At 59.8% G+C, this 230,686-nt stretch carries 212 protein-coding genes, 1 pseudogene and 2 riboswitches (1 of these 215 cut by a window edge); of the genes and pseudogenes, 115 read left to right on the forward strand and 98 right to left on the reverse strand.

Features of this window, described 5'->3' with window-relative positions; genetic code table 11:
- Positions 1-214: 214 nt before the first annotated feature.
- Genes KX928_RS14260 through KX928_RS14270 form a run of 3 tightly spaced genes read right to left on the reverse strand, consistent with a single transcriptional unit; the run spans position 215 to position 5,350 of the window.
- Entirely contained in the window at positions 215-1,540 is a 1,326-nt protein-coding gene (locus KX928_RS14260; protein WP_219503888.1) for an HlyD family type I secretion periplasmic adaptor subunit, read from the reverse strand.
- Position 1,541: 1 nt separating this feature from the next.
- Positions 1,542-3,635 (reverse strand): peptidase domain-containing ABC transporter, encoded by a 2,094-nt coding sequence (locus KX928_RS14265; protein WP_257883804.1) that lies wholly within the window; start codon positions 3,633-3,635, stop codon positions 1,542-1,544.
- A complete protein-coding gene (locus KX928_RS14270; RefSeq protein WP_219503891.1) occupies positions 3,632-5,350 on the reverse strand; it encodes an ABC transporter transmembrane domain-containing protein in 1,719 nt (572 codons plus the stop codon). The genes KX928_RS14265 and KX928_RS14270 overlap by 4 nt, the downstream gene beginning before the upstream one ends.
- A gap of 181 nt (positions 5,351-5,531) precedes the next feature.
- On the opposite strand from KX928_RS14270, the gene KX928_RS14275 reads away from it, so the two are divergent.
- Complete coding sequence (locus tag KX928_RS14275) at positions 5,532-8,396, forward strand: PA14 domain-containing protein (RefSeq protein ID WP_219503894.1); 2,865 nt, start codon at positions 5,532-5,534, stop codon at positions 8,394-8,396.
- 640 nt (positions 8,397-9,036) lie between these two features.
- Here the strand turns inward: KX928_RS14275 and KX928_RS14280 are convergent.
- From KX928_RS14280 to KX928_RS14290, 3 genes are read right to left on the reverse strand one after another with little or no spacing between them, the layout of a single operon-like run.
- A complete protein-coding gene (locus KX928_RS14280) occupies positions 9,037-10,311 on the reverse strand; it encodes an aspartate aminotransferase family protein (protein ID WP_219503898.1) in 1,275 nt (424 codons plus the stop codon).
- A gap of 22 nt (positions 10,312-10,333) precedes the next feature.
- On the reverse strand, positions 10,334-11,443 hold the full coding sequence (locus tag KX928_RS14285; protein ID WP_219503900.1) for an alcohol dehydrogenase family protein: 1,110 nt from the start codon (positions 11,441-11,443) through the stop codon (positions 10,334-10,336).
- Positions 11,440-13,899, reverse strand: coding sequence for an FAD-dependent oxidoreductase (locus KX928_RS14290; RefSeq protein ID WP_219503904.1), 2,460 nt, complete (start codon positions 13,897-13,899; stop codon positions 11,440-11,442). Before KX928_RS14290 ends, KX928_RS14285 begins: the two co-directional genes overlap by 4 nt.
- A gap of 65 nt (positions 13,900-13,964) precedes the next feature.
- Here KX928_RS14290 and KX928_RS14295 point away from each other — a divergent pair, with 65 nt between their 5' ends.
- From KX928_RS14295 to KX928_RS14305, 3 genes are read left to right on the forward strand one after another with little or no spacing between them, the layout of a single operon-like run.
- Positions 13,965-14,852 carry a MurR/RpiR family transcriptional regulator gene (locus KX928_RS14295; RefSeq protein ID WP_219503907.1) on the forward strand — a complete coding sequence of 296 codons (888 nt, stop codon included), beginning with the start codon at positions 13,965-13,967 and terminating at the stop codon, positions 14,850-14,852.
- On the forward strand, positions 14,849-15,934 hold the full coding sequence (locus KX928_RS14300; RefSeq protein ID WP_219503909.1) for an aromatic ring-hydroxylating oxygenase subunit alpha: 1,086 nt from the start codon (positions 14,849-14,851) through the stop codon (positions 15,932-15,934). Before KX928_RS14295 ends, KX928_RS14300 begins: the two co-directional genes overlap by 4 nt.
- A gap of 45 nt (positions 15,935-15,979) precedes the next feature.
- The gene (locus tag KX928_RS14305) at positions 15,980-16,360 is read left to right on the forward strand and encodes a carboxymuconolactone decarboxylase family protein (RefSeq protein ID WP_219503911.1); all 381 of its coding nucleotides are present in this window, start codon (positions 15,980-15,982) and stop codon (positions 16,358-16,360) included.
- Positions 16,361-16,678: 318 nt separating this feature from the next.
- Here KX928_RS14305 and KX928_RS14310 read toward each other — a convergent pair whose 3' ends face one another.
- The 4 genes from KX928_RS14310 to KX928_RS14325 all read right to left on the reverse strand — a co-directional run bounded on the left by KX928_RS14310 (position 16,679) and on the right by KX928_RS14325 (position 19,774).
- The gene (locus KX928_RS14310) at positions 16,679-17,302 is read right to left on the reverse strand and encodes a 3-oxoacid CoA-transferase subunit B (protein ID WP_219503914.1); all 624 of its coding nucleotides are present in this window, start codon (positions 17,300-17,302) and stop codon (positions 16,679-16,681) included.
- Complete coding sequence (locus KX928_RS14315; RefSeq protein ID WP_219503916.1) at positions 17,302-18,006, reverse strand: CoA transferase subunit A; 705 nt, start codon at positions 18,004-18,006, stop codon at positions 17,302-17,304. Before KX928_RS14315 ends, KX928_RS14310 begins: the two co-directional genes overlap by 1 nt.
- Before the next feature lie 211 nt (positions 18,007-18,217).
- Positions 18,218-18,832, reverse strand: coding sequence for an alpha/beta hydrolase (locus KX928_RS14320; protein WP_219503918.1), 615 nt, complete (start codon positions 18,830-18,832; stop codon positions 18,218-18,220).
- A 9-nt stretch (positions 18,833-18,841) separates the two neighbouring features.
- Complete coding sequence (locus KX928_RS14325; protein WP_219503920.1) at positions 18,842-19,774, reverse strand: VOC family protein; 933 nt, start codon at positions 19,772-19,774, stop codon at positions 18,842-18,844.
- Positions 19,775-19,904: 130 nt separating this feature from the next.
- Between KX928_RS14325 and KX928_RS14330 the strand changes: the two genes are divergently transcribed.
- The 3 genes from KX928_RS14330 (at position 19,905) to KX928_RS14340 (ending at position 24,371) form a co-directional block, all read left to right on the forward strand.
- Positions 19,905-20,810 (forward strand): LysR family transcriptional regulator, encoded by a 906-nt coding sequence (locus KX928_RS14330; protein WP_219503922.1) that lies wholly within the window; start codon positions 19,905-19,907, stop codon positions 20,808-20,810.
- A 142-nt stretch (positions 20,811-20,952) separates the two neighbouring features.
- A complete protein-coding gene (locus KX928_RS14335; protein WP_219503925.1) occupies positions 20,953-22,113 on the forward strand; it encodes a 2Fe-2S iron-sulfur cluster-binding protein in 1,161 nt (386 codons plus the stop codon).
- Entirely contained in the window at positions 22,110-24,371 is a 2,262-nt protein-coding gene (locus tag KX928_RS14340) for a mechanosensitive ion channel family protein (RefSeq protein ID WP_219503928.1), read from the forward strand. The genes KX928_RS14335 and KX928_RS14340 overlap by 4 nt, the downstream gene beginning before the upstream one ends.
- Before the next feature lie 152 nt (positions 24,372-24,523).
- On the opposite strand, the gene KX928_RS14345 is transcribed toward KX928_RS14340, so the two are convergent.
- On the reverse strand, positions 24,524-25,297 hold the full coding sequence (locus KX928_RS14345) for a hydroxypyruvate isomerase family protein (RefSeq protein ID WP_219503932.1): 774 nt from the start codon (positions 25,295-25,297) through the stop codon (positions 24,524-24,526).
- Entirely contained in the window at positions 25,294-25,944 is a 651-nt protein-coding gene (gene otnC, locus KX928_RS14350) for a 3-oxo-tetronate 4-phosphate decarboxylase (protein ID WP_219503933.1), read from the reverse strand. The genes KX928_RS14345 and otnC overlap by 4 nt, the downstream gene beginning before the upstream one ends.
- A gap of 339 nt (positions 25,945-26,283) precedes the next feature.
- Between otnC and KX928_RS14355 the strand changes: the two genes are divergently transcribed.
- Positions 26,284-27,093: an aspartate dehydrogenase gene (locus KX928_RS14355; protein WP_219503936.1), complete on the forward strand. Its 810-nt coding sequence runs from the start codon at positions 26,284-26,286 to the stop codon at positions 27,091-27,093.
- Between the two features lie 10 nt (positions 27,094-27,103).
- On the opposite strand, the gene KX928_RS14360 is transcribed toward KX928_RS14355, so the two are convergent.
- A complete protein-coding gene (locus KX928_RS14360; RefSeq protein ID WP_219503939.1) occupies positions 27,104-28,135 on the reverse strand; it encodes a Gfo/Idh/MocA family protein in 1,032 nt (343 codons plus the stop codon).
- Positions 28,132-29,220 carry an isocitrate/isopropylmalate dehydrogenase family protein gene (locus KX928_RS14365; RefSeq protein WP_219503941.1) on the reverse strand — a complete coding sequence of 363 codons (1,089 nt, stop codon included), beginning with the start codon at positions 29,218-29,220 and terminating at the stop codon, positions 28,132-28,134. Before KX928_RS14365 ends, KX928_RS14360 begins: the two co-directional genes overlap by 4 nt.
- Positions 29,221-29,352: 132 nt before the next feature.
- Between KX928_RS14365 and KX928_RS14370 the strand changes: the two genes are divergently transcribed.
- Positions 29,353-29,643, forward strand: coding sequence for a putative quinol monooxygenase (locus tag KX928_RS14370; protein WP_219503943.1), 291 nt, complete (start codon positions 29,353-29,355; stop codon positions 29,641-29,643).
- Complete coding sequence (locus KX928_RS14375) at positions 29,640-30,446, forward strand: N-acyl homoserine lactonase family protein (RefSeq protein WP_219503945.1); 807 nt, start codon at positions 29,640-29,642, stop codon at positions 30,444-30,446. Before KX928_RS14370 ends, KX928_RS14375 begins: the two co-directional genes overlap by 4 nt.
- Here the strand turns inward: KX928_RS14375 and KX928_RS14380 are convergent.
- Complete coding sequence (locus KX928_RS14380; RefSeq protein WP_219503947.1) at positions 30,443-31,720, reverse strand: MFS transporter; 1,278 nt, start codon at positions 31,718-31,720, stop codon at positions 30,443-30,445. The genes KX928_RS14375 and KX928_RS14380 overlap by 4 nt on opposite strands.
- Before the next feature lie 213 nt (positions 31,721-31,933).
- Between KX928_RS14380 and KX928_RS14385 the strand changes: the two genes are divergently transcribed.
- From KX928_RS14385 to ureG, 7 genes are all read left to right on the forward strand, one after another.
- Positions 31,934-32,749 carry an urease accessory protein UreD gene (locus KX928_RS14385; protein ID WP_219503949.1) on the forward strand — a complete coding sequence of 272 codons (816 nt, stop codon included), beginning with the start codon at positions 31,934-31,936 and terminating at the stop codon, positions 32,747-32,749.
- Positions 32,750-32,753: 4 nt separating this feature from the next.
- Positions 32,754-33,056: an urease subunit gamma gene (locus tag KX928_RS14390; RefSeq protein WP_219503952.1), complete on the forward strand. Its 303-nt coding sequence runs from the start codon at positions 32,754-32,756 to the stop codon at positions 33,054-33,056.
- A 9-nt stretch (positions 33,057-33,065) separates the two neighbouring features.
- Positions 33,066-33,371, forward strand: coding sequence for an urease subunit beta (locus tag KX928_RS14395; RefSeq protein ID WP_219503967.1), 306 nt, complete (start codon positions 33,066-33,068; stop codon positions 33,369-33,371).
- A 65-nt stretch (positions 33,372-33,436) separates the two neighbouring features.
- Complete coding sequence (ureC, locus tag KX928_RS14400) at positions 33,437-35,146, forward strand: urease subunit alpha (protein ID WP_219503970.1); 1,710 nt, start codon at positions 33,437-33,439, stop codon at positions 35,144-35,146.
- An 8-nt stretch (positions 35,147-35,154) separates the two neighbouring features.
- Entirely contained in the window at positions 35,155-35,643 is a 489-nt protein-coding gene (gene ureE / locus KX928_RS14405) for an urease accessory protein UreE (protein ID WP_219503972.1), read from the forward strand.
- The gene (locus tag KX928_RS14410) at positions 35,633-36,274 is read left to right on the forward strand and encodes an urease accessory protein UreF (RefSeq protein ID WP_219503974.1); all 642 of its coding nucleotides are present in this window, start codon (positions 35,633-35,635) and stop codon (positions 36,272-36,274) included. The genes ureE and KX928_RS14410 overlap by 11 nt, the downstream gene beginning before the upstream one ends.
- Positions 36,271-36,897, forward strand: coding sequence for an urease accessory protein UreG (gene ureG, locus KX928_RS14415; RefSeq protein ID WP_219503985.1), 627 nt, complete (start codon positions 36,271-36,273; stop codon positions 36,895-36,897). The genes KX928_RS14410 and ureG overlap by 4 nt, the downstream gene beginning before the upstream one ends.
- 16 nt (positions 36,898-36,913) lie before the next feature.
- On the opposite strand, the gene KX928_RS14420 is transcribed toward ureG, so the two are convergent.
- The 4 genes from KX928_RS14420 to KX928_RS14435 all read right to left on the reverse strand — a co-directional run bounded on the left by KX928_RS14420 (position 36,914) and on the right by KX928_RS14435 (position 41,246).
- Positions 36,914-37,372: a (2Fe-2S)-binding protein gene (locus tag KX928_RS14420; RefSeq protein WP_219503988.1), complete on the reverse strand. Its 459-nt coding sequence runs from the start codon at positions 37,370-37,372 to the stop codon at positions 36,914-36,916.
- Between the two features lie 163 nt (positions 37,373-37,535).
- On the reverse strand, positions 37,536-39,179 hold the full coding sequence (locus KX928_RS14425) for a tetratricopeptide repeat protein (RefSeq protein WP_219503990.1): 1,644 nt from the start codon (positions 39,177-39,179) through the stop codon (positions 37,536-37,538).
- A gap of 85 nt (positions 39,180-39,264) precedes the next feature.
- Positions 39,265-40,014, reverse strand: a complete 750-nt coding sequence (locus KX928_RS14430; RefSeq protein WP_219503993.1) for a putative capsular polysaccharide synthesis family protein — start codon at positions 40,012-40,014, stop codon at positions 39,265-39,267.
- A gap of 119 nt (positions 40,015-40,133) precedes the next feature.
- Complete coding sequence (locus KX928_RS14435) at positions 40,134-41,246, reverse strand: S-(hydroxymethyl)glutathione dehydrogenase/class III alcohol dehydrogenase (RefSeq protein WP_219505066.1); 1,113 nt, start codon at positions 41,244-41,246, stop codon at positions 40,134-40,136.
- Between the two features lie 267 nt (positions 41,247-41,513).
- Between KX928_RS14435 and KX928_RS14440 the strand changes: the two genes are divergently transcribed.
- Positions 41,514-44,927, forward strand: coding sequence for an indolepyruvate ferredoxin oxidoreductase family protein (locus KX928_RS14440; RefSeq protein ID WP_219503996.1), 3,414 nt, complete (start codon positions 41,514-41,516; stop codon positions 44,925-44,927).
- Between the two features lie 1,246 nt (positions 44,928-46,173).
- On the opposite strand, the gene KX928_RS14445 is transcribed toward KX928_RS14440, so the two are convergent.
- The gene (locus KX928_RS14445) at positions 46,174-46,854 is read right to left on the reverse strand and encodes an SGNH/GDSL hydrolase family protein (RefSeq protein WP_219503999.1); all 681 of its coding nucleotides are present in this window, start codon (positions 46,852-46,854) and stop codon (positions 46,174-46,176) included.
- 288 nt (positions 46,855-47,142) lie between these two features.
- Positions 47,143-48,075: a GntR family transcriptional regulator gene (locus tag KX928_RS14450; protein WP_257883810.1), complete on the reverse strand. Its 933-nt coding sequence runs from the start codon at positions 48,073-48,075 to the stop codon at positions 47,143-47,145.
- A gap of 330 nt (positions 48,076-48,405) precedes the next feature.
- On the opposite strand from KX928_RS14450, the gene KX928_RS14455 reads away from it, so the two are divergent.
- The 4 genes from KX928_RS14455 to KX928_RS14470 all read left to right on the forward strand — a co-directional run bounded on the left by KX928_RS14455 (position 48,406) and on the right by KX928_RS14470 (position 52,988).
- Positions 48,406-49,167 (forward strand): ATP-binding cassette domain-containing protein, encoded by a 762-nt coding sequence (locus tag KX928_RS14455; protein WP_219504002.1) that lies wholly within the window; start codon positions 48,406-48,408, stop codon positions 49,165-49,167.
- Between the two features lie 10 nt (positions 49,168-49,177).
- Positions 49,178-50,305: an ABC transporter permease gene (locus KX928_RS14460; protein ID WP_219504004.1), complete on the forward strand. Its 1,128-nt coding sequence runs from the start codon at positions 49,178-49,180 to the stop codon at positions 50,303-50,305.
- Positions 50,306-50,350: 45 nt separating this feature from the next.
- On the forward strand, positions 50,351-51,493 hold the full coding sequence (locus tag KX928_RS14465) for a substrate-binding domain-containing protein (RefSeq protein WP_219504006.1): 1,143 nt from the start codon (positions 50,351-50,353) through the stop codon (positions 51,491-51,493).
- Positions 51,494-51,728: 235 nt separating this feature from the next.
- Positions 51,729-52,988 (forward strand): ATP-grasp domain-containing protein, encoded by a 1,260-nt coding sequence (locus KX928_RS14470; protein ID WP_219504009.1) that lies wholly within the window; start codon positions 51,729-51,731, stop codon positions 52,986-52,988.
- Between the two features lie 30 nt (positions 52,989-53,018).
- Here KX928_RS14470 and KX928_RS14475 read toward each other — a convergent pair whose 3' ends face one another.
- Positions 53,019-53,945: an L-histidine N(alpha)-methyltransferase gene (locus KX928_RS14475; RefSeq protein WP_219504012.1), complete on the reverse strand. Its 927-nt coding sequence runs from the start codon at positions 53,943-53,945 to the stop codon at positions 53,019-53,021.
- A gap of 76 nt (positions 53,946-54,021) precedes the next feature.
- On the opposite strand from KX928_RS14475, the gene KX928_RS14480 reads away from it, so the two are divergent.
- Positions 54,022-54,534 carry a hypothetical protein gene (locus KX928_RS14480; RefSeq protein ID WP_219504015.1) on the forward strand — a complete coding sequence of 171 codons (513 nt, stop codon included), beginning with the start codon at positions 54,022-54,024 and terminating at the stop codon, positions 54,532-54,534.
- A gap of 22 nt (positions 54,535-54,556) precedes the next feature.
- Positions 54,557-55,327, forward strand: a complete 771-nt coding sequence (locus tag KX928_RS14485; protein ID WP_219504017.1) for a hypothetical protein — start codon at positions 54,557-54,559, stop codon at positions 55,325-55,327.
- Here KX928_RS14485 and KX928_RS14490 read toward each other — a convergent pair.
- The 14 genes from KX928_RS14490 to KX928_RS14555 form a co-directional block, all read right to left on the reverse strand.
- Positions 55,309-55,926, reverse strand: a complete 618-nt coding sequence (locus tag KX928_RS14490; RefSeq protein ID WP_219504022.1) for a 2OG-Fe(II) oxygenase family protein — start codon at positions 55,924-55,926, stop codon at positions 55,309-55,311. The genes KX928_RS14485 and KX928_RS14490 overlap by 19 nt on opposite strands.
- A 9-nt stretch (positions 55,927-55,935) precedes the next feature.
- Entirely contained in the window at positions 55,936-57,189 is a 1,254-nt protein-coding gene (locus tag KX928_RS14495) for a zinc-binding metallopeptidase family protein (protein WP_219504025.1), read from the reverse strand.
- Positions 57,176-57,808 (reverse strand): hypothetical protein, encoded by a 633-nt coding sequence (locus KX928_RS14500; protein WP_219504028.1) that lies wholly within the window; start codon positions 57,806-57,808, stop codon positions 57,176-57,178. The genes KX928_RS14495 and KX928_RS14500 overlap by 14 nt, the downstream gene beginning before the upstream one ends.
- Positions 57,805-58,290, reverse strand: a complete 486-nt coding sequence (locus KX928_RS14505; protein ID WP_219504031.1) for a GNAT family N-acetyltransferase — start codon at positions 58,288-58,290, stop codon at positions 57,805-57,807. The genes KX928_RS14500 and KX928_RS14505 overlap by 4 nt, the downstream gene beginning before the upstream one ends.
- 26 nt (positions 58,291-58,316) lie before the next feature.
- Positions 58,317-59,690, reverse strand: a complete 1,374-nt coding sequence (locus KX928_RS14510; RefSeq protein ID WP_219504033.1) for a M20/M25/M40 family metallo-hydrolase — start codon at positions 59,688-59,690, stop codon at positions 58,317-58,319.
- 447 nt (positions 59,691-60,137) lie between these two features.
- Positions 60,138-60,392, reverse strand: coding sequence for a hypothetical protein (locus tag KX928_RS14515; protein ID WP_219504036.1), 255 nt, complete (start codon positions 60,390-60,392; stop codon positions 60,138-60,140).
- Between the two features lie 170 nt (positions 60,393-60,562).
- Complete coding sequence (locus KX928_RS14520) at positions 60,563-60,988, reverse strand: hypothetical protein (protein WP_219504052.1); 426 nt, start codon at positions 60,986-60,988, stop codon at positions 60,563-60,565.
- A gap of 302 nt (positions 60,989-61,290) precedes the next feature.
- Complete coding sequence (locus KX928_RS14525; protein ID WP_219504055.1) at positions 61,291-61,710, reverse strand: RHS repeat-associated core domain-containing protein; 420 nt, start codon at positions 61,708-61,710, stop codon at positions 61,291-61,293.
- Positions 61,711-61,937: 227 nt separating this feature from the next.
- Positions 61,938-62,591: an HAD-IA family hydrolase gene (locus KX928_RS14530; protein ID WP_308342342.1), complete on the reverse strand. Its 654-nt coding sequence runs from the start codon at positions 62,589-62,591 to the stop codon at positions 61,938-61,940.
- A gap of 112 nt (positions 62,592-62,703) precedes the next feature.
- The gene (gene phnE, locus KX928_RS14535; RefSeq protein WP_219504056.1) at positions 62,704-63,519 is read right to left on the reverse strand and encodes a phosphonate ABC transporter, permease protein PhnE; all 816 of its coding nucleotides are present in this window, start codon (positions 63,517-63,519) and stop codon (positions 62,704-62,706) included.
- Positions 63,519-64,334: a phosphonate ABC transporter, permease protein PhnE gene (gene phnE, locus KX928_RS14540; RefSeq protein ID WP_219504059.1), complete on the reverse strand. Its 816-nt coding sequence runs from the start codon at positions 64,332-64,334 to the stop codon at positions 63,519-63,521. The genes phnE (KX928_RS14535) and phnE (KX928_RS14540) overlap by 1 nt, the downstream gene beginning before the upstream one ends.
- Positions 64,331-65,128, reverse strand: a complete 798-nt coding sequence (gene phnC, locus KX928_RS14545; protein ID WP_219504062.1) for a phosphonate ABC transporter ATP-binding protein — start codon at positions 65,126-65,128, stop codon at positions 64,331-64,333. Before phnC ends, phnE (KX928_RS14540) begins: the two co-directional genes overlap by 4 nt.
- A 65-nt stretch (positions 65,129-65,193) precedes the next feature.
- Complete coding sequence (gene phnD, locus KX928_RS14550; protein WP_219504065.1) at positions 65,194-66,168, reverse strand: phosphate/phosphite/phosphonate ABC transporter substrate-binding protein; 975 nt, start codon at positions 66,166-66,168, stop codon at positions 65,194-65,196.
- Positions 66,169-66,200: 32 nt separating this feature from the next.
- Complete coding sequence (locus KX928_RS14555) at positions 66,201-66,998, reverse strand: DeoR/GlpR family DNA-binding transcription regulator (RefSeq protein ID WP_257883813.1); 798 nt, start codon at positions 66,996-66,998, stop codon at positions 66,201-66,203.
- A 201-nt stretch (positions 66,999-67,199) separates the two neighbouring features.
- On the opposite strand from KX928_RS14555, the gene KX928_RS14560 reads away from it, so the two are divergent.
- Genes KX928_RS14560 through KX928_RS14585 form a run of 6 tightly spaced genes read left to right on the forward strand, consistent with a single transcriptional unit; the run spans position 67,200 to position 73,923 of the window.
- On the forward strand, positions 67,200-68,861 hold the full coding sequence (locus tag KX928_RS14560) for a Na/Pi cotransporter family protein (protein WP_219504069.1): 1,662 nt from the start codon (positions 67,200-67,202) through the stop codon (positions 68,859-68,861).
- Positions 68,858-68,998 carry a hypothetical protein gene (locus KX928_RS14565; protein WP_219504071.1) on the forward strand — a complete coding sequence of 47 codons (141 nt, stop codon included), beginning with the start codon at positions 68,858-68,860 and terminating at the stop codon, positions 68,996-68,998. Before KX928_RS14560 ends, KX928_RS14565 begins: the two co-directional genes overlap by 4 nt.
- 36 nt (positions 68,999-69,034) lie before the next feature.
- The gene (locus KX928_RS14570; RefSeq protein ID WP_219504073.1) at positions 69,035-70,060 is read left to right on the forward strand and encodes an ABC transporter substrate-binding protein; all 1,026 of its coding nucleotides are present in this window, start codon (positions 69,035-69,037) and stop codon (positions 70,058-70,060) included.
- A gap of 3 nt (positions 70,061-70,063) precedes the next feature.
- On the forward strand, positions 70,064-72,283 hold the full coding sequence (locus KX928_RS14575) for an ABC transporter permease (protein ID WP_219504074.1): 2,220 nt from the start codon (positions 70,064-70,066) through the stop codon (positions 72,281-72,283).
- 5 nt (positions 72,284-72,288) lie between these two features.
- Complete coding sequence (locus KX928_RS14580; protein ID WP_219505071.1) at positions 72,289-73,356, forward strand: ABC transporter ATP-binding protein; 1,068 nt, start codon at positions 72,289-72,291, stop codon at positions 73,354-73,356.
- Positions 73,357-73,923: a histidine phosphatase family protein gene (locus KX928_RS14585; RefSeq protein ID WP_219504076.1), complete on the forward strand. Its 567-nt coding sequence runs from the start codon at positions 73,357-73,359 to the stop codon at positions 73,921-73,923.
- Positions 73,924-73,925: 2 nt separating this feature from the next.
- Here KX928_RS14585 and KX928_RS14590 read toward each other — a convergent pair whose 3' ends face one another.
- The 3 genes from KX928_RS14590 to KX928_RS14600 form a co-directional block, all read right to left on the reverse strand.
- Entirely contained in the window at positions 73,926-74,714 is a 789-nt protein-coding gene (locus tag KX928_RS14590; RefSeq protein WP_219504078.1) for an inositol monophosphatase family protein, read from the reverse strand.
- A 301-nt stretch (positions 74,715-75,015) separates the two neighbouring features.
- Positions 75,016-75,795, reverse strand: coding sequence for a polyphosphate polymerase domain-containing protein (locus KX928_RS14595; protein ID WP_219504080.1), 780 nt, complete (start codon positions 75,793-75,795; stop codon positions 75,016-75,018).
- A gap of 26 nt (positions 75,796-75,821) precedes the next feature.
- Complete coding sequence (locus KX928_RS14600; RefSeq protein WP_219504083.1) at positions 75,822-76,397, reverse strand: DUF4956 domain-containing protein; 576 nt, start codon at positions 76,395-76,397, stop codon at positions 75,822-75,824.
- Between the two features lie 631 nt (positions 76,398-77,028).
- On the opposite strand from KX928_RS14600, the gene KX928_RS14605 reads away from it, so the two are divergent.
- Positions 77,029-77,610, forward strand: coding sequence for an SH3 domain-containing protein (locus tag KX928_RS14605; protein ID WP_219504086.1), 582 nt, complete (start codon positions 77,029-77,031; stop codon positions 77,608-77,610).
- Between the two features lie 55 nt (positions 77,611-77,665).
- Here the strand turns inward: KX928_RS14605 and KX928_RS14610 are convergent, their stop codons facing one another.
- Positions 77,666-78,934, reverse strand: a complete 1,269-nt coding sequence (locus tag KX928_RS14610) for a PQQ-dependent sugar dehydrogenase (protein ID WP_219504088.1) — start codon at positions 78,932-78,934, stop codon at positions 77,666-77,668.
- A 151-nt stretch (positions 78,935-79,085) separates the two neighbouring features.
- On the reverse strand, positions 79,086-79,460 hold the full coding sequence (locus tag KX928_RS14615) for a c-type cytochrome (protein ID WP_219504090.1): 375 nt from the start codon (positions 79,458-79,460) through the stop codon (positions 79,086-79,088).
- A 553-nt stretch (positions 79,461-80,013) separates the two neighbouring features.
- Here KX928_RS14615 and KX928_RS14620 point away from each other — a divergent pair.
- The 12 genes and pseudogenes from KX928_RS14620 to KX928_RS14670 all read left to right on the forward strand — a co-directional run bounded on the left by KX928_RS14620 (position 80,014) and on the right by KX928_RS14670 (position 93,728).
- Positions 80,014-80,970 carry a homocysteine S-methyltransferase family protein gene (locus tag KX928_RS14620; RefSeq protein WP_219504092.1) on the forward strand — a complete coding sequence of 319 codons (957 nt, stop codon included), beginning with the start codon at positions 80,014-80,016 and terminating at the stop codon, positions 80,968-80,970.
- An 80-nt stretch (positions 80,971-81,050) separates the two neighbouring features.
- Entirely contained in the window at positions 81,051-81,758 is a 708-nt protein-coding gene (locus KX928_RS14625; RefSeq protein WP_219504094.1) for a hypothetical protein, read from the forward strand.
- A 67-nt stretch (positions 81,759-81,825) separates the two neighbouring features.
- Complete coding sequence (locus tag KX928_RS14630) at positions 81,826-82,389, forward strand: OsmC family protein (protein ID WP_219504096.1); 564 nt, start codon at positions 81,826-81,828, stop codon at positions 82,387-82,389.
- A gap of 370 nt (positions 82,390-82,759) precedes the next feature.
- Positions 82,760-83,992 carry an NAD(P)-binding domain-containing protein gene (locus KX928_RS14635; protein WP_219504097.1) on the forward strand — a complete coding sequence of 411 codons (1,233 nt, stop codon included), beginning with the start codon at positions 82,760-82,762 and terminating at the stop codon, positions 83,990-83,992.
- A gap of 123 nt (positions 83,993-84,115) precedes the next feature.
- Positions 84,116-85,117 (forward strand): annotated as a pseudogene (locus KX928_RS24080) (PLP-dependent cysteine synthase family protein); the annotation flags it as partial.
- Between the two features lie 123 nt (positions 85,118-85,240).
- Entirely contained in the window at positions 85,241-85,591 is a 351-nt protein-coding gene (locus KX928_RS24085; RefSeq protein ID WP_257883865.1) for a glutaredoxin, read from the forward strand.
- 4 nt (positions 85,592-85,595) lie between these two features.
- Positions 85,596-86,339 carry a GNAT family N-acetyltransferase gene (locus tag KX928_RS14645; protein ID WP_219504101.1) on the forward strand — a complete coding sequence of 248 codons (744 nt, stop codon included), beginning with the start codon at positions 85,596-85,598 and terminating at the stop codon, positions 86,337-86,339.
- A gap of 59 nt (positions 86,340-86,398) precedes the next feature.
- Positions 86,399-87,235: an alpha/beta fold hydrolase gene (locus KX928_RS14650; RefSeq protein WP_219504104.1), complete on the forward strand. Its 837-nt coding sequence runs from the start codon at positions 86,399-86,401 to the stop codon at positions 87,233-87,235.
- 606 nt (positions 87,236-87,841) lie between these two features.
- Positions 87,842-88,840, forward strand: coding sequence for an AraC family transcriptional regulator (locus KX928_RS14655; protein ID WP_219504106.1), 999 nt, complete (start codon positions 87,842-87,844; stop codon positions 88,838-88,840).
- 350 nt (positions 88,841-89,190) lie between these two features.
- Positions 89,191-90,315: an alpha/beta hydrolase gene (locus KX928_RS14660; protein ID WP_219504109.1), complete on the forward strand. Its 1,125-nt coding sequence runs from the start codon at positions 89,191-89,193 to the stop codon at positions 90,313-90,315.
- A gap of 786 nt (positions 90,316-91,101) precedes the next feature.
- The gene (locus tag KX928_RS14665; RefSeq protein WP_219504113.1) at positions 91,102-92,040 is read left to right on the forward strand and encodes a ketopantoate reductase family protein; all 939 of its coding nucleotides are present in this window, start codon (positions 91,102-91,104) and stop codon (positions 92,038-92,040) included.
- A gap of 491 nt (positions 92,041-92,531) precedes the next feature.
- The gene (locus KX928_RS14670) at positions 92,532-93,728 is read left to right on the forward strand and encodes a winged helix-turn-helix domain-containing protein (protein ID WP_219504116.1); all 1,197 of its coding nucleotides are present in this window, start codon (positions 92,532-92,534) and stop codon (positions 93,726-93,728) included.
- Positions 93,729-94,068: 340 nt separating this feature from the next.
- On the opposite strand, the gene KX928_RS14675 is transcribed toward KX928_RS14670, so the two are convergent.
- The 16 genes from KX928_RS14675 to KX928_RS14750 form a co-directional block, all read right to left on the reverse strand.
- Complete coding sequence (locus KX928_RS14675) at positions 94,069-96,462, reverse strand: thiamine pyrophosphate-binding protein (protein ID WP_219504118.1); 2,394 nt, start codon at positions 96,460-96,462, stop codon at positions 94,069-94,071.
- The gene (locus KX928_RS14680; RefSeq protein ID WP_219504120.1) at positions 96,459-96,860 is read right to left on the reverse strand and encodes a thioesterase family protein; all 402 of its coding nucleotides are present in this window, start codon (positions 96,858-96,860) and stop codon (positions 96,459-96,461) included. Before KX928_RS14680 ends, KX928_RS14675 begins: the two co-directional genes overlap by 4 nt.
- 16 nt (positions 96,861-96,876) lie before the next feature.
- Positions 96,877-97,581 carry a TetR/AcrR family transcriptional regulator gene (locus tag KX928_RS14685; RefSeq protein WP_219504123.1) on the reverse strand — a complete coding sequence of 235 codons (705 nt, stop codon included), beginning with the start codon at positions 97,579-97,581 and terminating at the stop codon, positions 96,877-96,879.
- Between the two features lie 2 nt (positions 97,582-97,583).
- Positions 97,584-98,510, reverse strand: coding sequence for a 3,5-dioxohexanoate:acetyl-CoA acetone transferase (gene kce, locus KX928_RS14690; RefSeq protein ID WP_219504126.1), 927 nt, complete (start codon positions 98,508-98,510; stop codon positions 97,584-97,586).
- 8 nt (positions 98,511-98,518) lie between these two features.
- Positions 98,519-100,999 carry a xanthine dehydrogenase family protein molybdopterin-binding subunit gene (locus KX928_RS14695; RefSeq protein ID WP_219504128.1) on the reverse strand — a complete coding sequence of 827 codons (2,481 nt, stop codon included), beginning with the start codon at positions 100,997-100,999 and terminating at the stop codon, positions 98,519-98,521.
- 18 nt (positions 101,000-101,017) lie between these two features.
- The gene (locus KX928_RS14700; RefSeq protein WP_219504131.1) at positions 101,018-101,521 is read right to left on the reverse strand and encodes a (2Fe-2S)-binding protein; all 504 of its coding nucleotides are present in this window, start codon (positions 101,519-101,521) and stop codon (positions 101,018-101,020) included.
- A 31-nt stretch (positions 101,522-101,552) separates the two neighbouring features.
- Complete coding sequence (locus KX928_RS14705) at positions 101,553-102,413, reverse strand: FAD binding domain-containing protein (protein ID WP_219504134.1); 861 nt, start codon at positions 102,411-102,413, stop codon at positions 101,553-101,555.
- 22 nt (positions 102,414-102,435) lie between these two features.
- The gene (locus tag KX928_RS14710) at positions 102,436-103,356 is read right to left on the reverse strand and encodes an SMP-30/gluconolactonase/LRE family protein (protein WP_219504137.1); all 921 of its coding nucleotides are present in this window, start codon (positions 103,354-103,356) and stop codon (positions 102,436-102,438) included.
- 282 nt (positions 103,357-103,638) lie between these two features.
- Complete coding sequence (locus tag KX928_RS14715) at positions 103,639-104,886, reverse strand: glycosyltransferase (protein ID WP_219504139.1); 1,248 nt, start codon at positions 104,884-104,886, stop codon at positions 103,639-103,641.
- 50 nt (positions 104,887-104,936) lie between these two features.
- The gene (locus KX928_RS14720) at positions 104,937-105,695 is read right to left on the reverse strand and encodes an HAD-IIB family hydrolase (protein ID WP_219504141.1); all 759 of its coding nucleotides are present in this window, start codon (positions 105,693-105,695) and stop codon (positions 104,937-104,939) included.
- The gene (locus KX928_RS14725) at positions 105,692-107,242 is read right to left on the reverse strand and encodes a glycoside hydrolase family protein (protein ID WP_219504145.1); all 1,551 of its coding nucleotides are present in this window, start codon (positions 107,240-107,242) and stop codon (positions 105,692-105,694) included. The genes KX928_RS14720 and KX928_RS14725 overlap by 4 nt, the downstream gene beginning before the upstream one ends.
- 338 nt (positions 107,243-107,580) lie before the next feature.
- Positions 107,581-108,228 carry a DUF1523 family protein gene (locus KX928_RS14730; RefSeq protein WP_219504159.1) on the reverse strand — a complete coding sequence of 216 codons (648 nt, stop codon included), beginning with the start codon at positions 108,226-108,228 and terminating at the stop codon, positions 107,581-107,583.
- A 131-nt stretch (positions 108,229-108,359) separates the two neighbouring features.
- Complete coding sequence (locus KX928_RS14735; RefSeq protein WP_219504161.1) at positions 108,360-109,679, reverse strand: DUF6638 family protein; 1,320 nt, start codon at positions 109,677-109,679, stop codon at positions 108,360-108,362.
- Between the two features lie 65 nt (positions 109,680-109,744).
- The gene (locus tag KX928_RS14740) at positions 109,745-111,679 is read right to left on the reverse strand and encodes an AAA family ATPase (protein WP_219504163.1); all 1,935 of its coding nucleotides are present in this window, start codon (positions 111,677-111,679) and stop codon (positions 109,745-109,747) included.
- Between the two features lie 67 nt (positions 111,680-111,746).
- Positions 111,747-112,874, reverse strand: a complete 1,128-nt coding sequence (locus KX928_RS14745; protein WP_219504165.1) for a hypothetical protein — start codon at positions 112,872-112,874, stop codon at positions 111,747-111,749.
- 97 nt (positions 112,875-112,971) lie between these two features.
- Positions 112,972-114,051 (reverse strand): coiled-coil domain-containing protein, encoded by a 1,080-nt coding sequence (locus KX928_RS14750; RefSeq protein WP_219504168.1) that lies wholly within the window; start codon positions 114,049-114,051, stop codon positions 112,972-112,974.
- A 230-nt stretch (positions 114,052-114,281) separates the two neighbouring features.
- Between KX928_RS14750 and KX928_RS14755 the strand changes: the two genes are divergently transcribed.
- From KX928_RS14755 to KX928_RS14775, 5 genes are all read left to right on the forward strand, one after another.
- On the forward strand, positions 114,282-115,160 hold the full coding sequence (locus KX928_RS14755) for a LysR family transcriptional regulator (RefSeq protein WP_219504169.1): 879 nt from the start codon (positions 114,282-114,284) through the stop codon (positions 115,158-115,160).
- A 94-nt stretch (positions 115,161-115,254) separates the two neighbouring features.
- Positions 115,255-116,079, forward strand: coding sequence for a putative hydro-lyase (locus KX928_RS14760; protein WP_219504171.1), 825 nt, complete (start codon positions 115,255-115,257; stop codon positions 116,077-116,079).
- An 18-nt stretch (positions 116,080-116,097) separates the two neighbouring features.
- Positions 116,098-117,129 (forward strand): TRAP transporter substrate-binding protein, encoded by a 1,032-nt coding sequence (locus KX928_RS14765; RefSeq protein WP_219504173.1) that lies wholly within the window; start codon positions 116,098-116,100, stop codon positions 117,127-117,129.
- 26 nt (positions 117,130-117,155) lie between these two features.
- Positions 117,156-117,704, forward strand: coding sequence for a TRAP transporter small permease subunit (locus KX928_RS14770; RefSeq protein WP_219504176.1), 549 nt, complete (start codon positions 117,156-117,158; stop codon positions 117,702-117,704).
- Positions 117,701-118,984, forward strand: coding sequence for a TRAP transporter large permease (locus KX928_RS14775; RefSeq protein WP_219504180.1), 1,284 nt, complete (start codon positions 117,701-117,703; stop codon positions 118,982-118,984). Before KX928_RS14770 ends, KX928_RS14775 begins: the two co-directional genes overlap by 4 nt.
- Before the next feature lie 302 nt (positions 118,985-119,286).
- On the opposite strand, the gene KX928_RS14780 is transcribed toward KX928_RS14775, so the two are convergent.
- The 5 genes from KX928_RS14780 to KX928_RS14800 form a co-directional block, all read right to left on the reverse strand.
- Positions 119,287-120,915 carry a DUF1217 domain-containing protein gene (locus KX928_RS14780; protein WP_219504183.1) on the reverse strand — a complete coding sequence of 543 codons (1,629 nt, stop codon included), beginning with the start codon at positions 120,913-120,915 and terminating at the stop codon, positions 119,287-119,289.
- Positions 120,916-121,140: 225 nt separating this feature from the next.
- Positions 121,141-122,652: a cytochrome-c peroxidase gene (locus KX928_RS14785; RefSeq protein ID WP_219504185.1), complete on the reverse strand. Its 1,512-nt coding sequence runs from the start codon at positions 122,650-122,652 to the stop codon at positions 121,141-121,143.
- Between the two features lie 83 nt (positions 122,653-122,735).
- Complete coding sequence (locus KX928_RS14790) at positions 122,736-123,335, reverse strand: GNAT family N-acetyltransferase (protein ID WP_219504188.1); 600 nt, start codon at positions 123,333-123,335, stop codon at positions 122,736-122,738.
- Between the two features lie 62 nt (positions 123,336-123,397).
- Positions 123,398-123,976, reverse strand: a complete 579-nt coding sequence (locus KX928_RS14795) for a hypothetical protein (protein WP_219504191.1) — start codon at positions 123,974-123,976, stop codon at positions 123,398-123,400.
- Between the two features lie 153 nt (positions 123,977-124,129).
- On the reverse strand, positions 124,130-125,065 hold the full coding sequence (locus tag KX928_RS14800; protein ID WP_219504194.1) for a homocysteine S-methyltransferase family protein: 936 nt from the start codon (positions 125,063-125,065) through the stop codon (positions 124,130-124,132).
- A 169-nt stretch (positions 125,066-125,234) separates the two neighbouring features.
- Between KX928_RS14800 and KX928_RS14805 the strand changes: the two genes are divergently transcribed.
- Positions 125,235-126,803: a winged helix-turn-helix domain-containing protein gene (locus tag KX928_RS14805; protein ID WP_219504197.1), complete on the forward strand. Its 1,569-nt coding sequence runs from the start codon at positions 125,235-125,237 to the stop codon at positions 126,801-126,803.
- On the opposite strand, the gene KX928_RS14810 is transcribed toward KX928_RS14805, so the two are convergent.
- On the reverse strand, positions 126,763-127,815 hold the full coding sequence (locus tag KX928_RS14810) for a hypothetical protein (protein ID WP_219504200.1): 1,053 nt from the start codon (positions 127,813-127,815) through the stop codon (positions 126,763-126,765). The genes KX928_RS14805 and KX928_RS14810 overlap by 41 nt on opposite strands.
- Positions 127,816-128,079: 264 nt before the next feature.
- On the opposite strand from KX928_RS14810, the gene KX928_RS14815 reads away from it, so the two are divergent.
- The gene (locus KX928_RS14815) at positions 128,080-128,640 is read left to right on the forward strand and encodes a sugar O-acetyltransferase (RefSeq protein ID WP_219504203.1); all 561 of its coding nucleotides are present in this window, start codon (positions 128,080-128,082) and stop codon (positions 128,638-128,640) included.
- A gap of 175 nt (positions 128,641-128,815) precedes the next feature.
- Here the strand turns inward: KX928_RS14815 and KX928_RS14820 are convergent, their stop codons facing one another.
- Positions 128,816-129,805, reverse strand: coding sequence for an AraC family transcriptional regulator (locus KX928_RS14820; protein ID WP_308342344.1), 990 nt, complete (start codon positions 129,803-129,805; stop codon positions 128,816-128,818).
- 157 nt (positions 129,806-129,962) lie between these two features.
- Between KX928_RS14820 and KX928_RS14825 the strand changes: the two genes are divergently transcribed.
- The 4 genes from KX928_RS14825 to KX928_RS14840 all read left to right on the forward strand — a co-directional run bounded on the left by KX928_RS14825 (position 129,963) and on the right by KX928_RS14840 (position 133,104).
- Complete coding sequence (locus KX928_RS14825; protein WP_219504205.1) at positions 129,963-130,403, forward strand: cupin domain-containing protein; 441 nt, start codon at positions 129,963-129,965, stop codon at positions 130,401-130,403.
- A gap of 29 nt (positions 130,404-130,432) precedes the next feature.
- Entirely contained in the window at positions 130,433-131,920 is a 1,488-nt protein-coding gene (locus KX928_RS14830) for a flavin-containing monooxygenase (protein WP_219504208.1), read from the forward strand.
- Positions 131,921-132,007: 87 nt separating this feature from the next.
- Positions 132,008-132,631, forward strand: a complete 624-nt coding sequence (locus KX928_RS14835; RefSeq protein WP_219504211.1) for a carboxymuconolactone decarboxylase family protein — start codon at positions 132,008-132,010, stop codon at positions 132,629-132,631.
- A gap of 23 nt (positions 132,632-132,654) precedes the next feature.
- Positions 132,655-133,104 carry a cupin domain-containing protein gene (locus KX928_RS14840; protein ID WP_219504214.1) on the forward strand — a complete coding sequence of 150 codons (450 nt, stop codon included), beginning with the start codon at positions 132,655-132,657 and terminating at the stop codon, positions 133,102-133,104.
- Positions 133,105-133,209: 105 nt separating this feature from the next.
- Here the strand turns inward: KX928_RS14840 and KX928_RS14845 are convergent, their stop codons facing one another.
- Positions 133,210-134,241: a GlxA family transcriptional regulator gene (locus tag KX928_RS14845; protein ID WP_219504215.1), complete on the reverse strand. Its 1,032-nt coding sequence runs from the start codon at positions 134,239-134,241 to the stop codon at positions 133,210-133,212.
- Positions 134,242-134,354: 113 nt separating this feature from the next.
- On the opposite strand from KX928_RS14845, the gene KX928_RS14850 reads away from it, so the two are divergent.
- Both KX928_RS14850 and KX928_RS14855 read left to right on the forward strand, forming a co-directional pair.
- Positions 134,355-135,434, forward strand: a complete 1,080-nt coding sequence (locus KX928_RS14850; RefSeq protein WP_219504217.1) for a class I SAM-dependent methyltransferase — start codon at positions 134,355-134,357, stop codon at positions 135,432-135,434.
- Between the two features lie 24 nt (positions 135,435-135,458).
- Positions 135,459-136,670, forward strand: a complete 1,212-nt coding sequence (locus KX928_RS14855; RefSeq protein WP_219504219.1) for a flavin-containing monooxygenase — start codon at positions 135,459-135,461, stop codon at positions 136,668-136,670.
- Between the two features lie 154 nt (positions 136,671-136,824).
- Here the strand turns inward: KX928_RS14855 and KX928_RS14860 are convergent, their stop codons facing one another.
- Positions 136,825-138,258 (reverse strand): pyridoxal phosphate-dependent decarboxylase family protein, encoded by a 1,434-nt coding sequence (locus KX928_RS14860; RefSeq protein WP_219504221.1) that lies wholly within the window; start codon positions 138,256-138,258, stop codon positions 136,825-136,827.
- 300 nt (positions 138,259-138,558) lie between these two features.
- Between KX928_RS14860 and KX928_RS14865 the strand changes: the two genes are divergently transcribed.
- The 8 genes from KX928_RS14865 (at position 138,559) to KX928_RS14900 (ending at position 146,097) form a co-directional block, all read left to right on the forward strand.
- Complete coding sequence (locus KX928_RS14865; protein ID WP_219504223.1) at positions 138,559-139,446, forward strand: helix-turn-helix transcriptional regulator; 888 nt, start codon at positions 138,559-138,561, stop codon at positions 139,444-139,446.
- A gap of 189 nt (positions 139,447-139,635) precedes the next feature.
- Positions 139,636-140,121, forward strand: coding sequence for a nuclear transport factor 2 family protein (locus KX928_RS14870; RefSeq protein ID WP_219504225.1), 486 nt, complete (start codon positions 139,636-139,638; stop codon positions 140,119-140,121).
- Positions 140,122-140,183: 62 nt separating this feature from the next.
- Positions 140,184-140,726, forward strand: a complete 543-nt coding sequence (locus KX928_RS14875; RefSeq protein ID WP_219504227.1) for a nuclear transport factor 2 family protein — start codon at positions 140,184-140,186, stop codon at positions 140,724-140,726.
- Between the two features lie 473 nt (positions 140,727-141,199).
- On the forward strand, positions 141,200-142,102 hold the full coding sequence (locus KX928_RS14880) for a metal ABC transporter substrate-binding protein (protein ID WP_219504229.1): 903 nt from the start codon (positions 141,200-141,202) through the stop codon (positions 142,100-142,102).
- 91 nt (positions 142,103-142,193) lie between these two features.
- Entirely contained in the window at positions 142,194-143,093 is a 900-nt protein-coding gene (locus KX928_RS14885; protein ID WP_373274803.1) for a manganese/iron ABC transporter ATP-binding protein, read from the forward strand.
- Positions 143,090-143,974 (forward strand): metal ABC transporter permease, encoded by an 885-nt coding sequence (locus KX928_RS14890; protein ID WP_219504232.1) that lies wholly within the window; start codon positions 143,090-143,092, stop codon positions 143,972-143,974. The genes KX928_RS14885 and KX928_RS14890 overlap by 4 nt, the downstream gene beginning before the upstream one ends.
- On the forward strand, positions 143,974-144,831 hold the full coding sequence (locus tag KX928_RS14895; RefSeq protein ID WP_219504234.1) for a metal ABC transporter permease: 858 nt from the start codon (positions 143,974-143,976) through the stop codon (positions 144,829-144,831). Before KX928_RS14890 ends, KX928_RS14895 begins: the two co-directional genes overlap by 1 nt.
- An 84-nt stretch (positions 144,832-144,915) precedes the next feature.
- Positions 144,916-146,097, forward strand: coding sequence for a phytanoyl-CoA dioxygenase family protein (locus KX928_RS14900; RefSeq protein ID WP_219504236.1), 1,182 nt, complete (start codon positions 144,916-144,918; stop codon positions 146,095-146,097).
- A gap of 20 nt (positions 146,098-146,117) precedes the next feature.
- Here the strand turns inward: KX928_RS14900 and KX928_RS14905 are convergent, their stop codons facing one another.
- From KX928_RS14905 to KX928_RS14915, 3 genes are all read right to left on the reverse strand, one after another.
- Positions 146,118-146,897, reverse strand: coding sequence for an ATP-binding cassette domain-containing protein (locus KX928_RS14905; RefSeq protein WP_219504238.1), 780 nt, complete (start codon positions 146,895-146,897; stop codon positions 146,118-146,120).
- 1 nt (position 146,898) lies between these two features.
- Positions 146,899-148,011, reverse strand: a complete 1,113-nt coding sequence (locus KX928_RS14910; RefSeq protein ID WP_219504240.1) for an ABC transporter permease — start codon at positions 148,009-148,011, stop codon at positions 146,899-146,901.
- A 79-nt stretch (positions 148,012-148,090) separates the two neighbouring features.
- Positions 148,091-149,041 carry a sugar ABC transporter substrate-binding protein gene (locus KX928_RS14915; RefSeq protein WP_219504242.1) on the reverse strand — a complete coding sequence of 317 codons (951 nt, stop codon included), beginning with the start codon at positions 149,039-149,041 and terminating at the stop codon, positions 148,091-148,093.
- A 187-nt stretch (positions 149,042-149,228) separates the two neighbouring features.
- Between KX928_RS14915 and KX928_RS14920 the strand changes: the two genes are divergently transcribed.
- Positions 149,229-150,227 carry a LacI family DNA-binding transcriptional regulator gene (locus tag KX928_RS14920; RefSeq protein ID WP_219504244.1) on the forward strand — a complete coding sequence of 333 codons (999 nt, stop codon included), beginning with the start codon at positions 149,229-149,231 and terminating at the stop codon, positions 150,225-150,227.
- Between the two features lie 2 nt (positions 150,228-150,229).
- Here the strand turns inward: KX928_RS14920 and KX928_RS14925 are convergent, their stop codons facing one another.
- The 3 genes from KX928_RS14925 to KX928_RS14935 are packed head-to-tail and all read right to left on the reverse strand — an operon-like array spanning position 150,230 to position 153,419.
- Positions 150,230-151,387 (reverse strand): Gfo/Idh/MocA family protein, encoded by a 1,158-nt coding sequence (locus tag KX928_RS14925; protein ID WP_219504245.1) that lies wholly within the window; start codon positions 151,385-151,387, stop codon positions 150,230-150,232.
- A gap of 12 nt (positions 151,388-151,399) precedes the next feature.
- Positions 151,400-152,293: a TIM barrel protein gene (locus KX928_RS14930; protein WP_219504246.1), complete on the reverse strand. Its 894-nt coding sequence runs from the start codon at positions 152,291-152,293 to the stop codon at positions 151,400-151,402.
- 22 nt (positions 152,294-152,315) lie between these two features.
- A complete protein-coding gene (locus KX928_RS14935; RefSeq protein ID WP_219504247.1) occupies positions 152,316-153,419 on the reverse strand; it encodes a Gfo/Idh/MocA family protein in 1,104 nt (367 codons plus the stop codon).
- Positions 153,420-153,541: 122 nt separating this feature from the next.
- Here KX928_RS14935 and iolD point away from each other — a divergent pair, with 122 nt between their 5' ends.
- The 7 genes from iolD (at position 153,542) to KX928_RS14970 (ending at position 161,046) form a co-directional block, all read left to right on the forward strand.
- Complete coding sequence (gene iolD / locus KX928_RS14940; RefSeq protein ID WP_219504248.1) at positions 153,542-155,401, forward strand: 3D-(3,5/4)-trihydroxycyclohexane-1,2-dione acylhydrolase (decyclizing); 1,860 nt, start codon at positions 153,542-153,544, stop codon at positions 155,399-155,401.
- Positions 155,401-156,378: a 5-dehydro-2-deoxygluconokinase gene (iolC, locus tag KX928_RS14945; RefSeq protein WP_219504249.1), complete on the forward strand. Its 978-nt coding sequence runs from the start codon at positions 155,401-155,403 to the stop codon at positions 156,376-156,378. The genes iolD and iolC overlap by 1 nt, the downstream gene beginning before the upstream one ends.
- A gap of 15 nt (positions 156,379-156,393) precedes the next feature.
- Complete coding sequence (locus tag KX928_RS14950; protein ID WP_219504250.1) at positions 156,394-157,236, forward strand: 5-deoxy-glucuronate isomerase; 843 nt, start codon at positions 156,394-156,396, stop codon at positions 157,234-157,236.
- Entirely contained in the window at positions 157,233-158,072 is an 840-nt protein-coding gene (locus KX928_RS14955) for a class II fructose-bisphosphate aldolase (protein ID WP_219504251.1), read from the forward strand. Before KX928_RS14950 ends, KX928_RS14955 begins: the two co-directional genes overlap by 4 nt.
- Entirely contained in the window at positions 158,066-159,055 is a 990-nt protein-coding gene (gene iolG / locus KX928_RS14960; RefSeq protein WP_219504253.1) for an inositol 2-dehydrogenase, read from the forward strand. Before KX928_RS14955 ends, iolG begins: the two co-directional genes overlap by 7 nt.
- Positions 159,056-159,283: 228 nt before the next feature.
- Entirely contained in the window at positions 159,284-160,186 is a 903-nt protein-coding gene (locus KX928_RS14965; RefSeq protein ID WP_219504255.1) for an NAD(P)-dependent oxidoreductase, read from the forward strand.
- Entirely contained in the window at positions 160,183-161,046 is an 864-nt protein-coding gene (locus KX928_RS14970; protein ID WP_219504257.1) for a sugar phosphate isomerase/epimerase family protein, read from the forward strand. The genes KX928_RS14965 and KX928_RS14970 overlap by 4 nt, the downstream gene beginning before the upstream one ends.
- Before the next feature lie 146 nt (positions 161,047-161,192).
- On the opposite strand, the gene KX928_RS14975 is transcribed toward KX928_RS14970, so the two are convergent.
- The 6 genes from KX928_RS14975 to KX928_RS15000 all read right to left on the reverse strand — a co-directional run bounded on the left by KX928_RS14975 (position 161,193) and on the right by KX928_RS15000 (position 164,697).
- On the reverse strand, positions 161,193-161,846 hold the full coding sequence (locus KX928_RS14975; protein WP_219504259.1) for a TIGR02453 family protein: 654 nt from the start codon (positions 161,844-161,846) through the stop codon (positions 161,193-161,195).
- Positions 161,847-161,856: 10 nt separating this feature from the next.
- Positions 161,857-162,201: a TfoX/Sxy family protein gene (locus KX928_RS14980; RefSeq protein ID WP_219504261.1), complete on the reverse strand. Its 345-nt coding sequence runs from the start codon at positions 162,199-162,201 to the stop codon at positions 161,857-161,859.
- Positions 162,201-162,599: an MAPEG family protein gene (locus tag KX928_RS14985; protein WP_219504263.1), complete on the reverse strand. Its 399-nt coding sequence runs from the start codon at positions 162,597-162,599 to the stop codon at positions 162,201-162,203. Before KX928_RS14985 ends, KX928_RS14980 begins: the two co-directional genes overlap by 1 nt.
- 25 nt (positions 162,600-162,624) lie before the next feature.
- Complete coding sequence (locus KX928_RS14990) at positions 162,625-163,011, reverse strand: VOC family protein (RefSeq protein WP_219504265.1); 387 nt, start codon at positions 163,009-163,011, stop codon at positions 162,625-162,627.
- A gap of 74 nt (positions 163,012-163,085) precedes the next feature.
- Positions 163,086-164,321, reverse strand: a complete 1,236-nt coding sequence (locus KX928_RS14995; protein WP_219504267.1) for an RNA polymerase sigma factor — start codon at positions 164,319-164,321, stop codon at positions 163,086-163,088.
- A 4-nt stretch (positions 164,322-164,325) separates the two neighbouring features.
- Positions 164,326-164,697, reverse strand: a complete 372-nt coding sequence (locus KX928_RS15000; RefSeq protein ID WP_219504269.1) for a YciI family protein — start codon at positions 164,695-164,697, stop codon at positions 164,326-164,328.
- Positions 164,698-164,864: 167 nt separating this feature from the next.
- Positions 164,865-165,075: riboswitch (cobalamin riboswitch) on the forward strand.
- Between the two features lie 94 nt (positions 165,076-165,169).
- On the opposite strand from KX928_RS15000, the gene KX928_RS15005 reads away from it, so the two are divergent.
- Genes KX928_RS15005 through cobJ form a run of 7 tightly spaced genes read left to right on the forward strand, consistent with a single transcriptional unit; the run spans position 165,170 to position 173,152 of the window.
- Complete coding sequence (locus tag KX928_RS15005; RefSeq protein ID WP_219504270.1) at positions 165,170-165,568, forward strand: DUF1636 family protein; 399 nt, start codon at positions 165,170-165,172, stop codon at positions 165,566-165,568.
- Positions 165,561-166,619: a cobalamin biosynthesis protein CobW gene (gene cobW / locus KX928_RS15010; RefSeq protein ID WP_219504272.1), complete on the forward strand. Its 1,059-nt coding sequence runs from the start codon at positions 165,561-165,563 to the stop codon at positions 166,617-166,619. The genes KX928_RS15005 and cobW overlap by 8 nt, the downstream gene beginning before the upstream one ends.
- A gap of 6 nt (positions 166,620-166,625) precedes the next feature.
- Positions 166,626-169,919 carry a cobaltochelatase subunit CobN gene (cobN, locus tag KX928_RS15015; protein ID WP_219504273.1) on the forward strand — a complete coding sequence of 1,098 codons (3,294 nt, stop codon included), beginning with the start codon at positions 166,626-166,628 and terminating at the stop codon, positions 169,917-169,919.
- Positions 169,916-171,052 carry a precorrin-3B synthase gene (gene cobG / locus KX928_RS15020; RefSeq protein WP_219504274.1) on the forward strand — a complete coding sequence of 379 codons (1,137 nt, stop codon included), beginning with the start codon at positions 169,916-169,918 and terminating at the stop codon, positions 171,050-171,052. Before cobN ends, cobG begins: the two co-directional genes overlap by 4 nt.
- Complete coding sequence (locus KX928_RS15025; RefSeq protein ID WP_219504275.1) at positions 171,049-171,678, forward strand: precorrin-8X methylmutase; 630 nt, start codon at positions 171,049-171,051, stop codon at positions 171,676-171,678. The genes cobG and KX928_RS15025 overlap by 4 nt, the downstream gene beginning before the upstream one ends.
- The gene (cobI, locus tag KX928_RS15030; protein ID WP_219504276.1) at positions 171,675-172,403 is read left to right on the forward strand and encodes a precorrin-2 C(20)-methyltransferase; all 729 of its coding nucleotides are present in this window, start codon (positions 171,675-171,677) and stop codon (positions 172,401-172,403) included. The genes KX928_RS15025 and cobI overlap by 4 nt, the downstream gene beginning before the upstream one ends.
- Positions 172,400-173,152: a precorrin-3B C(17)-methyltransferase gene (cobJ, locus tag KX928_RS15035; RefSeq protein ID WP_219504277.1), complete on the forward strand. Its 753-nt coding sequence runs from the start codon at positions 172,400-172,402 to the stop codon at positions 173,150-173,152. Before cobI ends, cobJ begins: the two co-directional genes overlap by 4 nt.
- Here cobJ and KX928_RS15040 read toward each other — a convergent pair.
- Complete coding sequence (locus KX928_RS15040; protein ID WP_219504279.1) at positions 173,125-173,880, reverse strand: cobalt-precorrin-6A reductase; 756 nt, start codon at positions 173,878-173,880, stop codon at positions 173,125-173,127. The genes cobJ and KX928_RS15040 overlap by 28 nt on opposite strands.
- Between KX928_RS15040 and cbiE the strand changes: the two genes are divergently transcribed.
- The 9 genes from cbiE (at position 173,879) to KX928_RS15085 (ending at position 184,889) form a co-directional block, all read left to right on the forward strand.
- Positions 173,879-175,078: a precorrin-6y C5,15-methyltransferase (decarboxylating) subunit CbiE gene (gene cbiE, locus KX928_RS15045; RefSeq protein WP_219504281.1), complete on the forward strand. Its 1,200-nt coding sequence runs from the start codon at positions 173,879-173,881 to the stop codon at positions 175,076-175,078. The two genes, KX928_RS15040 and cbiE, sit on opposite strands and share 2 nt — an antisense overlap.
- Positions 175,075-175,443, forward strand: coding sequence for a cobalamin biosynthesis protein (locus KX928_RS15050; RefSeq protein WP_219504283.1), 369 nt, complete (start codon positions 175,075-175,077; stop codon positions 175,441-175,443). The genes cbiE and KX928_RS15050 overlap by 4 nt, the downstream gene beginning before the upstream one ends.
- Complete coding sequence (cobM, locus tag KX928_RS15055) at positions 175,440-176,234, forward strand: precorrin-4 C(11)-methyltransferase (protein ID WP_219504285.1); 795 nt, start codon at positions 175,440-175,442, stop codon at positions 176,232-176,234. Before KX928_RS15050 ends, cobM begins: the two co-directional genes overlap by 4 nt.
- On the forward strand, positions 176,227-177,546 hold the full coding sequence (locus KX928_RS15060) for a cobyrinic acid a,c-diamide synthase CobB (RefSeq protein WP_219504287.1): 1,320 nt from the start codon (positions 176,227-176,229) through the stop codon (positions 177,544-177,546). Before cobM ends, KX928_RS15060 begins: the two co-directional genes overlap by 8 nt.
- Complete coding sequence (cobA, locus tag KX928_RS15065) at positions 177,543-178,262, forward strand: uroporphyrinogen-III C-methyltransferase (protein WP_219504289.1); 720 nt, start codon at positions 177,543-177,545, stop codon at positions 178,260-178,262. Before KX928_RS15060 ends, cobA begins: the two co-directional genes overlap by 4 nt.
- 34 nt (positions 178,263-178,296) lie before the next feature.
- A riboswitch (cobalamin riboswitch) is annotated at positions 178,297-178,478 on the forward strand.
- A 53-nt stretch (positions 178,479-178,531) separates the two neighbouring features.
- Positions 178,532-179,209, forward strand: a complete 678-nt coding sequence (locus KX928_RS15070; protein ID WP_219504291.1) for an energy-coupling factor ABC transporter permease — start codon at positions 178,532-178,534, stop codon at positions 179,207-179,209.
- Positions 179,210-179,273: 64 nt separating this feature from the next.
- A complete protein-coding gene (gene cobF, locus KX928_RS15075; RefSeq protein ID WP_219504293.1) occupies positions 179,274-180,014 on the forward strand; it encodes a precorrin-6A synthase (deacetylating) in 741 nt (246 codons plus the stop codon).
- 199 nt (positions 180,015-180,213) lie between these two features.
- The gene (locus KX928_RS15080) at positions 180,214-182,724 is read left to right on the forward strand and encodes a putative bifunctional diguanylate cyclase/phosphodiesterase (RefSeq protein WP_219504295.1); all 2,511 of its coding nucleotides are present in this window, start codon (positions 180,214-180,216) and stop codon (positions 182,722-182,724) included.
- A gap of 488 nt (positions 182,725-183,212) precedes the next feature.
- Positions 183,213-184,889 (forward strand): sulfatase-like hydrolase/transferase, encoded by a 1,677-nt coding sequence (locus tag KX928_RS15085; protein ID WP_257883819.1) that lies wholly within the window; start codon positions 183,213-183,215, stop codon positions 184,887-184,889.
- Between the two features lie 22 nt (positions 184,890-184,911).
- Here the strand turns inward: KX928_RS15085 and pobA are convergent, their stop codons facing one another.
- The gene (gene pobA / locus KX928_RS15090; RefSeq protein WP_219504296.1) at positions 184,912-186,081 is read right to left on the reverse strand and encodes a 4-hydroxybenzoate 3-monooxygenase; all 1,170 of its coding nucleotides are present in this window, start codon (positions 186,079-186,081) and stop codon (positions 184,912-184,914) included.
- A gap of 90 nt (positions 186,082-186,171) precedes the next feature.
- Between pobA and pcaQ the strand changes: the two genes are divergently transcribed.
- Positions 186,172-187,092: a pca operon transcription factor PcaQ gene (pcaQ, locus tag KX928_RS15095; protein ID WP_219504299.1), complete on the forward strand. Its 921-nt coding sequence runs from the start codon at positions 186,172-186,174 to the stop codon at positions 187,090-187,092.
- Here pcaQ and KX928_RS15100 read toward each other — a convergent pair.
- Positions 187,089-187,964 carry a LysR substrate-binding domain-containing protein gene (locus KX928_RS15100; RefSeq protein WP_257883820.1) on the reverse strand — a complete coding sequence of 292 codons (876 nt, stop codon included), beginning with the start codon at positions 187,962-187,964 and terminating at the stop codon, positions 187,089-187,091. The two genes, pcaQ and KX928_RS15100, sit on opposite strands and share 4 nt — an antisense overlap.
- A gap of 123 nt (positions 187,965-188,087) precedes the next feature.
- On the opposite strand from KX928_RS15100, the gene pcaC reads away from it, so the two are divergent.
- The 3 genes from pcaC to pcaG are packed head-to-tail and all read left to right on the forward strand — an operon-like array spanning position 188,088 to position 189,860.
- A complete protein-coding gene (gene pcaC / locus KX928_RS15105) occupies positions 188,088-188,507 on the forward strand; it encodes a 4-carboxymuconolactone decarboxylase (RefSeq protein ID WP_219504305.1) in 420 nt (139 codons plus the stop codon).
- Complete coding sequence (gene pcaH / locus KX928_RS15110; protein WP_219504306.1) at positions 188,508-189,236, forward strand: protocatechuate 3,4-dioxygenase subunit beta; 729 nt, start codon at positions 188,508-188,510, stop codon at positions 189,234-189,236. It abuts the gene before it with no gap.
- 3 nt (positions 189,237-189,239) lie between these two features.
- On the forward strand, positions 189,240-189,860 hold the full coding sequence (gene pcaG / locus KX928_RS15115; protein WP_219504309.1) for a protocatechuate 3,4-dioxygenase subunit alpha: 621 nt from the start codon (positions 189,240-189,242) through the stop codon (positions 189,858-189,860).
- 146 nt (positions 189,861-190,006) lie between these two features.
- Here pcaG and KX928_RS15120 read toward each other — a convergent pair whose 3' ends face one another.
- From KX928_RS15120 to KX928_RS15135, 4 genes are all read right to left on the reverse strand, one after another.
- A complete protein-coding gene (locus KX928_RS15120) occupies positions 190,007-191,317 on the reverse strand; it encodes an HlyD family type I secretion periplasmic adaptor subunit (RefSeq protein ID WP_219504311.1) in 1,311 nt (436 codons plus the stop codon).
- Positions 191,314-192,981: a type I secretion system permease/ATPase gene (locus KX928_RS15125; RefSeq protein ID WP_257883822.1), complete on the reverse strand. Its 1,668-nt coding sequence runs from the start codon at positions 192,979-192,981 to the stop codon at positions 191,314-191,316. Before KX928_RS15125 ends, KX928_RS15120 begins: the two co-directional genes overlap by 4 nt.
- A 150-nt stretch (positions 192,982-193,131) precedes the next feature.
- Positions 193,132-194,280 (reverse strand): CAP domain-containing protein, encoded by a 1,149-nt coding sequence (locus KX928_RS15130; RefSeq protein WP_219504315.1) that lies wholly within the window; start codon positions 194,278-194,280, stop codon positions 193,132-193,134.
- Between the two features lie 543 nt (positions 194,281-194,823).
- Positions 194,824-196,491, reverse strand: a complete 1,668-nt coding sequence (locus KX928_RS15135) for a BCCT family transporter (RefSeq protein ID WP_219504317.1) — start codon at positions 196,489-196,491, stop codon at positions 194,824-194,826.
- 167 nt (positions 196,492-196,658) lie between these two features.
- On the opposite strand from KX928_RS15135, the gene KX928_RS15140 reads away from it, so the two are divergent.
- A complete protein-coding gene (locus KX928_RS15140) occupies positions 196,659-197,612 on the forward strand; it encodes a LysR family transcriptional regulator (protein ID WP_219504319.1) in 954 nt (317 codons plus the stop codon).
- A 49-nt stretch (positions 197,613-197,661) separates the two neighbouring features.
- On the opposite strand, the gene KX928_RS15145 is transcribed toward KX928_RS15140, so the two are convergent.
- From KX928_RS15145 to KX928_RS15170, 6 genes are read right to left on the reverse strand one after another with little or no spacing between them, the layout of a single operon-like run.
- Positions 197,662-198,567 carry an HAD-IIA family hydrolase gene (locus tag KX928_RS15145; RefSeq protein ID WP_219504328.1) on the reverse strand — a complete coding sequence of 302 codons (906 nt, stop codon included), beginning with the start codon at positions 198,565-198,567 and terminating at the stop codon, positions 197,662-197,664.
- Between the two features lie 4 nt (positions 198,568-198,571).
- Positions 198,572-199,384 carry a sugar phosphate isomerase/epimerase family protein gene (locus KX928_RS15150; protein WP_257883824.1) on the reverse strand — a complete coding sequence of 271 codons (813 nt, stop codon included), beginning with the start codon at positions 199,382-199,384 and terminating at the stop codon, positions 198,572-198,574.
- 35 nt (positions 199,385-199,419) lie between these two features.
- The gene (locus tag KX928_RS15155) at positions 199,420-200,190 is read right to left on the reverse strand and encodes an SDR family NAD(P)-dependent oxidoreductase (protein WP_219504331.1); all 771 of its coding nucleotides are present in this window, start codon (positions 200,188-200,190) and stop codon (positions 199,420-199,422) included.
- Between the two features lie 3 nt (positions 200,191-200,193).
- On the reverse strand, positions 200,194-200,751 hold the full coding sequence (gene hxlB, locus KX928_RS15160; RefSeq protein WP_219504334.1) for a 6-phospho-3-hexuloisomerase: 558 nt from the start codon (positions 200,749-200,751) through the stop codon (positions 200,194-200,196).
- Complete coding sequence (locus KX928_RS15165) at positions 200,748-202,109, reverse strand: sn-glycerol-1-phosphate dehydrogenase (RefSeq protein ID WP_219504337.1); 1,362 nt, start codon at positions 202,107-202,109, stop codon at positions 200,748-200,750. The genes hxlB and KX928_RS15165 overlap by 4 nt, the downstream gene beginning before the upstream one ends.
- Entirely contained in the window at positions 202,106-203,152 is a 1,047-nt protein-coding gene (locus tag KX928_RS15170; protein WP_219504340.1) for an ABC transporter ATP-binding protein, read from the reverse strand. Before KX928_RS15170 ends, KX928_RS15165 begins: the two co-directional genes overlap by 4 nt.
- Positions 203,153-203,290: 138 nt before the next feature.
- Between KX928_RS15170 and KX928_RS15175 the strand changes: the two genes are divergently transcribed.
- The 6 genes from KX928_RS15175 (at position 203,291) to KX928_RS15200 (ending at position 210,353) form a co-directional block, all read left to right on the forward strand.
- On the forward strand, positions 203,291-204,640 hold the full coding sequence (locus KX928_RS15175) for an ABC transporter substrate-binding protein (RefSeq protein ID WP_219504342.1): 1,350 nt from the start codon (positions 203,291-203,293) through the stop codon (positions 204,638-204,640).
- A 68-nt stretch (positions 204,641-204,708) separates the two neighbouring features.
- Positions 204,709-205,584: a carbohydrate ABC transporter permease gene (locus KX928_RS15180; protein ID WP_219504344.1), complete on the forward strand. Its 876-nt coding sequence runs from the start codon at positions 204,709-204,711 to the stop codon at positions 205,582-205,584.
- Between the two features lie 3 nt (positions 205,585-205,587).
- Positions 205,588-206,406, forward strand: coding sequence for a carbohydrate ABC transporter permease (locus KX928_RS15185; protein ID WP_219504346.1), 819 nt, complete (start codon positions 205,588-205,590; stop codon positions 206,404-206,406).
- Between the two features lie 15 nt (positions 206,407-206,421).
- On the forward strand, positions 206,422-207,390 hold the full coding sequence (locus tag KX928_RS15190) for a sugar-binding transcriptional regulator (RefSeq protein WP_219504348.1): 969 nt from the start codon (positions 206,422-206,424) through the stop codon (positions 207,388-207,390).
- On the forward strand, positions 207,387-208,847 hold the full coding sequence (gene xylB / locus KX928_RS15195) for a xylulokinase (RefSeq protein WP_219504350.1): 1,461 nt from the start codon (positions 207,387-207,389) through the stop codon (positions 208,845-208,847). Before KX928_RS15190 ends, xylB begins: the two co-directional genes overlap by 4 nt.
- A 138-nt stretch (positions 208,848-208,985) precedes the next feature.
- A complete protein-coding gene (locus KX928_RS15200; protein WP_219504352.1) occupies positions 208,986-210,353 on the forward strand; it encodes a DUF3179 domain-containing protein in 1,368 nt (455 codons plus the stop codon).
- A gap of 147 nt (positions 210,354-210,500) precedes the next feature.
- Here the strand turns inward: KX928_RS15200 and KX928_RS15205 are convergent, their stop codons facing one another.
- From KX928_RS15205 to KX928_RS15215, 3 genes are all read right to left on the reverse strand, one after another.
- The gene (locus tag KX928_RS15205; RefSeq protein ID WP_219504354.1) at positions 210,501-211,565 is read right to left on the reverse strand and encodes a YeeE/YedE family protein; all 1,065 of its coding nucleotides are present in this window, start codon (positions 211,563-211,565) and stop codon (positions 210,501-210,503) included.
- A gap of 39 nt (positions 211,566-211,604) precedes the next feature.
- On the reverse strand, positions 211,605-211,940 hold the full coding sequence (locus KX928_RS15210) for an ArsR/SmtB family transcription factor (protein WP_219505075.1): 336 nt from the start codon (positions 211,938-211,940) through the stop codon (positions 211,605-211,607).
- A 101-nt stretch (positions 211,941-212,041) separates the two neighbouring features.
- Complete coding sequence (locus KX928_RS15215) at positions 212,042-212,401, reverse strand: hypothetical protein (protein ID WP_219504356.1); 360 nt, start codon at positions 212,399-212,401, stop codon at positions 212,042-212,044.
- 78 nt (positions 212,402-212,479) lie between these two features.
- Between KX928_RS15215 and KX928_RS15220 the strand changes: the two genes are divergently transcribed.
- The 13 genes from KX928_RS15220 to KX928_RS15280 all read left to right on the forward strand — a co-directional run bounded on the left by KX928_RS15220 (position 212,480) and on the right by KX928_RS15280 (position 223,858).
- Complete coding sequence (locus tag KX928_RS15220) at positions 212,480-213,217, forward strand: cytochrome c biogenesis CcdA family protein (protein WP_219504357.1); 738 nt, start codon at positions 212,480-212,482, stop codon at positions 213,215-213,217.
- A 12-nt stretch (positions 213,218-213,229) separates the two neighbouring features.
- Complete coding sequence (locus KX928_RS15225) at positions 213,230-213,802, forward strand: thioredoxin family protein (RefSeq protein ID WP_219504359.1); 573 nt, start codon at positions 213,230-213,232, stop codon at positions 213,800-213,802.
- A 95-nt stretch (positions 213,803-213,897) separates the two neighbouring features.
- Complete coding sequence (soxX, locus tag KX928_RS15230) at positions 213,898-214,371, forward strand: sulfur oxidation c-type cytochrome SoxX (protein ID WP_219504360.1); 474 nt, start codon at positions 213,898-213,900, stop codon at positions 214,369-214,371.
- Positions 214,372-214,404: 33 nt separating this feature from the next.
- Complete coding sequence (soxY, locus tag KX928_RS15235) at positions 214,405-214,821, forward strand: thiosulfate oxidation carrier protein SoxY (RefSeq protein ID WP_219504362.1); 417 nt, start codon at positions 214,405-214,407, stop codon at positions 214,819-214,821.
- A gap of 15 nt (positions 214,822-214,836) precedes the next feature.
- A complete protein-coding gene (gene soxZ, locus KX928_RS15240) occupies positions 214,837-215,166 on the forward strand; it encodes a thiosulfate oxidation carrier complex protein SoxZ (RefSeq protein WP_219504363.1) in 330 nt (109 codons plus the stop codon).
- A gap of 27 nt (positions 215,167-215,193) precedes the next feature.
- Positions 215,194-216,042 carry a sulfur oxidation c-type cytochrome SoxA gene (soxA, locus tag KX928_RS15245; RefSeq protein WP_219504365.1) on the forward strand — a complete coding sequence of 283 codons (849 nt, stop codon included), beginning with the start codon at positions 215,194-215,196 and terminating at the stop codon, positions 216,040-216,042.
- A 66-nt stretch (positions 216,043-216,108) separates the two neighbouring features.
- Positions 216,109-217,806, forward strand: coding sequence for a thiosulfohydrolase SoxB (gene soxB, locus KX928_RS15250; protein ID WP_219504367.1), 1,698 nt, complete (start codon positions 216,109-216,111; stop codon positions 217,804-217,806).
- 20 nt (positions 217,807-217,826) lie between these two features.
- Positions 217,827-219,089: a sulfite dehydrogenase gene (soxC, locus tag KX928_RS15255; RefSeq protein ID WP_219505076.1), complete on the forward strand. Its 1,263-nt coding sequence runs from the start codon at positions 217,827-217,829 to the stop codon at positions 219,087-219,089.
- Positions 219,073-220,071 carry a c-type cytochrome gene (locus KX928_RS15260; RefSeq protein WP_219504369.1) on the forward strand — a complete coding sequence of 333 codons (999 nt, stop codon included), beginning with the start codon at positions 219,073-219,075 and terminating at the stop codon, positions 220,069-220,071. Before soxC ends, KX928_RS15260 begins: the two co-directional genes overlap by 17 nt.
- A complete protein-coding gene (locus KX928_RS15265) occupies positions 220,071-220,775 on the forward strand; it encodes a c-type cytochrome (protein ID WP_219504371.1) in 705 nt (234 codons plus the stop codon). The genes KX928_RS15260 and KX928_RS15265 overlap by 1 nt, the downstream gene beginning before the upstream one ends.
- 28 nt (positions 220,776-220,803) lie before the next feature.
- Positions 220,804-222,072, forward strand: coding sequence for an NAD(P)/FAD-dependent oxidoreductase (locus tag KX928_RS15270; protein WP_219504373.1), 1,269 nt, complete (start codon positions 220,804-220,806; stop codon positions 222,070-222,072).
- Between the two features lie 85 nt (positions 222,073-222,157).
- Positions 222,158-222,589, forward strand: a complete 432-nt coding sequence (locus tag KX928_RS15275) for a DUF302 domain-containing protein (RefSeq protein ID WP_219504375.1) — start codon at positions 222,158-222,160, stop codon at positions 222,587-222,589.
- Positions 222,590-222,796: 207 nt separating this feature from the next.
- Positions 222,797-223,858 (forward strand): YeeE/YedE family protein, encoded by a 1,062-nt coding sequence (locus KX928_RS15280; RefSeq protein ID WP_219504377.1) that lies wholly within the window; start codon positions 222,797-222,799, stop codon positions 223,856-223,858.
- A gap of 54 nt (positions 223,859-223,912) precedes the next feature.
- Here KX928_RS15280 and KX928_RS15285 read toward each other — a convergent pair whose 3' ends face one another.
- The 3 genes from KX928_RS15285 to KX928_RS15295 form a co-directional block, all read right to left on the reverse strand.
- Complete coding sequence (locus KX928_RS15285) at positions 223,913-224,857, reverse strand: MBL fold metallo-hydrolase (RefSeq protein WP_219504379.1); 945 nt, start codon at positions 224,855-224,857, stop codon at positions 223,913-223,915.
- Positions 224,854-225,765: an MBL fold metallo-hydrolase gene (locus KX928_RS15290; protein ID WP_308342347.1), complete on the reverse strand. Its 912-nt coding sequence runs from the start codon at positions 225,763-225,765 to the stop codon at positions 224,854-224,856. The genes KX928_RS15285 and KX928_RS15290 overlap by 4 nt, the downstream gene beginning before the upstream one ends.
- A 235-nt stretch (positions 225,766-226,000) precedes the next feature.
- Positions 226,001-227,374, reverse strand: coding sequence for an aspartate aminotransferase family protein (locus KX928_RS15295; RefSeq protein WP_219504382.1), 1,374 nt, complete (start codon positions 227,372-227,374; stop codon positions 226,001-226,003).
- Positions 227,375-227,547: 173 nt separating this feature from the next.
- On the opposite strand from KX928_RS15295, the gene KX928_RS15300 reads away from it, so the two are divergent.
- The 3 genes from KX928_RS15300 to KX928_RS15310 are packed head-to-tail and all read left to right on the forward strand — an operon-like array spanning position 227,548 to position 230,581.
- Positions 227,548-228,732, forward strand: a complete 1,185-nt coding sequence (locus KX928_RS15300) for a M24 family metallopeptidase (RefSeq protein ID WP_219504384.1) — start codon at positions 227,548-227,550, stop codon at positions 228,730-228,732.
- A gap of 3 nt (positions 228,733-228,735) precedes the next feature.
- Positions 228,736-229,896, forward strand: coding sequence for an acetylornithine deacetylase (argE, locus tag KX928_RS15305; protein ID WP_219504386.1), 1,161 nt, complete (start codon positions 228,736-228,738; stop codon positions 229,894-229,896).
- The gene (locus KX928_RS15310; RefSeq protein WP_219504388.1) at positions 229,889-230,581 is read left to right on the forward strand and encodes a GntR family transcriptional regulator; all 693 of its coding nucleotides are present in this window, start codon (positions 229,889-229,891) and stop codon (positions 230,579-230,581) included. Before argE ends, KX928_RS15310 begins: the two co-directional genes overlap by 8 nt.
- Before the next feature lie 85 nt (positions 230,582-230,666).
- Here the strand turns inward: KX928_RS15310 and KX928_RS15315 are convergent, their stop codons facing one another.
- Positions 230,667-230,686, reverse strand: partial view of a TetR/AcrR family transcriptional regulator gene (locus tag KX928_RS15315; protein WP_219504390.1) — the 3' end only. The gene runs 535 nt beyond the window's last position; only the last 20 of its 555 coding nucleotides appear in the window; the start codon falls outside the window, past its right edge — the gene reads right to left on this strand; its stop codon occupies positions 230,667-230,669.

Below are 230,686 nucleotides of genomic sequence, written 5' to 3' on the forward strand. Positions count from 1 at the left end.
ACCAAAACCTGAACAGAGCTAACCTAAATTAGCGGACTCATCGGGGAGCAGGTCAGGTCTAGCAAACGCCTGTACCGGCTTGCGTAACCGGCAAAAGCTGGCGCAATTGCAGTCAACGGCGTCTGCGAACCGCTGTACCGGCCGGATGCCAAAGCTCCAGCACTTCGTCAGTTACGATGGATAGGGGTTTAGTCCCCGTTCCGCTGCGAAACGATCAGCGCTCACCAAACGCCTTGTCGAGAGACCTTTGAACCGGTTTGGTCAAATAGTCCATCAGGCTGCGTTTATCGGTAACAATTTCCGCGTTTGTGGCCATGCCGACCCGCAAGGGCCGCTGCCATGCACCCTCCCCGATCGTATCGCGGCCCAGCCCGACCACACCCCGGAAATAGGAACGCCCGTCGACCGGATCGACAATGAAAGTTGGCGAAACGCTTTCGATCTCTCCCTCAAGTTCGCCGTAGCGCCGTGCATCATAGGTGGTCAGCTTGAGCGTGACGGTATCGCCAACCTTGATGTGACCGATATCATCCGTGTTGATGCGGATTTCCGCAACCAGCCGGTCCGTCGTGTTGATGAGTTCAAACATCGTGACACCAGCCTCGATGACCTCCCCCAGACGCGGGAAGGACACCGACTGAATAATGCCGTCGTCCGGCGCTCGCACCCGCAGATCCTGTCGCTGGTGCTCCAACGCACGAAGCTGGACGCGAAGCGCATCGCGTTCCTGTTGCAGGGCGACAAGTTCAGTCAGCGTTTCTTCCTTCAGCGCGAGTTCGTTTTCCATGGGCACGGCCTGCGCTTCGGCATAGTTGGCCCGCGTGGTTGCCAGTTGAATATCCGTGTCGATCAGGCGTCCGCGTAACTCGTCCAAGGTCTGCTGTTCGGCTTCGAACCGGGCGCGCGTGACATTGCCTGATTTGAACAGGTCCGACAACCGCTCAACCGCGGCGATCCGTTGGGTCACACGGTCCTCCATCAACGCGCGGGCCGCTTCCAATCTGTCGATGACATTGACCAAGTGAGACACCCGCTGGTCAGCGATTTTTTGTCGTGCCGTGTGCAAGGTGAGTTTCGTGAAGAGAAAATCAGAGGCTTCACCCGACGACGCGTCGCTTACCTGCATTTCCCTTTCAGGGTCGTCCAGAAAATCCAAAATCCGGGAAAGGGTGTCGATCTTCTCCGACACGCTGAGCATGGCTTGCTGCGTGTTTTCCTCATCCCGTTGCAGTCTGGGCGACACAAGCGTGGCCAACACCTGATCTTTCAAAACGCGTTGACCCTCGCGTACGAGTACGGAATCGACAACCCCGCCGCCGGGGCTTTCGATGCGGTGCGCGCGACCCGAAGGCACGATTTCTCCCTCCGCGCGCGCAAGTTCCGGGACGATGGTGACCGTCGCCAGGACGATCCCTCCCGCCAGAAACCCGGTGAGGGTTAGAATGATCATCGCGGCGATACGCGGTTGGCGACGCGTTTCGCGGGCGTTTTTACGTGCAAAAATGCCCATGTCACTGAACGGTGATTTGCGAGAGAACATGTTAGCTTTCCTTGCCTGCTGCGATGAGCGCTTCCATTTTTTTCCGCCCGTTTTTCCCGGTATCGTTTGAGACGACCCGTCCGCTCGCCATGAAAATGCAGCGATCGGCGAGTTGGATGTGAGCGGGGTCGTCGGAAATCATGATGATCGTGTGATGACCTTTCAGCGAGGCAAGATGATCTGTAACGGCTGCTTTTCGCATGTAATCCAAACCGGTGTTTGGCTCATTCAGCAGATAGACCGAGGCCGGGCGCGCGAAGCAACGTGCCAGGGCGAGCGCGTTTGAGGTGGCGCGTGGCAAGGTCTGCCGATACGCCTCGGACAAGCGTGTGTTCAACCCGTCGGGAAATTTGGCGACCTCATCCGCCAGCCCAACGGCACTCATTGCGCTTTCGATATCTTCGACGCGCGCGGTAGGGGAAGCCAGCCGGAAGTTCTGCAGCAACGTGCCATAGAAGATTTCCGGGTTCTTCTGCGCATAGCTGAACGACTGCCTCAGATCGTCTGTCGGTATCTGCCGCAAATCCATCCCATCCAGTTGCACCGACCCGATTGTCGGTTTGAACAGGCCGATGATCAGCCCAAGGAGCGTGGTCTTCCCGCTCCCGTTATTGCCGGCGATAACGACAAATTCCCCGGCCCGGATCTCCAGTGAAACCTGCGAGATTGCCGGGTCCGTCGCGCCGGGGAAGCGATGTGTCACGCCCGTGAAGGCGATATGCCCCTCAAAAGACTTCTGATGTGTCGACGCCGCACCCCGCACCATCTCCTGCGGCAAGGCAAGCACCCGGTCAACCTGTTGTTTGCTCTTCAAAAAGCCGGCAACCTGCGGCGCGTTGGCGTATAATGACTGCAAGGGTGTGAGCACTTTCCACACCAGTGACATCACGGCAATCAGGGCGCCGAACGTCATGGTGCCGTTGATGGCCGACAGGGTGCTCAGCACGATGGCGCCAACGCCCGCAATCGTCATCAGGCTTTGCGCAAAGGCCTGACAGATCAATTGAAACCGTCGGGCCTTGCGAGAGGCTTCCGCCGATTCCCAGGCCAGCGACGCATGTCTTTCCCGCCAGACGTCACCAAGGCCCAGACGGTGAATGCTGCGCTGTTGGCTCACCGTCTCGAACATGTAGCTTTGTTGTCTTGCCTTCACCTGAGAGACGGTTGCATTGAGCGATTGCTGCACCGGCAGCGTCATCCATATCGCCAGCACGAAGACCACGCTCAGCCCGACAATGAGAAAGCCGACCGGCGGTGCCAGCGCAAAGAGCAAGGCAAGGAAGATCAGCACGAACGGCAGATCCAGCAGCGTTGTCAGAACTTGGCCAGAGAATATATCACGCAGGCCTTCGAACTGCTTGAAGCGCGAAATCTGCTGCTCAACTTCGGATTTCTGAACCTGCTCAAGCGGCAAAGACATCAGTTTTCGGAAAAGTGCGAGCCCAAGGCGATGTTCGACCACGCGCCCAACGTAGGCAACGGTGCTGGAGCGCGCGAAGCGAAAACCCGCATCCGCCGCGAGAACCAATGCCGCAGCGAGACACAGTGACACAACAAGGTCTACCGAACCGGTGGGGATCACCCGGTCGTAGATGACCATTACCAGAAGAGGTGTCGCCAGACCCATGAGATTTGTCATCAGCGATGCAACCAGAAGCCAGGGTAAGACACCGCGGAACCCGCGGGTGATACTGCGGAAACTTTCGTAAGTTGCCTGCTCATCCTTTGGGCCGAAACGCTCCAGCTTGACAAGCGTGCCACGCTCCCTCGTCGGCTCTTGCCATGCTGGGGTCTGATCGGTGGTATCGCACACCAGGATCTGGCTGTCCTTACAATCCAGTATAGCGCGGATCGGGCCGGACGGGCTGACAAACAGGGAGGGGCAATCTGACTTTTCCACATCACTGAGGCGCGCCTCGGCAACCGAAAGGGGCACCCCAAGATTGTTGAGGGTCGTAATCAGATCGTCCGCATTCAGTTCCTGCACCAGATGTGGTGCGGCTTCGGACAGCCTGCGGTGACTGCTGTGCCAGCCGGCCGCCAGCATAAGCTTTTCCAACACGGCCAGACCGGGATTGATCGCAAGCTGCATCATGCTATGCGCAGCGTCGTCGCGGCAGTTTGCACGGCGTCGCCCCCTTCTGCGATATCATCGCCCCAGATCTGCGCATTGCCTGCCATATCGCCGACCAGAAGGACGGATTGATCGGCAAGATCCAACAGTTGGTCGCGTGGGGTTGCCATCACGATTGTTGTATGGCCCTTCAATTCTTGCAGGCAGGCCGCAAACCGCGATACCGATCGCTCATCGAGAGCAGAGGTGGCGCTGCTGATAAGGAGCAACCGGGGCTGCATCGCAAGCGCCCGCACCAGCGAGATCGCCTGGCTCATGGCAAAGCCGTTCTGGAGATGGCTGTTCTGGCCGATCGGCGTGCTATAGCCCAGTGGCATTCTGTGCACGATTTTTTCCAAGCCGATCTTACGGGAATAGGCCAGGGCACGCTCCACCGCATCGGCATCGCCAAAGCAGGAGATATTCTCGAGGATTGTCCCTGAAAAGATCGCGGGAGACTGGTCGACATATACGATGCCGCCCATGCCCCGTGTCGCCGAAAAGGCGCTGATAGGCTTTCCGTCCAGCAGCACGCTGCCCGAGGTTGGAACGGCTTCGGCAAGGATCAGCCTCAGGAGGGCCAATTTGCTCGCATCTTCGTCACCAACAACAGACAGCACGGTGCCCGCAGGCACATCGAATGAGACATTGGAAAACAGGTTATCGGTTTCGTTGTCCCGTGCCACCGTAACATCGCGAAACGTGAGATGGCCTTCGATATCCGTCTCGAACCTCGCCCCGGCCGGGCGCTGGCGAAGTGCGGCAACTTCATCGATTTTCTTGTTGGCAGCGTCGACATTTTCCGCCTGTACCCAGTGGCTGAGCATCTTCAGCAGTGGCTGGACGGTGCGCCCGTTCAGCAGCATACAGGCCGCCAGCTCCGCCATCCCGATCTGACCGATGATGATCAGGTATCCGCCGAAAAGACCCATCGCAGCAACCGCGGCTTGGGAAAAAAGAGCGCCAAAGGATTGCGAAATCCCGGAGAACTGAATGAGCTTGTGGCTGATATTGACCGACTGGTCCTGCAGCAGTTCATATCTCCTGAGCAGTTGCGGCTCCATCGTCTGCGCCTTCACGGTAACGATCTGGGACAGGCATTCGATCAGGAAAGAGTAGCGGCGTCCGTCGAGCGTTTTCCGGCTTTCGAAAATCGGACCTTGAGCGCGTTGAAGAACGATTTTGAACAGGAACAACAGCGCAAGGCTCACCAAGGGAATTGCAACCAACCAGCCGCCGATCAGACCGATCATCAGGATAAAGATCGCGGTGAATGGCAGGTCAATCGCCAGCAGGCGACCCTGCCCGGCGTAGTAATCACGCAATTGCGACACAGCGCTCAGGCGTTCGAAATGGGTGCCAGTGGTGCTGCGGCAATAGTCTTCGGGGTCCGCCCCAAGCGTTCGATCCAGAAAGCGGCTTCCAAGATTCAGTTCGAATTTCTGGCCCTGATACCCAAGATACACAATCCGCGCCCATTTCAGAGAAAAATCCAGCACGGTCGTGGCGCAAAGCCCGATGAACAGAATGGTCAGCGTCGAATAGGATTCAAAGGGAATGACACGATCGAAAACCTGCAGAACAACAAGCGGTAATGCCAAGCCAAGCAAGTTGATTGCCAGAGTTGCAATCACGACAGGCCAGCCGATCCTGGGTGGCGCAATCAGCGCATGATCTGATCTCTTGCGACCCGGCATTCAGGACAGGACTCCCGTCATTTTCCCAACCTCTCTCTTGCGGGATCACCCCTTACGATTTCGTTTAGCCATCTACATTGATGCAAACAATTTCAGTAAAATCAGCTTGTTAAACAGGAACTCCTTAAGTCCGCATTAAACTTGCACGGCAATGAAGGGTCAGTTGCTCAGGAGCCCGCATATGTCAGATCAGGACAAGCAAGATGTTGAAGAACAGATTTTCTTCGAAGAGGAGAATACGTCTTCTCTGAAGGAGAAAATCGCGATCCAAAGCGCCAAGGGCGGTGAGATCGCGCAAGAGGATACATCCCGCAACGCGTTGCACACCGGCGAGCGGCCAGACGCGGATCCTGAGCGCCAGCTTCAGGATGACGAGGGCGGCAGTGATAGCCCTGATGCACTCTCCGGGTCGCTGCAGGCCAGCGCGCTTTCGGCATCTGCGGCGGATGACACCGACAGCACATCACCGGATGTGACCCTCGACCAATCCGCGGGTCTGGACACAAACGACGATGCCTCCTTGGGGTTGCAACCGGCCCCGATGGCCCGCCTCAGAAGAACCGCAGGGTCCAATGATCAACAGGAGGTCCTGCGCGCCCCTGACGCGGGATCGACCGCCAGTATCACAGAGAGCGACGGACCCTTTGCACCGGCCAGCCCGACATCGCAACCCGGGGCGATCGCAGGTACCGGGACGGATGCCGATGACCCCGAAACACCGAACCGCGCGCCGGACGCAATCATCCTCGACCGGATGGAAGTCGCGGAGAACCAGGAAGGCGCCGTGGTCGGCAAGCTCAGTATTGCTGACGCGGATACGGCCGATAGTCACGATATCACGCTATCAGATGATCGCTTCGAAGTGGTCGATGGAGAGCTCCGCCTGAAGCCGGGCGTCACCCTGGATCACGAAGCCGAAAGTGCGATTTCCCTGAACGTCACCGCGACAGACAGTGGCGGCGCACAATACACGCAAAGCTTCGATATTACTGTGGCCGATGTAAATGAAGCCCCCACAGAGCTGGCGCTTGAAGGCGGGTTTATTGCCAGCAACACCGCAGGCGCGGTTGTTGGCCGCGTGACCCTGACCGATCCGGATGCCGGGGATACCCATCAGTACTCCGTGTCGGACGACAGGTTCGAAGTTGCGGATGGCGTTTTGAAACTTCGCGACGATGCGGTCGTTTCAGATGCCGAACTGGGCGTGCTCAACGTTCAGGTGACGGCGACGGATCAGGGCGGCGCCTTGATATCGGAGACGTTTGCGTTCGAGGCCGTCGATGCCGCTGATGTCGCCCTGTCATCCGGTTTCCACGCAAGCTATTTTGATGTCGACCATTCGCTGAGCCGGCTGGACCAGATCGACTGGTCAAGCGATCCGACGCATGAAGAGGTGGTCAGCGAGATCAACTACAAAAACGGGCGCGCCTCGTTCTGGGAGGGCGGCGCAACTGATACCTTTGGCGCGAAGATCACCGGCAACATTGACGTTGAAGAGGGCGGAAGCTTCGACTTCTTCCTGGGCGGCGACGACGGCGCAATGCTGTTCGTCAACGGCGTGGAGGTCATTGAGAATGATGGCTTGCACGCGTATCACACGCGCTCCGGTCAGATCGAACTGGAGCCGGGAACCCACACGATTGAGGTGCGCTATTTTGAGAACTATGGCCATGCGGGCCTTAAGCTTGAGTGGGACGGTCCGGGCACAGATGGTCGTGAATTGGTTACGTCACCCGGTGTGGATGATCTGCAGACCGTAAACGGCATCCCGCTGACGCTCGAGCTGGATTTGAACGCACCCGGGACTGGTGCTGCCCATCAGGTCACGCAGTTCATCGAGGGTCTGCCGGAAGGAACTGTCGTCAGCGCCGGTGACATGACGGCGGAAGCGGGCGCGGATGGCGCGGTCGAGATCTCCAGTTGGGATACAGCCCTGCTGTCGATCCAGACACCCTTGGGTTTCATCGGCGACGTCTCCGCCCAAATCGTCACGACAACGGCTTTCGACGACGGCGGCGCGGTGTCCACGACCAATGATCTGGAATTTTCGGTCAGCCAGGCGGACCTGCCACCCCACTCCGCGCAAATGCAAACGGGGTTTCACGCGAGCTATTTCGACGTCAACCACTCGTTGCGCCAGCTCGATCAGATCGATTGGTCAAGTGAGCCAACCCATGAAGAGGTGGTCAGCGAGATCAACTACAAAAACGGGCGCGGTTCGTTCTGGGAAGACGGGTCGGCCGATACCTTTGGCGCCAAGATCACCGGCAACATCGAAGTTGAGGAAGGCGGAAGCTTCGACTTCTTCCTGGGCGGCGACGACGGCGCGATGCTGTTCGTCAACGGCGTGGAGGTCATTGAGAATGATGGCTTACACGCGTATCACACCCGTTCCGGCGAGATCGAACTGGAGCCGGGAACCCACACGATTGAAGTCCGTTACTTCGAGAACTTTGGCCATGCAGGGCTCAAGCTGGAATGGGATGGTCCGGGTACCGATGGTCGCGAACTGGTGGTGGCCAGCGACGATCTCAGTGTAGCGGAAAACGGCGTTATTCCCGTCAACATTGGTGGAGGAGAGCTGTCAGACCAGGCGAGCGTTCAGATTTCCGGACTGCCGGAAGATACGATCCTGATGAGCGAAGACAATGTCTTGGTGGCTGATGGCAACGATGTGGATCTGACCGGTTGGGACCTCACGCTCCTCGAAATCGCGCCACCGCCCGGCTTTGAAGGGACGATCAGCGGAGAAATCACGACAACCGACGTCGCCTTTAACGGGCAGGAACAGACCAGCTCGGACTCGTTCTCGATCAACGTGGGCGAGGTGAGCACCAGCGATGAAGCACAATCAGACCAGCATTCGGCGCAACTCATGACCGCCGACGACGAGGATACGGGGTCAGGCGACTGGGTGGCGGCCTCAGAAAGCGAACCGCGAGACGACGACAGCAGCGAAGATGTGATGAATGAGGATGTCGAACACCAGGGTTCGGAAGCGCAAGGCTACGAGGTGACGGAAACCTACGAGCGGCAGGACTGGTAAGCCGCGGTCGCACGAGGTGGTCGCCCCGACACCGACTGCCGGCTGTCCTCTATGCCTGCAATAGCCACTTGGGATATGAGCTGTCGGGATAAGCGTCGCGACCCGGACAACGCGGTTCGCCTCCAACATCCTGCACCTCCAGAATGCCGCAATCCTGCAGGCCGCATGTGTCCCGGCAACGATCTGACCCAACCAGACAATCGCCGCCGCACCGCAGCCACGTGCACTGAAGTGCGCCCCGCGCGCTGATCAAGCCGACTTCTGCGCGGCTGCAGGGGAGTAGTCGGCATCAAGACTGCCCAAGCTGAATGCCGGGGGGCAAAAGGGATCACTACGTCATTGACGGCATTGCCGGGCCCGCCCCAAAACGAGGCGTCCGAGCGGACGGCAGGACGGGGATACAGATACTCGGCAGGCTAAATAACCGCCTGCCCCGGCGATTTCTCAAATACTTTGACGGTGGAACCAACCACACGGCATCGCGTCAGCGACGCTTGCCGCCGTCCCCCCCGAAAGAGAATGGCGCGCTTGGCGTGCATCCTTCGGGGTTGACCCGAAAATCATCACGTACGGGACCGTTTCCATCCCGGACGCATCGGGAGTCACCATGTGCAGACCCGGCCATCGCACAAAGCGCTGCTTACATCGCGACAACAGACGCAACAGCGTGGTCAATTGCATCCGCCGTCCGTTCCAGGTCGTCCGACGTGATCGCCAGCGATGGGTAAAGCTTCGCCGGGGACTTGAGCACTCCCCGCGCACGCAATGCCGCATTGTAAACCGCGTTGACCGCGGAGTCGTCATGCTGTGCACTACGGTAGTCCGTACAGGCAGTGGCCGAGAAATAGAGATCAAAGAGCGTTGGATCGCCACAGACCTGATGCGGGATACCGGCCGCATCCAATGCCCGTGATTGAAGGTCCTGCAGAAGCTGCCCGGTATCGCGAAGCTGATCATAGGCACCTTGCCGTCGCAGAATTTCCATCGTCTTCAATCCTGCTGCGGCAGCGACCGGATTGCCCGACAGCGTGCCCAGCTGCATCAACCAGCCCTCCCCCGCCAAGGCCTTGTCGAAATGGTTCATGATCTCTGTGCGCGCGCCAAGCGCCGCCAGGGGGAAACCGCCACCGATGATCTTACCAAGCGTGCAGATATCGGGCACCACGCCGTATTTTTCCTGCGCGCCCCCATAGGCCAACCGGAAACCAGTGACGATTTCGTCAAAGATCAGCAGCGCATGGTGTTTATCGCAGAGCGCCCGCACACCTTGCAGAAACCCGGGTGCCGGCGGGATAATTCGCTGCAGCGGCTCCATGATGATCGCCGCGACATCGCCATTTTCAGCAAGAAGCGACTCCAGCGCCGCAAGATCATTGAAAGGCGCAATGATCATCTGGTCCGCCACGCTTTGGGGAATGCCCGCGCTGTCGGGCACGGCTTGCGGAAAGTTGACATCCTGGTTTGGCGCAAGGCTCATCTGAGCCTCGGCGCTCATACCATGGTAGCCACCTTCGAACTTGAGGATTTTGTCGCGCCCCGTGAAGGCGCGTGCCAAGCGGACCGCGTACATATCCGCCTCGCCGCCCGAGGTGACAAACCTGATCTGTTCGCAACAAGGAACCGCGTTGCAGATTTCCTCGCCCAGTTCGATGCCCTTGGTGTTGTTGGCAAAAAAGGTCATTCCCTTGGGCAATTGTTCGAAAACTGCCTCCAGGACCTCGGGATGACCATGCCCCAGAAGCATTGGCCCGGATCCGATCAGGTAATCCACATATTCCTTGCCGTTCTCGTCCCATACCCGGCTGCCCTGCCCGCGCGCAACGATGATTCCCGGATCAAAATTGCCAAACCCGGCGGCGGGTAACACCTGCGCGGCCCGGGCCACCCATTCATCCTGGTTGTGAAGTCTTTGCATGGGCGACCCCCCGATTGCGATTTCATGGGTGTGCGGTGCCGGGCACCACCACGATATTGCCGGTATGTTCCTTCGCCACAAAAGCCGCCTGGGCGGCGTGCAACTCCTCCAGCGGGAAAGTCTTTGCCAACATCGGTTTCACCTCGCCTTGTTCGATGTAGCTCACCAGACCCCCGAAGACGTGCGGCGGCAGCACGGTTGATCCGGTGAAGGTCAGATCCCGCAGGTAAAGCGTGCGCAGGTCCAGTACGACCATCGGGCCCGCAATCGCACCCGAACAGGTATATCGCCCACCCCTTTCGAGCACGTCAATCAGCGTTTCGAAGTAGTCGCCACCCACGATGTCGGCAACAACACTGACCGTATCCCGGCCAATGGCCGCGTTCAGGGCCTTTTTGAGGTGGGCCGGTGCCCGGGGCAGAAGGGCCACCGGGTTCAGCCTTGCGACATCGGCATGCTTGGCCTCGCTGGCCAGACAGACGACCCGGGCGCCACGTCTGGTAGCGAGCTGGACCAGCGCGGACCCCACGCCACCAGACGCACCGGTGACCAACACCGTGTCATCCTTCTCAACCTGCGCACGGCAAAGCATGCCCTCGGCCGTGGAATAGGAACACGGGAACGTGGCCAGTTCCGCATCACTCAACGGGCTGTCAACGACACGCGCATTGCGATGATCGACAACTGTGTATTCGGCGAAACCGCCATCGCATTCTGACCCGAAATACCCGGTCTTGTTCCTGTTAAGCGGATCGTCCCAATCACGCAGCCAGCAGTCGACCATCACCCGCTTGCCCATCAGGGCAGGATCGGCACGGCCACCAACTGCAACGACCTCGCCAACCACATCCGCGCCCTGAATACGTGGAAATGAGATGGGAGCCCCGCCCCAGGACGGATCGTCCTCGCCGACATCGGGTTGGGCCGCATTCGTTGTCGCGGCAGTGACGGATTTTGAGTACCACCCCGACCGTGTGTTCACATCCGTATTGTTGAGCCCGCACGCACCGACCTTGATCAGCACCTGATCCGGCGAGGGTCTGGGGGTGGGCCAATCGGTGTGAAATTCCAGGGCTTCGGGGCCGCCGTGCTGTTTGAGCACAAAGGCATTCATCGTCTCGGGAATCGTCATTCTGAAAGCTCCTTCTGAGCATCCGCGCGCGGCAATAGGCTTGCGGGATCATACGCCGGTTCGCCGAGCACCTTAGCGGCACGCGCTGTGCCCGCAATGACGACTTCCAGAACCGTGCCGGGGGGCGCCGCATCCGGCCTGACGTATGCAAAGGCCAGGATTCTACCAACGCTATGTCCGTAAACCACGGAGGCGGTTGTACCGACAACCTCGCCGGCCATCATGACCGCCTCACCGCCATGCCCGTCCTCGATGCCGTTCGGCTCTATGTCGAGGTAGGCACAGATCCAGGGCAGGTGGTCACGGTCCGACAGCGTTTGATCCTTGCCGAGAAACTCCTTGTCGGTTTTGACAAACCGCATCATATCGGCCTCGGGCAACGTGACTTCATTCGTCAGCTCAGCCGCGCCCTTGAAGGCTTTTTCCATGCGCATGACATTCATCGCGAAGGAGCCATAGTCAGTGATCCCGTGCTCTTTGCCGGCGGCCCAAAGGGCCTTGTAGACGGCACGGCATGCCGCGTTCGGCATGTGCAACTCCCAGCCCAATTCCCCTGCATATGACATGCGCAGCGCCCAAACCCAGTGGCCCGCAAGTTTGATTCTTCGGGCCGTGAGCCAGCGAAAATGCGCGTTGTCCAGACGCGCGTCGGTGGTCGCCGCCAGCACATCCCGGGCGCGCGGCCCGTTCAGTGACAGCGCGGACCATTCTGTCGACAGGGCGGTCACGTTCACGCTTTCTGACCGTGTGTTCTGCGACAGATGATCCAGCAGGCGTTGTTCAAAGAACGCAGCACAGACAAGATAGTATTCATTTTCGGCCAACTTGATGATGGTCGTCTCCAACTCGATCCGACCACGCCGGTTGAGCATATGCGTCAAGACGATCGAACCGACCTTTTGTGGCACCCGGTTGGCACATAAACGATCCAGCAATTCATGGGCATCACCGCCGGTCACCAGGATTTTGGCAAAAGCCGTGACATCCATGATGCCTACCGCTTGCCGCACGGCCTTGACCTCCTGCCCGACGATCCCGTCGACAACTGTGCGACGGAACGAGTAGTGATCTGTCTGCGGCACATCGTTTCTGGCAAACCATCGCGGCCGTTCGAACCCAAATACCTCTTCGTGCACCGCGCCCTTGGATTGCAGCACCTCGTAGAGGGGCGAGGTCTTTACCGGGCGCCCGGCCAGGCGGTTCAGATGTGGGAACGGAATCTCGTGACGCAGGCAATAGTCTTCCTTGGCCTTGGTCACCTGCCACGCAGCGTCCGCGTAGGTGCCGAACCGGCGCGGATCATAGTCGCGCATGGAAATGTCCGACGCGCCATGCACCATCCATCGCGCCAGTTCCCGTGTCAGCCCCGGCCCCCAGCCAATACCGATTTGCGTGCCGCAACAACACCAGTAGTTTTGCAGTCCCGCCGCCGGGCCTATCAGGGGGTTACCATCGGGCGGGTGAGAGATTGCCCCATGCACCGCGCGGGCAATCCCGAGGTCCGCGAGAACGGGCATGCGGTTGAGGCTTTCAGCCAACCACGGCATCACACGATCATAATCGGGGGCAAAGAGCTCGTTCTCCGCCTCCCACGGACAATGGTCTTCCCAGACCGTATTGGGGTTTTCCTTTTCGTAAATACCGATCAATCCGCGGTGTTGCTCCATTCGGATGTAGCCTGACACTTTCTTGTCGTCGCGGATCACGGGCAGTTCTGTGTCCAGATCGGAAAACTCCGGCACCGGCTCCGTCACGAAATAATGATGCGTTATCGAGGTCATTGGCAGCTGCAAGCCGGACCATGCCCCCATTTGACGGGCGTAGGTGCCACCGGCATTGACAACATGCTCGCAGCGAATGGCGCCCTGCCCGGTCTGCACCAGCCACTCGCCGCCAGCCATCCGGGAAATATTGGTCGCCCGGCATTGCCGGATGATCCGAACACCCCGTTGCCGCGCCCCCGCAGCCAGGGCCATTGTCACATTGGTCGGATCCACGTGACCGTCATCCGGCGTATGCAGGGCGCCAAGAACGCCATCAAGATTATAGAAGGGGTGCAGTTCGGCCACGCGCGCAGGGCTGACAAGCGCAATGTTGAACTGTAACGCCCGGCCGACAGACAGCGTGTGGCGCAACCAGTCCATCTCCTGCTCGGTATAGGCAAGGCGAAGGGAGCCGCAGCCATGCCAGGTAACCGGCTGGCCGGTATCATCCTGCAGTCCACCGGCGTAGAGGCCGACGTTGTAGTCCACGCATTTACCCAGGCCGAACGAACTGGTGGAGTGGGTGATTTGCCCGGCCGCGTGCCATGTGGAACCGGAGGTCAGCTCCGCCTTTTCCAGCAGAACCACATCGTGCCAGCCTTCGCGGGCAAGGTGATAGGCCAGACCACACCCCATGACACCACCCCCGACGATGACGACCCTGGCCTGCGTCGGGAAATCCGTACCCGCCATAATCTTGCACCTATGCCCGAAAAATTCCTCGACAGGCTAACCAAACAAACATACCATCGTCAATCATGAATGATACAAATGTCTCATCAACCATTCTCGACCGCCTTGCCGGCGAGCTATCCGAACTCACGCCCGAGGCGCGTAAGGCCGCTACTTATGTGCTGGAAAATCCCCGTGATGTAGGCGTATCAACCGTACGCGAAATCGCCCAAGCCGCGCAGGTCAAGCCAAACACCGTGGTCCGCATGGCGCGTCAGGTCGGGTTTGACGGGTACGAGGATTTTCGCGCGCCGTTTCGGGACGCGATCCGCAAAGGTGCCGCCGACTTCCCCGACCGGGCCCGCTGGCTGCAGGATATTCGCAAATCCGGCGACCTTGGCGGGCTTTATGCGGATATGGTTCAGGACGCCCTGCGCAATATCGAGGAGACCTTTGCAACCATCTCCGCCCATGACCTGAAGCAGGCGGCGGAGGCGATCTGGTCCGCGCGACATGTCTATACGCTGGGTGTCGGCGTCAATAACGCCAATGCGCGCAATTTCACCTACCTCGCATCGACGGGCATGACGCAATTCCATGCCATACCGCATCCGGGCTCCACCGCCTTCGATGACCTTGCCTGGGCGGATGAGAACGACGTTCTGATAGCGATGACCTGCAGGCCTTACCGATCAGAAGTGGTTGCCGCGGCCGAGGTTGCCCGGGAACAGGGCGCAGCCATCATCGGGATTTCCGACAGCCCGGCCAGTCCGCTTCTGCAGGCGGCCGATCACGGGTTCGTCGTCGCCGCCGACACACCGCAGTTCTTTCCCTCCTCCGTCAGCACGATCGCGCTGTTGGAGACCCTGCTGTCCTTCGTCATTGCCGTTGCGGATGACAAGATCGTCGATCGCGTGAGCAGGTTTCATGCAAGACGTCATCAGCTGGGCATCTATCATGAGGGGAAAAAATGAAGGAGGCCGTCCGGTCGCTTGCCGGCCATTACTACACCGACCCCGGGATTTTCGCACACGAGCAGCGCGGCCTGCTGGCACGCACATGGCAATTTGCCTGCCACACCAGCGCCTTGGCGCAAGCGGGCGAATACACGACGTTTGAGATTGCCGGCGAAAGCCTGTTCGCCATCCGGGGTCACGATGGCAATATCCGCGCCTTCTACAACGTCTGCCAGCACCGGGCGCATCAGCTTGTGTCCGGCGCGGGAACGACGCGGGTCATCGTTTGCCCGTATCACGCCTGGACTTACGAGTTGACCGGCCACCTGCGCGCGGGTCCCAACCTCAAGGTGGTCAGGGGCCTCAACCCGTCGGAAATCTGCCTGAACGAAATCCGGGCGGAGGAGTTTCTTGGATTTCTGTTCGTCAATCTTGACCCGGACGCCGCGCCAATGGAAACGTGGTATCCTGGCACCCGGGCAGAGCTTGAGGAATGGGTGCCGCACTGGCACACACTGAAGCCGTTGGAATGGGTCGAAATACCGGAAAACTGCAATTGGAAGGTCTCGGTTGAAAACTATTCGGAGTGCTATCACTGCGCGCTGAACCACCCGACGTTTGCCACCGGCGTCATAAAACCGGAAACATATGACATTCAGCCGCAAGGGAAATGCCTGCGCCATACGACCCAGTGCCAGAACCTTGATGCCATGACCTACGACATCAGGTCGGGCCACGCACATCACGATGAATATTCCAGCTGGTTCCTGTGGCCGATGTTCAGCTTTCAGGTCTACCCCGGCAACGTTCTGAACACCTATCACTGGCGCGCCGTCGCCGTGGATCGCGTGGTGGTCTGGCGGGGCTGGTATTCCGTCGATGGCGAAAATAATGACACCGTCCGCCGACTGGCAGCACAGGATCGCGCGACAACCGTCGAAGAAGACATTCATCTGGTCGAATCCGTGCAGCGCGGATTAGGGTCGCGCGGGTACGCACCAGGGCCCCTGGTCGTCGATCCCGAAAGCGGCGTGAACTCGGAACACTCCGTGATGCATCTGCAGCGATGGATGCGGGACGCTCTTGACGGCCCACCCTGAACGCGCGCAACCATTCGCAGAAGTGACCGACAGGAAGGCAGCACGATGAACATATTTGACGAGGACTTGTTCCTGAAGGGGCTGGCGCAACGCAAGGCGACACTGGGCGCCGAGTATGTCGAGAAGAACCTTGCCGCGGCGGACGAGTTTTCACGCCCTTTTCAGGAGGCCATGACCGCATGGTGCTGGGGTTTCGGCTGGGGTGATGACGTGATCGACGCCAAGACGCGCTCGATGATGAACCTCGCGATGATCGGTGCATTGGGCAAAATGTCGGAGTGGGAGATTCACTGCCGCGGGGCGATCACAAATGGTGTGAGCCAGGAGGAAATCCGCGCGATCATCCATGTCGTGGCAATTTACTGCGGTGTGCCTCAGGGGTTGGAGTGTTTCCGCGTTGCACGCCGCGTGCTTGACGAGGGTTGAAGCGCCGCGTTTACAGAAAACCCGGTAACGGCATGTCCCGTCACTTTAGGCGCGGCTTTGTGTCGGCTCGCATCGTTGCGTATCACGGGGTCGCTGAGTGTCGCGGTCCCCTCCTGTCAATGACGCCCGTCCGAATGTTCCCAGACTTGAGTTAGACCATCCCGCTCGATTTTGACGCGCGTAGCGATCCTGCCGCACAAAGTGGCTCGGACCGGTCTGTACATGCCGTCATCATCCTGTGCGCCGCGCGCCCCGCCACCGGGTGGGAGGCGCGCGGACCAAAAGATGAGCGCTCAGGCCCCTTACCCGGTGCCGGGATCAGACAATGGTCGCGTCGGTCGCTGCGCGCAGGACTTCCTCCGTGACACCGTCAGCGCATTCGACGATCTTCAGGCCGCCGTCGACCACATCCAGCACACCAAGGTTCGTGATGATCCGGTCGACAACGCCCTTGCCCGTCAGCGGCAAGGTGCACTCACGCAAAACCTTGCTGTCGCCGTGCTTGTTCGTGTGATCCATCACGACGATCACCCGGCCTACGCCTGCGACCAGATCCATCGCGCCGCCCATGCCTTTGACCAGCTTGCCCGGAATCATCCAGTTCGCCAGATCGCCGTTCTCCGCCACCTCCATCGCCCCGAGGATAGCCGCCGCGATCTTGCCACCACGGATCATGCCGAAGCTTGTCGCTGAATCGAAATAGGACGTCCGGCGTAATTCGGTGATGGTCTGCTTGCCCGCGTTGATGAGGTCCGCGTCCTCCTCGCCTTCAAACGGGAAGGGCCCCATGCCGAGCATCCCGTTTTCCGATTGCAGCGTGATATCCTTGTCGCCCACGTAATTGGCCACCAGAGTCGGGATGCCAATACCAAGGTTGACGTACATGCCGTCTTCCAGTTCCTCTGCCGCGCGCGCGGCCATCTCGTTGCGGTTCCAGGGCATTATGCGGTCTCCTTCTGGCGCACAGTGCGCTGTTCGATGCGTTTTTCGTGGGTGCCCTGGATCAGGCGGTGTACGTAAATGCCCGGGAGGTGAATGCCATCTGGGTCCAGCGATCCCAGCGGCACGATCTCCTCCACCTCAGCAACGCAGACACGTCCGCACATCGCTGCCGGCGGGTTGAAGTTGCGGGCCGTCTTGCGGAAGATCAGGTTGCCCGTCTCGTCCGCTTTCCACGCCTTCACGATCGACAGATCGGCAAAAATTCCCTCTTCCAGAATATAGGTCTCTCCACCGAAATCCTTATGCTCCTTGCCTTCTGCAATCACCGTACCCACCCCGGTTTTTGTGTAGAAACCGGGAATGCCGCAGCCGCCCGCGCGCATCCGCTCGGCCAAAGTGCCCTGCGGATTGAACTCAAGCTCAAGCTCGCCCGACAGATACTGGCGCATGAATTCCGCGTTTTCACCCACGTAAGAGGAGATCATCTTTTTCACTTGCCGCGTTTGCAGCAAAATGCCGATCCCGAAATCATCCACGCCCGCGTTGTTGGACGCAAAGGTGAGATCCTTGGTGCCGGCGTCCTTGATCGCCTGCAAGAGCAGTTCGGGGATACCGCAGAGCCCGAAACCACCCGCCGCGATCAACATCCCCTCGCGCAACACACCATCCAGCGCCTCGGACGCTGATCCGTATATCTTCTTCATACAGTTTCCTCTGTTTCAAACAGCCGCTTGGTCAGCGAGTTGATCCGCCCCAGCGCTTCATTTCGCCGATCTTGGTCCCGGCAATCGAATCCATGTCCGTACAATTCATCTGATGGAGAGGGGCATGCAACCGTTTTGGCGCAAAAAGTCATGACATTCGCCACCAGATCCGCGCACGACCTCAGGTTTGCGGCACTGCCGATGCGCCCTGCTAGCCCCCTTGTCCATCGAGAAAGCGTGCCATGGCCGCCAGTTCAGATCGGGCGATTTCATGACCGCCCTCGTGCCAATGGGTCGACACGGATGTGCCTTGCGCCGAAAAATACGCCTCCAATGCCCGGGTTTGTTGCGGCGGGCAGATCGGGTCATTCAGGCCCGCGGTCATCAGAACATCAACGCTCGCCAGATCCGGCGCCGGTTTTGGCGTCCAGGTGACAAGCGGGTGAAGTAAGATCACTTTTTGGAAGAGCTTCGGGTGGTGAAAGACGACAGATGCCAATATATTCGCGCCGTTTGAATAGCCCAGGCCGATGACAGGGGTCTTTGGCCAGCGCGACACATGCGCCTGAATGAAATCGGCCATGGCCTGCGTCCGGTTTTCCAGGTCGGGCATATCGTAGACGCCCTCGCCGGTGCGCTTGAAAAACCGCGCGGCGCCGTTCTCCGACACATCCCCGCGCGGAGATATCACCCGCGCGCCGGCCACCAACTCCGACGCCAAATTGTGAAACTGCGTTTCGTTCCCGCCGGTCCCGTGGAAGGTGAAGATCACGGGCGCATCCGGGCGCCCGCCTGTTTCCCTGAACACGTAGTTTTGCTGCGACATCGGACTGCCCTACGCCGGGATTGGTTGCAGGTTCTTTTCGAGTGCCGCGCGCAGATGTTCGTGCTGGCTGGGAAGTTTCAGAGCCTGGCCGAGATGCGCGGTGTCCTCGTCGCGGTCAAACCCCGGTTCATTTGTCGCAATCTCGAACAACACGCCGCCGGGCGTCTGGAAATAGATCGCCCAAAAATAGTCCCGGTCAATCACCGGCGTGACGGCATATCCGGTATCCATCAAGGCCTTGCGGACGGCCAGTTGGGCCGCGCGATCATCCACGGAAAACGCGATGTGATGGACAGAACCCGCGCCTTGCCCAGCTTGCCGCACAGTCGGAAGGATTTCCAGATCAATGGTGTTTGCACCCGTACCTTCGCCAATGGCAAATCGGGTAATGTTCCCGACGCTATCCAACTTCTGATAGCCCATGAACCCCAGCAATTCCGCCATCGCTCCATCGTCCTTCAACCGCATGCCAGCAGAATGGAAGCCACGGATCGCGTGATCGTCAGAGACGCCGTTGCCGGTCCAGCCAGACCGGGGGTTGTCTGCCACCTCGGACAGGGCGAACGCTTCGCCATCCGGGTTTTTGAATGCCAGGCGTTTTTCGCCAAAGTGCTCTTGCAGTTCCAGACCCTGCACATCGAAACTCGCCAACCGGTCCTGCCAGAACCCCAGCGCCCCCGGCGGGACGGAAAAAACAGTCTCGCCCACTTCGCCGGTGCCCTTGCTGCCCCGGGCAATGTTGGGGAAGGGAAAATATGTCATGACGGAACCCGGTGTGCCAACTTCGTCACCGTAGTACAGGTGATAGACGTCCGGCGCGTCGAAGTTGACCGTTTTCTTGACCCTTCGCAGGCCCAGAACGTTTGTGAAAAACGCGTTGTTTTCGGCTGCATCGGCAGCCAGTGACGTCATGTGGTGCAACCCTCTGATCTGGTTGAGCATATCTGTCTCCTGTCTCGAATACGGCGCGATGGCCGTGGTTATGGATGCTTGAAGAAGAAGGTAGGGCACCATCACAGTTGCGTTAATAGGTTTAATATGAAAGTTATTATTTTAAAAAATGGGATAATATATGGCTGGCCATCTGGAACGGATAAAGACGTTTATTGCCGTGGCAAATGCGCAAAGCTTCTCTGCCGCAGCGCGCCTGCAAAACAACTCCTCCTCTGCGGTTACACGGCACATTGCCGAGCTGGAAGAAACGCTGGGCGTGCAGCTCTTCGTGCGCACCACGCGCAAGGTGTCACTGACCCAGGCGGGCGTTCAGTATTTCGAAAAGGTTCACCCGCTCGTTTCGGGCATTGCCGCGGCGGACGACACCGCGCGGGCCTATCAGGAGGCATTGTCCGGCAGGCTCCAGATCAGTTGCCCGTTGTCATTCGGCACGCGCTTTCTGGTCGAACCCCTGACAGAATTCGCAAGCCTTCATCCCGGCATTGATCTGAAAATCAACCTCACGGACAGCTTTGTGGACATCATCAGGGATGATTACGACATGGCATTGCGCATTTCGGCGGCGCCCGCCGACAAATCCACCATCTGGCGTAAAATCAGGCCGGTTCCGCGATGCCTCGTCGCAGCGCCCGGTTACCTTGAGACAGCCGCTGGGCTTGCCGCGCCGTCAGATTTGCAAAACCACAGATGCCTGGGATATTCCAATCAGTCAGAAGGGGGCGTCTGGCAACTGGCAGGCACCTCCGAAAACACCATGCGACCGGTACGCCTGCCAAGCGGGTTTGCCTGCAACAACGGCGATCTGATCGCTCAGATGGCGATCGCGGGTCAGGGTATCGCCCTACTGCCCCGCTTCATTGTTCAAGATGCAATTGAAAAGAACCTGCTGACCGAGGTGTTGACTGACTGGCAGGCCCCCGAAATCTGGCTCACCGCCTTTTACCCGCCCTACCAGAAACTGCCGCTGGCAATTGATCAGTTCACCGAGGTTTTCGAACGCCACGCGGGCCGGTTTGCCTTGTAGTCAAACGCTTTTACCAAGTGGCCCGGTTTGCCTAGTGGGTTGCAAAGCCCATGAAGAATGGAGACAGTTCACGCGGACCATCGCTGAAACCGCAGGGCATACCCACACAGACGGGCTGGCGATCACCGGGAGGGAAAGCAATATGGATCGTTCCTTGGCCAGCGTCGCGGGGCTGGCGCTCAGGACAACGCGCATTGTCTCTGGGCTGTTTCTGCTTTTCTTCGTCACAAGCCATTTACTCAATCTCAGTCTGGGTGTCATTTCGATTGAAGCGATGGACGCGGCGCGTCCCTATCTGTCGACCATTTGGTCCCGGCAGCCGCTTGCCTCCTTGCTGCTGCTGTCCTTACTGGTCCATTTTCTGCTGGGGCTCTGGGCAATCTACCGGCGCCCGACACTGCGCACCAACGCGCAAGACGTTGTGCAGTTGCTGTCGGGCGTGGCTGTCATTCCGCTGCTGGCGGTACATGCCGTTGGCGTCGCGACGCTGAAGATCGACGGCATTCCCTTCGGCTATGCCCAGGCGATCAAATTCTTCTGGCTGGGCGCTCCGCAAATCGGCCTTTTGCAGGTCATCATGTTATCGGTTGTCTGGGTGCATGGTTGTGCAGGCCTGTTCACGTGGCTGCGGGCCAAGGAAGGCATGCGCAACGCCCTTGCTTGGATTTATCCGCTGGCCGTCGCCGTGCCGGTGATTGCCCTGATGGGATATGCTGAGGCAGGCCGCGGCGTGCTGATCGCAGCGCAAGCCCCGCCGGTGGAAACCCCGCAGTACGCCGCGCCGGCTGAAAAGCCCGCCGAGGCACCTTCAACCCCCGCCAAGGAGAGGATTCCATACGAGGTGGTAAAACAGATCACCAATCAGGTGATCTGGTGGTCCCTTGGTTTGGCGGCACTGACCTTTATGGCCCGGGCCATTCGGCTGGCGCTGCAAACATCGCAAAAGGTGATCCTGACACGGGGCAGCGCACCGCCGCTGCACACCACCTCTGGGCTCAGCCTGCTGGACAGCTTTCGCGCGCATCAGCACCCCCATGCCAGCCTGTGCGAAGGACGTGGGCGCTGCGGCACCTGTGCCGTGCGGATCACATTGTCCGAGTTTCCGTTGCCCGCGCCCACCGCATTGGAGGCCAAGACGCTCCTGCGCATCGGTGCCGACGACACCGTCCGGCTGGCCTGTCAGCTGGTACCCAGCGGCGGCGCGGTAACCGTGGAGCCGTTGCATCCCGCGGATTACTCGTTCAAAGACGATGACTTTGCCGAAGAACTCGCCGCCGTGGACGCCTCAGAGGTTCGGACATGACACCGTTCGGGCGCATCTTGCACCGGGTTCTGATCGTGATCCTGTTGCTTCTGCCGGTGAAGGCCTCCGCACAGGAAACTCTCGCAGTTCCGCAACCGTCGCCCAATGATCTGCATGAATTCACCAGACTACTGGCGGATGAGCGTATTCAGAACTGGATACAGGATCAGGCCGATGGTGCAGAGGCCGCCGCCCCGGTCGCGCAGAAATCCATCCGCGAACAGTTTCAATCCGCGACAGAGCAGGTGGGCGCGCGTGTCGGTGCCCTGGGTGCGGCCTGGGCCAGTTTTGGTGCCGCGCCCGCGGTGATCTCGGAAAAATGGCAGGCCCAGATGACGCCTGACCGGCGCGTTCGCAGTCTGACATTTGCCCTTATTTTCCTCTTTTTCGGCGCCGGACTCGAATGGCTGATACGTCAATACACCAATCCTGTTCTGCGCCGGATCGAAGTGCAGACGTTCAAGAGTCCCAAGAAACGCGCCCTCGCCGCCCTGTCGCGCTCCGCATTGGCCTTCACCGGCGTGCTCACCTTTGCGGTTGGCAGCATTGGCGCTTTTTCGGCGGTCAGTTGGCCACCGCTGCTCTACACACTGATCCTGTCGACCCTTCTGGGCATTGTTTCGGTCCGCGCCATACACACGCTCGTGAGGCTCTTTCTGGCACCCCGCATTGCCGAACTGCGGCTGATCCCGATCACAACGCCGATGGCACGCGTTCTGGGAAACACCCTGACCTTTTTCTTTGCGATGCTTGTCTTTGCGGTGTCCCTCATCGACGTCTTCGGGCAGCTCACCAACGTTGACGCGACAGGTGCGCTCGCGCCTGAAACCCTTGCTGTCTCGGTTCTCTTCGCGACGATCCTGCTGATTGTCAGCCTGATCTGCATCGTCTTCTGTTTCGCCCAGGCCAAACATCATACCAGCAGCCTGTCCTACCCGTCGCTGTCGCGGTGGCGGGCATATATGTGTGTGCTCAGCACCCTGATCTTTGTCACATGGCTGTTTGACGTACGCCCGCTGATGTGGACGATCATGACAATCGGCCTTGCCATTCCAAGCGTGAAGCTGCTGCGCGGCTGGACCGACCTTACCTTTGATCAGGCCATTGCAGATTTCAGGGCGAAGGCAGAAAAAACCGCCGCTCTCGCGGCACCGACCGGGCCCGACGAGGCGCCCGACACACCGGATGAACCCGCGGAACCCGAGCCCATTGTCGATCCCTACGAGACATACCGTCCGATTGTGCAACGACTGATCCGTTTCGGCGTCTTCGTCGTTGTGGGGCTGATCCTGGCGCTTATCTGGCATGCGGGTATCTTCGAGAACACCGATACCCCGACCGTGACGCAACGGCTCTTCTCGGTTCTGATCGACAGTGCCGCGGCGGTGCTGATCGCCGATCTGGTATGGACGTGGGGCAAAACTTCGATCGATCGCCGTCTGGCGGCCTACAAACCGCCGGAAGATGGGCAGGCACCGGGTCCGGAAGCCCGCATGGCGACCCTGCTGCCGTTGCTGCGCGTCGTCCTGATGGTGACCCTGTTGAGCATGGTGCTGATGTCGGTTCTGTCCTCCATGGGGGTCAACATCGCGCCAATCCTCGCAGGCGCGAGCGTGATGGGTATCGCCATCGGTTTCGGCGCGCAGTCACTGGTCAAGGACGTTGTCTCGGGCATATTCTTTCTGGTGGATGACGCGTTCCGCGTCGGCGAATATGTGGAAATCGACCAGTTGCGCGGCACGGTCGAGAAAATCTCGATCCGGTCCTTGCAAATCCGCCATCATCGCGGCGCGGTTCACACCTTGCCGTTTGGTGAGTTGAAATCCATGACCAATTACTCGCGCGACTGGGTGATCATGAAGCTGGAATTCCGGGTGCCCTTCGATACGGATCTCCAACTGGTCAAAAAGCTCGTCAAGAAAGTCGGCGCCGAACTCAAAGCCAACGAGCACTACGGGGATGCCATCCTCGATACGCTGAAATCGCAAGGCGTGCGCCGCATGGAAGAATTCAACATGGTTGTGGGCGTCAAGTTCATGACCCGGCCCGGCGAGCAGTGGCTGGTGCGGCGCGATGCCTATCAGAAAGTACGTGATGCCTTCGAGGCAAATGGCATCCGGATGGCCGAGCGCAATGTCAAAGTCGAGCTGTCCGGCGATGAAAACCTGACAGAGGACGAGCGCAAAGCCGTCACCGCCGCTGCTCAGGAAGCCGTCACGCAGCCGCTGAAGCCCGGTGTCGTGCCTGACGAACCCTGAACCTTTGGGCTGTGCCCGCGTGCTGCGAAATGCCCTGACCCATTCGCGGGATGCCGGGGTAAATGACCCTGTGCCAAGTCGCCTCGCATCGGTGGCCAGAGCGGCCCCACATCAGAACGACCGGACGGCGCAGCGGAGTCCCGCCTTTGCGATTACGTGGCAGATTTGTGTTGCTTCATCCAGCCCAGTGTCGCTTCCGTGGCGCCTGTCGGTTTGTACTCAGCACCAAGGGGGTGGCTGTAACCCAGCGTTTCGATAACCCCGAAAACATAGGCGTAGGATATCTCGCCGTCATCAGGTGGGCCACGGTCCGGCACGCTGGCGAACTGTATATGGCCGATGTGCGGCAACAAGTCTTTCAGCCGGTGGCTCAGATCTCCCTCCATCAGCTGGACATGATAGCAGTCAAACATCAGCTTGAGATTACGGCGGCCAACCTCTTCGATGATCGCAAGGGCCTGTGTCGTGGTCGCCAGAAAGTAGCCCGGCGCATCATAGCGGTTGAGCGGCTCGATCAGGATCGTGATGCCCAGCGGCGCGGCCCTGTCACACGCATATTTCAACGCCGCCACAAAGCAGTGATGCGCGGAAGCACCCGCGGCAAACCCCGCCATGACGTGGACATTGGCGGCCTCTACATGGGCAGCGTAAGACAGCGCCTCGTCGATTGCGGCGCGCGCCTGTTCTTCGCGCCCCACAAGCGCGCACAGACCGTTTTCACCCGCGGCCACGTCACCACGCCGGGTGTTCAGGCCCAGCATCCGCAGGCCCGTGTCTGTCAGGGCGGCGTGCACATCCTCGGCGGACGTGTCAAAGGGCCAATGGCATTCCACCGCGTCAAAGCCTGCATCCTTTGCCGCCCGGATCGCGTCCGGCAGGGTCAGATCGGCCCAGAGGAAGCCAAGATTGGCCGAAAATCGGGTCATGTGTCCCACTCCACGTCAAATGTTTTGACCACGGCGGCAATCTGGTCAGACTTCAGCATGCGGGCATCGTATCCCCGCATCATCAGCGCCAGCCGCGCCGTGGCTTCGAGCTCTTCAATGGCGTTGCAGGCGGCTTCGAGATCCTTGCCCGCGACGACCGGGCCATGGTTGGCGAGCATGACCGCGCTGCGCTTACCTGCCAATCCGCGCACTGCCTCCCCCATGGCCGGATCGCCGGGCACGTAGAACGGCAGTAACTTCACCTTGCCCAGCTTCATAATCGCGTAAGGGGTGAGCGGCGGCAGGAAGTTGTCCGGATCGACCCCGGGCACCATCGACCAAGCGACAGAGTGGCAGGAATGCAGATGCACAACGGCACCGGCAGAGCTGCGCGTGTCGTAAAACGCGCGGTGCAGCGGCATCTCCTTCGTGGGTGCGTCCCCCGCAACATGTGCGCCGGATGCATCGAAATAGCTAAGTCTTGCCGGGTCCAGCCGCCCGAAACTGGTGCCGGTTGGCGAGACGAGCACACCGCCGTCCGCCGTCCGGGCGGAGATGTTTCCGGTGCTGCCGCCGGTCAGCCCCCTGTCAAACAGCGACTTGGCCAGCAGGCACATCTGTTCGCGCAAAGTACTATCGGCGGTCATGCAGGCGCCAGCTTGACCAGCGCCGGAACACGGAAACTATTCTGCGCGGCGGCGGTCTTCACGGCGCCAAATCCGATGGACCCCAAACCGAATATGGCACCCCTTCGCCCCATAGGCTCTTTTCCCCGCTGCGGGGCGTCCACGCTGCCGGACGCCCGATGCTTCACCCTTTGCGTCACTATGTGGCATAACGCGCGAACATTAAATGGCCTTTGACGCCGCCGGGCCGCCCGGCGCATGCTGCCATGGAGCACGTGACTGACGGTCGCGCGAAGACGCGGACCGCCTGACGCACGACAGCGCACAGATTGCGCGGGCTGGCCGCAGGAAGGGAAGCAGATGCATCTGGCCATCATCGGATACGGCAACATCGCACAATCTGTTCTTCGCTGGCTGGCGGCCCGTCCCGTAGATCAGCTATCGGTTCTGACACGCCCTGCCGCCCGAAAACGCGTTCAGCAAGACAAGCTGCTTTCCGCGGCGGCACATCATGTCTTTGTAACCGATAGTATGGACGAGATGCTCGCAGGCCATCCTGATCTTGTCGTCGAATGCGCCGGGCATCAGGCAGTGATTGAATACGCCCCGAAAGCACTGAAAGCCGGTGTCGATCTGGTGCTTGTGTCCATAGGCGCCATGGCCGATGAAAGACTGTCGCAGGCCCTGAAGGAAGCTGCGATTGCAGGTGGTGGCAAACTGATCCTGCCCGCCGGTGCGATTGGAGGGATCGATCTTCTGGCCGCCCTGTCGCTTGCGGGGGAGGTTGCCGTGAAATACCGGGGAACGAAACCACCGGCCGCGTGGCGCGGCACGCCCGCCGAGCGGGCAACTGACCTGGACAACCTGTCCGACATGCAGGTGATTTTTGACGGAACCGCGCGCCAGGCGGCGACCGAGTATCCCAGGAATGCAAATGTCGCGGCGACGCTGGCGCTTGCGGGTGCCGGATTTGACGCCACCCGGGTTGAGTTGATCGCCGATCCTGCAGCCCGGGGCAACCGCCACGCCTATGACGTCGCCTGCGCGGCGGGAAGGTTTACGGTTCAGATCGACAATGCGGCGTCACCCGAAAATGCCAGGACCTCTGTCGCCACGATCTATAGCGTCGCGCGCGAGATTAACCGCAAACGTGATCCGGTGATCATTTGAAGAACCACTCTCACGTCCCGTCCAACGGCAGCTTGCGCCCTGTCTTTGCGGATTTGTAGATCGCGTCCTTGATCCTGACCACATCCAGATAGTCGCGCGCCGTGTTCTCAAACGCCGCGCCAGTCCGTATGGACAGCACCACGTGTGTTTGCAAATGAAACACGCAGTCGCCGCCAAACCCGGGAGACCTGTCGGCGGGCAGCACCGTTTCATGGGTCATCTGACCCTTGGCCCGAAACGCAACGCTGCCATCGCCCGACAGCATCAACGTGCCATCGGTCCCTTCGAATTCGGCCTCTCCCATGGTTCTGCGATGATTGTCCGACGGGTGATCGCAATGCCGGTTGCCATCGAAAAGTGCGCGCACACCGTTGGGGTGATCAAACAACACATACCCTGCGTCTTCGCCCCTGATCACCGGATTGATCTGCCGCAGGTCGGCATAAACGGCCGTCGGATTGCCGAACAGGAACCGAAATGTATCCACCCAGTGCACGCCGGTTTCGTGGATAAGAAACCGGGGCATCTGCTGAAAATACGGTTGCCGGTCCAGATAGGCACGCGGGCCCTGACCATCGCCCGGGCGCAATCTGAATCCCGCCTGCAAAGGGGTGCCGATACGACCCGCGTCGATTGCAGTCTTGATCGCGCGGTACCAGGGCATGAAGCGAAAATTCTCGTGCACGATCAGGTTGGCACCGGCGCGTTCCGCATGCTCGGTCACGCCGGTCGCTTCCTCCAGATCTCGGCAAAACGGTTTCTGGCAGATAATCGTTTGCACGCCCGCGGCCAGCGCGGCGGTGATCGCCTCAAGATGCGCAGCCGGGGGCAGAATGATGTCGAGAATATCCGGCGATGTGTCCGCCAGCATGTCGCCGAGGGTCTCGAAGGCAGGCAGACCGGTTGCGCGGGCCGCGGCCAGATCGTGATCGGCAGATCCGACCAGCGTCGCATCGGATATCCGCGCCCAGGCATCGTAGTGAAACTGGCTGAAATACCCGGCACCCAGGCAGGCAACGCACAAGGGATCCTGAGGTGTCATGGCACGCTCAGTGCTGCGGTGACCGCGGCAGCGGCCTCTTGGGTGGTTGCGGTGCCGCCCAGATCACCGGTCAACACCTCGCCCGATGCGATCACGCCCTCAGCGGCTTCCCGCAGATGCGTGCCATCCGCGACAAGGGCAGCGTGATCATGGCGCAGACCCAGCCACTCCAGCATCATCGCGCCGGACAGGATCATTGCCAGCGGGTTGGCGACCCCCTGCCCCGCGATATCCGGCGCCGAGCCGTGACAGGGCTGAAAAACCGCATGGTTGCGCCCGATGTCCGCAGATGGCGCAACCCCCAGCCCTCCCATCAGGCCTGCCCCCAGATCGGACAGGATGTCCCCAAACATGTTTTCCGTCACCAGCACGTCGAAATCCCATGGTTTTTGAACGAACCAAAGCGCCGTCGCGTCAACATAAGCATGATCGCTTGCCACGTCAGGAAATTGCTTGGCTTTCGCATCAAAAATCTCGCGGAAAAACGCGAAGGCGCGAAACACATTCGCCTTGTCCACGCAGGTGACACGGCCTGGCCCGCGTCCCGCCTCTTTGCGCGCACGCGCCATGGCGAAGGCGAAGTCGAACAACAGCTCCGATGTTTCGCGGGTGATCAGGAGCGTTTCGCGCGCTTCGTTTTCAGACACTTCGCCGCGGCCCTGGGTATGAAACAATCCTTCGGTACTTTCGCGGATCAGGACGAAATCCACAGTGCGCCCGTCCGGCATGTTCAGCGGAGTTCTTTGGCCGGGAAAAATGCGTACGGGGCGCACGCCCGCGAACAGATTTAGGGCTTTGCGCAAGTCAATCTGCGGCGAAATTTCGGTGCCGTCCGGATATCTGACGGAGGGCAGCCCCATGGCGGACAGCAGGATCGCATCGGCCTCCCGCGCGCCCTTCATCGATGTGTCAGGCAGCGACACCCCGGTTTTTGCATAGTGGGCGGCGCCGGCGGGCAGATCGGTAAAATCGTACCTGTAGCCGCCCCGACCGGCCAGAAAGCTCAGCAGGTCGACCGTGGGCTGCATGATCTCCGGTCCGATTCCATCTCCCTGAAACACTGCGATGTTGTATACGTCTTTCATTTGGCGCTGCGTCCCCTAGTGCGACTGTGCAGGCGCGTGGCATCCCCGAATTTAGGGATGACACGCGCCTCGCGATTAATGTATGCATTAATGCATGCGTAAATAATGCCACGCCCCAGCGCAAGGATTGAAATGTTCGCCGTCGTCGTTACGCTTTCAATACTCCCCGACCGGCTGGAGGAATTCCTGCCTCTCATGCACCGAAACGCCACTGCCAGCCTGACGGAGGAGCCCGGATGCCGGCAATTCGATGTAGCAACCGACCCGACGCGGCCTGAAGAGGTGTTTCTTTACGAGCTCTATGTGGATGAAGCGGCTTTTCAGGCGCATCTGACAACCGAACATTTTAGAACCTTTGACGCGGCAACCGGCGACATGATCGCTAGGAAGTCCGTCACGACATATGCACAGGTGGTCCAATGAACGACTGGCACGTTTTCGCGGTCAAATACGCCGATAGAAACACCCGAACCCGACGGGACAGCTTCATCTTTGACGATAACCACGATGCCCCGCATCCGATGGACTATTTCATGTGGGTATTGCGGCGCGGCGAAGAGGTCATCCTTGTCGATACCGGATACGATGCGGCAGAGGCCACGATGCGGGACCGCCCGATCCGGCAGGACCCGGCCCTGTCCCTTGCGCCGCTGGGTCTGAAACCCGAGGATATCGCGACGGTGATTGTCACGCATCTGCACTACGACCACGCAGGCGGGCTGCATCTTTTCCCGAATGCAAAGCTGCATGTTCAGGCGGCGGAGATGGCCTATGCCACCGGTCCATGCATGTGCCACGATACGCTGCGCATGCCGTTTACCGCCGGTCACATTTGCGAAGCGGTTAAACGCCTTTATGCCGGTCAGGTCATCTTTCACGACGGTGATGCGGAAGTGGCAGAGGGCGTAACAGTCCACTGCATCGGGGGGCACAGTCGCGGATTGCAATGCGTGCGGGTGCGCACCAAGGCCGGTTGGATGGTTCTGGCCTCGGACGCCGCGCATTACTACGAGAACCTGTTTGCCAGAAAACCCTTCCCCATTGTTGTGGACCTGCAGAACATGCTTGACGGTTTTGATACGCTGGAACGTCTGGCCAGCCGCAAAACACTGATCGTACCGGGCCACGATCCCTTGGTTACCAAGGCCTATCCTAAGGCAACGGCCGACCATATCTGGCGTCTCGATCATGGGCCTGACCAGCCCGGGCTTATCGTTGACGACTAGGTTTGCCCGGCAACACTGCCCACAGCTTGGCTGTCTGTGTCGACATCGGGACCGGACGCGAACGCCGCTGTTTCCGGTGTTGTTGCGCGCCCGGGCGGGGCCACGACAAAGGCACCCTTGTCTTCAAGGGCGACAGGTGCCCGCATGGTGATCCGGAGCAACGCATAGGCGATCATCAGAACATGGGCGCCCACGGTTGTTATGAACAAGCCCGAGACGCCGACCGAAGACATGCCCAAGCCCGCCACCAGCGGCCCGATGATTGACCCCAGTCCGAAAACGAGCAGCAAACCACCGCTGGTCTGAATGAAACTGCCCTCTTCGGCGTGGTCGTTCGCATGGGCGACGATGACGGGGTACATCGAAAAGATCGACGCCCCGAAGAGAGCCACCAGCACGAGGTTTGCCGGGGTGCCTTGCGGCGAAACGACGATAAAGGCAAGGTCGGCGACGAGCGCCAGGGCGGCAATGCCCACGAGAACCTTGCGCCTGTCCATTCGGTCGGACAGATATCCAACCGGCATCTGCGCCACCGCGCCTGCCAGGATGGGAATACTGGCAAAAAGCGCCACGGAGTTGAGGGACAAGCCGATTTGCCCCGCATAGACCGCCGCCAGCGTCCCGAAGGCGCTGTTGGATACGCCAACCAGAAAAATCGCCACAACCGCGACTGGCGAGTTGCCCCAAAGGCCGCGCAGATCAAGCCGTACTTTGACAAGAGGCTTTGGGCTCGCGCTCGATGTGATCGCCACCGGCACGAGGGCGAGGGCATAGAAAATGGCGCCCAGAACGAAAAACAGATGCCCATCCGTGGGCGCAAGGGTCAACGACATCTGCCCGGCGGTGGATGCAACGAGATTGACCATCGTGTAGGTGCCGAAAATGCGGCCCCGATTGCTGGCATCCGACCGCTCGCTCAACCAGCTTTCGACAATCATCGCAGCGCCCGCGAAACACAGCCCCGACAACGCCCTGAGCGGCACCCAGGCCGTTGGCGTCAAAAAGATCAGCGATGCGAGGATCGCAACCGCCGCAAGTGCGGCCATCACCGTGAACGAACGAATGTGCCCGACCCTGCTCACCAGCATCGGCATCAGCAGACAGCCTGCAACGTAACCAACTGCCCACCCGGTCCCCAAGAGGCCAAGGGAAAAGGCGTCAAATCCCTCCGCCGTGCCACGTACAGGTAAAATCAGGCCGTTGGTGCCTCCGGCGAAGAGCAACAGCGCGGAACTGAGCAGAAGGGCGCTGATTGGCAGCAAATTACGGAACATGCGGTCATCGTTACACACAAGAGCCTCGGACGACACGCCAAAACGACCGGGCGCACGCGCCCGGGGGTCGGGTTTTTTTTGCGCAATTGCCTAATTTTGAGGCGAATGGCTCATGAAAGGCCCTGATTTGAGACGCAACTATGGTCAATCAAGATATCGCGTGGTCGATTTGGTGCCTGTAATGACGTTATTCGGGGACCGCCGAAATTGTTGATGAGCGCTGCGACAGTATCGGACCAACCCCGCGCGATCGGGACCGCGCGGCTGTCAAGCAAACTCAGGGGTGGTCGGTCGTGTCTGGACCACCTGCATCAGTCAGGGGCGCTTAAACTCCTGTTCCCCAGGGGCGACGATGCGCTGCAAGCGGTGCTGGTGAACACTGCGGGCGGTGTGACAGGCGGAGATCGGTTCGGGGTTGACGCATCGGCCGGGACCGGATCGCGGCTGCAGTTGACCACGCAGGCCGCAGAGCGGGCATACCGCGCGCAAAAGGGACAGACGGGGCGCATACACACCCGTCTGAATGTCGCGAACGCCGCCACGCTTCACTGGCTGCCGCAGGAGACGATCCTTTACAATGGCGCTGCGATCTCAAGACGGCTGGATGTTCAGCTTGCGGAAAACGGGCAGTTGCTGATGGTTGAACCCCTCCTGTTTGGCCGCCACGCGATGGGTGAAGAGGTCGTCGCTGCCTCCTTTACCGACTGCATCAGCATTCGGCAGGGCGATGACCTGATTTTCCGCGATGGCGTACGGCTGCACGGAGACATTGCATCGCAACTTGACAGGCCCGCGATCGCCTCCGGCGCGCGTGCCATGGCGCTTCTGGTCTATGTCGCCCCGGATGCCGCCGGTCACATCCGGGCATTGCGCGATATTTTTGGCAGGATGGGCGGCTTCAGCCTGCTGGGCGACGGTATCCTCGTGGGGCGGTTGCTGGCCCACGACGGATTTGACCTGCGGCGCAGCCTCGTGCCCGCATTGAATCATCTGACCGGCAACACTCTGCCCAAAAGCTGGAGACTGTGACACCATGCAGCTGACCCCGCGTGAAAAAGACAAACTGTTGATCGCAATGGCCGCCGACGTGGCCCGCCGCCGCCTTGCCCGCGGCGTGAAGCTGAACCATCCCGAAGCGATCGCCCTGATCACCGATGCGGTGGTCGAAGGCGCGCGCGACGGGCGGTCGGTGGCTGACATGATGCAGGCCGGGGCCGAAATTCTGACCCGCGAGCAATGCATGACCGGGGTGCCGGAGATGATCCACGACGTGCAGGTCGAGGCCACGTTTCCCGACGGCACCAAGCTCGTCACCGTGCACAATCCAATCCGATAGGAGGCCCTGATGATACCGGGAGAGATCATGGTCGCCGACGGCGACATCACGCTGAACGAAGGCGCGCAGGCCATCACCCTGATGGTCGCCAACACCGGGGACAGGCCGGTGCAGGTGGGCAGCCACTACCATTTCTCGGAAGCCAATGCCGCGCTTGATTTCGACCGTGCTGCGGCGCGGGGCAGGCGGCTGGACATCGCGGCGGGGACTGCCGTGCGGTTTGAGCCCGGTCAGCGGCGCGAGGTTCAGCTAATCCCGCTGTCGGGCGCGCGACGGGTCTATGGCTTTAACCAACAGGTCATGGGCGCGCTGTGATCGCCTGGCAACCCGTGATCGGTGCCCGGACGCGCCCTGCCCGCCAAACAAAGAAGGACTGACGGATGCCTGCAACTCTTTCCCGCGACAGCTATGCCGCGATGTTCGGACCAACCACGGGCGACAGGGTCCGGCTGGCGGATACCGATCTTGTTATCGAAGTCGAGCGTGACCTGACCACCTATGGCGAAGAAGTGAAATTCGGCGGCGGCAAAGTCATCCGCGACGGCATGGGACAATCTCAGGTCACCCGCGCAGGTGGCGCCGTCGACACGGTCATCACTAACGCATTGATCGTTGACCACACGGGCATCTACAAGGCGGACGTCGGCCTGAAGGACGGACGTATCCACAAGATCGGCAAGGCCGGCAACCCGGACACCCAGCCGGGTGTGGATATCATCGTGGGGCCCGGCACCGAAGCGATTGCGGGCGAGGGCAAAATCCTGACCGTCGGCGGGTTCGACAGCCACATCCACTTCATCTGTCCCCAGCAGATCGAAGAAGCTCTGCACTCGGGTGTGACCACGATGCTCGGGGGTGGCACCGGCCCTGCGCATGGCACCCTGGCCACCACCTGTACGCCCGGCCCCTGGCACATCGGGCGGATGCTGCAAAGCGTTGATGATTTCGCCATGAACATCGGTCTGTCAGGCAAGGGCAACGCAAGCCGCCCCGATGCTCTGGTCGAGATGGTCGAGGGTGGCGCATGTGCGCTCAAGCTCCATGAAGACTGGGGGACCACGCCTGCCGCGATAGACTGCTGCCTGTCTGTTGCCGATGACATGGATGTGCAGGTGATGATCCACACCGATACGCTGAACGAAAGCGGCTTTGTCGAAAACACCGTCGCTGCCATGAAAGGGCGGACCATCCACGCATTTCATACCGAAGGCGCAGGCGGCGGGCATGCACCCGACATCATCAAGATCTGCGGCGATGCCAACGTGATCCCCTCTTCGACCAACCCCACGCGGCCCTTCACGGTGAACACCCTCGAAGAGCACCTGGACATGCTGATGGTCTGTCACCACCTCGACAAGTCCATCCCCGAGGACGTGGCCTTTGCGGAAAGCCGTATCCGGCGCGAGACCATCGCCGCAGAGGATATTCTGCACGACATGGGGGCCTTCTCGATCATCGCGTCGGACAGCCAGGCGATGGGCCGCGTCGGCGAGGTGCTGATCCGCACATGGCAAACTGCCCACAAGATGCGCAAACAGCGCGGCAGGCTGTCTGAAGAGACCGGCGACAACGACAATTTCCGCGTCCGGCGCTATATCGCAAAATATACGATCAACCCGGCAATCGCCCATGGGATTTCCCATGAAATCGGTTCGATGGAAGAAGGAAAACGCGCTGACCTGGTGCTCTGGAACCCTGCGTTTTTCGGTGTGAAGCCGGAGATGGTCTTGATGGCGGGCACAATCGTCTGCGCGCAGATGGGCGACCCGAATGCCTCCATCCCGACGCCGCAACCGGTCTTTACGCGCCCGATGTTCGGCAGTTTTGGCAGGGCGGTGGAACATACGGCAGTGACATTCGTCAGCGCCGCGGCGGAAGCTGCCGGGATCGGCAAAACCCTTGGCCTGAGAAAGGAGGTAATTGCAGTGAAGGGCACCCGCAACATTGGCAAGAAGGACCTCGTGCTCAACAATGCGCTGCCTGAGATCGAGGTCAATCCCGAGACATATGAGGTACGCGCAGATGGCGACCTGCTGACCTGCCAACCTGCCGAGGTGTTGCCCATGGCGCAGCGCTATTTCCTGTTTTGAGAACGCTCATGTTGCCCACCGCCCACAAGATTGTCCCCGAGTGCCAGCGCGCCTCCGATCACGTCACGCTGGATTACGACGCCCGGTTTCTGCGCCGCAAGGTGCTGACAACCGCGACAGGCACGCAGGTGCTGGTGGATTTACCCAAGACGACATCGCTGGCAGACGGCGATGCCCTGGAAACCACCGGCGGCATCCTGATCGGGATACGGGCGGCCCCAGAGCCGTTGCTGCAAATCACCGGAAAGGATCTGCACCGTATCGCCTGGCATATCGGCAACCGCCATGCACCCTGTCAGATCGAGCAGGATCGACTGTTGATCCAGCGGGACCACGTGATGGCACAGATGCTTACCCAGCTCGGCGCGGACATCCGGGAGGTGGTCGAGCCGTTTACCCCCGAGGGCGGTGCTTATGGTCACGGTCGCACGCATGGGCATGATCACGATGCCCAGCACGGACCCAGCCCAGCCCACGGACATACGCATGACCACTGATGCGGTCCTGACATTGACACAGTGGTTGTCTCCCGGTTTCCCGGTGGGGGCCTTTGCCTATTCGCATGGGTTGGAGACGGCGATCGAGACCCAGAAGATTACCCATGCAAAGCATCTGGAGAGCTGGCTGACCGATCTTGTATGCCATGGCAGCGGGTACGCTGATCTGGTCATCCTTGCCGCCGCCTATCAGGCCGATGACGACATGCTTGCCGAGGTCGACGCAACCGCACGTGCTTTTGCCGCCAGCGCCGAACGTCTGCTGGAAACCGAACAGCAGGGTGCGGCTTTCGCCCGGACGTTGGACGCTGTTTGGAAAACCCGCATCGGTCCGTTGACGTACCCGGTCGCGGTCGGGCGGGCTGCGCGGCTATTGAGGCTGCCGCTTGACATCACCGCCCGGATGTATCTGCACGCCCTTGTCGCCAATCTGATCTCGGCGTCGGTGCGCCTCGTTCCGCTTGGCCAGACCGAAGGGCAAGCCGCATTGGCCGCGCTTTCCCCGCTGATACGCAGCACGGCAGCCAAAGCCCTGAAGACGCCGCTACCCCATCTTTCGTCGCAGTGTTTCGCGCTCGACATCGCAGCCATGCACCATGAAGTTCAGTATTCAAAGGTATTTCGCACATGACATCTCCAAACGGTCCCCTGCGCATCGGAATTGGAGGCCCGGTGGGCGCAGGTAAAACCACGCTGACCGCCTGCCTCGCCCGCGCGCTGGCGCCGCATCATTCGATCGGCGTGATCACCAATGACATCTACACGCAAGAAGACGCCGAGGCGCTGATGCGGATGCAAGTGCTGCCACAGGACCGCATTATCGGTGTCGAAACCGGCGGGTGCCCACATACCGCGATCCGCGAGGACGCGTCGATCAACCTGGCCGCCGTGGCCGAAATGGAAAAACGCCACCCCGACGTCGAAGCGATTCTGATCGAAAGCGGCGGCGACAACCTCAGCGCCACCTTCTCTCCAGAGCTGGCGGACGTGACGCTTTACGTCATTGATGTTGCGGCGGGCGAAGAGATTCCGCGTAAGGGCGGGCCGGCGATTACGCGCTCGGATATTCTGATCATCAACAAGACCGACCTCGCCCCGCATGTTGGCGCGTCGCTGGACGTGATGGAGCGCGATGCAACGAGGATGCGGGCGGGGCGGCCCTTCGTGTTCACGGCGCTACGGCACGGCGACGGCGTTGCGGCGGTCGTGGACGGCTTGCGCAAGATCTCCGGCCTTGGTCTGGTGACGGGTTGATCCGCCGCGGCGCAGTTTAACGGCGATCGAGCGCACGGGCCGCCGATTTGATCGCCGCACGGATACGCGGATAGGTGCCGCAACGACACAGGTTTCCGTTCATCGCGTCGTCGATCTCCGTATCCGTAGGATCGGGCGTGAGATCGAGGAAAGCGGCCGCCTGCATGATCTGCCCCGACTGGCAATAGCCGCATTGCGCCACCTGATGGTCGATCCATGCGACCTGCACCGCATGCAGGCCGTCGGGTGTCCCCAAACCTTCGATGGTCGTGACCCTGCCCTCCACCTCCGCAGCCGCCACCTGACAGGATCGTACCGCCCTCCCATCCACATGCACGGTGCAGGCGCCACATTGCGCGACGCCACAACCGTATTTCACGTCGGTGATGCCGAGCGTGTCGCGCAGCACCCACAAGAGCGGCATCTCAGCAGCCACATCCACATCATGCACAGTGCCGTTTACGGTGAGTTTCATGGGCCATATCCTCGCGACAGACGCCCATAACCTAGTGCCGCGATGCAAGATCGACAATGCAATCGCCGCGTCACGGCCGCCAAATCATCCCGAAAGAGCCCAGGCGTGCCTGCTTCTGACTCTGCAGGTATCGGATCGGTGCGCTGATGGAGTGCGATCCGGCCTATGCGGCGCGGCTCTTGTTGCGGCAAAAGCAGGAGGCGTGAATGGGCACCGTGGCGCGTGCCACTGCCGGATCGAGTTGCAACTTGATATGGCGCGCCTCCGTCAGGGCACCCCGCTGGACAAGACATTCGTGCAAGCCATGCAGCGACCAGACGTTCCGGGGATGCTGACAGGCGCGCGCCAACGTTTCGTCCAGCCCCAGATCCGCGCGGTAGACGGCCTCGGCCTCGTCGTATCGTCCCATTTCCATCAACAATGCCCCCAAAGCATGGCGCGTGGGCTGCATCCACCCCCACGGTTCGTCGTAAAGCAGGCCATCGTCCAGAGCGACCGATCTTCGCAAATGTGCGATGCCCACCTCCTGATCGCCTGACTTGAAGGCCAATTCCCCGTCCATCATCGCTTCGCCAACCTTCAGGACATCCGAGGCAAAATTGTTGAACACCATCCGGCTTTCTTGCATGGCCTCGGCGGTCTCGACGGCCTGTGCACGTTCGATCTGTGCCTCGTCGATCCGGCCCAGGTTGGCCAGCGCAATGGTGCGGGACTGCCGCATGGCGGCGGTGGTGTAGCTGTAAAGTGCCGGGTCTTCGGGCAATGGCGTGTCCAGAATGTCCTGCCACATGCCGAAACGGACCATGACGTGAATTTTCTTGCCCCAGAAGGATTCAAAGAGATCGGGCAGATAGCGCACCACCCGGTCGGGCAACATCTGGATCAGCCTGTCGGATGCGGCAAGCGCCCTCTCGAGCTGCCCCATGAACATCGCGCCATAAGCCTCGAAATGCACGTTGTGAATCCGGTAGACGGTGTAGAAGTTTTCCGCGCCCGCCAGTTCCTCGTATTTTCGATCCACCTCCGCCGCATGGGCGTTGCGCGCCACCACGTTCTGATAGTCACCGCACAGCACGTCGATATGCGTCGCCATATGCACCAGATGGCCGCTGTCGGGAACCAGATCGATCAGCCGGTCGCCGTGCCGCAGCGCTCTTTCCGGAAAGGGCGACATCTCCATGAGATGAATATACATGTGCAGCAGACCCGGATGGTCCCAAGCGCCGGGCAATGTGTCGAAAGCTGTCTCCAGCGCCGCCTGCGCTTCGAGTGTTGACGCGCCCTCGCGTGGCTGGCCACTGGGCAGGTCCCACAGCAGCCACGGCGTGCGGTTCATCAGGCTTTCTGCAAACAGACACACCACGTCAAGATCGTCCGGATGGGCCGCATAGACCCTGCGCATCGCATCGGAAAACGCATCGTTCCAAGGCGCATAGTCCTCGACAGTAGGGTCATCGGGAAAGCGGTCGGCCAGGGCATCGATCAGCGCCGTTTCAACCGGCTGCAAGCTGGGTCTGAGCGCGCGAGCGGTTTGCAAAGCCTCGCGGGCTCTTTGCAAAGTGGTCACCCGCTCCTCCGGCTCGAAAAATTCCCACGGTTTGTTATAGTTCGGCCCGACAGCATAGGCGATACCCCAATGCGCCAGCCCGCAATCCGGATCCACCTGAACAGCTTGTTCAAAACAAGCTGCCGCGGCCTCGTGATTGTATCCGTAAAGCCAGATCAACCCGGATGTAAAATGTTGTTGTGCCGCCGCGGACGACGTCGTCACGGGTCGCGCGTACCGGCCAAGATCAAAACCGTCCACTGTAATCCCCCTCGCCTGTTCTATGCATATTTAGCAAACCACGCAGATTCGAGAAAGCCGCGCACCCTTCACCCACCGCCGACGATTACGCTGTCCACTTGTCACGCAAGCTGTCGATCTCGGCAGAGGAGAAAAACAGGCGCATCCACGGCGTGTCGTAATAGAGGTCGATCAGGTCTTGTGGCAGGCGCAAATGGCTTTTCACGCGGTCATAAAGATCAGCGCTTTTGCCATGCGCCCGGCTGTTGCTGCGGCGCAACGCGAGCGGCACGCCCGTGAATTCCGACAGGCGACCGATAGCGTCATTCAGGCGGTCCGTGCGTAGAACAAGCAGGTGCCCTCCCGTGATCTCGTACAGCCCGACGCCGACGTCCCTGTCAAACCCGGCGGCGCGCAGATCGGCGCCATGCACCCCGACAATTTCGTCCTCAAACCACGCATCGAGGCGCAATTCAGCGCATTTTTCCTCAAGGTTCCGTGCGATGCGTGCCACCAGCGCAGAGCCGTCCAGCCCGTCTATGCCGGATATCTGCGGCACCTGGAAATTCGCAGACACAACCCGTGCGATCGGGTCCCGAACCATTGTCACGACGCGCAAGGGGCGCGAAAGGGTAGGCAAGCACTGCCTGAGCTGGGTTTCGAGATGGTAGTGTAGCGGGAGCGCTGACCCGGTGTTGGAATAGCGCTGGAAAACGATTTCGTGGCGCTCCCCCAGAAAATGCACCTTGGGGACAATAACCCGGGCGGCGGCAAGCGCCTCTTCAACACTCGTGGTGCCTGACTTCGGCTGGCTGTGGATCAGCAGGGGTGTCGCCGCCCGCTGAAACCCTGCCATTTGCCGCCGCGCGCGCAGACGACGCACAGATGTGCGCAACAGGCGTAGCGGCGCAGGCTCGGCCCGCCCGTCGATTGAAGGACGCGACCCAATCGGCCCCTCTGAATTGCGTGAAATCGTCAGAATTCGACCACGGCGCGGATGGATTTGCCTTCGTGCATCAGATCGAAGCCATGATTGATCTCATCCAGTGTCAGCTTATGGGTGATCATCGGGTCAATCTCGATTTTGCCATCCATGTACCAGTCGACGATCTTGGGCACATCCGTGCGCCCCTTGGCCCCGCCAAAGGCGGTCCCGCGCCACACCCGGCCTGTCACCAGCTGGAACGGGCGGGTTGAAATCTCGGCACCGGCGGGGGCCACCCCGATGATGATGCTTTCCCCCCAGCCCTTATGCGCTGCTTCCAGAGCGGTCCGCATGACATTGACGTTTCCCGTTGCGTCAAAGGTGTAGTCGGCCCCGCCCCCGGTGAGTTCGACAAGATGAGCGACCATGTCACCCTCAACCTGCGACGGGTTGACGAAATCGGTCATACCGAAATGCCGGCCCATCGTTTCCTTGTCGTCGTTAAGGTCGACGCCTACGATCTGATCCGCACCCGCGAGCTTCAACCCCTGAATGACGTTCAGCCCGATACCCCCCAGACCGAATACAATCGCGCGGGAACCGATCTCCACCTTGGCGGTATTGATCACCGCCCCGATGCCCGTTGTGACGCCGCAGCCAATGTAGCAGATCTTGTCAAAGGGCGCGTCCTTGCGGACCTTGGCAAGCGCGATCTCGGGCACAACCGTGTGGTTGGCGAATGTGGAACACCCCATGTAGTGGTGGATCGGCGTACCGTCGAGCATCGAAAAGCGGGTGGAACCGTCGGGCAGCAGCCCCTGGCCCTGCGTGCTGCGCACTTTCTGGCACAGGTTCGTTTTCGGATTGAGACAATACTCGCACTCCCGGCATTCCGGGGTGTAAAGCGGGATGACATGGTCGCCCACTTCAAGTGTCGTCACGCCGTCGCCCACTTCGATCACCACCCCGGCACCTTCGTGGCCCAGAATGGCCGGGAAGATGCCCTCGGGGTCATCGCCGGACCGGGTGAATTCATCCGTGTGGCACAGACCTGTGGCCTTGATCTCCACCAGCACTTCGCCCGCGCGCGGGCCTTCGAGGTTCACCTCCATGATTTCGAGCGGTTGTCCGGCAGCAACGGCAACGGCGGCGCGGGTTTTCATCATGGCGGGGTCCTCCTGACTGTGATCTGACACGCCCAGAGAAAGGCCATTCCTTGTGTTGTCAAGAGAAAGACCCATCCGGCCGGATTTGATCTTGGCAAACCGAGGCTGGGTAATGCGCCTTAAACTGGATAATTTTCCCTGATACGCCGCGATTTTGAGAATTTTCACCCTTGCGGACATTTTCCTGCATGAAACGGAGCATCCTTTTTCGCGTGTCTTGAAGGATAATGCGCGCGTCCCCACGCCCAACACAGGACCAGACTGATGAGCCAGCACCCGCGCCAGCTGCCCGACTACGCGCTTGACGACAGATATACCAAAACCGAAGGCCGGGTCTTTCTGACCGGCACCCAGGCCCTTGTCAGGGTCATGCTCGATCAGGCGCGACGGGACCACGCGGCAGGACTGAACACGGCCGGGTTTGTTTCCGGCTACCGTGGCTCGCCGCTGGGCGGCGTGGATCAGGAATTGTGGCGCAACGAAACGCGGCTGAAAGACGCGCGTATCACATTCATGCCTGCCGTCAACGAAGACCTCGGCGCCACGGCCGTCCTGGGGGCGCAGCAAGCAAGTCTTGATCCTCATGCCGACGTCGAAGGCGTGTTTTCCATGTGGTACGGCAAGGGTCCGGGCGTGGACCGGTCCGGGGATGCGCTGAAACACGGGAACGCCTACGGCTCCGCCCCGAAAGGCGGTGTTCTAATTGTCGCGGGTGATGATCACGGCTGTGTTTCGTCTTCCATGCCGCACCAGTCCGATGTCGCGTTCATGGCTTGGTTCATGCCGACGCTGAACCCTGCCGGCGTGGCGGAATACCAGGCCTTCGGGGAATACGGGTTTGCCTTATCCCGGTTTTCCGGCACCTGGGTCGGCTTCAAGGCCATTTCCGAAACCGTCGAAAGCGGTCAGTCGGTGGAGATCACGCCAGACCGCGTGTTTCGATATCCGGAGTTCACCGCCCCGCCGGGCGGGCTGCATGTCCGGGTGGCGGACCTGCCGTCACCGGAGATCGAAACACGGATCAAGGCCAAGCTCGATGCTGTTCAGGCCTTTGCTGAAGCCAACCCGATAGACCATCCGGTCTATGGGATCGAGAAAGCAAGCTTTGGCTTCGTCAGTACCGGCAAGGGCCATCTCGATCTGATGGAAGCGTTGCGTCTTTTGGGAGTGGACGAAGCCCGCTGCCGCAGTCTGGGTATCGACATCTACAAGGTCGGAATGGTCTGGCCACTTGCGCATCACGCGGCGCTCGATTTCGTGACCGGCAAACGCGAAGTCCTCGTGATCGAAGAAAAGCGCGGGATTATCGAGTCGCAGTTCAAGGAGCATTTTTACGACTGGCCCGGGCGCAAACCCGACCGGATGGTCGGAAAATACGATGAAGACATGAACCCGCTGGTGCCATGGACAGGTGAATTGAGTCCACGGGCCTTGCTGCCCATCATCGCCGCACGGCTGCATCGCTTTTTTCCCAACGAGGGGTTTGTCGAAAAGGCGCGTACCCTCACCGAAACTCAACCACCGGTTCTGCGGGTCGAAGGGGCCAGCCGGACACCATACTTCTGCTCCGGTTGTCCGCATAACACCTCGACCAAGGTACCCGAGGGTTCCAGGGCGGCGAGTGGTATCGGCTGCCACGTGATGGCCTCATGGATGGATCGCGAAACGCTGGGCTATGCGCAGATGGGGGGTGAGGGCGTCCCGTGGATCGCCACATCGCTGTTCAATGGCGGCAAGCATATCTTTCAAAATCTCGGGGAAGGCACCTGGTATCATTCGGGCAGCCTCGCCATCCGGCAGGCGGTCGCCGCGCGCACCAACATCACCTATAAAATTCTCTACAACGATGCGGTCGCCATGACCGGCGGCCAGCCTGTCGACGGTCCGGTGTCGGTTGCCGGGATTGCGCAGACCTGCCGTGCAGAAGGCGTCGAACGGATTGCCCTGGTGTCCGATGACATCAGCAAATTCGACCGAAAGGATTTCCCCGGCGGTATGAGCTTTCATGACCGGTCCGAAATGGACGTTCTGCAGCGCGAGTTACGCGAGATTCCCGGCGTTTCCGTTCTGATCTACGAGCAGACCTGCGCCACCGAAAAGCGCCGGAAACGCAAGCGCGGGCAGCTTCCGGAGCCGGACAGGTTTGTTCTGATCAATGATCTGGTCTGCGAAGGCTGCGGCGATTGCTCGGTCGAAAGCAATTGCCTGAGCGTCGAACCCTTGAAAACCGAGTTCGGGACCAAACGAAAGATCAATCAGTCCAGCTGCAACAAGGATTTTTCCTGCCTGAACGGTTTCTGCCCCAGCTTTGTCACCGTGGAGGGCGCACGGCGGCGGAAAAAATCGGGCATGGATGTGACTGCCTTTGCGTCAAGCGCCGAACTGCCCGAGCCGACGATCCCGACTTTGGACGCGCCCTATGACCTTCTGGTCACCGGCGTTGGCGGCACTGGCGTGATTACCGTGGGTGCCTTGATCTCCATGGCGGCGCATCTTGAAGGCAAGGGATCGAGCGTATTGGATTTTACCGGCTTTGCCCAGAAATTCGGAACCGTTCTGGGCTACGTGCGCCTGGCGCCTACACCCGACGCGGTGCATCAGGTGCGTATCGATGCTGCCTGTGCCGATGCGGTCATAGGCTGCGATGCCGTGGTCTCTTCCTCACCGAAGGCTTCTGCCCATTACCGTCACGGCACCAAGGTCGTGCTGAACCGCGCCGAGATGCCCACCGGCGACCTTGTGCTGAACCGCGACGCGGAATTGCATATCGCGACGCGGGAGAAGGTGATTGCCGACGCCGTGGGCAGTGAAAACCTTGCGGCATTCGACGCCAACGCCCTGGCCGAAGGGGTGATGGGCGATTCCGTCTTTGCCAATGTCATCATGCTCGGTTTCGCATGGCAACGCGGCCTCGTTCCCGTGGGGCTGGACGCCCTGAGCCGGGCAATGGAGCTGAACGGCGTCGCGCCGGAGCGCAATCACATGGCCTTCACCTGTGGCAGGGTCATGGCGGTATCGCCGGAAAAATTCGCCTCGTCCGCGCCGTCTGATCCGCAACGGGAGGACAGCCTTGAAGCGGTGCTCGCCCGGCGGATGGCGTTCCTGACCGACTATCAGGATGCAGCCTACGCGGCACGCTATCGCACCGCACTGTCGCCGCTGTCCGATCTGCCGGAGGAGGTGCAAATTCTGGCCGCGAAGTCGCTGTTCAAGCTCATGGCTTACAAGGATGAATACGAGGTGGCACGGCTGCATGGCCTTCCTGAATTCCGGGAACGCTTGCAAAGGGAATTCGACGGAAACTTCAGCCTGCGCTACCATTTGGCGCCCCCCCTCCTGTCGCGCACTAAAGATGGGCGTGGTCGCCCCGTGAAACGGTCTTTCGGGCCGTGGATGGCAGGGGTATTTGCAGTGTTGGCGCGCATGAAAGGCCTGCGCGGCAGCTTCGCGGACCCCTTCAGATTCCAGTCCGATCGCAGGATGGAAGTTGCTCTGATCGCATGGTTTGAAAAACTGATCTCGCAGGTGCCGGAGATATGGCAGAGGGGCGATCATCAACTGGCGGAAAAACTGATGTCCGCCCCCATGGACATTCGGGGTTACGGCCCCATCAAGGAACAGGCCGCGCAAAAGACAAGACGTGACGTCGAACGGCTACTGGCGAGCGCTTCGCAGTAGTCTTTCATGTCGCCCCCGGAAGTGCCGGTCCGCATTTCGGCTGACATCCATCGCAGGCGACATGCCGCCGGACGAACCGTGCCCTTTCCCGGCCGCATCCTTAACCGTCGAAAAGCTGGTCTCTCTTGCCTGCAGCATATGCACCCATCTCGTCAAACTGCCGGGCATTCGCCTCCGGGTCGGCTCAATGATGATCGACCCATGTATGTAAACGCTTGCATGCGCGAGAAAATGGCCTTAACAGTGCGCGGGAGATTATGGGGTTTGGGACCGGGGAGAGTCTCCAAATTCCACTTCGGGGGAACGGCCCCTTTCGGTTCGCCGGTTCAGGGAAGACCTTCCCCCGAAGACTTATCTGCCTTGTCGGAGCTCATTTGCAGGAACTCCTTTCAGCCGCAAAGCGGGCGGCGGGTGAATGGTGATCCTGCGGTTTCTCATCGCAGACGTATCGAATCTGACCAGACAGTACAGTGTTAGTGTTGGTGAACGAAGAGAAGGCTCGAAAACTTCGATCCCAGTGGCCTCGCACCACAAGCTCTGGCATGACTCGATGGGCCGATGCTGATGCCAGATAGTGTCAAGGTATCGGGACCACACACTCGCAATCTGGTATTTGCGGTCCGACGTCGCCGCGCGCGAGTGTGCCCGAAGGCATCTCCCAGACATTGCTGTTGGTGGAGGCGGCAATGGTTGCCCATCAGCCTCTGCCAGCATGCGCCCCGACTGCGGGAAAATCTTTGCGCAACGCTCCAGTGTCTCTCCATGCTCCTGCGCCAAGATGCCGTTGCAAGCTGCGTGGCGATGCTCACGCGCAGAGTGGTCTCACCCGCATAAATGTTCCGCGCCCTTACTGATCCAATTGCCTGCCCGGGGTACTCAGACGATCTTTCGGAAGGCGTTTTGACGGGCACGCACCGTGTCGACACCGGCGGCAGCGCCGCCATTTTCGGATCTCATGGTCTCGAACTGCCGAGCGCCGCAGCCGTCTTGACACTGGTCATTCCAAAGCTGATCCCGGTCCGCCCACACGATGCTGCGGGTTCAAGTATCATCATGACTTAAAAGACTTGCGTCAGGGGTACTCTCTGCGCCCGGGTGCGTGCCTGACATACCGATGCCGGGAGGCACCTCAAACATGCATCACCATCGCCTCCACGGAGAAGTGCAGGTGATTTCTGTCCACGCTTGCGTAAACGGCGGGGTGACCCGGCCGCGCCCGCAATGCGCGGCAGGGATGGAGCGTTACTTATCGGTCGATAATCCTGGCGATACGCACGGCGATTGCCCGGCTTGCTTTTCTTGAAGGGTGAATCCGGTCGCCGGAATGAAACGATCGATCTCCATAAGGCACAAGATCCTGCAAGGACACGAAATGCACACCACTGTCGGCCTGGGCCATCTGGGAAATCCGGCTTTCCAGTTCATTTCCCTCGTCGCGGCAGTGTTCGATGATCGATCCGACCCCCGGGCTTCGCAGATAGCCAACGTAGATGACCTGTGCGCCGGTTCTGCGCAAACTGCTCACAAGCCGCGCGATCTCGCCGCTGCGACCGTCTTTGCCAATCATGCGGTTCATTTTGGAATCACAGCGGCTGCAGCCACATCCGAGCCACAAATCGTTCCCCCCGCCGTTGAGAATGATCCAGTCCCAGTTGCCGGGCGCATATTGCTTGGAAATATTCAGGCCCATCGCACCGGTAATCGGCAGATGATACAGCATCCGCGCACCCACAACCGACCGGTCAATCACTGGCTCGTTCAGGATTTGCTCAACATTGTCTGAAATGCCGCTGTCCTTGCCCGCATGCCACGCCATCATGGAATCGCCCATCGCCAATATCCGCGCGGACTTCCCCTTGGGCACCGACTCACCGCACCCCATCAGTATCAGCGCAATCACACCCAACTGAATCAAAAGAAACTTCATTTCCCCAAACACCCTGAATATTTACACCACAACGCAGCGCCAGAAAGCATCTGCGTCCCGGTATGAACCGTACAATGCACATTCTCAAAAGCCGTTAACAGCGGCAGAAATTTCAAGCGGACTTCCTGATACCTTATCTAAAAATGCGCGGATAAACAGCGTTGACGGCAGGAAGAGACGCACAAAGAAGGCAAATCGGGAGCAGGCAAACACCTGTGAGCGACCAGCCCACGCGCCCGGACGAAATCTTATAATGCCCGCGCGCCACCCCCGACGAAAGCATGAGGTTCACGCGAGGGCATCCCACGGCACAGATGCCATCAGCGTCAGGCGGGCATGCGAAAGGTGTTCTTCGAATTTGTCCAGCGCACGTTCTGGAATATTGTCGGCAACAGCGTCGATGACTGCCAGATGCTGATGCGCGGCCACGAGGTTGCGTTCACGTTCGTCTTTCTTGTTCCATCGATAGTGATAGTGGAAAATCACCGAGATCAGCGCGAAAAAATCATCCACGAAGCGATTGTCCAACTGGTCGATCCAGACCCGATGAAACCGCTCGTCCAACCGGGGAAAGTCCAGATACGCAGTCTCGATCTGGTCCACGATGCGATGGTGTTCCGCGGCAAGCTCAAGCAAGGCAAGATGTTCGGCACTGTCCGGTCCCGCCTGCAAAAAGGCCTTGAAAGCGCGGCGCTCAAACATCTCCCGAACGTCGAAAAGCTCCGCAGCGAATTTGCGGGTGAACCCGCGTAACACCCAAGCACGGTTCGGCTTTTTTTCGATCAGTCCAAAGCGAGAAAACCGGATCAGCAGTTCCCTTACAACGGAGGTGCTGGCCCCGAAAGTGCGCACAAGCTCCGCTTCGCTCAGCATCGTCCCCGGTCTCAGATCACCGCCCAGAATGAATTCCATGAATTTGGTTTCGACCCGGTTGCTGGTGGATCTGGTCTCCTCCGCCGAGAAGAAATCGCGCGTTGCGGGTTTGCGCAGAACAGTTTTTCTGCGCCCCAGCCACGAGATCACACCCGTTTCATCCAGTTGGGTCAGAACCGCCCTGACCGTCGTGCGGCTGGTGCCCCATGTGTCGGACAGAACGTTTTCAGTGGGCAGAGTTTCCCCGACGCCCAAGTCCGACGCAAGTGTCAGCGCGCGGTTAAATGTCTCTTTGTAGGTGCTGTTGTCCCGTGTCATCTGATCCCGGTTTTTGGCCTTCGCCGTCATTAAACCACATTACTACAAACGCCGCATAGGCCTTCGCGCCCGCGCGTCAGCAGAACGCTGCGATGAACAGGGTGCCGCGCGAGCGTCATTCACGATTGCGTCCCGCCATGCACATTGCGCTTCTGTCGTCACCGAAACGCCATTGAACGAATATGTTATCGTTAACACTTGACAGATGTTATCGGTAACGTATTCTTCACAAAACCAGAGGGGATTCCCAAAGGCCCCAACGGGTGGAGGAACTTGAACGATATCGCATGACCGCGATCCTGCTGCGCAAAGCGTATGCGGCGCAGAAGACGTGCGGCCTGAACGAAGGTGGGAGAGACAATGGCATCACAAGAGCCAATCATCGCAATGCACGGGATCGTTAAACGATTTGGCGGCGTTGTTGCGCTGAACAACGTCGACCTTGAAGCCTACCCCGGGGAAGTGCTGGCCATTGTCGGAGACAATGGTGCTGGCAAATCCACCCTGATCAAGATCCTGACCGGGGTCTACCAGCCAACGGAAGGCAAAATCACGCTTGACGGCAAACCCTTCCAGATGGCCAGCCATTCGGACGCCATCGAAAACGGGATTGATGCGGTGTATCAGAATCTGGCCATCGCGGATCATCTGACACCTGCCGAAAATCTGTTTCTGGGAGCAGAACTGACCAAATCAATCGCCGGGTTCACCGCGCTCGACAACAAGCGCATGAAGGCAGAGGCGACCCGCGTTCTGAAAGACCGCCTTGGCGTACAGCTCAAGAGCATGGACGTTCCAACCGAGAGCCTGTCTGGCGGGCAGCGGCAGGCCGTGGCCATTGCGCGGGCCGTGCGGCATGACGACCTGCGTGTTCTGGTCATGGACGAGCCAACCGCGGCCCTGGGTCCGCAGGAAACCGCGCGCACGCTCGAACTGATCAAAGCGCTCAAGGCGCAAGGGCTGGCGATCATCGTGATATCGCACTCCCTCGACGATGTATTCGAGGTGTCGGATCGCATTCACGTCCAGCGCCGCGGTCAGTGCGCGGGCGTGGTCAAAACAGCTGAAACATCAAACGAAGAAGTGCTGGGCATGATTGTTGGCACGAAGACAGCGGCATAGGGGCAGACCAATGGCATCCAGCGACACAACACTTGATCAGCCCAGCTTTTCGGAAAAGATCGAACCCTACATCAGTTTTCTCGGCCCCATGGCGATGATCCTGGCAATCATTATTTTCATGGGGATAGCGGAGCCCGCGCGCTATTTCCGCGTGTCGAACATGACGCAGATCCTGCTCGATGCGGCCCTTTACATGCCCATGGCCATGGCGATGACCTTTGTCATCACACAGCGCGGCATTGACCTGTCCATCGGGTCGGTTGCGGCGCTGTCGTCGATCATCATGGCCTTTCTGATCAAGCAGTACGGGTTCCCGGCGTGGTCCGCCGCTTTGATTGCCCTGTGCCTGGGCGCCCTGATGGGTCTGATCAACGGGCTGGTCATCACGAAATTCAAAGTGCCGGACCTGATCGGCACGCTGGCGATGGACCTCGTCTATCGAGGCTTTGCGCTGGTGATTGCCAAGGGGCTGGTGCTCGCGCGCTTTCCTGACTTAATCACGGAAATCGGGCGGGGACAGTCACTGACCTTCCTGCCGACGCCTGTGGTCATCGGGCTGATCACGCTGGCCATCGGGTATTTCATGCTGAAATCAACGCATTTTGGTCGCTACACGATCTCTATCGGGTCCAACCCCGAAGCCTCCGAGATGACAGGCATCGCCGTGGACCGCCATCGCGTCTACGCCTACGTGTTGATGGGCACGATGGCCGCACTTGCCGGGATCATGCTGACCGGCAAGCTGAACGCCATTCAGGCGACCTCGGCCCCCTACTTTAACCTGCACGTCATCGCAGCGGTGGTGGTGGGCGGCACCTCTCTTTTTGGCGGCCGCGCCTCCATCGTGGGCTCACTGGCCGGTGTCCTGCTGCTGTCGATGATGATCAATGCGCTGGTCACGCTGCGCATCGAGTTTTTCTGGCAGTCCGTGGCCTCGGGCGTCGTGATCATCCTGTCTGTGGCGCTTTACACCTGGCTGCAAAAGAAGGACCGCGACGGGTCGGGCGGCATGGCCGCAGCCCTGCAAAACCCCGACAACCGCAAACTGTTGAAACTCACCGTTTGGATTGTCGGCGCGTTGGTGGTGCTCAGCATCATCAGCATGATCTTTGGTGGCCCCGCCAATCCAAGCGGATAACCACGTTCATCGGGCGGCTAACGCTCACTTCTGGGAGGACTTTACATGACATCACTCAAAACACCGCTGGCAGCAGCCCTGTTTGCCACCACGGCGGCCTTATCGGCAGGTGCCGCAGACTTACCATTGAAGGAATTGCCGGGCATTGCTGATCGCGATCATTGGTTGCCGGACGAGGTCAATCAGGATGGCGCGCTTGAGGCCCTTCAGGCCGCAACAGGTGGCGATGCGATCCCATACGCCGGCACGCAGGAAAACCCGCTGCAGATTGCCCTGATCTACCCGTCCGCGGATGTATCGGACTTCTGGGCGCGCAACTACATGGCGCTGACAAAACGGCTTGATCAACTGGGCATCAAATACGAAACGCGCGAGTTCGCATCCCGTCAGGTGGAGCATTCTTTGCAGGCCACATACGCCAGCCAAGTGGATCAGGACGCGGATCTGTACGATTTCGTGATCTTCGGCCCATCGGAACTCGCCACCCAGGCGGACAACATCGACAAGTTGTCGGCAAACCCTGATCTGACGACATTTGTCTGGGCGTTCCACACACCACTGAAGTATCTCAAAACACAGCCCGCGGGATGGTTCGATTTCTCCTCTGCGTATGGCGCGATCAAGATTTGTGACTACATGGTCGAGCGTCTTGGCAAGGATGTGACCTACGCCATGAACCGTGGCATCCCCGGCATCACCGACAACCAGCGCTCGGGTGATTTCAAGGACTGCGTTGCCGAAAAAGGCAATTGGAACGTGGTCTACGAACACTACGGTGAATACCAGCGCGAAGGTGGCTTCGAAGGCACACAGCTGATCCTGCAGGCCTATCCGGAAGCGAAAGTCATCCACAACGCCAACACCGCGATGTCGATGGGATCGGTCGAAGCACAGGTCGCCATTGGCAAGGAAAAAGACATCTTTTCAACAGGCTGGGGTGGTACCGGCCTTGAACTTGACGCAATTCGGCGCGGCGAACTGGACGCGACTCCGATGCGGATGGGTGACGACGTAGGCGCTGCGACAGCAGAAGCCATCAAGGCCCATCTGGAGGGGCGTCAGGATGAACTGCCGCTTGTCTTCCTCGGACGCATCACCGTGGCGCATGACAACATGAGCATCGAGGAAATCGACAGCCTTGAGAAAGAAGCCTTCCGCTTTTCCGGCGTGGGCGCACTGGAACGCTGACGCGTCAGACACGCGCCGCTGGCAACTACCTGAGCCGGTTTCCCGGCCTCCCCGCTGATCTGTCAGCGGGGAGGCCATTATAGTTGAGGTTACCCCTCATCCCTGCGATTTGCGGAGAATTCTGGTCGCGGGCCGGCACGCGGCGCGGGCTTCAACACCATAAAATGATTGATATTCCAACCGGGTCACGCCACTCATCTGACAGGTGTCAGGATTGCGCAAGAGGTAGTTAAGCGTGTCAGGTAGCGATATTATTCTGTTTCTTGACCTGTGGCCGTCCCCTGCCGAAGCAATGCGCCCCATTCTCGCAGCAAAGCGCCTGGGTCTCGAGGTATTGCTTGTCGCAAACCGCATCACACCGCAACAGGCCCAATCGGTTGACTACGCGATCGAAGTCAACAGCTATGACGGCGATCTGGTGCGCAGGACAATTGCGGGCTTTCCACAAAAAGATCGCATTGTCGGCGTTGCCAAGTGGCTTGACCGTTCTGTCGAGATCGCCGCGGCCTTGTGCGCCGATCTTGGCCTGCCGTCGATGTCGCTGGACGACGCAAAGGTCGCCCGCAGCAAGTTCCTGGCGAAGCAGGCGGCGGCTGCCGTTGGTGTCTCTGTACCCGGGAATGCCCTGATCACAACCCGTGATGGTCTGGCTCAGAATGCCGAGGCGGTGGGCTTTCCCGCCATCATCAAACCCTTGTCCGCCTCTGCATCACGGTATGCGTTCAAGGTGCATGACCTCGCCGAACTGACCACCGCTTTCGACAACCTGACACGCTGGACGAATGCCAACCGCGACCCGATATTGGCCCTCTCGCGCGGGTTCATCCTTGAGCGGTTCGTGGACGGCCGCCTCGTGACGATCGACGGCATCGCCAGCGGGGACACGATCCAGTTCGCGGGCATCATCGACCACGAAAACACCAAAGAGACATTTCTGGACTGGCAGCACATTTTTCCCGCACCACTGGTCGCGGAGCAACATGCCGAGTGTCTGGATGCCGCACGCAGGGTGGTCACCGCAACCGGTGTGAAACACTCCCCCTTCCAGGTCGAAGGCTTCATCACCCGAACCGGTTTCACCTTCCTCGAAATGGCGGCGCGCACTGCGGGTGACTACAACTCGACCCACCTTATTCCAGGTGTTTTGCAGACCGACTACCTGCGCGACTGCGTTCTGTCCTTTCTCGGCCATGTGCCCAATGGCGGCGCGGACTATCGCATCCCGCCCAATTGCTACGCCGGAACACGCTACAAGATTACCGACGCGACGGGCAGGTTCAGGGCGCTGGAGGGGTTGGGCACGGCCTCGCGGATACATGGTTGCGAACATGTATTTGTCGAGATCGGGGAGGGCCAGATGATCAGGCAACCCCCTGACGATTACTTTTCCAGCCGGGTCGCAAGCCTGTTCGCGGCAGGTCACACATACGCGTCAGTGGTGAAAACGCTCAAGGCAATGGATGCCAGCATAACACTGCATCTGGACACCCCCTAGGCACCGGCGTTCCCGGAACCGGATTTGACCTCAGGCCGGGCGCGTCAGCTTCGCGCACGCCCATGATTTTGCGTCGACCGTCTGGTCCCAGATCACTTCCCACCCTTCCGCCGTCAGAAACCGGGCCAACTCGCCCGAGGCAAATCTGCGCGAGCGGAAAACTTCGACGGTCTTGCCCTTCGGAAACAGCCATTCGCGGCCACCTGCCGAGCAAATAACGGTGTCGGTGAATCGCACGCGGGTCACATAGGCGCGTTCGTCGTCTTCATACACCGTTTCTCCCCTGATCCTTTCTGGAGGGATTTCCAGGTCTCGCAAGGGCGACATGACGCCAGCCAGAAAGTTTTCGCTGTTGTAATCCCGCAATTGCGTCGGATCCTTGCGGGCTTCATCGGCCGAGGACACGTTAACAATAAAGCGATCCGCCGGCTCGCAATACCCGGCAACCGCACGGCACACGCGCGCCGGGTCGTGGACGTTGCCCAGCATGCCACCCAGCAGAAGATGCAGGCGCGCGTCCGCGTCATTTCGCGCCAAAAGAGCCGGGAGATCAGGGTCGTGCCCCACCTCCAGATCGGTCACATGGGTGTCAATCGAAATACCGGGATGTGCATGGGCCACATGCTTCTTGGCAAGGGTCAAGAGGTCTGGGCTGACATCGACCAGAACAGCCCGGGCGATGTTGAGCCCGGCCCCCTGCAGAACCCGCAGCACCTGCGAGGAGACAACACCGCTACCGCTTCCGAAATCCACCAGATCAACCGTCTTGCCGCGCAGGTCGGACAGGTTCAAATCGGCGGCAAGATGCGACAGCGCGGCATGCGATGACACAGCCTGATAGCCCGCGCTTTGCGAATGGGCCACATGCCGCTGCGCCCCTTCTTTCCCGAGATAGGCAAATTTGAGGTCCAACCGTCCTGCATCGATCTGGGTGGCAATTGTCAATTGAGTTTTCATGGCACCCGTGCTTCGATATTCCCGGTCGGCTTTCCCGGCCAATTCGTTGAACACCTGTTACCCGAAAGCAATATTAATGACTTCATTTTTCAGCTTCATTGAAAGCCAGATGGCCGCGAACGTTCTATTGGCGGTCGAACTGCTCGTGATCGTGGCGGGCTTTATCTTCACGATCAAGAGTATCAAGCAAGCCAGCGATTCAAGGAACATCGATTTTGTCATCAATGCAGAAGGTCAGATCGACCCGTTGTTTCTGGCCCTTGCGGAACAGGATACGGACACCATCCGCCAGGTGCTGCGCAACCTCATTCCCGCCGATGTGCCCGACGACGAGGTCAAGGCGTTTGTTCTGACCTACTATGCTTACCGCCACGCCAGCCGCATCTATTACATGTTCTCCAACGATGACATCTCATTGGGCATGGATGCCACAGACCGCAAACGCATGGCCGACGAGTGGATGAATGAAATGAAGAAATACGATCTGGCCACCATTCGAAAAATCCATGCGTTCTCGAAACAAAGCGATGAGTTCAACGCGGGGTTCATGACCTTCGTGGATGAATTTCTGGCATCGGCAGACGACTAATGGTCAAAGAATATTTCGTTTCATGAACAGCACCACCAGATTGGTTCTTGGAACCCTTGTTACACTTGGGATTGCGGCATTTTCCTATGCCACTTCAGTGTTTGGGCTGATCCCAGAGACCGACGCGGCTTCCAGCCTCAACACGTCCATCATGATCACTATTTTGGGGTTCGTTGCGACAGAGAGGCTATCAGCCCATGCGTTTTTCAAAGAAAGAACCGACGCTGCAATTAATGACATAAATATCTTCGACTCAACATTCCGGCTGTATGAAGATTCAGCCCTTGCAACTGAGGATATCCTCAAAATCCAGAAACCGGTCGCCGCGATTTCCAACACGCATTTCAAATGCGACCATCTGGAGGGGTATGAGGAACAGTTTTACGAGCCCGGATTGGCAGCTCGTTTCAATAAACGGCGCAAGGCATTGATAGATTCCGGCACGCAGTGGACCGACTGCATTGGCCGTGTCGATACGGATATCTTTGAGAAAATTCATGCATGGGCGCGTGAAAAAGCCACCCGGAAGTTCTTTTTGTACGAGAGTGATCAGGAGTTTCCGGCCATCAATTTTATCCTGTTCGAGTTTCAGGACGGAACAAAGGAAGTCTATTTTGGTTGGCCGGTGTCGCACAAACAGCCCCGGGAGGGTAAGGTCTTCCGGTCACGCGACGCGGGCGTTTGCAGTCACTTCAAGATGGTTTTTCAGGCGATGTGCGCCTCGTCGGACAAACTCAATTCTACCGACACAGCGCCGGGTGCAATTGCCGCCGATCAGTCAGACGCAGTATAGATATACCGGTTCAACACGTCGGGACGCGAATAGGCTTCGTCTTTGAAAAAGAAGTTCATCACGACGACAATCCGCGTTGTCTGTGTTTGCAGGGCGGTGACATAATGCGGGACGTCTCGCGCATCAAAGAAAACGATTTTGCCAGCCTCGGCCCGGACCTGTTGCACCCCTTCCTCTGTTTCGAAACATAAAAACCCCCCGGCATCCGGGGCCAATGTCGTCACGAACCAGATGCCTGTCAGGTGATTTGTATCGACGTGTTTTTCGTAGCGTCCACCAACACCGGACATGACGTTGATGTTCACATTGCTGATCTGTTCCCGACCGGTCTGAACCTCCCGGCCTGTAAGCTCTGATGCCAATTGCACCAGATCTGCGCCGTAAAGATCGGTCAGCCACGCCGCGCTTTGCGCGATCTGGTCACCATTGACGACCTTGGTTTCGATCTTGTCGCCGGGCGCCAGTTTCTCACGCGCGGTCGGCGCGGTGTCATCAAAGGCACGACTATAGGCCAGGGCATCCACAACACTTACGATTTGATCCGCCCAGTCTTCGGGAAGATTATCGAGACGACCGACATCGGAAACGAAAAGCTCCATGGCCTGCTCTCAGTCGGACAAATTGTTTTCGAAGGGGCAAACCGCCTTGAAGAATGCACCGATCAAGCTGGTTGCCGCGTCAATGTCGGCTCTTGAACAGGCCTCTCGTACGGAATGCATCGCAAAAATGGGGATGCCGATGTCAACCGACCGAACGGCGAGCGCGGTTGACGAATGCGGCCCCAGCGAGCCGCCCTGCCCGCGGTCGGCACGGTATGTGAAGCTCTGCATGTTCATCTCTTCCGCGCCGGCGAGCATCTTGAGATGTGCCATCAAATGCGAATTGTAGGAATAATTGCCCCTGATCCCGTATTTCGCCACCGGTCCCGAGCCGACGATGGGCGTGTCCTGACTGTCAAAGAGATCCGGCGACAAAGGGTGCAGCGCATGTGCAACATCCAAGGATATCTGCGCAGATCGCCCGATCATCGCCTCGTAATTCCCGCCTGCGATACCCGCCAGAACTTTTTCGAACAGAGGTGATTTTGCGCCCAGCCAGGTGCCACTGCCGATCTCCTCCGCGTCAAACAGCGCCACCACGGGGATGCTGGAACCCTTGGACCAGTCCCCTGAGGTCAGCGCCGAGATCGCCGAGAAACAGGACACGAGATTGTCCAGCCGTGCGCTGCTGACAAACGCATCACCCTTGCCGAAGGTTGATGATGTCGCGGAGTCGTAGAGGCACAAGTCATGCTCCAGCGGCACGCCTTCCTGACCTGTTCCGGCAAGCAGTGTTTGCCAGAAGTCTTCCTCAGTAAGGGCCTCGCCGGTGTCAAAGAGACAATGCAGATCCGTTTGCGCATTCGGTTCCGACTTGTTCGCTTTCATGTGGGTCGGCACGCCCAAGGTTCGACATCTCAGCGGCGGCTCCAGCAGCTTTGGTTTGACGGAACCCTCCTCCTCGAAATAGGCCAGCCCGGCGATCCCAAGATCGCGATCCATCCAGCTAGCAAGGTTCGGGCCATCATAAGGATGCACGGCCAGGAAGTGGCATCCCATCTTCGAGAAGAAGGCCTCGCTCTTGATCTTAAGCGATGGGAAATCCGTATGCGCGGATACGATGTGAAAAGCGCTTGCCTGCGGTCCGTCGGGGACGCCCCAGGCGAAGACTGTCTTCCCCCCGCGGACCGTGAAATACTTGCCCGGCGTCTGGGGCTGTGGCGTGTCGACTTCCAAGAAACCTTTATCCCGGAGCCAGTCGCAGGCGGCACGGGTGGAATGATAAGGCGTCACCGATTTGTCTAGGAAGTCATGCAGGTTCATTGATCATCTCTCTTGGCATATTGATCCCGAAGCCCGATACCGCGTCGGCGATCTCTGGCGAGCAAACGACCCTTTGCTGCCCCGCATTCGGTGGCATGATGTGCTTGCGCCAAGGACCATTGAGGTTGTGTTGAAACTCGGCGCGGCTGATTTCGAACCACCTGAAGTCGAAGCCGAGCTGATCGGGGCGCTTTTCCGGCGGCAGTTGCGACAGGCTGGCGTCGCGCTGCGCGGTCGTTGGCTGAAACTCCCGGAACGACAGACTTTCAAAGACGGCCTGCGCGCGGGCATTGGGCTCGTCAATTTCGCAAAACACGCCCGTGGCAGTCTGATCACGATGAAAGGCGAGTGCCGTGCGTGAAATAATCAGCGTTTTGTAAAGAGACAGACCGTTCAGGATAACCCGGCCCTGACCCAGTTCATATGTCCCTCGCATACCGGTCATGATCAGCCCGGCAGCCACGATCGCTCCGCGTGACAGGCAGATGACGGCGTTGCCCCGGGCAATTGCGCGCCGCGTTTTGTCAGGCCGTACCGCGATGTGACGGTGATCATGGTCCTTGTAAAAGGCCATAACAGCCTCCGCCTCTGCTTCCGTTGCCGTCTTCCAATGGATCATGTCTGAAATTCCAGCGCAAAAAAATCCTCGCCATACTCATCGACAGGCGTATTGGCCAGTTCCCCGGTGAAAGCCTCGTTGCGGTGCATCGTACCGCCATAACGCTCTGCGAACCTGTTGAACAAGCTCATGCTTGGTGTGTTGTCGGGGTCGATACAGGCAGACATCAGCGGTTCTTGCGGAAAATGGTTGCGCAGGCTGTCCAGCAACATCATCGCGACGCCGGAGCGCCGATACGCCTCCAACACGCCGATCTGCCAGACGAAACGCCCGATGGCCGCATTGGGCGTTTCAAACGAACAGAGAAAGCCGATATCGCGCCCCTCATGGCGGGCCAGCAGTGTGCCGTTCGGAAATCCGGCGAGGAAAGACCAATAGGCAAAGGGTTCATGCTCCACCAAGGGCGGGCAGGCACGGGCCAACTCGCCGCAGGACCCGAAATCCCTCTGGGTTCCCGCATCGATTTGAATTCCTGTCTGCATGCCACTTGTTGCCTTTGCGCTGGGTGTCAGGACACGGGATCCTGTATTTCGAACTGCTCCAGAAACGCAGTGTAAGCGAGAACTGTTGTTTCAAGATCGGAAATCGCCATGATTTCGTAAGGGCTGTGCATGCTCAGGATCGGCGGCCCCATGTCGAAAACCTGAACGCCTTGCCGAGCGAAATGCATGGCCACGGTGCCGCCCCCGCCAAAATCCACCTTGCCCAGTTCCCCCGGTTGCCAGGGCAATCCATCGCGGATCATGATGTTGCGCATCTGGCTGACCAGAGAGCTGTCGGCCTCGCTGGCCATCCGTTTGCCGCGCGACCCGGTGTATTTCGCAATGCAGACCCCCTTACCCAGATGTCCGCTGTTGCGTTCATCCGTCGGCCCGGGCCAGGACGGGTCCAGTGCCACATTCACATCACCGCTCAGCATGACCGAGTTCGAAATCGTTTTGCGCAGCAGGAAGTAGTCTTTCTCGCCATAAGCTTCGAACACCTCAAAGAGAAAACGCTCCAGAATATTGGAATCCGCGCCATGCACCCCTTGCGATCCGACTTCTTCACGGTCGGTAAAGATGAATGCGCAGTTCTGGCCTTCCTTTTGCATTCGCAGGAACGCCTGCAACGCGGCAAAGGTGCAGGCCCGGTTGTCGTGGCCGTATCCGCCGATCATCTTCTTCTCGAAACCGACGTAGCGCGGCGCCATGGCAGGCACCGCCTCGAATTCACCGGTGATAAAGTCAGCGGCATCAAGCCCAAGCGTTTTCAGCATGTTGTCGACGAAGGCGCTGGACGTCTTGTCCTTGGCTTCCGTTTTGTCCGACAGGCCGGCAATGACGTTCAGATGCTCGGCGGAGATCTTGGAACTGTTGGGCGCGCCCCCGTCCGGCTGGTGCCCCAGGTGCGGTGCCAGATCACTGATCGTGAACACCGGGTCTGCTGCGTCCCGTCCGACCTTGACAGAAAAGCGATCACCCGATTTCGACTGGCCGCGACCGTGCAGTTCAAGCGGGATACCAACCCAATGGTGTTTCTTGATGCCACCATAGTAGCGCGTTTGCAGCGTGCCGACACCGAATTTTTCGACCGGCGGGACAGGTTTCAGATCGAGCCTTGGGCTGTCGACATGCGATCCGAGGATCTTTAACCCTTCTCCGATCCTCGAAAAATCCGCGATGGAAAACAACACGCCACAGCGATCGTTGAAGCGCAATGACAACTGCAACGCACCCTTGTCGTGCGACTGACCCTTCTCGGAAAACCCGCTTTTACGGGCCTCGTCATGAATGAAATCGCAGACCTCCACACCCGTCCTGCACGTCGCGAGAAAGTCAATGTACTGGCCCGCCAGTTCCATGGCTTCTTTCTTGCCGAGTTTGTTTTTGGTGTCCGCCATTCTCTAAAGGCTCCGCAGTTTAGGTGAGACCGTTTCGGTTGCGTCAGAGGGAGTCCGCGCGACCGTATGCGTCATCACAGTGTTTTCATCTTCCGCCGGTCATGCCGGCATGGCCAAATGGAACGGGCATTTACCGCCACCCCTGGCGCATTGGACAATGGCCTGCCGCGCCTGCTCTCCCAGATCGGACAGAGCCTGATTTTCCAATTATTAATCAGCATCTTAACTTGGCTGCTTTCGTCCGATACACGGGGCGACGTTAGCAACATGCAAATTGATGCACAATCGAATTTGTGTGAAGATCGGCGCGCTTGCGGGTCCATTTCCGGACTACACGTTAACAGGTATGCATCGCTCCGCGCATGATCTGCACGAATGACCCCGAAACCCTGCGAACCGGTTTGCAGAAAGGCTTGCCGCCAAACTCTCACAAACGGGGGAGCAGGCTTATCTTTCGAGCGGATTGCCACCGCCGATGTCGCCGGTCGCGAAGACGGGCCGGGCGATGTGGTCGGAGCGGATGAAGGCTATCTCGCCCGTGGCGCCATCGACCGTGGCCACCGGCGCGCCGTCCAGCCAGATGTATTCGCGCAGCAGGGTCGAAGTGCTGGTCAGCGGATTACGGTCATTTTCCGCGATCCGGTTGCCTTCGAGATCGTGTACGGAATGTATCGTCTGGCCCGTCTGCGTCAGACGCCGCACCACCTGCTGGCCGAGCGCGTTGTAGAGGTATTCAGGCCTGGACTACCGCTAATATAGCAGCGATTAATCCCGGTTGAAGTGAACGCAGCAAATTCCAAGGGCCAATACTAGGATAGCTTCACTTGTCAAAATCACCAACTTCACCTTGCAGAGTCGCCCTCACGAACCACTCATTTCAGCGTGGACAAAGAGTATTCAGCCGCATGATGCAAGTCGGCTCTTTTGGATAGAGCTGCAAGGAGTTCTCGAGCATTCTCTTCCGGGTAGTAGTTGGCAATCATATCGCATAGTGAAAACGCGTTCCCACTGGAAATAGTCTTTAGTTGAGAGCTTCTCAGAAAATCGGCAAACCGAACACTCTGGTCTTGGCTCAACGTCTCTCGATCCGTCCAAATGGCGGATGTAATACTGTGGAATTGGTCCGACCGGAGCACTTCGTCAATTGTGAACAATTGAACCAGCGCCAAAAAACTACTTTCCGAAATGCCCTCACCGCTACATGCCTCGGAAATAAGAACTTTGGATAGACTTAACAAATCTAGCCCATCAAGCTCCTTTTGCCTTTTTAACTCGACTGATAACAGAGGCTTTGTCAACTCTATCTTCCTTCAAAAACTTGGGATTGGCGAGAGTCCACCCAGTGGCGGTACTATCGAATATCGCCCTCCCCCGCCTCGTCCAGGTAGCCGAGGAAGTATGATTGGCGGCGGCAAGTTAGCAGATGGCACTCCGCGTTCTCCGCCTGATCCATCACAGTTATCACCGCCACAGAGTCTTTCATACTCCTCAACTAGACGAGCTAGTTGTATCTCATCCATCTTTATCAAGTACCGGTGACCCGCTCTTGTTGCGCGATGCGGTGCAGCACCAGGAAGATTTTCGGGCAGTGTTTTTGGATTCACTTTAAGGTCATTTTTCGGTCTTCAATTTTTTTCCGCAAGTTTTTCATTCGCTTTTCGAGATTCTTACATCTTTCATAATTTTTGTGCCCGGGTCCGACCGTTAGGCCTTGCGGATCTGTGTATCTGTTTGGGTTTTGGAGAGCGTATCCGTAGACGGATGCGCCATCGACGAGGCCGAGGGGATCTGCCTGGATGTATCGGCCTGTTGTGGGGTCGAAGTCGCGCATCCAGTTCTGGTGCAGGCCGTTTTCGCTTTGGAAGAACTGGCCGGGGAAGCGCAGGTCGGGGTTTGATCCGGTTGAGGTATGCACCCCGCCGAAGGGCAGGTAGCTGGCCTCCCAGACCTTCACGCCGACATCTTCCGTGGGCCAACACAGGTCGCCCGCTGTGGTCGCTGCGGATGAAGGCAATGTCACCGGTGGCGCCATCGATCATGGCCACCGGCGCGCCGTCCAGCCAGATGTATTCGCGCAGCAGGGTCGAGGTGCTGGTCAGCGGATCATTGTCGTATTCCGCGATCCGGTTGCCTTCGAGATCGTGCACGGAATGGATGGTCTGGCCGATGTGGGACGCATTTGTCTTCCGTGGGCAAATAGGCGTCGCATGGTTTCCGCGACGCAAGCGGCTTCACGCAACTCCGAGCTCAGACAGACTTCATCGCGCCGATCAGAGCAGGCAGCTCCGAATGGTGATCGAATGTCCCGTCATTGGTTATCTGATCGACCGGCGACTTTCTGTACCCGCCTGTGAAAAGCAAAAAGGGTACTTGCGCCCGGCGAGCGGTCTCGGCGTCGATTTCGCTGTCTCCGACATATATGAGCTTTTCTCCATCGAGATCTTCAAAAGCTGCTTTCAGCATGGCCGGATCCGGCTTCCGTGTGGGCAGGCTGTCTCCACCCCAAACCGTATCGAAAAAACGTTTTATGTGCAGATGATCAAGGACGGCATGACAGGGGCCGATCAACTTGTTGGTACAAATGCCAAGCGCATGATGTTCACGAAGTTTTTGCAGGCTGTCTTCAACACCCGGGTACAGACGGGTCTGGTCGAAGGATGTCGCATATTTTGCCACGAAGGCCTCTGTCAGATCCTCTTGCCGGTCGGGAGGAATGTCCCTGAGGTCGCGCATCCTACGGATGAACACATCAATCCCGTTGCCGATGAAGCTGCGGGTCTCGGCCAGGCTGAGAGGAGCGATATTATCCTGTGCGAGCAGCGCGTTGGCGATGCCCTGTATCTCCGGCGCACTGTCGATCAGCGTCCCGTCCAGATCAAAAACGATGCGAGCGCGGATCACGGGCGGACCACCATGTGGCCCTGCGCGACCCGCTCGACTAGGCTGTCGCAGGCACGCAGACGGAATGGCGCAGTTGCATATCCTGCAAAGGTTTCCATATCGCGCCCCGTCTTCATATGATCGCTCCGCGTACCTTGGCCGATACCCATTCGCTTATGATAACCGCAACAAGGATTACGATCAGGATGAGGCTCACCTGTGGCCATGCAAGCACGTTCAGAGAGGCGGACAATTGCAACCCGATGCCGCCTGCGCCAACCAGTCCCAGCACCGTGGATTCGCGGATGTTGATGTCCCAGCGGAACACGGCAATCCCGGCAAAGGCGGGCAGGATTTGCGGGACGATCCCGTAGGCCATGACCTGCCACCGGGACGCGCCGGTGGCTGTGATCGCTTCAACCTGCGCATGGTCGATCTCTTCTATGGCCTCATAGAGCAGCTTTGCGCAGAACCCGATGGAGCGAATTGCAATGGCGATCACACCGGCAAAAACGCCGGGACCGATAATGGCGATCAACAGCAGCGCCCAGATCAGCGAATTGATCGACCGGGTCGAGACGATGATCAGCAGGGCAACCGGCCGGATCAAAAGCGCCGAAGGGGTTGTGTTGCGCGCGGCGAGGAAAGCAACGGGTACCGCCAGGAACAGCGCGATGAGAGTGCCGAGGGTTGCGATGTTCAGCGTGTCCCAGATGGGGCGTCCGAGTTGGGTGATGTATTCCCATTTCGGCGGTGTGGCACGCGTCCAAATGTCGTTGGCAATACGCGGAGCGTCCCAGACAAAAAACCATGTCGTGGCGTCAGAGATTATCTGCCAGCAATATACGAACGCCGCCACGCCAAGCAGCCAGCCGAACCACCGCCCAAGGCTTTCCTTCCCTGTCCGGCGACGCCAGACTTGTGTGCCATCCCGGTCAAGTACTGGCATTATTGCACCCTCGCCCGGACGATGCCGGAAACATATTCCAGCGCCATCACGATCCCGATTATCATGATCAGGATCGCGGCGGCCGTGTCGTATTCATATCGGTCAAAAGCCGTGTTCAGCGTGGCTCCGATGCCGCCCGCGCCGACGAGGCCCAGAATTGCGCTTTCGCGGAAATTGATGTCGATGCGATAGATGGAGAGCCCTACGAGCCGTGGCATGACCTGCGGTTGCACGCCGTAATTGATCCATTGCATCCAGCGCGCGCCCGATGCCCTGATCGCCTCCGCCTGTACCCGGTCCATGGATTCGATATCCTCTGCGAGGAGTTTGGAGAGAAATCCGATGGTGGCGAAGGACAGGGTCAAAAATCCGGCCAGCGGTCCGAACCCGAAGATGGCGACGAGCAGGATGGCGACGATGATTTCCTGCAATGCCCTGCTGATCGCAACTATGCCGCGGCAGGCGACATACACGGGCAGAGGGGCGATATTGCGTGCCGCTCCCAAGCCGATGGGGATCGAGATCAATATGCCGACGACAGAGGCGGCGACCGTCATCACGATGCTCTCCAGCAGCCCAGCCCAGATATCACTGGCCCGCGACACGAAATCCGGGCTGGTGAAGGCAAGGATGAACGCCCAGCCACGATCAAGGCCTTCGTATACACGCCCCCAATCGACCTCGATGGTCATGACAGCGGCAATCATATAGGCGACAAAACCAGCAATCACCGCCCAGCGGAGCGCCGGGTTCGTGATGAAATGCGGCTTGCGCCATGAGGTGCCGAGCTTGTCCTCAAGCTGGATGTCGCTCATTGCGCCGCCTCGATCTCGTTGCCGTTGTCGTCAACGGCTTCAATAGTCGCCTCCCAGTCCTCTTCGCCGTAAATCTCGGTCAGTTTCCCGGGCGTCAATCCGTTTGGCGGCCCATCAAAGACGATCTCTCCGAAACGCAGGCCAACAACGCGCGGCACAAACATCTGCGCAAGAGCCACGTCATGGATGTTGATGATCGCTGCCAGCCCACGTTCGCGGCATAGTTCGGTGATCAGGCGCATGATCTGGCGACTGGTTTTCGGGTCGAGGGATGCGGTGGGTTCATCCACCAGCAACAACTTGGGGTTCTGGATCAGCGCGCGACAGATGCCGACACGCTGGCGCTGACCGCCGGAAAGCTCATCAGCACGCTTGTCGGCCATGTGCAGCAGCCCCACACGGTCGAGCAGGCGAAACGCCTCGTCCACATCCGATTGCGGGAACCTGCGCAGAAAGGATCGCCAGAAGCCCACGAAACCGAGCCTGCCCGACAAAACGTTTTCCATCACGGTCAACCGTTCGACCAGCGCGTATTCCTGAAAGATCATGCCCATCTCGCGCCGTGTCTTGCGCAGGCCCGTGGCGCCCAGCTTCACAAGATCAACCCCGTCAAGGAGGGCTTCACCACTTGTGGGCTCCACGAGGCGGTTGATGCAGCGTATCATGGTGGACTTGCCCGCGCCCGATGGTCCGATCAACGCGAGCACTTGGCCCTTCGGGACCTCCAGATCTATCGCCTTGAGCGCTTGGTCACCCGTCTTATATGTTTTTGTTAGTTTTTTTAGCTGCAGCATGCCCTGCCCCTGAGACTGATCGCAGGCCCACGGCTGTGGGCCCGCTGTTTCTTTCTGGTAGCAGATTATTCGCAGGCGTAGGAAACGCCGTTGGCCGCATCGATTTTGCGGATCACGTCCCAGAATTCCTGATAGGTCATCTCAAGGAACTGGCCTTCGTTGGACTTCGAGAATTCGGCTTCCAGCGATGTGCCTTCCCAGTCGAAACTGAAGAACGCATTGCGAATGCTCTCCTGCAATTCCGGCGTGAGGTTATAGACGGTGCCAAAGCCGGTCGTCGGGAAAGTCTGTGACTTGTAGATGGTGATCACATCGTCTTCGCTGATCACGTCACGGCTGATCATGCGCGACTTGACCGAGTTGGCGATGGAAGCAGCAAGATAGTCCTTATTGGCCACGCCGAGGATCGAGTTGTCGTGCTTGCCGGAATAAACCGGCTCGAAATCGCGTTCGGGGAGAAGATCGAAATCACTCTTCAGGATCGCGGAGGGCGCCTTGAAGCCCGAATTGGATGTCGGAGACGTAAAGGCGAGTTGCTTGCCCTTGATGTCTTCGACCTTCTCGATGCCGGACCCCGGATATGTGATGATCTCCATCTCATAGCCGAAGTTGCCGTCCTTGGAGGCCATGATAGTGAAGGGCCGGAAGCCTGCACAATTCACGGCCAAGGGGTTTGAACCGGTATTGAAACCTGCAATGTGCAAACGGCCTGACCGCATCGCTTCGATCTGGGCGGCGTTGTTCTGAACCGGAAAGAAGACGACATCTTTGCCGGTTTCCGCTTCGAGATGTTCCAGAAAATCCGACCATGCCGTTTTGTACACTGCGGGGTCTTCCACCGGTGTGTAGGCAAAAATCAGCGTGTCCGGGTCGATCTGCTGAGATGCGTCCGTCGGAATATCGGCGATCAGGTCGCCATCGGCGTCGCAAAACCGCTCATCCAGATCGCCGCGCGGGCATTCCTGCGCGGATGCCATCGAGCCGATCGATAGAAAGGCGATCGCGGATGCACTCAGCATCAGTTTCCAATTAAGTTTCATTTATTCTTCCTCCCTGGTTTTGATTGTCTTAATTACTGACTTTGCTGCGCACTATCTGCAACACGAATATCCACCCTTGCCGCGATCAGTGCATCCAGCAAATCCTGTTCCGGCCTTGCGTCGGCAAACACGGTGTTCAGCCCCTCGATGCCCACAACCCGCGCCAAACCTTTCTGACCGAACTTTTCAGATCCTACCAAAAGCTGGCAGGTCGATGCGCGTCTCAACATCTCCCTTTTGACGGCCGCGAAGCCGTGAACGGTCTCTGAGACACCGTCCTTGCACAGCCCGGATGCACCCATCATGCACCGGTCCACATTGTAATTCCGCAAAAACTCCAGTGTCTCCGTGCCGATCACCGCGCTTTCGGACGCCTGATACTCTCCCGGGCACAGCAGGACATTTATCGCCCCGTGGCCGAGCGTCATGGCAACCGGCAGCGAGTTGGTGATAACAGTGCAGGACACACCACGATAGGCCAGCGCTTTTGCCAGTTCGATGGTCGTGGAACCTGAATCGATCATAATCGTTTCGCCCTCACACACTTCGGCGGCAGCGAGAGTGGCGATGCTCGCGCGTTCGGCGACGCGGCCGGCGGTGCGCTCTTCAAGACTGGGATAATGTCCCTGAACAGGAACAGACGCACCACCGTGGGCACGATCAATCAGCCCATCCTTTGCCAGGGCATCCAAATCCCGCCGCAGCGTCTCGGCCGATGCATTGAAGCGCTGTGCAAGGTCGCTGATCCGCACGTGCGGGCGCAGCTTCAGCTCAAGTAAAATCTGCTTGCGACGCTCTGTCTTTTTAAGCTTGCCATTGCGGTCACCCAATCTCGTATCCTGAGCTGCTGTTTCCACTGAACGACCGATCCCACTCATTTACCGCCGTAAGACTGAGGTCTTTCACAGCATTTTGCAATTTCTTTGTTGCTTAAACCACAATTGGATGAACAGAATTGGGAAACTGCAGCCTGACATGGAGTTGACTACAATCGCTTTGCCTGTGTTTTCCCCAATCATCGAGACCCCGTCATGATCATGCTTGCCGCGCATCTGGCCGCGGCGGTTGCGCTGCTGCTGTGGTCGGTTCGGTTGATCCGGACAGGGGTTGAGCGAGCATTCCTGCCGCAACTCAAGCGCCGGCTGAAGACCCTTGCAGGCAATCCGATATCTGCAGCCTCGGGCGGCGGTCTCGCCGCGATGCTGATGCAGAGCTCGACCGCGGTGGCGCTTATTGGTGCCGGATTCGCGGTTTCGGGAATACTGGCGCCGCAAGCCGCGCTGGCGCTTTTGCTGGGAGCAGACCTCGGCTCGGCACTTATGGCGCAGGTTCTGGTATTGCCGGTTCAGGGTGTCATCCCCTTTGCATTGCTGACCGGGATCGTGACTTTTCTCAAGGCAAGCAACCGCAAGATCAAACAGATCGGGCGAATTATCCTGGGTGTCGCGCTGGTCCTGATGTCACTGGAGATGATCCGAACCGCGACCTTGCCCATCGCCGGAAACGAAATCGTCCAGGCAATCGGGACCTATTTTGAAGCAGATTTAGTGAGCGCCTACGCCGTCGGCGCATTGCTGGCGTGGGTCATGCATTCCAGCCTTGTCGCGGTGCTGACCTACGCCGCCTTTGCCGCAGCGGGAGTGATCGCGGGACCGGTAGCAGCGGCGATGGTGATCGGGGCCAATCTTGGCGGCGCGCTCATTCCCTTCGTTCTTTTGTGGTCCGGCGAACGCCCGGCAAGGCTTGTTGTTGCCGGCAACCTTGTCGCGCGCGGTCTGGTCACTGTCCTCATGCTTCTGCTTCTGATCGGTGGCGTCATCGATATGACCCTTCTGGGCGCGGCGGCAGGCCAGCAGGCAATTGTCCTTCACATGCTGCTCAACGGCGTTCTGATCATACTGGCCCTTCCGTTTGTCGGACCGCTGCTTCGCGGGATCGACGGCGCATTGCCAAAGCATCCGCAGGCCATGAGCGATAGTGTGTCCGCACTGGACCGCGATGCGTTTGATCATGCTCCGCTGGCCTTGGCCTGCGCGCAGCGTGAACTGCTGCGGATGGCTGAAACCGTGCAAGCGATACTCGTTCCGGTCATGCACCTGTTCCGCGGATGGGATCCGGAACTTGCGCGCGTGATCGAACGGCGTGAGGATGATATCGACCGGATGCATTTCGACGTGAAGATCTATATTTCGCAGCTTCGTGAGACTGAACTGAACGACGCTGAAGGCAAAAAGACATTCGACATCGTTGCGACCGCAAACAGTCTTGAGGAAGCCGCCGACAGGATTGCGGTGAACCTTGTCGCACTGGCCAGGAAGATGCACGATGGCGGGCTTGCGTTTTCGGATCAGGGGTTGGCCGACCTTGAAGACTTTCATGACCAGGTTGTTTCAAACGGACAGCTGGCGCTGAGTGTTCTGACCACCGGTGATGCAGAGGCCGCACGGCAGCTTGTCGCTGAAAAGGACCGCATTCGGGTCGAAGAACAGAAATTGCAGGAAAGGCACCTCAAGCGGTTGCAGCCGGGTCCATCCGCCAGTCTGGACACCACCAACATCCATCAGGAATCACTGCGCTTGCTCAAGCAAATCAATGCGGCGCTGTCCTACGTGGCATACCCGATTGCCAAGGAAACAGGGGACTTGCTGGACAGCCGCCTTGCGCGTGCAGACGGGCTAGGAAGCCGGGTATGAGCAAGAAATACGCGCGTCTGGTCGATGAACACGACAGGGCCGAAAGCCTGAAGACACTTGCCAAACGCTTTAACAGTATGGCGATCATTGGAAATTTGCGCAAAGCCTCAAGAAGCTGCGCACAACAAGAGCCGTAAAAGGCCGGTCAAACGAAAACCATGGGAGGAAAAAACATGAAGAGATTTGCTACCACATTAGCGGTATCGGTGCTTGCGCTATCCGCGTCGCTGTCGGCCGCGCAGGCCGACAAGCTGACGTTTTACTGCAGTGCGCAGGAAGACTGGTGCCAGTTGATGGCCCGCAGTTTCGAGGACGCGACAGGCATTGATGTAAACATGACACGGAAATCGTCGGGTGAAACCTTCGCCCAGATCCGTGCGGAATCGTCTAATCCGAAGGGCGATGTCTGGTGGGGCGGTACAGGCGACCCACACCTGCAGGCAGCCGAAGAAGGTCTGACGATGGAGTATGTCTCGCCGATGCGCGACCAACTGCATGATTGGGCCATCAGCCAGGCCGAAAGTGCCGGCAACAAGACCATCGGTATTTACTCCGGCGCTCTTGGCTACGGCTACAACACTGATCTGCTGGCCGCCAACAACCTGCCAGAGCCGTCGTGCTGGAAAGACCTGTTGAAGCCTGAATACAAAGGCCATGTGCAAATGGCGAACCCGAATTCCTCCGGCACGGCTTATACGACGCTGGCGTCAATGGTGCAGATCTTCGGCGAAGACGAGGGTTTTGACTTCATGAAGGGGCTGCATGCCAACATCAACCAGTACACGAAATCAGGGTCTGCGCCCATCAAGGCGGCCGGTCGTGGCGAGAACACCATTGGCATTGTCTTCATGCATGATGCGGTCAAACAGGCCGTGTCCGGTTTCCCGGTGAAGGTCGTCGCACCTTGCGAGGGAACAGGCTACGAGATCGGCTCCATGTCGATCATTGATGGCGCCCGCAATGAGGAAGAAGCCAAAAAGTTTTATGACTGGGCGCTAAGTACCGAGGCGCAAAACCTTGCGCTGCAGGTCAACGCCTTTCAGGTGCCTTCGAACAAGGGAGCGGAAACGTCTCCATCTGCGCCCGATATGAGCACGATCAAGCTGATAGACTACGACTTCAGGAAGTACGGCTCCTCCGACGAACGCAAGCGCCTGCTGCAAAAGTGGGATGAAGACGTTTCGGTTTTGCCGCAATAAACCTTGCGCGCATCCGAAAACGATAAGACCACTCACCCGGTACTGACCTTATGGATCATCGCCGGGTGGGTCGGCTACTGCCTTCTGCCATGGTACATGCTGGAAGACGGATTGCTGTCGTTTGAGTGGCTGGTGGATGGCTATCCGTTCGACGAAGACTATGCGCCCGCCCTCTTCCTGATCGGCCAGGGTGAAAAACTGTGGCTCGCACCGCTGCTTTTGGCACTGGCGCTGCCGCTTCTTGCGCTGCGTCGCACGAAATCGGACCCGTGGTACGCGCGCCTGCTGATCCTGTCCGGCGCGATGGGCTTTGCCTGGTTGATTGCACAGGGTTTTGGCATTGGAATCCGTGGCTACAACTTTGACTGGCTCAGCGCGTTACTTGGCGATCTGGGCGACCGACAGTTCGGCATGGGCTACGGTGCTATGATCACGGCATCGGCGTTTCTGTTCCTGCTGACGCAGGGCATTGCCGCCCGCGGTGCCATCAATGGCGATGTTTTTGTTGTCGGCGCAATTGGCGGGGTGATCGCCATTGTCACCACCTTCGTGTTCTTTCCCATCGCCAAGATGCTGTTTGCCGCCTTTGTTACAGAGGACGGCGCCTATTCCCTGTCCGTCTTCGCCGCCAAGTTCTTTGATGATCGCCTTTGGGGGCTGGGGTGCCTTGCGGGTGCCAGATGTGGGGCCGCGTGGAATTCACTCTTTCTCGCCCTTCTTGTCGGGTTCATCACAACCGTTCTGGGCCTGTGTTTCGCGCTGGTCGTGACGCGTTCGGGCTTTCGCTACAAACGCGCGATCCGGGCGCTCACGGTGCTGCCGATTATCACGCCGCCCTTTGTGATCGGGCTGGCGCTGATCCTGCTTTTCGGATTGTCCGGGACAGTCACCGTCTTTTTCGCTGATGTCTTTGGCACGCAACCGACGCGCTGGCTCTACGGGATGCCCGGCGTGCTGATCGCGCAGACACTGGCCTTCACCCCCATCGCCTTTCTTGTCCTCATCGGCGTGGTCGAGGGTGTGTCGCCGTCAATGGAGGAGGCCGCGCAGACATTGCGCGCCAACCGGTGGCAGACGTTTCGCACGGTTTCCCTGCCGCTGATGCGGCCGGGTCTGGCAAATGCCTTCCTGCTGGGCTTCATCGAAAGCATGGCCGACTTTGGCAACCCGCTTGTCCTGGGCGGAAATTTCGATGTCCTCTCGACCGAGATTTTCTTTGCTATCGTCGGCGCGCAATACGATCAGGGTCGCGCGGCGGTTCTGGCCATGGTTCTGTTGTTTTTCACGCTTTCCGCGTTCTATGCACAACGCGCCTGGCTGGGGAAAAAGAGCTACACGACGGTGTCAGGAAAGGGAGATGCAGGCGTGCATCCGTTGATGCCGACGGGCCTTGCTGCGCCTGTCATGTGCGTGGCTCTGGGGTGGGCTTTGTTCACAGCTGTCGTTTACGGCATGATCATCTACGGCAGCGTGGTCGAGCTGTGGGGCGTGAACAACTCACTGACCTTCAAGCATTATATCACCGCCTTTTCGGTGCGTTTTGAAGCCGAGGGCATCCGCTGGACGGGCGCGGCATGGGATAGTTTCTGGACGACGATCACCATTGCAGCCATCGCCGCACCGCTGACCGCCGCTGTGGGTTTGGTAACGGCTTACCTGCTCACACGGCAAAGCTTTGCCGGCAAGAACGCCTTTGAATTCGGCACCATGCTCAGCTTTGCCATTCCGGGCACAGTGATCGGAGTAAGCTATATTCTCGCGTTCAATGTGCCGCCGATCGAGATCACGGGAACCGGCGTTATTCTGGTGGTCAGCTTCATCTTCAGGAATATGCCCGTCGGCGTGCGCGCGGGAATTGCCAGTATGAGTCAGCTCGACAAATCGCTTGACGAGTCGTCTCTGACGCTGGGGGCGAATTCGTGGCAGACCTTCCGCCGCGTGATCCTGCCACTGCTGAGGCCCGCGATCCTCGCCGCCCTAGTTTACAGCTTTGTGCGCGCAATGACCGCGATTTCAGCCGTCATTTTCCTCGTATCAGCTGAATATGACATGGCGACCAGCTACATCATCGGGCGTGTCGAAAACAACGACTACGGGCTCGCAATTGCCTATTCCACGACGTTGATCTTTGTGATGCTGTCCGCCGTGGGCATTCTACAGTTCCTCGTTGGCCGGGTGCAGATCGGTCGGCGAACCAATTTCGGCGCAGGGAGGTCGACATGAGCGACATGACAATTGCCAGCAAAGCCGCGCCAGTACGGTTCGAGAATGTCTCCAAGGTTTTTGGCAAGGATGTTATTGCCGTGGATAACATCAACCTGAATGTGGATGCCGGCAAACTGGTCACCCTGCTCGGGCCGTCCGGTTGCGGTAAAACGACAACCCTTCGCATGATCGCGGGGCTGGAGATGGCCAGTTCCGGGCGTATCCTCATCGGTGACCGCGATGTCACGAAACTGCCTGCCACGGATCGTGACGTTTCCATGGTTTTCCAGTCTTACGCGCTTTTCCCTCATATGAGCGTTCTGGAAAATGTCAGGTATGGGCTGACGTTTTCCGGCTTCGGCAAGGAAGAGGCGCGGGCACGCGCGCTTAAAGGGCTGGAACTGGTGGGACTGAAAGGATTTGATGGCCGCCTGCCGTCGGAGCTGTCCGGCGGCCAGCAACAGCGTGTCGCGGTGGCGCGTGCCCTGGTTCTGGAACCGCAGGTGCTCCTGTTCGACGAACCTTTGTCAAATCTCGATGCAAAGCTGCGGCGCCAGGTGCGCGAAGACATCCGCGCAATCCAGCAGGATCTCGGGCTGACCGTCGTCTATGTGACCCACGACCAGGAAGAAGCGCTTGCCGTATCGGACGAGATTGTGGTCATGCGAAACGCCGCCATCGCCCAGATCGGCACGCCGCGACAGCTTTACGACGCCCCCAACGACCGGTTCGTGGCGGACTTCATCGGTGAAGCCAACCTGATCGGGTGCCAGATCGTGGCGGTGGACGGAGACGTGGCCACCATTGAAATCGAAAACTACCGCCATGATCTGCCCGCGCGCGGCCTTGGACCAGGTTCAGCGACGCTGGCTGTGCGGCCCTCGCGTATCGTCATCGGTGGAGAGACGGGCGTAAAAGCAAGCGTTGCCAAGGCAACCTATGTCGGCGTGCGCATGGAGTACACGCTGACCGGAGACTTCGGGCAGGTTTTTGCAGTGCAGGATAATGTCGACACGCCTTTCGAGGTCGGGAGCGAGTTGCGGATGACCTTTGCCGGGAAGGGGCCGGTGCTGCTCCCCGACGAAGGTTAAATGGCCTCGTTGATCTTCGTATCGCACCCCGAAGTTGCAGTGGATGCAGCCTGTCCGGTCACCCAGTGGGGCCTGAACGAGACCGGGCACGCACGGGCGCGGGCGTTCGCGCGCTCTGCTCTTCTGTCTGACGTTACTGCCATTTGGTCCAGTGAGGAACGTAAAGCTCGGGACACGGCAGAACACCTTGCAGCTTATCTTGACGTGCCCGTGCAGCAGGACGTTTGCCTGGGGGAGAATGACCGGACGGCCACGGGATTTCTGCCACCGGAGGTTTTCGAACGCGCGGCGGATGCGTTCTTTGCAAACCCGGAGACCTCGTTCAGGGGATGGGAGCGCGCAACAGATGCGCAATCGCGGATCGTGACCGCCGTTCGATCCATCGTCGCGGGCCACGGGCGCGGTGATCTGGCAATCGTATCGCATGGCGCGGTTGGCACGCTTTTGTACTGCGCCCTGTCGCGTCTACCGATCAGCCGGGTACACGATCAGCCGGGCCAGGGACATTACTGGTCGGCTGACTTGGGTAATCTGGTGCCACGTCATCCCTGGAGATCAATCGGTTAAGCTCAGGCCTTCCACGCCGATACTGCAATTTTCTTCAGGGTGTCGAAAACCTCCGGCGTTCCCGTGATCACACGCCCGCCGTTGCGGATCATCTCGTCGGCGTCCTGCTTTTCGACGATCCCGCCCGCTTCTTCGATCAGCAATTGGCCGGCAAGGCAGTCCCACGCGTTCATGTGTTCCTCGACATAGCCCAGAAGCCGCCCGGCTGCGACATAGGCAATCGACAGCGCCCCGCTGGCATTGCGATGAAACATGGCACCATGGTCGAGAAGTGCTTGCACGACCGGCACGACATTTCGAGCGTCAATTCGGTTTGAATACCCTACGGCGACGGTTCCACTATCCAGACCAACCCCTGTTTTCACATGGATGGGAGCACCGTTCAGCATGGCGCCACCGCCGCGAATTGCCGCGAAAGTCTCATGTGTAATCGGGTCGTGGATCACGCCGACCTGCGTTTTGCCGTCGGCCACGCCGGCCAGAACGATTGTCCAGTTCGGGATGCCGTTAACAAAGTTTGTCGTGCCGTCTATGGGGTCGATAACCCAGTCGAACCCGCTTTGGCCCTGCGTTGCGGCATGCTCCTCACCGAAGATACCATCGCGCGGCCAGCTTTCGGAAATATGATCCCGGATCAGCAATTCCACATTGCGATCCGCGTCGCTGACCCAATCCTGAGCGCCCTTCTGATCAACGTTAAGCTCTTGCCTGTTTTCGAAATAGCCGCGCGCCTTTCGGCCAGCCAATTGACAGAGATCGATCGCAAAAGCGGATTTTTCTTCCAGGTTCATTGGGTGAGATTGAGCCAAGTGACCGCAGAATGCAATGCAGCCATCCTACCCCGAAGTCAGACCCTCTGGTCCGAAATCAGCCAGGGGTCGAGAGCCTGGACAGTAGCGGCCACGGTCACTGCGGCCCACTTGGGTGGCGATGTCTTTGGCGCCCATATTCAGCGCGATGCAAGCGCCAAAAGCGGTACCTGTGCGGTCAGGAAACCGACCTAGTCGGCGGGCTATCATCTGAACTAGCCAGGGAGGTATGCACTGTTCACTCAAGCCGTGGTCGGTCTCCGATGTTCTGTTGCGGGAAGATTTAGATGCTACACGCGTCGGCGAGCCGCAGTTTTTTGAGTGCTGGCAGAAAATTGTTCTGACGTGCGACCGCGCCGGTCGAAGCCAGCCCGATGCAGTATTTTGAGCAGTGCTTCGTCGGATGCAGATGCAGGCCCCGCAGAATTTTGTCAGCATGTCCGTTGCCGCGGGCGGATTTCGTTTCAATGATGAACATGTCAGGCTCAACCGCACGCGCGACACCGTTTGCCTCGAACTGAAGACGGGTGTCGATGGTCATGCGCTCTCCGCCTTGCTTGGCGACCAGTGTGATGCGCAAGTACTTCATGGCGATCACGGGATGCAGCGTTTTGCCGAAACCTTCCGCGTAGATGTCGCGGTAGTTGGCTTCGATGAATGCGACCGCCCGATCGTTCAGCGGGTTTGTCTGATCATTGACCTTCAGCCGCTTCTTGACGGTTATCTTGCGCTTGTCCTTCAGCTTCACTTCGAGATAGCTGAAGCCGGCGTCCACATATTCGCGCACCCTGACCTTGCATCGTTTGCGGCGACCCTGGTGATGGTCGTAATAGCCGCGCAGTTCTGCGTCATCGTAATATCTGGTCGCATAGGTGAAAGCGCGCTTGCCATCGATCTCCAGAACGTCGAAACGTTCAGAGAACTTCTCCAAGGCAGGTTTAAAAGTCGCGGCCGGAAGAATGTACTTGTTATCAAGACGTTCAAGCATGGCCGCTTTGCTGTTCAGCCCCTCTAGGCTGATCTTTTCAAAACCGGCGAGCGTTTGTGCGACATTGAGATCCATGTCAGCCTCCTGAGTTTTTTGGGGGGTTAAGCCTTGCGGAAGAACACGTTGATACGCGCCATGTCGTTGATGTAATCGAGCGCGGTGATTTGATAGGACATCACATCGACACCCAAGCGGTTGGACAGGTCCTTGCGCATGGTTTCGGGGTCCGACAGGGCGTGCGGGTCGATCTTGTCGAGCGTGATCTTGACGCCATCGGCAGACTGTAGAATGCGCGGATGATCAAGTGCCCACGCCCCCGCCAGAACCAGCGAGACAATCACGCCGACAAAGGCGATTTCCGTGCCTTGAATCGAGCAGATGACAGCGATAGCGATCGCGCCAAAGAAATAGGTGATTTCGACTTTTGAAATCTGCTCTGATCGCAGGGTGAAAAGTGCGAGGATTGCAAACAGGCCAAACCCGGCCGCCAGACTGAATTCCACGGAAGAAAGCACCGTGAGCACGCCAAAGGCGAAAACGTTGAAAAGCGACGCCGCCGTCACAAGTTCCTTGTCGCGATAGCGGCTATAGTACAATCCGAAAACCAGCACCAACATGGCGACAATGTTGATGATGAATCGAATGAGCGTTTCGGGGGCGAGAACTTGTTCGAGCATATTTGTGATCCTTGACTGGCGCCTCGGAGCAGGCACCCTACGGATCAACTATTGCGCAGGACGCATGAACTCATCCTGTGCGGCTGATTACCCGCGTGTAACAGATTAATGAACGTTTTGTGACAACCCTTTTGCAACCGGAAGCGCCTATCCGGTCTGGCGGACCGTGGGGTCAAATGCGGTTGCTCAAGGTGACCGTTGTCCGCAGTCACAAATCCACTCGGATCATGGTCCCGTACGAAACCCCAAGCGGAAAAAAACGGTCAGTCGCTCTGCGTGCAAGGTTGTCCGCATTCACCGCGCCACGGCAATATGATCCAAACGCCCTCCGAGGAAGCGGTAACCCGCAGATCGATCACCGGTACGAGCCAATGAAAGCACCGCCAATCCGATGTAGCGCGCTCCGCAAGTTGGCCCGGCGGCGAGGATTGTGGTAACATCCGCCGAGTGCGGGACTGAGCTTTGTAAGACTTTAAGCATGTCCCGGTCACGGGATCTTTGCGCATCCTACGGCGAGGGCTCATTTATGGTCGCGACAGGGCTTCGCGCATTATCTTGTTCGGTCATCGGAGTGGCGACTGTCGGCGCAGGCGACCCATGCTTAGCGCAGACCAGCGACCCGGCGGTCGTAATGGCCGCGCCCGAAGACAATGGCCCGAGAAGACTGGAGGTGATGACCGACGGTCTTGTGTTGTATTCTGCGCCAGCAACCGACGCCGACACACGCACCGAATTTCCCCGAAGCGCTGTTCTTTCGAACCTGGGATGCGCCGCAGTTTCGGGCGAGGTCTGGTGCAAGGTTATCCCCCTTCGCGGAGGTAACGAGGGCTATGTTCAGGCCGCGTATCTTCAGCCTGCCAAAGGTCCCGACGGCATCATCCCAACCGGAACCGACACCAGCAAACAGCGGGCGCGGGCGAACGACTTCGATGCGACAAGCACGATTTCCTGTGCGCAGGAACAGGGTCAAGCCCTGGGACAATGTCGTGCCGCGATTGCGCGCAGCGGCGGCGGCGATGCGACCGTTTTTGTGACATTTCAAAACGGTTTTACGCGCCATCTGTTTTTTACGCACGGCCAATTCATGCGGGCCAACGCGACGATGTCCGGCGTTGGCACGGATACGGATTGGCAGTTGATCGGCGACACCTACACGATCCGCGTCGATGACCAGCGATATGAAATGCCAAAGGCGTTCTTGTTGGGGAAATGACGCGCATGTGCCCGGAAGACAGCGCCGTCCCCGGACGGCGCCGTCTGTTTGATGCTCAGGGCGTGATCTTGTGGATCATCCCTTCGTCAATAGCCGCGTAGAGGCTGCCGTCCGGTCCCATGACCAGCGACCGGAAGCGCCCCGGCTCCATTGGCAGGGTCATCTCGGTCACGTCCACAACATCGGTGCCGTTGTCGGATAGCTGGATCACATCGATACGCTGGCCGAGCGGCGTGCCACCAAAGCCGATGCCCATGATGCCAACCACAAGGGCGCCCTCCCAGTCACCCCAGGCCGCGCCTTCGAGAAAGGCCGCCGATGACGTGCCTTGTGACCAGCCGTTGTTGTTCCAGATCGGTGGCATGGCGTCCGGGTAGGTTTCGAAATCGGTCATCGGCATATACGCCGCACGCTGGAAACGGTTCAGGCCCACCATCTGGTTTGGCGTGTAGCCGCAGTAGTTGTCAGGACAGTCGCCACGTCCAGCCATGTTCGGGCGCGGGTCCCATCCGGCATTGCCGCCATTGCGCAGAACCGTGATCTCGTCCGAATGCCAGGGCCCGTGCTCTGCCGTGATCGCAGTGCCGGTCTGCGGGTGAAAGGCAATGCCCTGCACGTTCCGGTGACCATAGGTGTAGGTGCGTTTATCGAAGCCGACAGGCGGGGTGTTTTCATCCGCGGGCGCGCCGGTGGTGTCGATGCGCAGAACCTTGGAGCCCATCATCGTCGGGCTCTGCGGCACCACGCCGTTGTGGGTATCGCCTGTTGTCAGATAAAGATAACCGTCCGCCGGATTGAACCGGACACGACCGCCGTTATGTGCGCCGGGGCCGCCGAACGGGTGGTCGGAGGCCTTCATTTTGTAGGGCACATCTTCGACGATATCGGTCCGGTCAGAGACGTTCGAGAAATCATCGCTGACCACAAAGCGCATCAGGCGATTGGTGTGCGGTGTCACCATGTTTGAGGTCGAATAGACATAGATGCGCCGGTTGTCGTCAAAGTCCGGATCAACCGCGACGCCCATCATACCGGCCTGGCCCTCGCAGAAGAGATCGTCGGCATTGGACCCATAGCCTTCAACCCCGCCCATGCCCAGAATGGCCATCGTATCACCCGATGGCAAGAGAACCGAAAGGCCCTTGCATTTTTCAGTGTAGAACATCGTTCCGTCGTCCAGGAACGCCATGTCCCATGGATTTTCAAGGTCTTCCAGCACGACTGTATGCGAAAGACTGGTCGTGTTTTGCGCGATTGCCGGGGCTGCGCCGAAAATCGTGCCAACAGCAAACATAAGCGCCCAAGAGCGTTGCAAAGTAGCCATGTTTTCCTCCCAAAAGGTTCTGTTTCATCCCGCTCGATGGATGTGGGGCACTTGTTACGGTGGCTGCCTCAGCCCGGATGGGTAGTCTTCAGTAATTCCAAAATCTGTTTTTGATCCCAGTTTCGAAATCTGCCCTCACCACGCGTCGTCGCTATTCAAGCAAGGCGATAAAAGTCGAAATATTGAGGATGTCTTCGTCGGATAGTTCTTTCGCGCGGGGCGCCATCAAAGCCGTGTTCGGACCTAACTTTTCGCCTGCGCGATATCGTTCCAGCTTATCGACAAGATAGGACACAGTTTGATCACGAAGCTTCGGGTAGCTGGCCATGCCTTTCGCTGTGGGGCCGTGGCAGGCACGGCATGTTTTCCTGTAGAGCACCTCACCCAGACCTGCGTCACCCGACCTTGCGTCGGCTTTGGCATCGGTGACGCCTTCTGCCTGCGCCGGGTTTCCTGAGTAAGACGCCGCAGCAAACAGGGCCATCGCAACAATGGCCATAGACGGTAAGGACAGCGAAGCCTGCATCTCGTTCCTTTCTGTTATTCGGTGCATCGGCGCTGCTGGAGATAAGACACCGGCCAGAACAGAAATTCCTTTTGTCGGCTCCACCAGCGTAGCGCGGCTTGCGTCAGAAAATCAACCTTGATGGGGCAGCATGAGGGTGGCTTGGCCGTCACCTGAAAATGGGTGCGGTCAATTTTGCCAGCGTCACCTCGCGATACGTTTGCTTTGATTGCACCAACAGCGGCGGCAGATGTGAGCGTTCGCCCTTGGTTCAAATGCGGTGCCGTACCGGGCGCTCAACCGCCATCCGGTGCGGCCCTGCCAAGCGATGTTCTGGCCTTAAGGATTGCGTCTTTATCTCCGATTTTGTTTTTGCCACGGGCCGACCGTCTCTCGCGCCACCCATTGCAGCGGATTTGCCCCCATGCGCTCACGGGAAGCGCGAACCCCCTGCCCCGCTTACGCCAGTGTGAGAAGTTTCGGCGGTTACGTCATATTGCCCGGCGGTCGCGTCATTCGCAGGCGGCATGGCGCTGCGTAGTTTGCTCTCAGACAAGCAAAACACGGTGACGCCATGACGCAACCAAAGTATCGAAACCGCCTGCCGCAACTTGGCACCACACATCTGTTGACCGATGGCGGCATCGAGACCACTCTGATTTTCCACGAGGGGCTGGATCTGCCGCTCTTTGCCGCCTTTACTCTGCTGAGTAGCGAGCAAGGGCAAGACGCCCTGCGACGGTACTATGAAAGCTACATTCAGGTGGCGCACGCGCAAAGCGCGGGCCTGATCCTTGACAGCGCGACCTGGCGTGCCAGCCGCGTCTGGGGCGCACAGCTAGGCTATGATGCGAGGGCACTGGCGGACGCCAATCGCGCAGCTGTCGCCATGCTCTTTGATCTGCGCTCGCGGTACGAAGGCGCGGCGCCATTCGTCGTCAGCGGGAATGTGGGGCCCAGGTCGGATGGCTATATCGCTGACGAATTACTGACGCCAAGTGCCGCAGACGCCTATCACGCCGAGCAGATCGCGACGCTTGCGACGGCAGGTGTCGACATGATCAGTGCAATCACCATGACGCACGCCGGTGAGGCAGCCGGGATCGCACGGGCCTGCAGGCGATTGGGCATGCCCCTGGCGCTGGCCTTCACGGTAGAAACTGACGGGCGGCTGCCGTCCGGACAGACGCTGGGTGACGCGATCCGCGAGGTCGATGCCGACCCGTCCGGTGGCCCCAGCTACTACATGATCAATTGCGCGCACCCGGATCACTTCCGGTCAGCGTTGCAGACCCGGGAAGACTGGCCGCTCAGGATAGGCGGGTTGCGCGCAAACGCGTCGCGCAAGAGCCACGCCGAGCTTGACGAGGCCGAAACGCTTGACGTGGGCGACCCGAGGGCGCTTGGGCGTGACTATGCCAGCCTCTTGCCGCTGTTGCCGAACCTGCGTGTCTTCGGCGGCTGCTGCGGCACCGACCATCGCCATATTCATGAGATCGGCCATGCCTGTCTCCCGGCGCGGGCCGCCTGAACTTCCAAGATACCGCCGTCCGGACGGCGGAGCTAACCGCGGCAGTGCCGCACATATTTGCAAACCAAAAGGAACAGATCATGCGAACTCTTACACTTCTTCTGATGACCTCAACCCTCGCCGCGCCGGCCTGGGCGGTCGATGCGGACGGGCAAGGCCCGGCGGTCGCTTTCGACATCACCTTCCTGTCCCACGTCGAAGCGGGCGTGGCAGAGCAGGATGTCTACGTCACGCGCGGATCCTCGCAGGGCAAAGTCTATCGGCCCGGTCCTGATGACAGCAACCTCAACGCACCGCTTTTCGCCGCCGCCAAACCGCAGCCGCATGATCCGGGCAACCCCGCAGCCGTTGGCCCGTTCAAAAAGGGCGCAAAGCTCGATCTGACCCTTGGTGACTGGCTGTCCGCTTCTGGCATCGGACACTACCATGTCGAAGATGGCGCAGGTCATCTGACCGTCGAGTTCGAGGGGCTTGTTCCAAACGGGGTCTACACGCTGTGGCACTTTTTCATGGTCAATGGCGAAACCGATCCGTTCATCGGCACATTCGATCTGCCGGTGGGCGCGTTCGACGGCAGCCAGTCGGTTTTTGTCGCCGATGCGGAAGGATCTGCCACTTTCGATCAGAGCTTTGACACAGCGCTGCAATTGTCCGGCGAACAGCTGACTGCGGGCCTTGCAGTCAACTGGCACAGCGACGGCATGACCTACGGTGTCATGCCCGGCGATTTTGGCGAAAGCGCACACATCCAGCTTTTCACCGCGCTGCCGCAGCGCCCGGGCCTCTGACGCCCACTGCCGGCGCGGGGCCGATCGGGGCCCGCGCCGATTTCAACACAGAAAAGGAGACCTTCACATGACCTTAAATACGGAAACTTCCCAGAAGAACGGCGTCAACGTTCAGGCATTGCTTGACGCACGCGCAGCCCTTGAGGCGGCGCCCGACGCCGCGCAATTCACCTGGCGCGCAGCCTGTGAGTGGATTGATGGTGTTCACAGCCGCTCCACAATCGAAGGGTTTTTCGGCCTCGGAGAAGAACAGAGCCACAGGCAGGGGTTCTCGATCGACGCGGATCACCCGCCACAATTCGCAGCCGAAGACATGGGGCCAACACCCGTCGAAATCGTGCTGAGCGCCCTGGCAAGCTGTCTGACGGCGGGCGTCGCGTCGGTGGCCGAAAACCGCGGCATCAAGCTCCGGTCGGTCAGGGCGATGCTTGAGGGCGACATGGACATCGCCGGAATCCTTGGCATCGACGCGGATGTCCGCAACGGCTTCAAGGCCGTGCGCGTGACGTTCGACATCGACGCTGATGCCTCGAGCGAAGACATCGCGGCACTGGTCGCACAAGCGCAGAAGCGTTCCGCCGTCTTCGACATTCTCACCAACCCAACTGCCGTTCAGGTGACCGTCGTCTGACGCCGCCTGACCGCAGCAGCTTACGAAAGGACTTTGCAATGCACACTCATGCTCAAGAGGCGGAGGCCCGCTGCCGGAAAGCCGAACGACCAACCGCGCCGGAAGCCAATCTGATCAGCAGGATCCGACAGTTCATCCTCACCCGGCGAGGCACGCCCCGCCGCCGGCCAATCGGTCGGCTTGACAGGCACATGGACGAAAGGCTGCTCAACGATATCGGACTGACGCGCGGCGATCTTTTTAGGCCGGTCCGACGAACCGACCTGCCGTTCTAACCTGCACGGGTTCCAAACAGGGTGCCCGCCCGGGCGCCCTGACCTCTCTTAGAAACACAATGTGGCCGGGTTTTCCGGACGCAGAAGGCAGCGACATGAAACACGCAACCGCCATCATCATCGGCGCAGGGCATGCCGGCCTCGCCATGAGCCGGGCCCTGACCTGCCGGTCTGTCGATCACGTCGTTCTCGAACGTGGCGGTCCGGGCCACGCCTGGCGCACAGAGCGTTGGGACAGCCTGCATATGATTACACCCAATTGGGCCAATGGCCTTCCCGGCGCGCCGTACAAAGGTCCCGACCGTGACAGCTATATGTCGGCCACGGCATTCGCCGACAGTCTGGAGCTGTATGCGAAAACGATAGCCGCCCCGGTGCGCGGCGGTGTGACGGTCACACGGCTTACCCGCGAGGCTCAGGGGTTTCGCATCGAAACCGACCAGGGGCCCTACAGCGCCGAGACAGTTGTGAACGCAACGGGCGCAACCCGGCTGCCCAGGGTGCCCGCGCTGTCAGGGGACATCCCGCCAGGCATTCTTCAGATCACCACGGATCGCTACCGCAATCCTGCGGCCCTGCCGCCCGGCGACGTTCTTGTTGTCGGCGCATCGGCGTCCGGCGTTCAGATCGCCCGCGAACTGCAGCTTTCGGGCAGGCAGGTTATTCTGGCGGTAGGCGGACACCTGCGCCTGCCGCGCCGCTACCGCGGGCGCGACATTGATCACTGGCTTGATGTCTGCGGCATAAGCGACGAACGCGCGGGCGAGATCGAAGACCTCTCTCGTGCGCGCAGGGTACCCTCTGCACAGCTTCATGGCGCCAGCGCGGTCGATCTGAATGCACTGCAGGCCCTTGGCGTTGAAATCACCGGGCGATTGTCTGCGCTGCGCGATGGCAGGGCACTTTTCTCGGGTGGTCTTGAAAGCCTCACATCATCCGCGGATCTCAAAATGAACCGCACGCTTCAGCGCATTGATGACTGGATCGCAGCCATGGCAGAACCCGGCCGGATCACCGCACCCGACCGGCCGGAACCGACCGTCCTGGGCACCACCCCCCGCCTCTCACTGGAACTGAGCGGGTCTCTTCGCACAGTCGTCTGGGCGACCGGATATACGGCTGACCACAGGTGGATGGATATGCCGCTCTTTGATGCCCGCGGTCGGCTGCGGCACGACGGCGGCATCTGTCCGGTGCAGGGGCTTTACGTGCTGGGGCTGCCCATATTGCGCCGCCGCCGGTCGCACCAGATCTCGGGGGCGGCGGCGGACACGCATGATCTTTCCATTCATATCGAACGGCACCTCGACGCGTGCCGCGCCGCCTGAACAGGCCGCGTAAAAAGGAGCTTAAACATGTCGAACTTATTCGTTGAACTTGCCGAAAAGCAGAACGCCGGGTCTGGCGTCACAAACCCGAACCGCGCGGCCCGGAACGGACCGAGGGCATCCATTCTCGACACCATCGGCGGCACACCGGTGGTCCGTCTGAACAACATCGGGCCGGACCACGTGGCGCTTTTTGCCAAGCTTGAGGCCTTCAACCCGCTGGGATCGGTCAAGGACAGGCTGGCGCTCGCCGTGATCGAGGATGCGGAGCGGTCGGGTGCGCTGAAACCCGGTCAGACCGTCATCGAGGCAACGTCGGGCAACACTGGCATCGGACTGGCCATGGTATGCGCGCAAAAAGGCTACCCGCTGGTGATCGTCATGGCCGAGAATTTCAGCCTCGAACGCCGGAAACTGCTGCGGTTCCTGGGCGCAAAGGTTATCCTGACGCCCGCCTCCGAGCGTGGAACGGGTATGTTTCGAACCGCCGAACGGTTGGCCGAGGCGCGGGGCTGGTTCTTTTGTCGACAGTTCGAAAATGAAGCCAACGCAGAGTTTCACGCGCAAACGACCGCTCAGGAAATCCTCGGTGACTTCGAGGAAATCGGGCTTGACTACTGGGTGACCGGGGTCGGCACGGGTGGCACGTTGAACGGCGTCGCGGGTCAGTTGAGAGAGCACAGCCCCGACACCCGCATCGTCGTTGCGGAGCCCGACAATGCGCAGCTCCTCGCCAGCGGCGTGCCGCAACTGCGGCGACCGGATGGGGCGGCCGCGCGCAGCCATCCGAACGCGCGCGCCCATCCCGTGCAGGGCTGGACCCCCGACTTCATCTCCAAGCTGGCCGGTGACGTACAGGACGCTGGCCGGATTGATATCTTCCAACCCGTCCCCGGCGCGGACGCGCTGCGGGTCGCGCAGGAGCTGGCGCGGCGGGAGGGCGTTTTCTGCGGGATCAGCGGCGGGGCCACCGTCGCCGCGGCGATTGCGCTGGCGGAAGGTGCACCCGAGGGCAGCACGATCCTCGCCATGGTCCCCGATACGGGCGAGCGATATCTGTCAACACCGCTGTTCGATCACATCAAGGTTGAAATGGACGAAGAGGAGGCGGAAATTGCGCGATCCGCCAGGGCGCAGGCACCGGTGACACCACCGGCGTCCACCCGGAATGAGCCGGCCCCGCCGGTCTCCGAAGAAATGCTCGATTTCGTCAGGGCGGTCATAGACGATGCAAACGATCCTGTTGTGATGTTCGGTTTTGAGTGGTGCGAGTTCTGCTGGGCCGTAAGGCGTCTCCTTGATGCGGCCGGGGTGCCTTTCCGGTCCATCGATGTCGACAGCGCCGAGTATCGCCAGGAGGATCGGGGGGGCGAGGTGCTGCGCGCGCTCTTCTCGCATACGGGTATGCGGACGGTGCCACAGGTCTTCATTGGCGGCACGCTGGTTGGCGGTGCGGACGAGGTGCTTGCAGCGGCGGATGACGGCACGCTTGCCCAGAGGCTGACGCAACTCACGCCTCCGATTGATTTCAGACCGGTCGCTAATCCGATGGATTATCTGCCAAAATGGGTGCGCCGCCCCGCGAGAGCTGGGGTCTGAGGCCATGGACGCAGCATTTATCCGTCTCAGCCACAAACCGGAACCCCTTGATCGGCCAGTCTGGGCGGCGTTGAAAACGCGTCACACCGGCTTTGCCGAAACAGATGGCCCGGCCTGCGCCTATTCCGAAGATGTTGCGCCCTTCGGGGCCGTTGACCCAACTGCGCCAGAGACGCAGTCCTGCTTGGAACGCCTGACCCGGCGGCGCATGAACGGTATTGTTTTCATGCAATCCGACGTGGTGCAGGTTCCCGCAGGGCTCGCCTGCACGCGTGAGGCAGCCGGGGTGCAGATGATACTCGCACAGCCTGTCGCGGCAGGTGAAGCGGGCATGATTTCGCGTCTGACGCCGGGCGATGTGGCGGAGATGCTGGGCCTTGTGGCACGTGCCGAGCCCGGCCCATTTGCCGCCCGCACCCATCTGCTGGGGGCGTATTGGGGCATTCGGCGCGGGGGTCGCCTCGTGGCCATGGCGGGAGAGCGGCTGCGGCTGCCCGGCTATTGCGAGATCAGCGCCGTCTGCGTTCACCCGGCGTACCAGGGACAGGGGTTCGCCCGCCGGCTGGTGATGCATGTGGCGCGGGGCATAGTGGCGCGCGGTGAAACCCCGATACTGCACACTTACGCGGACAACCACGCGGCAATCGCCCTCTACCATCATCTGGGGTTCCGCGTAAGCCGCCAGATGCACATCGTGACGCTGGTGCATGCCGACGCGCGCGCAACAGCTCCGCTTCCGCCAGGGTGACGCGCCCGGGCGACCCCAAAGTTGGCTACAACTTTCACTCATGTTTTCCGGAGACCGTTATGAATACCAATTCACAGACAGGTTTTTTTCATGTTGAGCGTTCCGGGCAGGCGCATGCGACACCTGTCATGGCACTGCATTGCTCGGGCGCGAACGGGTCGCAGTGGGCGCATCTCGCCCCTCTTTTCAACGGCGATACCGCCTTCATTGCCCCGACCCTTGCAGGACCGGAGGCAGCCGCCGCGGGCTGGACGATGCAGTCCTATACGCTGACAGAAGAAGCCCGGCCCCTTGTGGATCACCTGCGCAGGGCGCGCCGACCGGTGCACCTCGTCGGTCATTCTTATGGCGGGGCCTTGGTGCTTCACATCGCGCGCCACTACCCGCAGCATGTCGCTTCCCTGTGCCTTTATGAGCCCACATCCTTCAGCCTCCTTGCGCGGTCAGACCCGAATGATCTGCGGCTCTACCACGAGCTTGAGACGTTTGCCGCCTCGTTGGCAGAAGAAGTGCGCACTGGCCACGCGGCTTATGTTGCCGAGGCATTCACTGACTTTTGGGGAGGCTTGGGCGCCTGGTTGGCGCTGCGACCGGACAGGCAGCAGGAACTGATAGCCTGGGCACCGAAGGCAGCGTTGGACTTCGGTGCGCTGCTCTACGAGCAGCAGGGGCCGCATTTGCCGCCCTCCCTGCCCGTGACGCTGATAAGCGGCGCACAGACCCGTGCCCATGCACAACGGGTTGTCGCCTTATTGGCGGAAGAAATGCCGCAGGCAATTCTTGTCGAACTCGCCGGGGCCGGGCACTTGGGTCCTTTCACCTTCCGCAAAAAGGTATCGGGTATTATCAGAGATCACGTTGAACAGCTGTCCGGTCGTGCATCACGCATGACGTGAGCCGCGCGCGCGGCCTTTGGCGAACAAAAACAACTGATCAACCCGACGACCGGGGCCGGCGGAAGCCGAATACGGGGACTGGAGAGGCGGGCGATAGGCATGTCTAAAATTACCCTGTGGTGCCCGACCTGGTGAAAGCCCAGATGGCCGACTGTTTGCGGCACCCAAGCTATCCGCCCTGCATGGGGGTGCATATTATGCTGCAAATCCCGTTCGATTTATGCGGTGCACGCAAAATGTGCCCGGAGAGCTTGCGCGATCTGCCCGCCAGACTGAGATGTGCGTGGTTGCCTGACAACGGGCACAGGTGCCGCCCCTGAGGTGATCACATTCGCAGCCCCGCTGTGTTCGCGTGAACTTCATGCGCCCGCGTTACCGCGATCAGGTACCTGCAACCGCTGCCGGGCATGTGCAGGTACCTGATACGCAATATCGTTTCAGTGTAAATTCAGGTTTTCTTCAGGATTTGCGGCTGAGCGGTGTGTAGGTGGCAAGGACTAAGCTGACCAGTCACCGAAACGGGACTGAAAAAATATTCAGCTCAAATCACGCATTGAGAATTGAACCGCAAGTAGTTTTTGCCAGTACCAGAGATTTGGAACCGATATGAAACGTAATCCTTTGACAGACATTGTGGACTCCCTTGACCTCGTGGGAGCGATCTTCCTGAGCGCCGACTTTACTGCGCCTTGGTCCATCACCTCGCATGTTACCGAGAAAGACTGTGCGCCCTATATGTCGATACCGGGTCAGATTATTGCCTATCACATCGTGACAGAGGGCGAGGCGGTAGTGTCGCTCGATACGTCGCGCGGCCACAGGGAATACTGTCGCGCAAAGCCGGGAGACGTCATTTTTCTACCATCGAACCCGCTTCACGTGCTGTCCAGCGAGGGCAGCCGAAGACCGGCGTGCGGACATGATCTGCTGCTGCCTTCGGATCCGGACGGGCTTGCGCGGATTGCCCATGGCGGCGGTGGCGACCGGACGCGGATCCTTTGTGGTTTCATTGGCAGCAATACGGTGCCAAGTCCGCTGTTCGACATGCTGCCGGAGCTTCTGGTGATCAGCATCGAAAGCCTTGAAACCCGCTCCTGGATCGAAGCCTCTGTCGCCATGGCGGCGCGGGAACTGGCGTCGGGGCGTCATGCTCGCGACATGGTTGCATCCGCTCTGTGCCGCCTCCTGCTCATCGAGGCCCTGCGCACGCATATTGAGACCAACCCGACGCCCGTGGGCTGGTTGAGCGGCATGGCCCATCCACGCATCGCACGGGCGCTGGCGCGCATTCATGCCGATGTGTCGAACCCGCCGCGCGTGGAAGATCTTGCCAAACACGTTGGCATGTCGCGCTCCTCCTTCGTGGACCGGTTCAGTGAAGTGATGGGTGTGGGGCCGCGCAAATACGTTCTTGCGCAGCGGATTTCCACGGCCAAGTCGCTGTTGCGGGAGACAGAGCTTCCAACGGCCGCGATTGCCTTTCGCGTCGGATATGACGCACCGGAGGCGTTTTCACGCGCTTTCAAAAAGGAAACCGGCACGTCCCCTGCTGCCTGGCGCACCGCTGAGAAGCGGGCGCTTTGGGACCCTGGGGCAGTTGCCTGAGCCAAGAATCCGGGATGGTGTTTCGAAGGCAGCGCGCGGCTGACATTCATCCTTCCGGCGAAGGCGGATTATGCGAGGTCATCGTCAGTCCCCTGACCCGTGTCCCCGGCACATCTGGGGCCGCGTTAGGTGATTTGGCGGTTGGGTCACACCATCCGGCGATTGCGTCATTCGCCTCCGGGCATGCGGGTCGTAATCAGGCAAGGCCCCCGTGAAGAGGAACTAAAGCCATGAGATCTCATTTTCGCAGTCTGACGCGCGGTCCGGGTTGGCAACCTTGTGACCCAAAAAAGGGAATGCGCCTGCCAGACCTGCCGGGCAGTCACCTCCAAGCCCCGGGAGAGTGATAAGTGGCCGCACTCCTGCAAGGGTCTTCCGGCCGTGACAGAGCCGGGTCTCAAAGCCGTGGCCCGATCTGCGGGGACGCGCGCCATATGTGGAACGGCGGGCACGGATATTCCGGACATCAAGGTAGCGGCGTGGCGTCTTCGATGGGAGCGGAGATCAAAATGCATTTCTGGAACAACGCGACGACGCTCCGGGCCGCGGACCTGATAGCCTATGCCCTGCGCCTCCTGGCCGCCGCTGTCCATGTGCTCTTGATGGCCGCAACCGCCGCCGGTGCAGGTACGGTCTTCACGCAGCAGACCACCGAGGCAGGAACACACGCCCCGGCGATTGAATACGATGTTTACGTGCCGGATGATCAATGTGCACAGGGGACGCGGTTGCCTGTTGTTTACTTTCTGCACGGGTTTGGCGCTTCCGGGGCGGAGTGGCAAAGCTTTGGTGATCTTCCCGCGACCCTCGACCAGCTCATCTCCAACGGGACCATTGCACCGATGATCGCGGTCATGCCATCGGCAGGGAAAAGCTGGTATGTTGACAGTGCCCGGTTTGGCGGACCCGGAGATTACGAAAGCGCCATTGTGCTGGGGCTTGTCAAAGAGATCGACAGCCGGTTCCCCACCCTCGCCCACGCGAATGGCCGAAGTGTGGTTGGCGTCTCGATGGGCGGATACGGTGCACTGCGCCTCGCATTCAAGCATCCCGACCTCTTCGGGTCGGTGGTTGCCCTCAGCCCCGGGCTGTTCAAGCCGGGCGGGGCATCATGGCGTCACGGTCCGGGCGGCGCGCGATACGCAACACGCGAACGCTGGTACGAGAAGACCTTCGGAGAGCCCTTCAATATGGGTCGCTATCTTGTCGAGTCGCCCTTTGCCTACGCCCCGCTTGCGGCCATGAGCGAGGATATGCCCGATGTGCTGCTCGCCGTCGGTGACGACGATTACTTCGGTGCATATGACGGCACGCTGGAGATGTTCCTCGACCTTCGCCTGCTGGGTCTTAAGCCGGAACTTCGCGTCCGGGACGGCGGACATGACTGGTCGTTCTGGCGGGCCATTCTGCCGGAAACAATGCAGTTCATTGATCGCCACTGGATTGAAGACATCGGGCAGGGGCCAGCGCGGTGATTGACTGTCGCCGGTGCGCGCTGGTGCACGCGCATGACGGCCTGACGGTCGGGAGGTACGGATAGGTGCACGACCTCGTGCGCAGTCCGAACATCCCGGCGGTTCGGTCATGTCGCCCGGCGGTTGCGTCATTCGGGGAAAGCCGCTGCGGAAGTATACCGGCCTCGTCTTCAAATGAGTTCATCCGAGCAAGGTCTACGCTGATGCACGGACAGGCGGCGCAACGGCACAGCGCTGCAACCCCGTGTCTGACCGCACCGCAGATCATGCATTACGTCGCTATTCAAGGAGAAAACGTCAGCAATGATCCACTTGATCCCTATCATTTCCTTGCATCACCGGGCGTCCGTGGGCCACAGGCAGGCGTCCGACCGGTTTCCGCGCTGGGACGCTATGCGGCCAAAGATACCGGCAACGCTCGGATTGGCAGATATGCCTGCGGGATCCATCGACTTCGATGTCCTGATCGGGCGGCCGGAGGGGGTCGGCAGTGGCACTGACCCTGCGACGCGCACCCTGATTTTCGACCATCTGCATGCGGCAACGAAAGCCTCTTCCGTCGGTCTGTGCAGCTCTGTCAAACACATGGTCGCTCAGCGGGCGTTCGAAAAAACCAGCTGTCGCCGTCTCGCGTCGTTTGACAACGGGATATTCGCCCGATGGGGGTCCGATGGCCGACACTTCGATAGCGGCGGTCTCCTGACAGGCATGTCCGGCCATTGTCATTCGTCGACACACGCACGTCAATTCCATGTAAAATGTCACCGGGCAATTTGAGAGGGTACCATGCGGATCGCGACAATGGCCACTGGTGGCATAGGCGGTTTTCTCGCCGTGAGGCTGAGCAAGGCAGGGCACGAGGTTGCAACGGTTGCGCGGGGTGACCACCTCGCCGCTATCCGGCAGAATGGTTTGACCCTCGAAGGGCCATCCGGCGTGCAAACGGTTCAGCCCTGGATGGCCACGGATAACCCGGCGCAGGTCGGGCCTGTTGATGCGGTCATCTTCGGCGTCAAGGGCAATTCACTTGAAGATGCCGCGCGCGCTTGTCTGCCCATGCTGCAGGACCAAACGGTTGTCGTGCCCTTCCTGAACGGGGTCGAGGCCGCGGACCGGTTGCGCCTGGTCCTGCCGGAACGGAATGTCGCTAATGGCATGGCCCAGATATCCACGACCATCGCCGCGCCCGGTGTCATCAGACAAACCGGGGCGTTCAACGCCTTCACCTTCGCCGAGACCGACACTCGCCCCTCCAAGCGTATTGATGCGTTGCGCGCCGCGATCGACGACGCGGGGTCTTCTGCCCCGCCAACCGATGATATCGAACGCGATGTCTGGATGAAATTCGTCCTGTTTTCCGCCATATCCGGTGTCACCGCAGCAGCCCGTTGCACGATCGGCGACGTAACGGGCAATCCCTACCTTGGCGGGCTCTTCCGCACTGTGGTCGCGGAAACGGCGTCGCTCGGTCGCGCCTTGGGTGTCGCCCTCCCCCCTGACGCGGAGCAAAAGATCTGGGCAGATACACAGGCGCTGCCTCCGGGCATGCGGGCGTCGACGGCGATTGACCTCGAAAACGGTCGCCCCCTTGAAATCGACTGGATCTCGGGCGCCGCCGTTCGGTTGGCGAAAAGAGCCGGGCTGGAGGTGCCTGCGAACCATACGCTCTACGCGGTTCTGCTGCCGCATAAAAACGGCCGATCCGTCCGACCCGAGCCCTCGTGATGCCCGTCCCCTGTCGCATGTCAAAGCCTGAGCAAATCCGGCATGCTCTGAATGCCTTGAATAGCCGCGATCAGAGATCCCCGGCCAATCCTGCATCTCACCGCGCGCACAATGGATTGAGAGCGTATTCCGGCAAGGACACCGTGCTCACACCCAATGCGGCTCGGAAAGAACTGCGCGTCAGAAGTCGAAGGCATCCGCAATGGTCTGCACCCAGGCCAGTCGGGCCAATCGCAGGGCTTTTCCTGCCATACTGGACCGACGGGTTTGTTGATGGACACACATGACGCCGGTACGCGGGTTTGGGCGCCTTTCGAACCCGTCAGGATGGGAAGCGAGGGCACATGACCACGGCGTTTCAATCATTTTCGACAGCGCGCAGCAAAATGGCGCTATCACTTTTTTGTGCGTGCCTGCAGGCAGAGGTTTTCTGAGCATCTTCCTGCAGATATAGAGCGGAGATCTATTTGAAGTCATTTATTGGTGATCTGATGCAGCTTTCTATTGAGGGCTGGCGGATTGACGTAGCCGCCAGAACGGCGCAGCGAGGTGGTCGGACAGAACAGCTCTCGCCCCGGGCGCTCAGGCTTTTGCAGGTCCTTGTGAAGGCCAACGGGGCCGTGGTGCCGCGTGGCAGGCTGCTGGACCGGGTTTGGCCCAATGTCACAGTCGGAGACGACAGTCTGACGCAGGTTGTCTCCGAGGTGCGGCGCAAGCTTGGAAATCGTGATCTGATCGCGACGGTCGCGCGCGGCGGCTATCGGCTGACGGCGTCCTCCCTCGTCCGGACCGCCGAGCGAGAATTACCGGACATTGAACCCGGGTCATTTTTCTCGATCGACGCTTACACGCTGTGCATCGAAGCCCGCGACTGCTTCCAGCGCGGAGGCGAAGGATCGCAGCGCGCATTTGTCGATCTGGCGGCGGAAGCCGCCGCTGCTGCCCCCGAATTTGCCGAGGCGCGGGCGCTGCATTCGCTGGCCCTGCTGAAACGTCACATATTCTGGTCCGAAGGCGAGACGCTGCTGGACGCCGCGTTGGCGGAATCCGAGGCTGCGATCCGGCTTGACCCGGAATTGGCCCATGCCCATCTGACCGAGGCCGCCATCCGCGTGTCCATGGGCGCAATCGAACCCGGGCGACGGTCGCTCGAACGTGCGCTGGCACTGGGTTCAAAGGATGCCGAGCTGCATCTGGAAGCCGCCATTCTGCTGTTGACCATGGGGGAGCAGCGTTCGGCGGGGGCGCTGGCGATCAGGGCGGCTGCGCTGGCGCCGGAAGACTTCGGCGCGGACCTGCTGGCCGCTCGCATGTACCAGCACAGCGATCCGGTTCGGGGCCATCTTTACGCCGAACGGTCGCTGCGCAAGGTCCGGGCAAAACTGGCGATAGACCCGCACTCGATGCGTGCGCTTTACGCGCTGGGACCGCTGCTTGCACAACTTGGCGACCACCGTGGCGCGCGCTCTGCACTGGAAAGCGTTGCACATCACGACAGCCCGTTGGAGTACTACCGCGCAATGGGCCTTTGCCAGATCGGCGATACCACTGCCGCACTGGAGCGCCTTGAGTTTCTGGCCCTCCGCGGGTGGCGCCATGCCTGTATCCTTGACAAGGACGGGGGTTTTCGGTCGTTGCAATCTGACGCGCGGCTCAAGCGTCTTCAGGCAGATGTCCTGGCCGCTTGATCCGGGTGTCAACTCTTTACCGTCTTTGCTTGGAATACACCGCAAGCCGCCGGGTGGCGAACCCGCGCTGCGGTTCGAACCCAAGGCACCAATCTGGCCTCGGTTCGATGCCCGCGCGATGTCAACCGGCAGTGTGCAATCGAAAGGTTACATTACATCGGCCCGAACACTCTACGTCTGCTTGTTTGCGCCGCAACGAGGCAGTCGCGGTTCATCTTCTGCAATACTCCATGGCGGTGCCGCGTACCAAGGCCTTTCAGCCCCTTCGGCAACGTCGGCCTTCGCCCGCAGCATTCGGCGCAAACCGATACGTACACATAGCTGCCCGGCTTGGGTGCACCTACGAACCAGTTCCGTATTGGCGCAGCGGCAGCCCGAACGGGCGACCGGGTGACAGACCACTCGCCGTAGACGCGATGGCCTCAGCGTCGATGCCGAAATGTCGATACAAATCCAGCACGGTTCCTGTCTGACCAAAGTGCTCAACCCCCAAACCCGCCGTTCGGTGACCCACCACGCCACCGAGCCAGCTCAGCGTCGCAGGATGTCCGTCAATCACGGTGACGATAATGGCGTGACGCGGCACGTCCTGCAGCAATCGTTCAATATGCCCGCGCGCAGATGCGTCGCCTTGAGACCGGACGCGTTGCGCCGCCTGCCATCCGGCGTTCAGGCGATCTGCCGATGTGACTGCGAGGACCCCGATGTCGCGACGGGAGTTGGCCAACAGACCGGCGGCGGCAATGGCTTCTGTTGCAATAGTGCCCTGGTACGCGATTACCAGTTCGCAGTTTGGTCCCGGCTGGCGCAACCAATACGCCCCGTCAACGATGCCGCGCCGCAGGCCGGGATCAAGGGTCCGGGTGGGTTGTTCAAGCGGTCGCGTCGACAGCCGCAGATAAACCGCGCCGCCGGTTTCGTCGCGCAACCACGTGCGTTCGTCCTGCACCGCATCTCCGTCGCGCTGCATGTAGTCAAATGCCCATTCCGTGATCACGGCCAGTTCGTCTGCGTAAGCCGGTTCGAAAGCTGCCAGACCATCCTGGCTCATACCGATCAGCGGGGTGGCAACGGACTGATGGGCGCCACCGTCCGAGGCGAGGCTGACACCGGAGGGGGTGCCTACCAACAAAAACCGGGCGTCCTGATAACAGGCATAGTTCAACGCATCGAGCGCACGGCTTACAAAGGGATCATAGAGGGTTCCGATCGGCAAAAGACGCTCTGCGAACAGTGAATGGCTCAGCCCCGCTGCTCCCAGCAGCAGGCACAGGTTCATCTCGGCGATACCCAGCTCGATGTGCTGACCTTTGGGGGAGAAGCGCCATTTTTGGGTACTGGGAATTTGTTCGGCGCGAAACGTGTCCGCCACCTCGGTGCGGCCAAACAACCCGCGCCGGTTCACCCACGGGCCGAGATTGGTCGAAACCGTGACATCGGGCGACATGGTCACGATACGCTCTGCAAGAGCCGTCTGGCCCTTTGCCAGCCCATCAAGCATTTTGCCGAACGCGGCCTGGGTCGAGATCACTTTGTCGCCCGGTGGCGCAATCGGTGGCACCACGATGTCAACGGACGACGCGCGGCGTGGTCCATGTGCGAAAAACGGCACGCGGCCCAGTGCTTCTTTCAGAACGTCGGCCTCGCCGGTCAAACCTTCAAAGGGGTCCCATTCATGGCCGGTGCGCACGCCCATGTCCTCTTGGAAAGAGGCCATTTGATCCCTGGTCATAAGCCCCGCATGGTTGTCTTTATGTCCCGCCAGCGGTGTTCCCCACCCTTTGACGGTGTAGGCGATAAAGACCGTCGGGATGTCGTCGGAGATGCCATTGAAGGCCTCCGTCAGGGTTTCGAGGCAATGCCCGCCAAGGTTGGTCATCAGGCAGGCCAGTTCGGCATCCGTGCGACGGTCCAACAGGGCGGTCACAGGGCCCTGATCTCCGATCTCGTTCAGCAGTCGTGCGCGCCATGCGGCCCCACCCTGATACGTCAGCGCTGAAAAGATCGAGTTCGGGCAGGTGTCGATCCATGTGCGCAGGGCGTCGCCACCGGGTTCCGCAAAGGCGGCCCGTTGCAGCGCACCATGCTTCAGCATTTCGACCCGCCACCCGAACGCCTCAAAGATGCCGGCAATCCGGTCTTTGAGGCCCTCATGCACAATTCCGTCAAGACTTTGACGATTGTAATCAATGATCCACCAGGTATTCCGCAACCCGTGTTTCCAGCCTTCCTGAAGACATTCGTAGATATTGCCTTCGTCCAGTTCGGCATCGCCCATCAGAGAAATCATCCTGCCCGGCGCGGTCACCTCGGACCAGTCTTTGGCAATCAGAAAGTCCTGTACCATGGACGCGAATGCAGTGATGGCCACGCCAAGACCCACCGAACCGGTCGAGAAATCCACATCATCCACGTCCTTGGTGCGGCTGGGGTAGCTTTGCACGCCGCCGTAGCCACGAAAGTTCTCCATATTCTCGCGAGACTGTTTGCCCATCAGGTACTGAATCGCGTGAAAGACCGGCCCTGCATGCGGTTTGACGGCAACACGGTCCTCCGGCCGTAGAACAGCAAAATAGAGGGCTGTCATGATCGACACCATCGAAGCGGACGAGGCCTGATGACCGCCTACCTTGATCTCGTCACTGTCGCGCAAGTGATTGGCGTTGTGGATTGTCCAACACGCCAGCCAGAGCACCTTCCTTTCAATTTCCTTGAGCTGCGTCAGATCGGTCATATGCGGGAACCTGCTGATGCAAGCAGCGTCGCCTGATCGACGATGGCGCGCGCGATGCGGCCTTTGCCAATGCGCCCGGCGGCATCATCGGCCCATACATCGAACCAGTAAAGCGCCCCATCGCGTTCGGTAAATCGGGCCGTAGCCGTCACAACTCCGCCGACCGCAGTGGGCGCTGTGTGCGAAACCTCGATCCGCGCACCGACTGACACTTTGCCATCCTCTAAAAATGGCGCGAGCAGCGCCGCGCAGGCCCGTTCCATATCCGCAATCATAAATGGCGTCCCGAACACCAAAGGCAGCGCCTCGCCAGCGCCCGCCAAAGCCGACGCTGTGCGCATTTCATCTACTTTGCCACGAAGGTGATGCGTCGCACCGGTTTCAAGTGTCGTTGCCATCTGCCCGCCCTTCTCTCTAAGCGCTTGTTAGTGCTAAAAAACCCGCTGTGTGAAACCGCACCAGCGTTTCGAAGCTGTCTTCGGGAGGGCGCTGCCCGTCGCGCCCCGACAGCCGTTCAGGGCGGCCAGTGGCGGCGCAGATACCCAGCATTGCGGCAACCATTGCCGAAAAACCGTCAACCACGTCTTCCGGCTCGGCGCCAGCCAAGGCGCGTTGCAGTTCAGCGATATAGGCACGGGCGGTTTCATCATAGTGGCGCGCGATGATCTCCGTCCCGAGAGGCGAGTTTGCAAGGCGGCCCATCAGGGCGGCGTAGTTGCGCCATCCGACATCACCATGGCTGGCGGACTGGATGAAGGGGCTGACATAATCGCGCACCAGTTGCATAATCGGGATTGCGCCATCACCCGCCCGCTGTTTTGCTTCCTCGAGTGCCTCGCGTCGCAACGCGGTCATGATATCGGCGCGGCGTGCAACCACGGCATCAAACAGCTGCTCCTTCGGGCCGAAATGATAGCCGACGGAGTGGATTTGCAGGCCCGCCACCGATGCAACGTCACGAATGGATGCGCCATCGTAACCTCGGTCGGCAAAGAGCTGTTCGGCGGCGTCCAGAATACGTTCGCGGGTCTGTTCCGACCGGCCCCCCTTGGGACGCCCCGGTTTGCGGGCTGTTTCGGGTTCCGGGATCACATTCAGACTGCGGAGTTGCTGTCGCACGGTTATTCAACCTCCTGTCGGGGAGGCAGTGCCAATATGTCGCAGGCCTCCTTTGCTGAGGCCACGCGGCACCCCAACGTCTCGATCAGGGCCTTGACCGTCGTCACCTGGTCCGCGTTCGAGGCCGCAAGCACGCCCGGCCCTGCCCAGAGCGAGTCTTCCAGCCCGACGCGCACATGGCCGCCGCCTGAAACCACGGTCGCGGCAACCCGCATCTGGTGCGCGCCAGCCCCAAGTGCGGACCAGACCATATCATCGCCAAAGAGCCGCAGCGCCGTGCGACGCATATGCGCAATATCGTCGGGATGCGCACCGATCCCACCGAGCAACCCGAAAACGGTTTGCACGAAGAACGGCGGTTTGACCGCGCCCTTGTCAGCAAAATGCGCGAGATTATAGAGATGTGCAGTATCATAACACTCAAACTCAAACCGGGTGCCATTGTCCCGGCAGGTGTCCAGGACATAGTCGATATCCTTGTAACTGTTCCGGAACACCAGATCCCGGGAGTCTTCCAGATGCGCCTTTTCCCATCCCTCCAGATCCGGGTAGCGGCTCTGCATCGGAAACAACCCCATGTTCATCGAACCCATGTTGAGCGAGGCAAGTTGCGGCGCAAATCTTTCTGCTGGCTGGACACGTTCCTCCACGGTCATGTAAGGGCTGCCGCCTGTGGTCAGGTTGAGCACGGCATCCGTTTGCGCGGCGATCTGTGGGACAATGCGGCCAAAACCCCCGATACTCTGGTCAGGCTGTCCAGTCTCGTCATTGCGTGCATGCAGATGCAGAATGGCCGCCCCCGCCTCCGCCGCCGCAACGGCCGAAGAAATGATGGTGTCCGAAGAGGCAGGCAGATGCGGCGACATGGAGGGCGTGTGGATTGCGCCTGTGATGGCGCAGGTAATGATGACCGGGCGACGTTTCGACATTCGGGCTCCTATCCGGTTGTTGCCTGCTCGGCGTCCCGGATCAATCCGCGCAGAATGGGCGGTGTAACCGGCAGTGAGGTGATTTTAACACCCCGGTCAGACAATGCATCTTCGATTGCGCTTGTCAGCGCCGATGGCGCCCCAAGCCGGCCGCCTTCGCCGCCTCCCTTAATACCGTATTCGGTAAAGGGCGACGGGGTCTCAACATGGCCCAGCTTGAAGTTGCGCGGCATTTCATTTGCCGTCGGCATAGCGAATTCGGCAAAGTTGGGATTGGTGAATTGCCCATCCGCATCATAGAGAAACTGCTCGCTCAGCGTGGTGCCGATACCATTGGCCGTGCCGCCCCAGACCTGCCCGGCCAGCGTGCGCGGGTTCACCATCGTCCCGTTGTCATGAACGGCGGCATAGTCAAGGATATCGACCTTTCCGGTGCCGGGATCCACTTCGACGGCAACAATGTGACAGATATGGCCGACAATGGGGTAAAATATCCCCAGATGGCTGCGGTCTTCCGCCGGGTCGGTTGAAAGCGGGTGATCATACACCGCCGTGGTCTCGATGCCGCTGTCGAATTCTTCACCATCGGGAAAGCTGAGCCGGAAGAAGCTGGAGGTCAACGCGATTTCGCCAAATGCTTTCTCCTGATCTTTCAGGCCTTTGACGGCGACCTTGCCGTCGCGCAGTTCAACATCTTCCGGGCGGCGTTGCAGCATGTGCGCCCCGAACCGTTTCAGTTTTTCCTCCAGTTTGATGGAGGCGCTGACGCAGGCACCGGCGATCATCGCCGTAAAGCGGCTGCCCTGCGGGCCAACGCCGTTAAAGCCCGACTGGCTGTCGGAATAATTGAACACGATGTCCTCCGGCGCGATGGTCAGACGCTCCGCCAGGATTTGCGCCACCACCGTTTCGGGAGAGTTCCCCACCATCGGCGAATTCAGGGTTACAAACATCTTGCCTGACGGATCCAGCCGCACGGTGATACCTTCTGGTGTCGAGGTCAGCGTGAATCCGGGTGTTTCCCTGTTGTTCAGCGACCACCATTCGGTTGGACCGTATACGCTTCGTTCCATACAGGTTGCGAGGCCGATGCCGACGCATCGCCCCTCGGCACGCAGGGCGGCGGCCCTGTCGCGCCACGCGTCGAAATCGAACATCGCTTGCGCCTCGGCCAGAACCTTCTGGAAATCGCCGCTGTCATAGATGTTCCCGGTCGGGATCATATAGGGGAACTGATCGGGCTGAATCATGTTCTGCAGTCGCAGCTCTACCGGATCGCGCCCCAGTTCGGCAGCGGCTGCATCCGCCATTCTTTCCATAACCCAGTTCGTCACCTCGGATCCGAACCCGCGATATGGCCCCTGCTGCGTCTTGTTGGTCAGCACCGCAAGCACACGCATGCCGAAGCTTTCAATCCGGTAGGGGCCGGTCACCTGCGCCATTGCGTTGCCGTGCGTACCGACGCCAAATTGAAGATATGCGCCATAGTCATCCATCACCGTGAACCGCAGCGATTTGAACGTGCCATCCTCCGTCACCGCAAGTTCTGTATCGTAAAGCCGGTCCGAGCCGTGGCTGTCGGAATTGGTGAAATGCTCCAGCCGGTCCTCGATGTATTTCACAGGCACACCCGCAAGCCGCGCCAGGCCCGCTGTCAGGATGATAATCTTATGATTAAAAACCTTGGAGCCGAAACTGCCGCCGGTCAGAACGGGGATGATCCGCAATTCCCCCGGCGATACGCGCAGTGCGCCGCCAATCACAAAGGGGATGAAATTGTAGAAATTGGAATTGGAATGGATCGTGTAGCCACCCTTGAACGGATCAAACTGCGCGACGACCCCGCAGGTCTCGATTGCCTGTGCCGACGATCTGTGCCAGCGCAGTTGCCGTTTGATGATATGGTCGGCTTGTTCAAAATGCTGATCCACATCGCCGAAACTGAAGCTTTCGTCCAGCGCCACATTGCTGTCACGGTCGTCAGGATGCAACAAGGCGTCGCCTGTCGCGGTCGCAGACGTTTCCAGATCGACGTTGGCGGGCAAGACCTCCCAGTCCACTTCGATCAGGTCAGCGGCATCCTCCGCGATATAGCGATCCTCCGCGACCACCGCGGCGACGACCTCGCCAACATGGCGCACCTTTCCAACGGACATCGCGTGTTGCGTAATCGGCGGTGAGGCAAAGCTGGGGCAAGGCTCTACAACCGTTGCCATGTCTTCACCGGTATATACCCCGATCACGCCGGGCACCGCCTTGGCCTTCGTGGTGTCGATGCGGATGATGCGCGCATGTGCGTGCGGGCTTGATACCATCGCAGCATGTGCCATGCCCGGCACTGATACATCATCGATATACCCACCCTTACCCGACAGGATACGCGGATCCTCGACCCGCTTCATGCTTTGTCCGATCCAGGTCAGACCTGTGCGGGGTGTCTCGCGTTGACGACTGGGCGGAATGACGTTGCTTTTCAGATGTTTCGACATGGCTGTAATCCTCTCGCGTCACACGGGCTGAAGCGTGGTTTCTGTGTTGGCCTCGCGCAGTTTTGCGGCGGCAGAGCGGATGGCGCTGATGATGAATTCATACCCCGTGCAACGGCACAGGTTGCCAGAGATGGCCTCGCGGATTTCATCGTCGCTGGGGTCTGGATTCTGCGCCAGCAGCTCCTGTGCGGTGGCCAGCATCCCCGGCGTGCAAAAACCGCATTGCAACCCGTGTTCTTCCCAGAACGCCTGCTGGATCGGATGCAGGGCGTCGCCCTGCGCCAACCCTTCCACGGTCGTGATCTCGGCCCCTTCGGCCTGCACCGCAAACATCAGGCAGGAGCGCACGGCTTGCCCATTGACCACCACGTTGCACGACCCGCAAACGCCATGCTCGCAACCCACATGGGTGCCGGGCAATGACAGTTCCTGCCGGATAAAATCCGACAAGAGCATTCGGGGCGGCACGGTCGCCTTGCGCAGGCGCCCATTGACGGTCAGTTCAATCGATCGTTTTGTCATTCTCATCCTCCATCTCGGAATTGGCCGCTTCTCACGTGGACCTCGCCACCGCATCGTTCAGCACGCGCGGCAGCAGCGCACGGACCAGATCGCGTTTGTAGGCGGCATCACTTGTCGCGCTGGCGGAAGGGCGTGTCGCCTTGGCTGCCGCCTCCGCGACGTCGTCGAAGAGGGACGCGTTAGGCGCCTGACCTTTAAGAGCCGTTTCGGCGGCCGCGAGACGTGTTGCACAGTCTTCGACCCCGGCCAGCGCGATGCGTGGCTCTGCAATCCTGCCGTCGCTTAATCGAAGCGTCGCCACGACCGTGCACCACGCGTAGTCACCGCGGCGCATGGCAACTTCTTCAAATCCCCAACCGGTGCCCGCGCCGGGCTTGGGAAGGCGCACTTCGGTCAGGATTTCATCCGCCTCAATGGTCGTTTCATAAACGCCGACAAAGAAGTCACGGGCCGCCACGGTTCGGTTGGACCCGACCTTGGACACCACCATTTCCGCCTCAAGTATCTGCATGATCGCAGGCATTTCCGACGCGGCATCCGCGTGACACAGGTTGCCGCACAGCGTGCCGCGATTGCGCACGGCAGCATGTGCGATCCAGCTGTAGGCCTCCGCGATGATGGGCAGGTGCGCCTGGATCAGGGACGACGATTTGATCGCCGCGTGTCTCGCCAAGGCTCCGATGGCAATAACGTCGCCGTCGTCTTTGATGTAATCCAGTTCGCTCAGCCGGTTGATGTCGACCAGAACGTCCGGCTGCGCCAGCCGGTAGTTCATCATGGGCACAAGGCTTTGCCCGCCAGCGAGTATCCGGGTGTCTTCGCCCGATGCCAGCAAGGCAAGAGCGGCCTGCAAGTCCTCCGGACGCTCGTATTGGAACGCAGATGGTTTCATGTGTTTCCCTCCCTATTTTCTGTCAGCCCGCAAAACGTGGTTCGGGCACACCGCGAATGCCCAATCCGCGAATGCGAAACAGGCTTCCTGCGCCAAACTGGGGTCTGGACTGCTTTGCAAAGCCGTCATGCGTCGCGGGATGGGATACCCGCGCCATTGACGTCACGTAGATGTCCTCAAGGTCGGGGCCCCCAAACATCACCGAGGTGATGTTGCGCACCGGCATGGAAATCTTGCGCTCTACGCTGCCGTCCGGCGCATAGCGGATCAAATCGCCCGATATGACCTGGGCGTTCCAAAGATGCCCTTCGGCGTCAACGGTCGAGCCATCGGCAAACCCCGCATCTTCCTTGGTGGAGGCAAAAACGCGTTTGTTTGCAGGGGTTCCGGAGGCCAGATCGTAATCATAGGCCCAGATCTCGTCCTTGAATGTATCGGCGAAGTAAAAGACCCGGTCGTCCGGGCTCCAACAGGGACCGTTGGAGCAGATTATCCCGTCTTCGATCTTGTGCAGCGAAAGATCCGGGTCAAGGCGCCATAATCCGCAAATCCCCAGTTCTTCCTTGTCATCCATACCGCCGGCAAAGAACCGGCCCCTTCTGTCGCATTTTCCGTCATTCAGCCTCGCGCGGGCCGGGTCGCCATCAACCGCAGCGATCAGTTCGGCCCGGCCTGTATCGAAGTCAAAGGTGTAAAATCCGTCTGCCAGCGCCAGCACCGCACCGCCTTCGTTGCGCAGCGCCAAAGCCCCGATATCCTTTGAAAGAGGCCATGACTTAACCTTGCCCGTCTGTGGATCAAGCCGCCAAATCGCATCCTTCCCGACGCGCGGCCCGGTGCTGTCCACCCAATAGAGCAAGCCCGTCTGAACATCCCAGACCGGACCTTCGCCGAGGTGGTTTTCGCACCTGATCAGGCATTCGATCGTGAAGTCCGCAGCCACATCCAGATCCTTTTTACATCGGCGACTCACCCGCTAAAATCAGTTAACACTAATTTATACGTACGTACAAATAAATTTTTGCCCCGTGATCGGATTGACATCCGAGCCCTGTCTTAAAGGTCTCTGACCATGTCATCATAGCGGAATGGCCAGTCCCCAAAACCAGCGTGTCGCGGGCTTCGCGAAGAAGGCCGATCAGACAATAAGGTGCACAAACTCAATAGCGTCTGCCACTCGCTTCCGTGCTCATTTGAGCAAGAAGCACACGAGCGCCGAGCGGTCCTAATGTGCAGAACGGTACATGCCCCGAAAGCTTTCAAAGATCCCGACAGTCCGGCGCGCGATACCGGTCCAGCCGAAAGTCCGCCGTGCGAAGCGCGCGCCTTCAACCATCAGCTTTTCGCGTAACCACGGATGTTGCATTGGCATGTTTACCATCGCCGCGAATTCCTGTGGGCGTGTTGGATCGGCGACCAGCGCGTGACGGCCAAACTCGACCTGCTCAAAGAGGCCACCGCGGGTTGTCAGAACTGTTGGCGTGCCGCTCGACATCGCCTCTACGGCGGTCATCCCGAAAGGTTCGTAGCGCGATGGGAGCGCAAAGACACCGGGTGCGCGATAATAATCTGCCAGATCGTCATCATCCACGTAGCCGCGCCAATCGACGAAATCCGCAACGCCCAGTTCGGCCGCCTGTTTTTGCCAGGATGTGATAAGCGTTTTGTCGTCTTCGGAATTTGCCCCGGCCGCAAGAACAAGCCGGGCATCCGGTTGTAGCGCGCGTAAATGCGGCAACGCCTGGAGGATCAGATCATACCCCTTGTTCGTCGCGGCACGACCGACGACATAGACATCGTTGCGCGACATGTTCAGCCGTTGCCGGATTTCTGCCAGCTGTGTCGGTGTGACGGCGGTGAAGCGCTGTTCGTCGATGCCCGGCGGTATCATGGTGATGTGTTCGCCCGGAAGATCATAGTGATCCTCGATCAGCTGGACCTGCTGTTCGCTTGTCGCGATGACGTGATCGCAGCTGCGGTACAGAACGAATTCCTTCTGAATGCGCTCTTCGAAGCGGTAGTTTGCCTTCTTCCCCTCGCCCAGGCTCTTCATGTCCTTCGCCTTCCACCAACCGAGCGAGTGGGGCGTGTGAATATGCGGGATCTGAAGCTCCTCGGCGACCTTCTGGCCGGACACGCCCGCGTCCCAGTAGTGGCTGTTGACCACGTCATAAACCAGCCCGTGCTTGCGGATCGCGGCAAGTAGGTTCGACACGAAATCTCCGTACCAGTCGTGCATGTCTTCCTTGCGGATGAACTCCGGCCCGCCAAAAGGGATACGCCAGACCCGCAGGTTTTCGTTGATGCGATCTTGGGCGGGCTGATCCTCAAACTGCCGTGTGATGACATCGACATTGTACCCCAGCCGCGCGAAACGCTTGGCCAGTTCCATCACGAACACGACCTGCCCGCCGGTGTCCGGTTTGCCCAACTCGGGTGAGCCGGCCACGTAGCCGTGAAGGGAAATTATCATGAGTGAACCTGAATTACCTTCGGCCATGGCGTTTTGCCCACCCTCCGCGTTTATGTTTTCTCGTCACAGTTCGGCAAGGCGCCGAAATGCATCAATCCCTCGTGCACACCAGCGGCATGCGCCATGCGCGCGTGATAGAATGACCGCGGTTCAAGGGCGTCGATCAGTTCCCGTCGGGCGTTGCCCACGGCAATGCGATGTCGCGCTGCAAGGAACATCGCCAGATCATTGCCGCTGTCGCCCGCGACCACAAGCCGCGCGCGGTCCACCCCGAAATGCCCGACCAGAAACAAGGTTGCCGCCGCTTTGCCTGCGCCCTTCGGGATCACGTCGAAGTCGTCAGGGCCGGACGCTATGATCTCGCATGCGATACCTGCTTGCGAAAGCGCGCGCCGGGCATTGGCCTGCGACTGCTCGCATGAAACGGCGAAGCTGACCTTGTACTTTGTCTGATAAATGCTGTCGTGCGGCACGTGCCCCAGCTCCGATAGAATTTCGAAGACCCTGCGATGTGGCCAGCCAGAAAACTGCGATTGCCAGGAACCGAGCTGCGCCCCGCCGACCGAAATTTCTGTTCCCAGGGCGGTTATCGTCGCTGCGGGTCTGAGGTTTGCCGGAAATTCTTCGGCCAACGTGGCTGCAACGCTTGCTGCGGGCCGACTGGAGTTTACCGAGAGTAACAGCGCGTCCCCGGCCTGTTCCAGCGCGTCAGCGAGTGCGAGCAGTGCGTCAGGGTCGCCAGTAAGCGTATCGTCGATGTCACTGACCAGAAGCCAAGGATGTGCATGTGCTGCGTCGAGGGGGCTCATGAAGTCGCGGGGAAGTCTGCGGCGGGCATTCGCAACTCGGGGTGGCGTGTCGTGGTGTAAACCGTCTCTTCCTCGCTGACCGAGCGGCGCAGCCGCTCCATCGTGACGCTATCAAGTTTGAGCTGGGCAGACTCCGCGTAAAAGCCAACCCGCCCCACTGCATAGGCATCGTCAACGACACAAAGGGTCACGTGCCCGTCGATCGAGAACTCGATATACGTCCCGTGGGCGACGACCTCGATTTGCCACTCGCGCTTCGAGTTGTCTGCTAGGAAGTTCCCGCTCTGCAGGGAAACATAGTCGAACGCATTTTCGAATTCCGGGCGCGGGTTTGCACCCCACCGCCTGATCTGGGCGTAGCCTTTAACAAGGTCGAGCGACAGGAAATAGCCGTCGCCCTCTTCCGAGCAGCGCAGAACCAGGCCGCACTTGCCAAGACCTTCCAGTTGAATGCGCGCCCGCATGCGAAAATCCTCATGCTCACCGGGCAGCAGAAATGCCTCGAAACCGCTGGGACAGGACACATGAACGCTGCCGTTATCACCGCTGATCGACGCATGCGGGTTTCCAAAAAGCGCGCTGTATTCAGCCGGGTTGGTCACATCGAAGGGGCTGTAGGTATTTGCATCGAAACCCTGGAAAGAGCGCAGCATCAGGCGCCCGGCATCATCGGTCGTCAGTTCTTTGGGCGGTGGCAGAAGGCGAGTGACCACATCTTTCCCATGGGCATTCACGCTGCGCTGAAAGAAATTGAACAAAAGGTACCTGTCATCCACGCGGCAGATCCGTGCCGCGTAGTTGCCTTTCGGCAGCAAGACATTATCCGCGAAATTCTTGTATGGGCCGCCAATATTCTCTGACTGCCAGTACCGGATCTTGGTATCCTCGCGTATCGAGCCGATCAGGTAGTAGCGCTCTCCCAAATGAAGCAGGTTGGGCACCTCGACATCGTCATAGAGGCCGGGAAAGTAAAACGGCGGGCCGAATTCAAACGTGTCAGGTGCCGTTTCTTTTGCGACTGCCACGCAGCCGCGGCGGATCACCGGCCCTTGTTTGACGCGCCCTGACGCAAGAAGCAGCCTTTCGCCCGTCGCAGGATCGGTAAAGAAGAACGGATCGCGGAAGCTGACCCATTTCCGGCCTTCATCGATGCTCGATTCATACCATTGCCCGGAAATCTCCAGCGGGTAAGATCCGTTTTCGCACCGCGTCCATGTAAAAAGATCATCCGAGCGCGCCATGCCAACGCGCTGTACGCGACCGTATTCGCCCCGCGACAGCCCGGTGTAAAACATCCGCCATGCGCCCTCGCGCTCCGGATCTGGCGTCACGTGCATGGTCCACAGCATGTCGTCATCCCAGGCGCCCGGTTCGCCGACAAAAAGGGCATTGGTCACCCGGCGCCAGGTCATCCCATCCTTGCTGACGGCGTGGGCAATGAAGTCATGGTTGGGCAGTACCAGATGGAACAGGTGGTATAGCCCATCAGCGTAGACGACATCGACGTCGCCGATGTCTGACTGCAGGAATCCATGCGATGCATACATGCTGGCAGAATGTCCCGGGGCGCCCTGTTATGCAACCCGGAGCGAACGAAGCAGTGGCGCAGCTGGGTGACATCGCTCAATTATTTGTCACCGCGCCGCCGCAAACGGCGGATTCGACGCCCCGTGGCCCGTCAGCGACGCAGCCCAAGACCCGCGTTGCGCCGACCACTCTGTGGCCAACTGCCGGACTACGTGCTTAACGTCTCCCCCCGGTGTTCGGTCGATCCGGATCTCATGAACGCCGTAGCGTCCTTCAGACCGCACAAGGTTTGCGTTCCCATGCCATGCCCGGAAGGTACTCATCTCAACCAACATAAGGCACTGCCGAGGTGATCAGGTCACTTGGCGCGCCAGGTATCGAGCCAGCGGTTGAGACGTGACCGCCGCGACGCGACGGCCTTTCCCGCAGCATCCACGCCGCCCTGAAAATCTGCCATGATCGGAGCGATGCGCGCTGTTCTGAAACGATGCCATAGCTTCCAGACGGTCAGAACACCTCCGAAAAAGAAGCACAGGATCAGCGTATTCATCACCGGGAAACCTTTCCCGGCATCCGGGCCGTCGACTGCGCGAAACCCGATGGCGTTGGTATAAATTGAAAAGAAGGGATTGCGCCACCCGTAGTGTCGCACGGCAATCCACCTCGGCTTGTCATAGGTCGAGATGAATTCGCTGGCCTCGGCCTGCAGGTTCGAGCTGTCGAATTTGAAGTAGGGGGGCCAGCGCCAGCCGGTATCTTCGTTGCGATAGACCATGACCCGCCCGTTTCCCCGGGTCGTGTTGATCAATCGCAGATCACGGTTCTGAGTCTCGTTGTCCCCACTGTCGGCCTGTGCATAAAAAATGCGCGAAAACCCGGAGAAGTCTTTTCGGATGATTTCGGTTCCGGTCACCCTGACAATGTCAGTCTGCGGCAACGTATAGTGAAATGCCGTGGCCGTAAAAACCCAGAACAAGGTCCAGAATGTCCATTTGAAAAACGCCATGCCACGTGTCCTTTGGATAATCAGCTGCCCGTGTCGTTGCAGCAGCACGACAGACAGGCGCGGGATACGCCGCGTTTGCCAGTCCGAACGAGGGTGCTGACACTGACAAGATGGATGTGAAGCAACATGGTCTATCCTTTAACGGCACCCCAGGGTCCGACGCGCGCTACGATGTCCTTTACAGGTGATTTGTGGCCGAAAAGTGCCTTGCGTGCGCCCGTTTTGTCCCTTTGGTATTCAGTGGTCAGAAACGTGACGACATACTCTTTTTTCGCCTCGCTCCAGCGCGCGTACTTTTTGTAGAAAAGGGACTTATGGCAGATAAACAGCTGCCGGATGTCCTTGCTCGAAAGCTCGCTCAGAAGCATGTTGACCAGATCCGCGTCCTTATGATCGCTGGCACGCAGAGTATAGAAGTAAGCCGGGTCTTCAGATGAAATCCTGGGCCAAGCGCCGTCGTTCTCGGCCCAGTTCACCAGTGCCGCCAGCGTGTGGAATTCCTCCGGCAGCTCCCCCGCATGCTCACGTACGAGACGGCGCATGTCGGTGCGTGACCTGTCTGTCAGGTTCAGGTCGGCGCCCGCCAGCGCATCGACCAGAATGAAATCCATCTTTTGCCGCAGGATCGCGCCCGCATCTACCCCGCGAGCCTTTGCAATGGGCTCTACCAAGTCATTGAATTCAAGGAACTTGGCAATGCGGTTGCGCTCCGACAGATCAAAGATGTATTTGATCGGAAGGTCTTCCAGAACAGTCTTCTCGCCGCTTGTGATCAGTGCCGGGTGATCCACGTCCTGAAACAGGTACACGCCGCCGAAATGGTCAGACCAGTAATTGCGCTGGTCAAAGCTCATTTCCTTAAGCTCAATCGGATTCCGCACCACATCGCCCGTTTCACCCGCAAGCGCGATCATCTGGGCGATCAGAACGTCATCGAACCAGGCATCCTCTTCGTTCAGGAACGTCTCCACCTTGGTGCTCAGCTTCTGCGCCTGCTGGATCGCACCCGACGTCGTGTCGGCCTCGATCCGAACCCGGCGGATATCTAGCAGGCGCATTGGGGTCGACATGTCGTAGACTGAATTGATCAGTTCGCCCGCAACAGCATCACGCGCCGTGAGCGCGAAAAGCGCTGATTCATTTTCTTCAATGAACTGGCGCAGGATTCCACGCGAGGTCGAGAATTTGGCCTCCAGCAGCGGTGCGCGTTTTTGATCAGTTGTCAGCAGGATAAACTGCCGGTTTACACCTGCGTGATTGAGGTAGAGCGGGTCATCCAACTCAAATCCGATCTCGGGGGAATATCCGGAAATGTCGACATAGAAATCCGTAAGCTTGGTGGTTTTTCCCGTCAGATGCCGGAGCGCGCGGTTGTACCGTTCCACCAACGTGGGCGACGCCACATGCACAAGATTGCCAAACATCAGGCCCGATTTGATGAGGCGATTCATGTGCGTACGCCTCGGATCGCCGACACGGCCAGCCCCGCGACTGGTATGACACACTTAGCCACCACCTACGTCTTCCCCTCCAGATACCGCCTCTTGGCCTCTTCCATCCGTCCCATCTCGCGCACCGCGTTTTCGATCGCCACTTCATCGGACTTGTCAGCATAGCGGAACTCGCTGTCGGCGTAGCGGTTGATCTCCTGAATGACCATATCCACGGTGATTGGTCGGCGCAGGTCTTCGATCATGCCCATCTTGGTTGCGTAGTCCTTGAACAGGAACAGATCCGGGTTTTCCATCCATTCGTCGGGCAGTTCGAAATCCATCGCGCGGACTTTGACGGCGTCGGTGATGTTCTTGATCGCCCGGCCGGTGAACCGGTCGTCCGCTTCCTGAATGGCCTTGAGGTATGTGCCCAGTTTGGCAATCGTGTCGAGCTTGCCGATCTGCTTGTCCACCGCGTCATAGACCCGCAGCAGCCCGTCTTCGTGAGGGCGCGCGTGGCTCTCGAAAGAAGCCGCAACCGCCTTCTTGATTTCCTGGGCTGCAAAAGCCTCATGATCGCCCAGAGGGATATCGTGGTTTTTACCCATCAGCAGATTGAGAATATCGATGTAATCCTCGCGCGTGATCGGCCCGTCGACCAGAAACCGCGCACCGGCCCGCTGGCGCAGGGCGTCATCGACGTTTTCAGGGTAATTCGAGAACATGCCAAAGGTGCAGTTGCCACGCACCACGGTATTGGCCCCGGCAAAGCTTTCCATCAGCACGGCGGTGATCTCAAGCTGGCCCGCACTTGATTGCCGGTCGCCGCGTTTGCCTGCAAGCTGGTCGATATCGTCAATGGTGCCAAAGCCGATTACACCGGGATCAATAACGGTATTAATAAAGGCCTTTGCGTTCTGCGCCGATTTGCCCTGGTAGCTGTCGATGCTGTCCGTGCTCAGATTCTGATAGCGAAAGACATAGCCGGCATTCTGGCAGTAATCGTTGATCAGCCCCGCCATCATCTGAATCAGCGTCGTTTTGCCGGTGCCCGGTTTGCCATCTCCCATGAAGGTAAAGATAAAACCGCCCAGTTCCGCAAATGGATTGAGGCGCCGTTCGAAGTCGTAGGCCATCAGCATCTTCGAGAGCTTCAGCGCCTGGTACTTGGCAATATGGTTGCCCACAACTTCATGCGGTTTTTTGAAGGTCATGGTCAGGGTGGAGGATTTCGCCTTGGAGGCGGGCGTGAAGCCGTGGATCGTGAAATCATCCGCTTCGACACGCCAGCTGGCGCCGGTGAACGCGGCCAGCCGACCGGTGTTCTGGGCGCGCAACGCGATCTTTTCCATCAGCTGTTCAGCAAAGGCCGTCACCGTGCCCACCAACCGCGCATCGTCATCGGCATGGGCCGCGATGTCCTGATCCAACTCCCACAAGGCACCGTGCAGCGCCACCTGCGCGTTGTCGGTCAGCACCTCTTCGACCTCGCCCACCTCAACGGAGACTTCGGAGCCATGCGGGCCAAGCAGAAAGGCGGTGGCATTGGCAAAGACATGCGCCACAACCAGTGCTTCTGCCCCGAGGAATTCGGCGAATTCCGTTTTCCGGCCGGCGGGCAGCGATCCGCTGAAATTGCTGCGCCGCAGGTCCGACAACCCCGTTGCCTCTGCGTAGTTTTCACCCACGGCCAGTGCGATGGCCAGCGCCCTTCGCATCAGATGCATGACGGTGGCCTGCAACGGGCTGACCAAAGGGTTGTCGCCATCGGCGGAGCGGATACGGTCAATCAGGTGCACCCCTTCGGGACGCGCGGTCGCGCGGGTCACCAGGCCCGGCGTGGTGCTGCGGAACCGCCGGCGGCCGCCAACACCGCTGGAGCGTTCCTGGGTCTGCGTCTCCTTGGGCTTGGCAATGCGCGGCGTGTGATCAAAACCATCCAGCATGGCGACGGCTGCGTCGTAATGCTTGGCGATATCTTCTTCGCGTAGTTCCATCGTGTCGGCTGTCAGGCTCATCTCGGCATCCCCGATCTTCAATAGTTACCAGCAACGCACTTGCGCCCTGTTGGGCCCGTCAGGCCAATCAATATCTCAGCACCCGACCACCCGGGCTCACCACGAACTTCGTTACACTGGCGAACCCCGGCGGATTTTTTTCCGCCAGCACCTGATACGGGCGTTCAGGCAATATGATACTGCGCTCCATACGGGTGGCCCCGGTGTCCACGCCCCGGCCCGAGAACGGATCAAGCGCGAAAACCTCGCGCTCCACCCTGCCGAACCAGCCGGCGCGCTCCTCGATCACACGTTCGCTTTCCAGCACCTCGTCCGTCCAGGCGAGCGTCCAGTCCTGGCCTTCGGGGGCCATCGCCTCCTTCAGGACGTCGCGCATCGGGCCCGTCTGGCGGGTGAATGTGTGCGAATACATCGGGCCCACATGTAACCGGCGCAACCTTTTGGGATGCAGATCGTCAAATGCCTCGTCGAAGCCTTTGGCGATGGTCAGAAGCTTGAGCCCGCCAAGCGCCTGCCCCATCAGGTGCGCCTGAGCTTCGGGCCAGCGGCGTTCGTCATGAGGCAGCGGCGTTCGCCCTGTGTCCTCCACAGTCATCAGGTAGATCGTCGGCAGGTTCACCTGACTGTCATAGACGGCCCAATGCAGCAGATAGCTGCGGCGACCGTCCACCCCGCCCAGCCAGTAGACTTGTGGATCGTTTTGCGCCCAGAAAAGATAACCCTTCGTCAGTTCTTCATAGTACAACCGTTGAGACAGAGCGAACTGCAGGCGTGTGGGGGTCTCTCGTTCGCCGATAATCTGCTCGACCATCTGTGCCTTGAGCCGCTGTGCACTGGGCATGTTGCTCAGGTGGTGATCGGCCTGTTGTGCGTCATTGGCCATGATGAGCAGCTCGTTGAAAACCGGGAACCCGCTTTCGACACTGTCCATTGAAAGCGAGCCGAAAAAATGACCGGTGTCGCGCCCGACCAACAGGTATTTCATCGCAAGAGCCCGAAACGTATAGGAGATACCCTGTACATACCCGGTGAGGATTTCCACCTCCTCCTTGCTCAGACTGCCTTCGGCCTGCATGACCGCCGCAACGCGTGCGAGATGCCCGGTGATCCGCTCGAACTTGGCAAAGTAGCGGCGTGACGCGAAAACATCGGACAGCCCAATATGTCCGTTATTATGGGCACCACTTTCAGTCATCCGGCGTCGGCGTCTCCGATCAGGGGGGAGTGGCCTGGCTCCGCCACAAGAAGATGCGCTATCGCAACAGTTCTGCAGACCAACCTAAACGTCACATTCATTCCGTGCCATAAAGGTTCTTGTCGTGCTTATCGATGATCTTCTGGAACCTGCGGGCAAACCGTTCGTCGGCCTTGGCCTTGGCCTCCAATACATCGCGGGCAAAAACCATGTGGTCCTCGTGCGCTTCCATCATTTCGGCCATCTTCTTGTTTGTCGCAGCACCGATACCTGCCATGGCGGTTTGCGCCTCCTGATCTGTTTCGACGCCGATTTCGTTGATCCGGTGCGCGACATCCTGTTGCTGCGCCGTTTTCAATGACTTGGTCAGCGCATCATAGAGCACGACGCGTTGCTTGGTGTCGGTTTGCAGCTTGTTTATCAGCACCATCTGGGTAGCCGCCTGATTTTGCAGGCTGTCCACCCAGGTTTTTCCCTTTTCGATATAGCGTTCCAGCGTTTGCGACTTGGCCAGTTTGACCTGCTCCTGCTGAACCATGTCGTTGTAGGTCGTATTCAGATCAGCCAATTCGGTTTCCAGCTTGGTGCGTGCCGCCGCATCGGTTTCATTGGCGATCTTGTTTTCCAGCTCGATGATCTTGGGATCCAGCGCCTGAATATCGGCGCGCAGGTTTTCAAGCTCCCCGACACTGATTTCTCGCTCGTCCAGCGTTTCGTTCAGATTATCGCTCACTTTGGTTTTGTGCTCCTCCAGCGTTGCCAGCTGTCCTTCGAGCAGTTTCACGATGATGTCCGATTTGCTGATCAGGTCCTGCAGCTTGTCATCGATGCTGGCCGTGCGCACACGTTCCTGTCGCATGCTGTCAGATTTGGCCTTGCTGAAAATACCAACAAACCCCTCCCAGCCGGTCTTGTTGCGCATTTCGTCAAAATCACGCGAAAAGGCGGATGTGATATCATCCAGTCCCATGATCAGTTCGGCGATATTGGCGTTCATGATTTCGGTATGCGCGTGGACATCTTCCAGCGAGGCGTTTTCAATATCCAGCATGGCATCTTCGCCACCCTTGATCTTGGCTCGCGCCGTTTCAATTCTGCCTGTCAACTCGGCGATCTTGGCCTGAGCCTCGTTCACCTGCGCCTGCGACTCTTTAACCTGCGCGCCCAAATCCGCCATCAATTGTCCTTTTCCGATTCATCAGCTTTCTCGTTCGCCACCATATACGCATTTGTGGCAGGTTTAAGTCTCTTGCATTTCTCTTCCCGGTGACAGCCCGTTTTTTCGCCCCCGTCAGATTGGCGGTGGTGCGCATCGGGCACAGTGCCACAGATGCAGCGGGAAACGGCCACGCAACACGCTCCGATTATTTGATCGCGCGAAAAATCGATTCATGTGATGAATGGCGCATGACATTCGACCAGATCCGGACGTTTCTTTGGGTGGCCCGCCTCGGCGGGTTTCGCAAGGCTGCAGAGCGGTTGTTCCTGTCGCAGCCTGCGGTCTCGACCCGGATCTCCAAACTGGAGCAAGAATTGCGCGTTCAACTGTTTGAGCGCGGTCAGGGAGACCTGGTGCTGACAAAGCACGGGACACTGCTGTTGTCTTATGCCGAACAGATGCTTTTCGTGGAAGAGGAGATCAAGCAGCGCGTCGCGAACCCATCAGAGGCGGAAGGCCTGTTTCGCGTCGGCGCGTCCGAGACCATCGCTCAGGCGTGGTTGCCGGAGTTTCTCGAAGCCTTCAGCGAACATTATCCCCGTGTCAATGTTGACCTGACGGTCGATATCTCGCTGAACCTGCGGGCCGCCCTGTTGGATCGCAGGCTGGACATGGCGTTCCTGATGGGGCCGGTGTCGGAGTTCACGGTCGAAAACCTTGATCTGCCGTCTTTCGACCTGCACTGGTACCGGTCCACGACAAATGAACAAACCGATCTGGGCAAGATCCCGGTTATCTCCTACTCCAGCCAGACCCGCCCTTACCGCGAGTTGATGTCGGAGTTGTCACGGCGGGTCGGCCCGGGCCTGCGTGTCTATGCGTCGGCTTCCCTGTCAGCGAGCCTTAAGATGATCGCCGCAGGAATCGCCGTCGGCCCCTACCCACGTGCCTTGGCCAACGACTTTCTGGAAGCCGGACAAATCGTTGAGTTCGACCCCGGCTTTCGCCCGCGGCCTCTCGCATTTACAGCGTCATACCTGTCGGAACCTCGCAGCTTCCTTGTCGAAAACAGCGCGGTGATTGCACGTGACGTGGCCGTGACATGGGACAGGACACACCCCAAGTGAATTCAAAAAATCTATCGCTATAGATACAAAATGATAATTTGCGTGAAATTGCGGTGGCATGTGATGGTTCTTGGGAATCACGGGGGCTGCCTGAATGACAACGACACGGGTTTCGCATGTCGACCTCGTTGACCAGACCGCCGCGCAAGTGCGCGCAGCGATCCGCAACGGTGACTATGATGGGCATACGGCCGGGCTGGCGGCCGGAAAGCTCCAGTGCAACCTTGCCATTCTGCCTGAGCGTTTTGCCCTGGACTTCCTGCGGTTCTGCCAGCGCAACCCCAAGCCGTGTCCCATCGTCGCGGTGGGAGACAGTGGCGACCCGATGCTACCAACGTTGGGCCATGACATCGACATTCGGACGGACGTCCCGCGATACAGTGTTTTCCGAAACGGTCAGCTGAGCGACGAGGTCACCGACATCTCGCGTGAATGGTCCGATGACCTTGTAACGGTTGCTTTGGGATGCTCCTTCACATTCGAAAACGCGCTGCTGCGTAATGGCGTTCCCGTGCGCCATCTCGAAACAGGCAAGAATGTTCCGATGTATCGGTCCGATATCGCGCTTGTTTCTGCAGGTATGTTCGGGGGCGACATGGTGGTGACGATGCGCCCGATCCCCGAGCATCTCGTCGATCAGGCCAAGGAGATCAGCAGGCGTTATCCACAAGCACATGGTGCCCCGATCGCGATGGGTGACCCGGCGCAGATCGGGATTTCAGACCTCACGAAACCCGACTGGGGCGATGCGGTCGAGATCAAGCCCGGCGAGGTGCCGGTCTATTGGGCCTGCGGCGTGACCCCGCAAAACGTTCTTTTGCAAGCAGCGCTTCCGATCTGCATCACACATGCACCCGGCCACATGCTGATTGCAGATGTCGCCGAGGGTGCCGAAACGACAATTCTGCCAAATCACTGACCAACGAGGAGACCCCCGATGAACAAGACACTCTCACTGCTGATTGCAAGCGCCGCGCTTGCAACACCTGCCATCGCCGAAAACCTTGCTGTGGTGGGCAGTTGGTCCAGCCTGCCGCTGCACAAGCAATACGAGGCCCCGTTCTGGGGCGAAACGCTGCCCGCCGCCTCCGGGGGTACCGTCAGTGTCGAACTTACGACGCACAACCAGATGAGCCTCGGGCTGGGGGACATCTATCCGTTGCTCGGGCAGGGAGTTTATGACGTGGCGATGACGGTGGCAGACTATGCCGTGGCTGATGCCCCCGAACTTGAAGGGCTGGATGTGCCGCTGCTGGCCCTGTCCGCGGACGAAGCCCGTGCCATGGTCGATGCAGCACGTCCCATGGTTGCCGATATCTATCGCGACCGCTTCAACTCTCACGTACTGGCGATTGCGCCCTATCCGCCTCAGGTGGTGTTCTGCAACGCCGAGATTTCCAGCCTTGCCGATATGGAAGGTCTGAAAGTGCGCGCCTCCGGTCGGATGACCGCCAAACTGCTGGAAGCTCTGGGGGCCGAGGGGGTGAACGTGTCCTTCTCCGAAGTGCCCGGTGCGCTGCAGAATGGTGTTGTCGACTGCGCCGTGACCGGCGCCGGGTCTGGCTACAGCGCGGGCTGGTGGGAAGTCTCGACCCATCTGCTGCCGATCCCGCTGGGTGGCTGGGATTCGGTTGTCACCGCTATGAACATGGACAAGTGGAACAGCCTGAACAGCGACACGCAGGCGTTGATCTCGGCTGAAATCGTCAGTGGTTTCGAGGATCCGGCATGGGACAGCGCGCAGAATGCCCTGGTCAATGACATCGCCTGCCTGACCGGAAACGGCGAATGCCCCTCGGGCGAGGCGCGCGCGATGACCCTCGTCGAGGTCAGTGACGCCGACTTCGCCCGCGCGCGTGACATCCTGACCAGCGAAGTGCTGCCAGATTGGGCAGAGCGCGCCGGCGGCGACTGGGCCACACGCTGGAACGAAAGCGTGGGTCAGGTTGTCGGTGTGACCATCAACTGACGCAAAGACCAAGGGACGCTCCGATCATGGAACTGACGATGATAAACCGCCTGCGCACAATCAACAGAGCCGTGGCCCTGACCGTCGGATTTGGCCTGCTGATCTGCGCGGGCTTCGTGTTGATCGACATCATCATGCGCCAGATCGGCTCGTCCCTTGGCGGAACAGAAGAGATCGCGGGCTACGCCATGGCGCTCGCGACGTCGTGGGGTATGTCCTACACGCTGCTCGAGATGGGACATGTGCGCATTGACCTTCTGCGCAGCCGGGCCGGCACCTTCGGGCGGGCAATTTTTGACGTCTTTTCCATGGTCGTGATGTCTGCGGTCATCATCACGATCGCAATCAAGGCCTGGCCGGTCGTGGAACGTTCCCTCGTCAACGGATCAACGGCCAACACGCCGCTTGAGACCCCGCTGATCTGGGTGCAGATGCCGTGGTTCGCGGGTTGGCTCTGGTTTGCTCTGATGTCCGCGCTCACCACCCTTGCGGCCCTCAGCTTGCTGCTCAAGCGACGTCACGAAGAAACCGAAAGCTTTGTCGGAGCCTTTGCAGAACAGGACACTTTGCAATGATCGGATATGTTTCTGTCGGGCTCCTGGGCCTTCTGGCGCTCTCTATCCCGGTTGGCATCGTACTGTTCCTGCTGGGGTTCGGCATTGACACCTTCTTTTCGAGTTTTCCGCTTATCCGCGGTCTTGGAAATATGGTCTGGTCGTCGTCAAATTCGGCCACCCTGATCGCAATCCCGTTTTTCGTCCTGCTGGGCGAAATTCTGGTCCGAAGCGGGGTTGCGACGCGCACTTACGCCGCCCTGGACCGCTGGGTGTCATGGTTGCCCGGCGGGTTGGTGCACGCTAATGTCGCTACCGCGACCATGTTCTCGGCGACGTCAGGATCCTCCGTGGCGACGGCCGCGACCGTCGCCACCGTCGCCATGCCTCAGGCGGAAAAGCTGGGGTACGATCCCAAGCTTTTTTCAGGCGCGATCGCGGCGGGTGGCACCTTGGGCATCATGATTCCGCCCTCAATCAATCTGATCGTCTACGGATTCCTAACGCAGTCTTCCATCCCACAGCTCTTTCTGGCGGGGCTTGTTCCCGGCATCCTTCTTGCCATCGCCTTCATGGCGGTCACAGCGATCATCTGCCTGATCCGGCCGGATCTGGGCGGCACCCGTCGCACCTTCCCCTTCGCACAAATGCTGCGGGCGTTGATCGACCTGATCCCGATACTCATTCTGTTTGGGCTCATCGTCGGCTCCATCTACCTTGGCTGGGCCACCCCGACAGAGGCCGCCGCCGTGGGTGTCGCCGGTGCGTTTTTGATCGCGCTGGCATTTGGCGGAGTGTCCTGGCCGATGCTGACGCAAAGCCTGACCGGGACCGTCAAGATCACCTCCATGATCATGTTGATCGTGATTGGCGCGTCCTTCCTCAACTTCACCCTCGCCTCGGCCGGGCTTGGCCGCGAACTGACCGAGTTCATGACAGGGCTTGGACTGACGCCATTGAAGACAATCCTCGTGGTTGTGGTGCTCTATATTGTGCTGGGCTTTTTTATCGAAACGCTGTCGCTGATGGTTGTGACCATCCCGATCATCGTGCCCTTGGTTGTGGCGCAGGGCTATGATGTGATCTGGTTCGGCATCCTGATGATCGTGCTCATCGAAATGGCCCTGATCACGCCGCCCGTGGGCCTGAACCTCTACGTGGTGCAGGGCGCACGAAAATCCGGCAGTTTGAACGAAGTCATGCTGGGCGCCCTGCCCTATTGCCTGACGATGCTTGCGATGGCATTTCTTCTGATTGCCTTCCCCGGCATCGCGCTCTTTCTACCGAATTTCCTGCAATAGGGGCATTGGGTCAGCTTTCATCATCCTCAACGCGGATCGTCAGAAAAAACCCCGGAGTACAGGTTTTCTCGCGCCAAGGATTTCGGTTTTGATCTCCGCCGCTTGGGAACTCACGGTCTTTCTTGGCAGGCAAGCCTCTTGCGCCTACACCCTAGCCTCAGTGTAACACAACGCTCTCTTTCACAGGGTCTCCCGTTCGGCTCTCCAAATGCGCTGCACCCGATTGTGGTTCACAGGCCAGCCCGCGATGCTGCGCAGGCTCGCCATCATCCGTTAGGGACCTCGCCAGATGACCCGACCCGCTAAAACCCCGACAGGATGATGGAGGCGATATTGGCGCCCGAAGAAGAGCCCAGGCTTTGGGCGCTGCTCGACAGAAGGTAACTCTGCCTCAGGCTTTCAAGCCTTTCAGGGTCTACGAAATCGGCGACTTCGCTGGTGTCATAAAACTGCTCGGCCCGGCTTTTCAGCACCGACAATTGTTGATCAACGTCAATGCTGCCGAAACTGGATGGCAACCGGAAGGCCCCCTCGAAGACCTCGCGCAAAGGTGGTGACGCCATGATGGAGAACCAGCTTGCATCATTGCTTGTCCCGGCGTCGACGACTTGCTTCAGTTCCCGCTCAAGCGCCAGGGCGACGCGCATTGTCGGATCGCTCTCACCCACTTGAATCTCGAACTGCCGGTCGAGATAATTCTGGGTCACTTGCTCGACAAACCCTTCGGGATACACCCTCGCGGTTTCAGGCTCACGGAAATTGAACAGGTTGAAAAGCGCTGTAAATCTTTCATCGGGGTACACGTTCACCAAGGACGTCGCAACCTCCGGGTCGGAGTTCAAGATGCGTTCGACAAGACCGCGCGAAGCGACGGTGTTGGCAATCCCGAAGAGATCCAACGCGGCGTCGCGCAGCGCTGTCGCGTCCAGAAAATCATCCGGGCTGTCAAGTGATCCGCTGCTTGCCGAAGCGGCTTCGACAAGTACCTGCAGACGGCTTTTTTCGACAACCGGGTTGCCGTCGCCATCAAGTGCCGGATCGCCATTCTCGTCCAGAACCGGAGTGTTGAAGCTGAAAGCACCTGCAAAACGCGCAAACCGGTCATCCTCCAGCGAATAGACAAAAGACGCCTCGTCATTCAAATCAGAGTTCAGGACGTTTGTCAGAAAATCCGTTGTGTAGATGTCGTCCAGGTCGAATATCTGCAACGCTTCTTCCAGCAGCACAGGATTATCCAGCAAGTCCGCTGTCGTGGTGATCGTGTCGAAAGAACCCGAAAACGTATCAACGATAGTGTCAAGTTTGCTCTTGCCCTGTTCTTTCCCGAAGAAGTCAAAGGCTTTCGCAAATTCTACCAAACGCGCATCGGGCATCCGGTTTGCAAATGAGTTTTCGTCCGAGAGGTCGGATTCCAGCACTTGCTTGAGGAAATACGTGTTCGAAAGATTTCCTTCCAATCCAAACCTCTCAAGCGAAGCCCGAAGCAGCGAGCGGTCTGCCAACAGGTCATCGGAAGACTGAAGCGCCTGCAGCTTTACCGTCAGCTCATCTGCCGTGCGCTCCTGCAGCAGTCGCGGGCCGTCATCGCTTGCGAAATTGAATGCCTGCGCAAAGGCCAGATATCGTTTGTCGGCAAGGCGGTTCGCCAGTGACTTGTTGTCGCTCAGATCGGAATCCAGAATTCGCTTGATGAATGCGCGATTGTCCAGATCATCGTCCAGACCGAATGCTCCAAGAGCCACCTTGAGCAGGGTTCTGTCCTCCATGAGTTGATCGGAGGTCTGGATATCCTTCAATTTGTCAGAAAACTGCGTCGCTTCGCGCGCAATCAGCGGGTTTTGTTCGAAAAGGTTTTGCTGCACGTCGCGTGTGCGTTTCAGAAACGCGTAGCCGGCAACGCCAGACCCGACAACGGTTGGCACAAACGTCACAACGGCTCTCCCACGGGAAGTGTCAGAACGCTAGTGGCAATACTTGTTACAAAACGACATTGCATGATCGGCGAAACCTCGGTTGTTTGCATTCAGCCTTACACCGGATCGGTAAAGAATTCCCTAGCCGGGCTCTGAACGCATCCGGAAGGTGATCTCACGATCCATTGCTAATTGGCCCGATGCACTTGCGCGACAGGACCACCAGAAACGCACTTAGCGGCTTCAGCGCCCTGATGGCGCGGGCTGTGGCGCCAAGCCGGATGGCACACCGGCGGGCAGGAGATCGCTGCGGTCCAATGCGCTCGGGTCGGTCAAACTGCCCAGAAACGCGACAATATGGGCGATGTCTTCCCGCGACAGCGAGATCGACGCCAGCGTGTTGCGCGACCTGATGCGCCCCCGAAGACCATCGGATTTCTGAACCCACCTGTCCTTTTTCTCAAAGGCGCGTATCTGTGCTGCGGTCAGGGGAACGAAGTGAGTGACAGACCCCCGCCCAGCGGGTCTGATCACTTGATCCAGCCTCGGCAGGCTGATCCGATCACTGTCAAAGGCATCGAGAGAGCTCTCCGGGTCGAGGTGATGCCGCACAACCCCTTCGAGGGTCTTGAACGCCCCGCTGTGACCCCAGGGTCCGGTGATTTCAACATTGCGCAGCGACGGCGTTCGGAATGCAAAGAGATCTGCTTGATCGAAAGTGACGCGATACCTCCCTTCATCTTCGAGCCGACCGGGCAGACCGGTTTCGCGCCAATAGGTGAAGTCCGCGCCATGGCCCTTGCCGGGGCCCGTCTGGGGCATGCCAATGGCGTGAAAGCGGTGATCGGTAAGCAGCGGGCCACTATGACACGACACGCAATTCGCCTTGCCGAAAAACAGCTTCAGACCCTGTTGCGCATCGCGTGACAACATTGACGCATCGCCGGTCCTGAGAAACCTGTCAAAAGGGCTTTGATCCGATCTGAAAGCCTGTGTCTGGAAAGCGGCGAGGGCTTTGGCGGCGTGGGTGAAGGTGATGTCATCCGCCGCGGCGACGTCATCAAAGGCCAGCCGAAACAGATCGACATATTCGGGGATGGCGGCAAGGCGCGCGGCAAGCCTTGCCCAGGCAAGTGGGCGGTTGTCGTCAGCCACGGCATCGGCGACAGGGTTTTCATGGCGTTGACCGGCCATTTCAAGCCCGGAAGTAACCGGGAACAGCGCTTGCGCTGCCAGTGTGCTGGGCAGTCCCGGCGGCAGATCGGACCCGGCGGGATTGGTAAAACCGCTGGTTTCCAACCCGCTTGCGTCCACCTCCAGACGACCGTCATGAAACATCGACCGGTATTGCCGCGCACCGACGTTCCACAAGGATTGCGCATTGCGCGGAATGCGTCCCGGAACCGGGTCGCGGGTGACGCGCTGCGTGCCAACGCCATGGCCACCTTCGCCGATGCCCAGAGCCAGCGCATCACCTGTCCCAAGACCCGGGTCGTGGCACGTTCCGCACGAGATATTGCGGTTACCGGACAAAACCGGATCGAAAAAAAGCAGCCGCCCCAGTTCATAAAGCGCCTTGGGTGGCGCGCCATCATACAGGTAGTCCGCGTCTTCCAGAGGCTTGGGCAGGCGATTTTCGCGATAGCCACCAAGCTGACTTTGCGAACTGACACTGCCCAGAAGCAAAATGAACAGGACGCCTGTAAGGCCGGTGATACAGATCGGCCATCGTGGTTTTAGATAATTCGAGAGCATTTTCACGATTCTGTTTACCTGCATTGCGATTGGCGGCGCGGCGCACGCCTGCGTTTTCCGGACATTCCGGACGTCCCCCGGTGTCAGACCGGTTTGCGGTAGAGAAGCCATTCCGTGCCGTCGTACGACCAGCCAGACTTGACGATCTCCTCACGTGCCACTTCGACAAAGCCAAGGCTTTCGTAGAGTTTGCGCGCGGGATTCACATCGCCTGTGATCAGGCTGAGAGCCGTGTATCCCGACGTGCGTGCGCGCGTCTCGGCATGCTGCAAAAGCGCCGTCGCCGCCCCCTGTCCACGTGCGTGCTCAAAGGTGGCCAATACATTGATGTACCACGTCCCGACGGCCAGGTTTTCGAGCGCCAGCAAGGGGCGGAAAACTGCCGACGCCTGCGCAATATCGGGCGCGGGCGTCCGCTGCTTCAGCGGATAACTGACCAGCGCGGAGATCACCAAATCCTCGGCGTCTCGCACCACGTCCGATTTCTGCCAGCTGAAGCCGCCGGCATCCCGCTTTGCCCGGCGGCGGCCGACGTCCATCGCGGTCTCGTCCCCTTCGCGCATCTGTTCCCACAAGACAAGCGGCAACCCGTCTCCGGCTATCACGATGAGGTCGGCCAGAGCAGCCGCATCCGAGCGTCGGGCGGCGCAAACCTCGGTCCCGGCTTTTGAAACAATATTCATTTTCGATATCCTTCAGGTACAACCCGCCCCAGTGGAAATGGGCGGGCGCATTGCAAGGTGGGTCAGTCCCCGGTGACGGTGTGATCCTGTCGCATCAGCAGGGCATGATCGTCCTCGCCGCGAATGCGGAACGTCGCGTTGATTGCCATATGCTCATTGAAGCCCAGCAAAGTTTGCACGAGCGGCGCGTCAACCCCGGCAAAATCACCCGTCGCACCGGTGATCGGACGGGCGTTTTCCACCCCTATATCCGCGATCTCCGATCCCTGGGTGACGATCATGTCACCGTCCTTGAAGTCAAACACCTGGCGGCTGATCACCCAAACGCCGGTGGTTGCATTGCCCGCCTCGCCGACGAAGTACCCGTCGCAGGTCCATGTGCCCAGAACCAGGTCCGGAAAGGCCGGGCTGCCATCCGGCAGAACACCCGCCGTGTCGGCATCCAGCGTGCCCTCTGGATAGATATATCCCTGCGAAACGAATGCATTGCCATGTGCGGGCATGCCATTTTCGTGCAGCGGTGTGGCTGCCATGAAAATCCGGGTATGGTCTTCGGCCACATCAAATGCGTCCGGGTTGTCGGCATTGGCCGGGCCGATCAGGGGCAACAGCAGGGCTGTCGAAAGAAGAAGGTTTTTCATTTTTGAAATCCATTTTTGTAGGGTGGGGAGGAGGTTTGAACGGCGGTGCAATCATATTGCTGTACAACGCCGCCCCCATTCCGGTGGCCCGTCTGCGGGGCGCCGGAATGTCTTGGTCAGGTCGCGCCCGGGGCACAACCGGATGTTTCGGGGTCAGGCAGCCCGCGTGGCCTGACAGATTTCGGCGACATGCCGGTGGTCCGTGCCACAGCAGCCGCCCATGACCGTCAGGTTCGGCAGCACATCCGAGAGCCCGGCATAAAGCTGCCCCAGCTCGACCGGGTTACCGTCATCCAGTGTCTCGCAGGCGTCCAGTTCGGCGTGGCTCATCCGCGACGCATTGGCGCGCAAGCCCATAATCCGCGTGGTCCACTCCCCTTCCAACACGTGCGCAAAATGATCCGGATGCGCACAGTTGATCATGAAGTAGGCCGGATAGCTGTCTGTTGCCCGGTCCACCGCCGCAATTGCGTCCCTGAGGGTTTCGCCTGACGGCAGCAGCCCGTCCGTCTCCAGTGTGAACGAGATCGACACCGGTATGTTGATATCTCTGGCTGCGATAACGATACCAATGGCTTCGGCGGAATATGTGAGCGTCGCCGCCGAGACCATGTCAGCGCCAAATTCGGCGAACCATCCGATCTGTTGCTTGTGATACGCGGCGGCCTGAGCGACCGTCAGCAGACGCGAGGGCGCGTAGCCATCGTCCTGCGGACCGAGCACGCCGTTGATCACGAAGGGTGACGCCGGTGTCTCCCGCGCGTCGCGCAATCGGGCCAGGGTCACGATTGCTTCGCGGTGAATTTCCCGCAAATCGTCTTGGGAGAGTCCAAGCTCGGTCGCCCAGCGTGCGCTGGCCCGCCATGTCGGTGTATCCATGACGAAGCCGCGCTGTTCATCTGTCGCCAATCGCGCATAACGCTGCATATAGACATCCATGGCGCGCAGTCCCGCGTCCGTTTCCAGCGCCTTGAACGCTGCAAACAACGGCAGCTCGATGCCTTCGTGAAACACAAGCGTTGTTTCAAGTCCGCCATCCGTGATCATCTGCTTGCCGGCAAGCTGGGGCAATGCGTGTCGATACTTCATCTCTCAATCCTTTGTTGGGGTGCCGGAAAGGCGGCAGGCTGTCGATACGCAAGGACCTACCGGACGGGGCTTGGCCAAGCTTGAGCAAAGGCTGAGAAATTCCTGAGATGTTCTGGAAGCTGTGGTAGTGCAAGCGTAACAGCAACTCAGAATATGCGTGTGACAGATCATGAAGGTTTCAATCGGGGATGCCGAAGTAGATTTTGACCGGATGCTGGTCACCCGCGCCGGGGAGACGCATCGGCTGACCCGTCAGTCCGCCGGAATTTTAAAGTCACTTGTCGACGCCTCGGGCGAAATCGTCACTAAGGACATGTTGATCGCCCGGGTCTGGGACGGGCGGATCATTACCGATGCCACCTTATCCACCGCGATCAAGGAAGCCCGGCGCGCTGTCGGTGACAGTGGCAGTGCTCAGCGGATCATCGAGACGGTGCATGGGGTGGGCTTTCGCCTGAAGGGCCAGGTTGCGCCGGAGCCAGTTGCAAATCAGTCGCCTCGCAATCAACCCTGCATTGCCGTGCTGCCATTTCGAAACATCGGGGGAAACCCCGCAGATCACTTTGTGAGTGATGGCTTGACGGACGAGGTCATCTCAAACCTGTCGCGGTTTCGGGATCTGAAAGTCCTTGCGCGCAACACCTCTGAAGCCATTGCGGCAGGCCGCCTTGATCACGCTCAGATGTTTGACAGGTACGCTGTCGACTATGCCGTCGAAGGAAGCGTGCGGCGCTCTGATCGAAGGTTGCGTGTCACGGTGCAGGTCGCCTCGACCGACACCGGGGCGATCCTCGTGACGGAGCAGTTCAATCGCGAAGCCTCGCTGGATGCGCTTTTCGATGTGCAGGATCAGATAGCATCGCTCTGCGCGGGGCGCCTCGCCGGGCCACATGGCCCCGTCGCACGGCAAGCGGCCATCAGAGCGCGCGCGGCCCCCTATAAAAGCTGGCAGATGTACAGGCTCGTCGCCGCGTTCCGGCAATTCTACCGGACCTATGATCCGGACCTGCATGCACGGTTGCGCGCTGACTTCCCCCCTGCACTCGCCGAGGACCCGGATGCTGCTGACGGCTGGGCTGCCTACGCGGTCATCCTGCTCGAAGAGCATCGCTATCACGTGAACGAACGCATTGGTGTGAATGTCCTGCCCCTCGCACTGGAAGCCGCCGAAAAGGCCGCCGCCGCGGACCCGCAAAACGCCTTTGCCCAGGTGGCGCTGGCCATGTGCCGGCTCTTTGCGCTGGATGTCTCGGGCTTTGACGCGGCGGCGGACAAAGCGCTCGCGCTCAATTCCGGCAATTCGGATGTCTTGTCTGAAATCGGGCATTGCTATGCGTTTTTGGGGCGCGAAGACCTGGCGATCGAACTGCTGGACCGCGCGATGGAGCTGAGCCCGGAGCACCCCGGATGGTATCACTTCGCCAGAGCCTGGCGCTATGTCAGGTTGGCGCGATACGATCAGGCGCTTGCAGAGATCCAATTGGTCCCGATGCCGGGCTTTTATTGGTATCATGCCCATCTGGTCTGGTTTCATGCGGCACTGGACGATGTGGATGCCGCGCGGGCAGAGGCAGAAGTATTGCGGCAGGTATTCCCGGATTTTGAAAACCGGGTCCACGACGAGCTGACACTCTTGCAGGAAAATCAGGATATTATTGAGCTGGCGCTGGAAAACTGGTTCAAGGCGGGGCTGATGGTCAGGATTGATCCGGCGGGTGACGTCTCAGCAAACCGATAATCCCGGAAAGCGCGATCGCAAGGGCGAGACCCACGAACCCCGTACTGCTCAAAAGGCCCGCGCCGACCGCGCCACCGAGGGCAAAACCGAACAGGTAAACCGCCATGCGTTTCGCGGCTGCACCTTCCTTATGCTCCCGACCGGACAGATAAAACGGGAAGTAAAGGAAAAGGAAAAAGCCGTTTGTCAGAACCATAAGCCCCAGAAACACGATGTCCGTTGACAGGTAACTCAACGCGCCGGTCGCCGCAGCACATATGAGTGCACCGCTGGCAAGCCAGTGTCCCTGCCGCTGCACCACCGCAGCGGCGAGTGCCGACCCCAGCGCCCCCGTCAACAAACTGCCCAATAGCCAGAATGACAACGCGCCGGGAAAGGCGATGGACCCTGCAAAAATCTCCAGAAAGGACCAATAAGCCCCCATCATGACGAAAAACGGGAACTGGAATACCGGGAAGCCGGACCAGACCGGCGTGGCAGTCAGCGACGCGTTCCGGCCTTCGGGCAGGTTGCCAGAGCCACCGATCAGCAAAAGCAGCGAAAGGGCTGACAACAGCCATAACGGGTCCACACCGCTCACAGGCAGTAACAGGTAGACGACAAGTGCTGCGATCAAGCCCATCGCGAGGGCTGATGCAATCGCCCGCTGCAGCTTCGCGCCCGCACCGACACCGGACAGAGCGCGAGCCGTCAGAAGACCCAGCGACAGGCCAAGCATGGCACAGGATAAGACGGTGACAATCAGCGGCGCAGCCTTTGCAGTTGCCAACGACACGAGGCCAGCAGGTACCAGCATCGGCGCAAGCCGGTCCATAAAGGGACGCGCGACGTACCGGGCAGCACCACAGGCAAGGCTTGCGGCCAGCAGCACCAGGCTTCCCAGCAGACCCGCGACACTGTCCGACACCCGGTTTTCGTCCGTCAATGCCGCGACCCAGACGGGCATCGTGTTGATCAGAAGAGATCCAAAAGACAGCACCAGCATGTTGTAGCGACTTGCTATGGACCGCACGCGCCCTGCCCCAGATCATTCCGATGGCACCATGCCACCCGGCTATGATCACTAGGCCAAGCGGATGCCCATTGCCAACGACTTTCGGCTCTGCGCAGGTGGCCCCGCGAAAAATCTGGACGCTCCGGCCGGGTCACGCGGCCAATGTTCAGGCCTGCACCCGGTTGAGCCGACGGGCAGCAACCTGATAGGCTCTGTATTCGGGCAATGGTGCCGGCCGGGGTTGCAGACCCGGCGAGCGGCGAAACGGAAAGGGCGGTGCATATGGCGAAATCCGAACGGCAGAAAATGGCGGATGGCGAATGGTACACGTGCCTTGACGATGAACTGGAGGCGCTCAGAGTAACCGCCCGGGACGCCGTGCATCAACACAACACGCTTCCCCCCGCTGAACGAGGCAACATCGCGCCGGCGCTCGCCGCACTTCTGACCGCGCGGGAGGCGATAATCGAAGCGCCCTTCCACTGTGCCTATGGTATCAATATCGAACTCGGCGAACACGTCTTTCTCAACGCGGGTTGCACGATACTGGACTGTGCGAAAGTGGTGATCGAAGACCGGTGCCAGCTTGGTCCAAATGTTCAGATATACTGTGCAGAGCATCACACCGACCCGATCAAACGAAGCATCGAAGGGCTGGAGATTGCGCGCCCTGTGCATATCGGCAAACGCGTCTGGATAGGCGGCGGCGCCATCATCCTGGCGGGCGTGACGATCGGCGAAGGGGCCGTTGTCGGCGCGGGCAGCGTGGTCACCAAGGACGTGGCCGCCGGTCAGATCGTTGTCGGCAACCCGGCACGACCTATCGCCAGAGGGAAGCGGTGAAGCACTATCAGATGGCGCGCCGGCGCAGAGGACCGCAGTCTCGCTGGGCTTACCGGCGTTGCATCCCACTGGCCTGCAGGACAGCGGGACCACATGTCGCGACGCAATGCAACGCGCGGCGCAGCGCATCGTGGATCAACTTGGGGATCCCCACCGGGCGCAAACCTGCTGACTTTCAGTGCATTTTGCTCGGCAAGCGGCCAAACCGCGCCTTGTAATCCCTGGAAAACCGGCCCAAGTGGGAAAATCCGTTCCCAAAGGCGACCGTGGTCACGGTGGGCGGATCCCGACGCGATGTGAGCTGGTAGTGCGCGGCATCCAGCCGGGCATTGCGAACAAACTGCATGGGTGTCACGCCGAACCGCCGCCGGAACCCTTTTTGCAGGGTCCGCACATTCATCTGCGCATGTGTCGCGATCTGTTGGAGCGACAGCGGTTCCGTCAGATTGCCATGGATATACTCGACAGCCAGACGCAGCCCGCGAGGCGTTGCTCCGCCGTCAGATCGGTCAATGATGTGCGAAACATTGTTCGCCTGAAGCGTCAGCAGGGCAAGGGCCAGATCAGTTTCAACCCGCATGTCGCTGGCAGCCGACAGTCCTTGAAAAAGATCACCCGCGTCGATGGCTCTGGCACAGGAAACCACCATGCGTTTCAGCTCGCTACCGTTGGGCGTGGTCAGGTCAACTTCGGTGTCAAACCTGATCGGACCGGGTAGCGGAGCACCGATCAGGCCGGTCGCGACAGCATTCAGATGCTCTCGGCTGACCTGCAACAGAAGCTTCTGACAGTCGCCCCGCCAGTGCATGCGGGTTTCGCGGTCCGGGTTGAGCAGTGTGGCCTTGTCGGAACCGGCTGCAACAACATCTCCGCGGTGGTGGATCAGAGCCTTGCCCGAGAGGGGTATCTGCAACAGGTAAAACGACCCGAGCATGCCGGGATCGATTGTCACATCCGCCCCGTAGTGCAAGTAGTTGACGGAGACGTTCTCACCAGCCACGTGATTGTGCTGAACCGCAAGGGGGGTCTCGCGCCGATCCATCTCAAGCCGGTGGTCACAAAACTTCTGCGCCACGCAGTGGCGTGCTTCATCCAGATCACCCGTGCGAAAGAGCGGGTGGCGGGACAGAAACGCGGCGCGTGCTGGGGCCTCGGCAGTTGTCACATGGTCCTCATAGGTTGGACAGTCAGGTTAGAGAGACCGCGCATTATTTCAAGCCTGAACAATTTCGCACCGAACACCCGTTCGTTTTTTGGATAAACGCTTTGGCGATTCTGGCGCAGTTTCCCTGAAACATCACCAAAACAGTGGTATCCGGGTAATGGAAAAAGGCGTGACAAAAGCCGCTGAGGGCATTGAGGGGTTATCTTGGAACGTTGTCGGGCAGACATATGTCCCCAAACTGCTGAGCAATGATGCGTTTCTATGGCACGCAACCGTGCCGGCAGACACTTTTGTACCACCGCATATACATCCCACGCAGGACGAATGGATCATCGTACTGGACGGCACGCTGGAGATCGAATTTCTCGGCGATGTGCACAACGCAGGCCCGGGCGACACCGTGCGGATGCCCAAGGGCGAGGCGCATGGAATATTCAATCGGTCCGGAACCGAAGCCAAATGCGTGTTCGGCGTAGCACCCGCGCGCAAGCTCTTTGACCTATTTGTCCAGCTGGATGGTGTCACGGACCCCGGGGAACTGGTGCGCCTGTCCGCACTGCACGAAGTCGACTTTCTGCCGCCCCCCGCAGACGCATGAGCTGGGGCGGACAGATGGGAACCAACAAGATGATACCGAAAAAGAAGATTGCCGTGATCGGCGGCGGCGTAAGCGGACTGGCGGCCGCCAAGGCATTCGATGAAAAAGGTCACCGGGTCGTGGGCTTTGAGCGCAGTCACGACTTTGGCGGCGTATGGGAGCCATCGCGGTCATATCCGGATGTTCAGACACAGTCCCCCAAGGATCTTTATTGCTTCACCGATCACCCGATGCCGGAGGCGTATCCCGAATGGCCAAAGGGCCCGCAGGTGCACGCTTATTTGCATTCGTATGCTGCCAAGCACAAGCTTGCCCGATTGTTCCGCCTTAATACAAATATCAAGGCAATGAACCGCCGCGCTGACGGACATCCCGGTTGGACACTGACCATCGATGCCGCAGGCCGGGAATGGACCGAAAATTTCGATTTCGTATCCGTTTGCACGGGGCAGTTCTCTGACAAGAACATCATCACCCACCCCGGGCAGGAGGGGTTTGTTGCGCGCGGCGGTCAGGTCATGCATTCCTCCGAATACACCGATCCTTCGGTCGTCAGGGGCAAGGACGTGGTGGTGCTGGGCGGGTCAAAATCCGCTACCGACATCGCTGTGAACGCCGTCAACAGCGGGGCAAAATCGGTGCGTCTTGTCTATCTCGAAAATGTCTGGCGGGTGCCCTATTTCGTCGGCGGCATCAACTTCAAGCATCTGCTGTACATGCGGGCGCAGGAACAGCAGTTCAATCAATGGGGCAAGAGCCCGTTTCAGCGCGTCATCGCAGCCGCCCTGAAGCCGCTGGTCTGGGTCAATTTCCGCGGGCTGGAGACACTGCTGAAGCTGCAACTGGGCTTAAAAAAACACAACATGGTGCCCAGGACACCCATTGAAAAAGAGGTGTCCTGTTCCGTCCCGATCGTGACGCCCGGTCTGTTCGAATGCCTGAACGAAGGCACAATCAAACCCGTGATCGGCACATTCGACCGCTACACCGAGGAGGGGCTGAAACTCAATACCGGGGATGTGGTTCCCTGTGATATCGCCATTCTGGCCGTGGGTTGGAAACTGGGTGTTCCTTACCTCCCCTTGGAATTTCAGGACAAGCTGATCGAGAGCGATGGACAATATCGGGTCTACCGGCTGTCGGTGAACCCCGATGTGCCGGACATGGGATTCGTCGGGTTCAATTCCAGCTTTTGCACCGTCCTGTCCGCCGAAATGATTGCAAACTGGCTGGTGCGCTACGCGGACGGGCAACTGGCCCGACAACCGACAGACGCCGAGATGAATGCGAACATCGACATGATGCTGAACTGGAAACGGACCGAACGGCCGGCAGCCAAAATCTATGGCGGCTTGTGCTCGGCACCCTTCCATTTCAAGCATTTCGATGAACTCCTCGCGGATATGGGTGCCACCATGACCAAACGCGGCAATCCCTTGGCGGAGCAGTTCTCGTACCCCGATGCCGCCGCTTACGGGCGCTTCCTCGCAACAACGCCGCCCTATCAGGCGTCATGAGGTGTTGCGTGGTCTCAAGGGTGCGCACGGCACACGTAATAGGTAGGGACGCATGAAAAGCCCAGACACAATTGAAGGAGACTTCCGATGGCTCGTGTGAAAATCTGGTCACCCGATGAAACGGATGACCCCGTTATCCAGGACATCTTTGCCTGGGTCACCGAGATGGAAGGGGATGTTCCCAATCATTTCACTGTCGAGATGAATTTCCCCGAGTATCTCAAGGCGAAACTGGGATCGACAAAGGTGTTGTGGCAGATGGGAGAGCTGTCCCTGCCGGAAATCCAGCATGTCGGCATTCTGGTCTCCAGGGCGAATGCGTGCTCTTACTGTACCGCCGCCTTTTGCACGATACTCAACTACGGTCTGGGAACCGAAGAGGATTACGTGGCTGACCTCGCAAGGCAGGGCATCGAGGTGGTCGATGAAGGGCGGTTGCGAACCATTCTTGAGTTTGCCCTGAAAGCCAACGTCGGCGGGGCCGAGATTACTGATCGGGACGTCGATGGCCTGCGCACCATCGGGCTGACGGACAAAGGCATTGTGCAGCTTGTTCATCTGGTCAGCGATTTCAGTTCCTACAATCGGCTTAATCTGGCGTTGCAGACCGACTACGATTACCGTGACAAGTGGCGCGAGGCGGCATTCTCATGGACAAATGACGGATCACAGCCGCCGGGTGACAATACCCGCGGCCTGCCGGCCACATAAGGCAAAGACGAAGGGAGAGAACTATGGAAGACCTCGAAAAAGGCATTACGAAAAACGGTCTGGGCTACAGGGAAACGACCTGGAACATTCTGGGCCAGACTTATTTTCCAAAAGCCGTTTGCGACAGCACCTTTGCGTTCGAAACAAACTCGGAGCCGGGGGATTATGTGCCGGTGCACATCCACCCGACGCAGGATGAATTCATTCTGGTTCAGGAAGGCGAGCTTGACCTGAAGCTGGATGGCGTCTGGACCAAGGCCAAGGAAGGGGATATCGTCCGCATGCCGCGCGGCATCCCGCACGGATATTTCAACAAGTCCGACAAACCCTGTCGCGCCCTGTTCTGGGTGTCACCGATGGGCAAACTGAAAGACCTGTTCGAAGCGCTGCACGATCTCACGGACGTCGAAAAAGTGGTGAAAATCTCGGCAGATCACGACGTGGATTTCCTGCCACCGGAGGCCAATGACTAACGGCCCCACGAGCTGAGCACGAAAGACGGCTGCCTCATGACGCGGTGCACCTGATGTGCAGCTGGCGAAGGCTGCATCCGCGGATGACTGACCACCACACGGGCATCACGGCGCCGCCTGATGCGTGACCGGGAACAGCCTTTTCTTGCGGTAGGTGGACGCTGGCATGCCGACATAACGGCGAAACGCGTTCCGAAAACTCGATGTCTCGGTATACCCGACCTCGGCCGCGATATCTTCGATCGGCATGTCCGTTGCCTCAAGCATTTGCTTGGCTTCTTCGATTCGGAGTGTCTGGATGTATTCGACCGGCGTTTGTCCCGTCGCTTTGCGAAAACGCCGCAGCAGGCTGCGCTCTCGCAATCCAAACCGGGCGGCCATCGCGGCAACCGGTGTCGGCACGGCATAGTGATCAGCGGCCCAGATCTGGGCCTCCGCAATCAAGCCATCCTCGTGCTGCGCCCCCGCCACCAGCGACGCGTAGTGCAATTGCCCTTCGCTATGGGGCTGCAACAGATAGACTTTGGCCAGCCGTCGCGCTTCCTCGTGACTGGCCAAACGTCCGACAAGATACAACACCAGATCCCCCCAGGAGGAGGCCCCACCTGCAGTGACAATCCTGTGGCCTTCTCCGGCGGGAACAAGAATTCTCTCACGCCGCATTCGCACCTCGGGAAACCGTTGGGAAATGACGTCGCAAAAGGCCCAGTGGCTGGTGGCATCCAGACCGTTCAGCAGACCAGCCGCCGCCAACAGGATTGCACCGGAACACACGGATGTAACCAGAGCGCCATTTTCGTAGGCTTCCACGATCCATGGCACCAGTTCCGCAAACTCTTTCGGCTCAGCTGCCCAGGGATCGAGATGCAGGTCCGGCACGATGACAACATCCGGGCGCGTGCAGTCGGTCAGGCCCCCGTCAGGCGTGACCCGCCGACCGTTGATATCGTTATATGCCTGACCATCGACGGACAACATGACCGCATCGAACACCTGCGGTTTGGGCTGCGCGCCATGCAGCATTTCCCAGTCGCGCCCGGCGGAGGCCAGCGCGTCCAGAATGCAGAACGCCGTCGACGTGCCCACGCAGGGCATGGTCACCACAACCGTGCGATATCCGTTCTCCAGAGGTTTCATGAGTGAGTCCGATTTTCACCGATTTGATCATTTTCAAGCATATCATCTGACGGCAGACTGCGGCAATACCGGAGTCGCACTGGCGTATTTTATCAGCAAATTGGAGACACAACATGAACACCCCATCCGCAGTCGCATTTGACGAGACCAGAGCCGAAGCCTTTGCCAACCGACTTGTCGGCACCTTGAACGAGGCCGCCCTTGCGCTGATGACCTCGCTTGGTCATCGCACCGCCCTCTTCGATGTGCTCTCTGCAGCAGGAGACGTGACCTCCAAGGAGCTGGCCGACAGGGCCGGACTGTCAGAGCGGTACGTACGCGAATGGCTGGGCGTCATGGTGACGGCTGGCGTCGCGGAGTATGCAGCGGCCCCCAAAACCTACAGGTTGCCGGCTGAACACGCGGCTTTCCTGACGCGCGCGGCATCTCCGAACAATATCGCGGTAACAAGCCAGTTCATCGGCGTGTCGGCCGCGGTCGAAGAAGAGATGCTCGCGCGTTTCAAGGACGGCGCTGGCACTCACTACCACAATTACTGCCGGTTTCATGCGGTTATGGCAGAAGACAGCGCCCAAACGGTTGTTGCCGCCCTCACCGACCAGATATTGCCGCTTGTACCGGGACTGGCTGCGCGGCTGGAAAATGGCATCAACGTTGCGGATGTGGGCTGCGGTGGCGGGCGTGCGATGCTGGCGCTGGCCCGGGAATTTCCGGCCAGCACCTTCACGGGTTTCGATCTGTGCGGCGATGCCTTTGCAGAGACCGAAGCCACGGCACGAAGACTGAACCTGTCTAACCTGACCTTTCGCCAACAGGACCTCAGCCAAGTAACATCGCTTGGCACATTTGATCTCGTCACCGCATTTGACGCGGTTCACGACCAGAAAGACCCACAGGGTCTGCTCCATCTGGTGTCGAATTCGATGGCCGAGGGCGGTGTCTTCCTGATGCAGGATATCGGCGGCTCGCGCGATCTGGAGACAAACAAGAACAACCCGTTTGCGCCCCTGCTCTACACCATCTCGCTGATGCACTGCACGCCGATCTCCATCGGCCAGGGAGGTCCGGGGCTTGGCACGATGTGGGGTGTCGAGACTGCGCATGAGTACCTTGAAATCGCCGGATTTGGTCAGGTTGAAACCCACCGCCTGCCGCATGATCCGATCAATGCTTACTTCGTCGCCCGTCACTGACCGGCGGCACCCAAGGAGTTCAACATGACACCTGACACAACAAACAACACCATTGTTATCGGCGCTGGCCTCTCGGGCCTCGCCGCCGCACAGCAGCTGCGCGCAAGGGATATTCCTGTCACCATTCTGGAAGCATCAGACCGGGTTGCAGCACCCTGGCATGCGCGTCACCCGCAGTTGCGTCTGAACATCCACCGTCGCTTTGCCCGGCTTCCCGGCCACCTGAAGGTTCGCGACACGGACACCTATCTGCGCAAGGCATCGGTCATCGAATATCTGACCGATTATGCGCGTAAGCTGGACGCGCCCATCCACTTTGAAACAGAGGTTCAGGCCATAGAGCGCAAGAACGACATGTGGCACGTCGACACCAACAAGGGAAGCTATTGCGCCGCTCACCTTATTGTTGCAACCGGCCGGGAGCGGGAAAGATCCATGCCGGTCTGGCCTGGCATGGAGGATTTCGGCGGTCAGGTCATCCACGCCGCAGACTTCGCCGATCCGCAGGACTACACCGACAAGAAGGTTCTTGTCATCGGCGCCGGAAATTCCGGCACCGACGTTCTGAACCATTTGTCGCGCGCCCGCCCGGGCAAGGTCTGGGTCTCTGTCAGGCATGGGCCTGCCATCCTGCCCACCCGTGTTTTCGGTTTTCCCCTGCACCGTCTGGCGAACCTGTTCGCACGGTTGCCAAAACGGTCGCTTGATCCGATTTTCGCAATCATGCAATGGCTCTTTTTCGGCAATCTGCGTCGGCACGGGTTGCGGCGCCATGTCGTGGGGGGTGGTACGCGCATGCTCACGGACGGAGTGACATTTGCCCTTGATGACGGGTTCGTGGCGGCGTTGAAATCGGGACGGGTCGAAGCGGTTGCAGAAACCGTGGGCTTCGCGCCCACCGCGGTCGAATTGTCCGACGGGCGCAAGATATGCCCGGATGTTGTGATCTGCGCTACCGGGTATCACGCCGGTCTTCAGGAGGTATTTGGTCATCTGGGCGTCCTGGATGCGAAGGGATATCCTACCCATCCGATGGGCCAGAGCGACCCTGCAAATCCGGACCTGTGGTTCACCGGCTACGGCGTCATTTTCCAAGGCTTCTTTTATGCTGCGGGGATCAGTGGCAAGCGCATTGCAAACGCCATTGGTTCACGAAACCCGACGGCGGTGCGCAGGCAATCACTCACCAGCCCACCCGGAAAGCAGCCGCTCGCGCTGGATGGCGCAGAGGGCTGACCCCACAAACCAAAGTAGGGCGCGGACCATCGTCTGCGCCCGCCATCAGGGCGTTACAGCGCAAGGCCACAATGGCGAACACAATCCGCATGCCAGCCGCTGCCCCAGGCCTGGATGCGCCGCGACAGGATACGCCGCTTGTCGATCTTTCCCCTCAGGGCGTGCTTTGCTGGCACCACCGCCAGGCATCAATGATTTCGGCAACCACACGGTCCGCATCTTCATCCTGCATCGCATAGCCGATGACCGATATCCGAATGATCTGTTGACCGTCCCATTCGCCATGCGTGGGGTAGACATTGCCGCGCTCCTGAACACGTTTCAGGACACGTAATGTCTGCGTGTCTTTCTGGTTGCCTTGGCCACATGCGACAATAACCTGATTACTGTGGATGGTGTTGAGCACTTGCACCCCCGGCTCTTCCGCCAAGGCGTCGGCGATGCGTTGTGCCAGCTCGCAATGGCGTTTGACCATGTCGCGCAGACCGGACCGGCCGAGATGCCGCAGGATCGCATAGGATGGCACACCGCGCGCCCGGCGCGATAACTCCGGGGTCGAATCCGACGGCTCCCAATGCGCTGTCAGCCCCGGCAGGTAGGAGCCTCTTGCCGACATCGATGCCACGAGGGGCGCGCGGTCCCGCGCAATGACCATCCCGGCGTCGAACGGGGCGTTCAGCCATTTGTGCAGATCAACCGCCCAGCTATCCGCCTGTTCGACCCCTGCCAACCGATGGGCAAGCTCCGGCACCGCCGCAACCCACAAGCCAAAAGCGCCGTCCACGTGCACCCAGCCTCCGCGCGCGCGCACAAGGGGTATCAGGTCGGCAAAGGGGTCGAAGGCGCCCGTGTTGATCTGGCCTGCCTGCAGGATGACCAGCGGTGGTGCCGTGCAGGCTGCCAAGGCCTTTTCGAACGCCTCGGCATCAATTCGACCTTCACCATCGGTTGCCACCCTGACTGCCCGCCCGGCACCGAAGCCAGCATAGCGAAGCCCCGCGAAAGGGGCAGAATGCGCATCGGCACCGATCAGAACCGGCACGTCCGGCGCACCGAACAATCCCTGCTCTTCCACATCCCAATCCTGCGCAGCAAGCAGGGCGTGACGCGCCGCCATGATGCCGGCCATATTGGCAACGCTGCCGCCTGTGACAATGCCCGCGCCGCTGTCGGCTGGCAGCGACAACAGGTCGATCACCCAGTCGCGTACTGCCCTTTCCATCCCGGTGATGGCCGGGGTTTCAAAGGACGACCCCGCGTTTTGCCCCCAGGCCGACACCAGAAAATCCGCCGCGACACCAACGGGATGCGACCCCCCGAGCACATAGCCGAAGAATGTCGGAGCAGACATTTTATGCAACCCGCCATCCGCAGCCGTCACAAGGTTCTCTATCACTTCCTCTTCGGGCAATCCCGCCTCTGCAAGAGGGGCCGAAAACCTGGCGACCGCGGCGTCGATGTCCAGTACCGGGCGCGCTGGCGCTTGTGGCAGGGTCTCCCTGTAAGCCCGCGCCGCCTTGTAGGCGAGGTCGAGAGCTCCTGACTGGCCCTCTGTCAATCCGCTGGTCTTCGCGGGACTATCCGCCATATGCGCCTCCGGCTCATGATACTTTCAAAAACAGTGTGAAAGGATCTCCGAAACGTAGGCTAGCACATGCGAATTTAAGTCAAAGCAGTTTTCTCATCCGGTGTTTTGCCCGCGGCATGCTGGCAGACAGCCCTGTCATCGGGGCATCCGCAGACGGGCTCTGCACCAAAAGCACTGCGGGTGCGGGCGGATCGTGACATCCGCAACGCATCCCGCCGAAGTGGCAATCAACCCGCCGGGGCCACATCGTCTGGCCAACGGAACTTGGCATGCTACCATCTGGCAAGAGGGAAACTGACAATGCCAAGACGCTACGAGGAAATCTATCCGTCGCTGCCGTTGCTTAACAGCGATACCCTGGAGCATCCCCCCGCCGCTGCGCTGATGTCCGTGCGCTATTTTCAGGCGGAACCAGACAGCATGCCCGACGAGGTGTTTGCCGAACATCACGTTCTTCTCAACCTCAAGGAAGAACCGCACCGGGTTCAGAACCGGCGCGACGGTAAAATGCGGGACTTCACATTGTACAAGAACGATATCATCGTGACCCCGGCGGGCATGCGCTCCGGCTGGCGGTGGTTCGCAACATCCGATGTGATCATCGTAACACTTGACCCCGAAAAGGTGGCGCGGTTCGCCCAGACCGAATTGGGGATGCTTCTGGACGTACAGCAATTCCGGGACTTGCCGCAATTCTCAGACGCGGATCTGTGCGCGGCCGGGGTTATGCTGCGCGATGCGCTGGAAAACGACGACATCTCTTCGGGTGTGATGTTCGAGGCGATGAGCCGGGTGCTGCTTGTCAAACTGCTGCAGCGTTACGGCAGAAGGCGGCCTGAAGATGTCGCCCTTACTGCACGCTTCACATCTGCGCATTACAACCGGGTTCTGGCAGTCATCCGGGCGCGGCTGGACCGCTCGATCTCGGTCGATGATCTGGCTCGCGAAGCCGGTATGAGCCTGTCTCACTTCAGCCGTGTCTTCAAGGAAACGCTTGGCGTAACACCGATGCAATACGTCATGGCCTACCGGATCGAACAGGCCATCAAGCGCATGGCGAACCCTGCGCTGTCCCTGGGTGAGGTCGCCCATGCCTGCGGTTTCGCGGATCAGGCGCATTTCTCACGCAGCTTCAAACAGGTCACAGGGCAAACACCGCGGCAATATCGCGCCGAACAGGCCGCCTGAGCAACGATATTCAAAAAAGCAGAACGCTTCAAAAACCGGGTTGGCGGGTTCAATTAATCCGCGTTCCGGCAGCGTATCTCTCATGTCAGCGGGCGAAACGCCCACGAGATAACACGACAGGAGATCAAAGCCCGACCCGCCTTGCGCCGTCGCCTTGCAGCTCCCGCAATCCACCGAAAGGAAATCGCTATGAAAAACCTGCTTCTCCCCATCCTGTTTCTCCTGCCTGTGTCAGCCATAGCAGATGGCGAAGGCATGATCCGTCAAACCATCGAGGGGATCGCCGTTGCGGCAGACGCGCAGGACTGGGATCGGCTGGACGTCAAATTTGCCGATCATGTCATCCTGAATCAACTGTCGCTCGCGACCAGGGAGGGCGCGCGGCTCGATGAGCAATCCGTCGTGGACACATGGGCGGATCTGCTGCCGCGTTTCGACAGCACACATCACGATATCTCGGGCATTGAGGTGCTTGGCGTCACGTCGGTCATTGCCAAGGCGACAGCGACATACAACGCCACCTACAAGCTTGACGGTCAGGTGTGGCAACAGCGCGGTCGGCTCGACTACATCCTGAAGAACACCGATCAGGGCTGGCGCGTCACAGCGTTGAACACGACGCCTGAGTGGGAAAACCGCCCGCTGTCCGAGCTGCTGTCGCCGCAGGTCCACTAGTCGCCCGGCTGCACGCCCTGCTTACCCGACACCACATCGCCAGATGACCAGGAGTTAGAGTCATGAAACACGCAACTTTCGCCCTTGCAATCCTCGCCACCTCCGCCAATGCGGGTCAAACTGGCGATCCGGTCACCCCGGACACCGTGATCGACAGGCTGGAGTTGATCCGCATAGCGGACGCGATTGATACCGCTGTCGATGCCAAGGACTGGGACGCCGCCCGCGCATTCTTCACAAAGGAGATCACTGTGGATTTCACTTCTCTCGTCGGGGGCGCGCCCGCAACGATTCCGGCAGATGGGCTGATCACCGGCTGGGCGACGAACCTCGCGGGTGAAAAGGAGAGTTTCCATCTGCGCGGCAATCACCAAATCGCCTTCGAGACCCCTGACAGAGCGATCATGCACAGCCACGGCTATGCCTGGAACCGGATGGACAGCGGCGCATTGGTCGATAACGGTGGCAATGCAATGTGGGAAGTGTGGGGCACCTACATGCACGGGTTCGAACGCACCGAAAATGGCTGGCGCGTGAACGCCATGACGTTCAGCGCCACTGCCGAACGCGGCAATACATATGTGCGCGACACCCCCGGCGGCTGACCCGAAAGCTCGCCCCAGCACCCACGTCCACCAATCAACCAGGGTATCATCGGGACAGCCCTTGGTCATTACTGGCACATCCCGGGGCCGTGCGGCCCGCCCGGGTTACGGACACACCCATCCCGAATGCGGTGACCATAACCTCGAAGGCCGTTTTACACTCTGGCCCGCTACGATCCGTACAATGAGGCCGCGTGATCTTGCGGAGTGGTGCGCAACTGCGTCGCCGCAATGACACTTCGGGATGATCTGGTGAAGACTGTGCACATTCTCTGCTGCTGCCGAGCCGTCAGAAAGAAACAGCTGATCAGCTATCATTGCTGACGTCACGCTCGAAACACCGTCAACACGACACCTTGGAGGCTTCGAGACACCGCAATCACCAATTTGCGAGTCATTCGCAATTATGTTGACAGTTGCGAGTGATTTGCATTTACAGGAAATCACAGCCACAGTTTCCAAAGGAGATTCGAATGCTGACCAATGTGATGAAATCCGCGGTGCTCTCGCTCGTTCTGTCTGCTCTTGCGTCCGGCGCATTGGCGGCTGAGAAGATGAAGGTCGTGACAACCTTCACGGTGCTCGCGGACATGGCGGCAAATGTTGCAGGTGACGCGGCAGAGGTTGTCTCTGTTACCAAGCCGGGCGCCGAAATACATGGCTATGAGCCGACCCCGCAAGACATCGTACGGGCCTATGATGCCGATCTGATCCTGTGGAACGGAATGAACCTTGAGCTGTGGTTCGAACAGTTCCTTGCCAACCTCAAGGATGTCCCTTCCGCGACCCTGACGGACGGTATCAATCCGATCCCCATCGCATCGGGCAACTACGAGGGAAAACCCAACCCACATGCATGGATGGGTTTGGATAACGCGCTGATATATGTCGATAATATTGCCACGGTATTCTCGGAACATGACCCTGAAAACGCGGCCGTCTATGCGGAAAATGCCACTGCCTACAAGGAAGAGCTGCGCGCGACGATCGCCCCGTTGCGCGACGCCATTGCCGCGATCCCGGAAAGCAAACGCTGGCTGGTGACCTGCGAAGGGGCCTTCAGCTATCTGGCACGCGATTTCGGCATGAAGGAACTCTACCTCTGGCCGATGAACGCAGATCAGGTCGGCACCCCGCAACAGGTCCGGGCCGTCATCGATGGCGTCAGAACCCATGACATTACTGTGGTTTTCTGTGAAAGCACGGTAAATACGGCACCGGCAAAACAAGTTGCCCGTGAAACCGGTGCCGCTTATGGCGGGGTTCTCTATGTCGACTCGCTAAGTGACGCGGGCGGCAAGGTTCCGACGTACCTTGACCTCTTGAAAGTGACATCCACAACCATCGCAGAGGGGCTGACATCTGCTACGAATTAGCGGGTACACGACCGGATCAAGCGCTGATGCTCGCCAGGATACCGGTACGATAAATGGTGAAACCCGGTGTCTTCCGGCGTAAGGAAACTGAATGCGAGACGACCACACGCCCCCGAAAGAAAAAACGCCCGCGCAGGAGACCGGCAGCGGCCTGATGGCGCGGGACGTCACGGTGACCTATCGCAATGGGCACACCGCACTTTGGAACGCCAGCTTCGAAATTCCGCGCGGCACGGTCACGGCGCTGGTGGGCGTGAACGGCGCAGGCAAATCGACGCTCTTCAAGGCGATCATGGGGTTTGTTCCCGCGTCCAGGGGCGACATCTCGATCCTGGGCATGAGCGTGCGCGAGGCACTGAGCCGAAACCTTGTTGCCTACGTCCCGCAATCGGAAGAGGTGGACTGGGCCTTTCCCGTTCTTGTCGAGGACGTGGTGATGATGGGGCGCTATGGTCACATGGGCTTTCTGCGCCGTCCCAAACAGGTGGATCACGCGGCAGTGGATCAGGCTCTTGCTCGTGTGAACATGCAGGAATTCCGGTATCGACAGATTGGCGAGTTGTCCGGTGGCCAGCGCAAACGCGTGTTCCTTGCCCGCGCCCTGGCACAGGACGGTCAGGTCATTCTGCTGGATGAGCCGTTCACCGGTGTCGACGTCAAGACCGAGGAGCAGATCGTGGCGCTGCTGCGAGAGCTCCGGGCCGAAGGGCGCGTGATGCTCGTGTCCACCCATAACCTCGGTTCGGTTCCTGAATTCTGCGACCGGACCGTTCTGGTGAAGGGCACGGTGCTGAGTTACGGCCCGACGGAAACCACCTTTACCCGCGAGAATCTCGAAGCGGCCTTTGGCGGCGTATTGCGGCACTTCACCCTTGGCGGCGACACCCTTCACGACGACGAAGACGCCCGCGAAGTCACCATCTTCACCGACGACGAACGTCCCTTCGTGCAATACGGAGAAAAGACCCAGCGGACGGATCAGACGTCATGATCGACACGCTGATGGAACCCTTCACCTATGGCTATATGACAAACGCCATGTGGGTCTCCGCTCTGGTCGGTGGCGTTTGTGCGTTTCTGTCCGCGTATCTGATGCTGAAAGGCTGGTCGCTGATCGGCGATGCGCTGTCCCATTCGGTAGTTCCGGGCGTGGCGGGCGCCTACATCCTCGGCCTGCCTTTCGCACTGGGTGCATTTATCGCCGGTGCTCTGGCAGCAGGTGCCATGCTGTTCCTGTCGGAACGGTCGGGCCTGAAGGTCGACGTGATCATCGGACTGATCTTCACCTCGTTTTTCGGGCTGGGGCTTTTTATCGTGTCGGTCAATCCGATGTCCGTGTCCATCCAGACCATCACCATGGGCAATATTCTGGCCATCAAACCGGAAGACACGTTGCAACTCGCCATTATCGGGGTCGTGTCTCTCGCTGTCCTTCTGGCCAAATGGAAGGATCTGATGGTGACCTTCTTTGACGAAAGCCATGCGCGCACAATCGGGTTGCGCCCCGATCTTCTCAAGGCCGTGTTTTTCATCCTGTTGTCGGCTTCGGTCGTGGCCGCAATGCAAACTGTGGGTGCGTTTCTGGTCATTGCAATGGTCGTCACTCCCGGCGCCACCGCCTATCTGCTGTGTGACCGTTTTCCCCGCCTGATACTGACCTCGGTTGTGATCGGCTCTGCAACCAGCTTTTTCGGGGCCTACGCCAGCTACTTCCTCGATGGCGCGACAGGCGGTATCATCGTGACGCTGCAAACACTCATTTTCCTGACCGCTTTCGTCTTTGCCCCGAAACACGGATTGCTCGCCGCACGGCGCAAGGCCGAGGCAGCCCTGCTCCGCGGCCCGGACGTACCGTCGCAGGAGGTGACCTGATGGACCTAGCGACCCTGCTGTTGCCCTTTCGTTTCGAGTTCATGCAGAATGCCTTTCTGATCTCGATGATTGTCTCCGTTCCGACGGCTTTGTTGTCATGCTTTCTGGTGATGAAGGGATGGGCACTGATGGGCGATGCGGTCAGCCACGCGGTTCTGCCCGGCATCGTGCTTGCCTATATCCTTGGTCTGCCGCTCATCGTCGGGGCATTTGCGGCTGGCATGACCTGCGCCATTGCCACCGGCTATCTGTCCAACAACAGCCGCGTGAAGCAGGACACCGTCATGGGCGTCGTGTTCTCCGGCATGTTCGGCCTCGGGATCGTCCTCTACGTCTCGGTCGAAACGAACGCACATCTTGATCACATCCTGTTCGGGAACATGCTGGGTGTCGAGGCCAACGAGCTCTGGACCGCCGGGATCATTTCCGCCGGTGTCGGCCTGATGCTCGCCCTCAAGTGGAAGGACTGGTTGTTGCATAGTTTCGACCCCGCGCAGGCACAGGCATCGGGCCTGTGGGTCACCTGGTTGCATTACGCGCTGCTGGCCGCCTTGTCGCTGACCATCGTCGCCACCCTATCCGCCGCCGGGCTGATCCTTGCCATCGGGTTGCTGATTGCACCCGGCGCCATTGCCTTCCTGATCGTGCGCCAGTTTTCCACCATGCTGTGGGTGTCGGTATTGGTGTGCATGGGGGCCATGCTGCTGGGAACCTATGCGAGCTTTTTCCTCGACAGCGCACCCGCCCCCACGATCGTCCTGATCCTCACGGCGCTCTTCGTATTGGCCTTTACCCGGCGCCAGATGCTGACCCGCCGAAACTCCGCGCGGACGGCCGCGAAGACGCTGCAATCGTGACGCGGGCGCGCGCCGCCCGATAAGGCAAACACCTACTGGAAAGTGCCTCGTTTGCGCGCTAGCCTGCCGTTGGGAGGCGCCATCATGAAAGATCAAAACCACCCAAGCAGCGGGTTCTATTCAGCTGACACCTGCGATCTGGGGGCCTTCATCGCCATCCTTGAACGCGAGACACAAGAAACGGACGTCCCGTCCGCGGCGGACATCCAAAAGAACGTGCCGGTCTACGACGCATCATGCATAGAAACCGTATTGGAAGACGAACCCCGTCGCCGCGACCTTATGACCGAATGGGCACAGGTCCTGATGTCCGGGGCCGGGATCGTGGCGATCAGGGGCGCCTATTCGGATACGCAGGTTCTGGACGATGCCACGCAGGTCTACCGCCGGATCATTGCACAGGAAAAAGACGCGGACGGCGGCGGCGGGGACCATTTCGCAGCCTCCGGCGCCAATGACCGTATCTGGAACGCGCTGCAGAAGCTTTGCGAACACGCACCTGATGTGTTTCTGCGATACTTTGCCAACCCGGCCATTGCGGCCATCTGCGAGGCCTGGCTGGGGCCGAATTACCAGATGACGGCGCAGGTCAATCTTGTGCACCCAGGCGGGGCGGCGCAACAGGCGCACCGCGACTATCATCTCGGCTTTCAAACCGCGGAATTGAGCGCCAGGTACCCCGCGCATGTGCACAGTCTTTCCCCGGTGCTGACGCTGCAGGGAGCCGTTGCGCATTGCGACATGCCGATAGACAGCGGACCGACCAAGCTGCTGCCCTTTTCGCAAAGCTATGTGTCCGGTTACGCGGCATGGCGCCGCGACGATTTCCAGGAAGTTTTTGAGGCACGCTGCATTCAGCTGCCGCTTCAAAAAGGCGACGCCGTGTTCTTCAATCCGGCACTGTTTCACGCAGCGGGTGCCAATACAAGCAGCGACATCCACCGCATGGCCAATCTGCTGCAGGTCTCTTCCGCCTTCGGACGGGCGATGGAAACGGTGGACCGCAGGAAAATGTGCAAAATGCTGTACCCCCACGCCGCGCAGGCTCTGGGTACCGGAACGCTCAGCCGGGCGGAGCTTTCAGCCGCCATCGCGGCCACCGCCGAAGGCTATTCCTTCCCAACCAATCTGGACCGCGATCCGCCAAAGGGCGGGCTTGCGCCGGAAACGCAACAAGCGTTTTTCCTGCGGGCGCTGGACGATGGCATCGGATCGGAGGCCTTTGGCGATCATCTGGATGCGATGGCGGCCAGCCGGTCAGGCTGACGCCATCGCGGGCAGAACGGCTACACCGTTCCGCCGAGACTGCCTTCGAGCGTCGCCATTTCCTGACCACCCGCCATCATGTCCTGCAACTCTTCGGGCGTGATCGCGCCGCGTTCTGCGGTGCCGAGGGTCTGCCCTCTGTTCAGCACGGTGAAGCGGTCGCCGACCGCCATGGCGTGGCGCACATTATGCGTGATGAAAACAACCGCGATACCCTGCTTGCGCACCTTGTCAATGGTCGCCAGAACATTGGCCGTTTGCCGCACGCCGAGGGCTGATGTCGGCTCATCAAGGATCAGCACTTTCGCGCCGAAGTGAACCGCCCGCGCAATCGCCACCGTCTGGCGCTCGCCCCCCGAGAGCGTTCCCACCGCCTGATCAGGCCCGCGCAGGTTGATGCCCATCTTGCGCATTTCCTCCATGGTCACGCGGTTGGCGTAATCATGATCAAAGAAATTGAAGCCCGCGATCCTTTTCTGAGGCTCATTACCCATGAAAAAGTTCCGGCTGACAGACATCAGCGGGATCATCGCGAGGTGCTGGTGCACGGTCGCGATACCCGCGGCAATCGCATCCCTGGGATCGGCGAAATGCATCGGCGTGCGCTCGAAAAGGATCTCGCCATGCGTGGGTTTGTGCACACCGGACATCGTCTTGATGAAGGTTGATTTCCCCGCGCCGTTGTCGCCCAGCAGGCAGTGACACTCGCCGGGGAAGACGTCCACCGACACACCCGCCAGCGCAATGACACTGCCAAAGTGCTTTTCAATGTCTTTCATCTGGATAATCGGATCGGTCATATCAACGTTCCCCCGTGATGATGCGACGGATGTAGGTGTTCAGGATCACCGCAAAGAGCAGGATCACACCCAGAAAAACCCTAAAGAGCGAACTTTCCACGCCGGCGAAGAACAGGCCCTGTTGAACCACGCCGAAGATCAACGCGCCCAAGGCCGCACCGATGACCGACCCGTAGCCCCCTGTCAGAAGCGCGCCGCCGATCACCACCGCGATGATCGCCTCGAACTCCTTAAGTAGCCCGCGATCCGCCCCGGCTGATCCAAACTCCATCACCTGACAGACGGCAAAAACCGTGGCGCAAAAGGCGGTGAACATGAACATCAGGATTTTGACCTTGTTCACCGGCACCCCGGAGTTGCGCGCGGCCTCAGCATCGCCGCCGGCGGCAAAAATCCAGTTGCCGAACCGTGTGCGCGTCAGCAGGATATGGCCAAAGACAATCAGAACAATCGCCCAGACAATCAGCATTGGGATGCCATCGACCACGGGCTGTCCGGCCCGTGTCCCGCGTTCAAAAACGCCGATGATGCCCATGTCGCCCAACCACTGGAACAGCGGTTGCCCGATCTTTCCACCGAAGAAGGGCGCCAGCCAGTCGCCTTCGGCTGCGTCCCTGATACCGCCGATGATGGTTTTCCGCTCAACGGTCTGCGGGATGTAAATGGTGAAGCCGCGCAGAATGAACAAAAACGCCAGCGTCACGATAAAACTTGGCAATCCGGTGCGCACCACGATCCAGCCGTTGAGTGCACCGAGCGCACTACAGATCGCAAAAGTGATGAGGATCGCGATCCACATCGGCCAGCCCAGAACAACGCCAAAAACGGCAATCATCATGCCGGCAAATCCAATCATCGACCCGACGCTGAGATCAAATTCGCCGGAGATCATCAACAGGCAGGCACCGACCGCGATGATCATGAACTGCGCCGATACAATCGTCCAGTTCAGCACGCCCTGGCTGTTGAACATGCCACTGTCGAATGCGAAAAGTGCAAAAAGCGTGAAAACCGCGAATGTGCCCACGATACCCCCGAGTTCCGGGCGGATCAGGGCGCGGCGTAACGGAGATATCTCTTTAATTCGTTCGTCTGTCTGCGTGGCGTCTGCCATAGCGTGTCCCTCGGCTTGCAGAAAGGAAAAAAAAGGGCGGCCTTCTCCTTGCGAGGGCCGCCCTGTTCAGATGCTCGGATCAGCGATATTCGCCGGCGAACTCTTCAACCTTGGCCAGTGCGTCCTTGGTCACGAAACCGGGCCCGGAGTTGATGTTGTTGCCCGGCAGCACACCGTAGCGGTCCCAGTTGGCCAGGATCACGACAGGCATATAGGCCTGCAGGAAGGGCTGCTGGTCGATGCCCCAGTTGATGGTGCCATCCTTGATGCCCTTAACGATTTCCTCGCCGAGGTCAAAAGTGCCGAAATGGATATCACCGGCCATGCCATTTTCCTTCAACGCGGAAATCGTCGGATCAGCAGAGACCGGGCCAAGCGTCAGGATACCGTCCACGTCTGGGTTCGCAGAGAGATAGGCCAGAACCTTGTTCTTGATTTCCGACGGGTCGGTGCCGCTGTCCATCATCGCATTGCCAAGGTCGATGCCCAGACCATCGGCATAACCGCGGCATCGTTCGCCCACCGTGGGCTGCTGGATCGCGTGGTTCACGCAGAGAAAATTGGTCACGCCTTCACCCTTGGCGCGCTGACCGGCCGCAAACCCCGCGTCATACTCCGGCTGGCCCACATACATCAGAGCGCCGATCTCACGGGCCTGATCCGGCGTGCCTGTATTCATGATGATGACGTCGATGCCCTGATCCACCGCAGCGCTGATCGGCCCTTTAAGCACATCGTAGTCCGCAAGGGTCGTGATGATCCCGTCAGGCTGGCTGGCTGCCGCCTGTTCGATGATCCGCGCCATATCCGCGATGTCACCAGTGGGCGGGTTGCGGTATTCCACTTCGGCGCCAACCTGTTCACCGGCCAGCGCAATGCCGTTCTTGATCGTGTTCCACCAGCTGTCGCTATCGGGTGCGTGGCTGACCAGAATGTATTTTTCACCTTCCGCCGCGGCGGTCTGCGCGGTCATAAAGGGGGCTGCCACGATCGCCGTGGCCAGCACCAGTTTCTTCATCAATGACGTCATAATTTCCTCCCAAGGATTCACCGTTCTCATGGCAAAAGAGTGGCTTTTGCCACCTCTCCGACTCAACTTAAGCACAAGCGGCCAAACTTTGCAACCGGTTGCAAAATGCGTTGCCATTTTTCATACTGCAAGCAAGGAGCGGCTGCGATAAAAGATCGAAAGTCACTTAAAACCGGACGAAGCTCATATGGCCATCACATTGAAAGAGGTTGCGGAACGCGCTGGGGTCTCCCGCTCGGCGGTCTCGCGCACCTTTACCGATGGGGCGTCCGTTTCCGAGAAAATGCGGCGCAAGGTCGAAAAGGCAGCGCGGGATCTGGGGTACAGCCCAAATGCCCTCGCCTCGTCATTGACCACAGGGCGCACCAAGCTGATCGGGCTGGTGTCCAACAACTTCCACAACCCGATCTTCCTGCAGGTCTTCGATCTGTTCACCCGCGGATTGCAGGATCGCGGGTTGCGCCCCCTGCTTGTCAATCTGTCGGACGAAACTGACCCCGAAGCCTCCGTCCGTATGCTGCGCCAGTATTCCGTGGACGGCGTTGTTGTTGCGTCATCGACGCTGTCACCTGATTTCGCAAAAGCCTTTCGCGATGCCGGTGTCCCTGTCGTGCACAGCTTCGGGCGCTCCACCAGCGCACCCCAGGTTCATGTTGTCGGGATCGATAACGTTGAATGCGGCCGCATGGCGGCACGAACGCTTCTGTCTCGCGGTTATCGGAGCATTGCCTTTTTGGGCGGGCCCGAAACCGCGACATCGACACAGGATCGTTACGCCGGGTTCTTTCAGGAACTCAACGGCGTCAAGGGTCTGAAGCTTTCGCATTCCTTCGCCGAGGAATACTCCTTTGACGCCGGGCGCTGCGAAATGCTGCGGTTGCTGCAATCGGAACCGGCTGAGGCATATTTTTGCGGCGATGATGTTCTGTCAATCGGCGTGCTTTCCGCCATTACCGACAGCGGCCTGAGCGTTCCGGACGACATTGGCATCATCGGGCTGAACGACATGGAAATGGCGCGCTGGCAAAACATCAACCTGACAACAATCCACCAGCCCATTCGGCAGATCGTCACCTCGTCAATCGAATTGATGGTTGCCATGCTGGACGAACCGGACCGCTATCCTGAAGGACGGGTTTTCCCTTGTTCAGTGGTGGAACGGGGCACATTGCGCCCCGCCCCGTGACATCATCGGTACATCGGCGGGCGGGCATCAACCCACACGCCCTCGGCCTTGCCGCTCTCGGCCACGGCGAAGACCGCCGCCATGGACCGCAAGCCGTCACTGGCCCGCGGGTAAAGGTCGGCGGCCGGATCCATCATGCGGCCCTCTTTCCCGGCGCGGATCGCCTCGGCGAGGTCCGCATAGATGTTCGCGAAGGCCAGCGGCATCCCTTCGGCATGGCCCACCGTGACCCGACTGGTGCGATCTGCCTCGGGGCTGAGCCCGCCGGCACCCCTTTCGATCACTTCAAGCCGACCGTTCAGCGGCATCCAGTAAAGCTGGTTCGGATGCTCCTGCGCCCAGCGCAATCCGCCCTTTTCACCAAAGACCTGCAGGGTCAGCCCGTGCTGGCGCCCCAGGGCCACAGAAGAGGTCCACAGGCGCCCCACGGCACCTCCGTCAAACCGCAGATTGACCATCGCATCGTCTTCCAGCTGGCGGCTGGAAATGCAGCTGACCGTATCGGCGGACAAGCGCGTTGCCTCCTGTCCGATCACAAAACTCGCCATGTGCAGCGCGTGAATGCCGCAATCGGCAAACTGCGCGGACACCCCGGCCTGCGCCGGATCGTAACGCCAGCGCACGCGCGGGTTGTCGGCATCCGCCGCATCGGCGTGATGGCCATGAGCGAACTCTGCTTTGACCAGACGGATATCCCCCAGGTCACCCCGTGCTACCATCGCCTTCATGTGGCGCACGAGGCTGTAGCCTGAGTAGCCATAGTTGACCGCGCAGATACGACCCGTCGTTTCGGAAAGGCGCACGATCTCCTCCCCCTCTTCAACCGTCATGGTCATGGGCTTTTCACACAGCACATGAAACCCGGCCTCCAGAAAGGCCTTGGTGATCTCAAAATGCGTGGCGTTTGGCGTCGCAACCGTCACAAGATCCACCCGGTCGTCCCGCGCCGTCTCGCCCGCCAGCATCTCCCGCCAATCGCCATATGCCCGATCGGTTGCAAGCCCCAGACGCTGACCGTAGGCGCGACCGGCGTCTGCCCGGTGGTCCAAGGCGCCCGCGGTAAACTCGAACGCCCCGTCCAGTCCGGCACCAAGGCGGTGCGCCGGGCCGATCTGGCTGCCCTCACCGCCACCGATCATGCCCCATTTCAATTTAGCCATGACGTCAGCCCTTCAGTTAAAACCAATAGATTCGAGATATTCGCTGTTTGACCGCGCGTCGCCAACCGGATCGGGGTCGAGCGTGGGATCACAATCCTGCTCCACCGTGCACCAGCCTTCGAATCCAGCGTCCAGCAAGACCTGTCTCACTGCGGGAAAATCAACGTCACCCTGCCCCAGATTGCAGAATATCCCCTGGCCGCAGGCATCGTAGAACCCGGTGCGTCTGGCAATGACGTCGGCCTTCACAACCGGATCAATGTCTTTGAAATGCATGTAAGAAATACGACCGATATGCCGCTTCATGAAGGCAACCGGGTCGAAACCCGCATAGGAATGGTGGCCTGTGTCAAAGCAGATTTTGAGGATGTTCTCATCCACCTCGCCCAGCAACCGCTCCAACTCGGGCTCAAAATCCATGAAGCCCGCCGCATGGGCATGTATGCCCACCGTCAGCCCGTAGTCTTCGGCACCTATCCTGGCGATGGTCGCAATGCGGTCGCGATACGCAGCCCATTCTGCGGCGCCCATCTGCTCGGCCTCGCTTGCACGACCTGCCGTCGGGGCGCGCCGCTCGGAAATGGAATCGATCAGGACAAGATGCTGCGCCCCGTGCGCAGTCAGCGCTTTGCAGGTCCGCACGGCGCCGTCCAGAACGTCTTCCCATGCGTCCGGGTCATGGAACGGGCGGAACACGACGCCACCGATCAGTTCCAGATCATGTTGTGCCAACGCCTCTCCGAGCAGCACAGGATCTTCCGGCATGAAGCCAACCGGCCCAAGCTCGATCCCCTTGTAACCGGCCTCTGCACAGTCCTTCAAAACCGACCGCCATGCCGGGTTGCGAGGGTCTTCTGCGAACTCCACGCCCCAGGAACAGGGCGCGTTACCAATACGAATAGTCATCAGGCCATTGCCTTTCCCAAGCTCAGAATTCGGAAACATGCTTCCAGGATTTGTCACGCGAGGATGCCATGGCCGCAGCGATGACACGGTTTACTTCCATGCCGTCATGGAATGTTGGCCAGACATCCTGACCGGTTTCGATGGCGCGCAGGAAATCACGGGCCTCGATGATGATTTGATCCTGATACCCCGTGCCATGCCCGGGCCCCTGACAGAAGGGTTCGTAGTCGGGATGCGACGGGCCGGTCAGGATCTTGGTGAAACCGCGCGACGCTTCGGGTCCATCCATCCTGTAGAGCCACAGCGCATTCTGATCTTCCTGATCGAACCGAATGCTCCCTCTGGTACCGGAGATTTCATAGGCGTAGCCCATTTTTCGACCCGTGGCGATCCGGCTGAAATACATTTGTCCCATTGCGCCGCCGGCGAACCGGCACATCATCTGGCCGTGGTCGTCATTGGTCACCGCGCCTCCAGGGCGCGCATCGTGAACGGTCTCGACCTCGGCGATCAACCGGTCGATCGGTCCCAAAAGCGCCATGGCCCCGTTGATCATATGAGGGGCCAGATCACCCATCGTGCCGTTAGCCTCCCCTGCCGTGCGCCAGGAGGCAGGCGTTTTCGGATCCGCGTAGAAATCCTCGGTATGTTCACCGCGAAACCATGTAACGTCACCGATTTCCCCATCCGCGATCAACTGGCGAGCATATTGGCTGGCGGGCGTTCGGATGTAGTTGAAACCCACCATGTTCGGCTGCTTTGACTGCTCGGCAGCCGCCACCATCGCCCGGCTGTCCGCCAGCGATGCTCCCAGAGGTTTCTCGCAGAACACCGCCTTGCCCCGCGCAAAGGCGGCTTCGGCGATATCACGATGCATGTTTTGCGGTGTCGCGATGACAATCGCCTCAACCGCCGGGTCATCCACGAGGATGCGCCAGTCATCGGTTGCACGCGCAAACCCGAAAGCGGCCCGGTACCGCTCTGCGTTCTGCGGCGTGCTGGCGCAGATCATTTCCAGCCGGGGACGCAGCTTTGTATTGAAGACGGCGCCCACGGCAGACATCGCGACCGCATGCGCTTTGCCCATGTACCCGCCACCCAGAATGCCTATGCCGATCTCAGCCACGTCTTGCTACCTTTGCGAATTTCCGTTTGCAACCGGTTGCAAAATTTGTATCGTGGGATTCTGAACTGCGCAAGACGCGAAATGGGCTGCTGCTTTAAAATCGCAAAAGGACCGCTGCACAAATGACCCATACACTCACAACGGCACAGGCCATCATCAAGTGGCTGGAGAACCAGTACATCATCGTGGACGGGGAAGAGCTGCGCGTATGCGGCGGTGGTTTCGGCATCTTTGGGCACGGCAATGTCACCTGTCTTGGCGAGGCGCTATATGGCGTGCGCGACACCCTGCCCCTCTACCGCGGTCAGAACGAGCAAAGCATGGGGTTCGCGGCGGCCGGATACGCAAAACAGTGGCTGCGTCAACGCTTCATGTTCTGCACGGCCTCGGCCGGTCCGGGAACGTCCAACCTCGTCACATCGGCGGCCCTGGCACACGCAAACCGGCTGCCCATGCTGCTGCTGTGCGGTGATACCTATGCGACACGCCTGCCCGACCCGGTTCTGCAGCAGATGGAACACTTCAATGATCCGACACTCGGGGTCAATGATGCGTTCAAACCGGTCAGCCGCTACTGGGACCGCATCATGCATCCGGCTCAGATCATCCAATCGCTGCCAGCGGCGCTAGCCACGATGCTGGACCCGGGCGATTGCGGGCCCGCCTTCATCGGTCTGCCGCAGGATGTGCAGGGCTGGACCTATGACTACCCGGCGGCGTTTTTCGAAAAGCGGGTTCATCGCATCCGACGCCAGACACCCGATGCAGCGGAAATCGCCGAGGCCGCACAGCTGTTGTCACGCGCCAAGCGTCCGATGATCATTGCAGGGGGTGGTGTGCAGTATTCGCGCGCCACGGACGCCCTCACCACATTCGCCGAGACCCACCAGATCCCGGTGGTCGAGACGATCGCGGGCCGCGCCAACCTTCTGGCCGATCATCCGCTGAACATTGGTCCCATCGGGGTGACCGGATCCGACAGCGCCAATGCCATCGCGCAGGATGCCGACGTGATACTGGCCGTCGGCACGCGCCTGCAGGATTTCACCACCGGCTCCTGGACGGCCTTTGCAAAGGACGCGGCATTCATTTCGCTCAACGCGGCCCGGCATGACGCCGGAAAACACCGGTCGCTGCCGATTGTCGGGGACGCCAAGATGGGTCTGGTAGCGCTGGATGCCGCGGTAGCGGCCTATCGCGGGCCTGAAACCTGGCTGGGCAAGGCGCGCGATGAGCGCGCAAAATGGGATGCCTATGTGGCCGAGAACGTGTCCTACAGGGACAACCGGCCAAACTCCTACGCGCAGGCGATCGGCGTAGTAAACGGCCTCTGCCACAAACGCGACCGTGTGGTTGCCGCAGCCGGCGGATTGCCCGCGGAGGTCACAGCCAACTGGCGCACGCTCGATCTGGGCACCGTCGATGTGGAGTTCGGTTTTTCCTGCATGGGGTATGAAATCTCCGGCGCGTGGGGCGCCCGGATTGCGCAATCCGAGCGTGAGCCGGACCGCGATACGATTGTCTTTATCGGTGACGGCTCTTACCTGATGATGAATTCGGACGTCTATTCGTCTGTGCTGACGGGCAAGAAACTGATCATCCTTGTCCTCGATAACGGCGGCTTTGCTGTTATCAACAAGCTGCAGAACAACACCGGCAACGAAAGCTTCAACAACCTGATCTCGGATTGCCCCACCGTGCCGGACGCCTTTGCGGTGGATTTCGAAGCCCATGCCGCCGCGATGGGTGCGCAGGCCGAAACCGTCGCCAATCCGGCAGAGCTCGGTGAGGCTTTCAAAAGGGCGCAATCGGCTGACAAAACATGCGTGATCGTCATGAAAGTCGATGCCTATGAAGGCTGGACCACCGAAGGGCACACATGGTGGGAATGCGGCACGCCGCATATCTCGACGTCAGAAAAGGTCAGCGCCGCCCATGTGCAGTGGGAAAACGGTCGTGCACGGCAGAGAAAGGGCGTGTGATGCTGCAGGCTGCACTCGCCAAAAGGAATTTCGTCGTGGTCGGCCGCGTCGGCATGGATTTCTTTCCCGACCCTCCCGGCACGCGCACGCCCGATGCTCAGGTGATGACCGTTGGCATGGGCGGCTCCTCGGCCAATATTGCGGCGGGTCTGTCGAAATTCGGGTGCAAGGCCGCTTTGGTGACCGCTGTCTCTGATGATGCTGTCGGCTGGTACTGCGAGGGCCAGCTGGATCACTATGGCGTTGATCGCAGCCATGTGAAACGTGTCACCGGCGAATACCGCACCTCCCTTGCCGTCTACGAGACGCGGATCGAGGACCACCAATCGGTCATCTACCGCAACAACGCCGCGGATTTTCAAATGACCGTCGCAGACGTGGAGGCCGTCGACTATTCCAGCTATGGCGCATTGATCACCGCTGGCACGGTGTTTGCGGCAGAGCCATCGCGGGCCGCGGCCTTCCGCGCGTTTGAAATGGCACGCGCCGCCGGGCTGCCGATAATCTTCGACATTGACTACCGCCCCTACAGCTGGCCCTCCGCCGATGTTGCCGAAGAGGTTCTGAGCCGCGCCGGTGACATGGCCGATATCATCGTCGGCAACGACGAGGAGTTCGGCTTCATGGCCGGTGATATCGACAAGGGGCTTGCAAAGGCGCGCGCGCTTGCTGCCGCAACTGCGGACATCGTTGTGTATAAAAAGGGACCGGAAGGCGCGGTCACCTTTGCGCAGGGGGCGGAAATCACGACCGGCATTTTCCCTGTCGATGCGGTCAAGCCAACGGGGGCCGGCGACAGTTTCATGGCTGGATTTCTCGCAGCCCTCTCCGAAGACCGCCCGTTGAAAGAGGCGGTTCTGCGGGGCTCCGCCTGCGCCTCCATTGTTGTGGCAAAACCGGGCTGCGCCCCCGCCATGCCCGACACCCAGGAACTCGAAACATTTCTTGCCACCCATCCCGGCCCGTCCGAGGCCTAAGAAGGACCGCTCCACATGCATATCGCTCCTCACAACAACCACAACAAACCGATCGTTGACGCGGATGACCCGACGGTGCCGTTGAACTACTTCAACATCGTCAAGCTCACCGCCGGTCAGAGCTTCGAGTATCAGGTGCCGGGGTATGAAACCTGCGTCGTGCCAGCGACGGGTACCGTCGATGTCGATGTTGAAGGCGTGGGCTTCGCCGCCCTTGGCAACCGCGGTGTGGATGTCTGGGACGGTGAACCCGAGGGCGTATATGTCCCCGTCGGCGCCAGGGTGCGCATAGCATGCGTCACCGACACGACCGAAGTCTTCATCGCGGGTGCAAAATATGACAAGGTGCTGGCGCCCTTCGATGTGCGGGTGGCAGAGCTGGACAAGGTTCAATACGGCTCTGATGACACCAAAACCCATCGCAAGATCAAGCACATCCTTGGTCAGAAACAACATGACAAGGTGGGTCGCCTGCTGGTCTCTGAGCTTTTCACTGTCGGCCAGGGGGGATGGTCAGGTTTTCCCGCACACAAGCATGACACAGACAACCTGCCCCACGAAACCCGCCATGATGAGACCTATAATTTCCGCTTTCGGCCCAATCACGGCTCGGGTGTTCAGATCCTGCAGCGTGAAGAGGGCAAGCCGGGAGACGCGTATCAACTCATGGACGGCTCCACGATCTGTATCGACAAGGGCTATCACCCCTGCGCCGTCATGCCCGGGTACGAGATGTACTACTTCACCATCCTCGGTGGTCTCTCTCAGCGCAGCCTCGTGCAGTATTTCCAGCCCACGCATGCCTATCAGGTCGAAACCATCCCCGGCATCAAGGACATGGTGGCCAAGTTCAAATGACCCTCGTGACACTTGCCGAGGTCCTGCAACCCGCCTTGCGGGAGGGCCATGCCGTTGCCGGGCTGGTGACGCTTGGGTGGGAAGACATGCGCGCCTACGTCGCCGCCGCCGAGGCGGAGGGCGTGCCGGTTATTCTGCAGGCCGGTCCCTCGTGCCGCGCGCACACGCCGTTGCCCATTCTGGGCAAGATGTTTCGACATCTGGCACAGGAGGCCTCGGTGCCTGTCGTTGCGCATCTGGACCACGGCTATACGGAACAGGAATGCCGTGAAGCGCTGGACAGCGGGTTCACATCACTGATGTTCGACGGCTCCCGCCTGCCTTTGTCGGACAACATCGCCCAGACCGCGGCAATTGCCCGCATGGCCCACGCCGCCGGCATTTCCTGCGAAGGCGAAATCGGCTTTGTCGGGTATTCCGGCGGCGAGACCTCTGCCGGGACCGATCCACAGGAAGCCGCGCGCTTTGCAGAGGAAACCGGCGTCGATGCGATGGCGATCTCGGTTGGCAACGTGCATTTGCAGGAAAACAAGGAAGGCGGTCTGGACGAGGCTCGCATCCGCGCGATCGAGGCCGTGACAGAGGTGCCGCTGGTCATCCATGGTGGATCCGGCGTGCCGCTGTCCCAGCGCACAGCATTGGCACGTGGCTCCGGCATCTGTAAATTCAATATCGGCACCGAATTGCGCATGGCCTTTGGTGCGGCGTTGCGCGCGGCTGTAAATGATGACCCTGCCCGGTTTGATCGTGTGGCGATCCTGAAGGACACCCACGACCCGCTGGTGGAGGCGACACGCCGCGTTCTGCGCGGGTTCAGGGGAGAGAGCCAATGTTGAACATCGGGCTGTTGGGATGTGGCCGCATTGGCGCGGTACACGCAGCGTCGATCAGGCGTCAGGCGCAGGCGCGGGTCGCAGCGGTGGCCGACGCGGTGCCCGCCGCTGCAGAGGCTTTGGCCGAGAGCGCTGGCGCAACCGTGATGGACAGCGATGCGCTGATCAACAGCCCGGATGTCGACGCCGTCGTCATCGGGACACCCACCGACACGCATTTCGATCTTATCCACGGGGCGGCGGCCGCGGGCAAGGCGATCTTCTGTGAAAAGCCCATCGACATGTCCGCCGACCGCATCCGCGACTGCAGTCGCGCCGTTCAAGCAGCGCGCGTGCCGTTCATGACCGCGTTCAACCGCCGCTTCGACCCCAGCTTCGCCAACCTTCAGGCCCGCCTTGCCGCGGGTGAGATCGGGCAGACCGAGATTGTCACGATCCTGTCGCGTGATCCCTCCCCGCCGCCGCTCCAGTACATCAAAAGTTCAGGGGGCATTTTTCGCGACATGATGATCCATGACCTCGACATGGCGCGGTTTTTGTTGGGGGAAGAGCCCATTCAGGTTTTCGCTGTCGGCAGCGCATTGGTTGATGCGGATATCGGGGCGGCGGGTGATGTCGATACGGCGGCTGTCACGCTCACCACGGCGTCAGGCAAAATCTGTCAGATCAGTAACTCGCGCCGCGCAACCTACGGCTACGATCAACGCATCGAAGTGCACGGGTCGGGGGGCATGCTGCGCGCCGCCAACGTGCACGAGAACACCGTTGAAGCGGCCACCGGATCGGGGTTTCAAACGGCACCCGCCAAGCATTTCTTTCTGGAGCGCTACGAGCGCGCCTATGCCCGGGAGATGGCACATTTCATCGACGCGGTCAGCCATGGCACACAGCCCAGTCCCGGCATCGAAGATGGCCTGAGGGCGCAGGTATTGGCAGACGCCGCGACCCTGTCCTGGCAGGAGGGCGTCCCGGTGCAGGTGACGTGAGCCGCGCTGCGGAGTGCCCCGAACGCCGCCAAATCCAGGATACCTGTCCCCGCGTCTTGTCAAAATCGATCGCCTGGTGCTAGCCTGGGAGAACCTAACCGGGCAGCGGGGTGTCTTCCGGACCCGCCCGACGTCACAACGACGCGTGAAATCCCCGCGGAACCGACCTTTCGCACCGAAAGGTTTTTTTCGAACGCGCCGCTTGGGCGCTGAAAGGGAGAGACACAGATGAAATCCGTGGGTATTATCGGCATCGGCGACATGGGCAGCGGTATCGCCAAGAACCTCATTGCAAATGGCTTCACCGTCACCGGGCTGGACCTCGATCCGGACCGGATGAAGGCGTTCACGGCGATGGGAGGAACCGCCGCAACCTCGCCTGCGGATGTGGCGCGTGCATCACAGGCCGTCTTTGTCATGGTGATGACGGGAGATCAGGCCAAATCCGTTCTCTTTGGCGGGGAGGGCCTTGTGGAACACCTGCCGCAGGGCGCGGCGGTGATCCTGAGCGCGACCATCAAGCCGCGTGAAGCCCGCGAGATCGGGAAAGCGATGGCCGGATCGGGCATTCACCTCATCGATACGCCGGTGTCGGGTGGATTTCCCGGCGCGCAAGGCGGGACCCTCACGATGATGGCCGCCGCACCAGATGTTGTGCTGGACCGTTTTGCCCCTGTCCTGCAAGCGGTATCTGCCAACATTCACCGGGTGGGCACGCAACCGGGCGAGGGTCAGACCGTCAAAGCCTGTCTGCAGTCGCTGATCGGCGCGCAGTTCTCCGCCACCTTTGAGGCTGCGGCGCTGGCGGCCAAGGCCGGCGTCCCGGGTCAGGTCCTGCTGGATGTCTTCTCGACATCCTCGGCGGGATGCGGCGTTGTGAACAACGCGCTGGAAAAGATTATCGACCGTCAGTTCGAGGGCACGGGCAGCCACATCAACACGATGCACAAGGACCTGACGATCTCCATGAGCCTGGGCGAGGAACTGGGCGTGCCGCTGCACACGGCTGCATCCGCGATGCAGGTTTTTCACGCCGGTCGTACAAGGTATCCCAACGGGGACAACTGGGTCTGCACCCGCGTGATCGAAGAGATTGTCGGCGCGGAACTGCACCGCGATCCGAAGTCATGAAACTGGGGGTCATTTGCGACGGTATCAGCCGCGATCTGCGTCATGCGGTTGATGTGATGGATGAGTTCGATCTGGACTATGCCGAATTGCAGTTTGTCGGTGATACCGAGGTTGGCGATCATTCTACCGCTGAAATCCGAGAAATCGACAAGCTGCTACGGGATCGCGGAAAACCCGTGTCCTGTCTGTCCCGACACATCTTTGCCGGTATGAGCACCCAGAACCGGCCCGGTGACGCGCTGCATACACAACACATGGATGCGCTCAAACGGGTGATCGAAATGGCGCATATCGTCGGCTCTCCGCTGGTCCGCATCATGACTCAGAAGAAGGAGCAGATCCTCTGGGGCATGAACGGCGCGGAGAAATGGAACGTCGCCCATGGCGCGTGGGACAGCATGGCCCCGATGATCGCGCCCGCCGTGGAGATGGCGCGCGCAGAAGGGGTGACACTGGTGGTCGAGACCGGCAATGGCACCATGGTGAATTCCAACTACACTGCGCGGCGGCTGATTGACGAGCTGCAGGCGAAGGACGTGCTGCAGGTTTTATGGGACCCGGGCAATAATTGCTGGTGCCACGAACGCGCTTACCCGGAAGGCTATGACGAGGTGAAGGGCGGCTATCTGGGCCATGTCCACATCAAGGACGTCTGGGTCGATACGCCCCGCGCGACGCTCGAACTGCGTAAAATGGGTGACGGCCAGTTGGGGCCTCTGTTTCCCGACATCGCCGCTGCGCTCAGAAACGACGGCTATGATGGCGTCATCTCCTTCGAAAGCGTGTACCACCCCGGCAATGGCGATTTCGAAGCGGGTTTCAGGCAGTGTATTGCCCAGTTCAAAACCCTGTTTTCCTGACCGCGCTGCGTGGTGCAAACAGATTTCCTGCCTGCCATGCGCTACGCTAGGTAGACGCACCGGGCACGCGGCGCCTGCCTGACGGGCGCTGTGAAATCCAGGTAACATGCCCGGGCCTGCAGCAGGATATTGGTCTGCGCGCATACTCAGCGGGTAAAGAACCTGTAGATTGGCATCAGCTCGGAAAACTCGGCAATGGTGCGCGCCGCCAGGTCAGGGCGCACCACAAAATCCGTGTCTGCGATGTCCTTCCAGCCGGAAAACCCCTTGTGGCGCAACGCCTCCGCATGCGGGTGATCCTTGTCGAAACCGGCGGGCACCCGTTTGAGGGCAGGGTCCGGAACCCTGATGGCCTTGGCGCGCAGCCGTGCCGCCAACGCCATCAGCGTCGCGCCTCTCGGTCCCGCCATCTCACTGCGGAATAACTCCAACCCGGGTTTGTCGAACTGGAAAATGCCGCATCCGAGTGTCAACCGCTCGCTGTCCAGACCGAAAAACCACATCGGCGCCTTCGCTGGTGCGCCGCTGGAGGCGAAAGACAAGTGGATATGCGCATTGTAAGGCGTCTTGTCCTTGGAAAACCGGACGTCCCGGTAGATGCGGTAAAGCTTGTGGTCGTGCGCTGTGCCCGTCAGGGTTTCAAGTGCGCGCGACATCACCTTGCCAAAGTGACCGGCTGGTTTCTTCACCGTCTCCTCGTAATAGGATTTATATGCGGTGAACCACTCCCTGTTATTATTTTGCCTAAGATCAGACAGGAATGCCACGGCCTCGGGCGAAAAGTGATCGAAGTCTCTCATGAAGTTCCTTTCACGACTTTGGCGGCATGGCGGCGGCGTGCTCAAGGCATATCGACAGCCATTTCTTCAGGGTTTCGGTGTCGCAATCGTCGTTCGCGACCAAGATGAACCCGCCCAGCTTGCGGGTGCCGTGGATCACCGGTTGCGCATGCGGGTCGGACAGCGCCTGCGCTTCATGGTCCTTGCCGACGCGGAACATGAAACGCCTGACGCCATGCTTGTCCCGGCGCGCGCCCGAAATCATGTTACCGTTGAGGAAAAAGCAATTTCCGCCCATCATGCGCTTTTCCGAAATGCCGACATGCGCCTCAAGGGCGCGGCGCATGCGAGTGGTCAGCTCTTCGTCGTAGGGCATCAGACCATGCCCGCCAGTTGCGCCAGAATTGTCGCGGCCAGGACGGTCATCACCAGTGACGTCATCGCCGCTCCGACAAGCCGCCCCCCGCTGGTCGCGGAGCGGCGCAGCGCCGCGTAGTGGATGAGGCGGGCCAACAACAGGACACCGCCGCAGACCATGACAAACCAACCCGGTGCACCGGTGATCTCGGCACCTGCGAGCGCAAGCAGGGCCAACGGCACATATTCGGTGAAGTTCCCATGCGCGCGCATGCGTTTCAGCAGGTCTTCGTCATCACCGTGTAACAGCATGATCCCGGTCTTGGCGCGCCTCAAACCGACCATGATCGACATTGGCACGCTTACCAGCACGAAAATTGCTGTAAAAAACAGCGTTATCTGTGGCGCTTCCAACATTGGACACCTCTCCTTCGTTCGCGGTTCAAGATGTCATGCTCTCGTATGTGATCAGCGCAAAGCGCGCGCCCTGTGGATCGGTCAGCGTCGCCATGCGGCCCACGCCCGGCATCTCCATTGCCGGTGTCACCACCGTGGCGCCCTTTTCCTGCGCCGTGGCGACACTCGCATCCACATCGGCAACCGTGAAATAGATCGTCCAACTGCCCTGATCTTCCGGCATGGGGGAAAACCCTCCGATCGGCGTTTCGCCCACCACTGCAGCGCCGTAGCTCGACCCATCCTGCATCGGCATGTCCCGGATCGTCCACGCGAGAACGTCCTGGTAAAAGGATTTGGCCGCAGTCTGGTCCGGGCCCGAATGACCGATCCATCCGGAATTGCCCACGGCTGTCATTTCGAGAATGCTCATGTCTTGTCTCCTGTGATTTTCAGCCCCGGTCGATTGACGGGGACAAACCAAGGACGCACGAAGCGACGGCACCCCTACAAAGGGGTAAACATTTTTTTGCAGGTGGATATTTGGTCTTTTATGACAACGCGCTCCGGTTCCGTCGGGCCAAGTGTCAGGGCCTTCTCAAAGGCAGCGACCGCCCGGCGCGGCAGGCCGGATTGCAAAAACAGGCCACCCTGCATCGTATGGTACCACCGGTAATCCGACAGATCACAGGCCAGCGTTTCCATTTCCTTCAAGGCATGTTCTGCGCCGCGGGTCTTGGCCATCGCCGCAATATGGTTCAATCGCACCACCGGTGTGGGCTGAATGACGTAAAGGGCCGCATAATGCGCCTCGATCTTCTGCCAGTCCGTTGCTTGGGCAGATGGCGCCAGTGCATGTTCCGCGGCAATGGCTGCCTGCACGCGGTAAGGTCCGGAATGTCCAAGGCGCTCTGATTTCTGAAGAAGCGCAACAGCCTCCGCAATGGCCGTTTTGTCCCACAGGCGGCGATCCTGATCTTCCAGAGAAACCAGTCTTCCATCTGAATCGATACGCGCCGCGCGCCGGGCATGTTGAAACAGGAGCAGGGACAACAGGGCGATCTGGTCGCCCATGCCCGCAAACAGATCCGCCAGTAGCCGCGCCAGCCGAATTGCTTCCTCGCACAGCGTCACGCGCATTTGTGCGGCGCTGTTGGACGTCGACCATCCTTCGTTGAACATCAGGTACACCATCAGTGAGACCTCGCCCAGCCGTCTGCCCCGCTCCTGCGGGCTTGGCGTTTCAAAGGCAATCCGGTTGGTGGCGATCTTCTTTTTTGCGCGGGTCACGCGCTGCTCCATCGTTTTCGTGGCCACCAGAAATCCTCGTGCGATTTCCGCCACGCTCAGTCCGGCCACGATGCGCAACGCCAGCGCGATCTGATCCTGCCGGGACAAGGCCGGGTGACAACAGATAAACAGCAGCCGCAACACGTCGTCTCGCACGTCGTCGGGGTCCGGCAAGGGGTCTTCATCTGCCATCAGCACGGATGGTTCCACTTGCAGAAGCACGCGGTGACGCTGCGTCTTTCGCACCCGGTCCAATCCGGCATTCCGAGCGGTCGTCAGCAACCAGGCCAGTGGATCACGCGGCGCCCCCTTGCCTTCCCACGCCGTCACGGCCTTCAGGCAGGCATCCGAAAAAGCCTCCTCGGCAAGGTCCATGTCCCGGAAGTAACGGGTCAAGGCAGCCAGGGCGCGCGGCCTGTTGTTGGAAAAAGTGGCTTCGAGCCATTCGGACATGTTCTTAACCTGTCGACAACACCCCGCCGGCCCATGCCACCGGTCGCACTTCGAGGCGGGCAATGGGCGAGGAGATCATCTCGGCGAATTTCAGCGCCTCTTGCAGGTCATTGAAGTCAGCCGCGTAAAATCCCAGGAATCCTTCCTTCGTTTCAGCGAAGGGTCCGTCAACGATCAGGGGGGCCTGCGCGCGACCCGGCGCCGGATCAACGGTCACCGCCGTCGCGGGCGGCATCAGCTTGATGGAAAGGTAGTCTCCTCGTTCTCCCAGCGCCTCCTGCAACGCATAATGCCCGGTAAGCACCTGCTTTTGCTTTTCATCCGGCAGGTTTTCGAACACCCCCGGTTCACCGTAAATCGTGATCGCATACATCATGAAGCGGCCTCCTTCCGACCAAATGATGTTGCGAGGACGCGCGACAAAAAGCAAATCCGACACCCGCGACACATAAAACCGGAGAAATACCGGTCTGTAGGCCCGCCACACCGGGGAAATCCCAGAACCTCACGACGCCCGGCGCTTGACATTGCGCGCGGTTGCGACGCAACTGCCTTTCAGTTGGTGCTTGTGAGAGCAAGTGAAAAGGGAATGTGCAGTCGGAAGGATTCGGCGAAGCACAGCCGCCCCCGCGACCGTGAACGGAAAGGTCTGCCAATGCCACTGGAGGGAACTCCGGGAAGGCGGCGCAGACCGAAGGCAGCCCTGCTGCCGGGATCCGTGAGCCGGGAGACCTGCCAGCGACACGTGAAGAAACCGGACGGGGTGTTCCGGTGTCGGGACAAGACCTGATCCCTCAGGCCCATCTCGTCATCTGACCCACGTCCCATGACATATGGGACACAGCATCATGACGACTGACGCAGCGGCGCGAAACGGTCAGACAACGGAACTGCTCGTCTGCGTGAAATGCAGGCGCGGCCTCGAAATCCCCGACGACGACCGCCGCCCGGGCCAGCGGCTCTACGACACTCTGGCCCAGCAACAGATGCCGCCGGGCATTCGGCTCAGGGCGGTCGAATGTCTGCAAAACTGCGATTATGGTTGCACCGTCGCGCTGCGGGGGGGCGATCGCTGGACCTATGTCTACGGAAACATCGACGAAGTGTCGCATCCTGACCTGCTGATTGATGGTGCGGCGCGTTATAACGCCACGCAGGACGGGCTGATCCCTTGGCGCGAGCGCCCTGAACATTTTAAACGCAACTGTATCGCGCGCATTCCGCCGCTGGAGACTGACCATGACTGATTTTTCGAAACTGCCTGTCACCGTGATCACCGGGTTTCTGGGGTCAGGCAAAACCACGCTGATCCGTGAACTGATGCAGAACCCCGGCGGCAAACGCCTGGCGGTTGTGGTGAATGAATTCGGCGACGTGGGTGTCGATGGTGACATCCTCAAAAGCTGCGCGATCCCGGATTGCCCTGCGGAAAACATCATGGAGCTTGCCAACGGCTGCATCTGCTGCACGGTGGCGGACGATTTCATTCCGACTATCGAAGCGCTGATGGCTCTGGAGCCGCGTCCCGATCACATCCTGATCGAGACCTCCGGTCTCGCGCTGCCGAAACCGCTGCTCAAGGCCTTCGACTGGCCCGATATCCGCTCGAAGATCACGGTGGACGGCGTGATCGCACTGGCCGATGCCGAGGCTGTCGCAGCGGGCCGTTTCGCACCGAACGTGGCGGCGGTGGACGCGCAGCGCGAAGCCGATGACAGCATCGACCATGAAACGCCGCTTTCCGAAGTTTTCGAGGACCAGATTTCCTGTGCGGACATCATCCTCTTGACCAAACCTGACCTGGCCGGTGCCGAGGGCGTGGCAAAGGCCCGGGCCGTTATCGCTGCCGAAGCACCGCGCCCCTTGCCGGTGGTCGAAGTGGCCGAAGGCATCGTTGACCCGCGCATCATCCTTGGGCTGGAAGCCGCTGCCGAAGACGATATGGACGCCCGGCCCAGCCATCACGATGATCATGACGACCACGAACATGACGATTTCGACAGCATCGTTGTCGATATCCCCGAACAGGCCGACCCGGCGGATCTGGTGCGCGCAGTCGAAGCGCTGGCCAAGGATCACAACATTCTGCGCGTCAAGGGATACGCTGCCGTGACCGGGAAACCGATGCGTCTGCTGGTGCAGGCCGTGGGGCCACGGGTGCGTCACCAGTACGACCGTCCGTGGCAAACAGACGAAGCGCGCCGGGGGCGTCTGGTGGTGATTGCCGAACATGATGACATCAATGCCGACACGATAAAGGCGGTTCTGGGTGTCAAGGCCGCCGAGGCAGCCGAGTAACCTGCCATGCATGTCGTTTTCCGCGAAAGCCATGGGTTGGAAGAGACCGAGACACCGACGGATCTGGGGCAATCCCCGGCCGATCTGGTGGTGCTGTCGTTTTCCGACAGTGATCTTGGCGCTTTCGCGGAAGCATGGCGGCGCGGTGGCGGGCCGGAGGGCCAGTTGCCAACGCTGCGCCTCGCCAATCTCGTGGCGCTCAAACACCCGCTGTCCGTCGATACCTATGTCGAGCGAACGCTGGCGGGCGCCAGGGGCATCCTGATCCGTCTGATCGGAGGCGTGCCGTATTGGCCCTACGGGTTGCAACAGCTGCGCGCCCTCGCTGACAGCAAGGGGATTGCTCTGGCGGTGCTTCCGGCAGATGGTCGGATTGACACGCGTCTGGACGAGGTCAGCACGTTGCCGGTCTCCACGCTCAGGCGTCTCAGCCATCTGTGCGACACCGGTGGTGTCGTGGCAGCACAGGCAGCGCTGGCCCAGCTGTCACTGGCCGCCGGTCTTTACGCTGGTCCTGTGCGCGGGTCGAAGCTGCTGCCATCAGTCGGCGCATGGACGCCCGAACACGGGGTGACCTGTCCGGTGTTCGCGCAATCGCCGCAGGTGAAACCGCGCGTTGTCGTGACATTCTACCGGTCCTATCTCGTCGCTGCGGATCTCGCACCGATCTCGGCGCTGTTCGAGGCGTTCCGCACACGCGGGTATGACGTCGTCGGACTTTTTGCGCCATCGCTCAAGACCCCGCATGCCGCCGGTTGGTTGCGCCGACAGATCAGCCACCTCGCGCCCGCAGCCATCGTGAACGCAACTGCGTTCAGCGGTAAGGGCGATGATGGATCCTCACCTCTGGATGCCGGGAATGTCCCGGTGTTTCAGGTGGCACTGGCAACCTCGACGCATAAGGCGTGGAAAGAAGCGGAGCGCGGCCTTTCCCCCGCAGATCTTGCCATGCATGTGGTGTTGCCGGAGGTTGACGGGCGGATCATGGGGGGGGTTGCCTCCTTCAAGGAACCCGGCGTGCGCGACCCCGATCTGGAATACTCCCGCTTTGCACATGCCCCCGCATCCGACCGGGTCGCGGCCATTGCCGGTCGGGTGGATGGCTGGCTGACACTGGCGCGAACGGGCGTGGCGGACAGGCGCGTGGCGCTGCTCCTGTCGACGTATCCGGGGAAAAACTGGAACATGGGCCACGCGGTCGGCCTTGATGCACCAGCCTCTGCCGAAGCCATCCTGCAAGACCTCAAGCGTGGCGGGTATGACACCGGCCAAGGGCGTTTGAACCTGACGGACGCACTCATGGGACGTTCCGAAAAATGGCCGCTGTCCAGATACAAGGACGCCCTCAGGCGACTGCCCGCTGCCCTGAAGGACGATCTTTTTGCCGCCTGGGGTGACCCTGAAACTGATGCCGATGTTCAGGACGGTGCCTTCAGGTTTGCGGTGACCCGGTGCGGCAAAACATTTGTGGCACTTCAGCCGGAACGCGGGACACCCAGCACCCGCGATGACGACTACCATGACCTGTCGCGTGTCCCGCGCCACGCCTATGTCGCCTTCTACCTCTGGCTTCAGCGGCAAGCGGATGCACTGGTCCACATCGGCGCGCACGGCACGCTGGAATGGCTGCCCGGCAAATCCGTGGCGCTGTCCGGCACCTGCTGGCCGGAGGCCCTGACGGGTGCCCTGCCGATCATCTATCCGTTTATCGTGAATGACCCGGGTGAAGCTGCACAGGCAAAACGCCGCATCGGGGCGATCACGCTTGGACACGTTCCCCCACCGCTGCGGGCAAGCGGCACCCCCGAGGGGTTGATCCGGCTGGAGGCCTTGCTGGATGAATTCTCGAATGCCGACGGGCTGGATCCAAGTCGCCGGGACCGTTTGCAGGATGATATCCGTTCCGAGGCGCGGGCGCTGGGTGTCGAGGATGATCTGGGGTTGGCGCAGGCAACCTGCAGCGCCGAGGCGATCACCCGCATTGACCGTTTTGTCTGCGATATCAAGGAAAGCCAGTTCGGCGAAGGGCTGCATATCTGGGGCCGCGCACCGCAGTCCGAAACGTCGTTTAACGCCGACATCTCGGCACAGGCCGAACGGCGGTCGTTGCTCGACGCGCTTGGGGGGCGGCGCATCGCGGCCGGTCCCTCCGGATCGCCCTATCGCGGGCGCACGGACGTGCTGCCGACGGGCCGCAATCTCTACACCACCGATCCGCGCTCGGTGCCCACGCGCGCGGCTTATGCGCAAGGTGTCAAACTGGCGGATGAACTGGTGCGGCGGCACCTGCAGGACACCGGCGACTGGCCGCGTGGTCTGATCGTCGATCTGTGGGGCTCGGCGACCATGCGCACCGCGGGCGAGGAATTTGCCATGGCGCTGCATTTACTGGGCACCCGCCCGATTTGGGATGCAGGATCAGAGAGGGTTTCGGGCATCGAAGTGCTTCCGATTACCGAGCTCGACCGCCCGCGCATTGACGTGACGTTACGCGTATCGGGGCTGTTCCGCGATGTGTTTCCAACCCTGTCGTCGCTTTTCGGCCAGGCGGTGCGGGCCTTGGCGGACCGCGACGAGGCACCCGACTGGAACCCATACCGGCGTGACACTGATCTGGCGCGGGTTTTCGGCCCGGCACCCGGCAGTTTCGGGGTCGGCATGACCGATGCCGCCGAAACATTCACGCAAGATGGCAGGCGCGCCGCCGGCGAAGCCTGGCTGAAGGCCAGCGCATGGGCGCTGGACGGTGATCGGGCCGAACAGCGCGAACACAGCATCCGGAACCGCGTGGCCCAGGCGGATAGTTTTGTGCATGCTCAGGATCTGCCCGAGACCGACCTGTTGCTGGCGGCCGATTACGCGGCCCACGAGGCTGGCTTTGCCGCCGCGCAGGCGGTCACCGGGGGGCGATCGGCGATCTATCACCTTGATAACACCTCTCCCGACACACCGCGCGCCCGCGCACTACCCGAGGAGATAGCCCGCGTGGTGCAAGCGCGCGCGGCCAACCCGGCGTGGATACAAGGCATGCGGGCGCATGGTTTCAGAGGTGCTGCGGAAATCGCGGCGACGCTCGATCACATGGCTGCCTTTGCGCATCTGGCAGGCGCTGTGTCGTCCCATCTCTTCGATTTGTACCATGATGCCACCCTTGGCCATGCCGATACGGATCAGTTCCTGCGTGATGCCAACCCCGAAGCCCGAGAGGCCATGTTGCATCGCTTTGCCGAACTGCATGCGGCAGGCCTGTGGAAGACACGGCGGAACTCCATTCTCGCCGGGCTTGAGGCCGCGCAATGACCCGCCGCCCCACAGCAAAAGGCTGGTGCCCCGGTGCTTACAACCCAATGATGTCGGGCGACGGTCTGATCGTGCGCGTAAGGCCGTTCTATGCGCGCCTGAGCGCGGCACAGGTTTTCGGATTATGCGATCTGGCGCAGCGCCATGGGAACGGGTTTCTGGACCTCACCAACCGTGCCAACATACAGATCCGGGGTGTTTTGGACCGAGATCTGGACACGCTGATTTCGGCGCTCGCGAACCTGGACCTGTTGGACAGCACACCGGAGACGGAACGCCGCCGGAACATAATGGTTTTCCCCTTCTGGACGGGCGATGACGATACGCAACAGGTGACGCGGGCATTGCTGAACGCCCTGACACAGTTGCCCGACCTGCCAGCGAAATTCGGGTTTGCCATCGATACCGGTTATGCGCCGGTGCTCACCGGATGCTCTGCAGACATTCGTGTTGAGCGCGCCAAGGACGGGTTCATCGTGCGTGGCGATGGCATGCACCTGGGGCGAGATGTTAAGAAAGACGCTGTGATCCCGGCGATACTGGAAATGGCGAGATGGTTCTCGGACCGGCGCACAGGTACCGACAGGCGCATGTCGCACGTCCTCGAACACGCCCAGCTGCCCGCGGCATGGAGGGCGGCAAAACCGCTGGAAACCGCGCCATGCCCGGTACCGGGCCCAAATCCTTCGGGATATGTGCTGGGGGCACCATTCGGGCAAATTGATGCCCGCGCGCTGGCCCGATTGTTGTTGCAAACCGGCGCACCAGCCCTGCGCGTGACCCCATGGCGGTTGTTCGTGCTGGAGGACGTCACAACCGTCATGCCTTCCGACTTCGTCACGGCCGCCGAAGACCGCTTGCTACGGGTCGACGCCTGCCCCGGTGCGCCGTTTTGCGACAGCGCCACGGTTGAGACCCGAACCCTGGCACGCCGTCTGGCACCCATTGCCGACGGCAGCCTACATATCTCCGGTTGCGCCAAGGGCTGCGCGCGCAAAGGGTCGGCAGCCACAACGATTGTTGGAAATAACGGGCTTTTTGATCTTGTCGAGAACGGACATGCGTGGGATGCCCCGAAAACCACCGGCCTCAGGCCCGAAGATATCTTTGCGGAAGCGACAGACCCCCTATGACCTATACCTATGAGACGAACGGCGCCGCGATCTATAAGCAGTCTTTCGCGACCATAAGATCGGAGGCGAAGCTGGAGGGCTTCACCAGGGATGAAGAGCAGATCGCCGTGCGCATGATCCATGCTGCGGGATTGGTGGGGCTTGAGGAACATATCCGCTTTTCTCCCGGTTTTGCAGACACCGCCCGCGCGGCGCTGGCGGCAGGTGCCCCGATCCTATGTGACGCCCGGATGGTCAGCGAGGGTGTCACCCGGGCCCGCCTGCCCGCCCGTAACGAGGTCATCTGCACGTTGCACGACGAGGGCGTGCGTGAATTGGCAGCTGACATGCAAAATACACGCTCCGCCGCCGCGCTGGAGCTATGGCGGCCCCATCTGGACGGTGCCCTGGTGGCAATCGGCAACGCGCCCACGGCACTTTTTCACCTTCTGAACATGCTTGAAGATCCCACATGCCCGAAACCTTCGGCAATCATCGGCTGCCCGGTCGGTTTCGTCGGCGCGGTTGAAAGCAAGGATGCGCTGTGGGCTGATCAGCCCGTTCCCTGCTGCATCGTGCAGGGCCGTCTGGGCGGCAGCGCCATTACCGTCGCCGCGATCAACGCGATCGCGAGCCGGGCGGAATGAGCGTCGGGACCGTTCATGGTGTCGGGCTGGGGCCGGGTGATCCGGATCTCATGAGCGTTCGCGCGGACAGGTTGCTGCGCAATGCGCGCCACGTGGCGTTTTTCCGCAAGGCGGGACGCTCGGGCCAGGCCCGGCGTATCGTTGAAGGCCTGCTGCGGGACGATGTGATTGAATTCCCGATGGAATATCCGGTCACCACAGAAATACCGGTGACCGATCCGGGGTATAATGCGGCTCTCTCGGGGTTTTATGCAGACTGCACAGACCATCTGCGCGGGCTTGTGCAGGGCGGTGAAGACGTCGTGGTGCTCTGCGAGGGCGATCCGTTCTTCTTTGGATCCTTCATGCATCTCTACACCCGCCTCAAGGATGACGCGCCGGTGCAGGTGGTGCCCGCGATCACCGGCATGTCCGGTGCGTGGACGGCAACAGGCCAGCCCATTACATGGGGAGACGACATTCTGACCGTGCTGATGGGCACGCTGCCCCGGGACATGCTGGCCGACCGCATGTCACATAGCGATGCGGTTGTTGTCATGAAGATCGGCAGGCACTTTGACAAAGTGAAGTCAGCCCTCAAGGACGCTGGAAAATTCGACGACGCGTGGCTGGTGGAATATGCCAGCATGCCCAATCAGACGGTGCAGAAACTGGCGGATGCCGGCGACAGGATAACCCCCTATTTCGCAATCATCGTCGTACACGGACAGGGCCGCAGACCATGAGCGGCTGGCTGGTCATTGCCGGATTAGGGCCAGGCGACGAAGACCTCGTCACACCCGACGTCAGACACGCGCTGGGTCAGGCCACCGATGTCGTTGGCTATATCCCCTATGTTGCGCGGGTGCCGGAACGGGCGGGCCTGCAACGCCATCCAAGCGATAACCGGGTGGAGATTGACCGCTCGCGCCACGCGCTGGAGATGGCGGCAGCAGGCCGGCGCGTTGTGGTTGTCTCTTCCGGTGATCCCGGTGTGTTTGCCATGGCCGCCGCGGTGTTCGAAGCGGTGGAAGCCGGGCCGGCCGGCTGGCGCAATCTGGATATCCGCGTCGCACCGGGCATCACGGCGATGCTGGCCGCAGCAGCCCGCGCCGGCGCGCCGCTTGGCCATGATTTCTGTGCGATCAACCTCAGCGACAACCTCAAACCATGGGCGTTGATTGAAAAGCGGCTGCGGCTGGCGGCAGAAGCTGATTTCGCCATGGCATTCTACAATCCGCGGTCAAAATCGCGACCCGAAGGGTTCGTCAGGACGCTGGAAATCCTCAACGACGCGTGTCAGGACAAGCGCCTCGTGATCTTCGCCCGCGCCGTGTCGACGCCTGAGGAGGACATCCGTGTCGTTCCCCTGCCCGACGCGCGTGCAGAGATGGCAGATATGCGCACGATGGTGATCGTTGGTTCATCGACAACGCGGCTGATTGATCGCGACGGGCCGCCGATTGTCTATACGCCAAGGTCGGTGGGCGCATGACGTACCCAGTTCACAACTTCACTGACCGAATGCAATTCACTGCGTGCCGGAATCTCTGGCCGATCAATCATGATCACCTGCAAACCGAGCCGCCTCGCAGCAAGAATTTTAGCGTAAGCCCCCGCGCCACCGGCGTTTTTCGAGACAACCAACGAGATCTCGTGATCGACCATCAAATTCAGGTCGTCCGCTTCGCTGAAGGGTCCGCGATCCACGACAACATCGTGATCCGGAAACGGCGGCGGTGTTTCGGGCGGGTCCACCAGCCGCAACAGGTAGAAGTGTTGCCGGTTCGGCGTGAAATCCGCCAGATGCATGCGCCCGATGGCCAGCATGACGCGTTCTCGGGGTCTGTCGAGTGCGGCAACGGCATCGGCTATCCCGCGAACACATGTCCAGTTGTCCCCGTGCTCGGCCACCCAGGGCGCGCGCGTAAGGGCGGTCAGGGGCACATCCGTTTGTGCGCAGGCCGCAAGGGCATTCCGGCTCATTTGCGCGGCAAAAGGATGCGTTGCATCGACCACATGGGTGATCCGTTCGCCCCGCAGATACGCCGCCAACCCATCGACACCGCCGAACCCGCCGACGCGCTGCGGCAAGGGTTGGCGCACCGGGCGCGCCACCCGTCCGGCAAAGGAAACGGTGCCCTTCACGCCAACCTCCGCCAAGGCACGGCACAGCGCGGTTGCTTCGGTCGTACCGCCAAGAACAAGCAGGTTCGGCTCCATGTCTGAGGCTCCGTGGTTGACCATTGTCGGGTTGGGCGAAGATGGCCTTAAAGGGTTGGGGCCTGCAAGCCGTTCGGCGCTTGAAAGTGCAGAAATCGTGATGGGACCGCCCCGGCATCTCGCGCTGCTGGGGGACATCGGTTGCAACACCATCACGTGGCCTGTGCCTTTCGCGGAAGGCATCGACCGACTGCTGGACCTGCGTGGACGCAGGGTCGTGGTTCTGGCCTCGGGCGATCCGTTCTGGTACGGCGCAGGGGCAACGCTGGCGCGGCATTTGAAGCGTACCGAATGGGTCAGCCACCCCGCAGCTTCGACGTTTTCAAGGGCGGCCAGTCTATTGGGGTGGCCACTGGAAACCACGCGCTGCATTGGTTTACATGCCGCCCCGTTTACCCGTCTGCGCCCCGAGTTAGCCCAGAGCGCCCGGATGATTATTCTGGTGCGCGACGGATCCGCGGTACGCGATCTGGCAACCTATCTGACAGATGCAGGCTATGGCGCGTCGCTCTGTGCCGTGTTGGAGGCCCTTGGCGGCCCCGGGCAACGCGTAACACATGCACAGGCTGACACGATGCCGGACAGCGCGTTTCAGCACCCTGTCTGTGTCGCGGTTGAGATCGCCGGCGATGGCCCGGGCCTGCCACTGGCCAGCGGTCGGCCGGATCACTGGTTTGACAACGATGGACAGATCACCAAACGCCCCGTCCGGGCCATGACGCTGTCCGCGCTCGCCCCCCGCCCCTTCGAGCATCTTTGGGATATCGGCGGTGGGTCCGGATCCATCGGTATCGAGTGGTTGTTAACCCACCCCTCGCTGAGCGCCACAACGGTCGAACCGCGGCCGGATCGTGCACAGCGTGTTCGGGACAATGCCTCGCGGCTCGGCGTGGACCGGTTGAACGTCGTGACCGGATACGCGCCCGATGCGCTGCACAGCCTGCCTGCCCCAAACGTCGTCTTCGTTGGCGGTGGCTTGTCTGCCGGGATGCTGGACTGGCTGGAATCGCATCTGGCAACCGGCACCCGCGTTGTTGCCAATGCGGTGACACTGGAGACAGAAGCCCTGTTGATCACCACACAGGCGCGATTGGGCGGTGATTTGCTGCGGCTGGAGCTCTCGCGGCCGGAACCGCTTGGTCCGCGGCAAGGATGGAAGGCGGGCTACCCGATTGTGCAATGGAGCGTCACACTATGATCGTCGCCGGCTTTGGTTTCAGAAAGAGCGCATCTGTGGGCAGCCTGAGAAACGCTTATGACAGGGCGCGTGCCGATGCCCATCCCGATCTGCTGGCAGCACCCGATGACAAGATTACGGTAAAGGCGTTTCGCCTTTTTGCGGATGAGGTTGGCCGCCCCGTCCGGGGGGTGCCCGCCGATGTTCTCGAACAGCAATCCACAGTGACGCAGTCACTTGCCTCCCTCGTTGAACGCAACATCGGATCGGTGGCAGAGGCAGCGGCCCTCGCGGCGGCCGGTCCGGGCGCAAAACTGTTGACCGAAAGACATATTTCCGCAGACAAACTGGCGACCTGCGCGCTCGCCATGAGAGAGACAACATGACCGTTCATTTCATCGGCGCCGGACCCGGCGCACCGGATCTGCTCACACTGCGCGGGCGCGATATTATCGCCGCCTGCCCGGTATGTCTCTATGCCGGGTCGCTGGTGCCCGAGGCCATTCTGGCGCATTGCCCGCCAGGCGCGGAGATCGTGAACACCGCGTCCATGAGCCTGGATGACATCCTTGACAAAATCAGCCTCGCCCACGCCGATGGCAAAGATGTGGCGCGGCTGCATTCCGGCGATCTGTCGGTCTGGTCGGCGATGGGCGAACAACTGCGCAGGCTGCGCGCGGCCGGCATCCCGGTGTCCGTCACGCCCGGCGTACCATCCTTTAGTGCAGCCGCCGCTGCCCTGGGGGCGGAACTGACGCTGCCGGGGCTGGCACAATCGGTTGTCCTGACCCGCACGCCGGGGCGCGCATCCTCGATGCCGAAGGGTGAAACACTGGTCAACTTTGCGGCTACCGGCGCGACGCTGGCAATTCACCTGTCCATTCAGAATCTCGATCGCGTCGTGGCAGATCTGACACCGCATTACGGAGCGGAGTGCCCGGTGGCGGTGGTATACCGTGCCAGCTGGCCCGACGAGCGGCTTATCCGGGGCACCTTGTCCGATATCGGCGACAAGCTTGATGACGGCATCTCGCGCACAGCCTTGATTCTGGTTGGCCCCGCACTGGCTGGCGAAGGGTTCGATGAAAGCTGCCTTTACGCGGCCGATTACGACCGGCGATACCGCCCGCAAAGCGCCGACAGTCCCTGGGCGAGTTGGAGCAACGGCGATGACTGAGATGCCTGGGATCATGATTTCGGCACCTTCCTCCGGAACCGGCAAGACGACGGTCATGCTGGGCTTGTTGCGGGCGCTGGCGGACGATGGCGTGCGGGTACAGCCCTTTAAATCCGGACCCGACTATATCGACCCGGCATTTCATCACGCAGCCAGCGGGCGCGCCTCCTTTAACTTTGACACCTGGGCGATGGGGCCGGAATTGCTGGCCGCCATATCGGCGCGGGCGCAGGATGCCGAAATCTGCGTGGCTGAAGGGTCCATGGGTTTGTACGACGGGGTCGCCACACGCGGGCAAAGCGGCTTTGGCAGCAGCGCGGAAACGGCACAGGCGATGGGCTGGCCGGTTGTTTTGATCGTTGACGTCAGCGGACAGGCGCAATCTGCAGCCGCCACGGCGCTGGGGTTCCAGGCCTATAATCCGCAGGTACCCTTCGCAGGCGTGATCCTGAACCGCTGCGCCTCCCCACGCCATGAACGCCTTGCCCGGCTGGGCATGGAAAATGCCGGTATCAAGGTTCTGGGCGTTTTGCCGCGGCGGGGCGACCTGACACTTCCCGAACGGCACTTGGGGCTCATTCAGGCCGTCGAGCACCCGGACCTCGACGCCGCCATCACCGGATATGCGCAGTTTCTGCGGGAGCACGTGGATATCAATGCGATCCGGCAAGCGGCCAAGGGACACCTGCCAACCCGCGCCGGTGCCCATCTGCCACAACCGCCCGCACAGCGGATCGCACTGGCGCGAGATGCCGCATTCTCGTTCACCTACCCGCATCTGCTTGAGGGATGGCAGTCGGCTGGGGCAGAAATCCTGCCGTTCTCGCCCCTGGCCGACCAGGCACCGGACGAGACCGCTGATATCGTCTGGCTGCCCGGCGGGTATCCTGAATTGCACGGAGGCACGCTGGCAGCCGCCGATAAGTTCAAGGCCGGCCTGCGCAGACATGCAAAAGACCGTCCCGTGCACGGGGAATGCGGCGGCTATATGGCCCTCGGCAGCGCATTGATTGACAAGGACGGCACGCGCCACCAGATGGCCGGGCTGCTTGGTCTTGTGACCAGCTATGAAAAGCGGAAGTTCCATCTGGGCTATCGCCGCGCCGTGCTTGACGCACCCCTGCCCGGTCATGCGCCGGGTGCGGTGCTGCGTGGTCACGAGTTCCACTACTCCACGATCCTCGAACAACCGGATGCGGCGCTGGCCAGGGTTGCCGATGCCGACGGCAACCCGGTGCCGGAGACCGGATCGCATTGCGGCAATGTGTCGGGCACGTTCTTTCACCTGATTACCGCAGAGGAAACCGCATGACGGGTTTCGTAAGCTTCGTGGGGTCCGGTCCCGGCGATCCGGAGCTGCTGACACTCAAGGCGGTTGACCGGCTTAAACGCGCGGACGCCGTGCTGTTCGACGATCTGTCCTCCGGTCCCATCCTGTCTCATGCCCGGTCCGGCGCAGATCTGGTCGGGGTGGGAAAACGCGCCGGGCGGCCCTCGCCCAAGCAGCATCACGTCAGCCGGTTGCTGGTTGATTACGCGCAGCTGGACCAGCGGGTGGTGCGGTTGAAATCGGGTGACAGCGGGATGTTCGGACGCCTCGAAGAAGAACTGGTCGCGCTGCGTGCGGCGGGCATCCCCTACGAGATCATTCCCGGCATCCCATCGGCCTGTGCCGCCGCCGCAGCTGCCGGCATCCCGCTGACGCGCCGCCTGACCGCCCGGCGGGTCCAGTTCGTCACCGGCCACGATGTCAGCGGCCAGCTTCCCGATGACCTCGATCTCAAGGCGCTGGCCGACCCCACCGCATCTACCGTGGTGTTCATGGGCAAACGCACCTTTCCCCGGCTGCTCGAAGCGCTGACGGCACGGGGCTTGCCCGCGGACACACCCGCGATTCTCGCGGAAAGCGTCAGCACACCCGATCAGAACATCACGCGTACGACGATTGCGAAACTGGCCGAACAACTTCTCAGCGAAATCGGGGATAAACCGGCGTTGATCCTCTATGGGCCGTTTGCAGAGAGTTGAAAGTCGCTTTTTGCTTGTTCGCGCGCAAGCTTCGAGGATAGGACTAAAGGACGGTGCCACATTCAGTGGCTGAAAAGGGAACCGGGTGAAAATCCCGGACTGCCCCCGCAACTGTAAGCGGTGAGCGCAACGGAAGACCCACTGGCTTTGCGGCCGGGAAGGACCCGCGCGCAGTGACCCGCAAGTCAGGAGACCTGCCGTTTAGACGTTCACCCCCGTGCTTGCACGGATCAGATACTGCCGGAGGGGCAGCACAGAAAGGAAGACACATGCATATCGAACCAGGCGTCGTTGACGGAGCCAAAATGGCCCTTGCCTACACGACCGCGGCAGGCGCCGCCGGATACACGGCCAAACTCGCGATGAGCGACCTCGCCAAGAGCAACATCGGCTCCTTCGCGCTGCGCACCGCGATGGCGACCATCGGCACATTCGTCTTCTTTGAAGTCCTGCCGCACTTCCCCGTCGGCGTATCGGAGGTGCATTTCATTCTGGGCACCACGCTCTTCTTGCTCATGGGTGCCGCGCCCGCGGCACTTGGTCTGGCCCTTGGCCTGCTTGTTCAGGGAACGTTCTTTGCACCAAGCGACATGCCGATGTTCTTCGTGAATGTCACAACCCTTCTGGTGCCGCTTTTTGCCATGCATGCCGTTGCGAGCAGGTTCATTCCGCAAGACAAAGCCTATGTCGACCTCGCGTATTCCGACGTTCTGAAGCTCTCCGCGCTCTATCAGGGGGGCGTTGTCGCCTGGGTCGCCTTCTGGGCCTTCTATGGTCAGGGCGTCGGTGCGGAAACCTTCCAGTCGGTCTGGACCTTTGGCCTCGCGTACATGCTGGTGATCGTGGTTGAGCCTGTTGCTGATCTGGCGGTGCTGGCCGCGGCGAAAACCCTGCGGTCCAAATCCGTCTCGGGACTGTTCGCCGAGCGCCTGTACACTGCGGCGTAAACACAACGTAAATTGACGTCCCGGACCCTCCGCAGGGTCCGGGATTTTTTGTGGGACATCCGACGTGATCCAGACCCTTTGGCTTATCGGGATCGGTACCGGTGCGCCCTCGCATGTCACCGGCGAGGGCATGGCGGCCCTCCGGGATGCCGCGATTATCCTCGTGCCCCATAAGGGAGACGGCAAAGATGACCTTGCCGAGTTACGGCACCGGATCATCAGGGCCAGCGGCTCTGACGCGCGCATACTGCCCTTTGACTATCCCGAACGCGACCCGGGCGTACCCTATCTGGAACGGGTTGAAAAATGGCACGACGAGATCGCCCGGCGCTGGCAGAAAACGGTCGGCACGATCCACCCCGACGGGCCCGTTGCGTTGCTCGTCTGGGGCGACCCCTCGCTCTACGACAGCACAATCCGCATTGCGCAACGGCTTGAGCCACAGCCTGATATCCGCATCGTGCCCGGGATCACGGCCATTCAGGCCCTGACGGCCGCGCATGCCATCCCGTTGAATGCCGTGAATGGTCCCGTCCATATCACAACCGGCCGGCGCCTGCGGGACAGCGGGTGGCCTGACGGCGTGCAACGTGTTGTCGTGATGCTCGACGGTGACGCCAGCTTTCAGACGCTGCCTGCCGCCAACCTGACCATATGGTGGGGGGCCTATCTTGGCATGCCGGAACAGGTGCTTGATCATGGACCTGTGGCGGCTATCCGCGACCGAATTATTGCCACACGCGCGGCAGCCCGGCAGCGCCATGGCTGGATCATGGATACCTATTTACTGAGCAAGGAAACATAGCGCGATCAACGGTCCAGCGCCCGCATCGTACAGGGGGGCCCCGGACCTTCGCTGTGCCTGTAGTCCACCGCATTTTCAAGGGTGCCCGCGCGCGACACCGGATCGCCGGTGCCCGACAAAACAATTAGACTTTTAAGTGATAACCCGACCTTAAACACCCCGCCATATCACCCCTTTCAGGTCTACCCGAAGGGTTGTGATGCACCACAAACGAAACATCAGTCTGGGGTTTTCGATAGATCCGCTGTTTGACGCTTTGGCCATCCCCGCGTTTTTTGCGGGGTTGGACTATTGCGTTGTCAGCGCGAACAGCCTGTCCAGGTCTCTTTTGTGTGCCGATGATCCCGATACTCTGATCGGCAGGGATATTCGTACACTGACCAACGCCGACTCCGCGGCCCGCCTGATCGAGAAACTGGGGCAGATTTCCTCCGATGACATGGATGCCCTGCCGGTTGAGGCAGGGATTACCTGTCATTCCGGCCGCCACACTTTCACCGCAACCGTCGTCAAGGACCACAACGCCTCTGTCCTTGGGTATCTCTTTCAGAGTGCCGATCAGGCGGTCACCGATCAGAAAACCCTTGATTTCGAGGATGGCGAGGCCATCTGGAAGATCGCTTTGCTCTGCGCCAAACAGGGGGTGTGGGACCATGATTTCGAACGCGGTCGCCATCGTCTGTCACGAGAGTGGCGCAGGCTTCGGGGGATGTCAGATGACTGCGTTGTCCCGGAAACGACGGAGGACTGGCTGGAAACCATTCACCCGCAAGACCTCGATCACATCAGAGAGGAGCTGCGGCGGCTGGACACCGGCGAGACGGATGTGATCAACTACAAATTCCGCCAGCGGCATGCGGCGGGCCACTGGATCTGCATCCTGAGCTGCGGCCGGGTGGTCCGGCGCGATGCGCAAGGCCAACCGGTCCGGATCATCGGTACCGACACCGATATCACCGACATCAAGACCGTGCAGCTGGAATGGCTCAGGATGGCGGAACGGCTGGCCGTGGCGATGGAAGCCGCCGAGATGGGCCGCTGGGAATTTGACGTAAACTCGAACGAGGCGTTTTGGGATGATCGCCTTCTCAAGATGTTCGGCATTACCGATGGCAATAACAAGCGGAGCGGATCTGACTGGGGCAGCCGCATTCATCCGGATGACCGCGAGGCGATGATCGCCTATACGGAGAAATGCCTGGCACTGGAAAAGGATGTCGCCTGCGATTACCGGTTTTTGACGCCTGACGGGTCCATTCGCTACATCCGAACACGCGGAAAGTTCGTCAACGACGCGGAGACGGGCGCGCGGTACTACGGTGTGAACTTTGATGTCACCAACGACCATGAACGGGCGCGGGAGCTGGAACAGGCGCGGGCAAGACTGGAATATGAAAGCCGCCACGACGCGCTGACCGGACTTGCGAACCGCCGGTATCTGGACGACGTCTATACCTCTCACTGCAAGAAAGCGCGCCAGACGCCTTTGCAGCTGGCCGTTCTTCACTTCGATATCGATCATTTCAAGCAGATCAACGACACGCTGGGACATGATGCCGGTGATGCCACGCTGAAACACGCGGCGGAAATTCTGCAGAAGAGCACCCCAGACACTGCACTAGTGTCGCGTGTTGGAGGGGACGAGTTCGTCGCCCTGTTCCTTGAGGCGCCTTCACATGACGAGCTGACCGAAATCGCCGAGCGGATCATTCATGATATGGCCACGCCGTTCTACTACGGGGCGCAGCAGTGCAACATCGGCACCAGTATCGGGATCGCCGTTTCCTCCGATTTCGGGGCGGCTGAAAACACGAACCTGTTCATTGATGCAGACCTCGCGTTGTACGAGGCCAAAAAGGCCGGACGCGGTCGCTATCGTTTTTATAATGCATCGATGAAGGAAAAAGCCCGCCGCCGGAAAAACTCCTTCGACGCGCTGCTGGCAGGTTTTGATCAGGGCGAAATCACCTGCCACTACCAGCCGCAATTCGATGCAAAAACGCTTGAGCTGACCGGGTTGGAGGCACTGGTGCGCTGGGAAAGCACCGAATTCGGCTTGATCATGCCATCGGAATTCCTTCAAACGGCGGAGGATATGGGGCTGCTCGCGCAGTTTGATGAACTGGTGCTAGATCGGGCCTTGCGGGATATGGAAACCTGGCACTGCAAGGGGCTCGATGTGCCGCGCGTGTCTGTCAACGTGTCATCCCACCGATTGAATGATCCGAACCTCGGCGACCGCCTGAAAAAGCTCGACCTGCCCGCCGGGCGACTATCCTTCGAGTTGCTCGAATCCGCGTTTCTGGATGCGAGGAACGATGTGATTGACAGGAACCTGTCGTTGATCAACGAAATGGGCATCGATGTCGAGATCGACGACTTCGGCAGTGGCCACGCGTCTATCGCGAGCTTGCTGCAAATCGCCCCGACACGCCTGAAAATCGACCGCAGCCTGATCGAGCCTATCGTGGCCTCAAAGCGCCAGCGTGATCTTGTCAAAACCATCATCGAGATCGGAAAAATGCTGGACATTCGCGTTGTCGCGGAAGGTGTTGAAACGGCGGAACATGTCTCGATCCTGCAGGAAATAGATTGCTGCTACCTGCAAGGTTTTGGATTGGCCCACCCGATGTGCGCGGCAACCGCTGCGGACTTCATGACAGATCTGCAAAACGCCGACGGCCGGGTCCAAATCGCTCATTCCGGATAGGGTGAAGCAGCTAAATGTCTGATCCCGTCAAAACACGCGGAAAGTGACCTTCGCCCCCAGGGATCTGCACAAAACCTCTGGAGATCTGAACAATCAAGTTTTTGACAAGCGCCGCGGGAAATTATCCGCAGTTCAACCCAGTGCATGACGGTATCGGTGCACCGCAGGCGCCGGTGGATCAGTCACGTGCTGCGATCTACAGGGGCCAAAATCACCCGCAGTAAAGCAATGCACCTTGCACAGACAGCTCCGCTGACCTTGTCTCTGATTATCTCGGTAACACATCTGATATGGCATCACCGCAGAGCTTGAAACCTGCGGAGTGTCGGGACGCGTCCCTTCAGAACCGCGCGATGGCAGGCGGGTGGCTACCCCCATCAGCCCAAACGTCTTTGCAGCCGCAGGCCATCGCAGAAAATTCATCGTGCCAGCAGGTCATACATCTGGTTAACCTTGATCACGCAAATGGCTCCCCGAAAGGACACCTCATGACCGGTGACACACGCACGACAGGGCGCAAGACAAACGTACTTTTCATCATGTACGACCAACTGCGGTTTGATTACCTGTCATGTGCCGGGCATCCGCACCTCTCCACACCCAACTTTGACCGCGTTGCACAAATGGGTGTCAGATTCACCAATGCCTACGTGCAATCACCGATCTGCGGCTCTTCCCGGATGAGTTTTTACACCGGTCGCTATCCATCCTCTCACGGCGCACAGTCGAACGGCTATCCGTTGCGCGTCGGGGAACAGACACTGGGCGACCATCTGCGCCGCGAAGGGATGGAGTGCGTCCTGATCGGCAAAACGCATATGAAGGCCGACGTGGAAGGCATGGCGCGCCTCGGCATCGACGCAGATGGCATTATCGGCGTCCGGCAAGCTGAATGCGGGTTTGACGCCTGGGTGCGCGACGATGGGCTATGGGCGGAAGGCCCGGACGGTTTCTATGACGAGAAAAGATCTCCCTACAATGAGTATCTGAAGTCGAAAGGATACCCGACCGAGAACCCCTGGGCGCATTTCGCGAATGCGGCGGTGACCCCCGAGGGCGACATCGCATCGGGATGGATGTTCGCCAATGCCGACCAACCCGCGAACATTCGCGAGGAGGACAGCGAAACCCCGTGGCTTACACGGGAGGCGATGGGTTTCATCAAACAAGCCGAACCGGGGTGGTGCGCGCACGTCAGCTATATCAAACCGCATTGGCCATACATTGTGCCTGCCCCCTACCACGCGATGTTCGGGCCGGAGCACGTGCCAGAGGCCAGACGGCATGCCAGTGAGCGGATTGATCCTCATCCTGTCTATGGTGCTTACATGCGCGGCAAGGTTGCGCAGGCGTTCCAAAGGGACGACGTGCGCAAGAAGGTGATCCCCGCCTACATGGGGTTGATCAAGCAATGTGATGATCAATTAGGATTCCTGCTGGATTTTCTGCAGGACACGGGCCGGATGCAGGATACGGTGATCGTCCTGACCTCGGACCATGGCGATTATCTGGGCGATCATTGGATGGGGGAGAAAGACCTTTTCCATGACCAGAGCGCGAAAATACCGCTGATCATCTACGATCCGCGGCCCGGAGCGGATGCGACACGCGGCACAACCTGCAACACGCTGGTGGAGAGCATCGATCTTGCACCGACATTCGTGGAAATCGCGGGCGGCAAGGTGCCGGATCACATTCTGGAAGGTCGGTCTTTGCTCCCGTGGTTGCGCGGCGAGACACCGGCATGGCGTGACTACGCCATAAGCGAATACGATTACTCTCCCACAGCCGTCTGCGCCCAGCTGGGGGTGGAGCCGCGCGACGCCCGGTTGTTCATGGTTTTCGACGGACGATACAAGATGATACATGCCGAGGGCGGCTTCCGCCCCATGCTCTTTGATCTGCAAAACGACCCAGACGAGTTTCATGATCTTGCCAAGAGTGATGACCATGGCGCAGAAATTGATATGCTATATCAGCATCTTGCGCATTGGGGCCGCAGACTGGCGCAGCGGGTGACCATGTCTGAAGAAAAAATCAAAGCCGGGCGTGGGGCATCTGCGCGCCGCGGCATCCTGCCCTTTCTCACTGACGGGTCGGAGGTGCCGCCAGACTTGACGGCCAAGTATCAGGGCCGCGCGGCCAAAAGATTTGTCGAAGACTGAACCCGGCTGACGCCGTGCCCCCTCAATAGGGCAAACCCACGTAGTTTTGCGCCAGTACAGCCTGTGCCTGCTTATTGCCGTGCAGAAAGGCGACTTCCGCCTGCTGCATTTTCAGATCAAAAGGGCTCTGGTTTGGAAACCGGTGCAAAAGACCGGTCATCCACCAGCTGAAGCGTTCTGCCTTCCACACCCGTTCCAGCGCCTTGGCGGAATACTGGTCGATGCCTTTTGTCTCGCCCGTGTCGTAATACTGGATCAACCCCTGGGACAGGTAGTGAACGTCGCTTGCTGCCGTGTTCAGCCCCTTGGCGCCGGTGGGTGGCACGATATGTGCCGCATCTCCGCACAGAAACAACCGGCCCCACCGCATCGGCTCGCTGACGAATGACCTCAGGGGCACGATGGATTTTTCGATGGAGGGTCCCGTGACCAGATTGTCCGCATGCGCTTCGGGAATGCGTCGCCTGAGCGCATCCCAAAACGCATCATCCGACCAGTTGTCGACGCTGTCCGACAGATCGCACTGAATGTAATAGCGGCTCAGATGGTCGTTGCGCATCGAGCACAAGGCAAAGCCGATATCCGAACGTGCATAGATCAACTCGCCGTGCACGGGTGGCGTTTCGGACAAGACACCCAGCCATCCGAAGGGGTAAACCTTCTCATACTCGGTGCGTATGGCGTCGGGGATTGTCGACCGGCTGACCCCGTGGAAGCCGTCACATCCGGCGACGTAGTCACACATCAGCTTTTGTGCGGCACCCTCTGTACGAAAGGTCACGTAGGGCGCATCCGTATCGGCCCCGTTGATTTGCACATCCTCAACGTTAAAGATGATCTGACCGCCCATTGCCTCCCGCGCCGCGTATAGGTCGCGTGTCACCTCGGTCTGACCGTAGACCATGACCGTCTTGTCGGTGTGCGCGTCGAAATTGATGCGGATATGTGCATCACCATAGGAAATTACGGTACCATGATGAATCATCCCTTCGCGGTCCATCCGGGTGGCGGCACCGGCCGCGCGCAGTTGGTCCACCAAGCCCGATTCCAGCACGCCTGCGCGTATCCGGCCAAGGACATATGCCTTCGATTTCCGTTCGAGGATGACCGTGTCGATCCCCTGAAGATGTAGCAGCTGGCTGAGAAGAAGGCCGGATGGCCCTCCGCCGACAATGGCAACTTGTGTCCGCATGTAGTGCCTCCCACCACAGCTTGATATACCGATATTGATAAGTAAAATGAGTTATTGGTCGAGTTAGTTTCAAAAACTGGAAAGATAGTAATGGATCGGCGGATCAAGTTTCGTCACATTGAATGCTTCGTTGAAATCGCGCGCGAACAAAGCTTCAAAGCCGCGGCAGGCAAGCTGTTTCTGACCCAACCCGCCATTTCGAAAACGTTGAAGGAACTGGAGGAAATCCTCGGCGTGTCGTTGATGACGCGCAGCCGTTCCGGCGTGTGCCTGACAAAGCAGGGAGAGGTGTTCTTGCACTTCGCGCAAATGTCACTTGCCAGCCTGCAGCAGGGTCTTGACGGGATCGAACGCGAAGGTGAATTGGCCCAGGAGACGCTGTCAATCGGTCTGTGGCCGAGTGTCGCCGCCTGGTTCATGCCTGCCGTCGCAACCGAGTTTGCAAGCCTTGCGCCGCACGCTGTTCTGCGCATTATCGACGCGCCGCACAACTTCCTGATCGACCGTCTGCGCCTTGGCGAGCTTGATCTCGTGATCGGGCACCTGGGCCAGCCCGATACGATGCAGGGCATCTCTTTCACTCAACTATACAACGAGCATGTCACGGTTGTCGTGCGTGCACGTCACCCGATATTGCAAAACCCCGACCTCGCCCAGATTGCAGACTGGCCGGTAATCTACCCCCCCAAGGGCGCAGCCATTCGGCCCCTTGTCGAACGGCTGATGATCGCGCAGGGCCTCGGGCATATTCCCAATCGGCTGGAAGCGGTCTCGGGCGCATTTGGTCTCGCCTATACGCTGCAAACCGATGCCGTATGGATCATTTCCCATGGTGTGGTTGCAAATGAAATCGCCGACGGCAGGTTGGTGGAATTGCCATTTGAGACCAGTGTTACGCAAGGCCCTGTCGGTTTGATGTCTCGTCCCGAGGCGACAACCACGCCGGTCCGGCAGGTGTTTAACATTGCGGTGCAGAACGTCCTCTCCCGCGAAAAGCGTCCTTCGGCCTAACCGCATTTCGACGCGTTCTGAAGCGCGGCGATCAGGGCCTCCGCCTCGGGCGAGGCTGCTTCATCAGCACGTCGGCTGATACCCACCGGGCCCGCGAGCATCGGTGCATCCAAATCAAGCGCACGCAGCAACCCATTGTGCAACTCTTCGCGAATGACTCCCTTGGAAATGAACCAGATCGCATCGGATTCCAGTAAGATATGACGTGAAAAGGCCAAGGACACGCTTTCAAAAATCGGGCGCGCGTCGCTGGCGCCAACACTGACGAGATAGGATCTCACCAGCTGGTGAATGACCGCCCCGGATGGTGGCAGGATAAGGGGATAGGACAGAAAAGCCTCACTGTCCGGCCGACACGTCAGGGGATGATCGTGGCGCACCACGGCTACCACGTTCTCCGCGTGAAGCTGCTGAAACGTCAGGCCCGTCATGCTGTCGGGGTCGGCCATACGGCCCACGACGATGTCCAGCGCGCCTGCCCGCAGTTGTGACAGCAAGAACCAGTTGGGTCCTGTCGACACGCGCAAAACACAGGATGGCATCAGCCTTTGCAGGTCCAGGGCCGCAGTAGGCACGAGCGTCGTTGCCGTTGTCGGCAAGGCCCCGACGCTCAGCTTCGATATGTTCCGATGCGCCGCACGGGCAGACGTCTGCGCCCGGTCGAGCTCGTTTAGTGCGGCAGCGCCCAGGCGTTGGAAAATCACCCCTGAAGCATTCAGAAACAACCGGCGGTTCCGGCGATCGAACAGGGGCACACCGACAATGCTTTCCAGTTCCTTCAGTGTCTTGGAAACCGCGGGCTGTGTCACGCCCAACTCTGCCGAAGCGCTGACCACCGATCCGGTACGGGCGACTTCGAGAAATGTGGACAAGTGTCGAAGGCGCAATCTTGGGTCTATTTTCATAACTCTGAGGTTAATGAAAATACCGAAACTCTCAATATTAATTCATATCGCGATTTGCTTTAATCCCGAGCAGACAGGGAGACCAGCGTTATGGGAAAGAAATCTGACACCGGCATGTCCGTGCGTCGACGGGTTTTGGGGGATGCGCATGTGGATCAGGCGGAAGCCGCCAAGACATCTTTTGATGCGCCCTTCCAGACCCTGATCACCGAAGGTGCCTGGGGTACGGTCTGGGCATCCGACGCCATTTCCCTGCGGGAACGTTCCATGATCACACTCGCCTTGTTGGCAGCCACCGGAAACTTCGAGGAGATCCCCATGCATATCCGCGCTACCGCGAACACCGGCGCCAGCCGGCAGGACGTGCAAGAGGCTTTTCAGCATGTCGCGATATATGCCGGGGTGCCGCGCGCCAACCACGCATTGAAGCTGGCAAAGGCAACCTACGCCGAGATGGACAAGACAAAGCGACCAAGCGGTCAGACAAGCCCGTCGGAAGGAGAAGGCTGAATGAAAACCGATGGCCCGTTCTACCAAAGAGACCGCACATGGCATCCCCCGGCCCTGTCCCGCGACTACAAGACATCTGTTTCGCGGTCGCCGAAATACCCGTTGATCAGCCTTGAAACCACGGTCTCCGAAACCACCGGGCCGGTTTTCGGCCATGGAGATATTGCCGCTTCCGACAATGACCTGCTGACGAATTACGCCGCATCCGGTGAAAGCCCCATTGGCGAGCGGATCATTCTGCATGGTCAGGTTCTGGATGAAAACAGACGGCCGGTTCCCGATACGCTCCTTGAACTGTGGCAGGCAAATGCGGGTGGCAGGTACCGGCACAAGAAAGATACCTATCTGGCCCCGGTTGACCCCAATTTCGGGGGCTGCGGCCGCACCCTTACCGATGCCAACGGCTACTATTGTTTCCGCACGGTCAAACCGGGCGCATATCCATGGCGCAATTGGATCAATAGCTGGCGCCCCGCCCATATCCATCTATCGATCTTTGGCACGGCTTTCGCACAACGCCTGATCACGCAGCTGTATTTTGAGGGTGATCCGCTGATCGACAAATGCCCTATTGTCCAGACGATCCCGGACGAGAAGGCGCGTGCACAGCTTGTCGCGCGTCTGGATTTAAACGCAACCATCCCGCTCGACGCCATCGCCTATCGTTTTGACATTGTCCTGCGCGGTCGGCGGTCAACTCTGTTTGAAAACCGGCAGGAGGGAAACTGACCGATGACACAGGAGCTTGATTACCTCAGGGAGACACCGTCGCAGACGGCCGGGCCTTATGTTCATATCGGCCTGTCGCCGGGCGCAGCCGGGTTCGATATCTACGACCACCAGCTGGGCGGTGATATTGCGGGGCCTCATGCCAAGGGCGAGCGCATTCGCGTCGAAGGCATGGTCATCGACGGGACCGGCAGCCCGATCAAGGATGTTCTTCTGGAAGCGTGGCAGGCGAATGCCGATGGCTTTTACGCCCATCCCGAGCAGGCGGGCTCTGTGGAGGAAGGCTTCCGCGGATGGGGGCGTGTGATCAGCGATTTCGACACCGGCAACTGGGGGTTTGACACGATCAAGCCCGGGCTTGTCGACACCGGCACGGGTCAGAATATGGCGCCGCATCTCAATTTCTGGATCGTCGCGCGAGGGATCAATCTGGGCCTGAATACCCGAATGTACTTTTCCGACGAGGCTGAGGCCAATGCGGTCGATCCCGTGCTTAACCTGATCGAATGGGAACGGCGCAGAGACACGCTGATCGCAACACGCAGCGAACGAAACGGCAAGCCCGTCTACAGGTTCGACATCCGGCTGCAGGGCGATGACGAAACGGTGTTTTTCGACATCTGACCGCAGTGATGATCGCCGCTCTCCCTTTGGCGGCGAACCGTCACATCAGCAGCATGACGATGGTCTCTGCCGCCCGTATCGACGCCCATTCTTTCAGCCCGCGCGACACCACCGGTGCCGCGCCTCCGAACGATGGCGGTCCGTTATCATGCTTCGCGGAATGCGCGGTTCAGGTAGTCCATCAGTGGCTTGACCAGAAAGCTGAGCGGTGTCCTTTCTTCGGACTTGATGAACAGCTGTACCGGCATCCCGGGCAGAAGCTCCTGCCCCTGCAACTTGGCCAGTTCATGCATGTTCGGCTTGATGCGGGCCCGGTAATAGCTGTTGCCCGTGGTTTCGTCTGAAAAAACATCTGCGGACAGATTTGACACCTCTCCCGATATGGCGGGCGTCGTGCGCTGACTGAACGAGGTGAACCGCAGGGACGTCTCCTGCCCGACAAACACCTGGTCGATGTTGCTGGACGGAATGCGCGCCGAAACGACCAGTGGCTGATCCTGCGGCACCACATACATGATCGGCGCAGCGGGCTGGATCACGGATTGCAGGGCGAAAACGGTGTTGCCATAAACGATGCCGCTGACCGGCGTCCGGATATCAAGGCGCGACAGGGTCTCGCGCAGGGACAAGGCGCGTTCCGTCAACTCGACCTCTTGCGGTTGCAGGTCCCGCAATGCCGAAATCGCCTCTTCGCGCCGCGTTGTCTTCAGCCGAAGCTTTTCGATATTCAACGCAGCGATCTGGCCATTCAACTGCGCCTTGCGCGCGGCAAGACGCCCCAATTCGCCGGTGATGCCCGCAGCATCGCGGCGCAGGGTTGTCACGCGCGATGCCTGCATCAGGCCCTTGCTCAGCAGTTCTTCGGCGCTGTTTTTCTCGTCGGTGACCAGCTGTTGTTGTTCTTCCAGTGCCGCCAGTTGGGCCTCGGTACCCAGAATTTCATTCCCGATCTGATCGACCTGCTCTGCAAGCTGCGCCATTTCTTTTTCGAGAGAGACGGCACGTGCGCGGAAGAGGTTCATTTGCCCTTGGATCAAGTCGGCCACGTCCGGGAACGCCTGTGCCAGAGCGGCCAGATCCGTGCCGATCTCGATTTGCGGCAGGTCGTCTCTTTCAGCCTGCAGACGAGCTTTGCGCACCAGAAGTTCGTGCAACTGAGCCTGCACAACCGTCAGTTCGGATCGCAGAAGTCGCCCATCCAGCCGGATCAACACGTCACCTGCTGCCACGTGGTCGTCGTTCTTGACCAGAATTTCGCCAACAACACCGCCCTCCGGATGCTGAATGATCTGCCTGTTGGATTCCACTTCAACCATGCCTTCGGCGACAACGGCGGCCGCGATCTCGGTTTGGGTGCTCCATATCCCGACGACACCGACCAGCAGCAGCAAGGCGGCGAATCCGATTGCCAGGGGTTTTTGGGCGCTCCACGTGGTTTTCACATCCTGTTCGTTCATTTCGACACCGTCATGGACACAACTTGTGCCCCTTCTTTCGTTCTGCTCAACATGCTCTTGATGACCTCATCGCGGGGCCCCGAAGCCTTGATGCGCCCTTCGTCGAGAATGATCAGCCGGTCACATTCCGACAGCGCCGCCGTGCGATGGGTCATGATGATCACTGCCTTGTCGGTATCGCGGAAATCGCGGATGGTCTGGTTCAATGCCGCCGACCCGTCCGCATCGAGCGCCGAATTGGGCTCGTCTAGAACAAGAAGCAGCGGGTCGTTGTAAAGTGCACGCGCCAGTGCAACCCGCTGCTTCTGGCCGCCCGATAACTGGATGTCATTCTCCGCGACCCTTGTGTCGTAGCCGTTTGGCAGCGAGAGGATAAACTGATGCGCGTTGGCACGCTTGGCAGCCTCGACGATCTTGTCGTCATCGGGGTCGCTGGACATCCGGGCGATGTTCTGCGCGATGCTCCCCTCAAAGAGCGTAACGTCCTGCGGCAGGTACCCAACATAGCTGCCGAAACTGTCCGGGTCATAGTGACTGATTTCGGCACCTCCCAGACGGACGTCGCCTGCAGTTGGCGGTATCAACCCGAGAAGTGTCTCGGCAACCGTCGATTTCCCTGCGCCGCTGCGGCCAATCACGCCCAGAACCTGCCCCGGGCCCACGGAGAAGGAGACATTCTGCAGGATAGGCTGCCGTGTGACCGTGGCCATCACCGTGACCTTGGACACGGTGACATCGGCGGTCGGGCGGGGCAATCGCAACATCTTCGGGTCGGGCGGGACTTTCACCAACAGGCGCGACAAGGATCGCCAAGCGGCGCGCGCGCGCTGCAGCAGGTACCATTGGGAAAGCAGCTTTTCGATGGGTGCCAACGCCCGCCCCAGAAGGATCGAGCTTGCGATCATAGCCCCCCCGGTCAGGTCACCGCGCAGCGTCAGAAAAGCGCCGACCGCCAGAATGGCGGATTGTAGAAACAAACGAAAGCTTTTGGTGGCGGCAGTCGTCAGGCCGGAATGATCGGCATTTCGAATGCTCTGCTCCAGCGCTGTGTTGCGCATTTTTTGCCACTGGCTGACCGTCGCTTCACGCATGCCCAACGCGCGCACCAGATCGCTGTGCTCGCAGGATTTATCTGCAAAATGCTGGGCCGCAAACCCGGAAGAATGGGCATTTGCGGATCTGTCCCGCGTCAGGAAGTTATGCGCAAGAGTGATCGCAACAAGAACAGCAGCGCCGCCGACAGCGACCCACCCCAACACGGGATGAAACACGAAGATCACCGCAATGAAAAGCGGCGACCACGGCACGTCGAACAGGGCCAGCATCACCGGCGACGACAGGACGCTCTGAACCTGCGACAGGTCGCGCAGCCCGGATTTTGCTACTTTTCCCGGCGGCGCGGATTGCGACAGTTTGAGGACCGCCCGAAAAACGCGGGCATCCAACACTGTCTGAAAACGGGCCGAAAAGCGGGTCAACAAGCGCCCGCGGGCAAACTCCAGCACCCCGAAGAACAGATACAGCACCGCAACAAGCGAGAAGAGCGCCACAAGTGTTTCCTGGGAACCCGATGCGAGGACACGGTCATAGACCTGCAGCATGAATAGCGGACCGGTCAGCATAAGCAGGTTGACAAAAACGCTGAACAGAAATGTGGCAGCCAATAACCGCGATCCGGTCTGACGGGCGATGCGCAGTTCGCACGGGCCATGATTTGAGTGTGTCACGATGTATCTCGATAAATAAGTGTTAGTGAAATTGATTTTCGGTGTCGGAGACTGGGAGGGGGCGCATCCCCCCTCCCAAGGAAAACATCAGGCCATCTCGGAGCAGTGACAGCAATCAGGTTGCCAATCGATCTGCGTCAACATCTCGCTGACCTGAGCGAGAAAGGCATCAACATCAAAGCTCAGCTCTGGCGCGTCAGCAGCTGCCTCATCCTCATCTCTGTCATCAGACGCCGCCACCATCGTGAGGCCCTCGGCCTCATCGTTCTCGCCTTCGATGCCATAGAAGTTGAAGTCTATGGTAACGTCGCGGAAGTTCACGAAGATGACGCCGTCTCCCTCAAGTCCGCAGGCTGCCATGTCTTCTTCGGCGGGATCGTCTGCGTCCTCGTCGGCAGGGGTATCCTCGCCGCCGGCGGTGTCTACCGGGCCTTCTTCGGTGTCGTCGTCCTGCATGTCATCTGCCGCCGGGTCTTCTGTGTCCGCCGTTTCAACGGGCACTTCTTCGGGGGTCTCCGCCGTCTCGTCGCCGTCAACCGAATCGACGGGTTCACCCGCACCGTCTGCATCCGGCGTATCATCGGTTTCCGCCGTATCAACGGGGGGCTCTTCGCCGTCGTCCGGCATGTTCACGGTATCCACTGGCGAGTCGTCGTCGGTAACCTCGGGCACCTCCGCCGGTTCCGCTGTATTAACTGGGTTCGCAACGGCGTCGTCAGGAACGGAGTCGTCCATATCGGACGTGACAACCGGCGTTTCCGTGGCATCCACGGGCGCCGGGTCGTCCGCATCTGTTGTTGCAAAATTCTGGGTGACCATAACGGAATCGAAGGTGCTTCCGGACGTGAAATCTCCCTGTTCGATGCCAATGCCGATTTCATCGAAATTCGGGTTCAGGATATTGGCCCTGTGACCGGGGCTGCGCATCAGGCTATCGTGGATTTGTTCCACGTCGTCTTCGAGGCCCGGATCGCCTCGTTCGCTTTGCCATCCGATGTTTTCGCCAGATCGCCAGGCACCCTCGAATTCGAAACCCGCACGCTCCATGCGATCCGTCGGGCTGGAACCGCCAACGCCTGTATGGGAAAACTGGTTTGAACCGAGCATCCATGAACTATGATCCTCTGATGCGTCGTTCAGCCTGTCATCGAATGTGAGAGGTTGCACGCCAACGGCCGCTCGCTCTTCATTGATCAGGTTAAGCATGAGTTGCTCGAGTGCATTTGCTTGAGACATGATTTCTTCCTTGTTCTGGTGATCTGGCGCCCCTGCCAGAGGGAAACCGGTTTATTGTCCTGCTGCCCCGGTTGGCGCACCATTCTGCGGGCGCATCCCAACTGGATCCGGGCACATGCTGTACCCGGAGAAACGCGCCAGCGACCGGAGTGGGACGCTGACGATTGATGCTGCATAAAGAGGAAAATACAGCGCGAGCGATCATGGTGATACTTCCCTGACCGTCGCGGCGACGCTAATTTGCGAGGTCATTTGCGGTCAAGCAGAGGCCGGGGCCAACCAGATTTCCAGCTTCATTCTGCCGGATACGACCGGGCGTCGGCGTAATCTCGCGACGTGGGGTCTGGCGCAGCAGGAACGCGCCACATCTCTGCGAGGGTTTCGGTAGGAAACTGCTGGCAATACAGGTGTATTCTCGACTGACGGACGTCACAGGAAATTATAATCCATGACGCCGGTGCCTGCGTGCCAATGCTAAACGACGTCACCCCGGGCTTGTTGCCTTCCCGAGAGCTGTAATCGCTCCGGGAAGGCACAGTCGTTTCATTCCGCCGGTTCTGGCGCATTGTCGGGGTTGGTGGTTTGCACCCCAGCACGCTCCCTTTGGCTGTCACGCCAAATGGCTTTCACCAGCGCGATACATTGCAGCACCATCACGATTGAGAAGGGGAAGGCCCCGATCACCATCGCTGTTTGAATGGCCTTGTGACCCCCTGCAATCAGCAACGCTGCGACCACGGCCCCAAGCGCTATGCCCCAGAAATAGATGTGAGGACGTGCCTTGGGGCCTTCATCTCCCGCAGCGTTGATCGTGTTCACGATCAGAACGGCCGAATCCGCTGTGGTCACAAGATAGGTCATCAGCAGAATCACGATGATGACGGACATGATCCAGCCCATCGAAGCGCTTAACATGTGCTGAACCATCGCAAAGATCTTATCGCCGTCAGGGGCGCCGACGATAACCCCATCCGCCGACCCGTTCAGTTCCAGATCAATCGCCGTGCCGCCTGCCCATGTGAACCAGACAAAGCACATCAGGGACGGGACGATCATCGCGCCCAGAACGAATTCGCGGATTGTCCGGCCCTTGGAGATACGCGCCAGGAACAGGCCCACGAACGGCGCGAATGCCACCCACCATGCCCAGTAGAAAACGGACCATCCACCCTGCCAGCCCTCAAGGCTGGTTGCGATCGATCCTTCGACACCATCGCTGCGCCAAACGCGGAACATCATGTCCGGCATCGCAATGAGATAGTCCCACACCCCGAGGATCAACGCCTGAAGCCCAAACCACGTGGACCCGAAGATGAGGAAGAATGCCAAGAGGAAAATGGACAGGCCCATGTTGAGGTTGGACAGCCACTTGATCCCTTTACCAACACCGGACAGCGCTGACATGGTGGATGCACCCATGATCACGAGGATCGCCACGACAATACCCATTGTGTTGGCCGTGCCCGCCTCGTTGGTCAGGCCACCGATGCCGATGCGCGTCAGGCCGGCGACAAACTGTTCGACGCCGAAACCAAGCGTCTGCGCCACGCCGAGAATGGTCGCCACAACCGCCACGATGTCGATCAGGTGACCCAGACCACCCGAGAGCGATTTGCCAAAAAGCGGTGTCAGCGAGGATCGCATCGTCAGTGGCAGGCCACGCCGGTAACAGAAAAACCCCAGCGACAGGCCTGCAATCGCGTAGCACGCCCAGGCGCCTAACCCCCAGTGTAGGAAGGACCACTTGTAGGCATTGCGCACGTTCTCGGCGCTTGATCCCTCAACCAGCCCCTTGATCACTTCCGGGTTGTTGCCCCAGTGATAAACAGGTTCGGCAACCGCCCATGTCAACATGCCAACGCCGATCCCGGCGCCGAACATCATGGAAAACCAGGAGAAATTGGAAAAATCGGGCCTGTCATCCTCGACCCCCAACCGTAGTTTACCCGCCGATGGCCAGAGCGCCAGCCCGATGCAAAGCAGGACGAAAAGCGCGACAATCCAGATGTACCAATAGGCCGTGTTCGACAGGATGAAGCTGTTGATCGTGTCGAGAATTTTGCCGGCCTGTTCGGGGAACACGACCGCCCAAATGACCAGCACGGCGACAATGATTTTCGATATCACCGCGACATGCTTGCTGAATCCTGCATAAAAACCACTTTCAGCGGTTGCGATGGGCAGGTCCATCAGTGGTGGTTTGATTGACATATTTCCCTCACCTGGTTGTTTTGTCCCCGTTTTGCGTCGACGTCTGCGTGCCTACCGAATTCACCGGGGTCGGCCGGCATGAAGTGAGCTTTTGGCACGGGCGCCTCTGCACGACACCCCAAGTCTACGGATCAAAAATCGTTTGATAACCGGCAACATGTACCTGTATGGTTTCCAAAATTGGAAACCTTGGTTTGGCAAAACGCGCGCTCATCTCTGCCCTCGGCGACGTCGATATCCGCCTTCTGCGGATCTTCGTGACCGTCACCGAATGCGGCGGGTTTGCAGCGTCGGAACTGGAGCTGAACATCGGCCGCTCCACCATTTCCAAGCACATCGCCGATCTGGAACTGCGCATTGGTCTCAAGCTGTGCAACCGCGGGCCATCAGGGTTTTCGCTGACATCCGAGGGCGAGCAAGTGCTGCTGGCAACGCGTCATCTGTTGTCAAAGATTGACGACTTCCAGTCCGAAATCGACGACATTCACGCGAATTTGGCAGGTACTCTGCGGGTCGGCATCTTCGATCAATCCAGCACCAATCCGCGTGCCCACATTCATGAAGCCATCCGGCACTTCGACGACGCAGCACCCGACGTCTCGCTGGAAATTGTTCTGGACACGCCGAGTGCATTGGAATCGCGGGTGACGGATGGCGCGCTCGAGCTTGCAATCGTGCCTGTTTACCGGCAGTCGTCATCGCTCAGATATCAGGTGCTCTATGACGAATACATGACCCTGTATTGTGGCGAAAAGCATGAGCTATATGACACCCCGGTCACGGGAAGCCTGAAAGATCTGGATCTCACTCAGTATAAATACGCAGGCTACAGCTTTAACTCTCCGAACATGATGGCAGGGCGCAATCTGGGGTTTGTCAGGGCCGCGCGGGCCAAGGAAGAGGAGGCGCTGGCGCTTCTCATACAGTCGGGCCGTTACATCGGGTATCTGGCAGACCATGTTGCGGAGACCTTCTTCGACAAGGGCAAGGTGCGAAAGATCTGCCCGGATGAAACAAGCTACATGACCAGATTTGGCGCGATCACGCGGCGCAAACCGGAACCCGACAGGAAAACCCAGCGGTTTCTGGAGTGTCTGACGGCTGCGCACCAAAAATCCTGACCGGATCAGACCGACGATGCGGCCTGCAATCACCGTCTCGCAGAGCCGCTCAGGTAATCGGGCAGATGATGTCCGGCACGATGCCGGACCGGTTGATGTAGGGCGTGACATCGCATCCCGCGAACAATCCGAAACTGGTGATCAGGACTGACTTCAACCCGGCGGCGCGCGCGCCCAGGATATCCGTGTGCAGGGTATCACCGACCATCGCAATCCGGTCCGGAGCGATCCCTGACAGTTTCTTTTTGACGTCGTCGAAGGCATTGCCGAACGGCTTGCCGAAGAAATGCGGGGCAATGCCGGCTTCATCAGCCAACTGATGTGCAAAGAACCCCGGCTCGCAGCTCAGCCCGGTTTCGCGCGGGGCCACGATATCGGGGTTGGCAACCAGCAGCGGGCGCGCCTGATCGGTGAGCGCGTATCGGAGAGCGGTGTAGGTTGCCGTGTCCATCGCCGCACTGGACAGAATCAGGAACCCATCCACCTGCGGCTGCGTCTGCGCCGTCCACCGCACCACATCAGCATCAAAATCTGCAAATGTGTCGATCTCGGTGCTGATTGCGCCCCATCGCCCGGTAGTGAGGTGAGTGTCCAATCGGGCGGCACAAACATCTCTGCTGGCGACCACTTCGTCTGCCGAAAAGTCAAACCCCAGGCGGTGGTACTTGCGCAAAGCCGCTGCCCGGGTGTCGCTGGCCGCATTCGTCAGCACCACCAGTTTTTTGCCCATCGCGCGCAGCTGCGCCATGCGTTCAACCGCACCGGGGATCGGCGTCTGCCCAACGTTCAGGACACCAAAGGCATCCAGCACGAATGCATCGACCCGATCCGCCACCTCGGCGAGTGATTTCAGATGATCAGACCTCGCGGGAAATGCCGTTTCCGGCAGGCGACCCCGTACCGCCTCGTAGCGCGCAAACGCCGCATCGGTCGTGAGCGTGGACAGGTACGACATCCGCTCAAATCAGCCGATATTGCCGCGCTTTGTTGCGCAGGAAGGGTAAACCGATGTCCATGACCTCGCGGTGGTCTTCCGCAACCGGGCGCCAGACGGACAAACCATGGGCGATCTCGGGCGGCATATTGACGAAACTTTCCATGGCCAACCCTCCGTCGAACCCGATCGCCGCAAGGGTGGCGAAGATCTCGTCCCAGTCGCATGTTCCCATGCCCGGTGTCCCCCGGTCACTCTCGGAAAGATGGATGTAGCGCAGGTGATCGCGGCCGTCCAGAATGCCATTTCCCGCGCCTTTTTCCTCGATGTTCATATGGTAGGTATCAAGGTGCAGGAACATGTTTTCAGCGCCGACCTTTTCAATCATGGCGACACCCTGCGCAGCCGTGTTGATAAGATGCGTCTCGTAGCGGTTCACAGGTTCAATGCCAAACAGAATACCCGCATCTTGCGCATGGCGCGCCGCTGCACCCAGCGCACGGGCCACGTTGTCGATTTCCTGCTCGGTTGGTGGCAGACCGGAGCGTTCTCCGATACCGCCATAGGTAACTCCGCTCAATGCCAGCGCTCCCATAGCCGCGGTTTTCTCAATGGCGGCTTTCAGGAACTTGACCGCACCATCCGGGTTGTGTGACGCCCAGACGGTCTCTGGCAACCCAAGCGAGCAAACGGCCTTGAGACCTGCCTTTTCCAACAGGTCACGGCTGTGCTCTGCATCGGCAGAGGGCGGATCCAGCAATGCGATCTCTATGAAGTCCATACCGTCGGCAACACCGGCTGCCACCGCGTGCTCGGCTCCGGTCCGGTCCCAACGCATCGTCCACATGCTTGTGTGTACGCCAAATCCCTTCATCAGACGCTTGAATAGCCTCCCTCGATCATCATCAGCGCACCGTTCACCAGATCAGAGGCGGGCGATGCGAGATAAAGCGCCATATCCGCGATTTCGGTCGGTTCGCCAAACCGTCCCAAAGGGGTGGCTGCCAGAAATGGCTCCGATTTTTCAGCGGGGCTCCAGAGCTTCCGCCCCATATCCGTCATCACAACCGTCGGGCAAATGGCATTCACCTGAATGTTGTGCGGTGCAAGCTCGGTCATCAATGCCTTGGTCAGAGCATTCAACCCGCCTTTGGATGCTGCGTAGGCCGCATGATCCGGCAGGGCGATGACGCCTGTTTGCGATGAGATGTTTATGATTTTCCCACGCTTTTGCGCCATCATCCGGGGGGCCAGTTGTCTGGACAGAAGGAAGGGTGCGCGCAGGTTAAGCGCCATCGTCAAATCCCAGTCTTCGACCGCGAAACCGGTTGCCGGGCCGACGATGGCGATGCCCGCGGAATTGATCAGGATATCGATCGTTCCTGTAAGCGCCAACGCCTGTGAGGCCACGCTTTGAACCCCGTCAACCGTCGCCAGATCGGCGGATATCGTGCTGCAGGTTCCACCCGCTTTTTCTATTTCCGATTTGAGTGTTTGGAGCTTGTCTGCGTTGCGACCGGTCGCAATGATCCGCGCGCCGGCCTCGGCAAACACCTTGCAGATCTCCTCGCCGATGCCGGATGACGCGCCGGTTACCAGGGCGGTCTGTCGGCGAATGGAAAAACGTTCCTGCCACCTCTCCATGCCTTACTCCATATTCGTATGGTTGGCGCGCATGTCATCTGCGGACATGCCCGTCACAGCCCGCAGATGCAGGATCAGAATTTCGAAAAACATGAACATGACTGCTTCAAAGAGCGAGCCCATGGGCAATACCGAACCGGACACATCCCGATCATTCGCCATGGTCTGTGCCGGCAAATGCACCACGTAATCTGCGGATCGCGGCACCGCGCCCCCGGGTTCGGCCGTCACGCAAAGGACCTTGGCCCCGGCGCTTCTGGCCTCTTCAACCAGCCCGGCAACGGTTGAAAAACTTCCCGGCCCCGCGCTGACAATCAGCAGATCGCCCGTTGCGATGCGCGGCGTTGTCATATCGCCGACCATATGCGCGTCCAGCCCCATGTGGAACAACCGCATCGCCAAGGCCTTGATCATCAACCCTTCGCGCCCCACGCCATAGAGCGCGATGCGCCGGGCGTTCAGAATGGGCGCTGACATGGCCTCGGCCTGATCGGGAAGCGCCTGGCCGAGCACCGCCGCGACCTCAGCTGTTGCACGACTACCCAGCTCCGATAGTGTCATTCTGCGGCTCCTTTCACTGACCCACCCTTTAACCGCGCCAGGACTGCCGATAAGGCGTCTTCGAACAGACCGGCCTCCTTGAGAAAATCAAGGATCGTGTAGCGGCTGCGAATGTAGGCCGCGGCGCGGATGGTTCTTTCGAGGTGATCTGAGGACACGCCGATGTCGGCCGCGGTGCTGGGCGCGCCAGCGGCCATCAGCATGGATTGCATCTCCTGCGCGCGGAAAAGGTGTTGCTGCATCAAATCCCGTGTCTTGGGCCAGTGGGCACGCACCCTTGCTAACCGGTCCTTATGTGTGGGCAAGTCTGGCCATTTGGCCCGTGTTTCTGCGACCGCTCTGTCAGCGATGCGCGGGTCCGGAATAACACGCGCCAGTTCGGCCAGAGATGTGTCAATATCCGGAGCAGGGGCGGTGATCCGGGACAAATCCTGCGCCAGCAGCCAGTCATAAAGCGCCAGGGATACCATGCATCCAACCGCGACCGCTGCGCCATGGCTGACTTTTATGCCATTGATGCTGTGGCCTTCCATTTCCCACATATGCGCAATTTGATGGTCCGCCCCGGAGGCTGGACGCGATGTGCCATGAAACTCCATCGCGAAACCAACGGCGGTCAGGCCGATGAACAAGCGCGCGCAGGCATCGAAATCACCTGTTGCCAGCGCCTCCGGGCCCGACAGCCAGTCGCGCAGATGGTCCTGCACCAGCGGCCATGCGGTATCGTCGCGGGCCTCGGCGCCAACAAGCTCTGCCAAAAGCCAGTCGCCGCCCGCCGGTGATTTACCCGCCAGATCTCCGTAACCCCAGCCGGTCATCTCCGCGGGCGCATTCGCGATCACGTCGAGGTCGGCCACCAGGGCAACCGGCGCGCGCGTCGGGATGGTGACCTTGAACCCGTCGCGCGCCAGAGGCGCCCCTGCGCTTGTGTATCCGTCCATGGATGCAGCGGTTGCCACGCTGACATACCGCCGGTCCGTCTCAAAGGCTGCGAATTTCACAAGGTCGTTGATCACCCCCGATCCGACAGACACCGGAAAGAGGAACGCGTCAGCCTTCAGCCTGCTCAGGAACGGCGCGGCCTCGTCGACGGATGCCTTGGGCAGCGGGTCATTGGTCAGCACCAGCTGATCGACGGCGAACCCGGATGCGCGCAGACTGTCGCAGACCGCGCTGCCCGCAGCATCGAAACCTGCCTGATCGGCGAACACGATTGCTTTTCGGGTGTCGGTCAGGGCGGCGGTTGCCGGCCCGACATGCGCAATGGCTCCGCGGTCGATGATCAACCGTTCGGTGACGGCGGATTTCGCAACCGCCGGGGCGATCAGCGCGTCGAACTGCACCTTCCAAGCACTCATAAGCGCGCCTCCGCAGGCTGGTTTGAGAGGGTTCTGCCGCTGCCGTCGAACTGGTGAATCCGGTGGGGCGGAAAGTTAACGCTGACGGTCTGACCGGCTTTCGTGACGTCTTCGCCGTCTGTCTTGACGACAAGACGTTCGCCATCGCCGCCTTGCAGGTAAAGATAGCTTTCACCGCCCAACTGCTCCTTGACGGACACTTTGAGATCAAGGTCGCCAGCGCCGGGCGCACCCAGGGCAATGTGTTCCGGTCTGATGCCAAGGCGCCGCGCGCCGTCCAACCGGGAAAGGGCCGCGCCAAACGCCGATCCGGCATCAAAGATGTTCATTGCGGGGGACCCGATGAACCCTGCCACGAACTCCGATGAGGGTCGGTGATACAGGTCCATCGGGCTGCCGACCTGCTCGATCCGGCCCGCATTCAAGACAACGATCTGGTCAGCCATTGTCATCGCCTCAACCTGATCGTGGGTCACGTAGATCATTGTGGCATTCAGCTGATCGTGCAGCGCTTCCAGCTCAACGCGCATCTGCACCCGCAGCTTGGCGTCCAGGTTGGAGAGCGGTTCATCGAAGAGAAACACCTTTGGCTTTTTCACGATGGACCGACCAATCGCCACCCTCTGGCGTTGGCCACCGGAAAGCTGCCCGGGCTTGCGTTCCAGCAATTCGCTCAGTTGCAGGATTTTGGCAGCTTCTTCAACGCGGGTGTGCCGCTCCTGCGCGCCGACCCCACCGACCTTCATGCCAAATTCCATGTTCGCCCGCACCGTCATATGCGGATAAAGCGCGTAGGATTGGAAGACCATCGACACGTCGCGATCCACCGGCTCAAGCTGCGTGACGTCCTTTTCCCCGATCCGGATGGTCCCGCCATCAACTGATTCTAGCCCGGCGATGGTTCTGAGCAGCGTTGACTTGCCACAACCGGATGGCCCGACAAAAACGACAAACTCCCCGTCCGGCACGGTCAGCGACACATTGAAAAGAGCCTGCATTGCCCCGTAAAACTTGTTTATTCCGCTCAATTCAACCGTGGCCAAAGCTTTGTCTCCCTTTGGGTCAAACTACATCTTTATCGGTGACCCATCGACATTTTCATGTTGACTTCTGTGCCATTCATTACATTTGTATGTGATCCGATACAAATGGATGTCAACAGTTTCCGATGGGAGGAACACATGAAATTCAAAAAAATGTTGGGCACCACTGCACTGGCGGCAAGCCTGTGCTTTGGCGCATCGAATGTGATGGCCGACGGCCACGCGTGGAGCCTTGAGAAAGCCGCTGCACCCTATGCTGGCACGACCGTTGATGTCGTGTTTCTGCTGCGCCCCGGGTATGAGGCGATTGAAGCCATGCTGCCGGAGTTCGAAGAAGCGACTGGCATAAAGGTCAACATCATCAAGCACCCCTACGAAAACGCTCTGGGCGAACAAGTCCGCGACTTCGTGGCGGGTGGCGATCTTGACGTGGCGCTGATCGACTTGGTCTGGATCGGCAATTTTGCCGAGAATGACTGGATCGTGCCCCTGGATAAATTCACCTCAAATCCCGAGTTGGCCGATCCTGATCTCGATATGGACGACTTCTTTCCGCTGGTGCTCAATGCCTTTGGCGGATGGAACGGAACTGTCTACGGGTTGCCGGTCGACAATTATTCGGGCCTCTTGTTCTACAATCGCTGTATGTTGGAAGAGGCAGGGTTTGATGGGCCACCTGAAACATGGGAGGAGCTGAAGAACGTCTATGGCCCCGCGCTGACCAAGGACGGCAAATACGCCTACGCGCTGCAATCCAAGCGCAACGAGACACAGTCCGCCGACAGTTTTGCGCGGATGCTGTGGCCGTTCGGCGGCTCATTCCTGAACGACGAATTCAAGTCCAACCTGATGTCGGAGGAAAGCCTCGCCGGTTTGCAGTTCCGTCAGGACCTGATGCAATACATGCCCGATGGAATCGTCGCCTACGATCACGCGGAAACCGTGAACGCCTTTAGCCAGGGCGACGTGGCGATGATCACCGAATGGTCGGCCTTCTATTCCACCGTCGTCAGTCCGGAAACGTCCAAGATCGCGGATTGCGTGGAAATTGCGCCTGAGCCGATGGGACCAGCAGGGCGCAAACCCGCCTTGGGTGGCTTCTCGATGGCCGTGGCCGCACAGGCTGACGATGCGGAGCAAGCTGCGGCTTATCTCTTCATTCAGTGGGCGACGTCGAAGGCAAACGCGGGTGAATACCTGGAACGCGGCGGTGTGCCCGCGCGCAAATCGGCATATGCCGATCCCGCTCTGGCAGAAACCTACAAGTTCATTCCTGCGCTTGTTGAAAGCTGGCAGGACGGTGTGCCTGAGTTCCGTCCGCGGTTTGCTGAATGGCCCGAGATCACCGAGATCGTGCAGGAATGGGGCACCAAGATCATGCTGGAAGAAGTCTCCATCGAGGAGGGTGTGACAGAACTGGGCGCACGCATGGAGGAAGTGCTTGAAGACGCCGGATATTACAGCGGCGACAAACCTCTCGCGCAATAAAGTCAGCGCAACTAGACTGATCGGCGGGGGCGTTCCGGCGCCCCCGTCACTGACAGAAGGTCCGTTCAATGCCCGGCAAAGTCCCCAGAAAGACGATTTTTTCATTCATCGGCCCCTCCGTCATCGCCCTGGCCGTGATCGGCATCGTGCCTCTGCTCTACGCCGCGTGGACCAGTCTGCATTTCTACAATCTGACCAAGCTCAAGAGAGTGAAGTTCATTGGCTTTGAGAATTATTGGGATGTGTTGACCGATTCTGTCTTCTGGGAGGCGATGGGGCGCACCTTCACCCTGCTCGGCATCGCGCTGCCCCTGCAACTGGGCCTCGGGCTGGGAATTGCCCTGATCCTGCACAAACCCGGGCTTACACTCCTGAAAACGCTTGCGCGACTGTCGCTGGTGCTCCCGATGGCGACGACCTACGCCGTTGTCGGTTTGCTGGGTCAGGTGATGTTCAATCAAAAATTCGGGGTGGTGAACCAGTTCCTGTCCCCCTTTGGTGGCGGCAACATCAACTGGATCGGCGATCCGACAAACGCCTTCGCCATGATCATTTTCTGGGACGTCTGGCAGTGGACGCCCTTCGTGGCGCTTGTATTGCTGGCTGGCCTCACCATGGTTCCGGACGAAATCGAGGAAGCGGCGCGGCTGGAAACCAAAAGCTGGTGGACCGTTCTGCGCTACGTTCAACTGCCCTTTCTGATGCCTGGCCTTGTGGCCGTGCTGATCCTGCGCACCGCTGACACGTTGAAATTGTTCGACATGGTCTTCACGCTGACACGTGGAGGACCGGGGTCATCGACGGAACTGATTTCCCTGATGATCCAGCGGGTCGGGTTTCGGGCCTTTGATCAGGGGTTGGCCTCGGCCCAGGCCATCATCCTGCTGATCATCACCATTATCCTGAGCCAGATCTACATCCGCGTCTTCTACAAGGAAGTCTGACCCATGACCACGTCGCGTTCTCTCTGGATCCAAGGCCTTCTGCTGCTGGTTATCCTGCTGGTCTGCGTTTTTCCGTTCTACTGGATGGTGACCACGTCGCTGAAAACACAAGTGGTTGCGCTTGAGAGCCCGCCCGTCTGGCTGTTCGAGCCGACGCTGGCAAACTACCGCGAAGCACTGTTTGACGACGGTGTCCTGCGCACCCTGATCAATTCGCTGATCATCGCGATCAGCACCACGGCCCTTGCGATCGTGCTGGGCGTACCAGCGGCCTTCGCTCTGGCCCGGTTCGAGTTTCGCGGCAAGAAGGATCTGTGGTTCTGGTTCATCACCAATCGCATGGTGTCGCCCATTGTTCTGGCGCTGCCGTTTTTCCTGATCGTGCGCAACCTGGGGATGCTCGACAAACATATTACCCTCATCCTCATCTACCTCACTTTCAACCTGCCCATCGTGATCTGGATCTGCACCGACCAGTTCCGTGGCATCCCTTACGACCTGTACGAGGCCGCGCGGATCGAAGGAGCGTCACAATGGACCATCCTTCGGAAGATCTGCCTGCCGCTGGCGATGCCCGGGGTGGCCGTTTCCGGGATTTTTTCCTTCATCTTCTCGTGGAATGAACTGATGTTTGGCCTCGTGCTCACACGGACCACCGCGAAGACGGCCCCGGCAATGGCGGTGTCATTCATGGAAGGCTACAATCTGCCCTATGGAAAGATCATGGCCACATCCACCCTGATCGTGATCCCGGTGTTGATCTTTGCACTGCTTGCCTCCAAGCAATTGGTGCGCGGCCTGACCATGGGCGCCGTGAAATAGGGAGAGGACAGTTTCATGCCCCGCGCGCCAAAGACCAACACAGTAGACGCCGAGGAGCAGCTTTTGGTGCGATTGGCATGGGCGTGCGAAATGGAAGGCATGACCCAGGCGGCAGCAGCCGACAAGTTCGGCATCACACGGCTGCGGGTCAACAAATCCCTGCGCGAGGCGCGGGCCCGCGGGATCGTGCGCGTGGCGGTGAATTCGGTATACGCGCCCTGCGCCGAGCTTGAGTGGCAACTCTGTGACGCGTTCAATCTCAACACCGCCTCCGTTGCGCCCATCGCTGGCGAGCAGTTTGATCTGCACACGATGATCGGATCATCCCTGGGTCAATATCTTGCCAGCTACCTCAGTCAGAAAACCGTCAGGCTTTTCGGCATGTCATGGGGCAACACGCTCAACATGGCGACGCGTTTCATGCAGCCGATCAACCGGCCTGATCTCGAAATCATCTCCGTCATGGGTGGGCTGTCCAAGGGATCGGACCTCAACAGCTTTGAAATCACCACGCGTCTGGCGGATCTGTGCAATGCGGAACACAGCTATTTCACAGCGCCGATTTACGCCGGTTCACGGGAAAGCCGCGATATCCTTGTAGCCCAGGATGTGTTCCAATCCACGATCGAGAAAATTCGCATGGCCGACGGCATTGCACTTGCCGCAGGCGATATGCAGAAATCGCTTCTGATCAAGGATGGCATGCCCCCGGACATCGACCTGGAAAGCATCCGCTCCAGCGGTGCGGTCGGGGACATCATGGGATATTTTCTGAGCGCAAACGGCGATCTGGTGGATCACCCGATCAACGAACGCGTGCTCGGGTTGGAACTTGACGATCTGGATCAGATTTCCAACGTCATTCTGGCGGCAGGCGGCCCTAACAAGGTGCCGATCATTCGCGCTCTTCTCGCCCGCGGCTGCGTCGACACGTTGGTGACGGATGAACACACGGCACAGGCGGTTCTGGACCCGGCGGCATGAGCATATTCGCGGGAGTCGATCTTGGCACCTCCGGCATCAAGGTCGCGCTGATCGATGCGGAAGGCACCTGCCGCGCCCAGGCATCCCGCCCCTGCGAGGTTGACCGTCCGCACCCCGGCTGGTCGCAACAAGACCCTGATCTGTGGTGGCAGCTGACCGCAGCAATTTTCGATGAACTGTCGCAATCGCATACCGGGCTCATGTCAGAGGTGGCGGGAATATCCCTGTCGGGCCAGATGCTGGGATCGGTCCTGCTGGATGACAGCGACAATCCCGTGGCTCCCTGTCTTTTATGGAACGATCAGCGGTCGTTGGCCGAGTGCAGGACCCTGCTGGAAAGGGTCCCGGATATCGGCTGGCGAACAAATGGTCAGCCTGATCCCGGCCTGACGGCACCCAAGCTGTTGTGGATGGCGAAACACTGGCCGGACGCCTTTGACAAGGCAGATATCCTGATGCTGCCAAAGGACTACGTTCGCCTCAGGATGACCGGAGCGCGGGCCAGCGATTTTTCCGATGCCTCGGGCACGATGATGTTGGACTGCGCCACCTCGCAGTGGGACAACGCCCTGATCGAGGCAGCCGACTGGCATGCCAGTAAGTTGCCGGAACTCTTGCCCTCTTTCGCCGACGCCGGGCACCTACAGAGCGCGCTGTGCACACGCTGGAACATGCCGGGCACGGTGGTGGTCGCCACTGGATGCGGTGATAATTATGCGGGGGCACTCGGCGTGGGAGCTGCCCTGCCGGGGGACGCGGCATTGAGCATTGGCACCTCGGGCGTGTTGTCCGCTGTTGACGACCGGTTCCGCCCCAACCCTGATCACGCTGTCCTGACCACCCCCCATGCCGCGCCCGATACCTATCTGTCCATGGGTGTGGTGATGAGCGCGACCCAGTCGCTTGATTGGCTTGCGAGCCTGACGGCAACTCCGGCGGCAGAGCTTGCGGCAAAGGCGGCCGAACGGGTGGCAGTGCACGGGCCGGGCAATTGCCCCGTGGCCCGTCCCAGCCTGACTGGCGTACGCACGCCCGACAATCGACCGGACGCTCTGGCCGCTTTATCGGGCATCTCTGCCGTGTCGGACAAGGTTGATCTGGCGTATGCGATCATGGAAGGGGTCGCCTTCCAGTTCTACGACGCCTATCTGGCGCAAACCCGGTCCGGTGTACCGGTCGAGCGTATGACAGCGGTTGGCGGCGGCGCGAAATCGACACTCTGGGTGCAACTGATCGCAACCTTAATGGAGACCGATATCGTGATCCCCGCGCACGGAGATATCTCCGCCTGTATCGGGGCGGCCAAACTGGCGCAATCTGCGGTCATGCCAGATCAGACGACCACGATCCTGCGGCGCAAACAACCGGTTGCCAAAACCGTGCGGCCGAACCCTGACTGGCACGACGCGCTGCGCGAGCGGCACCAAAGGTACCGCGACCTGCCCTTTCACGGGTAACCGGCGCAGCCCGCCCCCGCCGCCCCGGGCGCACACACGACCAAACACATTCGCGATACCTGCCGCGGTCTCACGATCTCTTTAATTGCAGTTGTTCGCGCCGGGCTTCAGCCTGACGACAGCTAAGGAGATTTCGCAATGGATATTTCACGGCGTCATTTTACCGCGCTGGCGCTTGCGTCAGGAGTTGTTCCCGGCACTCTGGCAGCGCAGGATACAACCTTACAGGAAGCGCTGGATGCACAGGTCTTTGGCACCACCTCCGAGTACAAGGCAGGCCTGAAGCTGATTGCGGAACGCGGCAACCCTGACATGGCAGCCGGGCTTATTCGTGCATTGAGATTCACGGACGGCCGCCGCAAAGCCATTGGCAATGTGCTGGAAGAGATCACAGGCGAACGCCATGGCACCAGCTGGTTTGACTGGATGCTCTGGCAGGAAAAAAACCCGCAGATTATCCCGCACCCCTCGCACATCCGGTTCACTCGTCGGCTGTTGCTACAGGTCGACCCGAATTTTGCTGATTTTTTGCGCCCAGAATACCTCGCCCGGGACAGGATGCGGATCAGGTTGGAGGAGATTGCCTGGGGTGGCGTGCAAAAGGACGGCATCCCGTCGCTCGACCGCCCAGACCTTATCGCAGCGCAGGAAGCCACTTACCTGCGCGGGTCCGATCTGGTCTTCGGCGTCGCGATAAACGGCGACGTCCGCGCCTATCCCCTGCGGATCATGGGATGGCACGAAATGTTCAACGAGGTGATCGGCGGCGTGCCCGTCGCCCTCGCCTACTGCACGCTCTGCGGATCGGGCATCCTGTTTGAAACGCGCCTCGCGGGCCGGTCGAAACCACTGGTCTTTGGTTCCTCCGGCTTCCTTTACCGCTCCAACAAGCTGATGTTTGATCGTGAGAGCCATTCGCTCTGGAACCAGTTTACCGGCAAACCCGTCGTTGGGCCGCTCGCGGCATCGGGCATCGAACTCAGGCAGCGACCGGTGGTCATCACGACATGGGATAACTGGACAACCTCTCACCCGACCTCGAAGGTTCTCTCCCTGAACACCGGGCACCGGCGCAACTATGGTTCCGGAGTTGTTTATGCCAATTACTTTGCCTCCCCCGACCTGATGTTTCCGGCCCAGGTGGATCAGAGTGAACATCGCCAAAAGGATTACGTATTCACGATCCGTCAGTTCGGCGCGGCGCGGGCATGGCCCCTCGCTGCCTTCAAGAAAAAACCTGTGATCCACGATGCAATCGGCAGTACTAACCTGCTGTTGCTTGGCAGCGAGGAGACACGAAGCGTGCGTGCCTACGAGCGTGGCGAGATGTCATTCGTGCTGTCAGATGGGGCTCTGAAAGCCACCGACGGATCGACATGGATCATCACCGAAGATGCCGTTATCGGTCCGGACGGGTCCCGCCTGCCCCGTGTCGCCGGGCACATTGCCTATTGGTTCGCATGGGACAACTACCTCGGCGGCGTGGCGACGGTCTACAAAGGCTGAAGCACGGCCCTGAACCCTGTGCTGTCCGGGCGTTTCGAAATTGCATTGCATGGGCGCGGCGGGATGGGAGCGCGATGGCTGATCCTGATCACAACGTCCCTGACCGTCGCGCAGTTGTGACCGGAACCCGTTGCTGACCCGTGTCGGTCAGGACTGAAGCCTGCCGAATGAGACGCCGGTGATCAGCTGCCGCAGCCCAAAGGCCGCGCCGGCGAAGATGGACGCAAAAACCAACGGGGCGTTCAACGTCAGGAGCGAAAACGCGGAAATGCCCTGTCCGATGGTGCAGCCCATGGCGAGTATTGCGCCAAATCCCATGAAGACCGCGCCAAGAACCTGCCGCTTCAGCTCACGTGGGTCTTCGCATGCCTCCCACCGGAAGTGACCTTTGACGAGGCTGCCGATGAACGCGCCGGTCAAAACGCCAAATACGGAGCCAACACCGAACGTGAGCCCGCCGCCGCTGGAGGTCATCAGAAACAACAGCGTTTCACCCAAGGGGGAGGTAAAGCTGTGACTGTTGACTGCGGATGCGCTGAACCCGGTGCTGGCCACCCATTGCGTGCCCGCCCAGCCGCTGACCACGGCAGCGCCCACAAGGCTTCCCCACAGGAGGGCCTTGGGACTGCGCAGAAAGTCGCGTGACCACAGCGCCACCACGGTGATGAGGGCGCTGATTGCCAGCCCCAGGCCCGCCACGGGTGCACCGGTCAGCATGCTGAGGCCCTCTGGGTAGCTTCGGATTTCCACAGGTATTTCCGTCAGATCAAGGCCGATCAGACGCAGGTGCGCCAAGGGGCCCGACAGCATGATGTAGGCGCTGATGCCCATCACCAGCACGATCACGAAGGACCGCAGATCGCCCCCACCGAAACGCGCCAATGCCCCGAACCCGCAATTGCCGGCCAGCGACATGCCATAGCCAAACATCAGCCCGCCGACGATCGCCAGGGCGGGTGACCATGGGGCCAGATGATAGATGCTTTGTGCCGGGTCCAGCGCGCCGGCGGCAACAAGTGTGAAGGCGCCGAAGCCCGCAACACCGATTGCCAGCAACCACATGCGCAGGCGAATATCACTGCCCTGATAGAGGAAATCCTCGATCGCGCCCAATGTGCAAAACCGGCCCAGACGTGCGGCAAGCCCCAGAACGACCCCACCTCCAAACCCGATCAGGGCCAACAGGCCCGCATCTGAAATACTGTTCAGCATAGATCATCTCCTGCAGGTCCACGGGCGTAACTAAACGCTTTACCCGTTCTTGCAGAAAAGGTCGTAGACCACGTCAAGTATCTGAATGGCGCGCTCATCTGTCAAACTGTAATAAATCGCCTTGCCCTCACGGCGCGGCGTGACAAGCCCTTCTGTGCGCAACCGCGACAGTTGCTGAGAGACGGCGGCCTGGCGCGCGGAGAGCAATTCCTCCAGTTCGGTGACGGATTTCTCCCCGGTCGCCAAATGGCACAGAATCATCAGCCTGCCTTCGTGGCTGATGGCCTTCAGGAAGTTGGATGCGTTGCACGCACTTTCCATCATGCGCTCCATGTCGGCCTCGGACATGTCTTTAGTGATCACGGGAAGTGACATTTTAGGTCGGGTATCCAGCATTTCTCTGATCCTCTTACCTTTTCAGCGACCAGATGGCAATTTGAAGACGGCGCGGCGCATTGGGGTTCAGTGCATGTCGCCTAAGATTTGATCTTTGTTTCAGCCGCGTGGGCATCCAGCAACTTTCCAAGCAGGAACCAGAAAAACTCGTCACCGGCGTAACCCTCGATACGCCCAAGCTCTTTGCCATCCTCCACCAGCACAAATGTCGGCGTAAAAACCGGTCGCGATACAAAGGTGATGTCATCGGGCAAATCATGCAGATCAACCCGGCGCAGGGGCGCCCGCCGACCTTCATCGGTCTTGGGATAGATATGCGCGATGTCCTCGTTCCACCGGGCGCACCAATGGCACCCGTGCTGCTCCACCATGACGAGGTCGGCTGCCATCAGGGGCCAAGGCGTAAAGCTCAGTATCAGGGTTGCCAGCAGGCTTTTCATCCCGGTTCCAATTGACGAACTGTTCAAACATATAATATCTTGAATATGTAATCTGCACAAGCACCAGGACAAGCCGAGATGTTTGACGTCACATTATTTGGGGCTTTTCTGGGCGGGCTTATCGTATTTTTTTCACCCTGCGTTCTGCCGATTGTGCCGTTCTACCTGAGCTATATGGCGGGCGCATCGATGTCGCAGATCAGCGCCGAGGGTACGCTCGCACCGGGCCTGCGCAAGCGGGCGTTTCTGGCGTCGATCATGTTTTCGCTGGGCATCATAACCGTCTTCGTTCTGCTGGGGGCCGCGGCCTATGGGCTCAGTCAAAGCTTTCGCGAAGCCCAGACGGAATTCAGGCTTTTCGCCGCGCTGGTCGTGTTGGTTATGGGGCTGCATTTTCTGGGCGTGCTGCGGATCGGCATCCTCAACCGCGCCTTCCACATGGACGCAGGTGACACCAAGAACATGTCCGTCCTCGGGGCTTATGTCGTTGGTTTTGCCTTCGCCGCAGGGTGGACGCCCTGTGTCGGAGGCGTGCTGACCGCGGTTGTGTTTACCGCCAGCACAGAGGCGACCGCGCTGCGCGGGCTCGTCCTGCTGCTGGTCTTTGGAGTGGCGATGACCACCCCCTTCGTGATCGCCTCGCTTTTCATCGGGCCGTTTCTGAGGTTCGCTGCCCGGTTCCGCCGCCATTTGCCGAAGGTCGAAAAGGCCATGGGGCTGCTACTGATCCTGTTCGCCGCGCTGATCGCCACCGACAGTGTCAACTATATTGCCCAGTGGTTGCTGCAAACCTTTCCTGCCTTTCAGAACATTTAGGGAGACTGCCACATGAGACGCCTGATACTTCTTCTGTCGATGATCGCTTTGCCTGCCTTTGCCGCGGAACTTGGTGATGACGGGCTGCACAAGACCGACTGGATGCGCGACACTTTCAAAGACCTCACTGAAGATCTCGCCGAGGCCAATGACGAAGGAAAGCGGTTCGTGATCATGGTCGAGCAACGCGGTTGCGTCTACTGTACCAAGATGCACGAGGAAGTTTTCCCGCGTGAGGATATCGCCAGCTACATCCGCGAGAATTTTTTTGTTGTACAGTTGAACCTGCACGGGGACACCGAGGTCACTGACTTTGACGGCGACGTCCTGTCCGAAAAACAGGCCGCCCGTAAATGGGGCATTCTGTTCACCCCCTCGATTCTGTTCCTGCCCGAAGAAGTCGGCGATGACGCCACCGCGCAATCGGCGGCTGTGGCCCTGATGCCCGGGGCGTTTGGCGCCGGCACGACACTGGATATGTTCACATGGGTCAATGAAAAACGATATGCGCTTGATTCAGAGGAAGATTTCCAACGCTACCACGCACGCCGCATTCAGGAGCGGGCCGATGGATCTACGGATTGACAGCCGAACAAATTCACAAACCGGAATTTGACCTTGATCAATCGCGTTTTTGTGTCCTATGGTATGCGAAATATTGAATGTGTTTGGGAGGACGCATGGAACGCACTTTTTTAGCAACTTTGGCCCTGACCTTATCGACCCTTGGTTTGAGTGCCGGAGAAATTGCGCCAACGGCGGTGACTTTCGTGGATGGCAGCGTTGAGGCGTCTCTCACCGGTGTGGCCGGTGATCCGACAAGGGGCCGCGAAATCGTCGGCAACAAGTCGATGGGTAACTGCGTGGCCTGCCACGAGGTCAGTGACCTGTCCGATGTGCCCTTTCACGGTGAAATCGGACCCATGCTCGACGGAGCAGGAGAGCGCTGGAGCGAGGCGGAGCTTCGCGGGATCGTGGCCAATGCCAAGATGATGTTCGAGGACAGCTTGATGCCCTCGTTCTACAAGACAGAAGGGTTCATCCGGCCGGGCAAAGCCTATACCGGAGAAGCAGCGGACGATACATTCGGTCCGCTCCTGACAGCCCAGCAAATCGAAGACGTGGTGGCCTATTTATCCACGTTGAAAGAATAACGCCCCCTGAACGGGATCAAAGGAGGTTCTCGCATGGAACTGACAAGACGAAATGCAATTCTCATGGGGTCAGGCGCCATTTTGGCCGCCGGTTTGCCCCTGCGCGCCTGGGCGGTCGGTGAAGAAGCCATCGCAGCCTTCACCGGTGGCGCCCCGGTCGGTGAGGGCGACATCACCCTGACCGCACCGGAGATCGCGGAGAACGGAAACACCGTTCCGATCGAAGTCTCGTCGGGCTCTGCTTCCGAGATCATGGTGCTGGCCCTCGGCAACCCTACGCCAAGCGTCGCGACGTTCAAATTCGGCAAGCTGGCAGGATCGCGTGCCGCGTCGACCCGGATCCGTCTGGCGGGCACGCAGGACGTGGTTGCGATTGCCAAGCTGGAGGACGGCTCTTTCGTTCAGGCCAAGGCGACGGTGAAAGTCACAATCGGCGGCTGCGGCGGCTAATCAGGAGAGAATGACATGGCAAAAGGTGTAAAACCCCGCGTTAAAGTGCCCAAGACCGCCGCTGCAGGCGACATCATCACGATCAAGACACTGATCAGCCACAAGATGGAGTCCGGCCAGCGCAAGGATGATGATGGCAACGTGATCCCGCGCTCGATCATCAACCGTTTCACCTGCGATTTTAATGGTGAGAACGTGGTTGACGTGACGCTGGAGCCGGCGATTTCGACAAATCCTTACCTGGAATTCGAGGCGCTGGTGCCGGAAGCCGGTGAATTCACGTTCACATGGTACGACGACGATGGCTCGGTCTACGATACGTCGAAAAAAATCGCGATCGAGTGATCTGTTTTTGTCTTGGGAGGGACATTTATGAATAAGCTGACCGTAGCCTTGCTGGCAACGACGCTGGCCGCAGCAGCCCCGGTTATGGCGGGTCCTGTGGAAGACACGCTGGTGCTCAACGAGGACATCACGCTGGTCACCCGCACCGCGGCGCCCGAACATATTTCGGATGTGCTGGACGAGGTCATCTCCGGCTGGCACTTTCGCGGCACCGAAACTCGCGCGATGCAGGCCGATGATTTCGACAATCCGGGCATGATCTTCGTGGAACAGGCAGAGGAAGTCTGGAACACGGCGGACGGTTCCGAAGGCAAGTCCTGTGCCAGTTGCCATGGCGAGGCAGAGGACATGGCCGGTGTGCGCCCTGTCTATCCCAAGTATAACGAGGCGGCGGGCGAAGTACGTACCCTTGAGATGCAGATCAACGATTGCCGCGAGAACCGGATGGGTGCCGAGAAGTGGAAATATACCGGCGGCGACATGGTCAACATGACCGCGCTTCTGGCTTCCGTTTCCCGTGGTCTGCCGGTGAACGTCGCGATCGACGGACCGGCGCAATCCACGTGGGAGGCAGGCAAGGAGCTCTACTACACCCGCACCGGACAACTGGAAATGGCCTGCGCGTCATGTCACGAAGACAACTACGGCAACATGATCCGTGCCGACCACCTCAGCCAGGGCCAGATCAACGGGTTTCCGACGTATCGGCTGAAAAACACCAAGCTGAACGCGGTTCACGCAAGGTTCAAAGGCTGCGTCAGGGACACCCGGGCCGAGACCTTCAAGCCGGGCAGTCCCGAATTCGTCGCACTTGAGCTTTACGTCGCATCGCGCGGCAACGGGCTGCATGTGGAAGGCCCGTCGGTCCGCAACTAAACATCGATGACCCCGCACCGATGCCGTGCGGGGTTTTCTCGCCCTAATATATTCAGGAAAACGCATATGATATCCCGGCGTGACTTTCTTCAGACCAGCATGGCCGCCACCGCGCTACTGGGTGCGTCCGGTTTCGGGAAGTGGGGCCGGATCGCCGCGCAACAGGCGCTGACGCAAGATCAGTTGCTGCAATTCGACAGCTTCGGGAATGTCTGCCTGATGCATATCACGGACATTCACGCGCAGCTCAAGCCAATCTATTTCCGTGAGCCTTCCATTAATATCGGAGTGGGTGCGAACAAGGGCGCCGTGCCGCATATCACCGGGGCTGAGTTCCGTAAAATGTACGGCATCGACGATGGTTCTTACGCCCACTATGCCTTGTCGTCGGGCGATTTCGAAGCTCTGGCGCGGGGCTATGGCCGCGTGGGCGGGCTGGACCGCGTGGCAACGGTCATCAACCAGATCCGGTCGGAACGTCCGGACGCGCTGCTTCTGGATGGCGGCGACACCTGGCATGGCAGCTACACCTGCTACCATACGCAGGGTCAGGACATGGTCGATGTAATGAACACGTTAAAGCCCGATGCCATGACCTTCCATTGGGAGTTCACGCTGGGTTCGGATCGCGTCAACGAGATTGTCGAGGGGCTGCCTTTTGCCGCCCTTGGTCAAAACATTTTCGACGCGGAGTGGGACGAACCCGCGGAGCTTTTCCCCCCCTACAAGTTTTTCGAGCGCGGCGGTGTGAAAATCGCTGTGATCGGTCAGGCTTTCCCCTACATGCCGATTGCCAATCCCGGTTGGATGTTCCCGGAGTATGCCTTCGGCATCCGCGATGAACACATGCAGGAAATCGTCGATCAGGTGCGTGCTAAAGGGGCGGAACTGGTGGTCTGCCTAAGCCACAATGGCTTTGACGTGGACAAGAAAATGGCCGGGATCGTCTCGGGGATTGACGTGATCCTGTCCGGCCACACCCACGACGCCCTGCCGGAACCGGTGCTTGTGGGCGATACGATCATCGTGGCGTCCGGGTCCAACGGAAAATTTGTCAGCCGTGTCGATCTGGATGTCCGAGACGGCCGGATGATGGGCTTCCGCCACAAGCTGATCCCGGTCCTGTCAGACGTGATTGCGCCGGACCCGGATGTCGCAGCGGTGATTGACAGCGTCCGTGCGCCCTATGAGGAAACGCTCGCCGAGGTCATCGGGCAGACAGACTCATTGCTGTACCGCCGGGGTAATTTCAACGGCACATGGGACGATCTGATCTGTGACGCGCTGATATCGGAACGTGACGCCGACATCGCGCTGAGCCCCGGGGTGCGCTGGGGCCCTTCCCTGCTGCCGGGCCAGGACATCACGCGCGAAGACATATGGAATGTCACCTCCATGTCCTATGGCGCGGCGTACCGCACCGAGATGACAGGAGAATTCCTGCATGTGGTGCTGGAGGACGTGGCTGACAACCTGTTCAACCCCGACCCCTACTACCAGCAGGGCGGCGACATGGTGCGCACTGGCGGGCTTGGCTACCGCATCGATATCACCCAACCGCAAGGCAGCCGCATCACCGACATGGTATTACTGAAGACCGGCGAAAAGATCGACCCGGCCAGAATCTATCAGGTTGCCGGCTGGGCCTCGGTGAACGAAGGCACGCAAGGCCCCCCGATCTGGGATGTGGTCGAGAGCCATATTCGCAAGCAAGGACGCGTCTCTGTCGCCCCCAACACCAGCGTGGAGGTTGTTGGCGCATGAGCAAGAAAACGGAGGAAATGATGTCCAAAGGACCTTCCCGGCGCAGTTTTCTGCGCGGGGCCGCTGCTGGCACGGCATTTGTGGCAGGTGCGGCCAAGGCCGGCACGCCCGATCCACTGATCACCGAAGTGCAACCCTGGGCCTCTGGTCTGGGCGATGGGGTGGATGCCACGCCCTATGGGCTGCCGATCGAATATGAGGCCGACGTGATCCGGCGCAACGTGGAGTGGCTGACCGCAGATACGATCAGTTCGATCAACTTCACACCGATCCATGCGCTCGACGGGACGATCACGCCGCAGGGATGCGCCTTCGAGCGCCACCACTCCGGGGCCATCGACCTGCGCAAGGAGGACTACCGGCTGATGATCAACGGGCTGGTGGACCGTCCGCTGGTCTTTACATATGCCGATCTGGAAAGGTTCCCGCGCGAAAATCACGTCTACTTCTGCGAATGCGCGGCCAATACCGGCATGGAATGGGCAGGCGCGCAGCTCAATGGCGCGCAGTTCACCCACGGGATGATCCACAACATGGAATACACCGGCGTGCCGCTGCGCACGATCCTTCAGGAGGCGGGGCTCGCCGCCGCGGGCGATCTGTCGGATAAATGGGTTTTCGTGGAAGGCGCGGACGCCTCCTCCAACGGGCGTTCGATCCCGATGGAAAAAGCGCTTGATGATGTTCTTGTGGCATTCAAGGCCAACGGCGAAGCGCTGCGCAAGGAACACGGTTATCCGGTCCGCCTCGTGGTTCCCGGCTGGGAAGGCAACATGTGGGTCAAATGGATCAGGCGGATCGAGGTCATGGACGGCCCCGTCGAGAGCCGTGAAGAGACATCGAAGTACACCGATACGCTGGCCGATGGCACCAGCCGCAAATGGACGTGGGAGATGGACGCGAAATCTGTTGTGACATCGCCCAGCCCACAGGCCCCGATCACCCATGGCAAGGGGCCTTTGGTCATCACGGGGCTGGCGTGGTCCGGGCGCGGCGCGATCACCCGGGTCGATGTCTCTACGGACGGTGGCAAGAACTGGCAGACCGCGCGGCTCGCCAAGCCGGGAGAGAAGATGGCCCTCACGCGCTTTTATCTCGACATCGACTGGGGTGGCGAAGAAATGTTCCTGCAAAGCCGCGCGATGGACGAGACCGGCTACGTGCAACCGACCAAGGCCCAGCTGCGCGAGGTCCGGGGTCTGAACTCGATTTATCACAACAACTGCATTCAAACCTGGTGGGTGCGCCCGAGCGGAGAGGCGGAAAATGTTGAAGTTTCTTAAAGTTACGACGACGCTTGCCTTGCTCGGCACGCCTGCGGTTGCGGAAAACCTGGGCCTTGGGCGGGTGGCGCTCCCAGAAGAAATCGCAGCCTGGGACAAGGATGTGAGCCCCGATGGGACCGGCCTGCCGCCCGGGTCGGGTGACGTGCTGACCGGCGAAGAAGTGTTCGCGGACAAATGCGCGTCATGTCATGGCGACTTTGCCGAAGGCGTTGACAACTGGCCGAAACTCGCAGGCGGCTGGGACACTCTGGCCGATGATGACCCGCTGAAGACGGTGGGCAGCTACTGGCCGCACCTGTCGACTGCCTGGGATTATGTGAACCGTTCAATGCCCTTTGGCGACGCGCAATCGCTGGAACCTGACGAGGTCTACGCCATCGTGGCTTACATCCTCTACTCCAACGATTTGGTGGATGACGAATTCGTCCTTTCGGACGAGACACTGGCGGAATTTGAACTGCCGAATGCGGATGGCTTCATTGTGGACGACCGTCTCGAAACGGAGCATTCCAAGTGGGTCGGGGAGCCCTGCATGACGGACTGTAAGGATGCGGTCGAGGTGACCATGCGAGCCATGGTGCTCGACGTCACGCCCCAGGAAGAAGGCGCACCCGAAGAAGCCCAGGCCGCCCCGGCAGAACAGGAAGCCGCCCTTGACCCTGCCCTGGTGGAGGCGGGTGAAAAGGTCTTCAAGAAGTGCAAGGCGTGCCACCAGATCGGCGATGGTGCCAAGAACCGCTCTGGTCCGGTCCTGACGGGCATCGTCGGAAGCCCGGCGGGGCGCGTGGAAGGGTTCAAATACTCCAAGGCGCTCACGGAGATGGCGGAAAACGGTCTGGTGTGGGATGCCGACAATCTGCATGCGTTTCTTGCCAAGCCCAAAACGTTTATGAAAGGCACAAAGATGAGCTTTTCAGGCCTCAAGAAAGAGGATGATCTTGCTGCCATCACTGCATATCTCAAAAGCGTTGCGAACTGATGTGCTTTTTGCGGGGTCTCCCGGCTGCTCTGGCTGCGATCTTCGTGGCCGGGGCCGTTGCGGCAGATCAGATCGGTGACAGAGACGCCGGCGAAAAGGTCTTTTCCAAGTGCAAGGGCTGCCACGAGGTCGGGCAAGGCGCCCGCGACCGAATAGGCCCGCATCTCAATGGCATTTTCGGGCGCGCGGCGGCTGCACATGCGGACTACGCCTATTCGAAATCCATGACCCGTGCCGGGCAGGACGGACTGGTCTGGACGATTGAGACACTGGACGCCTACATCGAGAACCCGCGCGCTCTGGTGTCGAAAACCCGGATGAGCTTTCGCGGTGTGAAGGACCCGAAGGACAGGGCGGACGTCCTGGCCTATCTGCGCGGGTTTTCCGACAACCCGTCCGACGTGCCCGAAGCGGAACCCACCGCCCGCGCGACAGATCATGATCTGGACCCGGCAATCCTGGCCCTGAAGGGCGACGCCGAATACGGCGAATATCTCTCCAGCGAATGCCTGACATGCCACCAGTCTGACGGCAGCGCCGACGGCATCCCCTCGATCACCCGCTGGCCAACCGATGACTTCGTCGTCGCCATGCATGCTTACAAGCGCAAGCTGCGTCCGCACCCCGTGATGCAGATGATGGCCGAGCGCCTGAGTGATGAAGAAATTGCCGCTTTGGCCGCATATTTTAAGGACCTTGAATAACCGGGTCGCCATTTGGGAGGAAAGAGAAATGACACTGAACAGACGTGTATTTTTAGGTACAGGAGCCGCAACTGTTGCGAGCCTGAGCGCCCCGGCGGTGCTGGCCGATGGCCATGGCAGGCCACGTGTGATCGTGATCGGCGGCGGTGCGGGCGGTGCGACGGCGGCCCGCTACATCGCCAAGGACAGCAAGGGCGCCATTGACGTGGTGTTGATCGAGCCCTCGCGCACGTATTTCACCTGCTTTTTCTCCAATCTCTACCTTGGCGGCTTCAAGGAGATGGACGACCTTGGCCATAACTACGGCACGCTCGCGGCGAAATACGGGGTCAACGTGGTGCATGACTGGGCCATTGACGTGGATCGGGACGCCAAGACGGTCAGCCTCGCCGGTGGCGCAACGTTGCCCTACGACAAGCTGATCCTCAGCCCCGGCATCGATTTTGTCGATGGCGCCGTCGAAGGCTGGTCACTGGCCTCGCAAAACGCGATGCCCCACGCCTATAAAGGCGGTTCTCAAACCGAGTTGCTCAAGGCGCAAGTGGCGGCAATGCCCGAGGGTGGGACATTTGCAATGGTGGCTCCGCCCAATCCGTATCGCTGCCCGCCGGGCCCTTACGAGCGCGTGTCGATGATTGCGCATACGCTCAGAGCCACCAACCCGACGGCCAAGATCATTGTGGCGGACCCCAAGCCGAAATTCTCGAAAATGGCGCTGTTTCAGGAAGGGTGGGCAAACCATTACCAAGGCATGGTAGACTGGATCGGCGAGGATTTCGGCGGCGGAGAAGTCTCTGTCGATCCCGCAGCGATGACCGTCACCATTGACGGCGAAGCCACCCAAGTGGACGTCTGCAATGTCATTCCGGCCATGAAAGCGGCACGTATCGCGGAACTTGCCGGTGTGACGGACGGCAACTGGGCCCCGGTCAACGCCGCTGATATGAGCACAAAGGCGGACGCCGATGTTTACGTATTGGGCGATGCCAGCCAGCAGGGCGATATGCCGAAATCGGGATTTTCAGCAAACAGCCAGGCTAAGGTCTGCGCCAACGCGGTGCGGGGGGCCCTGACCGGTACCAAGATCTTCCCGGCGAGGTTCTCCAACACCTGCTGGTCGCTGATCGACGCTGACAACGGGGTCAAGGTTGGCGCAACCTACGAAGCCACAGACGAGAAAATTGCGAAGGTCGATGGCTTCATTTCCGCGACCGGCGAAAACGCGGCAGTGCGCAAAGCCACCTACGAGGAATCCGAAGGCTGGTATGCGGGGATCACGGCAGACATGTTCAGCTGATGGCACGGCTTGGGCATGACGTGGATCAATGCCCAAGCCCCCCATCCGTGATTGGGTGGAAAGGGAGAACCATGGGAGAGACCAAATGAGACTGCTCAGTGTTGCCGCAGCTTTCGCCCTGACGGCCATGCCGGCCTACGCCGCCGATCAGGCCGTTACCTATCCGTTCGACGGCAGTTTTGAAGACGCTGCTTTTGCCGTTGAAAGCGCTATCGTCGGTCGGGGGCTGGTCATTGATTACGTCAGCCACACCGGTGAAATGCTCAATCGGACAGCCGCCGATGTCGGCTCTGATGTGAAGCTCTTCGAGGAAGCCGACATCTTTCTGTTTTGCTCGGCGCAATTGTCACGCAAGGTCATGGAAGCAGACCCGATGAACATCGCACATTGCCCCTATGGCATTTTCGTCGCTGAAACGGCGGGCGATGTGATTGTCGGCTATCGGACGTATCCGGACGGCGAGATGCAGGAGATCCAGGGCTTTCTGGACGAGATCGTGCGCGAGGCACTGGAATAAGCGGACACCGGCGCGCGTCTCCACTAAAGTGCAGCAAGTGACCACTTGGTCAGACCGGACGCTCCGGTGGCGCAGCCTGTCTGATTAATCCGCGCAGGCGCGTCTTTACGCGATGGCCATGTCACCTCCTCCCCCGATGATTTGACCCACATCAAGGCTGTTTCAGTGATGGGTTGGTAGCGTACACGCCAGCGGAAAGGTCGGACGATGTTGGAAGCCTTGATTGATCGTTTTGGGGACGGGCCTGTTTTGATGATGGCAGGTGCTCTGGTCGGCGTGATCTTTGGCCTTGCCGCACAGCATTCGCGCTTCTGCCTGCGCGCCGCAACCGTCGAGGTGTCGGGAGGCCGGTTAGGCCCGCGCCTGTCCATATGGCTTGTCGCGTTCACTTCTGCCGTGTTTGCGGTGCAATGCGCTATTCTCGCCGGTGTGCTCGACGTCACGGAAGCGCGCCAGCTGGCGCGCACCGGCAGCCTGTCCGGGGCGGCGGTCGGCGGGCTGATGTTCGGCGCAGGCATGATCCTTGCGCGCGGATGCGCCAGCCGGTTGCTGATCCTGTCGGCGACGGGCAATCTGCGCGCCATCCTGACGGGTCTGGTGCTGACACTTGTGGCACAGGCGTCCCTGCGCGGTGTCCTCGCACCCGCGCGTGAGACCCTGGCCGGTTTGTGGCTGGTAGACGGAGGGGCCGCCCGCAGCCTGCTGGCACAGACGGGTCTGTCATCCGGAACCGCCGCATGGGCCGCCGGTGGCGCGCTTGTTGCCGCGATTGCGCTTTCGCGTCACAGGCGCATGCAGGCCTCACGCATTATCGCCGCAATCTGCGTCGGCGGATCTGTGGCGCTTGGCTGGTTGCTGACCTATGTCATCGCGCAGACTTCTTTCGACGTTGTCACGATCTCCTCCATCACGTTCACCGGCCCCTCGACAGACACGTTGATGGGTCTTGTGAATTCTCCCAACCTGCCGATGGGTTTCGGCGTCGGCCTCGTGCCGGGTGTCTTTGTCGGCGCGGCGGTGATGGCGCTTGTGACACGCGAGGCCAAGATCGAAAGGTTCGGCCCTGACACACCGATGGAGCGTTACCTGATCGGCGCGGTCCTGATGGGCTTTGGCAGCATGCTTGCGGGCGGCTGCGCGGTGGGGGCCGGCATGTCCGGCGGATCGGTCTTTGCCACGACTGCATGGCTGGCCGTATTCTGCATGTGGCTGGGCGCGATGGCCACCCATCGGCTGATGCAGACCGAGCACGCGCCCAAAACCGCCTGATCACCCCACGATCAGGCAAGTGCGGCGCGGGTACCGATCCGCGCGGTCAACGCTCTATTCAAACTCCATCTGTTCAAAGACGCGGCCTGCGTTTTTCGTTGCCAGTTCTTCGAATGTGTCCAGATGCGCATAGGGCGACTGGTCTACGTAATACGCCTCCGCCAACCCGCCGCCAGCTTCCAGATGCGCTCCGATTTGCGCGCGCAGGTATTCAAGATAGCCTTTGGTGTAACGGCGCACCTGATCCATGTTGGTCGGATGACCGTGACCGGGAATGACATAGGTCGCTCCCAGGGCTTCGAATTCCGCATCCCATGTCTCCAGCCAATCTGCGGTGTAGGTATGCTCAAATATCGGTAACATCCGCTCGTGAAAGGCCATGTCGCCCGAGATCACAAGGCTTTGCCGGGGCAACCAGATCACGATATCCCCCGGCGAATGTGCCGGGCCCAGATACCGCGCTTCTATCCGGAATGCGCCCATCTCGACGATGTATTCTTCCTCGAAAGTCTCTGTCGGGCCTTGCAAAACCGTGCCGTCGGCCTGTGACCCATTATAGCGCTTCATCGCCTCCAAAATACTGCCACCATAGTCGGCAACCTCTGCGGCGGCATCCACATGCGCAACAATCGGCACTCCCTGTTCCGCCCAATAGTTGTTGCCCAAGACCGCATGGCCCTGACCATTCTCGTTGAAGACCAGTCTTACCGGCTGATCCGTAACCGCCCGGATCTCCTCGTGAAGCGCCTTTGCAAGCCCGTAGGCCGCGCCACCGTTGATCACGACAACCCCCTCACCTGTCACGATAAAGCTGAGATTGTTGTTGTGGCCTGCGTTTTCAAACGTCGGAGGCGCGGTTGCGCCAATCGCAGAATACACGCCGGGGATCACCTCCACCGGTTTGTCATAAAGCAGGGATGCCGGGTACTTGTCGGCGATGTCTTCGCTGGCATGCGACACAGTACCAACGATCAGGGCAGGAACAAGCCAGCGTTTCATGCGCCCCACTCCACGAAACGGTAGGCATCACCCAACCGCTCGACCCGGCCAAGCCCGCCTCCCGGCAGATGAAAGCCCATCAGTGGAAGACGCTCCGTCGCCAGTTGGTCCAGCAAACGCACCCGGGTTTTCGCACCAAGGTCCTGATCCTGATCCGTACCGCTTGGCCATTCCGGGCGCGCGAAGGCCACATGATGGTTCCCGATGGCATCGCCGCCGACCATCACGACATCTGATCCATCGCGTATTTCGAACGACATATGCCCCGGGGTGTGGCCCGGGGTGCCGTGCGCCATCACACCCGGCAAGATCTCGTCTCCTCCGTTGAACAGGCTCACCTGATCCCTGATGGCGTCCAGACGGCGTGCCGCGCCGACGGCAAAGGACGCGCGGGCCTCGCCAATGGTGTCCACGGTCGCGGGGTCGGTCCAATACGCCCATTCCTGCTCTCCGATCATGACCTCGGCGTTGGGAAACACCAGATCGTCAAAATCATCCAGTATGCCCCACAGGTGGTCGGGGTGTGCGTGCGTGATGATCACATGCGTGATGTCTTCGGGCGCAAGGCCCTGCGTTTCCAGACTGGCGAGCATGGACCCCGCGCTTGGCATGAAGCCCGCACCGGATCCTGCATCAAACAGCACGACCCTGTCGGGCTCCTGCATGAGGGTCAAATTGCACGGCGGCCTGAGCTCCTCGAAGGACACACCATGGTCGGACAGAATCCGGTTCAGCTCCGCCCGAGGCAAATGGTCGAAGAACATGGCGCCGGGGAGGACGAGATGCCCGTCGCTGATGCTCGTCACCTGCCGTTGGCCGATGCGAAGCTCGGTCTGTGCGAAGGACGCAAAGGGCATCTGACCAAGAGCAAGGCCGCTTAAGCCCGCAAGAACCTGCCGTCTATCCAAAGTGCCATCCTCCATCAAATTCCATTTAATGAATATGACATTATCGGGATGCCAAACGCAAGGCTTGGATCAGCCAAACGCCTTCGACATCACCTGAAGAGATGCGTGCCCGGCAGTCGCAGGACAGGCGCAAATGGATTCACCGGGGGGTTCGCCCGCTGCCCCCTACTCTTCTGCAAAGACGCCGCGCGCGGCACCTTACTTCATGCAAATCCGCGGGGAGCATTGTCCGGGCTCATCCAAGGATCATGCGCACGGCCCTTGCCGTGGCCGCAACAACCGTATCGGCCTCCTGACGGCTCAAGCAAAAAGGTGGTGCAAACCCAAGAATGTCGCCCTGTGGCATGGCCCGTGCAATCACCTTGTCCTGCTCCAGAAGGCTGGCCGCAACCCGCGCGCCAATTTTGTCCGCAGGATCGAAGAAGGTGCGGCTATCCCTGTCCTTTACGAATTCGACCGCGCACAGCATGCCTTCGCCACGCACGTCGCCCACATGCGGATGATCGGCCAAAGCGTCGGCCATCGCGCGGTTCAGATAGGCGCCGGTTTCGCCGGCGTTGGCAACAAGACCGAGCGCATCCAGAAGCCTGAGGTTCGCCACCCCGGCAGCAGCACCGATGGGATGTGCCGAATAGGTCCACCCGTGCCCGATGGGTCCATTCTCGTCAGTGCCCTTTTCAAGCACCTCCCACATCTTTTCAGACACGATGGACCCCGACAGGGGCGCATAGGCCGACGTCAGCCCCTTGGCGATGGTGATGAGGTCAGGCTCAATGCCATAGTGATCAGATCCAAACATGCTGCCCAGACGGCCAAAGCCGGTAACCACCTCGTCGGCGATCAGCAGGATATCGTGTTTTTTCAGGACAGCCTGTATCGCGCGCCAATAGCCTTCCGGTGGCGGCACGATACCTCCGGTGCCCAGAACCGGCTCACCGATAAAGGCAGCAATTGTGTCGGCGCCCTCGCGCGCGATCAATGCCTCAAGGTCTTCCGCGCAATGGGCAGCGAACTCCGCCTCCGACTGCTCAAGGTCATTGCGCCGGTAGAAATACGGTGCCGTGGTGTGCACCACCTGTTCCAGCGGCAGGTCAAACTTCTTGTGAAACAGCTCCAACCCGGTCAGCGACCCGGTCATCAGACCGGACCCGTGATACCCGCGCCAACGCGAGATCACTTTCTTCTTCTCTGGCCGGCCCAGAATGTTGTTGTAATACCAGACCAGCTTGATGTTGGTTTCATTCGCGTCCGAGCCGCCCAAGCCAAAGTAGACTTTGGACATATGCCCTGGTGCGCGATCGAGGATCATCCTTGCAAGCGTGATCGAGGCCTCGGTCCCGTGACCGACATAGGAATGATAGTAGGCAAGTTCCCGGGCCTGAGCGCTGATCGCATCAGCGATTTCCTGACGGCCATACCCGGCGTTGACACAATAGAGCCCTGCGAAGGCGTCCAGAAGCCTGTTTCCGTCGCGGTCCTCTATGTAAACGCCCTGCGCCCTTTCGACGATCCGGGTGGGGCTTTCCCCCCGCGCGTGCTGCGCCAAATGGGTGGACGGGTGAAAAAACGCATCGCGATCCCAAGCGTCGAGTTGGTCGTTCTTTAACATGTGCTTCACAAGCCCCCGATCTGGAAATTAGAATCTGTACACAACAAAGAAGATATCATTCGTATTGCCAGTCAAAATCTGTTGATTCAAGAATAAATTGGCGTAATGTGTGACCAGTTGTACACATCTTTGCATGCTCACGATAAAAGCACGCTCACGATAAAAGAAAGACGATGCCCCAAAGCAACGCGCCATTCCATCAGCACGAATACGACCGCCGGATCGCCAAGACACGGAGCGCGATGCAGGCGGCTGGCATTGAGGTCCTCTTCGTAACAGATCCCTCCAACCAGGCCTGGCTGACAGGTTACGATGGCTGGTCGTTTTACGTTCACCAGGGCGTTCTGCTGACCATGGAGGGTGAGCCGATCTGGTGGGGGCGTCATATGGACAGCCTTGGCGCCAAACGCACCTGCTGGCTCAGCGAGGCTGCAATCCACGGCTACGCGGACAATTACGTGCAGTCGACCGAACGCCACCCGATGCAGCATCTTGCGCAGCTTATTCTGGGTCTTGGGATGGGCACCGCGCGCATCGGTGTGGAGATGGAGAATTACTATTACTCGGCCAAGGCCCATGAGGTTTTGACCCGCGCACTGCCATCAGCGCATGTCACCGATGCCACCGCCTTGGTGAACTGGCAGCGCCTTGTGAAATCCGACGCGGAAATCGATTTCATTCGCAAGGCCGCGCGCATCTCTGAAAAGGTGGTTCAAACGGCAATCGAAAAAGCAGCGCCCGGCGTACGCAAGAACGACCTTGTCGCCGAGATCTTCCACGCCGGGATCACGGGGGTGGACGACATCTGGGGCGATTATCCGGCAATTGTCCCGCTGACCCCATCCGGGGTCGATGCGACCGCTGCGCATTTGACATGGAATGGCGCTGAAATGCGTGAAAACGAAGCAACCTTCTTTGAACTGTCGGGATGTTACCGACGATACCATGCTCCCTTGTGCAGAACCGTGTACCTGGGTACCCCGCCGAAAGAGATGGTTGAAGCCGAACAAGCGCAACTGGAGGGGATCTCTGCCGGGCTGGAGGCCGCGCGGGCGGGAAACCGGACCTGTGACATCGCCAATGCCTTCACCGATGTGCTCAGAAAGCACGGCATTCACCGCGAAGGGCGCTGTGGGTATCCCATCGGGTTGAGCTACCCGCCGGATTGGGGCGAGCGCACTGCGTCACTCCGGCGGGAGGATGACACCGTGCTGGAACCGGGCATGGCGTTCCACTTCATGCCCGCCTTGTGGATGGACACCTGGGGGTTGGAAACAACCGAGACAATTCTCATCACCGAAACCGGTCCCGCCGAAGCGTTATGCAACGTCGACCGCAAGTTGTTTGTAAAAAGGTGAGCGATGGACAAGCTTGATCGTACCCGGGAACTTTTACAACAGCTTGTCGCGTTCCCAACGGTGTCCGCAGACAGCAACCTCGATCTGATAGCCTTCGCTGCCGCACGACTTCGCGCGCTCAACGCGGATATTGACATCATGGCCTCCCCCTGCGGGACCAAGGCAAATCTTTTCGCCACCTTCGGGCCTCTTCGCGATGGCGGCATCCTGCTATCCGGGCACAGCGATGTCGTGCCCACAACCGATCAGGACTGGCGCTCGGATCCATTCGTAATGACCGAACGGGAGGGCAGGCTCTACGGCCGCGGAACCTGCGATATGAAAGGGTTCATAGCGGCCGTGCTAGCTGTGGCGCCGGACGTCGCGGCGCGGGTCAAAGACCGTCCCGTGCACATCGCGCTGACCTACGACGAGGAGACCGGCTGCCTTGGTGCGCAACATCTGGCCCGGATACTTCAGGAAAAAGACCTGACACCCGACATTGCGGTGATTGGCGAGCCAACCGAGATGCGCGTCATCGAAGGTCACAAGGGCTGTTACGAATACACGACTCATTTTCGCGGATTGGAAGGCCACGGGTCAGCGCCTGACCTTGGCGTGAACGCGGTGGAATTTGCGGTGCGCTACGTCAGTCGTCTGTTGGAGCTTAAGGACCAGCTGCGCGGCATGGCCCCCGTGGACAGCCGGTTCCACCCCCCTTGGACAACGGTGAACGTGGGGGCGCTGAGGGGCGGCATCGCCCATAATGTCATCGCCTCGAAAGCGCAGATCGACTGGGAGATGCGGCCCGTGACCCCATCGGATGCCGACTTTGTGAAGTCCGCGCTCCGGGACTATTGCACGGCGGAGCTGCTGCCCCGAATGCGCGCCGGTCACCCTGACGCCGCGATCGAGCTTGAAGTCATCGGGGAGGTGGCCGGGCTGATCCCCACCGACACCAACGAAGCGCGCCGGATCATCAGCGAACTTACCGGGGCAAACGGCGCGGATCTCGTTGCTTTCGGCACCGAAGCCGGCATCTTTCAGGCACTTGGCACGGATGTTGTTGTCTGCGGCCCGGGCTCCATCGAACAGGCGCATAAGGCGGATGAGTTCGTATCACTGGATCAGCTTTCGAAATGCCTGAAAATGCTGACAGGGCTGGTGGATAAACTCGATGCGTAATCGGTCGCCCGAAAGGTCGCCCGCGGACGGGCCGCTCTCGGTCAGGGATCGGCACGCGGCCATCCACCATCAGATCCGCCAACGCATCTGTCTGCTCAGCTACCCTCCGGGCACAAGGCTGTCCGAAACCAGTCTTGCGTCGGAATTCGGCACCAGCCGCACACCTGTGCGTCGGGTTCTGGCCCGGCTGGAAGACGAGGGCCTTGTGCAATCCGTGCATGGTGTCGGTACAATTGTCACCGATGCAGATATTGGCGCGCTCGAACAGGTGTATCACCTGCGCGTCGAACTTACCGGGTTGATGGGGCGACTTGACCCGGTCGTGCCGGACGTCGCTTTTGTCGAGCGCTTTGAACGATTGGTGACACGCGGTCGCGAGATCATCGACACTGGCACCCCCCACGAATTCACCCGGTTTGACATGGACGTTTTCCAAACCCTGTTGCAGTTGACCGCAAATATCCCGCTGCGCGCGGTGCTTGAGCGGCTATACTACCAGACCAAGCGGATCTGGCTGCAGGCAGCGATCGAAGCGCATCTTGACCTGAAGGAAGAATTTCGCATTTTCCATCATGAGCTCGAAGCGCTGCTTCAGGCGCTGCGGTCAAACGACATCGAAGCGGCCGCGCATATTCAGCGCGCACATATCTCCATGAGCTTCAAGCGCTTGCAGCAAAACAGCTGAAAGCCCGCGGATCTTGCCGACCCAAGAGCACGCGGCTGCGAAAATGCACGATCTGCAGCGGCCTGTTCGCCCCCGAGCAGGTTCATCAACTTCTCAACAGAGTGA

The sequence above is a fragment of the Roseobacter insulae genome, from assembly GCF_019375555.1.
Classification (GTDB): Bacteria; Pseudomonadota; Alphaproteobacteria; order Rhodobacterales; family Rhodobacteraceae; genus Roseobacter; species Roseobacter insulae.

What these genes read in the sequence shown, in the direction of transcription:
- KX928_RS14260 (WP_219503888.1), bottom strand. Translation starts at nt 1,540, where the DNA reads ATGTTCTCTCGCAAATCACCGTTCAGTGACATGGGCATTTTTGCACGT.
- KX928_RS14265 (WP_257883804.1), bottom strand. Translation starts at nt 3,635, where the DNA reads ATGATGCAGCTTGCGATCAATCCCGGTCTGGCCGTGTTGGAAAAGCTT.
- KX928_RS14270 (WP_219503891.1), bottom strand. Translation starts at nt 5,350, where the DNA reads ATGCCGGGTCGCAAGAGATCAGATCATGCGCTGATTGCGCCACCCAGG.
- KX928_RS14275 (WP_219503894.1), top strand. Translation starts at nt 5,532, where the DNA reads ATGTCAGATCAGGACAAGCAAGATGTTGAAGAACAGATTTTCTTCGAA.
- KX928_RS14280 (WP_219503898.1), bottom strand. Translation starts at nt 10,311, where the DNA reads ATGCAAAGACTTCACAACCAGGATGAATGGGTGGCCCGGGCCGCGCAG.
- KX928_RS14285 (WP_219503900.1), bottom strand. Translation starts at nt 11,443, where the DNA reads ATGACGATTCCCGAGACGATGAATGCCTTTGTGCTCAAACAGCACGGC.
- KX928_RS14290 (WP_219503904.1), bottom strand. Translation starts at nt 13,899, where the DNA reads ATGGCGGGTACGGATTTCCCGACGCAGGCCAGGGTCGTCATCGTCGGG.
- KX928_RS14295 (WP_219503907.1), top strand. Translation starts at nt 13,965, where the DNA reads ATGAATGATACAAATGTCTCATCAACCATTCTCGACCGCCTTGCCGGC.
- KX928_RS14300 (WP_219503909.1), top strand. Translation starts at nt 14,849, where the DNA reads ATGAAGGAGGCCGTCCGGTCGCTTGCCGGCCATTACTACACCGACCCC.
- KX928_RS14305 (WP_219503911.1), top strand. Translation starts at nt 15,980, where the DNA reads ATGAACATATTTGACGAGGACTTGTTCCTGAAGGGGCTGGCGCAACGC.
- KX928_RS14310 (WP_219503914.1), bottom strand. Translation starts at nt 17,302, where the DNA reads ATGCCCTGGAACCGCAACGAGATGGCCGCGCGCGCGGCAGAGGAACTG.
- KX928_RS14315 (WP_219503916.1), bottom strand. Translation starts at nt 18,006, where the DNA reads ATGAAGAAGATATACGGATCAGCGTCCGAGGCGCTGGATGGTGTGTTG.
- KX928_RS14320 (WP_219503918.1), bottom strand. Translation starts at nt 18,832, where the DNA reads ATGTCGCAGCAAAACTACGTGTTCAGGGAAACAGGCGGGCGCCCGGAT.
- KX928_RS14325 (WP_219503920.1), bottom strand. Translation starts at nt 19,774, where the DNA reads ATGCTCAACCAGATCAGAGGGTTGCACCACATGACGTCACTGGCTGCC.
- KX928_RS14330 (WP_219503922.1), top strand. Translation starts at nt 19,905, where the DNA reads ATGGCTGGCCATCTGGAACGGATAAAGACGTTTATTGCCGTGGCAAAT.
- KX928_RS14335 (WP_219503925.1), top strand. Translation starts at nt 20,953, where the DNA reads ATGGATCGTTCCTTGGCCAGCGTCGCGGGGCTGGCGCTCAGGACAACG.
- KX928_RS14340 (WP_219503928.1), top strand. Translation starts at nt 22,110, where the DNA reads ATGACACCGTTCGGGCGCATCTTGCACCGGGTTCTGATCGTGATCCTG.
- KX928_RS14345 (WP_219503932.1), bottom strand. Translation starts at nt 25,297, where the DNA reads ATGACCCGATTTTCGGCCAATCTTGGCTTCCTCTGGGCCGATCTGACC.
- otnC (WP_219503933.1), bottom strand. Translation starts at nt 25,944, where the DNA reads ATGACCGCCGATAGTACTTTGCGCGAACAGATGTGCCTGCTGGCCAAG.
- KX928_RS14355 (WP_219503936.1), top strand. Translation starts at nt 26,284, where the DNA reads ATGCATCTGGCCATCATCGGATACGGCAACATCGCACAATCTGTTCTT.
- KX928_RS14360 (WP_219503939.1), bottom strand. Translation starts at nt 28,135, where the DNA reads ATGACACCTCAGGATCCCTTGTGCGTTGCCTGCCTGGGTGCCGGGTAT.
- KX928_RS14365 (WP_219503941.1), bottom strand. Translation starts at nt 29,220, where the DNA reads ATGAAAGACGTATACAACATCGCAGTGTTTCAGGGAGATGGAATCGGA.
- KX928_RS14370 (WP_219503943.1), top strand. Translation starts at nt 29,353, where the DNA reads ATGTTCGCCGTCGTCGTTACGCTTTCAATACTCCCCGACCGGCTGGAG.
- KX928_RS14375 (WP_219503945.1), top strand. Translation starts at nt 29,640, where the DNA reads ATGAACGACTGGCACGTTTTCGCGGTCAAATACGCCGATAGAAACACC.
- KX928_RS14380 (WP_219503947.1), bottom strand. Translation starts at nt 31,720, where the DNA reads ATGTTCCGTAATTTGCTGCCAATCAGCGCCCTTCTGCTCAGTTCCGCG.
- KX928_RS14385 (WP_219503949.1), top strand. Translation starts at nt 31,934, where the DNA reads ATGAGCGCTGCGACAGTATCGGACCAACCCCGCGCGATCGGGACCGCG.
- KX928_RS14390 (WP_219503952.1), top strand. Translation starts at nt 32,754, where the DNA reads ATGCAGCTGACCCCGCGTGAAAAAGACAAACTGTTGATCGCAATGGCC.
- KX928_RS14395 (WP_219503967.1), top strand. Translation starts at nt 33,066, where the DNA reads ATGATACCGGGAGAGATCATGGTCGCCGACGGCGACATCACGCTGAAC.
- ureC (WP_219503970.1), top strand. Translation starts at nt 33,437, where the DNA reads ATGCCTGCAACTCTTTCCCGCGACAGCTATGCCGCGATGTTCGGACCA.
- ureE (WP_219503972.1), top strand. Translation starts at nt 35,155, where the DNA reads ATGTTGCCCACCGCCCACAAGATTGTCCCCGAGTGCCAGCGCGCCTCC.
- KX928_RS14410 (WP_219503974.1), top strand. Translation starts at nt 35,633, where the DNA reads ATGACCACTGATGCGGTCCTGACATTGACACAGTGGTTGTCTCCCGGT.
- ureG (WP_219503985.1), top strand. Translation starts at nt 36,271, where the DNA reads ATGACATCTCCAAACGGTCCCCTGCGCATCGGAATTGGAGGCCCGGTG.
- KX928_RS14420 (WP_219503988.1), bottom strand. Translation starts at nt 37,372, where the DNA reads ATGAAACTCACCGTAAACGGCACTGTGCATGATGTGGATGTGGCTGCT.
- KX928_RS14430 (WP_219503993.1), bottom strand. Translation starts at nt 40,014, where the DNA reads ATGGCAGGGTTTCAGCGGGCGGCGACACCCCTGCTGATCCACAGCCAG.
- KX928_RS14435 (WP_219505066.1), bottom strand. Translation starts at nt 41,246, where the DNA reads ATGAAAACCCGCGCCGCCGTTGCCGTTGCTGCCGGACAACCGCTCGAA.
- KX928_RS14440 (WP_219503996.1), top strand. Translation starts at nt 41,514, where the DNA reads ATGAGCCAGCACCCGCGCCAGCTGCCCGACTACGCGCTTGACGACAGA.
- KX928_RS14445 (WP_219503999.1), bottom strand. Translation starts at nt 46,854, where the DNA reads ATGAAGTTTCTTTTGATTCAGTTGGGTGTGATTGCGCTGATACTGATG.
- KX928_RS14450 (WP_257883810.1), bottom strand. Translation starts at nt 48,075, where the DNA reads ATGACGGCGAAGGCCAAAAACCGGGATCAGATGACACGGGACAACAGC.
- KX928_RS14455 (WP_219504002.1), top strand. Translation starts at nt 48,406, where the DNA reads ATGGCATCACAAGAGCCAATCATCGCAATGCACGGGATCGTTAAACGA.
- KX928_RS14460 (WP_219504004.1), top strand. Translation starts at nt 49,178, where the DNA reads ATGGCATCCAGCGACACAACACTTGATCAGCCCAGCTTTTCGGAAAAG.
- KX928_RS14465 (WP_219504006.1), top strand. Translation starts at nt 50,351, where the DNA reads ATGACATCACTCAAAACACCGCTGGCAGCAGCCCTGTTTGCCACCACG.
- KX928_RS14475 (WP_219504012.1), bottom strand. Translation starts at nt 53,945, where the DNA reads ATGAAAACTCAATTGACAATTGCCACCCAGATCGATGCAGGACGGTTG.
- KX928_RS14480 (WP_219504015.1), top strand. Translation starts at nt 54,022, where the DNA reads ATGACTTCATTTTTCAGCTTCATTGAAAGCCAGATGGCCGCGAACGTT.
- KX928_RS14485 (WP_219504017.1), top strand. Translation starts at nt 54,557, where the DNA reads ATGAACAGCACCACCAGATTGGTTCTTGGAACCCTTGTTACACTTGGG.
- KX928_RS14490 (WP_219504022.1), bottom strand. Translation starts at nt 55,926, where the DNA reads ATGGAGCTTTTCGTTTCCGATGTCGGTCGTCTCGATAATCTTCCCGAA.
- KX928_RS14495 (WP_219504025.1), bottom strand. Translation starts at nt 57,189, where the DNA reads ATGAACCTGCATGACTTCCTAGACAAATCGGTGACGCCTTATCATTCC.
- KX928_RS14500 (WP_219504028.1), bottom strand. Translation starts at nt 57,808, where the DNA reads ATGATCCATTGGAAGACGGCAACGGAAGCAGAGGCGGAGGCTGTTATG.
- KX928_RS14505 (WP_219504031.1), bottom strand. Translation starts at nt 58,290, where the DNA reads ATGCAGACAGGAATTCAAATCGATGCGGGAACCCAGAGGGATTTCGGG.
- KX928_RS14510 (WP_219504033.1), bottom strand. Translation starts at nt 59,690, where the DNA reads ATGGCGGACACCAAAAACAAACTCGGCAAGAAAGAAGCCATGGAACTG.
- phnE (WP_219504056.1), bottom strand. Translation starts at nt 63,519, where the DNA reads ATGCCAGTACTTGACCGGGATGGCACACAAGTCTGGCGTCGCCGGACA.
- phnE (WP_219504059.1), bottom strand. Translation starts at nt 64,334, where the DNA reads ATGAGCGACATCCAGCTTGAGGACAAGCTCGGCACCTCATGGCGCAAG.
- phnC (WP_219504062.1), bottom strand. Translation starts at nt 65,128, where the DNA reads ATGCTGCAGCTAAAAAAACTAACAAAAACATATAAGACGGGTGACCAA.
- phnD (WP_219504065.1), bottom strand. Translation starts at nt 66,168, where the DNA reads ATGAAACTTAATTGGAAACTGATGCTGAGTGCATCCGCGATCGCCTTT.
- KX928_RS14560 (WP_219504069.1), top strand. Translation starts at nt 67,200, where the DNA reads ATGATCATGCTTGCCGCGCATCTGGCCGCGGCGGTTGCGCTGCTGCTG.
- KX928_RS14565 (WP_219504071.1), top strand. Translation starts at nt 68,858, where the DNA reads ATGAGCAAGAAATACGCGCGTCTGGTCGATGAACACGACAGGGCCGAA.
- KX928_RS14570 (WP_219504073.1), top strand. Translation starts at nt 69,035, where the DNA reads ATGAAGAGATTTGCTACCACATTAGCGGTATCGGTGCTTGCGCTATCC.
- KX928_RS14580 (WP_219505071.1), top strand. Translation starts at nt 72,289, where the DNA reads ATGACAATTGCCAGCAAAGCCGCGCCAGTACGGTTCGAGAATGTCTCC.
- KX928_RS14585 (WP_219504076.1), top strand. Translation starts at nt 73,357, where the DNA reads ATGGCCTCGTTGATCTTCGTATCGCACCCCGAAGTTGCAGTGGATGCA.
- KX928_RS14590 (WP_219504078.1), bottom strand. Translation starts at nt 74,714, where the DNA reads ATGAACCTGGAAGAAAAATCCGCTTTTGCGATCGATCTCTGTCAATTG.
- KX928_RS14595 (WP_219504080.1), bottom strand. Translation starts at nt 75,795, where the DNA reads ATGGATCTCAATGTCGCACAAACGCTCGCCGGTTTTGAAAAGATCAGC.
- KX928_RS14600 (WP_219504083.1), bottom strand. Translation starts at nt 76,397, where the DNA reads ATGCTCGAACAAGTTCTCGCCCCCGAAACGCTCATTCGATTCATCATC.
- KX928_RS14605 (WP_219504086.1), top strand. Translation starts at nt 77,029, where the DNA reads ATGGCCGCGCCCGAAGACAATGGCCCGAGAAGACTGGAGGTGATGACC.
- KX928_RS14610 (WP_219504088.1), bottom strand. Translation starts at nt 78,934, where the DNA reads ATGGCTACTTTGCAACGCTCTTGGGCGCTTATGTTTGCTGTTGGCACG.
- KX928_RS14615 (WP_219504090.1), bottom strand. Translation starts at nt 79,460, where the DNA reads ATGCAGGCTTCGCTGTCCTTACCGTCTATGGCCATTGTTGCGATGGCC.
- KX928_RS14620 (WP_219504092.1), top strand. Translation starts at nt 80,014, where the DNA reads ATGACGCAACCAAAGTATCGAAACCGCCTGCCGCAACTTGGCACCACA.
- KX928_RS14625 (WP_219504094.1), top strand. Translation starts at nt 81,051, where the DNA reads ATGCGAACTCTTACACTTCTTCTGATGACCTCAACCCTCGCCGCGCCG.
- KX928_RS14630 (WP_219504096.1), top strand. Translation starts at nt 81,826, where the DNA reads ATGACCTTAAATACGGAAACTTCCCAGAAGAACGGCGTCAACGTTCAG.
- KX928_RS14635 (WP_219504097.1), top strand. Translation starts at nt 82,760, where the DNA reads ATGAAACACGCAACCGCCATCATCATCGGCGCAGGGCATGCCGGCCTC.
- KX928_RS24085 (WP_257883865.1), top strand. Translation starts at nt 85,241, where the DNA reads ATGTTCGGTTTTGAGTGGTGCGAGTTCTGCTGGGCCGTAAGGCGTCTC.
- KX928_RS14645 (WP_219504101.1), top strand. Translation starts at nt 85,596, where the DNA reads ATGGACGCAGCATTTATCCGTCTCAGCCACAAACCGGAACCCCTTGAT.
- KX928_RS14650 (WP_219504104.1), top strand. Translation starts at nt 86,399, where the DNA reads ATGAATACCAATTCACAGACAGGTTTTTTTCATGTTGAGCGTTCCGGG.
- KX928_RS14655 (WP_219504106.1), top strand. Translation starts at nt 87,842, where the DNA reads ATGAAACGTAATCCTTTGACAGACATTGTGGACTCCCTTGACCTCGTG.
- KX928_RS14665 (WP_219504113.1), top strand. Translation starts at nt 91,102, where the DNA reads ATGCGGATCGCGACAATGGCCACTGGTGGCATAGGCGGTTTTCTCGCC.
- KX928_RS14670 (WP_219504116.1), top strand. Translation starts at nt 92,532, where the DNA reads ATGCAGCTTTCTATTGAGGGCTGGCGGATTGACGTAGCCGCCAGAACG.
- KX928_RS14675 (WP_219504118.1), bottom strand. Translation starts at nt 96,462, where the DNA reads ATGACCGATCTGACGCAGCTCAAGGAAATTGAAAGGAAGGTGCTCTGG.
- KX928_RS14680 (WP_219504120.1), bottom strand. Translation starts at nt 96,860, where the DNA reads ATGGCAACGACACTTGAAACCGGTGCGACGCATCACCTTCGTGGCAAA.
- kce (WP_219504126.1), bottom strand. Translation starts at nt 98,510, where the DNA reads ATGTCGAAACGTCGCCCGGTCATCATTACCTGCGCCATCACAGGCGCA.
- KX928_RS14695 (WP_219504128.1), bottom strand. Translation starts at nt 100,999, where the DNA reads ATGTCGAAACATCTGAAAAGCAACGTCATTCCGCCCAGTCGTCAACGC.
- KX928_RS14700 (WP_219504131.1), bottom strand. Translation starts at nt 101,521, where the DNA reads ATGACAAAACGATCGATTGAACTGACCGTCAATGGGCGCCTGCGCAAG.
- KX928_RS14705 (WP_219504134.1), bottom strand. Translation starts at nt 102,413, where the DNA reads ATGAAACCATCTGCGTTCCAATACGAGCGTCCGGAGGACTTGCAGGCC.
- KX928_RS14715 (WP_219504139.1), bottom strand. Translation starts at nt 104,886, where the DNA reads ATGATAATTTCCCTTCACGGCTACGTGGCCGGCTCACCCGAGTTGGGC.
- KX928_RS14720 (WP_219504141.1), bottom strand. Translation starts at nt 105,695, where the DNA reads ATGAGCCCCCTCGACGCAGCACATGCACATCCTTGGCTTCTGGTCAGT.
- KX928_RS14725 (WP_219504145.1), bottom strand. Translation starts at nt 107,242, where the DNA reads ATGTATGCATCGCATGGATTCCTGCAGTCAGACATCGGCGACGTCGAT.
- KX928_RS14730 (WP_219504159.1), bottom strand. Translation starts at nt 108,228, where the DNA reads ATGGCGTTTTTCAAATGGACATTCTGGACCTTGTTCTGGGTTTTTACG.
- KX928_RS14735 (WP_219504161.1), bottom strand. Translation starts at nt 109,679, where the DNA reads ATGAATCGCCTCATCAAATCGGGCCTGATGTTTGGCAATCTTGTGCAT.
- KX928_RS14740 (WP_219504163.1), bottom strand. Translation starts at nt 111,679, where the DNA reads ATGAGCCTGACAGCCGACACGATGGAACTACGCGAAGAAGATATCGCC.
- KX928_RS14745 (WP_219504165.1), bottom strand. Translation starts at nt 112,874, where the DNA reads ATGACTGAAAGTGGTGCCCATAATAACGGACATATTGGGCTGTCCGAT.
- KX928_RS14750 (WP_219504168.1), bottom strand. Translation starts at nt 114,051, where the DNA reads ATGGCGGATTTGGGCGCGCAGGTTAAAGAGTCGCAGGCGCAGGTGAAC.
- KX928_RS14755 (WP_219504169.1), top strand. Translation starts at nt 114,282, where the DNA reads ATGACATTCGACCAGATCCGGACGTTTCTTTGGGTGGCCCGCCTCGGC.
- KX928_RS14760 (WP_219504171.1), top strand. Translation starts at nt 115,255, where the DNA reads ATGACAACGACACGGGTTTCGCATGTCGACCTCGTTGACCAGACCGCC.
- KX928_RS14765 (WP_219504173.1), top strand. Translation starts at nt 116,098, where the DNA reads ATGAACAAGACACTCTCACTGCTGATTGCAAGCGCCGCGCTTGCAACA.
- KX928_RS14770 (WP_219504176.1), top strand. Translation starts at nt 117,156, where the DNA reads ATGGAACTGACGATGATAAACCGCCTGCGCACAATCAACAGAGCCGTG.
- KX928_RS14775 (WP_219504180.1), top strand. Translation starts at nt 117,701, where the DNA reads ATGATCGGATATGTTTCTGTCGGGCTCCTGGGCCTTCTGGCGCTCTCT.
- KX928_RS14785 (WP_219504185.1), bottom strand. Translation starts at nt 122,652, where the DNA reads ATGCTCTCGAATTATCTAAAACCACGATGGCCGATCTGTATCACCGGC.
- KX928_RS14790 (WP_219504188.1), bottom strand. Translation starts at nt 123,335, where the DNA reads ATGAATATTGTTTCAAAAGCCGGGACCGAGGTTTGCGCCGCCCGACGC.
- KX928_RS14795 (WP_219504191.1), bottom strand. Translation starts at nt 123,976, where the DNA reads ATGAAAAACCTTCTTCTTTCGACAGCCCTGCTGTTGCCCCTGATCGGC.
- KX928_RS14800 (WP_219504194.1), bottom strand. Translation starts at nt 125,065, where the DNA reads ATGAAGTATCGACACGCATTGCCCCAGCTTGCCGGCAAGCAGATGATC.
- KX928_RS14805 (WP_219504197.1), top strand. Translation starts at nt 125,235, where the DNA reads ATGAAGGTTTCAATCGGGGATGCCGAAGTAGATTTTGACCGGATGCTG.
- KX928_RS14815 (WP_219504203.1), top strand. Translation starts at nt 128,080, where the DNA reads ATGGCGAAATCCGAACGGCAGAAAATGGCGGATGGCGAATGGTACACG.
- KX928_RS14825 (WP_219504205.1), top strand. Translation starts at nt 129,963, where the DNA reads ATGGAAAAAGGCGTGACAAAAGCCGCTGAGGGCATTGAGGGGTTATCT.
- KX928_RS14830 (WP_219504208.1), top strand. Translation starts at nt 130,433, where the DNA reads ATGATACCGAAAAAGAAGATTGCCGTGATCGGCGGCGGCGTAAGCGGA.
- KX928_RS14835 (WP_219504211.1), top strand. Translation starts at nt 132,008, where the DNA reads ATGGCTCGTGTGAAAATCTGGTCACCCGATGAAACGGATGACCCCGTT.
- KX928_RS14840 (WP_219504214.1), top strand. Translation starts at nt 132,655, where the DNA reads ATGGAAGACCTCGAAAAAGGCATTACGAAAAACGGTCTGGGCTACAGG.
- KX928_RS14845 (WP_219504215.1), bottom strand. Translation starts at nt 134,241, where the DNA reads ATGAAACCTCTGGAGAACGGATATCGCACGGTTGTGGTGACCATGCCC.
- KX928_RS14850 (WP_219504217.1), top strand. Translation starts at nt 134,355, where the DNA reads ATGAACACCCCATCCGCAGTCGCATTTGACGAGACCAGAGCCGAAGCC.
- KX928_RS14855 (WP_219504219.1), top strand. Translation starts at nt 135,459, where the DNA reads ATGACACCTGACACAACAAACAACACCATTGTTATCGGCGCTGGCCTC.
- KX928_RS14860 (WP_219504221.1), bottom strand. Translation starts at nt 138,258, where the DNA reads ATGGCGGATAGTCCCGCGAAGACCAGCGGATTGACAGAGGGCCAGTCA.
- KX928_RS14865 (WP_219504223.1), top strand. Translation starts at nt 138,559, where the DNA reads ATGCCAAGACGCTACGAGGAAATCTATCCGTCGCTGCCGTTGCTTAAC.
- KX928_RS14870 (WP_219504225.1), top strand. Translation starts at nt 139,636, where the DNA reads ATGAAAAACCTGCTTCTCCCCATCCTGTTTCTCCTGCCTGTGTCAGCC.
- KX928_RS14875 (WP_219504227.1), top strand. Translation starts at nt 140,184, where the DNA reads ATGAAACACGCAACTTTCGCCCTTGCAATCCTCGCCACCTCCGCCAAT.
- KX928_RS14880 (WP_219504229.1), top strand. Translation starts at nt 141,200, where the DNA reads ATGCTGACCAATGTGATGAAATCCGCGGTGCTCTCGCTCGTTCTGTCT.
- KX928_RS14885 (WP_373274803.1), top strand. Translation starts at nt 142,194, where the DNA reads ATGCGAGACGACCACACGCCCCCGAAAGAAAAAACGCCCGCGCAGGAG.
- KX928_RS14890 (WP_219504232.1), top strand. Translation starts at nt 143,090, where the DNA reads ATGATCGACACGCTGATGGAACCCTTCACCTATGGCTATATGACAAAC.
- KX928_RS14895 (WP_219504234.1), top strand. Translation starts at nt 143,974, where the DNA reads ATGGACCTAGCGACCCTGCTGTTGCCCTTTCGTTTCGAGTTCATGCAG.
- KX928_RS14900 (WP_219504236.1), top strand. Translation starts at nt 144,916, where the DNA reads ATGAAAGATCAAAACCACCCAAGCAGCGGGTTCTATTCAGCTGACACC.
- KX928_RS14905 (WP_219504238.1), bottom strand. Translation starts at nt 146,897, where the DNA reads ATGACCGATCCGATTATCCAGATGAAAGACATTGAAAAGCACTTTGGC.
- KX928_RS14910 (WP_219504240.1), bottom strand. Translation starts at nt 148,011, where the DNA reads ATGGCAGACGCCACGCAGACAGACGAACGAATTAAAGAGATATCTCCG.
- KX928_RS14915 (WP_219504242.1), bottom strand. Translation starts at nt 149,041, where the DNA reads ATGACGTCATTGATGAAGAAACTGGTGCTGGCCACGGCGATCGTGGCA.
- KX928_RS14920 (WP_219504244.1), top strand. Translation starts at nt 149,229, where the DNA reads ATGGCCATCACATTGAAAGAGGTTGCGGAACGCGCTGGGGTCTCCCGC.
- KX928_RS14925 (WP_219504245.1), bottom strand. Translation starts at nt 151,387, where the DNA reads ATGGCTAAATTGAAATGGGGCATGATCGGTGGCGGTGAGGGCAGCCAG.
- KX928_RS14930 (WP_219504246.1), bottom strand. Translation starts at nt 152,293, where the DNA reads ATGACTATTCGTATTGGTAACGCGCCCTGTTCCTGGGGCGTGGAGTTC.
- iolD (WP_219504248.1), top strand. Translation starts at nt 153,542, where the DNA reads ATGACCCATACACTCACAACGGCACAGGCCATCATCAAGTGGCTGGAG.
- iolC (WP_219504249.1), top strand. Translation starts at nt 155,401, where the DNA reads ATGCTGCAGGCTGCACTCGCCAAAAGGAATTTCGTCGTGGTCGGCCGC.
- KX928_RS14950 (WP_219504250.1), top strand. Translation starts at nt 156,394, where the DNA reads ATGCATATCGCTCCTCACAACAACCACAACAAACCGATCGTTGACGCG.
- KX928_RS14955 (WP_219504251.1), top strand. Translation starts at nt 157,233, where the DNA reads ATGACCCTCGTGACACTTGCCGAGGTCCTGCAACCCGCCTTGCGGGAG.
- iolG (WP_219504253.1), top strand. Translation starts at nt 158,066, where the DNA reads ATGTTGAACATCGGGCTGTTGGGATGTGGCCGCATTGGCGCGGTACAC.
- KX928_RS14965 (WP_219504255.1), top strand. Translation starts at nt 159,284, where the DNA reads ATGAAATCCGTGGGTATTATCGGCATCGGCGACATGGGCAGCGGTATC.
- KX928_RS14970 (WP_219504257.1), top strand. Translation starts at nt 160,183, where the DNA reads ATGAAACTGGGGGTCATTTGCGACGGTATCAGCCGCGATCTGCGTCAT.
- KX928_RS14975 (WP_219504259.1), bottom strand. Translation starts at nt 161,846, where the DNA reads ATGAGAGACTTCGATCACTTTTCGCCCGAGGCCGTGGCATTCCTGTCT.
- KX928_RS14980 (WP_219504261.1), bottom strand. Translation starts at nt 162,201, where the DNA reads ATGCCCTACGACGAAGAGCTGACCACTCGCATGCGCCGCGCCCTTGAG.
- KX928_RS14985 (WP_219504263.1), bottom strand. Translation starts at nt 162,599, where the DNA reads ATGTTGGAAGCGCCACAGATAACGCTGTTTTTTACAGCAATTTTCGTG.
- KX928_RS14990 (WP_219504265.1), bottom strand. Translation starts at nt 163,011, where the DNA reads ATGAGCATTCTCGAAATGACAGCCGTGGGCAATTCCGGATGGATCGGT.
- KX928_RS14995 (WP_219504267.1), bottom strand. Translation starts at nt 164,321, where the DNA reads ATGTCCGAATGGCTCGAAGCCACTTTTTCCAACAACAGGCCGCGCGCC.
- KX928_RS15000 (WP_219504269.1), bottom strand. Translation starts at nt 164,697, where the DNA reads ATGATGTATGCGATCACGATTTACGGTGAACCGGGGGTGTTCGAAAAC.
- KX928_RS15005 (WP_219504270.1), top strand. Translation starts at nt 165,170, where the DNA reads ATGACGACTGACGCAGCGGCGCGAAACGGTCAGACAACGGAACTGCTC.
- cobW (WP_219504272.1), top strand. Translation starts at nt 165,561, where the DNA reads ATGACTGATTTTTCGAAACTGCCTGTCACCGTGATCACCGGGTTTCTG.
- cobN (WP_219504273.1), top strand. Translation starts at nt 166,626, where the DNA reads ATGCATGTCGTTTTCCGCGAAAGCCATGGGTTGGAAGAGACCGAGACA.
- cobG (WP_219504274.1), top strand. Translation starts at nt 169,916, where the DNA reads ATGACCCGCCGCCCCACAGCAAAAGGCTGGTGCCCCGGTGCTTACAAC.
- KX928_RS15025 (WP_219504275.1), top strand. Translation starts at nt 171,049, where the DNA reads ATGACCTATACCTATGAGACGAACGGCGCCGCGATCTATAAGCAGTCT.
- cobI (WP_219504276.1), top strand. Translation starts at nt 171,675, where the DNA reads ATGAGCGTCGGGACCGTTCATGGTGTCGGGCTGGGGCCGGGTGATCCG.
- cobJ (WP_219504277.1), top strand. Translation starts at nt 172,400, where the DNA reads ATGAGCGGCTGGCTGGTCATTGCCGGATTAGGGCCAGGCGACGAAGAC.
- cbiE (WP_219504281.1), top strand. Translation starts at nt 173,879, where the DNA reads ATGTCTGAGGCTCCGTGGTTGACCATTGTCGGGTTGGGCGAAGATGGC.
- KX928_RS15040 (WP_219504279.1), bottom strand. Translation starts at nt 173,880, where the DNA reads ATGGAGCCGAACCTGCTTGTTCTTGGCGGTACGACCGAAGCAACCGCG.
- KX928_RS15050 (WP_219504283.1), top strand. Translation starts at nt 175,075, where the DNA reads ATGATCGTCGCCGGCTTTGGTTTCAGAAAGAGCGCATCTGTGGGCAGC.
- cobM (WP_219504285.1), top strand. Translation starts at nt 175,440, where the DNA reads ATGACCGTTCATTTCATCGGCGCCGGACCCGGCGCACCGGATCTGCTC.
- KX928_RS15060 (WP_219504287.1), top strand. Translation starts at nt 176,227, where the DNA reads ATGACTGAGATGCCTGGGATCATGATTTCGGCACCTTCCTCCGGAACC.
- cobA (WP_219504289.1), top strand. Translation starts at nt 177,543, where the DNA reads ATGACGGGTTTCGTAAGCTTCGTGGGGTCCGGTCCCGGCGATCCGGAG.
- KX928_RS15070 (WP_219504291.1), top strand. Translation starts at nt 178,532, where the DNA reads ATGCATATCGAACCAGGCGTCGTTGACGGAGCCAAAATGGCCCTTGCC.
- KX928_RS15080 (WP_219504295.1), top strand. Translation starts at nt 180,214, where the DNA reads ATGCACCACAAACGAAACATCAGTCTGGGGTTTTCGATAGATCCGCTG.
- KX928_RS15085 (WP_257883819.1), top strand. Translation starts at nt 183,213, where the DNA reads ATGACCGGTGACACACGCACGACAGGGCGCAAGACAAACGTACTTTTC.
- pobA (WP_219504296.1), bottom strand. Translation starts at nt 186,081, where the DNA reads ATGCGGACACAAGTTGCCATTGTCGGCGGAGGGCCATCCGGCCTTCTT.
- pcaQ (WP_219504299.1), top strand. Translation starts at nt 186,172, where the DNA reads ATGGATCGGCGGATCAAGTTTCGTCACATTGAATGCTTCGTTGAAATC.
- pcaC (WP_219504305.1), top strand. Translation starts at nt 188,088, where the DNA reads ATGGGAAAGAAATCTGACACCGGCATGTCCGTGCGTCGACGGGTTTTG.
- pcaH (WP_219504306.1), top strand. Translation starts at nt 188,508, where the DNA reads ATGAAAACCGATGGCCCGTTCTACCAAAGAGACCGCACATGGCATCCC.
- pcaG (WP_219504309.1), top strand. Translation starts at nt 189,240, where the DNA reads ATGACACAGGAGCTTGATTACCTCAGGGAGACACCGTCGCAGACGGCC.
- KX928_RS15120 (WP_219504311.1), bottom strand. Translation starts at nt 191,317, where the DNA reads ATGAACGAACAGGATGTGAAAACCACGTGGAGCGCCCAAAAACCCCTG.
- KX928_RS15130 (WP_219504315.1), bottom strand. Translation starts at nt 194,280, where the DNA reads ATGTCTCAAGCAAATGCACTCGAGCAACTCATGCTTAACCTGATCAAT.
- KX928_RS15135 (WP_219504317.1), bottom strand. Translation starts at nt 196,491, where the DNA reads ATGTCAATCAAACCACCACTGATGGACCTGCCCATCGCAACCGCTGAA.
- KX928_RS15140 (WP_219504319.1), top strand. Translation starts at nt 196,659, where the DNA reads ATGGTTTCCAAAATTGGAAACCTTGGTTTGGCAAAACGCGCGCTCATC.
- KX928_RS15145 (WP_219504328.1), bottom strand. Translation starts at nt 198,567, where the DNA reads ATGTCGTACCTGTCCACGCTCACGACCGATGCGGCGTTTGCGCGCTAC.
- KX928_RS15150 (WP_257883824.1), bottom strand. Translation starts at nt 199,384, where the DNA reads ATGCGTTGGGACCGGACCGGAGCCGAGCACGCGGTGGCAGCCGGTGTT.
- KX928_RS15155 (WP_219504331.1), bottom strand. Translation starts at nt 200,190, where the DNA reads ATGGAGAGGTGGCAGGAACGTTTTTCCATTCGCCGACAGACCGCCCTG.
- hxlB (WP_219504334.1), bottom strand. Translation starts at nt 200,751, where the DNA reads ATGACACTATCGGAGCTGGGTAGTCGTGCAACAGCTGAGGTCGCGGCG.
- KX928_RS15165 (WP_219504337.1), bottom strand. Translation starts at nt 202,109, where the DNA reads ATGAGTGCTTGGAAGGTGCAGTTCGACGCGCTGATCGCCCCGGCGGTT.
- KX928_RS15175 (WP_219504342.1), top strand. Translation starts at nt 203,291, where the DNA reads ATGAAATTCAAAAAAATGTTGGGCACCACTGCACTGGCGGCAAGCCTG.
- KX928_RS15180 (WP_219504344.1), top strand. Translation starts at nt 204,709, where the DNA reads ATGCCCGGCAAAGTCCCCAGAAAGACGATTTTTTCATTCATCGGCCCC.
- KX928_RS15185 (WP_219504346.1), top strand. Translation starts at nt 205,588, where the DNA reads ATGACCACGTCGCGTTCTCTCTGGATCCAAGGCCTTCTGCTGCTGGTT.
- KX928_RS15190 (WP_219504348.1), top strand. Translation starts at nt 206,422, where the DNA reads ATGCCCCGCGCGCCAAAGACCAACACAGTAGACGCCGAGGAGCAGCTT.
- xylB (WP_219504350.1), top strand. Translation starts at nt 207,387, where the DNA reads ATGAGCATATTCGCGGGAGTCGATCTTGGCACCTCCGGCATCAAGGTC.
- KX928_RS15200 (WP_219504352.1), top strand. Translation starts at nt 208,986, where the DNA reads ATGGATATTTCACGGCGTCATTTTACCGCGCTGGCGCTTGCGTCAGGA.
- KX928_RS15205 (WP_219504354.1), bottom strand. Translation starts at nt 211,565, where the DNA reads ATGCTGAACAGTATTTCAGATGCGGGCCTGTTGGCCCTGATCGGGTTT.
- KX928_RS15210 (WP_219505075.1), bottom strand. Translation starts at nt 211,940, where the DNA reads ATGTCACTTCCCGTGATCACTAAAGACATGTCCGAGGCCGACATGGAG.
- KX928_RS15215 (WP_219504356.1), bottom strand. Translation starts at nt 212,401, where the DNA reads ATGAAAAGCCTGCTGGCAACCCTGATACTGAGCTTTACGCCTTGGCCC.
- KX928_RS15220 (WP_219504357.1), top strand. Translation starts at nt 212,480, where the DNA reads ATGTTTGACGTCACATTATTTGGGGCTTTTCTGGGCGGGCTTATCGTA.
- KX928_RS15225 (WP_219504359.1), top strand. Translation starts at nt 213,230, where the DNA reads ATGAGACGCCTGATACTTCTTCTGTCGATGATCGCTTTGCCTGCCTTT.
- soxX (WP_219504360.1), top strand. Translation starts at nt 213,898, where the DNA reads ATGGAACGCACTTTTTTAGCAACTTTGGCCCTGACCTTATCGACCCTT.
- soxY (WP_219504362.1), top strand. Translation starts at nt 214,405, where the DNA reads ATGGAACTGACAAGACGAAATGCAATTCTCATGGGGTCAGGCGCCATT.
- soxZ (WP_219504363.1), top strand. Translation starts at nt 214,837, where the DNA reads ATGGCAAAAGGTGTAAAACCCCGCGTTAAAGTGCCCAAGACCGCCGCT.
- soxA (WP_219504365.1), top strand. Translation starts at nt 215,194, where the DNA reads ATGAATAAGCTGACCGTAGCCTTGCTGGCAACGACGCTGGCCGCAGCA.
- soxB (WP_219504367.1), top strand. Translation starts at nt 216,109, where the DNA reads ATGATATCCCGGCGTGACTTTCTTCAGACCAGCATGGCCGCCACCGCG.
- soxC (WP_219505076.1), top strand. Translation starts at nt 217,827, where the DNA reads ATGTCCAAAGGACCTTCCCGGCGCAGTTTTCTGCGCGGGGCCGCTGCT.
- KX928_RS15260 (WP_219504369.1), top strand. Translation starts at nt 219,073, where the DNA reads ATGTTGAAGTTTCTTAAAGTTACGACGACGCTTGCCTTGCTCGGCACG.
- KX928_RS15265 (WP_219504371.1), top strand. Translation starts at nt 220,071, where the DNA reads ATGTGCTTTTTGCGGGGTCTCCCGGCTGCTCTGGCTGCGATCTTCGTG.
- KX928_RS15270 (WP_219504373.1), top strand. Translation starts at nt 220,804, where the DNA reads ATGACACTGAACAGACGTGTATTTTTAGGTACAGGAGCCGCAACTGTT.
- KX928_RS15275 (WP_219504375.1), top strand. Translation starts at nt 222,158, where the DNA reads ATGAGACTGCTCAGTGTTGCCGCAGCTTTCGCCCTGACGGCCATGCCG.
- KX928_RS15280 (WP_219504377.1), top strand. Translation starts at nt 222,797, where the DNA reads ATGTTGGAAGCCTTGATTGATCGTTTTGGGGACGGGCCTGTTTTGATG.
- KX928_RS15285 (WP_219504379.1), bottom strand. Translation starts at nt 224,857, where the DNA reads ATGAAACGCTGGCTTGTTCCTGCCCTGATCGTTGGTACTGTGTCGCAT.
- KX928_RS15295 (WP_219504382.1), bottom strand. Translation starts at nt 227,374, where the DNA reads ATGTTAAAGAACGACCAACTCGACGCTTGGGATCGCGATGCGTTTTTT.
- KX928_RS15300 (WP_219504384.1), top strand. Translation starts at nt 227,548, where the DNA reads ATGCCCCAAAGCAACGCGCCATTCCATCAGCACGAATACGACCGCCGG.
- argE (WP_219504386.1), top strand. Translation starts at nt 228,736, where the DNA reads ATGGACAAGCTTGATCGTACCCGGGAACTTTTACAACAGCTTGTCGCG.
- KX928_RS15310 (WP_219504388.1), top strand. Translation starts at nt 229,889, where the DNA reads ATGCGTAATCGGTCGCCCGAAAGGTCGCCCGCGGACGGGCCGCTCTCG.